The organism is Cupriavidus sp. DL-D2, from assembly GCF_039710735.1.
Lineage (GTDB): Bacteria > Pseudomonadota > Gammaproteobacteria > Burkholderiales > Burkholderiaceae > Cupriavidus.
In genome coordinates this window covers 1-227,183 of record NZ_JBDKXK010000004.1, presented here as the reverse complement: position 1 = coordinate 227,183, position 227,183 = coordinate 1, and the positions used below count along the sequence as shown (strand labels likewise).

General features: G+C 64.2%; 209 protein-coding genes, 2 tRNA genes and 1 riboswitch (1 of these 212 running past the window's edge). Of the genes, 84 read left to right on the top strand and 127 right to left on the bottom strand.

Features of this window, described 5'->3' with window-relative positions; genetic code table 11:
- From aspS to ABDB81_RS03880, 13 genes are all read right to left on the bottom strand, one after another.
- Positions 1-1,672, bottom strand: the 5' portion of a protein-coding gene (gene aspS, locus ABDB81_RS03940) for an aspartate--tRNA ligase (RefSeq protein WP_160471423.1). Its footprint begins 137 nt before the window's first position; only the first 1,672 of its 1,809 coding nucleotides appear in the window; its start codon is at positions 1,670-1,672; the stop codon falls past the left edge of the window.
- Between the two features lie 49 nt (positions 1,673-1,721).
- Positions 1,722-2,417 (bottom strand): DUF502 domain-containing protein, encoded by a 696-nt coding sequence (locus ABDB81_RS03935; RefSeq protein WP_137924106.1) that lies wholly within the window; start codon positions 2,415-2,417, stop codon positions 1,722-1,724.
- Between the two features lie 13 nt (positions 2,418-2,430).
- On the bottom strand, positions 2,431-2,751 hold the full coding sequence (locus tag ABDB81_RS03930; RefSeq protein WP_346809859.1) for an FmdB family zinc ribbon protein: 321 nt from the start codon (positions 2,749-2,751) through the stop codon (positions 2,431-2,433).
- Between the two features lie 211 nt (positions 2,752-2,962).
- Positions 2,963-4,399, bottom strand: coding sequence for a sodium:solute symporter family protein (locus ABDB81_RS03925; RefSeq protein ID WP_137924104.1), 1,437 nt, complete (start codon positions 4,397-4,399; stop codon positions 2,963-2,965).
- A gap of 284 nt (positions 4,400-4,683) precedes the next feature.
- On the bottom strand, positions 4,684-6,261 hold the full coding sequence (ubiB, locus tag ABDB81_RS03920) for a ubiquinone biosynthesis regulatory protein kinase UbiB (RefSeq protein WP_137924103.1): 1,578 nt from the start codon (positions 6,259-6,261) through the stop codon (positions 4,684-4,686).
- Between the two features lie 71 nt (positions 6,262-6,332).
- Positions 6,333-7,004 (bottom strand): SCP2 sterol-binding domain-containing protein, encoded by a 672-nt coding sequence (locus ABDB81_RS03915; protein WP_137924102.1) that lies wholly within the window; start codon positions 7,002-7,004, stop codon positions 6,333-6,335.
- Positions 7,005-7,121: 117 nt separating this feature from the next.
- Complete coding sequence (locus ABDB81_RS03910; protein WP_160471422.1) at positions 7,122-8,126, bottom strand: Tim44-like domain-containing protein; 1,005 nt, start codon at positions 8,124-8,126, stop codon at positions 7,122-7,124.
- Between the two features lie 50 nt (positions 8,127-8,176).
- Positions 8,177-8,908: a bifunctional demethylmenaquinone methyltransferase/2-methoxy-6-polyprenyl-1,4-benzoquinol methylase UbiE gene (gene ubiE, locus ABDB81_RS03905; protein WP_137924100.1), complete on the bottom strand. Its 732-nt coding sequence runs from the start codon at positions 8,906-8,908 to the stop codon at positions 8,177-8,179.
- A 22-nt stretch (positions 8,909-8,930) separates the two neighbouring features.
- Positions 8,931-9,347 (bottom strand): DUF971 domain-containing protein, encoded by a 417-nt coding sequence (locus ABDB81_RS03900; protein WP_137924099.1) that lies wholly within the window; start codon positions 9,345-9,347, stop codon positions 8,931-8,933.
- A 21-nt stretch (positions 9,348-9,368) separates the two neighbouring features.
- Positions 9,369-11,258 carry an ABC transporter ATP-binding protein/permease gene (locus ABDB81_RS03895; protein ID WP_346809855.1) on the bottom strand — a complete coding sequence of 630 codons (1,890 nt, stop codon included), beginning with the start codon at positions 11,256-11,258 and terminating at the stop codon, positions 9,369-9,371.
- Between the two features lie 160 nt (positions 11,259-11,418).
- Positions 11,419-11,853 carry an HIT family protein gene (locus ABDB81_RS03890; RefSeq protein ID WP_346809854.1) on the bottom strand — a complete coding sequence of 145 codons (435 nt, stop codon included), beginning with the start codon at positions 11,851-11,853 and terminating at the stop codon, positions 11,419-11,421.
- A gap of 179 nt (positions 11,854-12,032) precedes the next feature.
- Entirely contained in the window at positions 12,033-16,007 is a 3,975-nt protein-coding gene (locus tag ABDB81_RS03885) for an FAD/FMN-binding oxidoreductase (protein WP_346809852.1), read from the bottom strand.
- A 176-nt stretch (positions 16,008-16,183) separates the two neighbouring features.
- Positions 16,184-16,762, bottom strand: a complete 579-nt coding sequence (locus tag ABDB81_RS03880; protein ID WP_346809850.1) for a YqaA family protein — start codon at positions 16,760-16,762, stop codon at positions 16,184-16,186.
- Between the two features lie 255 nt (positions 16,763-17,017).
- Here ABDB81_RS03880 and ABDB81_RS03875 point away from each other — a divergent pair, with 255 nt between their 5' ends.
- The 8 genes from ABDB81_RS03875 (at position 17,018) to ABDB81_RS03840 (ending at position 25,193) form a co-directional block, all read left to right on the top strand.
- Positions 17,018-17,512 carry a (2Fe-2S)-binding protein gene (locus ABDB81_RS03875; RefSeq protein WP_346809848.1) on the top strand — a complete coding sequence of 165 codons (495 nt, stop codon included), beginning with the start codon at positions 17,018-17,020 and terminating at the stop codon, positions 17,510-17,512.
- A 10-nt stretch (positions 17,513-17,522) separates the two neighbouring features.
- Positions 17,523-19,907, top strand: a complete 2,385-nt coding sequence (locus ABDB81_RS03870) for a xanthine dehydrogenase family protein molybdopterin-binding subunit (protein ID WP_346809846.1) — start codon at positions 17,523-17,525, stop codon at positions 19,905-19,907.
- Between the two features lie 11 nt (positions 19,908-19,918).
- Positions 19,919-20,719: a xanthine dehydrogenase family protein subunit M gene (locus ABDB81_RS03865; protein WP_346809844.1), complete on the top strand. Its 801-nt coding sequence runs from the start codon at positions 19,919-19,921 to the stop codon at positions 20,717-20,719.
- Positions 20,720-20,909: 190 nt separating this feature from the next.
- Positions 20,910-21,803, top strand: a complete 894-nt coding sequence (locus ABDB81_RS03860; RefSeq protein ID WP_160471409.1) for a MoxR family ATPase — start codon at positions 20,910-20,912, stop codon at positions 21,801-21,803.
- Position 21,804: 1 nt separating this feature from the next.
- Positions 21,805-23,082, top strand: a complete 1,278-nt coding sequence (locus tag ABDB81_RS03855) for a VWA domain-containing protein (RefSeq protein WP_346809842.1) — start codon at positions 21,805-21,807, stop codon at positions 23,080-23,082.
- Complete coding sequence (locus ABDB81_RS03850; protein WP_160471406.1) at positions 23,012-23,563, top strand: carbon monoxide dehydrogenase subunit G; 552 nt, start codon at positions 23,012-23,014, stop codon at positions 23,561-23,563. Before ABDB81_RS03855 ends, ABDB81_RS03850 begins: the two co-directional genes overlap by 71 nt.
- Positions 23,536-24,591 carry an XdhC family protein gene (locus ABDB81_RS03845; RefSeq protein ID WP_160471404.1) on the top strand — a complete coding sequence of 352 codons (1,056 nt, stop codon included), beginning with the start codon at positions 23,536-23,538 and terminating at the stop codon, positions 24,589-24,591. The genes ABDB81_RS03850 and ABDB81_RS03845 overlap by 28 nt, the downstream gene beginning before the upstream one ends.
- Positions 24,588-25,193, top strand: a complete 606-nt coding sequence (locus ABDB81_RS03840; protein WP_160471402.1) for a nucleotidyltransferase family protein — start codon at positions 24,588-24,590, stop codon at positions 25,191-25,193. The genes ABDB81_RS03845 and ABDB81_RS03840 overlap by 4 nt, the downstream gene beginning before the upstream one ends.
- 170 nt (positions 25,194-25,363) lie before the next feature.
- Here ABDB81_RS03840 and otsA read toward each other — a convergent pair whose 3' ends face one another.
- The 3 genes from otsA to otsB are packed head-to-tail and all read right to left on the bottom strand — an operon-like array spanning position 25,364 to position 29,452.
- Positions 25,364-26,758, bottom strand: coding sequence for an alpha,alpha-trehalose-phosphate synthase (UDP-forming) (gene otsA / locus ABDB81_RS03835; RefSeq protein WP_137924086.1), 1,395 nt, complete (start codon positions 26,756-26,758; stop codon positions 25,364-25,366).
- 31 nt (positions 26,759-26,789) lie between these two features.
- Positions 26,790-28,625 (bottom strand): glycoside hydrolase family 15 protein, encoded by a 1,836-nt coding sequence (locus ABDB81_RS03830; protein ID WP_346810021.1) that lies wholly within the window; start codon positions 28,623-28,625, stop codon positions 26,790-26,792.
- A gap of 35 nt (positions 28,626-28,660) precedes the next feature.
- Entirely contained in the window at positions 28,661-29,452 is a 792-nt protein-coding gene (gene otsB / locus ABDB81_RS03825) for a trehalose-phosphatase (protein ID WP_137924085.1), read from the bottom strand.
- 187 nt (positions 29,453-29,639) lie between these two features.
- Here otsB and ilvA point away from each other — a divergent pair, with 187 nt between their 5' ends.
- A complete protein-coding gene (gene ilvA, locus ABDB81_RS03820; protein WP_137924084.1) occupies positions 29,640-31,175 on the top strand; it encodes a threonine ammonia-lyase, biosynthetic in 1,536 nt (511 codons plus the stop codon).
- An 8-nt stretch (positions 31,176-31,183) separates the two neighbouring features.
- On the top strand, positions 31,184-32,017 hold the full coding sequence (gene queF / locus ABDB81_RS03815; RefSeq protein WP_137924083.1) for an NADPH-dependent 7-cyano-7-deazaguanine reductase QueF: 834 nt from the start codon (positions 31,184-31,186) through the stop codon (positions 32,015-32,017).
- A gap of 154 nt (positions 32,018-32,171) precedes the next feature.
- Here the strand turns inward: queF and ABDB81_RS03810 are convergent, their stop codons facing one another.
- On the bottom strand, positions 32,172-33,452 hold the full coding sequence (locus ABDB81_RS03810; RefSeq protein ID WP_346810019.1) for a carbohydrate porin: 1,281 nt from the start codon (positions 33,450-33,452) through the stop codon (positions 32,172-32,174).
- Between the two features lie 330 nt (positions 33,453-33,782).
- Between ABDB81_RS03810 and ABDB81_RS03805 the strand changes: the two genes are divergently transcribed.
- The 6 genes from ABDB81_RS03805 to ABDB81_RS03780 all read left to right on the top strand — a co-directional run bounded on the left by ABDB81_RS03805 (position 33,783) and on the right by ABDB81_RS03780 (position 39,937).
- Positions 33,783-34,466 (top strand): TetR/AcrR family transcriptional regulator, encoded by a 684-nt coding sequence (locus ABDB81_RS03805; protein WP_346809840.1) that lies wholly within the window; start codon positions 33,783-33,785, stop codon positions 34,464-34,466.
- 14 nt (positions 34,467-34,480) lie between these two features.
- On the top strand, positions 34,481-35,443 hold the full coding sequence (locus ABDB81_RS03800; RefSeq protein WP_346809838.1) for an HlyD family efflux transporter periplasmic adaptor subunit: 963 nt from the start codon (positions 34,481-34,483) through the stop codon (positions 35,441-35,443).
- Entirely contained in the window at positions 35,440-36,423 is a 984-nt protein-coding gene (locus ABDB81_RS03795; protein ID WP_137924079.1) for an ABC transporter ATP-binding protein, read from the top strand. The genes ABDB81_RS03800 and ABDB81_RS03795 overlap by 4 nt, the downstream gene beginning before the upstream one ends.
- Positions 36,420-37,583 carry an ABC transporter permease gene (locus ABDB81_RS03790; RefSeq protein WP_202126646.1) on the top strand — a complete coding sequence of 388 codons (1,164 nt, stop codon included), beginning with the start codon at positions 36,420-36,422 and terminating at the stop codon, positions 37,581-37,583. Before ABDB81_RS03795 ends, ABDB81_RS03790 begins: the two co-directional genes overlap by 4 nt.
- Before the next feature lie 13 nt (positions 37,584-37,596).
- On the top strand, positions 37,597-39,054 hold the full coding sequence (locus ABDB81_RS03785; RefSeq protein WP_346809836.1) for an efflux transporter outer membrane subunit: 1,458 nt from the start codon (positions 37,597-37,599) through the stop codon (positions 39,052-39,054).
- A gap of 211 nt (positions 39,055-39,265) precedes the next feature.
- Positions 39,266-39,937, top strand: coding sequence for a DUF3800 domain-containing protein (locus ABDB81_RS03780; protein ID WP_137924077.1), 672 nt, complete (start codon positions 39,266-39,268; stop codon positions 39,935-39,937).
- 11 nt (positions 39,938-39,948) lie between these two features.
- Here the strand turns inward: ABDB81_RS03780 and ABDB81_RS03775 are convergent, their stop codons facing one another.
- Both ABDB81_RS03775 and ABDB81_RS03770 read right to left on the bottom strand, forming a co-directional pair.
- The gene (locus tag ABDB81_RS03775; protein WP_346810017.1) at positions 39,949-40,779 is read right to left on the bottom strand and encodes a 3-keto-5-aminohexanoate cleavage protein; all 831 of its coding nucleotides are present in this window, start codon (positions 40,777-40,779) and stop codon (positions 39,949-39,951) included.
- Positions 40,780-40,805: 26 nt separating this feature from the next.
- Positions 40,806-42,131: an aspartate aminotransferase family protein gene (locus tag ABDB81_RS03770; RefSeq protein ID WP_346809834.1), complete on the bottom strand. Its 1,326-nt coding sequence runs from the start codon at positions 42,129-42,131 to the stop codon at positions 40,806-40,808.
- Positions 42,132-42,329: 198 nt separating this feature from the next.
- Between ABDB81_RS03770 and ABDB81_RS03765 the strand changes: the two genes are divergently transcribed.
- Complete coding sequence (locus tag ABDB81_RS03765) at positions 42,330-43,235, top strand: MurR/RpiR family transcriptional regulator (protein ID WP_137924075.1); 906 nt, start codon at positions 42,330-42,332, stop codon at positions 43,233-43,235.
- A gap of 15 nt (positions 43,236-43,250) precedes the next feature.
- Here the strand turns inward: ABDB81_RS03765 and ABDB81_RS03760 are convergent, their stop codons facing one another.
- From ABDB81_RS03760 to ABDB81_RS03745, 4 genes are all read right to left on the bottom strand, one after another.
- A complete protein-coding gene (locus ABDB81_RS03760) occupies positions 43,251-44,123 on the bottom strand; it encodes a glutamate/aspartate ABC transporter substrate-binding protein (protein ID WP_346810015.1) in 873 nt (290 codons plus the stop codon).
- A 210-nt stretch (positions 44,124-44,333) separates the two neighbouring features.
- Positions 44,334-44,579: a DUF2783 domain-containing protein gene (locus ABDB81_RS03755; RefSeq protein WP_137924073.1), complete on the bottom strand. Its 246-nt coding sequence runs from the start codon at positions 44,577-44,579 to the stop codon at positions 44,334-44,336.
- A gap of 22 nt (positions 44,580-44,601) precedes the next feature.
- Complete coding sequence (locus ABDB81_RS03750; protein ID WP_346809832.1) at positions 44,602-46,338, bottom strand: FAD-dependent oxidoreductase; 1,737 nt, start codon at positions 46,336-46,338, stop codon at positions 44,602-44,604.
- Positions 46,339-46,528: 190 nt separating this feature from the next.
- Positions 46,529-47,488 (bottom strand): MBL fold metallo-hydrolase, encoded by a 960-nt coding sequence (locus ABDB81_RS03745; RefSeq protein WP_346809830.1) that lies wholly within the window; start codon positions 47,486-47,488, stop codon positions 46,529-46,531.
- A gap of 208 nt (positions 47,489-47,696) precedes the next feature.
- Here ABDB81_RS03745 and ABDB81_RS03740 point away from each other — a divergent pair, with 208 nt between their 5' ends.
- Together ABDB81_RS03740 and ABDB81_RS03735 are read left to right on the top strand one after the other, a co-directional pair.
- Positions 47,697-48,476, top strand: a complete 780-nt coding sequence (locus ABDB81_RS03740) for a helix-turn-helix domain-containing protein (protein WP_160471381.1) — start codon at positions 47,697-47,699, stop codon at positions 48,474-48,476.
- On the top strand, positions 48,473-49,279 hold the full coding sequence (locus ABDB81_RS03735) for an IclR family transcriptional regulator (protein WP_346809828.1): 807 nt from the start codon (positions 48,473-48,475) through the stop codon (positions 49,277-49,279). Before ABDB81_RS03740 ends, ABDB81_RS03735 begins: the two co-directional genes overlap by 4 nt.
- On the opposite strand, the gene sulP is transcribed toward ABDB81_RS03735, so the two are convergent.
- Positions 49,243-50,976, bottom strand: coding sequence for a sulfate permease (gene sulP / locus ABDB81_RS03730; RefSeq protein WP_137924068.1), 1,734 nt, complete (start codon positions 50,974-50,976; stop codon positions 49,243-49,245). The two genes, ABDB81_RS03735 and sulP, sit on opposite strands and share 37 nt — an antisense overlap.
- A 195-nt stretch (positions 50,977-51,171) precedes the next feature.
- Here sulP and fliD (ABDB81_RS03725) point away from each other — a divergent pair, with 195 nt between their 5' ends.
- The 3 genes from fliD (ABDB81_RS03725) (at position 51,172) to ABDB81_RS03715 (ending at position 54,564) form a co-directional block, all read left to right on the top strand.
- Positions 51,172-51,957, top strand: coding sequence for a flagellar filament capping protein FliD (gene fliD, locus ABDB81_RS03725; RefSeq protein ID WP_346809826.1), 786 nt, complete (start codon positions 51,172-51,174; stop codon positions 51,955-51,957).
- A 33-nt stretch (positions 51,958-51,990) separates the two neighbouring features.
- A complete protein-coding gene (gene fliD, locus ABDB81_RS03720) occupies positions 51,991-53,406 on the top strand; it encodes a flagellar filament capping protein FliD (RefSeq protein ID WP_160471376.1) in 1,416 nt (471 codons plus the stop codon).
- A gap of 162 nt (positions 53,407-53,568) precedes the next feature.
- Positions 53,569-54,564: a LysR family transcriptional regulator gene (locus ABDB81_RS03715; RefSeq protein WP_346809824.1), complete on the top strand. Its 996-nt coding sequence runs from the start codon at positions 53,569-53,571 to the stop codon at positions 54,562-54,564.
- A gap of 73 nt (positions 54,565-54,637) precedes the next feature.
- Here the strand turns inward: ABDB81_RS03715 and ABDB81_RS03710 are convergent, their stop codons facing one another.
- Both ABDB81_RS03710 and ABDB81_RS03705 read right to left on the bottom strand, forming a co-directional pair.
- A complete protein-coding gene (locus ABDB81_RS03710; protein WP_137924064.1) occupies positions 54,638-55,204 on the bottom strand; it encodes a single-stranded DNA-binding protein in 567 nt (188 codons plus the stop codon).
- 219 nt (positions 55,205-55,423) lie between these two features.
- Positions 55,424-56,701, bottom strand: a complete 1,278-nt coding sequence (locus tag ABDB81_RS03705; protein WP_160471372.1) for an MFS transporter — start codon at positions 56,699-56,701, stop codon at positions 55,424-55,426.
- 313 nt (positions 56,702-57,014) lie between these two features.
- Between ABDB81_RS03705 and uvrA the strand changes: the two genes are divergently transcribed.
- The gene (gene uvrA / locus ABDB81_RS03700; protein WP_137924062.1) at positions 57,015-59,879 is read left to right on the top strand and encodes an excinuclease ABC subunit UvrA; all 2,865 of its coding nucleotides are present in this window, start codon (positions 57,015-57,017) and stop codon (positions 59,877-59,879) included.
- A 94-nt stretch (positions 59,880-59,973) separates the two neighbouring features.
- Here uvrA and ABDB81_RS03695 read toward each other — a convergent pair whose 3' ends face one another.
- From ABDB81_RS03695 to ABDB81_RS03685, 3 genes are all read right to left on the bottom strand, one after another.
- Positions 59,974-61,650 (bottom strand): Na/Pi cotransporter family protein, encoded by a 1,677-nt coding sequence (locus tag ABDB81_RS03695; protein WP_346809821.1) that lies wholly within the window; start codon positions 61,648-61,650, stop codon positions 59,974-59,976.
- A 163-nt stretch (positions 61,651-61,813) separates the two neighbouring features.
- A complete protein-coding gene (locus ABDB81_RS03690) occupies positions 61,814-62,386 on the bottom strand; it encodes an adenine phosphoribosyltransferase (protein ID WP_137924060.1) in 573 nt (190 codons plus the stop codon).
- Positions 62,387-62,535: 149 nt separating this feature from the next.
- Positions 62,536-64,515, bottom strand: a complete 1,980-nt coding sequence (locus tag ABDB81_RS03685) for a monovalent cation:proton antiporter family protein (RefSeq protein ID WP_137924059.1) — start codon at positions 64,513-64,515, stop codon at positions 62,536-62,538.
- A gap of 167 nt (positions 64,516-64,682) precedes the next feature.
- On the opposite strand from ABDB81_RS03685, the gene ABDB81_RS03680 reads away from it, so the two are divergent.
- From ABDB81_RS03680 to ABDB81_RS03630, 11 genes are all read left to right on the top strand, one after another.
- Positions 64,683-65,666, top strand: a complete 984-nt coding sequence (locus ABDB81_RS03680; protein WP_137924058.1) for a KpsF/GutQ family sugar-phosphate isomerase — start codon at positions 64,683-64,685, stop codon at positions 65,664-65,666.
- Positions 65,667-65,668: 2 nt separating this feature from the next.
- Positions 65,669-66,298 carry an LPS export ABC transporter periplasmic protein LptC gene (gene lptC / locus ABDB81_RS03675; protein WP_346809818.1) on the top strand — a complete coding sequence of 210 codons (630 nt, stop codon included), beginning with the start codon at positions 65,669-65,671 and terminating at the stop codon, positions 66,296-66,298.
- A gap of 67 nt (positions 66,299-66,365) precedes the next feature.
- The gene (lptA, locus tag ABDB81_RS03670; protein ID WP_137924056.1) at positions 66,366-67,025 is read left to right on the top strand and encodes a lipopolysaccharide transport periplasmic protein LptA; all 660 of its coding nucleotides are present in this window, start codon (positions 66,366-66,368) and stop codon (positions 67,023-67,025) included.
- 31 nt (positions 67,026-67,056) lie between these two features.
- Positions 67,057-67,857: an LPS export ABC transporter ATP-binding protein gene (gene lptB / locus ABDB81_RS03665; RefSeq protein ID WP_137924055.1), complete on the top strand. Its 801-nt coding sequence runs from the start codon at positions 67,057-67,059 to the stop codon at positions 67,855-67,857.
- A 133-nt stretch (positions 67,858-67,990) separates the two neighbouring features.
- On the top strand, positions 67,991-69,472 hold the full coding sequence (locus ABDB81_RS03660; RefSeq protein WP_137924054.1) for an RNA polymerase factor sigma-54: 1,482 nt from the start codon (positions 67,991-67,993) through the stop codon (positions 69,470-69,472).
- A 50-nt stretch (positions 69,473-69,522) separates the two neighbouring features.
- Complete coding sequence (raiA, locus tag ABDB81_RS03655) at positions 69,523-69,876, top strand: ribosome-associated translation inhibitor RaiA (protein ID WP_066739680.1); 354 nt, start codon at positions 69,523-69,525, stop codon at positions 69,874-69,876.
- Positions 69,877-70,356: 480 nt separating this feature from the next.
- Entirely contained in the window at positions 70,357-70,812 is a 456-nt protein-coding gene (gene ptsN / locus ABDB81_RS03650) for a PTS IIA-like nitrogen regulatory protein PtsN (RefSeq protein WP_130392199.1), read from the top strand.
- Positions 70,813-70,870: 58 nt separating this feature from the next.
- A complete protein-coding gene (gene hprK / locus ABDB81_RS03645; RefSeq protein WP_130392198.1) occupies positions 70,871-71,842 on the top strand; it encodes an HPr(Ser) kinase/phosphatase in 972 nt (323 codons plus the stop codon).
- Between the two features lie 181 nt (positions 71,843-72,023).
- Positions 72,024-72,359: a PsiF family protein gene (locus ABDB81_RS03640; RefSeq protein ID WP_137924052.1), complete on the top strand. Its 336-nt coding sequence runs from the start codon at positions 72,024-72,026 to the stop codon at positions 72,357-72,359.
- A gap of 165 nt (positions 72,360-72,524) precedes the next feature.
- Positions 72,525-73,445 (top strand): RNase adapter RapZ, encoded by a 921-nt coding sequence (gene rapZ, locus ABDB81_RS03635; protein ID WP_137924051.1) that lies wholly within the window; start codon positions 72,525-72,527, stop codon positions 73,443-73,445.
- Between the two features lie 82 nt (positions 73,446-73,527).
- Positions 73,528-74,181: an LON peptidase substrate-binding domain-containing protein gene (locus tag ABDB81_RS03630; RefSeq protein ID WP_137924050.1), complete on the top strand. Its 654-nt coding sequence runs from the start codon at positions 73,528-73,530 to the stop codon at positions 74,179-74,181.
- A gap of 15 nt (positions 74,182-74,196) precedes the next feature.
- Here ABDB81_RS03630 and mutY read toward each other — a convergent pair whose 3' ends face one another.
- Together mutY and ABDB81_RS03620 are read right to left on the bottom strand one after the other, a co-directional pair.
- A complete protein-coding gene (mutY, locus tag ABDB81_RS03625) occupies positions 74,197-75,369 on the bottom strand; it encodes an A/G-specific adenine glycosylase (protein ID WP_346809814.1) in 1,173 nt (390 codons plus the stop codon).
- Positions 75,370-75,464: 95 nt separating this feature from the next.
- Complete coding sequence (locus ABDB81_RS03620; RefSeq protein WP_137924048.1) at positions 75,465-77,408, bottom strand: dynamin family protein; 1,944 nt, start codon at positions 77,406-77,408, stop codon at positions 75,465-75,467.
- Here ABDB81_RS03620 and ABDB81_RS03615 point away from each other — a divergent pair.
- On the top strand, positions 77,379-77,714 hold the full coding sequence (locus tag ABDB81_RS03615) for a hypothetical protein (protein ID WP_171020335.1): 336 nt from the start codon (positions 77,379-77,381) through the stop codon (positions 77,712-77,714). The genes ABDB81_RS03620 and ABDB81_RS03615 overlap by 30 nt on opposite strands.
- On the opposite strand, the gene mutM is transcribed toward ABDB81_RS03615, so the two are convergent.
- Positions 77,690-78,595 (bottom strand): bifunctional DNA-formamidopyrimidine glycosylase/DNA-(apurinic or apyrimidinic site) lyase, encoded by a 906-nt coding sequence (gene mutM, locus ABDB81_RS03610; RefSeq protein WP_346809812.1) that lies wholly within the window; start codon positions 78,593-78,595, stop codon positions 77,690-77,692. The two genes, ABDB81_RS03615 and mutM, sit on opposite strands and share 25 nt — an antisense overlap.
- A gap of 244 nt (positions 78,596-78,839) precedes the next feature.
- Here mutM and ABDB81_RS03605 point away from each other — a divergent pair, with 244 nt between their 5' ends.
- The 7 genes from ABDB81_RS03605 to pth all read left to right on the top strand — a co-directional run bounded on the left by ABDB81_RS03605 (position 78,840) and on the right by pth (position 84,998).
- Complete coding sequence (locus ABDB81_RS03605) at positions 78,840-80,741, top strand: tetratricopeptide repeat protein (protein WP_346809810.1); 1,902 nt, start codon at positions 78,840-78,842, stop codon at positions 80,739-80,741.
- A gap of 104 nt (positions 80,742-80,845) precedes the next feature.
- Positions 80,846-81,442 carry a lipoprotein insertase outer membrane protein LolB gene (gene lolB, locus ABDB81_RS03600; RefSeq protein WP_137924143.1) on the top strand — a complete coding sequence of 199 codons (597 nt, stop codon included), beginning with the start codon at positions 80,846-80,848 and terminating at the stop codon, positions 81,440-81,442.
- The gene (gene ispE / locus ABDB81_RS03595) at positions 81,439-82,320 is read left to right on the top strand and encodes a 4-(cytidine 5'-diphospho)-2-C-methyl-D-erythritol kinase (protein WP_346809809.1); all 882 of its coding nucleotides are present in this window, start codon (positions 81,439-81,441) and stop codon (positions 82,318-82,320) included. The genes lolB and ispE overlap by 4 nt, the downstream gene beginning before the upstream one ends.
- Positions 82,321-82,384: 64 nt before the next feature.
- Positions 82,385-82,461, top strand: a tRNA-Gln gene (locus tag ABDB81_RS03590).
- A 92-nt stretch (positions 82,462-82,553) separates the two neighbouring features.
- Positions 82,554-83,507, top strand: a complete 954-nt coding sequence (locus tag ABDB81_RS03585; RefSeq protein WP_137924044.1) for a ribose-phosphate pyrophosphokinase — start codon at positions 82,554-82,556, stop codon at positions 83,505-83,507.
- Between the two features lie 177 nt (positions 83,508-83,684).
- Entirely contained in the window at positions 83,685-84,299 is a 615-nt protein-coding gene (locus ABDB81_RS03580) for a 50S ribosomal protein L25/general stress protein Ctc (protein WP_137924043.1), read from the top strand.
- Between the two features lie 102 nt (positions 84,300-84,401).
- On the top strand, positions 84,402-84,998 hold the full coding sequence (gene pth / locus ABDB81_RS03575; protein ID WP_137924042.1) for an aminoacyl-tRNA hydrolase: 597 nt from the start codon (positions 84,402-84,404) through the stop codon (positions 84,996-84,998).
- 120 nt (positions 84,999-85,118) lie between these two features.
- Here the strand turns inward: pth and ABDB81_RS03570 are convergent, their stop codons facing one another.
- The 5 genes from ABDB81_RS03570 to ABDB81_RS03550 form a co-directional block, all read right to left on the bottom strand.
- Positions 85,119-85,379, bottom strand: a complete 261-nt coding sequence (locus tag ABDB81_RS03570) for a YfhL family 4Fe-4S dicluster ferredoxin (RefSeq protein WP_137924041.1) — start codon at positions 85,377-85,379, stop codon at positions 85,119-85,121.
- Between the two features lie 66 nt (positions 85,380-85,445).
- Entirely contained in the window at positions 85,446-85,931 is a 486-nt protein-coding gene (coaD, locus tag ABDB81_RS03565; protein ID WP_130392185.1) for a pantetheine-phosphate adenylyltransferase, read from the bottom strand.
- 219 nt (positions 85,932-86,150) lie between these two features.
- Positions 86,151-86,792, bottom strand: coding sequence for a 16S rRNA (guanine(966)-N(2))-methyltransferase RsmD (gene rsmD / locus ABDB81_RS03560; protein WP_171020336.1), 642 nt, complete (start codon positions 86,790-86,792; stop codon positions 86,151-86,153).
- A gap of 62 nt (positions 86,793-86,854) precedes the next feature.
- Positions 86,855-88,219, bottom strand: coding sequence for a pitrilysin family protein (locus ABDB81_RS03555; protein ID WP_137924142.1), 1,365 nt, complete (start codon positions 88,217-88,219; stop codon positions 86,855-86,857).
- A 15-nt stretch (positions 88,220-88,234) separates the two neighbouring features.
- A complete protein-coding gene (locus ABDB81_RS03550) occupies positions 88,235-89,785 on the bottom strand; it encodes a pitrilysin family protein (protein ID WP_346809806.1) in 1,551 nt (516 codons plus the stop codon).
- 60 nt (positions 89,786-89,845) lie between these two features.
- On the opposite strand from ABDB81_RS03550, the gene ftsY reads away from it, so the two are divergent.
- Positions 89,846-91,126: a signal recognition particle-docking protein FtsY gene (gene ftsY, locus ABDB81_RS03545; RefSeq protein WP_346809804.1), complete on the top strand. Its 1,281-nt coding sequence runs from the start codon at positions 89,846-89,848 to the stop codon at positions 91,124-91,126.
- A 246-nt stretch (positions 91,127-91,372) separates the two neighbouring features.
- Here ftsY and ABDB81_RS03540 read toward each other — a convergent pair whose 3' ends face one another.
- From ABDB81_RS03540 to ABDB81_RS03525, 4 genes are all read right to left on the bottom strand, one after another.
- A complete protein-coding gene (locus ABDB81_RS03540; protein WP_346809802.1) occupies positions 91,373-91,657 on the bottom strand; it encodes a hypothetical protein in 285 nt (94 codons plus the stop codon).
- Between the two features lie 22 nt (positions 91,658-91,679).
- Positions 91,680-92,588 carry a PAAR domain-containing protein gene (locus ABDB81_RS03535; protein WP_346809800.1) on the bottom strand — a complete coding sequence of 303 codons (909 nt, stop codon included), beginning with the start codon at positions 92,586-92,588 and terminating at the stop codon, positions 91,680-91,682.
- A 158-nt stretch (positions 92,589-92,746) separates the two neighbouring features.
- Positions 92,747-93,394, bottom strand: a complete 648-nt coding sequence (maiA, locus tag ABDB81_RS03530; RefSeq protein ID WP_346809798.1) for a maleylacetoacetate isomerase — start codon at positions 93,392-93,394, stop codon at positions 92,747-92,749.
- Positions 93,395-93,398: 4 nt separating this feature from the next.
- Complete coding sequence (locus ABDB81_RS03525) at positions 93,399-94,100, bottom strand: fumarylacetoacetate hydrolase family protein (RefSeq protein WP_137925983.1); 702 nt, start codon at positions 94,098-94,100, stop codon at positions 93,399-93,401.
- 496 nt (positions 94,101-94,596) lie between these two features.
- On the opposite strand from ABDB81_RS03525, the gene ABDB81_RS03520 reads away from it, so the two are divergent.
- The 4 genes from ABDB81_RS03520 to ybiB all read left to right on the top strand — a co-directional run bounded on the left by ABDB81_RS03520 (position 94,597) and on the right by ybiB (position 98,678).
- Positions 94,597-95,889 carry a CmpA/NrtA family ABC transporter substrate-binding protein gene (locus ABDB81_RS03520; protein WP_346809796.1) on the top strand — a complete coding sequence of 431 codons (1,293 nt, stop codon included), beginning with the start codon at positions 94,597-94,599 and terminating at the stop codon, positions 95,887-95,889.
- A 67-nt stretch (positions 95,890-95,956) separates the two neighbouring features.
- Positions 95,957-96,799: a nitrate ABC transporter permease gene (ntrB, locus tag ABDB81_RS03515; protein WP_202126724.1), complete on the top strand. Its 843-nt coding sequence runs from the start codon at positions 95,957-95,959 to the stop codon at positions 96,797-96,799.
- 11 nt (positions 96,800-96,810) lie between these two features.
- On the top strand, positions 96,811-97,614 hold the full coding sequence (locus tag ABDB81_RS03510) for an ABC transporter ATP-binding protein (RefSeq protein ID WP_137925981.1): 804 nt from the start codon (positions 96,811-96,813) through the stop codon (positions 97,612-97,614).
- Between the two features lie 80 nt (positions 97,615-97,694).
- Positions 97,695-98,678, top strand: coding sequence for a DNA-binding protein YbiB (gene ybiB / locus ABDB81_RS03505; RefSeq protein WP_137925980.1), 984 nt, complete (start codon positions 97,695-97,697; stop codon positions 98,676-98,678).
- An 18-nt stretch (positions 98,679-98,696) separates the two neighbouring features.
- Here the strand turns inward: ybiB and ABDB81_RS03500 are convergent, their stop codons facing one another.
- Positions 98,697-99,569, bottom strand: a complete 873-nt coding sequence (locus tag ABDB81_RS03500) for a pirin family protein (protein WP_137925979.1) — start codon at positions 99,567-99,569, stop codon at positions 98,697-98,699.
- Between the two features lie 341 nt (positions 99,570-99,910).
- Here ABDB81_RS03500 and rpoH point away from each other — a divergent pair, with 341 nt between their 5' ends.
- Positions 99,911-100,846 (top strand): RNA polymerase sigma factor RpoH, encoded by a 936-nt coding sequence (gene rpoH / locus ABDB81_RS03495; RefSeq protein ID WP_137925978.1) that lies wholly within the window; start codon positions 99,911-99,913, stop codon positions 100,844-100,846.
- A 71-nt stretch (positions 100,847-100,917) separates the two neighbouring features.
- Here the strand turns inward: rpoH and ABDB81_RS03490 are convergent, their stop codons facing one another.
- The 5 genes from ABDB81_RS03490 to ABDB81_RS03470 form a co-directional block, all read right to left on the bottom strand.
- Positions 100,918-101,532 carry an SCO family protein gene (locus ABDB81_RS03490; RefSeq protein ID WP_137925977.1) on the bottom strand — a complete coding sequence of 205 codons (615 nt, stop codon included), beginning with the start codon at positions 101,530-101,532 and terminating at the stop codon, positions 100,918-100,920.
- A gap of 95 nt (positions 101,533-101,627) precedes the next feature.
- Positions 101,628-102,572 carry a heme o synthase gene (cyoE, locus tag ABDB81_RS03485; protein ID WP_171020434.1) on the bottom strand — a complete coding sequence of 315 codons (945 nt, stop codon included), beginning with the start codon at positions 102,570-102,572 and terminating at the stop codon, positions 101,628-101,630.
- A complete protein-coding gene (locus tag ABDB81_RS03480; RefSeq protein ID WP_137925976.1) occupies positions 102,569-103,672 on the bottom strand; it encodes a COX15/CtaA family protein in 1,104 nt (367 codons plus the stop codon). The genes cyoE and ABDB81_RS03480 overlap by 4 nt, the downstream gene beginning before the upstream one ends.
- Before the next feature lie 44 nt (positions 103,673-103,716).
- Positions 103,717-104,364: a cytochrome C oxidase subunit I gene (locus ABDB81_RS03475; protein WP_237380020.1), complete on the bottom strand. Its 648-nt coding sequence runs from the start codon at positions 104,362-104,364 to the stop codon at positions 103,717-103,719.
- A gap of 17 nt (positions 104,365-104,381) precedes the next feature.
- Positions 104,382-105,170 carry an SURF1 family protein gene (locus ABDB81_RS03470; protein WP_137925974.1) on the bottom strand — a complete coding sequence of 263 codons (789 nt, stop codon included), beginning with the start codon at positions 105,168-105,170 and terminating at the stop codon, positions 104,382-104,384.
- Between the two features lie 57 nt (positions 105,171-105,227).
- Here ABDB81_RS03470 and ABDB81_RS03465 point away from each other — a divergent pair, with 57 nt between their 5' ends.
- A complete protein-coding gene (locus ABDB81_RS03465) occupies positions 105,228-105,437 on the top strand; it encodes a twin transmembrane helix small protein (RefSeq protein WP_130392173.1) in 210 nt (69 codons plus the stop codon).
- A 105-nt stretch (positions 105,438-105,542) separates the two neighbouring features.
- On the opposite strand, the gene ABDB81_RS03460 is transcribed toward ABDB81_RS03465, so the two are convergent.
- The 8 genes from ABDB81_RS03460 to ABDB81_RS03425 all read right to left on the bottom strand — a co-directional run bounded on the left by ABDB81_RS03460 (position 105,543) and on the right by ABDB81_RS03425 (position 112,286).
- Complete coding sequence (locus tag ABDB81_RS03460; RefSeq protein ID WP_137925973.1) at positions 105,543-106,403, bottom strand: cytochrome c oxidase subunit 3; 861 nt, start codon at positions 106,401-106,403, stop codon at positions 105,543-105,545.
- Between the two features lie 97 nt (positions 106,404-106,500).
- Entirely contained in the window at positions 106,501-106,716 is a 216-nt protein-coding gene (locus ABDB81_RS03455) for a DUF2970 domain-containing protein (RefSeq protein WP_137925972.1), read from the bottom strand.
- Position 106,717: 1 nt separating this feature from the next.
- A complete protein-coding gene (locus ABDB81_RS03450; protein ID WP_137925971.1) occupies positions 106,718-107,311 on the bottom strand; it encodes a cytochrome c oxidase assembly protein in 594 nt (197 codons plus the stop codon).
- Positions 107,312-107,347: 36 nt separating this feature from the next.
- Positions 107,348-107,494, bottom strand: coding sequence for a cytochrome oxidase small assembly protein (locus tag ABDB81_RS03445; protein WP_171020433.1), 147 nt, complete (start codon positions 107,492-107,494; stop codon positions 107,348-107,350).
- A gap of 64 nt (positions 107,495-107,558) precedes the next feature.
- Entirely contained in the window at positions 107,559-109,199 is a 1,641-nt protein-coding gene (gene ctaD, locus ABDB81_RS03440) for a cytochrome c oxidase subunit I (protein ID WP_137925970.1), read from the bottom strand.
- Between the two features lie 39 nt (positions 109,200-109,238).
- The gene (gene coxB, locus ABDB81_RS03435) at positions 109,239-110,507 is read right to left on the bottom strand and encodes a cytochrome c oxidase subunit II (RefSeq protein ID WP_346809792.1); all 1,269 of its coding nucleotides are present in this window, start codon (positions 110,505-110,507) and stop codon (positions 109,239-109,241) included.
- 11 nt (positions 110,508-110,518) lie between these two features.
- A complete protein-coding gene (locus ABDB81_RS03430) occupies positions 110,519-111,082 on the bottom strand; it encodes a DUF2244 domain-containing protein (protein ID WP_160471338.1) in 564 nt (187 codons plus the stop codon).
- Positions 111,083-111,347: 265 nt separating this feature from the next.
- Positions 111,348-112,286, bottom strand: coding sequence for a methyltransferase domain-containing protein (locus ABDB81_RS03425; protein WP_160471335.1), 939 nt, complete (start codon positions 112,284-112,286; stop codon positions 111,348-111,350).
- A 42-nt stretch (positions 112,287-112,328) separates the two neighbouring features.
- Between ABDB81_RS03425 and ABDB81_RS03420 the strand changes: the two genes are divergently transcribed.
- The gene (locus tag ABDB81_RS03420; protein WP_237380016.1) at positions 112,329-113,108 is read left to right on the top strand and encodes a ComF family protein; all 780 of its coding nucleotides are present in this window, start codon (positions 112,329-112,331) and stop codon (positions 113,106-113,108) included.
- A gap of 50 nt (positions 113,109-113,158) precedes the next feature.
- Positions 113,159-113,629 (top strand): tRNA (uridine(34)/cytosine(34)/5-carboxymethylaminomethyluridine(34)-2'-O)-methyltransferase TrmL, encoded by a 471-nt coding sequence (trmL, locus tag ABDB81_RS03415; RefSeq protein ID WP_137925965.1) that lies wholly within the window; start codon positions 113,159-113,161, stop codon positions 113,627-113,629.
- On the opposite strand, the gene ABDB81_RS03410 is transcribed toward trmL, so the two are convergent.
- The 5 genes from ABDB81_RS03410 to ABDB81_RS03390 form a co-directional block, all read right to left on the bottom strand.
- Positions 113,630-114,610, bottom strand: a complete 981-nt coding sequence (locus ABDB81_RS03410; protein WP_346809789.1) for a tripartite tricarboxylate transporter substrate binding protein — start codon at positions 114,608-114,610, stop codon at positions 113,630-113,632. It abuts the gene before it with no gap.
- Positions 114,611-114,776: 166 nt separating this feature from the next.
- On the bottom strand, positions 114,777-115,802 hold the full coding sequence (locus tag ABDB81_RS03405) for an NAD(P)H-dependent glycerol-3-phosphate dehydrogenase (RefSeq protein ID WP_160471328.1): 1,026 nt from the start codon (positions 115,800-115,802) through the stop codon (positions 114,777-114,779).
- 151 nt (positions 115,803-115,953) lie between these two features.
- On the bottom strand, positions 115,954-116,472 hold the full coding sequence (gene secB, locus ABDB81_RS03400) for a protein-export chaperone SecB (protein ID WP_137925962.1): 519 nt from the start codon (positions 116,470-116,472) through the stop codon (positions 115,954-115,956).
- A gap of 188 nt (positions 116,473-116,660) precedes the next feature.
- On the bottom strand, positions 116,661-116,918 hold the full coding sequence (gene grxC / locus ABDB81_RS03395; protein ID WP_137925960.1) for a glutaredoxin 3: 258 nt from the start codon (positions 116,916-116,918) through the stop codon (positions 116,661-116,663).
- Between the two features lie 104 nt (positions 116,919-117,022).
- Entirely contained in the window at positions 117,023-117,436 is a 414-nt protein-coding gene (locus ABDB81_RS03390) for a rhodanese-like domain-containing protein (protein ID WP_137925959.1), read from the bottom strand.
- A 163-nt stretch (positions 117,437-117,599) separates the two neighbouring features.
- On the opposite strand from ABDB81_RS03390, the gene gpmA reads away from it, so the two are divergent.
- From gpmA to moeB, 3 genes are all read left to right on the top strand, one after another.
- The gene (gene gpmA, locus ABDB81_RS03385; RefSeq protein ID WP_137925958.1) at positions 117,600-118,346 is read left to right on the top strand and encodes a 2,3-diphosphoglycerate-dependent phosphoglycerate mutase; all 747 of its coding nucleotides are present in this window, start codon (positions 117,600-117,602) and stop codon (positions 118,344-118,346) included.
- A 202-nt stretch (positions 118,347-118,548) separates the two neighbouring features.
- Complete coding sequence (locus ABDB81_RS03380; protein WP_137925957.1) at positions 118,549-120,156, top strand: S41 family peptidase; 1,608 nt, start codon at positions 118,549-118,551, stop codon at positions 120,154-120,156.
- Positions 120,157-120,247: 91 nt separating this feature from the next.
- Positions 120,248-121,009 carry a molybdopterin-synthase adenylyltransferase MoeB gene (moeB, locus tag ABDB81_RS03375; RefSeq protein ID WP_160471324.1) on the top strand — a complete coding sequence of 254 codons (762 nt, stop codon included), beginning with the start codon at positions 120,248-120,250 and terminating at the stop codon, positions 121,007-121,009.
- Positions 121,010-121,234: 225 nt separating this feature from the next.
- Here moeB and bfr (ABDB81_RS03370) read toward each other — a convergent pair whose 3' ends face one another.
- From bfr (ABDB81_RS03370) to ABDB81_RS03300, 15 genes are all read right to left on the bottom strand, one after another.
- Entirely contained in the window at positions 121,235-121,714 is a 480-nt protein-coding gene (gene bfr / locus ABDB81_RS03370) for a bacterioferritin (protein ID WP_137925955.1), read from the bottom strand.
- Positions 121,715-121,892: 178 nt separating this feature from the next.
- Complete coding sequence (locus tag ABDB81_RS03365; RefSeq protein WP_137925990.1) at positions 121,893-122,198, bottom strand: bacterioferritin-associated ferredoxin; 306 nt, start codon at positions 122,196-122,198, stop codon at positions 121,893-121,895.
- Between the two features lie 242 nt (positions 122,199-122,440).
- On the bottom strand, positions 122,441-124,198 hold the full coding sequence (ptsP, locus tag ABDB81_RS03360; RefSeq protein ID WP_137925954.1) for a phosphoenolpyruvate--protein phosphotransferase: 1,758 nt from the start codon (positions 124,196-124,198) through the stop codon (positions 122,441-122,443).
- 47 nt (positions 124,199-124,245) lie between these two features.
- The gene (locus ABDB81_RS03355; RefSeq protein ID WP_137925953.1) at positions 124,246-124,515 is read right to left on the bottom strand and encodes an HPr family phosphocarrier protein; all 270 of its coding nucleotides are present in this window, start codon (positions 124,513-124,515) and stop codon (positions 124,246-124,248) included.
- Positions 124,484-124,939 carry a PTS fructose transporter subunit IIA gene (locus ABDB81_RS03350; RefSeq protein ID WP_137925952.1) on the bottom strand — a complete coding sequence of 152 codons (456 nt, stop codon included), beginning with the start codon at positions 124,937-124,939 and terminating at the stop codon, positions 124,484-124,486. Before ABDB81_RS03350 ends, ABDB81_RS03355 begins: the two co-directional genes overlap by 32 nt.
- A gap of 121 nt (positions 124,940-125,060) precedes the next feature.
- The gene (gene gshB / locus ABDB81_RS03345) at positions 125,061-126,014 is read right to left on the bottom strand and encodes a glutathione synthase (protein ID WP_137925951.1); all 954 of its coding nucleotides are present in this window, start codon (positions 126,012-126,014) and stop codon (positions 125,061-125,063) included.
- 102 nt (positions 126,015-126,116) lie between these two features.
- Positions 126,117-127,412: a glutamate--cysteine ligase gene (gshA, locus tag ABDB81_RS03340; protein WP_137925989.1), complete on the bottom strand. Its 1,296-nt coding sequence runs from the start codon at positions 127,410-127,412 to the stop codon at positions 126,117-126,119.
- Between the two features lie 379 nt (positions 127,413-127,791).
- Complete coding sequence (gene arcC, locus ABDB81_RS03335; RefSeq protein ID WP_160471322.1) at positions 127,792-128,757, bottom strand: carbamate kinase; 966 nt, start codon at positions 128,755-128,757, stop codon at positions 127,792-127,794.
- A 10-nt stretch (positions 128,758-128,767) separates the two neighbouring features.
- Entirely contained in the window at positions 128,768-130,180 is a 1,413-nt protein-coding gene (locus tag ABDB81_RS03330) for a DUF1116 domain-containing protein (protein ID WP_137925949.1), read from the bottom strand.
- On the bottom strand, positions 130,177-131,766 hold the full coding sequence (gene fdrA, locus ABDB81_RS03325; protein WP_346809784.1) for an acyl-CoA synthetase FdrA: 1,590 nt from the start codon (positions 131,764-131,766) through the stop codon (positions 130,177-130,179). The genes ABDB81_RS03330 and fdrA overlap by 4 nt, the downstream gene beginning before the upstream one ends.
- Positions 131,763-132,809 carry an isochorismatase family cysteine hydrolase gene (locus ABDB81_RS03320; protein WP_160471319.1) on the bottom strand — a complete coding sequence of 349 codons (1,047 nt, stop codon included), beginning with the start codon at positions 132,807-132,809 and terminating at the stop codon, positions 131,763-131,765. Before ABDB81_RS03320 ends, fdrA begins: the two co-directional genes overlap by 4 nt.
- A 17-nt stretch (positions 132,810-132,826) precedes the next feature.
- Entirely contained in the window at positions 132,827-134,455 is a 1,629-nt protein-coding gene (locus ABDB81_RS03315; RefSeq protein WP_212745248.1) for a hypothetical protein, read from the bottom strand.
- Between the two features lie 449 nt (positions 134,456-134,904).
- Complete coding sequence (amt, locus tag ABDB81_RS03310; protein ID WP_160471315.1) at positions 134,905-136,440, bottom strand: ammonium transporter; 1,536 nt, start codon at positions 136,438-136,440, stop codon at positions 134,905-134,907.
- Between the two features lie 32 nt (positions 136,441-136,472).
- The gene (locus tag ABDB81_RS03305) at positions 136,473-136,811 is read right to left on the bottom strand and encodes a P-II family nitrogen regulator (protein WP_137925945.1); all 339 of its coding nucleotides are present in this window, start codon (positions 136,809-136,811) and stop codon (positions 136,473-136,475) included.
- 57 nt (positions 136,812-136,868) lie between these two features.
- Positions 136,869-137,669, bottom strand: coding sequence for a TorF family putative porin (locus ABDB81_RS03300; RefSeq protein ID WP_137925944.1), 801 nt, complete (start codon positions 137,667-137,669; stop codon positions 136,869-136,871).
- A 521-nt stretch (positions 137,670-138,190) separates the two neighbouring features.
- On the opposite strand from ABDB81_RS03300, the gene ABDB81_RS03295 reads away from it, so the two are divergent.
- Together ABDB81_RS03295 and ABDB81_RS03290 are read left to right on the top strand one after the other, a co-directional pair.
- A complete protein-coding gene (locus tag ABDB81_RS03295; protein WP_137925943.1) occupies positions 138,191-138,454 on the top strand; it encodes an accessory factor UbiK family protein in 264 nt (87 codons plus the stop codon).
- Positions 138,455-138,548: 94 nt separating this feature from the next.
- The gene (locus tag ABDB81_RS03290; RefSeq protein WP_346809781.1) at positions 138,549-140,087 is read left to right on the top strand and encodes a YifB family Mg chelatase-like AAA ATPase; all 1,539 of its coding nucleotides are present in this window, start codon (positions 138,549-138,551) and stop codon (positions 140,085-140,087) included.
- Positions 140,088-140,130: 43 nt separating this feature from the next.
- Here the strand turns inward: ABDB81_RS03290 and ABDB81_RS03285 are convergent, their stop codons facing one another.
- From ABDB81_RS03285 to ABDB81_RS03275, 3 genes are all read right to left on the bottom strand, one after another.
- Positions 140,131-140,280: a hypothetical protein gene (locus ABDB81_RS03285; RefSeq protein ID WP_160471311.1), complete on the bottom strand. Its 150-nt coding sequence runs from the start codon at positions 140,278-140,280 to the stop codon at positions 140,131-140,133.
- 79 nt (positions 140,281-140,359) lie between these two features.
- Positions 140,360-141,001 (bottom strand): LysE family transporter, encoded by a 642-nt coding sequence (locus ABDB81_RS03280; protein WP_137925941.1) that lies wholly within the window; start codon positions 140,999-141,001, stop codon positions 140,360-140,362.
- A 36-nt stretch (positions 141,002-141,037) separates the two neighbouring features.
- Positions 141,038-141,628, bottom strand: a complete 591-nt coding sequence (locus ABDB81_RS03275) for a hypothetical protein (RefSeq protein ID WP_249359453.1) — start codon at positions 141,626-141,628, stop codon at positions 141,038-141,040.
- 136 nt (positions 141,629-141,764) lie between these two features.
- Here ABDB81_RS03275 and ABDB81_RS03270 point away from each other — a divergent pair, with 136 nt between their 5' ends.
- The 3 genes from ABDB81_RS03270 (at position 141,765) to ABDB81_RS03260 (ending at position 145,402) form a co-directional block, all read left to right on the top strand.
- Complete coding sequence (locus ABDB81_RS03270; protein WP_171020432.1) at positions 141,765-142,220, top strand: thioredoxin fold domain-containing protein; 456 nt, start codon at positions 141,765-141,767, stop codon at positions 142,218-142,220.
- Between the two features lie 110 nt (positions 142,221-142,330).
- Positions 142,331-142,858, top strand: a complete 528-nt coding sequence (locus tag ABDB81_RS03265) for a TlpA disulfide reductase family protein (protein WP_346809779.1) — start codon at positions 142,331-142,333, stop codon at positions 142,856-142,858.
- Positions 142,859-143,305: 447 nt separating this feature from the next.
- Positions 143,306-145,402 carry an ATP-dependent helicase gene (locus ABDB81_RS03260; protein WP_346809777.1) on the top strand — a complete coding sequence of 699 codons (2,097 nt, stop codon included), beginning with the start codon at positions 143,306-143,308 and terminating at the stop codon, positions 145,400-145,402.
- Between the two features lie 62 nt (positions 145,403-145,464).
- On the opposite strand, the gene ABDB81_RS03255 is transcribed toward ABDB81_RS03260, so the two are convergent.
- The 3 genes from ABDB81_RS03255 to ABDB81_RS03245 all read right to left on the bottom strand — a co-directional run bounded on the left by ABDB81_RS03255 (position 145,465) and on the right by ABDB81_RS03245 (position 150,238).
- Entirely contained in the window at positions 145,465-146,787 is a 1,323-nt protein-coding gene (locus ABDB81_RS03255; protein ID WP_346810013.1) for a sigma-54 dependent transcriptional regulator, read from the bottom strand.
- A 39-nt stretch (positions 146,788-146,826) separates the two neighbouring features.
- Positions 146,827-148,830: a sensor histidine kinase gene (locus ABDB81_RS03250; protein WP_346809775.1), complete on the bottom strand. Its 2,004-nt coding sequence runs from the start codon at positions 148,828-148,830 to the stop codon at positions 146,827-146,829.
- Positions 148,831-148,951: 121 nt separating this feature from the next.
- The gene (locus ABDB81_RS03245) at positions 148,952-150,238 is read right to left on the bottom strand and encodes a dicarboxylate/amino acid:cation symporter (protein WP_160471304.1); all 1,287 of its coding nucleotides are present in this window, start codon (positions 150,236-150,238) and stop codon (positions 148,952-148,954) included.
- Positions 150,239-150,694: 456 nt separating this feature from the next.
- Between ABDB81_RS03245 and ABDB81_RS03240 the strand changes: the two genes are divergently transcribed.
- The 7 genes from ABDB81_RS03240 to ABDB81_RS03210 all read left to right on the top strand — a co-directional run bounded on the left by ABDB81_RS03240 (position 150,695) and on the right by ABDB81_RS03210 (position 156,321).
- Positions 150,695-151,015: an NAD(P)H-dependent oxidoreductase subunit E gene (locus ABDB81_RS03240; RefSeq protein WP_137925935.1), complete on the top strand. Its 321-nt coding sequence runs from the start codon at positions 150,695-150,697 to the stop codon at positions 151,013-151,015.
- A 103-nt stretch (positions 151,016-151,118) separates the two neighbouring features.
- Entirely contained in the window at positions 151,119-151,763 is a 645-nt protein-coding gene (locus tag ABDB81_RS03235; protein ID WP_160471303.1) for an alpha/beta hydrolase, read from the top strand.
- A gap of 46 nt (positions 151,764-151,809) precedes the next feature.
- The gene (locus ABDB81_RS03230) at positions 151,810-153,015 is read left to right on the top strand and encodes a D-alanyl-D-alanine carboxypeptidase family protein (RefSeq protein ID WP_346809772.1); all 1,206 of its coding nucleotides are present in this window, start codon (positions 151,810-151,812) and stop codon (positions 153,013-153,015) included.
- Between the two features lie 11 nt (positions 153,016-153,026).
- Positions 153,027-153,335 carry a YbeD family protein gene (locus tag ABDB81_RS03225; protein WP_137925932.1) on the top strand — a complete coding sequence of 103 codons (309 nt, stop codon included), beginning with the start codon at positions 153,027-153,029 and terminating at the stop codon, positions 153,333-153,335.
- A 4-nt stretch (positions 153,336-153,339) separates the two neighbouring features.
- Entirely contained in the window at positions 153,340-154,533 is a 1,194-nt protein-coding gene (locus ABDB81_RS03220; protein WP_137925931.1) for a class I SAM-dependent rRNA methyltransferase, read from the top strand.
- A 279-nt stretch (positions 154,534-154,812) separates the two neighbouring features.
- On the top strand, positions 154,813-155,790 hold the full coding sequence (locus tag ABDB81_RS03215; protein WP_137926954.1) for a nitronate monooxygenase family protein: 978 nt from the start codon (positions 154,813-154,815) through the stop codon (positions 155,788-155,790).
- Between the two features lie 36 nt (positions 155,791-155,826).
- Positions 155,827-156,321, top strand: a complete 495-nt coding sequence (locus ABDB81_RS03210; protein WP_237380011.1) for a YbaN family protein — start codon at positions 155,827-155,829, stop codon at positions 156,319-156,321.
- On the opposite strand, the gene ABDB81_RS03205 is transcribed toward ABDB81_RS03210, so the two are convergent.
- From ABDB81_RS03205 to ABDB81_RS03175, 7 genes are all read right to left on the bottom strand, one after another.
- A complete protein-coding gene (locus ABDB81_RS03205) occupies positions 156,312-157,562 on the bottom strand; it encodes an AMP-binding protein (protein WP_202126642.1) in 1,251 nt (416 codons plus the stop codon). The two genes, ABDB81_RS03210 and ABDB81_RS03205, sit on opposite strands and share 10 nt — an antisense overlap.
- Before the next feature lie 47 nt (positions 157,563-157,609).
- Positions 157,610-158,425 carry an ABC transporter ATP-binding protein gene (locus tag ABDB81_RS03200; protein ID WP_346809769.1) on the bottom strand — a complete coding sequence of 272 codons (816 nt, stop codon included), beginning with the start codon at positions 158,423-158,425 and terminating at the stop codon, positions 157,610-157,612.
- Positions 158,426-158,581: 156 nt separating this feature from the next.
- Complete coding sequence (locus ABDB81_RS03195) at positions 158,582-159,916, bottom strand: ABC transporter substrate-binding protein (RefSeq protein ID WP_346809767.1); 1,335 nt, start codon at positions 159,914-159,916, stop codon at positions 158,582-158,584.
- A gap of 52 nt (positions 159,917-159,968) precedes the next feature.
- Positions 159,969-161,045 carry a branched-chain amino acid ABC transporter permease gene (locus ABDB81_RS03190; protein ID WP_137926958.1) on the bottom strand — a complete coding sequence of 359 codons (1,077 nt, stop codon included), beginning with the start codon at positions 161,043-161,045 and terminating at the stop codon, positions 159,969-159,971.
- Between the two features lie 12 nt (positions 161,046-161,057).
- On the bottom strand, positions 161,058-161,972 hold the full coding sequence (locus ABDB81_RS03185) for a branched-chain amino acid ABC transporter permease (RefSeq protein WP_137926959.1): 915 nt from the start codon (positions 161,970-161,972) through the stop codon (positions 161,058-161,060).
- A gap of 28 nt (positions 161,973-162,000) precedes the next feature.
- The gene (locus tag ABDB81_RS03180) at positions 162,001-162,948 is read right to left on the bottom strand and encodes an ABC transporter ATP-binding protein (protein ID WP_346809764.1); all 948 of its coding nucleotides are present in this window, start codon (positions 162,946-162,948) and stop codon (positions 162,001-162,003) included.
- Between the two features lie 16 nt (positions 162,949-162,964).
- Complete coding sequence (locus ABDB81_RS03175; RefSeq protein WP_346809762.1) at positions 162,965-164,929, bottom strand: AMP-binding protein; 1,965 nt, start codon at positions 164,927-164,929, stop codon at positions 162,965-162,967.
- Between the two features lie 239 nt (positions 164,930-165,168).
- Here ABDB81_RS03175 and ABDB81_RS03170 point away from each other — a divergent pair, with 239 nt between their 5' ends.
- Positions 165,169-165,849: a Crp/Fnr family transcriptional regulator gene (locus tag ABDB81_RS03170; RefSeq protein ID WP_137926962.1), complete on the top strand. Its 681-nt coding sequence runs from the start codon at positions 165,169-165,171 to the stop codon at positions 165,847-165,849.
- 171 nt (positions 165,850-166,020) lie between these two features.
- Here ABDB81_RS03170 and ABDB81_RS03165 read toward each other — a convergent pair whose 3' ends face one another.
- From ABDB81_RS03165 to ABDB81_RS03150, 4 genes are all read right to left on the bottom strand, one after another.
- Entirely contained in the window at positions 166,021-166,875 is an 855-nt protein-coding gene (locus tag ABDB81_RS03165) for a 3-hydroxybutyryl-CoA dehydrogenase (protein WP_137926963.1), read from the bottom strand.
- Positions 166,876-166,926: 51 nt separating this feature from the next.
- Complete coding sequence (locus ABDB81_RS03160) at positions 166,927-167,364, bottom strand: HIT family protein (protein WP_137926964.1); 438 nt, start codon at positions 167,362-167,364, stop codon at positions 166,927-166,929.
- A 100-nt stretch (positions 167,365-167,464) separates the two neighbouring features.
- Positions 167,465-170,752: a fused isobutyryl-CoA mutase/GTPase IcmF gene (gene icmF, locus ABDB81_RS03155; RefSeq protein ID WP_346809759.1), complete on the bottom strand. Its 3,288-nt coding sequence runs from the start codon at positions 170,750-170,752 to the stop codon at positions 167,465-167,467.
- Between the two features lie 336 nt (positions 170,753-171,088).
- Entirely contained in the window at positions 171,089-171,427 is a 339-nt protein-coding gene (locus ABDB81_RS03150) for a DUF2917 domain-containing protein (RefSeq protein WP_346809757.1), read from the bottom strand.
- A gap of 184 nt (positions 171,428-171,611) precedes the next feature.
- Between ABDB81_RS03150 and ABDB81_RS03145 the strand changes: the two genes are divergently transcribed.
- Positions 171,612-173,012 (top strand): PLP-dependent aminotransferase family protein, encoded by a 1,401-nt coding sequence (locus ABDB81_RS03145; RefSeq protein WP_346809755.1) that lies wholly within the window; start codon positions 171,612-171,614, stop codon positions 173,010-173,012.
- 41 nt (positions 173,013-173,053) lie between these two features.
- On the opposite strand, the gene ABDB81_RS03140 is transcribed toward ABDB81_RS03145, so the two are convergent.
- The 3 genes from ABDB81_RS03140 to ABDB81_RS03130 form a co-directional block, all read right to left on the bottom strand.
- The gene (locus ABDB81_RS03140) at positions 173,054-173,896 is read right to left on the bottom strand and encodes a hypothetical protein (protein WP_346809753.1); all 843 of its coding nucleotides are present in this window, start codon (positions 173,894-173,896) and stop codon (positions 173,054-173,056) included.
- Positions 173,897-174,181: 285 nt separating this feature from the next.
- The gene (locus tag ABDB81_RS03135; RefSeq protein ID WP_346809751.1) at positions 174,182-175,699 is read right to left on the bottom strand and encodes a CoA-acylating methylmalonate-semialdehyde dehydrogenase; all 1,518 of its coding nucleotides are present in this window, start codon (positions 175,697-175,699) and stop codon (positions 174,182-174,184) included.
- A gap of 50 nt (positions 175,700-175,749) precedes the next feature.
- A complete protein-coding gene (locus tag ABDB81_RS03130; protein WP_160471280.1) occupies positions 175,750-177,081 on the bottom strand; it encodes an aspartate aminotransferase family protein in 1,332 nt (443 codons plus the stop codon).
- A gap of 298 nt (positions 177,082-177,379) precedes the next feature.
- On the opposite strand from ABDB81_RS03130, the gene ABDB81_RS03125 reads away from it, so the two are divergent.
- The gene (locus ABDB81_RS03125) at positions 177,380-178,828 is read left to right on the top strand and encodes a PLP-dependent aminotransferase family protein (protein WP_346809749.1); all 1,449 of its coding nucleotides are present in this window, start codon (positions 177,380-177,382) and stop codon (positions 178,826-178,828) included.
- A 24-nt stretch (positions 178,829-178,852) separates the two neighbouring features.
- Here ABDB81_RS03125 and ABDB81_RS03120 read toward each other — a convergent pair whose 3' ends face one another.
- Together ABDB81_RS03120 and ABDB81_RS03115 are read right to left on the bottom strand one after the other, a co-directional pair.
- The gene (locus ABDB81_RS03120; RefSeq protein ID WP_249359564.1) at positions 178,853-179,440 is read right to left on the bottom strand and encodes an acyloxyacyl hydrolase; all 588 of its coding nucleotides are present in this window, start codon (positions 179,438-179,440) and stop codon (positions 178,853-178,855) included.
- Between the two features lie 532 nt (positions 179,441-179,972).
- Positions 179,973-180,860, bottom strand: coding sequence for an alpha/beta hydrolase (locus tag ABDB81_RS03115; RefSeq protein WP_346809747.1), 888 nt, complete (start codon positions 180,858-180,860; stop codon positions 179,973-179,975).
- Between the two features lie 227 nt (positions 180,861-181,087).
- On the opposite strand from ABDB81_RS03115, the gene dmeF reads away from it, so the two are divergent.
- A complete protein-coding gene (gene dmeF, locus ABDB81_RS03110) occupies positions 181,088-182,056 on the top strand; it encodes a CDF family Co(II)/Ni(II) efflux transporter DmeF (RefSeq protein WP_160471275.1) in 969 nt (322 codons plus the stop codon).
- Between the two features lie 203 nt (positions 182,057-182,259).
- On the opposite strand, the gene ABDB81_RS03105 is transcribed toward dmeF, so the two are convergent.
- The 8 genes from ABDB81_RS03105 to glmU all read right to left on the bottom strand — a co-directional run bounded on the left by ABDB81_RS03105 (position 182,260) and on the right by glmU (position 189,686).
- Positions 182,260-183,243, bottom strand: coding sequence for a quinone oxidoreductase (locus ABDB81_RS03105; RefSeq protein ID WP_346809744.1), 984 nt, complete (start codon positions 183,241-183,243; stop codon positions 182,260-182,262).
- A gap of 74 nt (positions 183,244-183,317) precedes the next feature.
- The gene (locus tag ABDB81_RS03100; RefSeq protein WP_137926976.1) at positions 183,318-183,761 is read right to left on the bottom strand and encodes a GNAT family N-acetyltransferase; all 444 of its coding nucleotides are present in this window, start codon (positions 183,759-183,761) and stop codon (positions 183,318-183,320) included.
- Between the two features lie 295 nt (positions 183,762-184,056).
- A tRNA-Cys gene (locus tag ABDB81_RS03095) sits at positions 184,057-184,131 on the bottom strand.
- A 122-nt stretch (positions 184,132-184,253) separates the two neighbouring features.
- A complete protein-coding gene (bfr, locus tag ABDB81_RS03090) occupies positions 184,254-184,733 on the bottom strand; it encodes a bacterioferritin (protein ID WP_346809742.1) in 480 nt (159 codons plus the stop codon).
- 214 nt (positions 184,734-184,947) lie between these two features.
- A complete protein-coding gene (locus tag ABDB81_RS03085) occupies positions 184,948-185,403 on the bottom strand; it encodes a PA2169 family four-helix-bundle protein (protein WP_137926978.1) in 456 nt (151 codons plus the stop codon).
- 187 nt (positions 185,404-185,590) lie between these two features.
- Positions 185,591-186,187 carry a GTP cyclohydrolase II gene (gene ribA, locus ABDB81_RS03080; RefSeq protein ID WP_137926979.1) on the bottom strand — a complete coding sequence of 199 codons (597 nt, stop codon included), beginning with the start codon at positions 186,185-186,187 and terminating at the stop codon, positions 185,591-185,593.
- A gap of 284 nt (positions 186,188-186,471) precedes the next feature.
- Positions 186,472-188,310: a glutamine--fructose-6-phosphate transaminase (isomerizing) gene (glmS, locus tag ABDB81_RS03075; protein WP_160471270.1), complete on the bottom strand. Its 1,839-nt coding sequence runs from the start codon at positions 188,308-188,310 to the stop codon at positions 186,472-186,474.
- An 11-nt stretch (positions 188,311-188,321) separates the two neighbouring features.
- The gene (gene glmU / locus ABDB81_RS03070) at positions 188,322-189,686 is read right to left on the bottom strand and encodes a bifunctional UDP-N-acetylglucosamine diphosphorylase/glucosamine-1-phosphate N-acetyltransferase GlmU (protein ID WP_346809739.1); all 1,365 of its coding nucleotides are present in this window, start codon (positions 189,684-189,686) and stop codon (positions 188,322-188,324) included.
- A 266-nt stretch (positions 189,687-189,952) separates the two neighbouring features.
- Here glmU and ABDB81_RS03065 point away from each other — a divergent pair, with 266 nt between their 5' ends.
- The gene (locus tag ABDB81_RS03065; RefSeq protein ID WP_346809736.1) at positions 189,953-190,753 is read left to right on the top strand and encodes a DUF6279 family lipoprotein; all 801 of its coding nucleotides are present in this window, start codon (positions 189,953-189,955) and stop codon (positions 190,751-190,753) included.
- Positions 190,754-190,891: 138 nt separating this feature from the next.
- Here ABDB81_RS03065 and ttcA read toward each other — a convergent pair whose 3' ends face one another.
- The 3 genes from ttcA to ABDB81_RS03050 all read right to left on the bottom strand — a co-directional run bounded on the left by ttcA (position 190,892) and on the right by ABDB81_RS03050 (position 193,169).
- Positions 190,892-191,815: a tRNA 2-thiocytidine(32) synthetase TtcA gene (gene ttcA / locus ABDB81_RS03060; RefSeq protein WP_137926983.1), complete on the bottom strand. Its 924-nt coding sequence runs from the start codon at positions 191,813-191,815 to the stop codon at positions 190,892-190,894.
- A 115-nt stretch (positions 191,816-191,930) separates the two neighbouring features.
- Positions 191,931-192,329: a dihydroneopterin aldolase gene (locus ABDB81_RS03055; protein ID WP_346809734.1), complete on the bottom strand. Its 399-nt coding sequence runs from the start codon at positions 192,327-192,329 to the stop codon at positions 191,931-191,933.
- A gap of 21 nt (positions 192,330-192,350) precedes the next feature.
- Positions 192,351-193,169 (bottom strand): SDR family oxidoreductase, encoded by an 819-nt coding sequence (locus ABDB81_RS03050; protein ID WP_137926985.1) that lies wholly within the window; start codon positions 193,167-193,169, stop codon positions 192,351-192,353.
- A gap of 16 nt (positions 193,170-193,185) precedes the next feature.
- Between ABDB81_RS03050 and ABDB81_RS03045 the strand changes: the two genes are divergently transcribed.
- Positions 193,186-194,364: an SAM-dependent methyltransferase gene (locus tag ABDB81_RS03045; RefSeq protein ID WP_346809732.1), complete on the top strand. Its 1,179-nt coding sequence runs from the start codon at positions 193,186-193,188 to the stop codon at positions 194,362-194,364.
- 13 nt (positions 194,365-194,377) lie between these two features.
- Positions 194,378-194,572 (top strand): DUF2905 domain-containing protein, encoded by a 195-nt coding sequence (locus tag ABDB81_RS03040; protein WP_346809731.1) that lies wholly within the window; start codon positions 194,378-194,380, stop codon positions 194,570-194,572.
- Positions 194,573-194,854: 282 nt separating this feature from the next.
- Here ABDB81_RS03040 and ABDB81_RS03035 read toward each other — a convergent pair whose 3' ends face one another.
- From ABDB81_RS03035 to ABDB81_RS03020, 4 genes are all read right to left on the bottom strand, one after another.
- Positions 194,855-196,096 (bottom strand): multifunctional CCA addition/repair protein, encoded by a 1,242-nt coding sequence (locus ABDB81_RS03035; RefSeq protein ID WP_346809729.1) that lies wholly within the window; start codon positions 196,094-196,096, stop codon positions 194,855-194,857.
- A 3-nt stretch (positions 196,097-196,099) separates the two neighbouring features.
- Positions 196,100-196,789 carry a glutathione S-transferase family protein gene (locus ABDB81_RS03030; RefSeq protein ID WP_346809727.1) on the bottom strand — a complete coding sequence of 230 codons (690 nt, stop codon included), beginning with the start codon at positions 196,787-196,789 and terminating at the stop codon, positions 196,100-196,102.
- Positions 196,790-196,942: 153 nt separating this feature from the next.
- Positions 196,943-197,965: a complex I NDUFA9 subunit family protein gene (locus ABDB81_RS03025; RefSeq protein WP_346809725.1), complete on the bottom strand. Its 1,023-nt coding sequence runs from the start codon at positions 197,963-197,965 to the stop codon at positions 196,943-196,945.
- A 155-nt stretch (positions 197,966-198,120) separates the two neighbouring features.
- Complete coding sequence (locus tag ABDB81_RS03020; RefSeq protein ID WP_137926991.1) at positions 198,121-200,088, bottom strand: lytic transglycosylase domain-containing protein; 1,968 nt, start codon at positions 200,086-200,088, stop codon at positions 198,121-198,123.
- A 103-nt stretch (positions 200,089-200,191) separates the two neighbouring features.
- Here ABDB81_RS03020 and ABDB81_RS03015 point away from each other — a divergent pair, with 103 nt between their 5' ends.
- Complete coding sequence (locus ABDB81_RS03015) at positions 200,192-200,800, top strand: 5-formyltetrahydrofolate cyclo-ligase (protein WP_346809723.1); 609 nt, start codon at positions 200,192-200,194, stop codon at positions 200,798-200,800.
- Positions 200,801-200,960: 160 nt separating this feature from the next.
- Here ABDB81_RS03015 and metF read toward each other — a convergent pair whose 3' ends face one another.
- The 3 genes from metF to ahcY form a co-directional block, all read right to left on the bottom strand.
- Positions 200,961-201,791 (bottom strand): methylenetetrahydrofolate reductase [NAD(P)H], encoded by an 831-nt coding sequence (gene metF, locus ABDB81_RS03010; RefSeq protein ID WP_137928335.1) that lies wholly within the window; start codon positions 201,789-201,791, stop codon positions 200,961-200,963.
- 47 nt (positions 201,792-201,838) lie between these two features.
- Entirely contained in the window at positions 201,839-202,186 is a 348-nt protein-coding gene (locus ABDB81_RS03005; protein ID WP_137928334.1) for a phage holin family protein, read from the bottom strand.
- A 143-nt stretch (positions 202,187-202,329) separates the two neighbouring features.
- Complete coding sequence (gene ahcY, locus ABDB81_RS03000; protein WP_137928333.1) at positions 202,330-203,748, bottom strand: adenosylhomocysteinase; 1,419 nt, start codon at positions 203,746-203,748, stop codon at positions 202,330-202,332.
- Positions 203,749-203,878: 130 nt separating this feature from the next.
- Positions 203,879-203,952: riboswitch (S-adenosyl-L-homocysteine riboswitch) on the bottom strand.
- 89 nt (positions 203,953-204,041) lie between these two features.
- Between ahcY and thiD the strand changes: the two genes are divergently transcribed.
- Together thiD and ABDB81_RS02990 are read left to right on the top strand one after the other, a co-directional pair.
- Positions 204,042-204,872 (top strand): bifunctional hydroxymethylpyrimidine kinase/phosphomethylpyrimidine kinase, encoded by an 831-nt coding sequence (gene thiD / locus ABDB81_RS02995; RefSeq protein ID WP_346809720.1) that lies wholly within the window; start codon positions 204,042-204,044, stop codon positions 204,870-204,872.
- A 20-nt stretch (positions 204,873-204,892) separates the two neighbouring features.
- The gene (locus tag ABDB81_RS02990) at positions 204,893-205,321 is read left to right on the top strand and encodes a PGDYG domain-containing protein (RefSeq protein WP_346809718.1); all 429 of its coding nucleotides are present in this window, start codon (positions 204,893-204,895) and stop codon (positions 205,319-205,321) included.
- Positions 205,322-205,329: 8 nt separating this feature from the next.
- Here ABDB81_RS02990 and ABDB81_RS02985 read toward each other — a convergent pair whose 3' ends face one another.
- From ABDB81_RS02985 to ABDB81_RS02960, 6 genes are all read right to left on the bottom strand, one after another.
- Complete coding sequence (locus ABDB81_RS02985) at positions 205,330-205,806, bottom strand: PaaI family thioesterase (RefSeq protein ID WP_202126641.1); 477 nt, start codon at positions 205,804-205,806, stop codon at positions 205,330-205,332.
- 92 nt (positions 205,807-205,898) lie between these two features.
- Positions 205,899-208,271, bottom strand: a complete 2,373-nt coding sequence (locus ABDB81_RS02980; protein WP_346809716.1) for an FUSC family membrane protein — start codon at positions 208,269-208,271, stop codon at positions 205,899-205,901.
- Between the two features lie 60 nt (positions 208,272-208,331).
- The gene (locus ABDB81_RS02975; RefSeq protein WP_346810011.1) at positions 208,332-210,146 is read right to left on the bottom strand and encodes a M61 family metallopeptidase; all 1,815 of its coding nucleotides are present in this window, start codon (positions 210,144-210,146) and stop codon (positions 208,332-208,334) included.
- 99 nt (positions 210,147-210,245) lie between these two features.
- Positions 210,246-211,247, bottom strand: coding sequence for an MDR family oxidoreductase (locus tag ABDB81_RS02970; RefSeq protein ID WP_346809714.1), 1,002 nt, complete (start codon positions 211,245-211,247; stop codon positions 210,246-210,248).
- A 121-nt stretch (positions 211,248-211,368) separates the two neighbouring features.
- Positions 211,369-212,127, bottom strand: a complete 759-nt coding sequence (locus ABDB81_RS02965) for a DsbC family protein (RefSeq protein ID WP_137928327.1) — start codon at positions 212,125-212,127, stop codon at positions 211,369-211,371.
- 96 nt (positions 212,128-212,223) lie between these two features.
- Positions 212,224-213,486 carry a UbiH/UbiF family hydroxylase gene (locus tag ABDB81_RS02960; protein WP_346810010.1) on the bottom strand — a complete coding sequence of 421 codons (1,263 nt, stop codon included), beginning with the start codon at positions 213,484-213,486 and terminating at the stop codon, positions 212,224-212,226.
- A gap of 196 nt (positions 213,487-213,682) precedes the next feature.
- Between ABDB81_RS02960 and ychF the strand changes: the two genes are divergently transcribed.
- A complete protein-coding gene (ychF, locus tag ABDB81_RS02955; RefSeq protein ID WP_137928326.1) occupies positions 213,683-214,774 on the top strand; it encodes a redox-regulated ATPase YchF in 1,092 nt (363 codons plus the stop codon).
- A gap of 69 nt (positions 214,775-214,843) precedes the next feature.
- On the opposite strand, the gene ABDB81_RS02950 is transcribed toward ychF, so the two are convergent.
- The 5 genes from ABDB81_RS02950 to ABDB81_RS02930 all read right to left on the bottom strand — a co-directional run bounded on the left by ABDB81_RS02950 (position 214,844) and on the right by ABDB81_RS02930 (position 220,505).
- Positions 214,844-215,557 (bottom strand): hypothetical protein, encoded by a 714-nt coding sequence (locus ABDB81_RS02950; protein ID WP_137928325.1) that lies wholly within the window; start codon positions 215,555-215,557, stop codon positions 214,844-214,846.
- A gap of 121 nt (positions 215,558-215,678) precedes the next feature.
- Positions 215,679-216,182 carry a GDYXXLXY domain-containing protein gene (locus ABDB81_RS02945; protein WP_160471246.1) on the bottom strand — a complete coding sequence of 168 codons (504 nt, stop codon included), beginning with the start codon at positions 216,180-216,182 and terminating at the stop codon, positions 215,679-215,681.
- On the bottom strand, positions 216,179-217,303 hold the full coding sequence (locus tag ABDB81_RS02940; protein ID WP_346809711.1) for a DUF4401 domain-containing protein: 1,125 nt from the start codon (positions 217,301-217,303) through the stop codon (positions 216,179-216,181). Before ABDB81_RS02940 ends, ABDB81_RS02945 begins: the two co-directional genes overlap by 4 nt.
- Positions 217,300-218,340: a DUF2157 domain-containing protein gene (locus tag ABDB81_RS02935; protein WP_346809709.1), complete on the bottom strand. Its 1,041-nt coding sequence runs from the start codon at positions 218,338-218,340 to the stop codon at positions 217,300-217,302. The genes ABDB81_RS02940 and ABDB81_RS02935 overlap by 4 nt, the downstream gene beginning before the upstream one ends.
- An 89-nt stretch (positions 218,341-218,429) precedes the next feature.
- Positions 218,430-220,505: a TonB-dependent siderophore receptor gene (locus tag ABDB81_RS02930; protein ID WP_237380232.1), complete on the bottom strand. Its 2,076-nt coding sequence runs from the start codon at positions 220,503-220,505 to the stop codon at positions 218,430-218,432.
- A 301-nt stretch (positions 220,506-220,806) separates the two neighbouring features.
- On the opposite strand from ABDB81_RS02930, the gene ABDB81_RS02925 reads away from it, so the two are divergent.
- Positions 220,807-221,574, top strand: coding sequence for a 5'-methylthioadenosine/adenosylhomocysteine nucleosidase (locus ABDB81_RS02925; protein ID WP_346809707.1), 768 nt, complete (start codon positions 220,807-220,809; stop codon positions 221,572-221,574).
- A 28-nt stretch (positions 221,575-221,602) separates the two neighbouring features.
- Here the strand turns inward: ABDB81_RS02925 and ABDB81_RS02920 are convergent, their stop codons facing one another.
- Positions 221,603-221,845 carry a hypothetical protein gene (locus ABDB81_RS02920; protein ID WP_137928468.1) on the bottom strand — a complete coding sequence of 81 codons (243 nt, stop codon included), beginning with the start codon at positions 221,843-221,845 and terminating at the stop codon, positions 221,603-221,605.
- Between the two features lie 155 nt (positions 221,846-222,000).
- Here ABDB81_RS02920 and hemA point away from each other — a divergent pair, with 155 nt between their 5' ends.
- From hemA to ABDB81_RS02890, 6 genes are all read left to right on the top strand, one after another.
- A complete protein-coding gene (gene hemA / locus ABDB81_RS02915) occupies positions 222,001-223,305 on the top strand; it encodes a glutamyl-tRNA reductase (protein ID WP_137928473.1) in 1,305 nt (434 codons plus the stop codon).
- A 136-nt stretch (positions 223,306-223,441) separates the two neighbouring features.
- Entirely contained in the window at positions 223,442-224,524 is a 1,083-nt protein-coding gene (gene prfA, locus ABDB81_RS02910) for a peptide chain release factor 1 (RefSeq protein ID WP_137928467.1), read from the top strand.
- A gap of 171 nt (positions 224,525-224,695) precedes the next feature.
- The gene (locus tag ABDB81_RS02905; RefSeq protein WP_137928466.1) at positions 224,696-225,019 is read left to right on the top strand and encodes a hypothetical protein; all 324 of its coding nucleotides are present in this window, start codon (positions 224,696-224,698) and stop codon (positions 225,017-225,019) included.
- A 157-nt stretch (positions 225,020-225,176) separates the two neighbouring features.
- The gene (gene prmC, locus ABDB81_RS02900) at positions 225,177-226,043 is read left to right on the top strand and encodes a peptide chain release factor N(5)-glutamine methyltransferase (protein WP_160471241.1); all 867 of its coding nucleotides are present in this window, start codon (positions 225,177-225,179) and stop codon (positions 226,041-226,043) included.
- A gap of 149 nt (positions 226,044-226,192) precedes the next feature.
- A complete protein-coding gene (gene grxD, locus ABDB81_RS02895; RefSeq protein WP_137928464.1) occupies positions 226,193-226,504 on the top strand; it encodes a Grx4 family monothiol glutaredoxin in 312 nt (103 codons plus the stop codon).
- Positions 226,505-226,517: 13 nt separating this feature from the next.
- On the top strand, positions 226,518-227,135 hold the full coding sequence (locus tag ABDB81_RS02890; protein WP_346809704.1) for a UbiX family flavin prenyltransferase: 618 nt from the start codon (positions 226,518-226,520) through the stop codon (positions 227,133-227,135).
- Positions 227,136-227,183: the final 48 nt, after the last annotated feature.

Sequence of the window (227,183 nt, the reverse complement as noted above, 5' to 3'; positions counted from 1 at the left end):
TCGAATCGGCGCCAGCCATCATCGTCACGATACGGTCCAGGCCGAAGGCCAGGCCACCGTGCGGCGGCGCGCCATACTGCAGCGCGTCGAGCAGGTAGCCAAACTTGGCGCGGGCTTCCTCGGCACCGATCTTCAGTGCGCGGAACACCTTGCTCTGCACGTCTTCACGGTAGATACGGACCGAACCGCCGCCCATTTCCCATCCGTTCAGCACCATGTCGTAAGCCTTGGCGATGCACTTGCCCGGATCGGTTTCCAGGTATTGCATGTGCTCGTCCTTCGGGCTCGTGAACGGGTGGTGCATCGCCACCCAGCGTGCGTCTTCCTCGTCGTACTCGAACATCGGGAAATCGATCACCCACAGCGGCTTCCAGGTGTCCTCGAACAGGCCCGTGCTCTTGCCGAATTCCGAATGGCCGATCTTCAGGCGCAGCGCGCCGATGGCGTCGTTCACCACCTTGGCCTTGTCTGCGCCAAAGAAGATGATGTCGCCGTCCTGGGCGCCGGTGCGCTTCAGGATTTCGGCAATCGCCGCATCGTGCAGGTTCTTCACGATCGGCGATTGCAGGCCGTCGCGGCCCTTGGCCACTTCGTTCACCTTGATCCACGCCAGGCCCTTGGCGCCATAGATCGCCACGAACTGCGTGTAGGCATCGATTTCACCGCGCGAGATGGCGTGGCCACCCGGCACGCGCAGACCCACCACGCGACCGTTATCGCTGTTGGCCGGACCCGAGAACACCTTGAAGTCGACGTCCTTCATCACTTCGGTCAGCTCGGTGAATTCCAGCTTCACGCGCAGGTCCGGCTTGTCCGAACCGAAGCGGGCCATGGCTTCGCGGAACTCCATCACCGGGAACTTGGAAACCAGGTCCACGTCGATGGTGTTCTTGAACACCGTGCGCATCATGTCCTCGAACAGGTCGCGAATCTCCTGCTCGGTCAGGAACGACGTTTCGCAGTCGATCTGCGTGAATTCAGGCTGGCGGTCGGCGCGCAGGTCTTCGTCGCGGAAGCACTTGGTGATCTGGTAGTAGCGGTCGAAGCCCGAGACCATCAGCATCTGCTTGAAGATCTGCGGCGACTGCGGCAGCGCGAAGAAGTGGCCCGGGTTCACGCGCGACGGCACCAGGTAGTCGCGGGCGCCTTCCGGCGTGCTCTTGCCGAGCATCGGCGTTTCGATATCGATGAAGCCCTGGGCGTCCAGGTACTTGCGCACTTCCATCGCCACCTTGTAGCGCAGGCGCAGGTTGTATTGCATCTGCGGACGGCGCAGATCCAGCACGCGGTGCGTGAGGCGCGTCGTCTCCGACAGGTTGTCGTCGTCCAGCTGGAACGGCGGCGTGACCGACGGGTTCAGCACCGACAGCTCATGGCACAGCACTTCGATCTTGCCCGAGGTCAGGTTGCTGTTCTCGGTGCCGGCCGGACGCGGACGCACCTTGCCCACCACGCGGATGCAGAACTCGTTGCGGATCTCTTCGGCGGCCTTGAACATTTCCGGACGGTCCGGATCGCACACCACCTGCACCAGGCCCTCGCGATCGCGCAGGTCGACGAAGATCACGCCACCGTGATCGCGGCGGCGCTGCACCCAGCCGGTCAGGGCCACTTCCTGGCCGATCAGTTGTTCGGTCACCAGACCGCAGTAGTGAGTACGCATGGAGGACATAGGAGGAATTCCCTGTAAAGCGCGGCCGCAAGGCGCGGGCCGCGCGCAATCAATTGGTTTGCGTGTCGGCGACTTCGTCGCGGGCCAGTTCGGCGTGTCCCTCGCGGGTATCGTCGTTCGGCTTGCGGGGCAGGTCCGTCGGGGCCACCACGCCCATCGACACGATGTACTTTAGGGCCGCGTCGACAGTCATGTCGAGCTCGATCGTATCGGCCTTCGGCATCATCAGGAAGAAGCCCGAGGTCGGGTTCGGCGTCGTCGGGACATAGACGCTGACGTACTCGCCTTGGAGGTGATTCTGCACATCGCCGCCCGGCCGGCCCGTCAGGAACGCGATGGTCCACGACCCCTCGCGCGGATACTGCACCAGCAACGCCTTGCGGAATGCATTGCCCGACGAGGACAGCAGCGTGTCAGATACCTGCTTCACGCTGGTGTAGATCGGACCCACCACCGGGATATGGCCCAGCAGCGCTTCCCACCAGCGCACCAGCCGCTGGCCGATGAAGTTGTGGGTCAGCACCCCGACCAGCAGGATGAACAGCAGCGTGAGGATCGCGCCCAGACCGGGAATGCGGCGCCCGAACAGGTTCTCGGGCTGCCATGCCACGGGCAGCAGCGCCATGCTCTGGTCCATCGTGCCGATGATCAGGTTGAGCACCCACAGCGTGATGCCCAGCGGCACGAGAACGAGCAGGCCGGTCAGGAACCAGGTCTTGACGGCGGAAGTTTTCTTGGCGACCACGTCGTGCCCGCGCTTATTGGCTGGCCGACGAGCCAGCGGCGGGCGCAGCCGCTGCCGGGGTCGAAGCCGATGCGTCGGAAGTGGCCGCCGGCGCAGCCGCTGCGGCCGCGCTGTCGCCCGACTTGGCCGGTGCGCTGGTGCCGCCGTTGCCGCCGCGGAAGTCCGTGACGTACCAGCCCGAGCCCTTGAGCTGGAAGCCGGCTGCGGTCAGTTGCTTCTTGTAGGTGCCGGTGGCACCGCAGGATGGGCAGTCCGTGAGCGGGGCATCGCTCATTTTCTGCAGCACATCGCGCCCTTGGCCGCAGGCGTCGCAACGGTAGGCATAGATCGGCATGGTTATTTCGTGAAAATCGGAACGTAAAGCGGGTAGATGGCACCGTCGCCGGAAACCACAAGGGCGACCATCATGTCGACGGGCATACAGATGTGCCGGACGCGTGACGATGCAAAGCCTCGGATTATAAACCGTCGTCAACCCGTATACCGGCAGGAATTGCGGTCATTCGGAGCCCCATTCGTCACGAACGGGCCAATTTCTCCAAATGTTACGCGATATGCACTTCTTGCGTAGGAGGCCGGTCACTGATCAGTTGTGGCAGCAGCGATCCGAACACCATGCCGCCAATCGAGAACAGCAGCCCCACCATTTGCGGCGGCACTGCAGCATCGGCATAGCCCACCTCGCAGATCAGCCAGGAGGACAGGCCCAGGACGATGGCCAGCAATCCGCCCTGGCGTGTTGCCGGCTTCCAGAACAGGCCAAAGGCCAGCGGCACGAACGACGACACCAGCGTCACCTTGTAGGCGTTCTCGACCATATGGAAGATCGACAGGTGCGAATTCAGCGCGAACAGCGTGACCAGCACCGTGAAGACCAGCACCACTGCCTGCATCACGCGCAGGAACTGCTTGTCGGTCAGATGGCGAAAGTACGGGCGCAGGATGTTCTCGGCAAACGTCACCGACGGCGCCAGCAGCGTGGCCGACGCGCAGCTCTTGATGGCCGAAAGCAGTGCGCCGAAGAACATCACCTGCGCGAACATCGGCGCGTGCGTCAGGATCAGTTGCGGCAGGATCAGTTGCGAATCCGTGTCGATGTATTTCTGCACCATCTGCGGATCGATCATCGTGGCCGAGTACGCCAGGAACATCGGGATGAATGCGAAGAAGAAGTAGAGGACGCCGCCCAGCACCGAGGCGCGGCCCGCAATTTGTTCGGTCTTCGAAGATGTCACGCGCTGGAACACGTCCTGCTGCGGAATCGACCCGAGCATCATCGTGAACAGCGCCGCCGCGAACCCGATGATCTGCACCAGGTCCAGCGATGGCCAGAATTCAAACTTGCCCGCCGCCGCCGCATGCGAGACCACAGCCGAGACGCCACCCGCCTGTCCGCCCACCTCGTACCCGATATAGACCAGGCCGATCACGATGATGATCATCTGGATGAAGTCGGTAATCGCCACCGACCACATGCCGCCGAACAGCGTATAGACCAGCACGCTGGCCGCGCCGATCATCATGCCGGCGTCCTGTGACAGCGCACCATCGGACACGGTGTAGAACACCAGTCCCAGCGCCTTGATCTGCGCCGCCACCCAGCCCAGGTACGACACCACGATGCAAAGCGTGGTCAGCACCTCGGCCAGCCGGCCATAACGGTTGTGATAGTAGTCGCCGATGGTGAGCAGGTTCATCCGGTACAGCGGCCGGGCGAAGAACAAACCCACGAGGATCAGGCAGAGGGAGGAGCCGAAGGGGTCGGACACCACGCCCGACAGGCCCTCCTTGAGGAATACGGCCGGGATGCCGAGCACGGTTTCGGAGCCGAACCACGTGGCGAAGACCGTTGCGGTGACGATATGGAAGGGCAGGCTGCGGCCCGCCACGGCAAAGTCTGCGGTGCCCTTGACGCGCAGCGCCGCCCACAGGCCGATACCGACCGAAATGACCCAATAAGCGATGACGAACCAGATCAGCATGCCGCTGCCCTATCCCAAAATGCCAGAAATGCCCTGGTGGCGAGAAACCGAATGCCGGCGAGCGCTGCATCGTGGCAACACCCTGCCGGAGTCCAATTCATCGGTCGGGGCCGCGGGCGCCCGGCGGGGGGCATGAGCGGTCGTAGCCGAATCAAAACGCGGATTATAGCGATGGAGACTGGCGGGGTCGAAAAAAAATCCCGCCACCCGGAGAAATGCCCGTATTGGGGCACTTCGTGTTGTTTTGCTGACGTTGGCGGATAGTCCGCCGGACGCTGTGCCGCTTACCAGTACCCTGCCCAGGCCATCGCCTGGACGATCACGATGCCAGCAAGGAAGCCGCCCATCAGCATCAGCGCCGTAGACAGGCGCCGGTTGGTACGGCGCTGTTCGTGGACCAACTGCGCCAGCAGCCGCTCCTGATCGCCGTTGTGGACCATGGCACGGCGCTCCAGGAACTGGTGCGCCAGGCGCGGAAAGTCAGGCAGCATCTTGGCCCATTGCGGCGCCTCGACCTTGACGCGTTCCCAGGCGCCCTGCCAGCCAACCTGCTCGTACATCCACTTCTCCAGGAAAGGCTTGGCCGTCTTCCAGAGGTCGAGGTCCGGATCGAGCTGGCGCCCGAGCCCTTCAATATTGAGCAGCGTCTTCTGCAGCAGCACCAGTTGTGGCTGAATCTCCACATTGAAGCGTCGCGACGTCTGGAAGAGTCGCATCAGCACCATGCCCAGCGAAATCTCGCGGAGCGGCTTGTCGAAGTACGGCTCGCAGCAGGCTCGGACGGCGGACTCCAGTTCCTCGACACGCGTCGAGGCCGGCACCCAGCCCGACTCCACGTGCAATAGCGCCACGCGGTGGTAGTCCCGTCGGAAGAAGGCGATGAAGTTCTGCGCCAGATAGTTCTTGTCGAATTCAGACAGCGCCCCGACGATGCCGAAGTCCAGCGCGATATACCGCCCAAAGGTCTCCGGCTGGACCGACACCAGGATGTTGCCCGGGTGCATGTCCGCATGGAAGAACCCGTCGCGGAACACCTGCGTGAAGAAGATTTCCACGCCCTCCTCGGCCAGCTTGTGCATGTCAACGCCAGCCGCCTTGAGCGATTCGGTGCGCGAGATCGGGATGCCATGCATCCGCTCCATCGTGAACACCGAACTCGTACACCAGTCCCAGAACACCTCGGGCACGCACAGCAGTTCGCTGTCGGCAAAGTTGCGGCGCAACTGGCTGGCGTTGGCTGCCTCGATCATCAAGTCGAGTTCGTCATGCAGGTACTTGTCGAACTCGGCGACCACCTCGCGCGGCTTGAGGCGCCGGCCGTCCACCCAGACTCGCTCCAGCCACGTGGCCATGTCGGCCATCAGCGCCAGATCGCTGTCGATCACCGGCAGCATGCCGGGCCGCAGCACCTTCACCGCCACCTCGCGGCCATGGTTCGGGCCGCCGCGCAGCGTGGCGAAGTGCACCTGCGCAATCGACGCGCTGGCCACCGGCTGGTGCTCGAAGTTGTCGAACAGATCGTCCACCCGCCTGCCGAGCGATTTCTCGATGATGCGCACGGCCAGTGCCGAGTCGAACGGCGGCACCTGGTCCTGGAGCATGGCCAGTTCGTCGGCAATATCCGGCGGCATCAGGTCGCGCCGCGTGGACAGCACCTGTCCGAACTTGACGAAGATCGGGCCCAGGGTGGTCAGCGCCAGCCGCAGCCGGACACCGCGCGGCTGTTCGAGCTTGCGCCCAATGGTGATCACGCGCACCAGGAACTTGATCCGGCGGCTCTTGAAGCCCGACAGCACGAGTTCGTCGAGCCCGTAATACAGGATGACAAAAATAATCTTGCAGAGACGCAGCAGGCGGGTCATGCGAAATCTTCAGGGTGTGCGCCGCTCTGGGCGGCGACGGGAGGCAACATGGCGGAAAGCATCTGCCAGGATCAGCGGTGGGCCGAAGGCAGCGGGGCTGGGGCTCCTCCATCGGCCGACCGCTCGAGGCGGTCCAGCTTCTTTTCGAGGCGTGCCAGGTCGTCGCGCAGGCGCGCCACATCAGTACTGAAACCGTCGAGCGCGGCATGGCGGACCAGCGTTGGCTGCTCGTCGAGCAGGTATTCGGTCACGTTATCGAGCAGCGCCCGACCCACGCGCGTGGCCCCCTCATGCACTTGCCGCGCGCCATCGACCATGCGCTGCGCCACGCTGTCACTGACCGGGCCGCCCATCACGCCCCGCAATGCGCGCGACAGGTCTTCGGCCGCATCCCAACGGAGGTTACGCGCCAACGTGGACACGGCATTGGCAAACTCGGCGTCACCCTCGATCCGCACGTGGCGCATGGCAGCGGCTTGACCGCCCTCGGCCACATCGGCCACCACGAGCGGCCATTGCTGCAGCGGCACCAGCAGCGTTACCGCCGGCGTCTCCGTGGCAGGCGCCTGCTCGATGCAGCCCTGCCCCGTCACGCGCAGCGACAAGGCGAACGCCGCGGCGTCAAAGACGATCACGCGGCCAGCGAACGGCGCCAGCAGGCTGCATGCCCAGGGTTCCTGTTCGATCAGGTGATTCAACGCGGCGACGATCGGTGCAGCCAGCGGGGTCGGCAAAGCGTTCATGGCGTCCGGGAGTTCGGGCTTGGCCCAACAAAAAAGGCCCACGCGTACGTGGGCCTCCATTCTAAGCTACTCGCCCGCCGCTTCATGTCATCGTCGCGGCCAGGAGCGTGTCAGCGATCAGGACTCCTGCTGGATACCAGCCAGTTGCCAGCCGCCGGTGCCGGAAGTCGCCTTCGCCAGATTCCAGACCTCGCCAAACGGCTGGGCGGCCTCGTCGGCCTTCTCGCGGATCATGCCGGAGAAGCGCACGCTCGCGATGTACTGGGTGGCGGTGGTCTCGATACCCAGCAGTTGGGCGTCGAGCGTGACCACATCGGTCTTGTTGACTTCGCCGGCCGGACGTTCGGCCAGATCCATCTTTAGTTCGGCAAACATTTCCGGCGTCGAGAACTCGCGGATATCGTCGAGATTGCCCGCGTCCCAGGCAGCCTGCAGGCGCACATAGTGAACCTTGGCATTGCGCACGAAGGACTCGACATCGAAGTCCGCCGGCACGCCCCACGGTTGCTGCACTGCCGCAGCACCCGCGACACCCGCCGCTGCACCACCCATCACCGGATTGGCAGCCGCACCGCCGAAACTCGGCGAGGCATCCTGCTGACGCAGCGTCGGTTCTGCCTCACGGTTCATGCCGCCGAACGGGTTGTTGCTACCGTTGCTGGCGTTGCCCATGCCGGCGAAGGCCGGTTGCTGTCCCGAAGTCTTCGAGCCACGGAACTTGCGGAACAGCCAGACGGCGACCAGTGCGATCAGGCCGAACAGGATGATGTTGCTCAGGATGCTGGCCGCTGCGCCACCGAGACCGAAGTGCGACAGCAGGTAGCCGATACCCAGGCCCGCCGCGAGGCCGCCGAGCATGCCGCCCCAGTTACGCTTCGGTGCCGCAGCTGCTGCACCACCCGCCGCACCCGCTGCTGCCGGTGCCGCCGCGTTCTGGGCCGGCTGGCCCGGAGCGGTGTTCTGCTGCGGAGGCGTGGCCTGGCGCTGCTGCGTCACGTTCGACGATTGCTTGCCGACGCTGCGCGAACCGCCCATGCGCTTGGCTTCGGCATCCATTGCCGCCCCGAACGCCACCGTCGCAATCAGCGCGAGGGCGAGGAATTTTCCACGAAAAGAAGTCATATGCAGTGATCCCCTGTCATTTCCGGCCTTTTTTATCCGGATATGGCGAATTAGTACTTTCTACCAACGTGGAGCGCCACGACTCCGGCCGTCAGATTGAAGTATTCGACCTTCTCGAGGCCTACTTGTTCCATCAAGCGTACAAGTGAACCCTGGTCTGGATGCATTCTGATCGATTCCGCGAGATAGCGATAGCTAGGGGCATCCCCGGCCACGCGTTCGCCCAGCCATGGAAGCACCTTGAACGAGTAAACATCGTAGGCTTTTTCGAGCGGCTTCCAGACCTTGGAGAACTCCAGCACCATGACCTTGCCACCCGGCTTGGTCACCCGGCGCATCTCGGCCAGGGCTTTATCCTTGTGCGTCATGTTGCGCAGGCCGAACGCCACCGTCACCAGATCGAAGTAGTTGTCCGGGAACGGAATCTTCTCGGCATCGCACAGCGCCACCGGCGTGACCACTCCCTTGTCCAGCAGACGGTCGCGGCCTACGCGGAGCATCGACTCGTTGATGTCGGTCAGCCAGACTTCGCCGGTCGGGCCGGCGCGCTTGGCGAATGCCTTGGCCAGGTCGCCCGTGCCGCCGGCGATATCCAGCACCTTCTGGCCGGGCCGCACATTGGCCTGGGCGATGGTGAACACCTTCCAGAGCCGGTGCATGCCACCGGACATCAGGTCGTTCATCACGTCGTACTTGCTTGCCACCGAATGGAAAACGCCGGCTACCTTGCCGGCCTTTTCCCGTTCGTCGACTTTCTCGAACCCGAAGTGGGTTTCGCTCATTCTCTGACTCCAGGTACTGAATTCAATGATGGTGGCCGCAACCGTGACCACCCGGGGCGGCCATCGGCGTATCGCGATTGGCGCCGGCGGCTTCGAGCCGCTTCAGGTAGTCCGCCCAGAGTGCGTCCTGATCGTCGCCCAGCCGGTACAGCAGGTCCCACGTATAGATGCCGGTGTCGTGGCCGTCATCGAAACGGATCAGGATCGCGTAGTTGCCCACCGGCTCCACCGCCGCGATACCGACGCCGCGCTTGCCGGTCTGCAGCGTTTCCTGCCCGGGTCCGTGGCCCTTGACCTCGGCGGAAGGCGAATACACGCGCAGCAGCTCGAAAGGCAGCCGCCATGTGCGGCCATTGTCGAAACCGACTTCAAGCACGCGCGACTGCGTGTGAACGGTCAGCGCGGTGGGGTGCGGGGTGTCTTTGTCCAGGCCAGCCATGTTAGGGGCGCGACGTCGCCGTCACGCATCTTGTATGACCCGATAGCTTACTCCACCGCCCTCGCCTTGCCCATCCGCCCCCACCGGTACATATTTCAGGTGCCGGCCGTGGAACGCCGCCACGGTGCTGCGGTGGGCGATGCTGACGATGGTCGCGTCCGGGAGGGAATCGACCATCAACTGGTACATCGCCGCTTCGGTTTCCTCGTCGAGCGCGCTGGTGGCCTCGTCCAGGAACAGGAAATCGGGCTTCTGGAGCAATGCCCGCGCAAAGGCCAGCCGCTGTTGCTCGCCCGGCGACAGCCGCAGCGACCAGTTGGTAGACACATCCAGATGCGGAACCAGCATGCCGAGCCGTGCCTGCTGCAAGACTTCGACGAGCGCCTCGCGCGTATGCGCCGTGCCGACGTCGGGATACGACAGCGCGTCGGCCAGCGTGCCCATCGGCAGGTAGCTGCGCTGCGGCAGGAACAGCGACCGCGCGCGCGGCATGGCGATGCGCCCGCTGCCATACGGCCAGATTCCGGCCAGGGCGCGGAACAGCACGCTCTTGCCGCATCCCGACGGACCGTTCACTAGCCAGCGTTCGCCGGGGCCGATTGACAGCGAGAACGGCGCCACGAGGGGTCGCAGGCCGGGATGACCCAGCGGATCGATCCCCACGTCGTCGGCATCCAGGCCACTGCGCACCGGCAGGGCGAGAGCCAGGTCCGAGATCGCGATATGCCGATCCGTCGCGCTGGCCGACTCCACCACCTCGATGTCGCCGGGGCCCTCGTGGGTCAGGTCCTCGCGCTCGGCCAGGCGAATGGCTTCCTGAAAATCGATCAGACGGTTCGCGGCGGCTTTCCAGCCCACCAGCGTGGAGTAGCTGTCGACGAACCACGACAACGCGCCCTGCACCTGGCCGAACGCCGAGTTGATCTGCATGAGGCCGCCCAGCGTGAGCTTGCCCGAGAAGTAGCGCGGCGCGGCCACGAGGAACGGGAAGATGATCGCGAACTGGCCATAGCCCGAACTCACGAACGTGAGCCGCCGCGTGTAGCGCATCAGTTGGCTCCAGTTGGCGCGAATCCGTTCGAAGCGTCCGCGCAGCCCGGCCTGCTCGGTGGGTTCGCCCCGGTATAGCGCCACCGGCTCGCTGTTTTCGCGCAAGCGCACAAGCATGAAACGGAAATTTGCCTCGTACTGTTCCTGCTGGAACGACAGCCCGATCAGCGGCCGCCCGACGAAGTGAATGATGATGGAGCCGACGATCGCATAGCCAATGGCGAACCACACCATGTAGCCGGGAATCGTCACGTCTACGCCGCCCAGCACGAAACTGATCGGACCGGACACGACCCACAGGATGCCGATGAACGAGACCAGCGTGACCACCGAGTTCAGCAGCCCCATCGACAACGTCAGCGCACCGTCGGTGAACTGGCGGAGATCGTCGGCCAGCCGTTGGTCGGGGTTGTCGGTGGAGTGGGTCTGCTCGATGCGGTAGTACGCCTGATGCCCGAGCCAGCGCTGCATGAATTTTCCAGTCATCCACGTCCGCCAGCGCATCTGCAGCATCAACTGGTAATACTGCCGGAAGATCGCGAGGACGATGAAGGCCGCGGCGATCCACGAAAACCGCAGCAGCAGCGCCTTGAACGAGACGTAGTCGTGCTGCTCGATAGCGTTGTAGAACACGCGGTTCCACTCGTTGAGCAGCACGTTGATGTAGACGATGCCGAGGTTGAGCGCCACCACCAGCAGCAGGAGTCCGAGCCCGGCCTTGCGGTCCTCGGATTTCCAGTATGGCTTGATCAGTGCCCAGGTGGCCGCCAGCCGAAGCTGGCTTTGCGCCTTGAGTGCCTGGATCGGGACAGCCGGACCGGGCACGGTGACAGACGACGGGGTGGACGGGGTGGATGACATGGCGCCAGCGGGTTGGCCTGCCGGGGCCGCAGCCAGGCAGGCATGTTGTTGTTCGACCGGAGTCAGACGTCCCGCCGCGCGGGAGGGTTCCGTACCAGACGGTTACGGCACTTTACCAAGCCGTGGAAAACCGTGCGGCGACGAAATCCATCGACGCTTCTCAGTCCGCACGCTCCAGCGCCGACAGCGCGGCGCGCAGGGTCGGCAGCCGGCTGGCAAGCTCGGCGATCCGCGCCGGCTCGGCATTCCGCTGCGGGGCGGCCCAGATGGCCTCGGGGAAATGCGTGTCCCAGCGATAACGCGGGATGATGTGCCAGTGCAGGTGCGGCACCATGTTGCCAAACGCCGCCAAGTTGACCTTGTCTGGCGTCATCACTTCACGCACCACCCGCTCGATCCGCGCCACGAGCCGCATCAGCCAGGCCTGGTCGGCCTCGTCGAGATCGGTCAGTTCCGATGCATGCTCGTTCCAGACCACGCGGCAGAAACCGGGAAAGCGATCCTGCTCGACAAGGATCACGCGCGCGCGATCCCCCATCCAGACCAGTTCGCCGCCATCGGCTTCGCAAAGGGGGCAGTTGGGGTGTCGGTGCATGGTTGGCTTGAACAATTCCGAAGGTTTGCTCCCCTCTCCCGCGAAGTGGGAGAGGGGCGGGGGTGAGGGCGGGCAGTTCTGCTTGCCGACTAATCGCAGCTTGCACCGCTAACCCTCTCCCCCAACCCCTCTCCCACAAGCGGGAGAGGGGAGCGCATAACAGAGGGTATAGGTAGCTTTTAAACCAGCACCCGCTCGATCCCGCCCGAATTCGCCTTGGCCACGTACTCCGGCATCCAGTTTTCACCGAGCAGGTGCTTGGCCATTTCGACGACGATGTAATCGGCGGTGACCGTCGCATCTTCGTTGTAACGCGACAGCCCCTGCAGGCACGACGGGCAGCTCGTCAGAATCTTCACGTCGCCGTTGAATTCGTCGGTACGCAGCTTGTCGGCGCCGCGGCGCATTTCTTCTTCCTTGCGGAAGCGGATCTGCGTGGAGATATCCGGACGCGTCACGGCCAGCGTGCCCGATTCACCGCAGCAACGCTCGTTCTTCTCGATCTTGCCGCCGCCCTGGTTGCCGCCCATCAGGTCGTTCACCAGCTTGGTCGGGTCCATCGTCTTGATCGGCGTGTGGCAGGGGTCGTGGTACATGTAGCGCGTACCGGTCACGCCCTCAAGCTTGACGCCTTTCTCGAGCAGGTACTCGTGGATGTCGATGATGCGGCAGCCCGGGAAGATCTTGTCGAATTCGTATCCGGCCAACTGGTCGTAGCACGTACCGCAACTGACCACCACGGTCTTGATGTCGAGATAGTTCAGCGTATTGGCCACGCGGTGGAACAGCACCCGGTTGTCGCTGACCATCTTCTCGGCCTTGTCGTACTGGCCGGCGCCGCGTTGCGGATAACCGCAGCACAGGTAGCCCGGCGGCAGCACGGTCTGCACACCTACGTGCCAGAGCATCGCTTGCGTCGCCAGACCCACCTGCGAGAAGAGCCGCTCCGAGCCGCAGCCCGGAAAGTAGAACACGGCTTCGGTCTCGGCCGTCGTCGTCTTCGGATTGCGGATGATCGGCACGATCTCGTTGTCTTCGATATCGAGCAACGCGCGCGCCGTCTTCTTGGGCAGGTTGCCCGGCATCTTCTTGTTGATGAAGTGGATCACCTGCTCCTGCACCGGCGGCTTGCCAACCGTTGCAGGCGGATGCTGGGTCTGCTTCTTCGCGAACTTCTTGAGCACCTCGTTGCCGAGGCGCTGCGCCTTGTAGCCCACGCCCATCATCGCGGTACGCGCGAGGTTGATGGTCTGCGGATTGGTCGCGTTCAGGAAGAACATCGACGCGGCGGCGCCCGGGTTGAATTTCTTCTGACCCATCTTGCGCAGCAGGTTGCGCATGTTCATCGACACGTCGCCGAAGTCGATCTTGACCGGGCACGGCGTCACGCACTTGTGGCAGACCGTGCAGTGGTCGGCCACATCCGAGAACTCGTCCCAGTGCTTGATCGACACGCCACGGCGCGTCTGCTCTTCGTACAGGAACGCTTCCACCAGCAGCGACGTTGCCAGGATCTTGTTGCGCGGGCTGTACAGCAGGTTGGCGCGCGGCACATGCGTAGCGCATACCGGCTTGCACTTGCCGCAACGCAGGCAGTCCTTCACGCTGTCGGCAATCGCGCCGATATCGCTCTGCTGCATGATGATGGACTCGTGTCCCATCAGGCCGAACGACGGCGTGTACGCATTGCGCAGGTCCGCGCCCGGCAGCAGCTTGCCCTTGTTGAAGCGGCCCTGCGGGTCCACGCGCTGCTTGTACGCGCGGAACTCGCCGATCTCGTCTTCGGTCAGGAATTCCAGCTTGGTGATGCCGATGCCGTGCTCGCCCGAGATCACGCCGTCCAGCGAACGTGCGAGGTCCATGATGCGGGCCACCGCGACGTGGGCCTCCTTCATCATGTCGTAGTCGTCGGAGTTGACCGGCAGGTTCGTGTGGACGTTGCCGTCGCCGGCGTGCATGTGCAGCGCCACGAAGACGCGGCTGCGCAGTACCTGCTTGTGGATCTTCTGCGCCTCGTCAAGGATGGGCTTGAACTCGCCGCCGTTGAAGATCTTGCGCAGCTCGGCGCGCAGTTCCTGCTTCCAGCTCACGCGGATCGTGCGGTCCTGCAGCAGATGGAACACCGTGGCGTCCGGCTGCGCTTGCAGGCGCTGCTCGAATGCCGGACCCAGCAGGCCCAGGCCGTGACCGATCAGCGAATCCTTGGCCATCTGCAGCGGCGTATCGAGATGCCCCTGCAGGTAGAGCCAGCGCGAGCGCACTTCGCGCAGCAGCGTCAGCGCATGCTGCACGCGATCTTCGAGCAGTTCGGCGCTGGGAATCTCATTGGCATCGTCGCTGCGGCCCAGCGGCAGGTTGCCGCGTGCGAAGAACGCTTCGAGTTCGTCGGTCAGCTTGAGCTTGTTCTTGATCGACAGCTCGATGTTGATGCGCTCGATGCCGTCGGTGTACTCGCCCATGCGCGGCAGCGGAATCACCACGTCTTCGTTGATCTTGAAGGCGTTGGTGTGGCGCGCGATGGCGGCGGTACGCGAACGGTCGAGCCAGAACTTCTTGCGCGCTTCCGGGCTCACGGCGATGAAACCTTCGCCGCTCTTGCCGTTGGCCATGCGGATCACTTCCGAGGTGGCGCGTGCCACGGCGTCTTCATCGTCACCGACGATATCGCCGATCAGCACCATCTTCGGGAACGCGTTGCGCTTGCTCTTGGTGGCATAGCCCACCGCGCGCAGATAGCGTTCGTCGAGGTGTTCCAGGCCAGCGAGAATCGCACCGCCTTCGCGCTTCGACTCGCCGTCCAGGAAGTCCTTGATTTCGACGATGCTTGGAATCGCATCGCGCGGCTGGCCAAAGAACTCCAGGCAGACCGTGCGGATGTGCTTGGGCATGCGATGCAGAATCCAGCGTGCGCTTGTGATGATGCCGTCGCAACCTTCCTTCTGCACGCCGGGCAGACCGGCCAGGAACTTGTCGGTGACGTCCTTGCCGAGACCTTCCTTGCGGAACTTGCGGCCTTCGATGGCCAGCGTCTCGGTGCGCAGTACCTTTTCGCCCGGCCGGCGGTCGCCATCGGACCACTTCAGTTCGAACGTGGCCACCGGCACATCGTGAATCTTGCCGAGGTTGTGGTCCATGCGCGTGATCTCGAGCCAGTTGCCCTCGGGATCGACCATGCGCCACCACGCCAGGTTATCCAGCGCAGTGCCCCACAGCACGGCCTTCTTGCCGCCCGCGTTCATCGCCACGTTGCCGCCGATGCACGAGGCATCGATCGACGTCGGGTCCACTGCGAAGACCAGACCCGCCTTGTCGGCGGCATCGGCCACGCGGCGCGTGACCACGCCGGCGCCCGAGAAGATCGTCGCCACCTTGTGCGGCACGTTGGGCAGGTCGGTCATTTCGACCGCATCGAGCCGTTCGAGCTTTTCGGTATTGATGACGGCCGAGAATGGCGTCAACGGCACGGCGCCGCCGGTGTAGCCAGTGCCACCTCCGCGCGGGATGATCGTCAGGCCCAGTTCGAAGCAGCCCTTCACCATGCCGGCGATTTCTTCCTCGGTGTCGGGCGTCAGCACGACAAACGGGTATTCCACGCGCCAGTCGGTGGCGTCGGTTACGTGCGAGACGCGCGACAGGCCATCGAACTTGATGTTGTCCTTCTGCGTGATGCGGCCCAGCACGCGCTGGGTGCGCTTGCGCAGCGCATAGGCATCGGCAAATTCCTGCTTGAACGATTCGATCGCCTGCTTGGCGAAGACCACCAATTGCTCCACGCGATGCGAGCGATCCTCGGCGGCCGGTTCGGCATGCTCGGCGCGGTCGGCGGCGCGGCGCTTCTCGATTTCGGCAAGGCGGTGATGCAGCGCATCCACCAGCATCTGGCGGCGCTTGGGATTTTCGAGCAGGTCGTCCTGCAGGTAGGGATTGCGTCGGACCACCCAGATATCGCCGAGCACCTCGTAGAGCATGCGGGCGGAGCGGCCGGTGCGGCGTTCGCCGCGCAGTTCGTCCAGGATGCGCCAGGCTTCCTCGCCGAGCAGACGGATAACAATCTCGCGATCTGAAAACGACGTGTAGTTATAGGGGATCTCGCGCAGGCGCGGCGGGGCGTCCTGCGCTGTGAGTTTGGCGTCGAGCACGAGTGGGGCGTTCATGGGCGGGACCGCTTTGAAGCAGCGCACGGGGACGGTGCGCAATTTATCGTCAGTTAAGACGCGATTGTACTGCAACGCCCCGTTTTGCCGCGCCGCAACATAATCACTTGACGACAATAACCGCCAAAAACATCAGGAAATCCCCCGGGTTTCGGCATTTTCGTGCGGATTGAGAATCAGAACCACTGCCGGATAGCGTCACCCACGCCATGCCAGAACGAATCGGGAATCCATAGCAGGCTCGCCGTCATCACCAGATAGCGCAGGAACTTGCCGATCGCCATATAGAAGACGCTCTGCCAGAACGGCAGCCGCAGCCAACCGCCCAATGTGCACAGTGGATCACCGATAACCGGTAGCCACGACACCAGCATCGTGGGCGGGCCCCAGCGTTTCATCCACCGGAAATACTTGGCATCGAGCTTCGGCTTGTGCTGCTTGCGCGGGTGGGGCCGATGCTGGGCGTGCTCCACCTCATGCTCATGGTGCTGGCGGCGTTGGCGATAGCGCACCACGGCCAGCTTGGCCGCGTAGCCGAGCCACCAGTCGATGGCACCGCCCACGGTGTTGCCCGCCGTGGCCACGAGGATGGCCGGCCAGAACATCCCGGGATTGAGCTTGATGTAGCCGAATACGGCCGGCTCCGATCCCAGCGGCAGCAGCGTGGCACTGATCAGGCTGACCACGAAGATGGCGGGCAGCCCCACCTTGGGCAAGGCAACCGTATCGAATAGCCAGTCGGTAAAAGCTTCCATTGGGCAGGCAGGGGCGGGGTCGCACGCGGCAGGGGAAACCGCATGGCGAGTCCGGGGGATTTGTGATTAACTGTTAGAGCCTGTCGCGGCGATTCGTTCACTGCGCCGACATTACCGGCAAACCCGCAGCACCAATATCACGAAATAGCCGTCCCAACCAAGCGGCAGTACCGCGTCGTGGCCCGTCCCGCGCAGTGTCATTCGGGATTGTCGTCGGAGCCGGCCATGCGCGTTCCACCCACAATGGAGACAAGCATGGCGATTTCCCTCCGCCTGACGGTCAATGGCAAGCCCGTTGACGTCCAGGTCGAACCCCACACCCTTCTGGTCCAGCTTCTGCGCGAGCAGTTGCGACTCACCGGCACGCACGTGGGCTGCGATACCGCGCAGTGCGGCGCCTGCACCGTCCACATGGACGGCCGCGCCGTGAAGTCCTGCAACATGCTGGCCCTCCAGGCGGACGGCGCCAGCGTCACCACCATCGAAGGACTGGCGACCAACGGCGAGATGCATCCGATGCAGCAGGCGTTCCGTGAATGCCACGGCCTGCAATGCGGCTTCTGCACGCCCGGCATGGTGATGGCCGCCACGTCCCTGCTGGCCCAGCAGCCCAACGCCGATGCCCACACGATCCGCGAGCAGCTCGACGGCAACCTCTGCCGCTGCACGGGCTATCACAACATCGTGCGTGCAGTGCAGCAAGGGCAGGCCGCGATGCAGGGCAACGTGGCCACGGCCAGCGCCGAATAAGGAGGCCACCATGAACGCACCCGAGAAACACTCGCTGATTGGCGCGCCGGTCAAGCGCAAGGAAGACTATCGCTTTCTCACCGGCAACGGCCAGTACACCGACGACGTCACGCTGCCGCACCAGAGCTACGGCTACTTCGTGCGCTCGCCGCATGCGCATGCACGCATTCGCTCGATCGATACCGCGCAGGCACTGGCCGCGCCCGGCGTGATCGCCGTGCTGACCGGCGACGACATGGCCGGCGACAAGGTGGGCGGCCTGCCGTGCGGCTGGCTGATCCACAGCATCGACGGCTCGCCGATGAAGGAGCCGCCCCACCCTGCCCTGGCGCGCGGCAAGGCCCGGCACGTAGGCGATCAGGTGGCACTGGTCATCGCCGAATCGCTGCAGCAGGCGCGCGATGCTGCCGAACTGGTCGATGTCGACTACGAAGAGTTGCCCGCCGTGGTCAGCCCGGCCGATGCCGCTGCGGCCTCCACGCTGGTGCATGACGATGTGCCCGACAACACCTGCTACACCTGGGGCCACGGCGACAAGGCCGCCACCGATGCTGCGTTCGCCCGCGCCGCGCACGTGACCACGCTGGATATCGTCAACAACCGGCTGATCCCCAACGCGATCGAACCGCGCGCGGTCAACGCCAGCTATACGCGGCAGGACGATGGCTACACGGTCTACGTCTCGAACCAGAACCCGCACGTCGAACGGCTGCTGATGGGCGCCTTCGTGCTCGGACTGCCCGAATCGCGGCTGCGCATTATCGCGCCCGATGTCGGCGGCGGCTTCGGCTCGAAGATCTTCCTGTATCCCGAGGATGTGGCGCTGACCTGGGCATCGAAGAAGGTGGGCCGTCCGATCAAGTGGACGGCCGAGCGTTCCGAATCCTTCCTCACCGATGCGCATGGCCGCGACCACGTGACCCGCGCCGAACTGGCGATGGATGCCGATGGCAAGTTCCTCGCCATGCGCGTGCACACGGTGGCCAACATGGGCGCGTACCTGTCCACGTTCGCCAGCAGCGTGCCGACGATTCTCTACGCCACGCTGCTCGCCGGCCAGTACGCCACGCCTGCGATCTATGCCGAGGTGAAAGCCGTGTTCACGAATACGGCACCCGTCGATGCGTATCGCGGTGCGGGGCGTCCGGAAGCCACCTATGTCGTCGAGCGTCTGGTCGAAGCTGCCGCACGTGAACTGGGCACCGACCCCGCCGCGCTGCGACGCAAGAACTTCATCCGCAGCTTCCCGTATGCCACGCCTGTTGGCCTGACCTATGACACCGGCGACTACGAACCATGCCTCGCACGCGCGCAGGAACTGGCCGATGTAGCAGGCTTCCCCGCGCGTCGTGAAGCGGCGAAGCAGCAAGGCAAGCTGCGCGGACTCGGCTACTCCTGCTACATCGAAGCATGCGGGCTGGCGCCATCGAACATCGCGGGTGCGCTCGGTGCTCGGGCTGGACTGTTCGAAGTAGGCGAGGTGCGCGTGCATCCCACCGGCACCGTCACCGTGTTCACCGGATCGCACAGCCACGGGCAAGGCCACGAAACCACGTTCGCGCAGATCGTGGCGCAGCGGCTCGGCATTGCGCTGGACGCCGTGGAGATCGTGCACGGCGACACCGGACGCGTACCGTTCGGCATGGGCACCTATGGCTCGCGTTCGCTGGCGGTCGGTGGATCGGCCATCATGAAGGCGCTCGACAAGATCGAAACCAAGGCCAAGAAGATCGCCGCGCACTTGCTGGAAGCCTCGGACGCGGACATCGAGTTCAGCGACGGCGTGTTCCGCGTGGCCGGCACCGATCGCACGAAGACGTTCGGGGAGGTGGCGCTGACCGCCTACGTGCCGCACAACTATCCGCTCGACAAACTCGAACCGGGTCTCAACGAAAACGCGTTCTACGATCCCACGAACTTCACGTATCCATCCGGCGCCTATATCTGCGAGGTCGAGGTCGATCCCGACACCGGCGCGTCGCAGGTCGTCAAGTTCACGGCCGTGGACGATTTCGGCAACGTGATCAATCCGATGATCGTCGAAGGACAGGTGCATGGCGGTATCGGACAGGGCCTGGGTCAGGCCATGTTCGAACAGTGCATCTACGATCCCGACAGCGGCCAGTTGCTGACCGGCTCCTACATGGACTACGCGATGCCACGCGCGGGCGACTTGCCCGACTACACGGTGGAAACGTCATCAGGCACGCCATGCACGCACAATCCGCTCGGCGTGAAGGGTTGCGGCGAAGCGGGCGCCATTGGCTCGCCACCTGCGTTCATCAACGCACTGGTCGATGCGCTCGCACCACTCGGCGTGCGCGACATGCAGATGCCGGCCACGCCGCACCGCGTGTGGCAGGCGATTCAGGCCGCTCAAGCTACCAAGGCATAAGGGGACACGACATGTACGCATTCCAGTTCGAACGCGCCACCGATGCCAGGGCAGCCGTGGCGAAACTCAAGGCCGATGGCGACGCCAAGTTTCTAGCCGGCGGACAAAGCCTGCTTGCCGCGATGAAGCTGCGACTGGCTTCGCCATCGATGCTTGTCGATGTGGCGCGCATTCCCGGCATGGCTGATATCAAGGTGCAGGGCGATGCCGTGGTCATCGGTGCCGCAGCACGTCATGCCGATGTGGCGGCCAACGCGGAAGTCATGCGCCGCATTCCGGGGCTGGCGTCGCTGGCACTCGGCATCGGCGACCGTCAGGTGCGCGCGATGGGCACGCTCGGCGGCTCGCTCGCCAACGATGATCCTGCTGCGGACTATCCCGCTGCGGTGCTCGCGCTGAACGCTACCGTGGTGACGGATCGCCGCGAGATTCCTGCCGACAGCTTCTTCAAGGGCTTGTACGAAACCGCGCTCGCACCCGACGAGCTGATCACGGCCGTGCGCTTTCCCGTGCCCGATCAGTCCGGCTATGTGAAGTTCCGCAATCCAGCCTCGCGCTTCGCGCTGGTCGGCGTGATGGTGGCGCGCAGCGGCAAGACGGTGCGCGTGGCTGTGACTGGCGCGGCCGATAGCGTGTTTCGCGCACCGGCACTGGAACAGGCGTTGACGGCAAGCTTTACGCCGGCTGCGGCGAGAGCAGTGAAGGTGGATGCGTCGGGTCTCAATGCGGATCTGCATGCATCGCCGGAGTATCGGGCGCATCTGATTCCGGTGTTGGCAAGCCGTGCGGTGGAACAGGCGTTGAAAGGCTAGGTAGGTAATTTAACGCGCCGCCCTATGCTATGCGCTCCCCTCTCCCGCGTAAGTGGGAGAGGGGTGGGGGTGTGGGCATGAGGTGCAATCGCTGACTAGTCTCATTTGAACCGCCTGCCCTCACCCCCAGCCCCTCTCCCGCTCGCGGGAGAGGGGAGCAAAACAAACGGTGGGTTTCGCCGACATCCAAATGCTCCCAACCTCCATCGACACCACCCTCACCCAACTCGCCGCGCAGCAATACTTCGCCGATCGCGAGACCGCTACGGTGCTTTACCTTGCACTGCGCATGCAGCGGCCGTTGTTTCTCGAAGGGGAGCCCGGTGTCGGCAAGACCGCGCTTGCACATGCGATGGCCGCGATGCTCGGCACGCGCCTGTTGCGGCTGCAATGCTACGAAGGACTCGACGCAGCCAGTGCACTCTATGAGTGGGACTATCCGCGCCAGATCATGGCGTTGCGTCTGGCCGAAGCGCGTGGGGAACGTCCCGAGCAGCAGTCGCTCTATCGCGACGAATTCCTGCTCAAGCGGCCCTTGCTCGAATCTCTGCTGCCCGATCCCGCTGCACCGGGTGTGCCGCGTGTGCTGCTGATCGACGAGATCGACCGTGCCGACGAACCGTTCGAAGCGTTCCTGCTCGAAGTGCTTTCCGAATATCAGGTATCGATTCCCGAAATCGGCGTGCTGCGCGCGGAGACGCCGCCACTGATCATCATCACGTCGAACCGTACGCGCGAAGTGCATGACGCGCTCAAGCGTCGCTGTCTGTATCAATGGATGGGTTATCCATCGCGCGACCGCGAATTGCAGATCGTGGCTGCGCGCGCACCCGAAGCGGCCGAAGCATTGCAGCGGCAGGCCGTCGATTTCATCCATCGGCTGCGTGGCATCGACTTGTTCAAGGCGCCGGGCATTGCCGAAGCCATCGACTGGAGCCGCGCACTCGCGGCGCTCGGTGTGACAGAACTCGATCCGCAATCCGTGCGCGATACGTTGGGCGTGCTGCTCAAGTATCAGGACGATCTGGCCCGCGCCGATGGTCCGACCATCGCCGAGTTACTCGCCGGCACCACGCCCGCCTGATATGTCATCCCGTCCGCTGCCGATGCTGGCGCGCAACGTCACTCACTTCATGCGGCTGCTGCGCAATGCGGGCTTCGGCCTCTCGCCTGCGCATGCCGTGGATGCACTGACCGCGCTGCGCCATGTGAACATCGGTGCGCGCGATGAGGTGCGCGCCGCGCTGGCCGCACTGGTCCTCTCCGGTCCTGACCAGCGCCCACTGTTCGATGCGGCATTCGACCTGTTCTGGCGCGATCCCGATTGGGAAGGCAAATTGCGCGCGATGCTGTTGCCGCGCGTCGATGCCGGTGCGCCGCCACCGAAACGCAGCAACCGTCTGGCCGATGCGCTCGCCGCGCGCCAGCCTACGCCATCGACACCGAAAGGCCCGATGCGCGAGGAACGCTTCACCGCGCCGCTGACCTTCTCCGATCAGGAGCGCCTGGCCAGCCGCGACTTTGAAACACTCTCCGCCGAGGAGTGGCGCGCGCTCCAGCATCTGGTTCGCACGCGGCGCGCGCATCTTGCATTGCAGCGTACGCGCCGTCTGAAACCTGCGGCCACGGGCACGCATGCCGATATGCGCGCGAGTGCCCGGCTTGCGGTCCGCCAGCATGGCGAATGGATGCAATGGAAATACCGCCGCCATGCGCAGCGCAAGCCGCCCGTGGTGTTGCTGCTCGATATCTCCGGATCGATGAGCCAGTATTCGCGCGCGGTGCTCTACTTCTGCCACGCGCTGATGCAGGGCCGCGAGCGCATGCATGTGTTCCTGTTCGGCACGCGGCTCACCAACGTGACGCGCGCGCTGCGCGAACGCGATCCCGATGAGGCCGTGACGCTGATCACCGAACAGGTGCGCGACTGGGCAGGCGGCACGCGCATCGGCACGGCACTGGCCACGTTCAACCGCCAATGGGCGCGCCGCACGCTGTCGGGCCGCGCCACGGTGCTGTTCGTCAGTGACGGCATCGACCTCGAACAGATCGACCTGCTGGCCGACGAGATGGCGCGCCTGCGCCGCTTCGCGCATCGCATCGTCTGGCTGAACCCGCTGCTGCGCTATGCGGGTTTTTCACCGCAGGCGCGTGGCATGCAGGCCATCCTGCCGCATGTCGATGCCCTGCACCCTGCACATAACCTGGACAGCCTGTTCGCGCTCGAAGCGCTGCTGGCCGATACGCAAACCACCACGGTTTCACCTATAAAACAATTCGGAGGACGCCCCCATGGAAATGACCCAGACCCAGCGCCTGCCCGTGCCGCAGCAGGTAGCGTGGGACGCGCTGAACGACGTTGAGCTGCTCAAGCAATGTATTCCCGGATGTGAGAGCATCGAGCCCGATGGCGAAAACGCCTACCTGCTTGCACTGACTGCGGCGGTCGGCCCGGTCAAGGCGCGCTTCAAGGGCCGCATGGCCTTGCTCGATATCGCGGCACCCGACAGCTACACGATCCAGTTCGACGGACAAGGTGGCGCGGCGGGTTTCGGCAAGGGATCGGCAAAGGTCACGCTGGCAGCCGAGGGCGACGAAACACTGCTGACGTATGCGGTGCAGGCGCAGGTAGGCGGCAAGATCGCGCAGATCGGCTCGCGGCTGGTGGATGCCGCCGCGCGCAAGATGGCCGATGCGTTTTTCGCACGATTCACCGAGGCCGTGAGCGGCCCGGACGAGCAGGACAATAACGATACCCAGAGCGATGAGGCCGCCGGCGACACGGGCGGCGATGTAGACAAGAAGCGGAAACGATCATGGACAGCGTGGATCTCGAAGTCCTGAAGAGCAGCGTCAAGTGGCAGCAGGAAGGTCACGGCGTGTTGCTGGTGACGGTGGTACGGACGTGGGGCTCGTCGCCCCGTCCTGAAGGTGCGATGCTGGCGGTGCGCGACGACGGTCTCGTCGCCGGCTCCGTATCCGGCGGATGCATCGAGGACGACATCATTTATCGCGTGCATCGCGAAGGCATCAAGTCGAAGGTGCCCGAGGGCATGAAGTACGGCATCAGTGCCGAGGAAGCGCATCGCTTCGGGCTGCCCTGCGGCGGCACCATCGAACTGGTGGCGGAACCGCTGGCACCGCATAGCGGCATCGTCGAATTGCTGCAGGCCGTGGAGAACGGCAGACTGGTGACGCGCACACTCGACATGGCCACGGGCCGCGCATCGCTCGGCCATGCGGAGGCTGCCGATGGATTGTCGTTCGATGGCGCGACGCTGCGGACCATCCATGGTCCCCGCTATCGCATGCTCGTCATCGGCGCGGGGCAGTTGTCGAAATACCTGTGCCAGATTGCCGTGGGGCTGGGCTTCCAGGTCACGGTCTGCGATCCGCGTGAGGAATACACGGAGACGTGGGACATTCCCGGCGTGACGATGGTGCGCACGATGCCTGACGACACCGTGGAAGCCATGAAGCTCGACGAGCGCTGCGCCGTGATCGCGCTCACGCACGACCCCAAGCTCGACGATCTCGCATTGATGGAGGCGCTACGCACGCCCGCGTTCTATGTGGGCGCGCTCGGCTCGCGCCGCAACAACCAGGCGCGCCGCGAGCGGCTCAAGGAGTTCGATCTCACCGATCAACAACTGGCCCGCCTGCATGGTCCGGTAGGTATCTATATCGGCAGCCGCACGCCACCGGAGATTGCGATTTCGGTACTGGCCGAAGTGATCGCTGCGAAGAACCATGTCTCGCTGCCCGACATCCTCCAGGTGGAAGGCGCCAAGGCCGCGCGCGAAATCGCAGCCGGCGAGGCCGAGTGTCCGATTTTGCCTGCTGGTCAGGCTATCACCGCCGCACAGCCATGACGAAGCCCTCACGCGCCCCGCTTACGCAGACCGATCTGCCCACCGGCATCCTGCTGGCTGCCGGCTTCGGCCGCCGCTTCGATCCGGCCGGCCTGCGCAACAAGCTCATGGAGAAGATGGCCGATGGCCGCACTGTGGCGTGGCGCAGCGCGCGCACGCTGGCGGCGGGCCTGCCGCATTCGATTGCCGTGGTGCGTCCAGGGCATCCCGAACTCGCCGAGGAATTGCGGCGCGGTGGGTGCAAGGTGATCGAGTCCGTTGAAGCGGAAGCCGGAATGGGCGCGGCGTTGCGCGCGGGTGTGGCCGCGAGTCCCGATGCACGCGGCTGGGTGGTGGCGCTCGCGGACATGCCGTGGCTGTCAATGGAACTGGTACGCGCGGTCGCGCTGACGATCACGGCGCGCAACACGATTGCCGCCCCGTGGCGCGATGGCAAGCGTGGGCATCCTGTGGGATTTGGTGCGGCGTGGCGCGATGAATTGCTGAAGCTCGATGGCGATGAAGGCGCGCGCGAGTTGCTGAAGTCGCAGCCGGTGACGCGGATTCTGACCGAGGACGATGGACCGTTCAGGGATGTGGATTTGCCGGGGGATCTGGTTTGAGCGCGCTCGGGATTTGATGCGCCAGCCCTCTCCCCCGGCCCCTCTCCCGCTTTGCGGGAGAGGGGAGCAAACCAGCAGCGGTCGATATCCCGTCGGTGTTCTCCCCTCTCCCGCGAGCGGGAGAGGGGCGGGGGAGAGGGCCAGCCTCTCAGCATCGACCACGTTGGAAATTACCCCCCCTCCAACTCCATCAACGTCCGCAGATACTCGCTACTCCACCAATGCACATCCTGCTGGCGAATCCGCTCCAGCAGTTTCTGGTGCCGCGTGCGCCGTTCGGCCAGCGGCATGTGCAGCGCCTGTTGCACGGCCTGCGCCGTGGCGCGTGTGTCGTAGGGATTGACCAGCAGCGCCTCCTTCAACTGTTCCGCAGCGCCAGCAAAACGCGACAACACCAGCACGCCGGGATCGTCCGGATCTTGCGCGGCGATGTATTCCTTCGCAACAAGATTCATCCCGTCACGCAGCGGCGTCACCAGTGCCACACTGCTCGCTCGGCACAGGCCCGGCAGGCGCTTGCGTGACGTGGAGCGATGGATGTACCGCACGGGCATCCAGTCCAGTTCGCCGTACTCGCTGTTGATCGCACCCGTGATGCCCTCCATCTCGCGCCGCAGGTCTGCATAGGCATCCACCGATTCGCGGGATGGTGCGGCAATCTGGATCAACGTGGCGCTCGATCGATTTTCGGGATACTCGGCCAGCAGCGTCTGGAACGATTTGAGCCGCTGCGGCAGCCCCTTCGAATAGTCGAGCCGGTCGATGCCCAGCAGCAGCCGGCGCCGCGCGTACTGGTGACGCATCATCTCGTAGGTCTCGCGCGCCTCGTCCTGTTGGCCAAGGCCGATGAATTCATCGACATCGATGCCAATCGGAAACGCCTGCGCGCGCACGGTGCGATGGAACGCGCGGAAGCGGTACTCGCCCATCGGCTCTGCACCGGCTTCGCCCTGCACGTAGCGCGAGAAGTGGTCGAGATCGGCCTGACTCTGAAAGCCGATCAGGTCGTACGCGAACATCGCACGCATCAGCCATTCGTGCTGAGGAATGGCCGCGAGGATCAGCGGCGGCGGCAGCGGGATATGCAGGAAGAAACCGATCTTCTGTCCGCAGCCGATGGCGCGCAGTTCCGCCGCGAGCGGGATCAGGTGATAGTCGTGAATCCAGATCACGTCATCCGGCTTCAACAGCGGCGCCAGCTTGCGCGCGAACAGCTGGTTCACGCGCCGATAGGCATTGAGGTTGCCGCCTGCATCGAAATCCGCCAGGTCCACGCGGTAGTGGAACACGGGCCATAGCACGCCGTTGCTGTAGCCGAGGTAGTACGCGTCGTAGTCATCCTGGCTCAGATCCACTGTGGCCAGCGTGACGTTGCCGGCCTGGGTCTGGTGGAACTCGCCCTCGCCCGGCGTGCCGCCGTGGGCCGCGTCCACCACCTTGCCGCTCCAGCCGAACCACAGGCCGCCCGTCTTGTTCAGCGCTTCCGAAAGCGCCACGGCAAGGCCGCCCGCCGCGTGGTTGCGGGGGTCCGCAACCCGGTTCGATACCGCTACTAGTCTGCCCATATATCGCTTGTTGTTGTGGCCAATCCTTTCCTCAGATCACGGTGTCCCAGGGTGCCGACAAACGCATGGCACCGTTGATCAGGCCGACCATCGAATAGGTCTGCGGGAAATTGCCCCACATCTCTCCGGTGATCGGGTGGGTGTCTTCCGACAGCAGCCCCAGCGGGTTGCGCGCGGCAAGCATCGACTCGAAGATCTCGCGCGCTTCCTCGCGGCGGCCGATGCGCGCCAGCGCGTCGATGCGCCAGAACGTGCAGATGTTGAACGCAGTCTCGGGCTTGCCGAAATCGTCGGGCGCTTCGTAGCGCCGCATGTAGGGACCATCGCAGAGCGTCTCTTCCAGCGCCTTCACCGTGGACACGAAGCGCGGGTCCTTGGGATCGATGAAGTTGACCTCCGCCATCAGCAACACGCTGGCGTCGAGTTCCTTGCCGCCAAAGCTCTCGGCAAACGCCTGCCGCTGCTCGTTCCACGACTCGTCCAGAATGCGCTGCTTCATGCGATGCGCATGGTCGTGCCAGTACGCGGCCCGCGCGGGTTGTTCGAGTTTCTCGGCGATCTTGGCCAGACGGTCGCACGCCACCCAGCTCATCAGCGCCGATGACGTGTGGATGCGTGCACGCGTGCGCAACTCCCACATGCCCGCGTCGGGCGTACCGAATACGCGCACGGCCTGCTCGCCCACGTCTTCGAGCTTGGCAAATTCCGCCGGGCCACCGCGATGCAGCAGCCGGTGATCGTGGAATGCCTGCGCGGCGGCCAGCACCACGTTGCCGTACACATCGTGCTGGAAATGCTCCTGCGCCTGGTTGCCCACACGCACCGGACCCATGCCGCGATAGCCGCTCAGATGATCGAGCATGCTTTCCGGCAGCTCGCGCTCCAGCCCGATACCGTACAGCGGCTGGATGTGCCCGTCCTGCGATTGCATCACCACGTTCGACAGCCAGCGCAGATAGTCCTCCATCGTGCCAACTTCCGACAGGCTATTCAGTGCGCGCACCACGAAGAACGCGTCGCGCAGCCAGCAGTAGCGGTAGTCCCAGTTGCGCTGGCTGCCCGGCGCTTCAGGAATACTCGTGGTCATCGCCGCCACGATGGCGCCGGTTTCCTCGTACAGCGACAGCTTCAACGTAATGGCCGCGCGAATCACGGCGTCCTGCCACTCGCGCGGCACGGCCAGGCGGCGGCTCCAGAGTTTCCAGTACGCGGTGGTTTCCTGCTCGAAGTCGCGCGCGATATCTTCCACGCCGGCCGAGAGCGTTTCATCGGGACCGAGGATGAAGTTGTAGCCGCGCGTCACCAGGAACGGTGTGTGCGACAACACGTAGGCCAGCGGCGCATCGGTGGTCAGGCGCAGTGTTTGATCCTCGCCCACATAGCGCGCATGGCTGCTGCCGCGCGTGATTTTCGGCTCCGTGCGGCCCCAGTTGAAACGCGGCGCCAGCGTGACACGCACGCGCGGTGCGCCACTGACTGGCTTGATCCGTCGCACCAGTGTCAGTGGTCGGAAGTAACGACCCAGGCGGAAGAAGCGCGGGCAGAAATCGGTGATCTCCAGGATGCTGCCGTGCTTGTCGATCAGATGCGTGCGCAGGACGGCCGTGTTCGGCTCGTACCACTGCGTGGCTTCGTGAAAATCCTCGATCTCGATATTGAAATGGCCGGCGTTGTCGTTCGGCTCCAGCAATGCGTTGAAGACCGGATCGCCATCGAAGCGCGGCATGCAGCACCAGACGATGCGGCCGCGGCCATCCACCAGTGCAGAGAAGCTGCAATTGCCGATCATGCCGAGTGCCAGCGATGGGTTGGCGTGGCGGCTGGCAGCGTTCGAATCCGTATTGACGGCGGGCGCTTCGCGCGCGATTTCTGGCGACACCTGGGCAGAGGTGGCAGGTTCACTCACAGCGGGTCCTCCCTTTGTGGCGATGGATGTTGGGCAGCGGCATCGCGCTGCGCGATGAAATGGGTCAGCGCGCGCGCCGATTCGTGCAGCCAGTCGCGCAGCGCGGCGGGCGCAGGCACGCTGACGGTGGCCGCCGTGGCGCGATTGCCAACCAGCACGCCCACGCCGCCGAGTTCGCGCACCACCGAGAAGCCGGCTTCGTCGGTTACATCGTCACCGGCGAACAGCGGCAGGCGGCCCGCGAATGGCGACGAACGCATGAACGCGGCAATCGCATCGCCCTTGTCCACACCCGCAGGCTTGATCTCGACCACCATCTTGCCGGGCAACGCGTCGAGCCCCACGGCATCGCGCAACACATCTGCTACCGCAGCGCGCACCAGCGGCTCCAGCTCCGGTGCCTGCCGATAGTGGATGGCCACGGCCACCGACTTGCGTTCCAGCATCAGGCCCGGATGCCGCGCCACGAGCGCTTCCAGTTGCGGCAGCAAGGGACCGATACCCGGCGCGGGCGGCGTGACGATGCGCGCCGCACCATTGCGGAATTCGGCGCCATGCACGCCCGCGGAAGGCAGGCGCAACGGTTGCAGGAAATGATCGAGCTCGGCCACGGGCCGACCCGAGACAATGGCGAGCGCGCCGTCCAGACAGGTATGCAACGCACGCAGCGTGCCAACCAGTTCAGGCTCGACCTGCACCAGCTCGGGGCTCGGTGCCAGATCGGCCAGCGTGCCGTCGAAGTCCAGGAACAGCGCGGTGTGGGGTTCGATGAGAGGTAGGAGAGGCATCGCGTAAAACCGTAACACGTGGTTTTGACAGGCGTCCACCGGGCGCTGTCCTACAACAGTGGCTTTTCCTGCACCCAGACGCCGCGACGACCGTAGCAGGGTCCGTGTGGGCGCCATCCATTATCATTGGCGGTTTCCGCCGATTTTTCCGGCTTTTTTTGCCACGGCTGCGTGGCATCCGCAGACAATGACCCGCACCCCCGCCAAGCCCGACTACCTGAAGAAGATCCTGACCGCCAAGGTGTACGACGTGGCCCAGGAAACCGAGCTGACCTACGCCGCAGCGCTCTCGGCCCGCACGAACAATGCCGTGTGGTTCAAGCGCGAGGACACCCAGCCCGTGTTCTCGTTCAAGCTGCGCGGCGCCTACAACAAGATGGCGTCGCTCTCTCCGGAAGAACTCAAGCGCGGCGTGATCGCCGCATCGGCTGGCAACCACGCACAGGGCGTGGCCCTCTCCGCTGCACGGTTGCAGTGCAAGGCCATCATCTGCATGCCCACCACCACGCCGCAGGTGAAGATCGACGCCGTGCGCGAACGCGGTGGCGAGTGGGTCAAGATCGTGCTGCATGGTGATTCCTACAGCGATGCCTACGTGCATGCCGCCGAGCTGGAAGCCAAGCAGAAGCTGACGTTCATCCATCCGTTCGACGATCCCGAAGTCATCGCCGGGCAGGGCACCATCGCCATGGAAATCCTGCGCCAGCACCCCGGTCCGATCCACGCGATCTTCGTGGCCATCGGTGGTGGTGGCCTGATCTCGGGCATCGCGTCCTACGTCAAGGCCGTGCGCCCGGACATCAAGGTGATCGGCGTGCAGACGATGGATTCGGACGCCATGAAGCGTTCGGTGGATGCCGGCAAGCGCGTGGAACTCAAGGATGTGGGCCTGTTCTCGGACGGCACTGCGGTGAAACTCGTCGGCAAGGAGACGTTCCGCATCACGCGCGAACTCGTCGACGAAATCATCCTGGTCGATACGGATGCCATCTGTGCCGGCCTGAAGGATGTCTTCCAGGACACGCGCAGCATTCTCGAACCGGCGGGTGCACTGGCCGTGGCGGGTCTCAAGGCATATGCCGAGCGCGAGAAGCTCAAGGGCCAGCACCTCGTAGCGATTGCCTGCGGCGCGAACATGAATTTCGACCGCCTGCGCTTTGTGGCCGAGCGTGCCGAAGTGGGCGAGGCGCGCGAAGCCGTGTTCGCCGTGACCATCCCCGAGGAGCGCGGCAGCTTCAAGCGTTTCTGCGAACAGGTGGGCACACGCAGCGTGACGGAGTTCAACTACCGCATCGCCGACAAGGGCGTGGCGCATATCTTCGTGGGCCTACAGATTGCGTCGCGCAGCGAGAACGACAAGATCGCCGCGAACTTCCGCCGCCATGGGTTCGACACGCTGGACCTGTCCAACGACGAACTGGCCAAGCAGCATATCCGCTACATGGTGGGCGGCCATTCGCCGCTGGCGCACGACGAACTGCTGTATCGCTTCGAATTCCCGGAGCGTCCGGGCGCGCTGATGAAGTTCCTCTCCAGCATGAGCCCGAACTGGAATATCAGCCTGTTCCACTACCGGAACCAGGGCGCCGATACGTCGAACATCCTCGTGGGGATTCAGGTGCCGAAGAACGAGAAGCGCGATTTCCGCACCTTCCTTTCCACGCTCGGTTACGTACACTGGGATGAAACCGACAATCCCGTCTACAAGCTGTTCCTGGCCTGAATCTCACTATGACGCTTCCTGAGCACTCGCCGCTGGGCAAGCCCTCGGCCTACAAGACCGAGTACGACCCGTCGCTGCTGTTCCCCATTCCGCGCCAGCCCAAGCGCACCGAGATCGGACTCGCCGAAGGCAAGGCCCTGCCCTTCTTCGGCGTGGATATCTGGAATGCCTACGAACTTTCGTGGCTGAACCTCAAGGGCAAACCGCAGGTGGCGCTGGCCGCGTTCGTGATTCCCGCCGATACGCCGAACATCGTCGAATCGAAATCGTTCAAGCTGTACCTGAACTCGTTCAACCAGAGCCGCATCGCATCGCCCGAGGCTGTGCAGCAGTTGCTGCATCACGACCTGTCCGAAGCGACGGGCGGCACCGTGCAGGTACGTCTGGTGCCGGAAGCGGATCTCGGCACGCAGAAGATGGGCGAGCTGGATGGCATGCTGCTGGACCGGCTCGATATCGAAACCGATATCTACGAACCCGATCCGTCGCTGCTGAAGGCCGATCAGGATCAGTCACCGGTGGAGGAGTCGCTGGTGTCGCACCTGCTGAAGTCGAACTGCCTCGTCACCGGTCAGCCCGACTGGGGCAGCGTGCAGATCCGCTACGTCGGCGCGCCCATCGATCAGGAGGGGCTGCTCAAGTACCTGATCTCGTTCCGCAATCACAACGAGTTCCACGAGCAATGCGTGGAGCGGATCTTCACGGACGTGATGCGCATGTGCAAACCGGTGAAGCTGGCGGTGTACGCGCGATATACGCGGCGCGGCGGGCTGGATATCAATCCGTTCCGCACGAACTACAACACGCCGTGGCCGGATAATCGGAGGAATGCGCGGCAGTGATGAGTTTTCTCCCCTCTCCCTTTGGGAGAGGGGCGGGGGAGAGGGCAAGCCGTTCAAATTGCGGCACGGTCGGCAAGCAGAGCCTCCGGCCCTCTCCCCTAACCCCTCTCCCGCAAGGCGGGAGAGGGGAACAAACAAGCAGGAAGCGGAAGAATCAAAACTCCGCGTGCGCCCTCACCCCGATAAACTTCGCCGGACCTCGATCGCGGTTATACCCAGGGTTCCGGATGTACTGAAAATCCGGGCTCAGACTCAGCGTCTTCCACACCGCAAAGCTGTAATACACCTCGAACACCTGCTCCGGCCCATACCGTAGCGCGCCATCGCCAAGGAAGGCGCCGAGGCCGCCAGCGGCCAGATAGTTGCGATGCCCGGAGCCGAGCATGTTCACGGCCACGGCCATCCCGAGTTCATCGTTCGGACGTCCCCACGCGCGGCCCTTGATCGTGCCGCCACCTGCTACCTGCCTGCCGATTTCGGTGAACGCGTAGGTCTCGGTCTTGTCATCGGACCAGTTCGCGCGGAAGAACACGCCCGCGTCGTTCGTCACCTCCTGCATGAACGCGAGTCCCACGCCTACCTTGCTGTGCTCGCGCTGTACGTCGCCAACGCTCGGCGTCACGCCATTGGCCTGCCCGAATGCGATGGCGTCGTTGAACGCGCCCATCTTGGCCTTGTTGCGCCACAGCAGCAGCCGCGCCTGACCGGGACGTCCGCCAATCGCATAGCGCTTCTCAAGCTCCAGCATCTGCCCGTAGTGCTCGAACAATCGCGTATCGAGTTCGCGCCCATTCGATTGGATCGGCTGCAGGAAATGGCCGAAGCGTGCCGACCAACCCTCGCCGATGTATTCGAGCGCCGCGCCCCAGTTGTAGCCGCGCGAATCGGCCGGGTAATCCCATGAGCCATGCGTCAGGAACGACCAGTTCATGAACTGCGTGCGCGGATCGGAGCCGTAGGGGTTCTGGTCGAACACGTCCAGCACGCCGAAGTTGCCGGCCGTGAGCACCACGCGCTGCTTGTCTAGCGTGCGTGCGAACTGGTTGAAATCGGATTCGAGCGTTTCCTCGCCGCCGCCCAGCCCCCAGTACTGCCGAACAAATGCCCGCGCCCGATAGAACTTGGGAGTCGTGCTGGCCGTCTTCGCCAGTTCGCCATTCGACAAGCCACCCAGCCCGTGCAGGTCCGAGAACGGCACACCCTGCGCCACTTCCGGATTGAAGTGGAACTCCGCGCCGCGCCACAGGCGCAGGCCGAGGTCGAGCGTGCTGGTGAAGGAATAGCTCTTCGCGCGCTCCGGCGTGAGGCTGTTCTCGCCCGAATAGGCGGCGCCGAACGATGGCTTGCGTTGCCATACCCAGGTGGCCTGGCCGTGGACGGCGAACGGGCTTTCGGTGTCGGGTTCCTGCTGTGGCGTCTCGGAAGTCTGCGCCATCAAAGCAGCGGACAAACTCATGCTTCCCACACCTAGCAGCGTGGCAAGACGATGGGCCAAACGCGGGCGCAGCCGCTTCGGAGCAGCCGGAGAGCAGAAACGCAGCATAGGAAAAACCGGAGGGAACCGATGCGCAGGACGCGCACCTGTCATTTGTGCGCGAAGCATAGCCAAGCCCACATGACATGTCTACCGGGTCTTGTTGCGACGCACCAATTCCATTTGCCGCCCATGTGTCGCCCATGTGCCGGTAAGGCGACGTTGTAACACTCGTTGATTTAATTAATTCAAAAATTAATATAGCCATGGTGTCAACGAAGCGTTTTTCCCATGCCGACCCGATCGTCCGATGACCCGAAGCGCCGTCCCGGCCGCCCTGCCGCGCAGGCCGATGATGCGGGGCAGCGCGATCGCCTGATCGACGCCGCGGTCACATTGTTCGCCCAGCACGGCATCGCCGCCACCTCCACCAAGGCCATTGCCGCCGAGGCCGGTGTCACGCCCGCGCTGGTGCATTACTACTTCCGCGACCGCGAAGCGTTACTCGACGCCGTGTTCGACGAACGCCTGCAGCCGCTGATCGGCCACGTATTCGGCACGCTCCAGTCCGGCCCGTCCGATCCCGTGGCGCGCATCCAGTCTCTGGCCGAGCAACTGATTCGCACGGCTTCAGCCACGCCGTGGTTTCCGGGCTTGTGGATTCGCGAGATCGTCGGCACCGATGGCCAGTTGCGTGAGCGCCTGCTCCAGCGTGTGGCCGTGCAGCGCGCCGAACTGATCGCCGGCCCCATTGCCGCGGCGCATGCACGCGGGCTACTCAATCCCGGGCTGGAACCAGCGCTGATCCTTGTGTCACTGATCGGCCTGACGCTATTGCCGCTGGCCACCACACATATCTGGCGGCAACTGCCGGGCGCCGCCGACATCGACACGGACACGCTGGTGCGCCACGTCACCGCACTGCTTGGCCACGGCCTCTCCGGTCCTTCCTCCACCCCATCCACCCCATCGTGATGCACGGAGTCGTCATGACACTCTCCTCTTCCACCCAACTTCGTCTGGCACTCGTCGCAGCCCTCACGCTGGCTGGTTGCAGCAACGACCGCGCCACCTCATGGCAAGGCTATGTCGAAGGCGAATTCGTCGCCGTGGCGTCACCGTTTGCCGGACGTCTCGACAAGCTTTCCGTCGAGCGCGGCCAGCAGGTCGCCCCTGGCGCACCGCTGTTCGTGCTGGAATCCGACGATGAACGCGCCGCACGTCAGCAAGCCGCCGAGCAGGTGCGCGTGGCCGAGGCGCAGCTTGCCGATATCCAGACCGGCAAGCGTCCCGTGGAAGTGGCCGTGAATCAGGCGCAACTGGTGCAGGCGCAAGCGCAGGCCGTGCGCAGTGCGGCACAGCGCAAACGCGACGACGCGCAGTTCGAGATCGGCGGCATCTCGCGTGCGCAGCTCGACGAAAGCCGTGCCACTGCCGAGGCCGATGCGGCACGCGTGCGCGAGTTGCAGCGCGATATCGACGTGGCGCGACTGCCGGGTCGCAAGGACCAGCTTGCCGCGCAGACCGCGCAGATCGATGCCGCACGCGCGGCACTGGCGCAGGCCGAGTGGAAGCTCTCGCGCAAGGCCGTCAGCGCCACGGTGCCCGGTCTCGTCTACGACGTGCCGTTCCGTCCGGGCGAATGGGTGCCTGCTGGCAGCGCCGTGGTACGCATGCTGCCGCCGGGCAATGTGAAGGTGCGCTTCTACGTGCCCGAGGCCGTGGTCGGATCGCTGAAGAACGGCCAGGCCATCACCATCCGCTGCGATGGCTGCGCGGCGCCGGTATCGGCAAAGATCACGTATGTGTCGAACGAGGCCGAGTTCACGCCGCCCGTGATCTACAGCAACGAGACACGCAACAAGCTGGTGTTCCTGATCGAAGCACGCCCCAGCACCGACGATGCGTTGAAGCTGCGTCCCGGCCAGCCCGTGGAGGTGGTGCAATCATGAGTGGCACGGCAAACGGGAACGGCGAACTCGTCATCGACGTGCATGGCCTGAACAAACGCTTCGGCAACAAGCATGTGGTCAACGATCTGACCATGCAGGTAGCACGCGGCGAAATCTTCGGCTTCCTCGGCCCCAACGGCAGCGGCAAGACTACGTCGATCCGCATGATGTGCGGCCTGCTGACGCCCGACTCCGGCACGGGCACTTGCCTGGGCTACGACATCCTCACCGAGTCCGCCGAGATCAAGCGCAACGTCGGCTACATGACGCAGCGCTTCTCGTACTGGGAAGACCTGTCGATTCGCGAGAACCTCGACTTCGTCGCACGCGTCTACGACATGCCCAATCGTCGCGACGTGGTGGACCGCGCGCTCGAAGACCTCGGCCTGCAATCGCGTGCCGAGCAACTGGCGGGCTCGCTTTCCGGCGGATGGAAGCAGCGCCTCGCACTCGCTGCGTGTCTGCTGCATGAACCGCGTCTGCTGCTGCTCGATGAACCCACTGCAGGCGTCGATCCGAAGGCACGCCGCGATTTCTGGGAGCAGCTGCATCAACTCGCCGCGCGCGGCATCTCGGTACTCGTCAGCACGCACTACATGGACGAGGCCGAGCGTTGCCACAAGCTCGCGTATATCGCCTACGGCAAGCTGCTCGCACAAGGCACTGCCGATGAAGTGGTGGCGAGCCAGCATTTGAGTACGTGGAGCATCGAAGGTGGCAATCTTGCCGAACTGTCCGCACGATTGCAGGGCAAGCCCGGCGTCGATCAGACCGTGGCATTCGGCACCGCACTGCATGTGACCGGCCGCGATGCGCAGCAACTCGAACAGACGTTGAAGCAAGCCGCCACTGCCGATCAGCACGTCACCGAAACGCAGACCAGTCTGGAAGACGTGTTCATCCACATGATGGGCGGCGCGCAGGACAACATGGCCGCTGCGGCATCGGGCAAGACCGCGAAGCGCAAGGAGGGGACATGAGCACTGTACGCAAACTCAACGGTATGCGTCGCTCGTTCTCGGTGCAACGCTGGTGGAGCATCGTACTGAAGGAGTTCCTGCAGCTTCGGCGTGACCGCATCACGTTCGGCATGATCGTCGGCCTACCCATCGTGCAGTTGCTGCTGTTCGGCTTCGCCATCAACAGCGATCCGCGCCACATGCCCACTGCCGTGATCGTGGCCGAGCACAGCGATTTCTCTCGCACGTTCCTTTCCGCACTGGAAAACACCACGTACTTCAAGATCGTCCGCACATTGCCCGATGAAGCCGCAGGACGCGAAGCACTGCTGCGCGGCGATGTGCAGTTCGTGGTCAGCATCCCCGCTGATTTCTCGCGCAAGCTGCTGCATGGCGACCGGCCAGCGATTCTCGTCGAGGCGGACGCGACCGATCCCTCGGCGACGGGCCCCGCCATCGGTGCGCTGGCGCAACTGCCGGTGAGCGTGGCACGCATCGACCTCAAGGGCGCACTCGCGCCGCTGGCTGGTGGCAAGACCGCTTTCGACGTCAACGTGCAGCGCCTTTACAACCCGGAAGGCATCACGCAATACAACATCGTGCCGGGGCTGATGGGTGTGATCCTGACGATGACGATGGTGATGATGACGGGCCTCGCCATGACACGCGAACGCGAGCGCGGCACGATGGAGAATCTGCTGGCGACGCCGGTGCAGCCTATCGAGGTGATCTCCGGAAAGATCGTGCCGTATATCTTCATCGGTCTGATCCAGGCAACGATCATCGTGCTGGCCGCACACTTCGTGTTCGCCGTGCCGTTCCTCGGCTCCGTGGTGGCGGTGTACCTCGCGGCGCTGCTCTTCATCGCCGCCAACCTGACAGTGGGCATCACCCTGTCGTCACTGGCGAGCAATCAGTTGCAGGCGGTGCAACTCACATTCTTCTACTTCCTGCCCAACATCCTGCTGTCCGGCTTCATGTTCCCGTTCGCGGGCATGCCGACGTGGGCGCAGTGGATCGGCAACGTACTGCCGATGACGTACTTCAACCGCATGATCCGCAGCATCATGCTCAAGGGCAGCGGCTGGATCGAACTCTGGCCCAACGTCTGGCCGGTGCTGCTGTTCACGGTCATCGTGATGACTATCGCCGTGCGCTTCTACAAGCGCACGCTGGACTGAAGGAATCCACACCATGTCCAACGCTCACAAGCGGATTGTTGTCGTCGCCGCGCTGCTGGCTGCAGGCTGCACGGTCGGTCCCGATTTCCGCACGCCCGATGGTGTGCCCGATGCGCGCTACACGACAGGTCTGCAGCCCACGCAACTGGCTTCGACCGGCTATCCCACGCAGACACTTGCACCCGGCGATGTGCCGGCGCAATGGTGGACGCTGTTCCGCAATCCGCAACTCGACGAGACCATCCGCATCGCGCTTGCGAACAGCCCGACGCTGACGCAGGCCAGTGCACGATTGCGCGAGGCGCAGGAGAATCTCGCCTCGCGCACGGGCGCCACGCAATTTCCGCAGATCGATGCGAAGTTCGATGCCACCCGCCAGCAGGTGAACCTGCAATCGGTGGGGATCACGCAGTTGCCGAGTCCGGGGCCGTTCACGCTCTTCAACGCCAGCGTGCAGGTTTCGTACGCACTCGACCTGTTCGGTGGACAGCGCCGCGAACTGGAAGGACTGCAAGCCGCTGTGGACTATCAGCGCTACGAACTCGAAGCCGCGCGTCTCTCGCTGGCCGCGAACGTCGCGACGACTGCGATCCGCGAAGCCGGTCTGCGCGCGCAGTTGGGCGACACGGTTGCCATCGCCGATGCACAACGGCGCCAACTCGGCATCATGCAACAACGATTGAATCTGGGCGGCGTGGCGCGCGTGGATGTGCAGCGCCAGCAATCGGAACTTGCACAGACCGAGGCATTGATTCCGGGACTCTCGCAGCAGATCGACGCCACGCGCCATCAGCTTGCGGTCTACACGGGGCAGACACCGGCCAGCGCGCAGCTTCCCGAATTCAGGCTCGAAGACTTGCCGTTGCCCGAATCGCTGCCCGTCAGCCTGCCTTCGGAACTCGCGCGCCGGCGTCCGGACATTCGCGCGGCGGAAGCGCTGCTGCATCAGGCATCGGCCAACATCGGCGTGGCCACCGCAAACCTCTATCCGCAGATCACGCTGACCGCGAGCGGCGGCACGCAGGAGATGCGCATGCGCGACCTGTTCAGCAGTTTCAATATCTGGAGCCTCGCGGCGGGTGTAGTGCAACCGGTCTTCCACGGCGGAGAACTACGCGCACAGAAGCGCGCAAAGGAAGCGGCGTACGAACAATCGCTCGGCGCCTATCGGCAAGCCGTGCTGCAAGGACTGCAGAACGTAGCCGATGCACTACGCGCGCTCGACGCCGATGCCGGCACGCTACAGGCCCGCGCCGACAACGCGAAGCAAACCCGCGACACCCTCGCCATCGTCAACGAGCAATACCGCCTCGGCGGCGTCAGCCAGTTCACCGTGATCGACGCAGAACGCCAGGCAAGGCAGGCAACACTGGACCTGGCCCAGGCACGCGCGACGCGACTGGCAGATTCGGCGGCGTTGATGCAGGCGCTGGGGGGTGGATGGTGGACGGAGGAGGTGGCGGCTCGCTGATTTGAGACGAATCTGAAAGCGCTCTGCGCCTATTGACGGGGCGACCAGCATTCGCCAATATCGGTCCCTGTAGCGGCGCAGCGGTTTAAACTGCATTGACGGCCCAGGGCCCCTGCGACAAAACGCGTCGTAATCGTAAGCGTACTTTGAGTGCGTCAGACCTGGGTACCGCATCACTTCAATAGCCTCCCTTCGGGGAGGCTATTTCACTATGGCGATCACGATCTATCTCGACGAATGCGGATGCCTCGGATGGCAATTGGACAAGCCCTACCAAAAGGGCGGCTCCAGCCGCTACTTCACGTTAGCAGCTGTTGTCATTGCCGATGGCGATGAGGCGATTCTGGACCGACCCGTGCGCGGCCTCTACAAAAAACGGCGCCGCGCGTTGTCCAACGAACTCAAAGCCGTGCAAATGTCCGCGCCCGAGCGCCAGGTATTCGCGAAGGATATCGCGCGAATTGCGTCCGCAGGACAGAGCGTCCAAATCAGGAGTATCACGGTTCGCAAGGCCAACGTAAGTGAAGCCTTCCGGTCGCACCCCAATGGTCTCTATCACTACATGACACGGCTACTGCTGATCGACGTCATGGCGGACTATCGCTCGGTGTCTTTCATCCCCGATGCTCGCTCGACGAAGGATCAGTTGAAGTACTTCATGCACGACTACCTTCGTCTTGAACTGGCGATACGAGACGCGAGCACGTCGCTGCAGACAACGCCTTGGGAAAGCAAGGTCAGTCTGGCCCTGCAATTTACAGACATTGTCGCAAGCATTGTTTGGGCACATCACGAGTTCAGCAACAGCGCCCCGTTCAAATGTCTGGAGCCAGTCATTTCACAGCGAACCTTGTTCTTCCAGGGCAGAACGTCGCAGCGCTGACGCTGTTTCAACTACCCCACCAACGCCCGCAACCCATCCGCCGTCAGCGCCTGATACCCCAGCCCCACCAGCGGTGTACGCACTGCGTTGAGCAACGCTGCGTTGTCCGGAGCCGTCGCGCCATCGGGCAGCGTCATGTTGTTTTCGAATCCGATCCGTGCGTGGCCGCCGAGCATGACGGCGGCGGCGGCGCAGTCGGCTTCCTGCTTGCCGAAGGCGCACACGGCCCATTCGACGCCGGACTGGGCGAGGCCCATCTCTTCCCATGCGGCGAGGAATGGCAACAGATCGAGCGGGGACGATTTCTGGCCGGCGGAATAGCGGCCCAGCACGAACAGCACCCAGTGGCGACCTTCGGGAACCACGCCGCTGGCGCGCAGCGAGGCGTAGCGGCGTACGTCGGCGGCATCGTAGAGGATGTACTGGGCCACCACGTGCTCGCGGTGCATCCAGTGAAAAAATTCGTGTGCAGCGGGCAAGGCGTCTGCATCCGGCGCGAGTTCGCGCACAGCAATCGACGCCGCTTCGGGACGCAGCGCGCGCACGGTGGCGATCTGCTGCGCCGGCTGGTAGATGCCGACTGCCTCTGTGGTCAATTGCAGCACCAGCGCATTGCCTACGGCCTTGCGCACCGCGGCGATAGCGGGTTCGTAGTCGGCCACTTCAAGGCTGTGCGTGGCATCGGCACGTCGCACATGCAGATGGATCATCGCCGCGCCGGCATCCACGCACTCGCGTGCACATTGCGCCAGTTCATCGGGAGAGATTGGCAGGCGTGCGTGGTCGGTGTGGGTCTTGCGTGCACCGTTCGGTGCCACGGCCAGCGAGAAAGGTCGGCGCATCGTATCGTTTGTCATCTCTGTGCGTCTCAAACCGGCAGTACCGCGTGAACGGCCTGCGTGAATCGATCGACGATATTGTCGATGTCGGCTGCCGTGCAGATGAATGGCGGCGCGAATAGTACATGGTCGCCATGCGCGCCATCGACGGTGCCGCCCATCGGATAGACCAGCAACCCGTGTTCCATGCAGGTGCGTTTTAGCACAGCATGCGTCTTGCGCGCGGGATCGAGCGTGGCCTTCGTGTCGCGATCCGCAACGAACTCCACACCGACGAACAGGCCGCGTCCGCGCACATCGCCGAGATTCGGATGATTGCCAAGGGACTCCCGCAGCCGGCTGCGCAGTTGCTCGCCGCGTGCCAGTACGTTGTCCAGCAGCTTGTCTTCGACAATCGTCTGTTGCACAGCCAGTGCCGCCGCACATGCCGTAGCATGGCCGATGTAGGTGTGCCCGTGCTGGAAGAAGCCGCTTCCGGCGAGGATCGCGTCGTAGATGCGCGCCGTCGACAGCATCGCGCCGATCGGCTGGTAGCCCGCGCCGAGGCCCTTGGCAATCGTGACAATATCGGGCACCACGCCGTCTTCCTCGCACGCGAACAGGTAACCCGTGCGACCCATGCCGGACATCACTTCATCGAGAATCAGCAGCACGCCGTATTTGTCGCAGACCGCGCGGATGCGCTTGAGGTAGTCCGCGACCGGGGGCACTGCGCCGGCTGTGGCACCCACCACGGTTTCCGCCACGAAACCCGCCACCGACTCGGGTCCCAGTTCGAGGATCTTGGCTTCGAGTTCATCGGCCAGACGCTGCGCGTATTGCACATCGGTTTCGCCAGCCGCCTGATCGCGATAGGCATAGCAAGGGGCGACGTGATACGCCGGCACCAGCAACGGCAGGAACGGCTCGCGACGCCATGCGTTGCCGCCAATCGCCAGCGCACCCAGCGTGTTGCCGTGATAACTCTGGCGACGCGCGATGAAGTGGCGGCGCGCTGGCTGCCCCACCTCGACGAAATACTGGCGCGCGAGTTTCAGCGCAGCTTCCACGGCCTCCGACCCACCCGATACGAAGTAGACGTGGTTCAGGTCGCCGGGCGCGGCATCGGCCAATGTTTGCGCCAGGGTCTCGGACACTTCGGTCGTGAAGAACGACGTGTGCGCATAGGCCAGCGTATCCACCTGCGACTTGATCGCCTCGATCACGCGAGGATGGCCGTGTCCCAGGCACGAGACCGCTGCACCACCCGAGGCATCAAGGTAACGTCGGCCTTCGCTGTCGAACAACTCGATACCCCGGCCGCCGACGGCAACGGGCAGTTTGTGCTTGGGATGGCGATGGAATACGTGCGTCATGTCAGGGGCTTCGAGTGATGACTACAGGGGACTGCGCTTTTCAGGTGCCCAGTATAGGAACATCGGATGTTGTTTGCAACGTTTGTTTCATGCAACAACAAATGAGAAACATACAAATCCAAGGCATCCTCACGGCGTTCCAGTGACTTCGGCCCAACCTGTGCAACAATCGTTGCACTTCATTCCATTCCTGCGCCGATGTCCGTCATCCCCAATCCGCCGCAAACGCTCGATGCGCTGCTCACGCAATTGCGTGGCGAGTTCCCGAATCTCAGTGTGCAGTTCCAGGGCGGCGCCCGATATCTGCTCGACCATCCGCGCGACATCGCCATCCAGTCGATGCGAAAAGTGGCTGCCAATGCGGGCGTGCAACCGGCCACGCTGGTACGGCTGTCGCAATCGCTGGGATTCGAGGGATGGCAGGGGCTGCGCGAACTGTTTGTGGATGCGGTGCGCGAGGACGGCCGCCAGCCGTATGCGCGGCGCGCGCGCAAGGTGGTGCAGGCATCGGACAAGAGCAGCGGACCTGGCCGCAGGCTGGCGGAGATGGTGGAGGTACAGCATCACAACCTCGACGCGCTGCTCGCGAACAACACCGAGACGTTGCCACTCGCAGCGGATCTGCTGGCCGCAGCGCCCACCGTACACGTGGCGGGTTTTCGGTCGTGTTTTCCGATCGCCTTCACGTTCCACTACATCTATGGACTGTTCCGCAGTTCGGTGCGCCTGATTCGCGGCGATGCCGGCACGCTCGAAATGGAACTGCGTGCACTTGGCGCGAAGGACGCGGTGCTCGTGGCCGGGTTCGCGCCGTACTCGCAGGAAAGTCTGCGCGTGGCCACGGCCGCACGCGAGGCGGGCTGCAAGGTGATTGCGCTGACCGACAGCACCGTGGCGCCCATCGCGCTCGATGCAGACGTGACGCTGCTGTTTGCCGTCGACAGCCCGTCGTTCTTCCCGTCGATCACGTCAGGCGTGACGATGGTCGAAGCGCTCGTCGAGCAATTGCTCGCCCGCAAGGGCAAGGGCGCCATCCGCGCGCTGGAGCAGACCGAAGGCCAACTCCAGCGCACCGGCGCCTACCTGCCCGAACGTGGGCGCTGATCTGCGGCGTCAGGCTTACTCGAACGCCTCGTCGCTCGGGCTCGCGTAAGCCTTCTTGATCTGCTCGTTCTGCGGCAGGTCGAACGACAGGTTCTTCGGCGGCACCGGCTTCTGAAACCACTTCGTATAGAGCGTGTTGATCTCGCCGCTGCGCATCAGGCCGGTCATCGCGCCATCCACTACCTGCTTGAAGCCCGGATCGTCGCGGCGCATCATGAAGCCGTAAGCCTCGAACGATTGCGGCGCGCCGACCACGGCCCAGTCATCCGGCCGGGGCGACAACGTGCGCGCACCGGATAGCAGCACATCGTCCATCATGAACGCCGCGGCACGACCCGATTGCAGGATCAGGAACGATTCGCCGTAATCCTTGGCGCTCTGAATCGTCATGTTCGCGCCCTTCTCGTCGTTGAGTTTGCGCAGGATGCGTTCCGACGTGGTGCCGGCATTGGTCACCACGCTCTTGCCCGAGAGATCGGCGAAATCGCGCACCGGACTGCCCTTCTTCACCAGTAGCCGCGTGCCGGCCACGAAATACGTGGTCGAGAACGACACCTGCTGCTGACGTGCCTTCAGGTTGGTGGTCACGCCGCACTCGATGTCGACGGTGCCGTTCTGCACGAGCGACATCCGGTTCTGTGACGTCACCGGCACCATGCGTACCTGCAGGTTCGGCGTACCGGTTTCCTTCTTCACGGCTTCCACCACGCGGTCGCAGATGTCCTGCGCGAAGCCCACCACCTTCTGGTTGCTGTCGTAATAGGAAAACGGAATCGAGGAAGTGCGATGCCCGATCGATATTGCGCCGGCCTGCTTGATCTTGGAAAGCGTGGGGCTGGCGGCCACGGCAGCAGCATCGGCAGCCAGTGCCGGCGCGGCGACTGACATGGCACCCGAAGCTGCGGCCAGCACGACAGCGGCACGGATTGCGGATGGGGTCATGGAATCACTCCTCTCGATGGGATGCGTCAGGATGCGTCGACGAAGCATCAACTGTTGCAATGTTAGGCATTGAGCAACAAGTGTTCCATCATGGATTACCATGAAACAACCGTTCTCCGACTCCGGATGCACCGGAGCCGGGCGCCGGCTCTACCTTCACGCCCGATTTTGGGGATGGCTGCGCGATTCAGCGCTGGGTATGGCCTGTGGATCTGCGGCCTCGCGCGCCAGGTGCAGCGCATCGAGCAAGACGTCGTGATCGCCAATATGGTTGGCCAGCAGCAGGATCAGCCGTGCGTTGGCGGCCTGGCTTTGCGCGTCATCGAGATCGCGATGCATCTCGATCAGCGCCTCGTAGAAATCATCGGCGCGCGCGAGGTTGGGGGCAGTATTGAGCGGCATCGGCCTGTCTCCGGGATCGATATCAGGCCATGGCCGGCGTATTCACCGGCGCTGACTGCGAGGTCGTGATCGACGATGTAGCGGTGCATGTGGCGCGGGCCATGGCCTCGGCGATGCGCGTGGCATCCACCTGGCGCCAGCGCGCGCAGACGTGCTGGTCCGGTCGTACGAGGTAGCAGGTGCCCGCATTCGCATCGTAGCGACGCGCGGCCAACCCCTGCGCATCGCGCAGCACGGTGGCACCCGGCCACGCTTGCGCGGACATGCCCGCATCGGTGACGAACACCACACGAAGCGGAACCTCGCCATGCTGGAGTTGCCGCAACGCCCCGGCGTTCGCGGCATCGAGTCCGGCCGGTGCGCCGAAGATCAGCGCCACGAATGCATCGCCCAGATGCGGCAGCAACCACGACGTGCCTGCAGCTTCGGCCACGGGCGCATCGACGCACACCGCGCCGGGCATCAGACCACCAGTGAATTCATCGCCATCGGCTGTATTGAGCGACGATTCGCGCAACACGGCAGGCACCGACAGGCGCCCGCTGTTGACGAGTTGCCGCGCGAACGCGTGATCGCGCGCCAGCGTCAGCGCGGCATCGCGGAAGACGCGGCTCATCGCGCTCTTGGGCGTGATGAAATCCGTCGAACGTGTGGAGTGGCGGATGTTCTCGTCGGCAGCGTATTCGCGCTCGCTGGCGTAGGAGTCGAGCAGGCGGTCGGGCGCCTTGCCCTGCAGCACATACGCAAGCTTCCACGCAAGGTTCTCGGCATCCTGCACGCCGCTGTTCGCACCGCGCGCGCCGAATGGCGACACGCCGTGCGCAGCGTCGCCTGTGAACAGCACGCGACCATGCCGGAAGCTGTCCATGCGCACACACGAAAACGTGTAGACGCTGACCCATTCGATCTCGAATTTCGCATCGGCGCCGAGCAGCGCCTGCACGCGCGGGATCACCCGTTCGGGCGCCTTCTCGGCCACGGGGTCCGCATCCCAGCCCAGTTGGAAGTCGATGCGCCACACGTTGTCCGGCTGGCGATGCAGCAGCACCGACTGATTCGGATGAAACGGCGGATCAAACCAGAACCATCGTTCGGGCGGGAACGGCGCATCCATCTTCACATCGGCAATCAGGAAGCGATCCCGGAACGTATGGCCGTGGCTTTCCTGTCCGATCATCTTGCGCAGCGCGCTGCGAGAACCGTCGGCCGCCACCACGTAGCGCGCGCCGAGCGTGTAGCAGCCATCCGGTGTCTCGATGGTTAGCACCGCGTGGTCGTCGTGCTGCGCAATGCCCACGGCGCGGCTCTTCCAGCGGATGTCGATGTTCGGCATCGTCAGCGCGCGTTCGAGCAGATAGCCTTCCACGTAATACTGCTGCAGGTTGATGAACGCCGGACGCTGATGACCGGACTCGGGCAGCAGATCGAACTCGTACACCTTCTGGTCGCGCAGGAACACCTTGCCGACGTTCCAGCGCACACCCTTCTCCACCATGCGGTCGCCGCAGCCGAGCCGATCGAAAATCTCCAGCGTGCGCTTGGCAAAACAGATGGCACGCGAGCCCGTGGACAGTGAGCAGTCGTCGTCAATGAGCACGACCGGCACACCGTGACGCGCGAGGTCGATGGCAGTGGCAAGACCCACCGGCCCCGCACCCACGATCACCACGGGACGCGGCCCCTCGGCAACATGCCCCGCCTGCTGCTCATCGCATGGCGAATAGGCGTAGGTCTGCCGCTGGTAGTCGATGTCGGTCATGGTGTCTCCGTGCGAATTTCTTTTTTGTTTTCGTGTTTGCTCCCCTCTCCCATGCAATGGGAGAGGGGTTGGGGGAGAGGGCTGGAAGTTCTGCTTGCCGACTGATCGCAATTTGCACCGCTGGCCCTCTCCCCCAGCCCCTCTCCCGCAACGCGGGAGAGGGGAGAAAACCATCAGGCTTGCGTGCGCCTCACCCCTGCAGCGCCGCCCACATCTCCTGATCCCGCTGCGCCGTCCAGATGCGCGGATGCTTGATCCCTGCCGCTTCATCGAACGCGCGCGACACATCGAACGGCAGGCAGTGTTCGTAGATGAACACCTGGCCGAACTTCGGGTCCATCGATTTGCGCGTGTGTGCCATGGCGGCCTTGAGGTCCATCTGCCCGGCCACCGCTTCGCGACCCGCCTGCAGCAGCGTGGTGACGAAATCCTTCGTATAGCCCAGCCCCTTGGCCACTTCCTCGCGATTGGTCAGTGCGGGGCCGCGACCCGGCACGAGCTTCTCCGGTTGCAGCGCGGCCAGTGCATCGAGCGTGGCGGGCCATTGTTCGAGTTGCGCGTCGCCGCAATAGCAAGCTGCGTCGTACTCGACCAGATCTCCCGAGAACAGCACCTTCTGCTGCGGCAGCCACACCACCGTATCGCCCTTGGTATGACCCGCGCCCAGATGCGCGATGCGCACTTCGAGCTTGCCCATGTACAGCGTGATTTCCTTCTCGAACACGAGCGTGGGCCACGTCAGCCCCGGCACCGTTTCCACACCGGCGAACAGGCGCGGAAAGCGCTCGATCTCGGACTTCATGTCGGCCTCGCCACGCTCGACGATCATCTCGTACGTGCCACGGCTGGCGATGATCTGTTCCGCACCCTCGGCAAAATAGGCCGAGGCACCCAGCACGCGCACCGCGTGGTAGTGCGACAGCACTACGTACTTGATCGGCTTGTCAGTGACCGAGCGGATCTTCGCAATCAGGTCCTGCGCCATGGCCGGGGTGGCCGTGGTGTCGATGATCATCACGCCATCGTCGCCAATGATCACGCCCGAGTTCGGGTCGCCCTCGGCCGTGTAGGCATAGGCGTTGTCCGAGAGTTTCGTGAAAGTGATCTGCTTGGCTTCCAGGTCTGCCTGCGATGCAAATGCCTTTGCCATTGTCTGCCTCGTATTTTTTCGATGTGGGGGGAGCGGTATACGCCGCTGGTAGTCGAAGCTTAGGAAAACGACTATTCTTAGTCAATGACAAATACGATTGCTATTCACTAAGTAATGGCAAACCCCGACGTGGGCGGGGATGCCAATGCGCTTGCCGCGTCGCCTCGCGCTAACATGTGGACCTTTCGCTAATCCGCCTTCCGAACGTATGGCACGCTCCCCGGCCGAACCTGCTGGAAAGACTCAACGCGGCATCCAGAGCGTGGAAGTTGGCGGCCGCCTGCTGCAAGCGCTGGCCGATGCACGACGCCCCTTGTCGCTGGCCGAACTGGCTGCTGCCGCGCAAATGGCACCGGCGCAGGCGCATACCTACCTCGTCAGCCTGACTCGGCTCGGTCTGATCAAGCGCGATCATCTCGATGGCAGCTACGAGCCGGGCCCGTTGTCGCTGCGCCTCGGCATGCTTCATCTCGATCACGATCCCGCCTATCGCGCCGCCGTGCCGCGCGTTCAGACGCTGGCTGCAACCATCGGCTGCAACGTGGCAATCAGCCTGCCAACCGCGCAAGGGCCGACCATCGTCCATTACGCACCGGCCGGCATGTCATTGCACGTGAACCTTCATGTGGGAACAGTCATGGCACTGGCCGCCACGGCGACGGGCCGCGTCTACTGCGCGTTCCAACCGGCATCGCACTGGCAGCCGATCTGGCGCAGCCAGCAACCATCCGCATTGACGGATGCACTGCACGACTTCGCCGCGTCGCTCGACATCATCCGCGAGCGCGGGATGGAATACAGCATCGATGCGCCCAGCCCGGCTGTGAGCAGCCTGGCGATGCCGCTGATCGGCGCGGATGGCACATTGCGGCTGGTGCTGACCGCGATTGGCTCTACCGGCACCATCGATGTGGACGCGCAAGGTCCCGTGGCGCGCGCCATGCGTGCGGCGCGCGAAGAGATGATGCAAACGCTGGAGCCCGCATGAGCGATCACGCCGATCACAAACCGCAGCGCGGCATCCAGTCGCTCGACAACACCGGCCAGTTGCTCGATGCACTGGCAGACGCAGGCCGACCGCTCTCGCTGGGCGAACTCGCACGCGCCGCCGACATGGCACCAGCGAAGGCCTTCCCGCATCTGGTGAGCCTGCAGAAGATCGGCCTGCTCTGCCGCAATGCCGATGGCGATTTCGAGGCTGGCGTGCTCGCGCTCGAACTCGGACTGGTCGCGCTGCAGCGTCTCTCGCCAACACGCGAAGCCGAACCGGAAATCATCGCCCTTGCACAAGCCACCGGGCTATCTGTAGCCATGGCCGTCTTCGGCCCCCTCGGTCCCACCGTGATCCGCCTCGAGGAATCGTCACGTCCGCAGCACGTCAGCCTGCGCGTCGGCACGGTGCTGTCAATGGTTCACACCGCCATCGGCCGCACTTTCGCTGCACACCTTCCCGACGATGTCCGCGACGATGCGCTGAAGCTGGACGCGATCCGCATGGCCAGTGCTTCCGTACCGGCACGTGCCGATCTCGTTTCGCGCTGGCAAACCATCCGCAAGTCAGGCATCGACCACGCCATCAGCCGCCCCGTACCCGGCATCGACACCCTTGCCGCGCCGGTCTTCGATCACACCGGCGCGCTGGCACTCGTCATTGCAGTGATGGGCAGCAGCGGCAGCTTTGACAGCGCGCTGGACAGCGATGTGGCAGAGGTGGTGATGCAGGCGGCGGCAAGATTGTCGTGGCGGTTTGGGGCCTACTCCTCCAGCACCACCCCCAGACTCGTCAAGTAATCATCCACCGCACTGCCGATCGTTGGATGGAAGCGGTCGTTGCCGAAGATTTCAGTCAGTTCGAAGCGTCGCAGCTTGTCGCGCACGGGGTCTTTCATTTCGGCGAAGTGCAGTGCGATGCCTTGTGCCTGTAGCGCGTGGCTCAGTTCGCGCAGCATGTCCGCCGATGTGACATCGACGCTCGTGACCGGCTCCGCTGCCACCACCACGCGGCGCACCGGCGAAGGTGCTGCCTCCACCGCCTCGGTCAGCCGTTGCTGGAACAGTTCGGCATTGGCGAAGAACAGCGGCGCATCCCATCGAAACAGTACGAGTCCATCGATCAGCGCAGCTTGCGGATAGCGCTTCAAATCGTGATAGCCGCGCAGACCGGGGACGCGGCCCAGCACCGCGAAGTGCGGGCGCCAGCCGTCCCACAGGAATTCGATGATGGCGAGTACTACGGCGAGGCAGATGCCCGGAATCGCACCGAAGACCGCCACCGCCACGAAGCACAGCATCGACAGCCAGAACTCCCATTGCTGGATGCGATAGATGCGCTTGAGGTCCTTGAATTCGAACAGGCCCAGCGCGGCGGCGATCACCACGGCGGCCAGCGCGCTGTTGGGCAGGTTGCGCAACAGATTCGGCGCGAACAGCAGCAGTGCGGCCACGGCGATGGCACCCACCACCCCGGTCAATTGCGTACGCGCACCTGCGGCTTCGGCCACGGGCGTGCGCGATGCGCTGCTGCTGATCGGAAAGCCCTGAAAGAATCCCGCTGCAAGATTTGCCACGCCGAGTCCGACCATTTCCTGGTTCGGATCGACGCGCGTATGCGAGCGCGCCGCAAAGGTGCGCGACAGTACGCTGGTATCCGCAAAGGCAATCATCGCCACGGCGCAGCCGCCCAGCACGATGCGCACGTAATCCGCACTGCCCAGCCACGGAATCGCGAACCCCGGCAAACCCTGCGGAATCTCGCCCAGCACCTTCACACCCGCATCGTCGAGCCGCAAGACCGTCACCGCCACCGTGGCGACAATGACGGCGATCAGGATGCCCGGCACGCGCTCGTATCGCTTGAGCAACAGAATCAGCAGCAACGTGCCGAGACCGACCAGCAGGCTGTAGGCGTGCGTCTCGCCATCGGCAATCGCCTGCCCGAGTTGCCACAGTTCGCGCAATGGCCCCGCATCGTCAATCGAAATGGCGAACAGCTTGGGCAACTGGCTGACCAGCACGGTCAGCGCAATGCCGTTCATGTAGCCGTAGCGAATCGGCTTCGACAGCAGCTCGGTGATAAAGCCGAGCCGCAGCAGGCCAAGCACGACACAGAACAGCCCCGCCACAATCGCCATCAGGCTCGCCGTGGCCACGGCACGCGCCGGATCTCCTGCCGATGACGCGATGACCACCGCCAGGATTGGCGCCGCCAATGCGGAGTCGGGACCGAGCACCAGAATGCGGCTCGGACCGAACATCGCGTACGCCAGCAGCGGAATGATCGTGGCATAGAGCCCGTACACGCCGGGTACGCCCGATGCCTCGGCATAGGCAATGCCCACCGGCACCAGCATCGTGGTCAGCACGAGTCCGGCGGCGATGTCCCTGGGCAGCCAGCCCGGCTCGTATTGCCTGAGCGTGGCAAGGCCCGGAAGCCAGCGCAGCCATTGCGAAGCGGGCGCATCGCGAGTGGTGGAAGGGTTCGATGCCATAAATCGGTGGAAGCCGGAAGAAAGCGCTGATTACAGCATAGGACCCAAGGCGCGGGAATGGCATTGGCCTTACGGCCCAGTAGATTTCGCTTCCTGCTTTTTCGGATTTACGCAAAAGTCATTTTTCTCTTCTCGAATAATTAACCATCGCCCGCCAGTCGTTAGCCTCCGTATCTACTTCTCGGACTAACAGCGATGAGTTCTGTCACCACACTGGGTTACGCCGCCGGCATCGACCTGAATCAAGCTTTCGCGGCAAAGGGCAGAAGCGTTACGTCACGACTGAGCCTCTACGATCAGCAGGCGAACTCCTACAACAGCAAGCTGTCGGCCTACGCAAAGGTCCGAGGCCGCCTGGACGATCTGGCCGGTGCAGCCAATGCCATCGCAAAGCTCAGCGATATCAAGGCACCGGCGGACGGAGAAGATTCCTCCGCCCTGGCTGCGGTAAAGAAGCTCGTTGAAACCTTCAACGCCGTACGTAGCGAGATTGGCAACCAGACTGGCATCGGACCGGGCGCGACATCGGGCGCCCTCACGGGTGACGCCGCGCTCAGGGCGATCTCGACTTCGCTGCAGGGGGCGTTCCGCGATGTCGATGCCAGCAGCATCGGCCTGTCCTTCGACAGCAACGGCGACTTGAAGCTCGATAGCGCAAAGTTCGAGCAGGCGTTGAAGGATGATCCGAATGCCGTCAAAGACCTGCTGCAAGGCGATGGCAAGGACAACGAAGGCCTTGCCAAGGCGGTCTCCGATGCGGTGACTGCACTGACCAAGCCCGGTGGCGCCCTCAGCAAGGCAACTGGGCAGATCGGGGCCGATCTTCGAGACCTTGCAGGACGCCAGTCCGACGAGGTGACCAGGGCAGCCGCAGTGATGGAGACCTATCGCATTCAGTACACCCGGCTCGACATGCTGATCAACGGAAGCAACGCGGCGAACAGTTTCTTCTCCGATCAACTGGCATTGCTGGGCGGCTGATCGCCGATCGCAGTCTTAACAACACATAAGAACATGGCAATCTCCTCCATTGGCATCGGCTCCAATCTCCAGTTGGCAGACCTGCTCGACAAGATCGAGGCCAACGAAAAAATCCAGCTCACGGCGATCAACAACCAGGCCAAGAGTTTCCAGGCCAGGCTGTCCGGCTACGGCACGATCAAGAGCGTGCTCGACGCCTACTCAGCCGCCGCCAAGACGCTGGCCAGCGCCTCGACGTTTGCCGCCGTAAAGCCGTACGTGGCGAGCGAGAGCGTGCTGACCGCCGCCGCTAATTCCAGCGCCGTCGCTGGCAGCTACAACATCAACGTCACCTCCGTCGCTGCCGCCCAGACGCTGGTGACGAAGGCGGTCACCAGCCAGTCGAGCGCCATCGGCGGCGGCACCATCACCTTTGATTTCGGCGCGGATCTTGCCTCAGGCGGCACGCCGTCGTCCACCAAGACCGTGACGCTCGGCTCGGACACGTCCCTGCAAGGCATCCGCGACTCGATCAACAAGGCCGGCGTAGGCGTCACCGCGAGTATCGTCAACGACGGCAGCGGCACGCCATATCGACTGGTGCTGACGTCGGAGAAGACCGGCACGACATCGCAGATGAAGGTCAGCGCCAGCGATGCGGCGGTGGGCGACATCGTCAACTTCGACCCCACTCAGGCCACGCAGCCCAATGGCGTCAAGGAGACGGTCAAGGCTTCCGACGCCAGGATGACCATCAACGGCATCGAGGTCATCAGCCAGAGCAACACCGTGGAAGAAGCCGCGCAGGGCATCACGATGACGATCAAGTCAGTCGGCACCACGACAATGGCCGTGACCCGCGACGACAGCGCAATCACCGCCGCCGTGAAAGGCTTTGTCACCGCCTACAACAACGTGCTGTCCGCCGCCAAGACGCTGACTGCGTACGACACGGAGTCCGGCACCAAGGCCGCATTGAATGGCGACAACACGCTGCGCAACATCATGGCAAGCATGCGTTCGATGTTGAACACGGCCCTGCCCGATGGCGCCGGCGGCATGAACACGCTGTCGAAGTTCGGCATCGAGTTCAACGTCGGCACCGATAACGCTGGCAAGCTTGAAGTCAACGACGACAAGCTCAAGACGGCCCTGTCGACCAACTTCAAGGCCCTGACCTCGTTTTTTACGGGCGTGGACGGCACCAGCGGCATGGGCAAGACCATCACGGACTATGTGGATGGCCTGAACAACAAGGGCGGCGCACTCGATGCGGCCACCAGCGGCATCACCGACACGCTGAAGGGCCTGGAAGACAAGTACGCCGCCACTGCGGATCGCATCGACGTGGTGATGGATCGCTATCGCGCGCAGTTCACGCAACTGGACCTGCTGGTGTCGCGGCTGGACAAGACCAAGACCTACCTGACGGAACAGTTCGCAGCGCTGAACGGCAATCGCGGCAAGTAGCGCAAATGGCTCCACGCACCCGGGACGATGGAGTGCACGCACTGTTTCCTTTTGCGTGATGCACTGCGTCCCGGCTGCGGCTTGTGCACGGTGGCGCAAGAACGTAATTTCGCGGCTCATATCGCGACATCGCGCGCGCCGCCACGAGAGGAGTACTTCTGCATGGATCGACTCCGTGCCATGTCTGTCTTCACACGGATCGTGGACGCCGGCAGCTTCGGCCGAGCAGCCGATTCCCTGGGCCTGTCTCGTGGCGCCGTGACCCGCATCATGCAGGAGCTCGAAGCACATTTCGCCGTCCAGCTCATCCATCGCTCCACCCGAAGCCTCCGCCTGACGAGCATCGGTGCCACCTACTACGGCCACTGCACCAGCATTCTCGATGCTGTCGACACGGCCGAAGCGGGCTTCCGTCATCCGGCACGGGGACCACAAGGAAGGCTGCGGATCGTCATGCCGGACTCCGTCGGACGTTGCGTCATCCTTCCTGCACTGGATGGATTCCACGCGCAGCATCCCGACATCGAGCTCGTTGTGCGTTTCGACGAAGACCGCGTGGACATGGTGCAGGACGGTATCGACTGCGCATTTCGCATCGGCGAACTCGAAGACTCGTCCCTCATCGCACGTCGCCTGGGTGCTTACCCGTACATCACGGTGGCAAGCCCCGCATATCTCGCCCGCTACGGTCTGCCCAAGAATCCAGACAGCCTGCAAGAACACATTGCGGTGAACTGGGCGAACAGCGAATCGATGTCGCAGTTTGGGCTGACCTTCACCGTCGACGGCAGCCCCCGTTTGGTTCGCGTGCCATCCCGGCTGACCACCAACTTCAGCGATGCGCATCTGCACAGTGCACTGCTCGGCCTCGGCATTGTTCAAGTTCCATCCATCCTGGCCGCCCCTCATATCGAAAGCGGCGAACTGCGCGAAATCCTCCCCGATTTCCGTCCCCCGCCCCCCCTCCTGTCAGTGATCTTCTCGCGGCAGAAACTGACCCCGGCGTTGCGGGCTTTTGTGGATTGGGTGGGTACGGTGTGCCATCTGGATGGGCCGCTCGACAGCGTAAAGCCGTCGAGCCGCCATGCGCTTGCACTGGTCGCCCAATCAGAGCCGCAGCCGCTAGCAGTACAGCCGGCCAGGGACACCGCCAGCTAGCCAGAAAAACAAAAGGCCCTCCGTGAAGAGGGCCTTGGCATACGTTTACTCTCTACTGTCAGAGAGGTGCATCTCAGAACGGAATGTCGTCATCCATATCCTCGAAACCGTTCGAGGGTGCCTGCTGCTGGCGGCGCTGACCGCCCTGCTGGCCGCCTTGACCACCCTGGCCGCCGCCCTGGGCACGGCCACCGCCGTAGCCGCCACCGCCGCCTTGCGATTCGCGGCTGTAGCCACCGCCGCCACCGCCCGCGCCGGCACCACCACCGTAGCCGCCGCCACCTTCTTCACCGCCGCCACCCTGGCCGCGGCCACCCAGCATCTGCATCTGGTCGGCGACGATTTCGGTGCTGTATTTGTCCTGGCCCGACTGGTCCTGCCACTTGCGCGTGCGGATGCGGCCTTCGATATAGACCGACGAACCCTTGCGCAGGTACTGGCCCGCGATTTCGGCCAGCTTGCCGAAGAACGCGATGCGGTGCCACTCGGTGGCTTCCTTGAACTCGTTGCTCTGCTTGTCCTTGTAGCGATCGGTCGTCGCCAGCCGGATATTGGTCACGGCATCGCCGCTGGGCATGTAACGCGTTTCAGGGTCGGCACCGAGGTTGCCGACGAGGATCACTTTGTTGACCGATGCCATGTTGAATTTCTCCAGGGACCGCGCCCTTTCAGCGCGGCGTTAAACGTAAAGCGAAAGTGTGGTTCGCGAAAAACATCCGCCAGACCGTAAACGACATCACGCGCCGTTCGGAAGCTCCGTCGGGCGCGTGTCGAATGCTACAGCCGATACTACGGAAAAACGTGTCGGCGTGATGCGGAAACGTCAAATGTTGTGTCCGAGCCGCAACGCCAGGGGATTTCAGACCGTGGCGCTCGCGGCATCGCCGGCCTTGTCCGCGCCTGCGCGGGCGGGTGGCGCCTTCATGCTCCACGCGATTATAAGCCAGACCAAAAGTACCGCGGCGCAGCCGACGAACACCGCCGGACGGCCTTCGTGCTGGAGCAGCCAGCCACCGGCTACCCCGCCCAGGGCCAGGCCCAGCGCCTGCGTGGTGTTGTAGACGCCGAGCGCGGCGCCCCGGCTGGCGGCGGCATAGCGCGACACCAGCGAAGGCTGCATCGCCTCCAGTACGTTGAATGCGACAAAGAACAGCAGCAGCACACCACTGATCGCCCAGAGACCGTGTACCGTGGCGAACAGCAACTGCACGGCCGTCATCAGTGCGACGGATGCCAGCAGTACCGGCCGGATCTTGCCGTAGCGTTCGGCGGCCATCATCGGCCCGAGCATCAGCAGGAACGAAACCAGCACCACGGGCAGGTAGATCTTCCAGTGCTGGTCCAGCGGCATGCCTGCGTCGCTGAGCATGGCCGGCACCACCATGAACATCGCCACCTGGCTCGCATGCAGCGCCAGCACGCCAACATTCATGCGGATCAGGTCGGGATTGAGCAACACGGTGCGGAACGGCAGCCGCACCGGATGCGGCGCCGGAGGCGTCGGCACGATGAAGAGCGTGACCAGGATTGCCAGCACACCGAGCACGGCCATCAACCCGAAGATGCCCGACATCCCGATGCTGTGCAGCAGCGGCGACGCAATGACCAGCGACAGCGCAAAGGTCAGGCCGATGCTGCCGCCCACCATCGCCATGGCCTTGGTGCGATGCCTCTCGCGTGTGAGGTCGGCGATGCATGCGGTGATCGCCGCCGAGATGGCGCCCATGCCCTGCATGGCACGGCCAATGGTGATGCCGGTCAGCGTATCGGACATCGCAGCTACCACGGCGCCAGCCACGAACAGCAGCAGGCCCGCCACCATCACGGGCTTGCGGCCGATGCGGTCGGACAGCCAGCCCAGCGGGATATGCAGGAACGCCTGCATCAGCCCATAGATGCCCATGGCGATCCCCACGCGCTGGGCGTCATGGCCGTCCGGCAGCGTGCGTGCAAATTCGGCAAAGACAGGCAGGATCAGGAACAGGCCCAGCATGCGCAAGGCAAATATGCTGGCCAGCGAGAGACTGGCACGCAACTCGCTACGCGTCATGCGGTCGCGCACGGGCGCCACGGGTTCCGTATGGGCGGACGCGTCGGCGAGGGTTGCGGCTTGAGAGGAAGGCGGGATCGACGGCATTGCGGTCGTTTGTGGAATTCTGACTCGGTCGGTGGCGCCGCTTCGACAAGCGCCCGCGCAGGGAAGTTGCCTCGGCCGGACGTCTGGCGCCGGGCAACCCCGGAAACCGAAGTTCGGTATATTAGCAGGTTTGCTTCCCCGGGCTTTTCCGGTCACGTGCACTGACAGCATGGTCCGAACGGTCCCGAAGCGGCACACATCCCACGCGGTGGCTAGCGCGGGCGCCGGGTGTTGCGCAAGGCACTTTGATGTTTCCGTGAGACCGGGACCTGCATGCAGCAGGCTGCGGCCCCAGCGGGCGAACCAACGGTATATGGAAGAAATCAAGATCCGTGGGGCGCGTACCCACAACCTGAAGAACATCAACCTCGACCTTCCCCGCAACAAGCTCGTGGTGATCACGGGCCTGTCGGGCTCGGGCAAGTCGTCGCTGGCGTTCGACACGCTTTATGCCGAAGGTCAGCGCCGCTATGTGGAGTCGCTGTCTGCCTATGCGCGCCAGTTCCTGCAACTGATGGAAAAGCCCGACGTCGACCTGATCGAGGGCCTGTCCCCGGCCATCTCGATCGAGCAGAAGGCCACCAGCCACAATCCGCGCTCCACGGTGGGCACGGTCACCGAGATCCACGATTACCTGCGCCTGCTGTACGCCCGCGCCGGTACGCCCTACTGCCCGGACCACAATATCGCGCTGCAGGCCCAGAGCGTGTCGCAGATGGTGGACGCCGCCCTGGCGCTGCCCGAAGACACCCGGCTGATGATCCTGGCGCCGGTGGTGGCGGACCGCAAGGGCGAGCATTCCGACCTGTTCGACACGATGCAGGCGCAGGGTTTCGTGCGGTTCCGCATCCGTTCGGGCGGCGGCACCGCGCACGAGGCCGAGGCGAAGGTCTACGAGGTCGATGCGCTGCCCAAGCTCAAGAAGACCGAGAAGCACAGCATCGACGTGGTGGTGGATCGCGTCAAGGTGAAGGCCGACATCAAGCAACGCCTGGCCGAATCGTTCGAGACCGCGCTGCGCCTGGCCGATGGCCGCGCCCTCGCGCTGGAGATGGATACCGGGCGCGAGCACATGTTCAGTTCGCGCTTCGCCTGCCCCATCTGTTCGTACTCGTTGCAGGAGTTGGAACCGCGCCTGTTCTCGTTCAACAACCCGATGGGGGCGTGCCCAAGCTGCGATGGCCTGGGCCAGATCACGTTCTTCGATCCAAAGCGCGTGGTGGCATTCCCGAACCTGTCGCTGGCGTCTGGCGCCATCAAGGGCTGGGATCGCCGCAACCAGTTCTACTTCCAGATGCTGCAAAGCCTGGCGGCCTACTACGACTTCGATACGGAAACCGCCTTCGAGGACCTGCCGGCCGAGGTGCAGCAGGTGGTGCTGCAGGGATCGGGCGAGCAGGAAATCCCGTTCACGTATATTAACGAGCGTGGCCGCACCACGGTGCGCGAGCATGCGTTCGAAGGGATCATCCCGAATCTCGAACGCCGCTATCGCGAAACGGATTCGGTGGCCGTGCGCGAGGAACTGGCCAAGTACCAGAACAACCAGGCCTGCCCGGCCTGCCATGGCACGCGGCTGCGCACCGAGGCGCGGCACGTCAAGATTGGCGAGGACGAACAGGCACGCGCGATCTACGAGATCAACGGTCTGCCGCTGCGCGATGCGCTGACGTGGTTCCTGACGCTGAACCTGCATGGCGCCAAGCGCGAGATCGCCGACAAGATCGTCAAGGAGATCTCGGCACGGCTGAACTTCCTCAACAACGTTGGGCTCGATTACCTGTCGCTCGAACGTAGCGCCGACACGCTCTCCGGCGGCGAAGCGCAGCGCATTCGTCTGGCGTCGCAGATCGGCTCGGGGCTGACGGGTGTGATGTACGTGCTCGACGAGCCGTCGATCGGCCTGCACCAGCGCGACAACGATCGCCTGATCGGCACGCTCAAGCATCTGCGCGATATCGGCAACTCCGTGCTGGTGGTGGAGCACGATGAAGACATGATCCGCGCGTGTGACTACGTGGTGGATATCGGCCCCGGTGCCGGTGTGCACGGCGGGATGATCGTGGCCGAAGGAACGCCGCAGCAGATCGAGCAGTCTCCCGGCTCGCTGACGGGCCAGTACCTGTCCGGCCAGCGCAGTATCGAAGTGCCGAAGCAGCGCGCCGCACCCGACGAGGAACGCATGCTGCGCATCGTCGATGCCACGGGTAACAACCTGCGCAATGTCTCGGCGGAGATTCCCGTTGGCCTGCTGACCTGCATCACCGGTGTTTCGGGATCGGGCAAATCCACGCTGATCAACGACACCCTCTACAACGCGGTGGCGCGCCACCTGTATGGCAGCACGGCGGAACCGGCACCGCACGCGCAGATCGAGGGACTTGAACATTTCGACAAGGTCATCAACGTCGATCAGAGTCCCATCGGCCGCACGCCGCGCTCGAATCCCGCCACGTACACGGGCCTGTTCACGCCAATCCGCGAACTGTTTGCGGGCGTGCCGTCGGCCAAGGAACGTGGTTACGATCCGGGCCGGTTCTCGTTCAATGTGAAGGGCGGGCGCTGCGAATCGTGCCAGGGCGATGGCGTGATCAAGGTGGAGATGCACTTCCTGCCTGACGTCTACGTGCCGTGCGATGTCTGCCACGGCCAGCGCTACAACCGCGAGACGCTCGAGGTGCTGTACAAGGGCCGCAATATCTCCGAAGTGCTGGACCTGACAGTTGAGCAGGCGCACGAATTCTTCAGCGCCGTGCCCGTGGTGCGCCGCAAGCTGCAGACGCTGCTCGACGTGGGCCTCGGCTATATCCGCCTCGGCCAGTCGGCCACCACGCTATCGGGCGGCGAGGCGCAGCGCGTGAAACTTTCGCTGGAACTGTCGAAGCGCGACACGGGCCGCACGCTCTACATCCTGGACGAGCCGACCACCGGCCTGCACTTCCACGATATCGAACTGCTGCTCAAGGTCATCCAGAAACTGCGCGACCACGGCAACACCGTCGTGATCATCGAGCACAACCTCGACGTCATCAAGACCGCCGACTGGCTGATCGACATGGGCCCCGAAGGTGGCGCCGGCGGCGGACTGGTGATTGCGAAGGGCACGCCGGAAGCCGTGGCGGCCAGCAAGGCAAGTTTTACGGGGAAGTATTTGAAGCCGTTGTTGAAGCGGGCGTGATTGTTTCCTGCTGCTGAGTGTTTGCTCCCTTGCTGGTTTTCTCCCCTCTCCTACTTTGTGGGAGAGGGGAGCATAAAGCAGGGAAGTCAGCGCTCTACCGCGCCCCCACCACCTCCCCCACCTTCTCCGGCCCCTCGTCCTTCATCCGGCTCCGATTCATCAACCCGGCTTGTTCCAGCACCGGATACGCCGTCGCGCAGAACAGCGAGTTCAGACGCTTGAGTTCGCTGATGATGTCCAGATGCAGCGAACTGGTCTCGATGCTTTCGGCGGTCTGCACCGCCACGCGCTGCAGGTGCGAGCGTGCGTATTTGCGCTCCAGGTCGCGGAAGTTGGCCTTCTCGGCCATTAGTTGCTGGGCGCTGCGGATATCGCCGGTCAGGAACACTGACAGCCCAAGCCGCAGATTTGCCACCACGCGGCTGTGCATTTCCGAGATTTCCTGCATGCCTGCCTCGGAAAACTGCAAGTTGTGCGCGATCTTCTTTTCCTTGGCGTCAACGATCACCCGCTCGATCAGATCCCCCGCGTGCTCGAGATTGATGGTCAGCGAGATGATTTCGGTCCAGCGCTGGCCGTCGCGCTCGTCCAGCGCCTCGGTGCTGATCTGCGTGAGGTAAAGCTTGATGGCCGTGTAGAGATCGTCTACTTCATTGTCGATGCGGCAGGTGGCGTTGGCCAGCTTCACATCGTTGGTGCGCAGTACGCGCAGCATGTTGCCGAGCATCTGCTCGACGCGATCGCCGATGCGCAGCACTTCGCGGGCGGCGTTGGACAGCGCCAGCGTGGGCGTGGACAGCGCCGCGGCATCGAGGTGGCGCGGCGTCACCTGGCTGTCGCCGGTATTGCGGCCAGGCAGGATCGCTTCGCAAAGGCGTGCCAGCGGCGCCGTGGCGCCAATCAGCAACACGGCCAGCGCCACGTTGAACAACAGGTGGAAATTCACGACCAGTCGCTGCGGATCGGCATCGAGATGCGACAGGATGGTCTCGGCCTGCCCCAGCACTGGCAGCGCGATCACGCAGCCGAGCAGCCGCGACAGCAGGTTGCCGAGCGTCACGCGCTTGCCCGGCTGGTTGTTGCCCGAAGTGGTCAGCAGGGCCGACACACCCGAGCCCAGGTTAGCGCCAAGTACCAGCGCCAGCGCCACGTGGATCGACACCACGCCCGCAGAAGCCAGCGCGCCGCAGAACAGCACCACGGCCAGGCTGGAATAGCAGAGGATGGTCAGGAACGCGCCCACCAGCATGTCCAGCGCCGCGTCGCCGGTCAGCGAGCTGAACAGCACCTTCACACCGGCCGCCTGCACCACGGGGCGCGTAGCGATCGAAATCAGTTCCAGCGCCAGCGTGATCAGACCCAGCCCGATCAGCACGCGACCCACGTGGCCCGGCTTGTTGCCCTTCCACGTCAGGTGCAGGATGACGCCAACGAAGATCAGCAACGGCGACAACCAGGAAAGGTCGAGCGAGAAGACCTGCACCATCAGCGCCGTGCCCACGTTGGCGCCCAGCATGATGGCCAATGCTGGCGCCACGGCGATCAAACCCTGGCCCACGAAGGAACTGACGATGACGGCGGTGGCATTGCTGCTCTGCACGAGCCCGGTCACACCGAGACCGGCCAGGAATGCCTTGAAGCGGTTGGAGACGCTGACCGACAGCACGTGGCGCAGGTTGGCGCCGTACACGCGCAGGATGCCGACCTTGACGATGTTGGTACCCCAGACGAGCAACGCCACGCCGGAGAGAAGATGAAGCAAAACGCCCATGGTGCGTCCCTTTCGTGACCGGTGCCGGCTGGGCAGAAGCGAGGGCGCGCCGCCCGGTCATCGCCATTGTTATATCAATGGGGCATTATGCGCCCCGCATGGGCACGGGGCAAATGGACGACGGCAACCCTGCAACGGGCCGCAAGGGCCTGGAAACGCCGACTCAGTGACCGGAGAAATCGCACACCGTGAACAGCGGCAGGCCGCTGGCATGCAGTAGCTTCGAGCCGCCCAGTTCGGGCAGGTCGACAATGGCGGCACCCTCCACGACCGTGGCACCCAGGCGCTCCAGCAGCTTGCGGCCAGCCATCATCGTGCCGCCCGTGGCAATCAGGTCGTCCACCAGCAACACGCGGTCGCCGGACTTGCAGGCGTCGGCATGGATTTCCACGGTGGCGCTGCCATATTCGAGTTCGTACTCTTCGGCCACGGTCTGGAACGGCAGCTTGCCCTTCTTGCGGATCGGCACGAAACCGAGGTTCAGTTCGTACGCGATGATCGAGCCGAGAATGAAGCCGCGTGCGTCGATACCGGCCACGAGGTCCAACTGCTGGTCCATGTAGCGATGCACGAACACGTCGATCAGCACGCGCAACGTCTTGGGGTTCTGCAGCAGCGGCGTGATGTCGCGGAACATCACGCCTGGCTGGGGCCAGTCCGGCACGGTGCGGATGCGGTCACGGAGGTAGCCGGTGACATTGCCGAGGTCGGGGGACTGGATGAGGGAATCGGGCATGGGGAATCTGTCTGGGTTGGATCTGGTGCGGCCGGCCGCGTCGCTTTTGTCCGCCGCCTGTTTCGGCCAGCCGTAACCATACAGCAGTGCGATGCCACGCAGAAGCTTCCGCATGCAGCCGGCGGCACACGGCGCGGCGGCCCCGCCCGCTACTGGCGGGTCAGCCGGTCCTCGGCCGATTCCAGCGCTTCCGGTGTGCCGCGCAGCACGACGATATCGCCAGGCTCCAGCACCGTTTCAGGTTGCGGATCGAATGCGCGGATGCCACGTCGGCGCACCGCCGTCACCTCCACGCCAATCCGCTCCAGCCCCAGCGTGCCAAGCCGGCGGCCCACCGCGGTGTGCTCGGGGCCGAGCGAAACCGAGTGCAGCCGCACCGTATCGCGTTCGACCATGTCTTCTTCGTCGTCGCGCCCGTGGAAGTAGCCGCGCAGCAGGCTGTAGCGCGCGTCGCGCGCCTGCTGCACCCCACGCACCACGCGGCGCATCGGCACGCCCAGCAGCACCAGCGCATGCGAGGCCAGCATCAGGCTGCCCTCGATGATCTCCGGCACCACCTCGGTGGCACCGGCCTTCTGCAGCGTATCGAGTTCGGAATCGTCCACGGTCCGCACGATGACGGGCAAGGCCGGCTCCAGCTCCTGCACATGGTGCAGCACCTTCACCGCCGATTGCGTGTTGGCATAGGTGATCACCACCAGCGCCGCACGATGGATACCCGCCGCGATCAGCGATTCCCTGCGGCCCGCGTCGCCATAGACCACGGTGTCGCCCGCCGCCGCAGCCTCGCGCACGCGGTCGGGGTCGAGGTCCAGCGCCACATAGGTAATGCCTTCCCGCTCCAGCATATGCGCCAGGTTCTGCCCGCTGCGCCCGTAGCCGCAGATGATGGCGTGCTTCTCGGTCTGCAGGCTCTGCGCGGCGATGCGGGTCATGTTCAGCGACTGCATCAGCCATTCGTTGGCGGCAAAGCGCAGCACAATCTTGTCGCTGTACTGGATCAGGAACGGCGCGGCCAGCATCGACAGCAGCATCGAGGCCAGGATCACCTGGATCAGCACCGGGTCCACCAACCCCATGCCGTCGATCTGGTTCAGCAGCACGAATCCGAATTCACCGGCCTGTGCGAGACCCAGCCCGGTACGGATGGCCACACCGGGCCGCGAACCGAACAGCCGCGCCAGCCCGGTGATCAGCAGCAGCTTGAACAGGATCGGCACCACCAGCAGGGCCAGCACCAGCCAGATATGGTCGATCACCACCCGGATGTTCAGCAGCATGCCGATCGTGACGAAGAACAGCCCCAGCAGCACATCGCGGAAGGGCTTGATGTCTTCCTCCACCTGGTGGCGATACGGCGTCTCGGAAATCAGCATCCCCGCCATGAACGCGCCGAGCGCCATCGACAGGCCCAGCCGCTCGGTCAGCGCGGCCATGCCCAGCGTGACCAGCAGCAGGTTCAGCATGAACAGTTCCTGCGACCGGCGCGCCGCCACGATGTGGAACCAGCGGCTCATCAACCGCTGGCCCAGGAAAAAGATCACGCCCAGCGCCACGACGATCTTGACCGTGGCCAGCCCCAGCGCCCAGGCCAGGTCGCCGGGGTCCCGGGACAGCGCCGGGATGATGATCAGCAGCGGCACCACGGCCAGGTCCTGGAACAGCAGCACGCTGATGATGTTGCGGCCGTGCTCGCTCTCCAGCTCCATCCGCTCGGACATCATCTTCACGACAATGGCCGTCGAAGACATCGCCAGCGCGCCGCCCAGCGCCACCGATGCCTGCCAGGACAGCGGAAACAGCCAGTTGAACATCCAGCTGGCCGGAATCACCGCAAGCAATGAAAGCATCACTTGAGAGCCGCCCAACCCGAATACCAGCCGCTTCATCGCGTGAAGTTTGCTCAGGCTGAACTCCAGCCCAATCGAAAACATCAGGAAGACGACGCCAAATTCCGCCAGATATTTGGTCTGGGCGGTGTCGCTGGCCAGCCCTAGCGCATGGGGACCGATGAGGATGCCCACTGCCAGATAGCCCAGCATGGGCGGCAGTTGCAGCATGCGGAAGGCCACCACGCCGAGGACGGCGGCGGCCAGCAGCACGAGGGTCAGTTCCAGCGGAGAATGCATTCGGCGGGCTTGAAGGGCTTCAGCTATCCGGCCGGGCACGCGCCACGACCGGCTCTGCACCCCGCCGGCAAAAGACGGCAAACGACGGCAAGTGCGGCGGTCGTCTCAGCCAGAAGGCCGGAAAGCCGGGCCAGACGCCATCGCATTCGTTGGTATACTCCAGCGCCATGATAGCCAATTTCGATGCGAATCGAGCACTCGCGCTCGCTCGCCACACTCTCCAGATCGAGGCAGACGCCGTTTCGGCGCTGGCCGGACGCCTGACGCCCGCCTTCGCGAAGGCCGTCGAGATCATTCTCGGCTGCACGGGCCGCGTGGTCGTCTCCGGTATCGGCAAGTCCGGCCACATCGGCCGCAAGGTGGCGGCCACGCTGGCTTCCACCGGCACGCCCTCGTTCTTCGTGCACCCCGCTGAGGCCAGCCACGGCGACCTCGGCATGATCACGCGGGACGACGTCCTGATCGCATTCTCCAATTCCGGTGAGACCGCCGAACTACTGTCGATCATCCCGATCGTCAAGCGGATTGGCGCCAGCCTGATCTCTATTACCGGCAACCCGGAATCGAACCTGGCCAAGCTGTCCGACGCCCATCTCGATGGCGCCGTGGCACAGGAAGCCTGCCCGCTGAACCTGGCGCCGACGGCCAGCACCACCGCCGCACTGGCGCTGGGCGACGCGCTGGCCGTGGCCGTGCTCGACGCGCGCGGCTTCGGCGAGGAAGATTTTGCCCGCTCGCACCCGGGCGGCGCGCTCGGCCGCAAGCTGCTGACTCATGTGCGCGACGTCATGCGCTCGGGCAACGCCGTGCCGGAAGTCCGCGAGACCACGCCGCTGGCCCAGGCACTGATGGAAATCACGCGCAAGGGCATGGCCATGACGGCGGTCGTCGACCCGGAGGGCCGCGCCGTGGGCGTGTTCACCGACGGCGACCTGCGCCGCCTGCTGGAGACCTCTACCGACTGGAAGACCGTGCCCATCGGCGAGGTCATGCACCGCAACCCGCGCATGGTCAACCAGGACCAGCTCGCGGTGGAAGCGGTGCAGGTCATGGAAGCAAACCGCATCAACCAGTTGCTCGTCGTCGACAACGATGGCCGCCTGGTCGGTGCCTTGCACATCCATGACCTTACGCGTGCCAAGGTCATCTGAACATGCCGGACTTCCTGTCCAGACTCACGGGTGTGGTCATGCGGCTGTTGCCGCTGCTGCTGATGGCCATCGTCGCCGGCAGCACGTTCTGGCTCGTCCAACTGAACTCGCCGAGCACCGGCACAGACCAGTCACGCACCAAGCGCCACGAACCGGACTACTGGATGGAACGGTTCTCGGCCACGGAACTGGCTGCGGATGGCACGACCAAGATCCGCTTCACCGGAGTGAAGATGGTCCACTTCGAGGATGACCAGACCTACGACGTGACCAAGCCGGCCATGCGTGCCTTCCAGCCGGACCGCCCGCCCGTGACCGCCAACGCCAATCGCGGCGTCATGAACGCCGAGGGCACGATCATCGACCTTTACGGCAACGCCGTGATCGTGCGGCAGGCCGGCGTGGATCCGTCGAAGGATCCGCGCATGACCGCCACGTCGCAATACTTCCAGCTGCTCGTCAATGACGACATCGTCAAGACAGACAAGAACGTGGAGCTGACGCGCGGACCTTCGGTCATGACGGCCAACGGGCTGATCTTCAACAACGTCACCCGCGAAGTACAATTGCTGGGCAACGTACGCGGCACGATCGTCATGAACCCGCCGCAGGGGCAGGCCAGGACCCAGTGACACCCAGCTGGCAGGCTCGTCCTGCCGCATCGCCTGGCCGCCTTCCCTATCTCATCATTTGCCAAACATGACTGCATCCCTGTCGACATCGTCCTGTCGCCGCCCGGCGCCCGCCCGATTGACGGCCCTAGCCGCCCTCGGACTCGCGCTCGCCATGAGCATGGTCCAGCCCGCTTTTGCCGAGCGCGCGGACCAGGCCAAGCCCCTCGTGCTCGAAGCGGACAATGCCAGCTACGATGACGTCAAGCAGATCTACACCCTCACCGGCAACGTGGTGCTGACCAAGGGCACGATGGTGCTGAAATCCGACGCTGCCGAACTGCGCACGGACCCCGAGGGCTACCAGTACGCCATTGCCACGTCCAAGCCGGGCCGCCAGGCGTACATCCGCCAGAAGCGCGACGGCGTGGACGAATACATCGACGGCTGGGGCGACCGCATCGAATACGATGGCAAGACCGAGGTCAACAAGCTGATCGGCCACGCACGCGCTGCACGTGTCTCGGGCGTCGGCGCCAAGATCCTCGACGAAATCCGCGGCGCCGTGATCACCTATGACAGCCGCAACGAGTACTACACCGCCACCGGCGGCGACAACAACACCACCGCGGGCAACCCGTCGGGCCGCGTACGCGCCGTGCTGTCGCCGCGCGCCGATGCCAGCGCCCCCGCCGCGAGCGGCGCCCCGCTGGACCTGAAGCCGTCCACGGCCCCGGCCAAGCCCTGAAACACAGCCCCTTCTATCGCCTCCGTATCCGATGAACGACTCCGCCACCCTCGCCTCCCCTGCCGCCTCTTCCGCTGCGAGCGTCCGCACCGACAGCAGCACGCTGGTCGTCCGCCATCTGAAGAAGCGTTACGGTACGCGCACGGTGGTCAAGGATGTCTCGCTTGACGTGAAGAGCGGCGAAGTGGTGGGCCTGCTGGGTCCGAACGGCGCGGGCAAGACCACATCGTTCTACATGATCGTGGGGCTGGTGGCACTCGACGAAGGCGACATCGTGCTGGACGACAAGCACATCAGCGGCCTTGCGATCCACGAGCGCGCGCGCATGGGCCTGTCCTATCTGCCGCAGGAAGCGTCGGTCTTCCGCAAGCTCAACGTCGAGGAAAACATCCGCGCCGTGCTGGAGTTGCAGGTGGAAAACGGCAAGTCGCTGACCAAGGCCGAGATCGACCGCCGGCTCGACTCCCTGCTGGACGACCTGCAGATCGCGCACCTGCGCAACAACCCGGCACTGTCGTTGTCGGGCGGTGAGCGCCGCCGGGTGGAAATTGCCCGCGCGCTCGCGTCGTCGCCGCGTTTCATCCTGCTGGACGAACCGTTTGCCGGTGTGGACCCTATCGCCGTGGGCGAAATCCAGCGGATCGTGAGTTTCCTGAAGGCCCGCAACATTGGCGTGCTGATTACCGACCACAATGTTCGCGAGACGCTGGGCATCTGCGACCACGCGTACATCATCAGCGAAGGTACGGTGCTGGCATCCGGCCTGCCAGAGGAAATCATCGCCAACGAATCTGTGCGCCGCGTCTATCTGGGCGAGAATTTCCGCATGTGATGCGTGCGGTGCGGCAATTTCTGCCCACGCTGCACACCGTTTTTCCAAAGCCGTTTCCGATCACGCAAGGTTGGGCGATAGGTTCTAGCAAATTCCGTTCCAACAACGGAAAGATGCGCATAGAATAGGTCGCATGAAACCTTCGCTTCAGCTCCGCCTCTCCCAGCATCTGGCCCTGACCCCGCAGCTGCAACAGTCGATCCGGCTGTTGCAGCTTTCCACGCTGGAACTGCAGCAGGAAGTGGAGCAGGCGCTGACGGAAAATCCGTTGCTCGAGCGCGAGAACGACTGGCTGGATAGTCCGCTGCGCGTGGCCGCGGACGGCTCGGTCAACCTCCAGACCGCACCGGCACCCGCACCGGCCGAACCCCAGGCCAACGGCACCGAACGTGCCGATGGCGCGGCGGGTGGCGAAGAGGAAAACTACAACGATACCGGCAGCGAGGACTACGGCAACGACTGGAGCCTCGACGACTTCGCGCGACGCCCGCAAGGCGACGAAGACGAGAAGACGCCGATGCAACTGCGCGACGCCGATCCGACGCTGCGCGAGTTCCTCATGGAGCAGCTCACGCCACTCAAGATCTCGGTGCGCGACAAGGGCCTGGCCATTTTCCTGATCGAGTCGCTCGACGACGACGGTTACCTGAGCGCCTCGCTCGAGGAAATTTGTTCGGAACTCCCGGAAGAACTCGAGTTCGAAGTGGATGAGGTGCAGGCGATACTTACGCTGCTGCAGAGCTTCGATCCACCCGGTGTCGGGGCACGGAACGCTGCGGAGTGCCTGAGTTTGCAGTTGAAGCGGTTGAAGCACCCGCAGCGCGAACTGGCGCTGACTATCGTCAATCATCATCTGGAACTGCTGGCCGTACGGGATTACACCCGGCTCAAGAAAGCCCTGCAGGTGGACGAAATAGCATTGAAGGCTGCGCACGAATTGATCCGCTCCCTCGCACCGTATCCAGGACACGCGTACAGCCGTCCGGAAGCGGACTTCGTGGTGCCGGATGTGTTTGTACGCAAGAGCGGCAGCGGATGGATCGCGCAGCTCAATCCGGACGTGATGCCGCGCCTGCGCATCAACGATATGTACGCGCAGATTCTGCGCGGTGCGAAGGGCGAGGCAGGGGCTGCCGGACTGCAGCAAAAGCTGCAGGAAGCACGGTGGCTCATCAAGAACATCCAGCAACGATTCGATACGATCCTGCGGGTGTCGCAGGCGATTGTGGAGCGTCAAAAGAACTTTTTCTCGCACGGGGAAATCGCGATGCGCCCCTTGGTTTTGCGTGAAATTGCCGATACACTGGGTTTACACGAGTCGACCATTTCCCGGGTCACAACGAACAAGTACATGGCCACGCCGATGGGTACTTTCGAGTTGAAGTACTTCTTCGGAAGCCACGTCTCCACGGAGACGGGTGGCGCGGCCTCATCCACGGCTATACGCGCGCTGATCAAGCAACTGATAGGAGCCGAAGACCCCAGGAATCCTCTTTCCGACAGCCGCATCGCCGAACTGCTGGGCGAACAGGGCTTTGTGGTCGCACGCCGCACGGTGGCGAAATATCGCGAAGCATTGAAAATCCCCGCAGTGAATCTCCGCAAGTCTTTGTAGCCGAGCCGTAACCGCCTGCCTGGTGCGGCTCTTTCAGAAGGAGAAGCGCTATGAACTTCAAGATCAGTGGACACCACCTCGACATCACGCCCCCGCTGCGTGAGTATGTGGAAACGAAACTGGAGCGAATTGTCAGACATTTCGATCAGGTCATTGGCGTAAGCGTGCTGCTATCAGTCGACAATCACAAGGAAAAGGACAAGCGTCAGTACGCGGAAATCAATCTGCACCTCAAAGGCAAGGACATCTTCGTCGAAGCCCATCATGAAGACCTGTACGCGGCGATCGACTGTCTGGTCGACAAGCTCGACCGCCAGGTGATCCGCTACAAGGATCGCGTGCAAGGGCATGACCGCGAGGCGGTCAAGTACCAGATGGCCGAAGCGCAGCTACAGCAACAATAACCAGCGCAACGAAACGACAGTTTCAGTTGTCCTGAGAGGACTGACAGGAAGAGAGCAAAGCCGCGCATCTGCGCGGCTTTTTTGATGGGGCGTCCGGTTGCCGCACAACTTTCCATTCCTCACGCGTTACCTCGACACCACTAAGCGACGAATTGATACACCGAAGGTGTTCGCATCTCTCGCATGTCGGTGTATGCTGCACCACAAATCACAGGCAGAACGGTCCCGTCATGCGGAACCGGCGGTGCGCCCTGCAGGCGCACGGGTCGGGCAGCATTTCGGGTGGGCAAACCGGTCGACGACCTCGCGGCGGAAGTCCGCAGGCGCGACGCTGCAGCGCACAAGTGCGTGGCAGCCCTGCTCTATAATGGCCGGACGCTCCAATGCGGGCGACTGGCACCTCAATATCCTGATTGCCCCCAACTCGGCGGGCCGGTCCATGCGCGCCGGCTTGTCACTCGGACTTCTCGTGCATCGCCCATGAATCGTTTGGCCAAACTGCTGCCACCTGGCAACATCCATCTCGACGTCACCGTCACCAGCAAGAAGCGGGTCTTCGAGCAAGCCGGGCTCCTGTTCGAGAACAACCATGGCGTGGCGCGGGCCACTGTTACCGACAACCTCTTTGCGCGCGAGTCCCTGGGTTCCACCGGGCTTGGCGCTGGAGTTGCCATTCCGCACGGCCGCATCAAGGGCCTGAAGCAGCCGCTGGCGGGCTTCATGCGCCTGGCGGAACCCATCCCGTTCGAATCGCCCGATGGCAAGCCGGTCTCGCTGTTGATCTTCCTGCTGGTGCCCGAGCAGGCCACGCAGCAGCATCTGGAAATTCTTTCCGAAATTGCCCAGTTGCTGTCGGACCGCGAAATGCGCGAAGGGCTGGCGACGCTCCCCACGCCGGAAGCCGTCCACCAGTTGCTATCGGACTGGCATCCCTAACGCCGGAATCGCCCGCCGCAGCCCACTGTCCTACCGCCCCTCCTGAAAGTCATCCCGCATGGAACTCACCGGCGTCACCTCGCAGTCGATCTTCGACGACAACGCAGCAGACATCAAACTGTCGTGGGTCGCCGGCCTTGAAGGTGCGGACCGCGCCTTCGATGTCGAGTTCGCGCGTGAAGCCACCTCCGCGGCGGACCTCGTGGGCCACTTGAACCTGATCCACCCGAACCGGATCCAGGTGCTCGGCAAACCCGAAATCCTTTATTACCAGCGTCTCGACGACGAGCCGCGCAAGCGTCAGATGGGCGAGCTGATCCTGCTCGAGCCGCCCTTCCTGGTCATCGCCGACGGCATGGAGCCGCCGCCCGACCTCGAACTGCGCTGCACGCGTTCGTCCACGCCGCTGTTCACCACGCCGGTATCGTCGGCGGCCGTGATCGATCACCTGCGCCTGTACCTGTCGCGTATCTCGGCACCGCGCGTGACGATGCACGGCGTGTTCCTCGACATCCTCGGCATGGGCGTGCTGATCATGGGCGAATCGGGCCTGGGCAAGAGCGAACTGGGCCTCGAACTGATTTCGCGCGGCCATGGCCTCGTGGCCGACGATGCCGTGGATTTCGTGCGGCTGGGTCCAGACTTCATCGAGGGTCGCTGCCCGCCGCTGCTGCAGAACCTGCTCGAAGTGCGCGGCCTTGGCCTGCTCGATATCAAGACGATCTTCGGTGAAACGGCCGTACGCCGGAAAATGAAGATCAAGCTCGTGGTTCAACTCGTCCGCCGCAACGATGGCGAGTTCGAGCGCCTGCCGCTGGATTCGCAATACCTCGACGTGCTCGGCCTGCCCATCCACATGGTGAAGATCCAGGTGGCAGCCGGTCGAAATCTCGCCGTGCTGGTGGAAGCCGCCGTGCGCAACACGATACTGCGCCTGCGCGGCATCGACACGCTGCGCGACTTCATGGACCGGCAGCGCGCGGCCATGCAAGCCGATGTGGTGTCACGCGGACAGGGCCGGTTGCTCTAGGCATTTTCCGAACATCGCTTTCCCGCAAACGCCCGCTTCATTCAGCGGGCGTTTTCATTTCCTTACAAGCTGGCCTGCCGCTGCGTCAACGGCAGCCGCACACGCGCCGTTTTGTGCTGTAATGGCCGCCATCCCGTTCGGATTGCCCATGAAAGTGTTTTTCCACAGCCAGGAGAGAAGCATGAAGAAACTGATCGCGATGTGTGTGCTGGTGACCCCGCTGTTCGCCACGGCAGCGTTTGCCCAAGGCGCATCGGCTCCGGCTGCGGCCGAGAAATCGGGCAAGACGGCACAACAGGAAAAGATGGCAGCCTGCGCCAAGGCTAACAAGGGCAAGAAGGGCGACGAGTACAAGAAGGCCCAGAGCGAATGCCTGTCCGGCTCTGGCCCGGCCGCCGCAGCCGAGCCGAAAACCCAGCAGGAAAAAATGGCAGCGTGCGCCAAGGCCAACAAGGGCAAGAAGGGCGACGAATACAAGAAGGCGCAGAGCGAGTGCCTGTCGGCCAAACCGGCCTGATCCTGATCCGCCCTGTGGCGGTTCCAGGCGATAAATGGCGAATCGGATGCGGTTCGCCATTTTTCTTAGCATCTGTCGCGTTCTGTCGTTAAATGCCCGCCGCAACCTCCAATCGAGAAGCGCTGTCATGACGCGGCCATCATGCGGTGCTATCCTTGCGTCGCTATGCGGATCATTCTTATCACCGGGATCTCCGGCTCGGGTAAGTCGGTTGCCCTGAACGTTCTGGAAGACGCGGGCTACTACTGCGTCGACAACCTGCCAGCCCAGTTCATCCCCGAACTCGCCACCTATCTGGCCGACCAGGGCTACTCGCACCTGGGCGTGGCCACCGATATTCGCAGCCGCGAATCGCTGGCGCGCCTGCCCGATACCGTGCGCGAACTGTCGGCCCAGCATCAGGTGCAGGTGCTGTTCCTGACTGCCAACACCGATGCGCTGGTGCAGCGCTATTCCGAAACACGACGCCGCCATCCGCTCTCGACGCGTGTCGGCAGCGCAAATGGCGGAACAGGGCCGGACAAGGCCGAGGCGGAAGCAGAAGCTGCCGCCAGCGATACCTCGCTGATCGAAGCCATCGAGATGGAGCGGGAGCTGTTGAGCCCGCTATCCGAATCGGCCCATCGCATCGATACCAGCAACGTGCGAACCAATACGCTACGCAGCTGGATCAAGGAACTGATCAGCAGCAACGGCGGCACCGAGAGCGAACCGCTCACACTGCTGTTCGAATCGTTCGGATTCAAGCACGGGGTACCCAGCGATGCCGACATGGTGTTCGATGTCCGCTCGTTGCCCAATCCCTACTACGACCTGGCGCTGCGCCCGCTGACGGGCCGCGATGCACCGGTCGTGGATTTCCTGCAGAGCCAGCCGATGGTGCTGGCGATGGCCGAGGACATCCGCGCCTATGTGGAGAAGTGGCTACCGAGTTTCATTGCCGATAACCGTAGCTACCTGACCGTCGCCATCGGCTGTACGGGCGGGCAGCACCGCTCGGTGTTCATCGCGGAAAGACTCGCCAACTATTTCCGGGCGCATGGTAATGTGCTGGTCAGACACCGCGAAATGGCCTCTGGCGGCTGAGATGCGGTCTTGAGCGGACGGCGCGCCGGGCGTCGTCACGTCACCGTCGCGTTTCTGTCGCGTCATTGGAGCGGCCCTTCGCATGTCGACATCCTCTACCGACACCGCATCCCCACTTCCCATCCTGGATGCGTTGCCACTGTTTCCCCTCAACACGGTCCTGTTCCCCGATGGCCGCCTGCCGCTGCGCGTCTTCGAAAAGCGCTACGTGGACATGGTGCGCAACTGCATGCGGGACGGCACACCGTTCGGCGTCTGCCTGATTGCCAGCGGCGAAGAGGTTGCGCGTCCCGGCCACGCCACCACGCCCGAAGAGATCGGCTGCCTGGCCGAGATCGTCGACTGCAACGTGGAGCAACTTGGTGTGCTGCTCATCGAGACACGCGGGCGGCAACGCTTCCGTGTGCTGTCCCACACCACGCGTGACGACGGACTGGTAGTGGCCGAGGCCGAAGTGCTCCCCGCCGATGTCATCGACTGCAAGCTCGAACTGCTGGGCGAATGCCTGTCGGCACTACGCAGAATCGTGTCCTCGCTGCACACCGAGCAGCCCGATAAGTCGAAGCTGCCTTTCTCCGAACCGTATCTGTGGGATGACCCGAGCTGGGTCGCGAACCGTCTATGCGAACTGCTGCCGGTGCCCCTCAAGGCCAAGCAGATGCTGATGGCGCTGCCCGACGCGGGCATACGCATCGAGATCGTGCATCGCTATATGCGGCAGCATCACATCGTCTGACTTGAGGTCAGGTGCTCAGAACAGTCCGATACGCGCCTGATCGTCGAGCAGCTTTCGCACTGGCGCCGGCGTGCCCAGCGCGTCCAGATCGTCGAGCGACAGCCAGCGGCTACTGGCATCGCCCTTCCAGTCCGTTCCTTCCATATCGATGCGAATCGCGCGAATCAGCAATCGAAAGTGCGTGAAGACGTGCGTGAGCTCGCCTGCGAGCCAGGCACGCTCCGGTTTTCCATACTGGCGCGCCATGTCGAGTGCGGCGTCTTCGGCGGCTTCGGCATCGAAAGGCACGGACTCCACGGCCATCTCCGGCAGGCTCCACAGGCCGCCCCAGATGCCACTGTCGGGGCGCAGTGTCACCAGCACGTCGCGCCCATTTCGCACGATCAGCATGACAGTGCTGCGCTCTGGAATCGCCGCACGCGGTTTGGGCGTAGGCAGCACGGCCGTCAGGTTATCGCGGCGCGCCACGCAGTCCGCAGCCAACGGGCATGCCGAGGCATCGGTCACGCAGGCGGGCTTACCGCGCGAGCACAGTGTGGCACCGAGATCCATCACGCCTTGCGTGTAGGCCACCATGTCCTCGGCCTGCTGCGGACCAGCCGGCGGCAAGGCCTGTTCTGCCAGCGCCCACATGCGCGTCTCGATGGCGCGCTCGCCCGGATAGCCGTGGATACCGAACACGCGCGCAAAGACGCGCTTCACATTGCCGTCGAGAATCGGCGAACGAACACCCGCGCTGAACGCAGCAATTGCCGCCGCAGTGGAGCGTCCGATGCCCGGCAACGTGACGAGCACGGCCGGATCGGTCGGGAAGACACCACCATGCTCGTCGACCACAGCCTTCGCGCAACGATGCAGGTTGCGCGCGCGCGAGTAGTAGCCCAGGCCAGCCCATAACGCCATCACCTGATCCGCCGGTGCCGAAGCCAGATCGGCCACGGTAGGCAGTGCGGCGAGGAAGCGCTGGAAATACTCGATCACGGCCGCCACCTGCGTCTGCTGCAGCATGATCTCGGACAGCCAGATGCGATAGGGGTCGCGGGTGTTCTGCCACGGCAGGTCATGCCGGCCATGCTGGCGCTGCCAGTTCACCACACGCATACCGAAATCCGGCGGAACGGTGATGTCCCGGACAACGGCTTCAGGAGCGGGGACGGAGGCGCGAGCAGCGGCGGACTTGCGGGGCATTGCGGGGTATCTTGGAATGAAAAAAGCGCCGCTCCGAGGCGGCGCCACATGATACATCGGGGGCAGCGCGCCCCCTGTCGATTCGACTGCAAGCCCTACGCCGCTTTCACTTCTGCTTCAAGCTGCGGTGTGATCATCTTGCGCGCATACAATTCGATCTTCCCGCTGCGCTCGTCCAGGCCATTGAGCACTTCCTCGAGTTCCGCGATGCGGCTTTCGAGCGTGTCGGTGGCTTCGTGAATCCGTTCGATCGAATCCACGCGGCGGCGCAGTTGCTTCTGGTGCTCGCGCACCTGCGCTTCGAGCGGCGTCATTACGGACTTGAGCCAGATCTCGATATCGCGGTTCAGATCGCGGAAATTCTCCAGCACGCGGCTGGCCATCGTCGCGAACGCGTTCTGCACCAGTTGCGGCCGCGAACGCGTGAGCATGCTGACCGTGCCGAAGTGCGCATTGACCAGCGCCAGCGTTTCCTGCAGCTCGTTGGTGTAGCGCGAGGTCACGAATTGCATCGGCGAAGGCAGCGTGAAGCCATGCTCGGCGTTGAAGCGCCGGTACATGCTCTCCACGAGTTGATGCAGCCCCGCAATCTTCTGGTCGGCATCTTCGATCAGGCCGATCAACTGGCCGAACAGCCCTTCCATGTCTTCGCGCAGGCCGCGCGAGAAGAAGCGCTCCTTCATCTGTTCGCGCTTGTCGCGCATCGTGCGGCGCACGTCGCGCAGTTGCAGGCTCTTGATGATGTCCGCGCTATGGCGGCCGAACACCAGACGCAGCGCCTGGAACTTGGCGATGCTCTGCTCGAATTCTTCCTTCTCGCCCTGCACGCGCAGCAGCATGTGCTTGACCATCGCGTGGTTCTTGCCACGCAGCCCGCGCAGTTCGAACAACTGCTCGACGATATCGCGGCGGCGACTTTGCAGCAGTTGCTGCGCACCGCGCGACATATCCTGCACCAGCCGGTGCACCTGGTCCGAAACAATCTCCCGGCGTTGCGGAATGAGCTGGTCGCTCAGCACGCTTTCGAACTGCATCAGGTTGCTGCGTACGAGCATGGCCGGGTCGTTCGTGACCTTGGCCACCAGCCCCTTCTGGGCGGACACCGGATACACGCGGCGTTCCTCGATCCCCAGCGTCTGCGCCGTGGACCGAACCTGTCGCGCGATTTCGCCAGCGATTTCCGGCGACGACTTCAGCGGGTCCCACAGCCCGTCGATCTTGTTGAGCACGGCCAGGCAGCCGCGACGATGGCCAGCCCCCACATGCGAACGCCACAGGGCAAGGTCGCTCTTGGTCACGCCGGCATCGGCGGCCAGCACGAACACCACGACGTGGGCATCGGGAATCAGCCGCAGCGTCAGTTCCGGCTCGGTGCCGATCGCGTTCAGACCCGGTGTGTCGAGGATGACCAGACCCTGGCGCAGCAGCGGATGCGGAAAATTGATCACCGCGTGGCGCCAGCGCGAGACCTCGACCATGCCATCGGCATCCACCGCATACGCGGCGTCGGGATCGTTCTCGTTGTAAAGGCCCAGCGATTCCGCCATGGCCGGCGTCACGCGCGTGGTTTCCACCACGTGCTGGAACGCGGCGAGCATGCCTTCCGGCGACGACGGATCGAGCGGCACCGAGGTCCAGTGCGAATTCGCCGAGCCCGGCTCCATGAAGTCGGCCGTGGAAGCGTCCTGCAGGCGCGTCTCGATGGGCAGCAGGCGGATGCATGGCTGCTCGTTCTCGTCGTAGCGCAACTCGGTCGGGCACATCGTCGTGCGCCCGGCCGAAGACGGCAAGATGCGGCGGCCGTAGTCGGCAAAGAAGATCGCGTTGATCAGTTCGCTCTTGCCGCGCGAAAACTCGGCAATGAACGCGACCTTGAGCCGGTCGCTCTTGAGCACGCTCTGGATGCGCTGCGCACGGTCTTCCGTGGTGGCGTCGTGCAGATCGTATTGCTGCAACCAGGACTGGAATTCCGCGAGTGACTGAAGGACCCCGGTTCTCCAGGCGCCGTATTGTTCGAATTGATGGGCGAGGCTCGTCATGGAGTGATCGCTGTTCGGCTGGATTATGGTTTTGGGCGCTACCTGTTCACGCCTGGGACCGGGCTGCCCGCTGACCCTGCGGACCCGATGTCAGGCGCCGCGCCTATCCCCCACGAGGTGGGGATAACGGCGCTTTTTGTAACTTTTTATGTCTGCGCACACGATACAGGGTTCTTATCGAAATTTGTTGAATTCGAGTCTCTTCCAGCCTTCCTGTTACGCGAAGTGTTGCGCCGGCCCATCGGCACGCCGACGATGCCTTATCTGGCCTCAGACGCCACTCAACGCTGGCACGTCGGACAATAGAACGAGGACCGCTGTCCCTGCACGATCTGGCGGATCGGGGTGCCGCAAACTCGACATGGCTCCCCTGCCCTGTCGTAGACAAAACAATCGAGCTGGAAGTAGCCGGTGCTGCCGTCGCTATGCACGAAATCGCGCAGCGTACTGCCGCCGCGCGCGATGGCTTCCGTCAAGGTTTCGCGGACGGCCACGGCAAGCTTTTCGTAGCGCGCCAGACTGATCCGGCCGGCCGGCGTGGTGGGACGAATGCCCGCGCGGAACAGGCTCTCCGAGCAATAGATGTTGCCCACCCCAACCACGATCTCGCCGGCAAGCAGTGCCTGTTTGATCGCCACGCTACGGCCACGCGTGAGCCGGTACATCCAGGCGCCATCGAAACGCGGATCGAACGGTTCGATACCCAGCCGGCGCAGCAAGGGATGTTCGGAAAGGGCGGATTCGGCAAGCGGCGTCCAGATGATGGCGCCGAATCGTCGGGGATCTCGGAAACGAAGGACGACATCGGCCTCGGCACCAGGACTGGCACCGGGGTACGCGGACAGCACCAGATCGAGGTGGTCATGCGCACCGGCTGCCGGCGGATCGGTATAGACACGCAGCGTGCCGGTCATGCCCAGATGCACCAGCAGCCAACCCGCGACGTCCGTGTCGGGCGTGTCGGGCGTGTCGGGCGGTTCAGGCGTTTCGGGCACACACTCCAGCAGCAGGTATTTGCCCCGCCGTTCGATGCGGCGCACCACGCGTCCGGTCAGCCGGCTTTCGAGTTCGGGTTCCACCGGCCAGCGCAAGCCGCGATGGCGCACTGTTACCTCGGTGATGCGGCGGCCCACCACATGGGGCAGCAATCCCTGCCGCGTGACCTCGACTTCTGGCAATTCTGGCATCTCGCCCGTGTCTCCCAACCGGCATCCAAAACGGGCATCCCAACGGCTTTCGCGCGGACATCCGCACATCCGTCGAACCTCTGCCCCGGTTTCGCGCTCCAAGCACGCAGGGAGTTTCCTGCATGACTGCACGTTTGTGCGGGTTCCCATACGTAGCGACCATTGGCCGCCAGCAGCGCATTGTACCGGCAGGCTACAATGCCTCCATCCATCCCTACGCCCCCGTGCGCCGGAGCTTTGTTTCATGCCGGACCAAATCTTGTCCACTCAGGCCATGCGCCCGGAATCCTCGACGATGAACGCTTCTGCCGCCCTCGGTCCGACGGGTTCGCCCGCGGGCCGCTTCCGTCGCCATGCTCGCGCCCTGGGCGTAGCCGCGTGTCTGGCGTTCGCATCGCTTGCTCATGCCGCACCGGCCACGCTGGCCCAGAACGACGACGAGGCGATCGACATTCCCGCGCCCGCCGCGTCACGGTCGGCACGCACGCCGCTGCCCAATGTCCCGCTGACAGCCGACATTCTTTATCGTGTGCTGGCCGCCGAGATTTCGCTGCAGCGCGGGCTGGTAGGTCCGTCGTACCGCACGTACATGGATCTCGCACGCGAAACGCGCGATCCGCGCCTGGCGCAGCGCGCCACGGAAATTGCCTTTAATGCACGGGCTTCTCAACAGGCCCTTGACGCCGCGCGGCTCTGGACCGAACTCGCGCCGAAGTCACCTGCAGCGCGGCAGGTTCTGTCCACGCTGCTCGTGCTCAGTGCCCGTTGGGAAGAAGCCGAGCCGCTGCTGAGCCAGCAACTGGCACTCGCACCTGCCAACCATCGCGGCGAAGCCATCCTGCTGCTGCAGCAGCAGATGTCGCGCACGAGCGATCCCGCCGGCGCCGTGGGCGTGCTCCAGCGCATCACCGCCAGCGATACCAAGCTCGCCGAGACGCATCTGGCGTTGGCACGGGCGCGTGAAGCCGCGGGCGACAGCCCGGGCGCGCTGACCGAACTCGACCAGGCGCTGCGCATCAAGCCAGACCTCGAAGCCGCGGCACTGATGTCCGCAGAACTGCAGGCCGAGGCCGCGACCGACAAGTCCATCGAGGTGCTGAAGCGCTTCCTGGCCAAGTCTCCGTCGTCGGTCAACGGTCACATCACGCTGGCGCGCCTCTATCTGCAGAAGAACGACATGGAGGCCGCGCGCACCCAGTTCGAGGTCTTGCGCAAGGTAGCGCCGAACGATCCCCGCGTACCGCTGGCACTCGGCCTGACCAGCCTGCAGGCGCGCAGTTATGACGAAGCCGAGCGCTATCTGAAGGAGTACTTGCAGATGGCCGAGAAGTCGCCGGCGGCCAACCCGGACGTCGCGTACCAGTACCTGGCCCAGATCGCGGAGGAAAAGAAGGACTACGCCACCGCCATCACCTGGCTGGACCGCATCGACGACAGCCGCCTGGCCACGGCAGCGCAGGCCAAGCGCGGACAGTTGCTTTCGCGCATGGGACGGTTCGACGATTCCCAGGCCGTGTTCGGCGAACTGCTGGCCGATGCCGAGGACATCCCGGACCCGGCCCAGCGCGCCCAGCGCATTACGGCCATCCGCCAGGCGGAAGTGGCCGCCATGCTCGACGGCAAGGCATACGATCGCGCGCGCAAGGTGCTCGACGAACGCGTCAAGGCCGAGCCGGACAACGCCGACTGGATCTATGAACTGGCCATGCTCGACGAGCGCGAGAAACGCTACGACCACATGGAAACCCGCCTGCGCCGCGTGATCGCGCTGCAGCCGGAACAGAAGCAGGGCTACAACGCGCTGGGTTACTCGCTGGCCGATCGCAACGAGCGCCTGCCCGAGGCCCGCAAACTGCTGGAACGTGCTACCGAACTCGGCCCCGACGATCCCTACATCATGGACAGCCTCGGCTGGGTCAAGTACCGACAGGGCGAATTGCAACCCGCGGCCGATCTCCTGCGCACCGCGTATGCCAAGGCACCCGAGGCCGAGATCGGCGCGCATCTGGGCGAGGTGCTCTGGCACCTGGGCCAGCACGAAGAAGCGCGCAAGACCTGGAACGAGGCGGCCAAGGTGGAGCCTGACAACCAGACGCTGATCGAGACGCTGCGCCGGTACAACCAGAACATGCTGCTATCCCGTTGATCCGCATTGCGTATCATGCCAACGCCCGGGCCCCGCGCCCGGGCGCTGCATTCTGAAGCTGCCACGCGCTGCGCCTTTCATCGCCAACCGTTTCTTCCATGACGATCTTCCGATCCCGACGCCTGGCCCTGCTCGGCCTGGCTGCTCCGCTATTCCTGGCTGCATGCGCCAGCGTCACGCCTACGCGAGGCTTCGACACCGGCGAGACCGCCAGTGCCCAGCAGTACACGGGCCGATTTGCCGCCAACTACACGCGCTATGGCCGCGAAGAAGGCGTGCAGGGCAGCTTCCGCTGGGAAGAACAGGGGCGCAACGTGCGGCTCGACCTGATTTCGCCACTCGGCCAGACCCTGGCCGTGGTCACGAGCACGCCGTCCGGCGCCACGCTCGACCTGCCCAATGAAAAGCCGCGCAACGCCCCGGAAGTGGACACCCTGATGGAACAGGCACTGGGCTTCTCCTTGCCCGTGGCCGGCATGCGTGACTGGCTGCACGGCCGGCCCGCCCCGGGCTCGACATCGAACATCACGCGCGATGCCGGCGGCCGCCCTGACACCCTGAAGCAGAACGGCTGGACCGTGCGCTACCTGGCATGGCAGGAAGCCGCCGCCACGCAGCCGCGCCGTATCGACATGGCGCGCGACAGCAACGAATCGCCGCTGTCGGTGCGGCTCGTGATCGACCCGGAGGCAAAGCAATGAGCACCATCACCACTACCCTGCCCCCGGCAGACCTGCGCGACTGCCCTGCGCCCGCCAAGCTCAACCTGTTCCTGCATGTCACGGGACGCCGCCCAGACGGCTATCACACGCTGCAGACGGTGTTCCAGTTGATCGACTGGTCGGACACCCTGCATTTTCACCGCCGCGACGATGGCGCGATTGTTCGTACCACGGACATTCCCGGCGTGCCAGCCGACACTGACCTGGTGGTCCGTGCAGCCCGCGCACTCCAGCAGGCCACTGGCACGCAATTCGGTGCCGATATCGCCATCGACAAGATCCTGCCGATGGGCGGCGGCATTGGCGGCGGCTCGTCCGACGCGGCCACCACGCTGCTGGCGCTGGACCACCTCTGGGGCACGCGCGTACCGCGCGAGGAACTGATGCGCATTGGCCTGGGGCTGGGCGCGGACGTGCCCGTCTTCGTATTCGGTCAGAACGCCTTTGCCGAGGGCGTGGGCGAGGAACTGACTCCGGTCGACCTGCCCGAGAGTTGGTTCGTGGTCATCCATCCGCGCCAGCACGTACCCACTGCAGCAATATTTTCGGACGAACGCTTGACAAGGAATTCTCCGATCTCTATAGTTGCGGACTTCGCTGCTTGCACAAACAAATTCGCTTTCGGTCGCAACGACTTGCAAGCGATAGCAACAGCGAAGTTCGGCGAAGTTGCCCGAGCCCTTGAATGGCTGAGACACTACAGTCCGCATGCAAGGATGACCGGTTCCGGAGCCTGCGTATTTGCCCGTTTCGAAGACGAGCAAGCAGCGCAGAGAGTGATGGAAAGGTTGCCGTCCGAATGGGATGGCAGGGTTGTGAAAAGTTTGTCACAGCACCCGCTCGCAAGGTTCGTCTAGCGGTTTTTGCTTGGCGCAGTACGGAACTAAAGTTTTGTGCAGCGACAGGCGATAAAGGTTGTGTAGGGGAGTCGCCAAGTCGGTTAAGGCACCGGATTTTGATTCCGGCATACGAGGGTTCGAATCCTTCCTCCCCTGCCATTACTTCCTATAGTGTTTGCGACTAGCAAACATTCGCTATCGGAAATTTCTGATAGCGCAAAGCTCCCCCAGCAGCAAGACAGGTGCCCCGAATGAGCGTCGAAGGCTTGATGGTATTTACCGGCAACGCCAACCCCAAACTCGCGGAGGCTGTTGTACAGCACCTCGGCATTCCTCTGGGCAAGGCGCTGGTCGGCCGTTTCTCCGACGGTGAAGTCCAGTGCGAAATCCAGGAAAACGTTCGCGGCAAGCACGTCATCGTGCTGCAGTCCACCTGCGCGCCGACCAACGACAATCTCATGGAACTGATGGTGATGGTCGATGCGCTCAAGCGCGCGTCGGCGCGTAGCATCACTGCCGCCATGCCCTATTTCGGTTACGCACGCCAGGACCGCCGTCCGCGTTCGGCACGCGTCGCCATCTCGGCCAAGATCGTGGCCAACATGCTGGAAGTGGCGGGTGTGGAACGGGTCCTGACGATGGACCTGCACGCCGACCAGATCCAGGGCTTCTTCGATATCCCCGTCGACAACATCTACGCATCCCCGGTACTGCTGGGCGACCTGCGCGAGAAGAGCTACGGCGACCTGCTGGTCGTCTCGCCCGACGTCGGCGGTGTGGTGCGTGCGCGCGCGCTGGCAAAGCAGCTCGACTGCGACCTGGCGATCATCGACAAGCGCCGCCCCAAGGCCAACGTTTCCGAGGTGATGAACATCATCGGTGAAGTGGCTGGCCGCAACTGCGTGATCATGGACGACATGATCGATACCGGTGGCACGCTGTGCAAGGCCGCGCAGGTGCTCAAGGAACGTGGTGCACTGAAGGTTTTTGCGTATTGCACGCACCCGGTGCTGTCCGGCGGCGCTGCTGCCCGCATCGCCGCGTCGGAACTCGACGAAGTGGTGGTATGCGACACGATTCCGCTGTCCGACGAAGCCCGCCAGTCCGGCAAGATCCGCCAGGTATCGACCGCCCCGCTGCTGGCCGAGACCTTCACGCGTATCGTCAAGGGCGACTCGATCATGTCGCTGTTCGCGGATCACTGATCTGGCGAGCCAGCGTCGGTCCGGCGCGATGTCGCCGGATTCCTGCTAGAATTTTGGGCTTTACCGCATTGGCTGCCTTCGGGCGGCCAATGTGATTCAAACGGTACGGTATTTTCATCGTGCCGTCAGTCGAGGCTGTCTGGTCGCGGACAGCCTTCTTCACATCTGGAGTTGAACATGAAAGTAGTAGCTTTCGATCGTAGCGTACAGGGTACGGGTGCGAGCCGCCGCCTGCGCAATTCGGGCAAGACGCCCGGCATCATCTACGGCGGCGCCGCCGAACCGAAGATGATCGAACTGGACCACAACGCCCTGTGGCACGCCCTGAAGAAGGAAGCGTTCCACTCGTCGATCCTGGACCTGGAAGTGGCTGGCAAGACCGAAAAGGCCCTGCTGCGCGCATTCCAGATGCACCCGTTCAAGCCGATGGTCCTGCACGTTGACTTCCAGCGCGTGTCGGCTTCGGAAAAGATCCACGTCAAGGTGCCCCTGCACTTCATGAACCAGGAAACCGCTCCTGGCGTGAAGCTGGGCCACGGCATCGTGAACCACATCATCAATGACCTGGAAGTGTCGTGCCTGCCGGCCGACCTGCCCGAGTTCATCGAAGTGGACCTGGCCGCAGTGGAACTGAACCAGACGCTGCACCTGTCGGACCTGAAGCTGCCGAAGGGCGTGACCGCCATCACCCACGGTGATGACAACCCGGCCGTGGCAAGCATCTCGCTGCCGGCTGGTGCACAGTCCGCCGAAGCTGGCGACGCTGCCGCAGGCGACACCCCGGCTGCCTAAGCTGCCTGTGTTTCCGAAGGAAACCGCCGGTTCGCCGGCGGTTTTTTTTCGTGCGCAGTTTTCGCGTATCCTTTCACGCCTGCTTTCCGCTTTCTTGCACGCATGATCAAGCTCATCGTCGGCCTCGGTAATCCCGGGGCGGAATACGAAGCCACCCGCCACAACGCGGGCTTCTGGTTCGTGGACCAGCTCGCCCGCATGGGCAGCACCACCCTGCGCGTGGAAGGCCGTTTCCACGGCCTGGCGGGCCGCGCCCGGCTCTGGGACCAGGACGTCTGGCTGCTCAAGCCATCCACGTTCATGAACCGCTCCGGCCAGTCCGTGGTGGCACTCGCTCGCTTCTACAAGATCCTGCCCGACGAGATCCTGGTCGCCCATGACGAGATGGACCTGCCAGCCGGCTCGGTCAAGCTCAAGAAGGGTGGTGGATCCGGCGGCCATAACGGGCTGAAGGACATTTCGGCCCATCTGACCACGCAGGACTACTGGCGTCTGCGCATCGGCGTGGGACACCCGCGCAATGCGCCGGGTGGCAACGCTGGCGGTCGCGAGGATGTGGTCAACTTTGTGCTCAAGCCGCCGCGCAAGGAAGAGCAGCAAGATATCGACGAAGCGATCGACCGCTGCATTGGACCTATCGGCATTCTCGCGAAGGGCGAGCCAGAAAAGGCGATGATGGAACTGCATACCGGCCGATAGCACCTCGCTCCCGAGATCCGGACGTAAAAAACCCCGCCAGCCTTGCGGCTGTGCGGGGTTTTTCATTTTCTGCTTTGTGGGGTGGGGGCCGGAACGAAGTGGCCGGATGTGTCTCCGGCTTCAGGTGACGTGCTTGGCGGCGGTCAGCAGCCGGTAGCGTTGCATCAGCACCTCTTGTGACTCGATGCGGTTCGGGTCCTTCGGAATGCAAGCCACAGGGCAGACCTGCTGGCACTGCGGTTCATCGAAATGGCCGACGCACTCGGTACACTTGTTGGGGTCGATCTCATAGATTTCGGGCCCCATCGAGATGGCTTCGTTCGGGCACTCCGGTTCACAAACGTCGCAATTGATGCAGTCGTCGGTGATCAGTAGCGCCATGATGATTCCTTCCAGCGACCCCGCCCATGCCCGACTGGCCACGTCGGCGGGACCGAAGGCGGTATTTTATTCCTCTTTGCCGATTTTCTCGTTAAGCCACCGCTCGACGGAGGGGAAGACGAATTTGCTGACGTCGCCACCGAGCACGGCAATCTCTCGCACGAAGGTGCCGGAGATGAACTGGTACTGGTCCGAAGGCGTCAGGAACATGGTCTCGACGTCCGGCAACAGATAGCGGTTCATGCCGGCCATCTGGAATTCGTACTCGAAGTCCGAGACGGCGCGCAAGCCGCGCACGATCACGCGCGCGTTGTTCTTGCGCACGAAATCCTTGAGCAGGCCCGAGAAGCCCTCGACCCTGACGTTCGGATAATGGCCCAGCACTTCGCGTGCAATGCCGATGCGCTCTTCGAGCGAAAAGAACGGGCGCTTGTTGGGGCTGTGCGCCACGCCGACCACGAGTTCGTCGAAGATATTCGACGCACGACGGACGAGATCCTCGTGTCCCCGGGTCATGGGATCAAAAGTACCGGGATAGACGGCGACGACCATGTTTCCTCCTTGGGGGGTGCCCGTTGGCGGCCTGCCATTGGCGATGGGCCGCTTCTAATACTGTCTAGGCGACGAGCGTTGGACAATCAACAGCGGCGTAGTGTAACCCCAAAATCCAGCAATGGAAGTCCGCCCGACGCGATTTTGCGGCATCGCAGCACACCCGCAAACGCTTGCCCGGCGCGGGAAACCGCCAGGCAGTCATCATACGTCCCGGACTTAGCCAGCGCCGTTGGCGGTGCGATGCTGAAGAAGGTGGAAATGCACGGCGCCCGCCCTGGCATGGCGCACGATCTCCAGCGACGCCGGGATCGGTGCGTCGGCACCAACCAGCGCCTGGTCCGACTCCACATAGACCACTCCACCGGGACGCGTCAGCCGCGCCGCATGTTCCAGCGCAGGGCCGATCCAGTCTTCTGCGAAAGGCGGGTCCAGGAACACCACGTCGAAGCTGGCGGCGGGCATCTGTGCCGCGGCGGTGAACGCATCGCTCTGCACGATCCTGACCTGCGAAGCATCGAGCTTGTACTGGTTGTCACGCAGTTGCTTTGCCACGCGCGGGTTGGATTCGACCAGCGTCACGGCGGCGGCGCCGCGCGATGCCGCCTCGAAACCCAGCGCGCCAGATCCCGCGAACAGATCGAGGCAGGTCACACCGGAGAGATCCTGGCCAAGCCAGTTGAAGAGCGTCTCGCGCACGCGATCAGGCGTCGGGCGCAGTCCTTCGGCTTCGAGTACCGGCAGCAGGGAGCGTTTCCAGCGACCACCGATGATGCGCACCTGGGCAGGTGCCTGGCGGGGAGGCCGGGGGGCAGAAGTTCGCCCGCGCGGTGCGGGCGAAGGTCGGGATGGCGAATTCATGCCGTGATTGTAGAGCCTGCCCGCGCCGAACACCGTGGATCCGCGCTGAGCAGGCGCCTACATCACTTTTCCGGGCCGCCGACGATCACCGTGGCCATTGCGTCCGGATGCACATGGCGCTGGAACGCCGCACGCACCTGTTCGCGCGTGACCTTGTTGATCTGCGCCGTCCACGTATCGAGATAGTCGAGCGGCAACCCATACCAGCCGATATTCGCCACGTTCGTCAGCAGCTTGCGGTTGCTGTCGATGCGCAGGGGGAAGCCATTGACGAGGTTGTCCTTGGCCGCCTTCAACTCGGCATCGGTCGGTCCCTCTGCCACGTACTTCGCCACGATCTGACGCACCAGCGCCAGTGCCTCGTTCGTGTTTTCCTTCTTGGTCTGCAGCGAGATGCCGAACGGGCCCGGCTGGCGCGACGGCGCGAAATAGCTGTCCACGCCGTAGGTGAGTCCGCGCTTCTCGCGCACCTGGTCAGTCAGGCGCGAACTGAAACCGCCGCCGCCGAGCACATAGTTACCGACCAGCAGCGCGAAGTAGTCAGGGTCGCCACGCGCGATGGACGGCTGGCCGAGCACCACGCTGGCTTGCTGGGCCGGGTGCGGAATCCGCTTCTCGCTGGCCGGGATCGTCATCTGCACGTCCGGCATCTTCGGCGGCGTGGCGCCTTCCGGCAGGCCACGCGTCAGGGCCTCGGCAATCTGCTCGGCCTGCTTGCGGTCGATGGCGCCGATCAGCGTCACGACGGCCCGCTTGGCCGTGTAATTGTCGCGCCAGAACTTCAGCAGATCCTCGCGCGTGATCGAGCCGACCGACTCCACCGTCGCCGACACCCCATACGGATGCGCAGGATAGATGGCCTTCGACAGCGTCTTGTCGGCAATCACGCCCGGCCGGCTATCGCCTTCGCGGATCGCCGTGATCAGCCGCTGCTTCTCGCGTGCCACCACGGCATCGGGATAGGTCGGCGCCTTGATCAACTGCCCTGCCAGCCGAAGTGACTGCTCGCGTTCCTGCGTCGCAGTCAGCGTGCGCAGGCCGATGCCGCCACGGTCGCTGCCGGCCGCACCACCAAAATCGGCGCCGGTATCGGCAAAGGCGTCGGCGATCTGCGCCTCGTTCCGGGCGGGCTGGCCGTCCTGGGCATTGCTGCCCTTGTCGAGCAGCGCGGCAGCCAGCGTGGCCACCCCGGACTTGCCGGGCGGGTCATAGCGGCTGCCCGCATCGAAATCGATATTGACGTCGAGCATCGGGATCGACGGACTCGGCACGAAGAACACCTTCGCGCCCGTGGAGGCTGTCCAGTTCTCGATGGGAATGGCCGCCTGGGCAGCCGTGCCGGCCAGCAGCGCGGCCGTGCCGCAGACTGCCGCGGCCAGCCGGCGCACCAGGCGCGGGGACGCCAGGGTCATGACGGAGAGAGACATCGTCATCGCAATTCCTCAGTGACGCAGGCCCTCGGGGGCAGCGGTCTTGGGCTTGTTGGGATCGATTGGCTGGGGCAGCAGCGTGGCTACCGTCAGGTTGTCGTCATTGAAGTATTTCGCGGCAACGGCCTGCACCTGGGCCGGCGTGACTTCCTTGATCTTGTCGAGCATGCGGTCGATCTGGCGCCAGGAAATGCCGGCGATCTCGGACACGCCGATTTCCATGCCCTGCCCGAACACGGAGTCGCGCTTGTAGATCTGGCCGGCCACCACCTGCGTCTTGACGCGCTTGAGTTCTTCCTCGGACACGCCATTCTTCGCGATCCGCTCGATTTCCTCGCGCAGCGCCTTTTCGATTTCGTCGGTGGTATGGCCGCTGGCCGGTGTGCCGTCCAGGACGAACAGCGACTCGCCCCGGTTGATGCTGTCGTAGCCGACGTTCACGTCATCGGCCAGACGCTTCTCGCGCACCAGTTCGCGCGTCAGCCGCGCGTTGTCGTAGCCGTTCAGTACGGCCGACAGGACTTCCAGCGCGTACGGATCGACATCCTTTTCGACGTCATGCAGGCGCGGCACCTTGTAGGCCATGACCATGTACGGGTTCTCGGCTGGCGCCTTGACCCAGATCCGCTTGATGCCCTTCTGCGGCGCCTCGAGCTGCGTCTTGCGCAGGGGTAGCTCGCGCGGCCTGAGCTTGCCGTAGTAGCGTTCGGCCATCGCCCGCACCTCGGCGGGCTTCACGTCGCCCGTGACCACCAGCAGCGCGTTGTTCGGCACGTACCAGGTCTTGTACCAGTCCTTCACGTCCTCGACGCGCATGTTGACCAGGTCGTCCATCCAGCCGATCACCGGATGCCGGTATGGCATCGACGTATAGACCGTAGCCAGCAGTTGCTCGTACACAGTGCCACGCGGGGAGTCGTCAGTACGCAGCCGGCGCTCCTCCATCACCACCTTCATCTCGCGCTCGAACTCGCTCTTGCTGAAGATGACGTTGGCCATGCGGTCGGCCTCCAGCTCCATCATCTTCGGCAGGTACTGCTTGGCGATCTGCTGGTAATAGAGCGTGAAATCGCGGTTGGTCAGCGCGTTCTCGCGGCCCCCCAGCAGCGCGATCTGCCGCGAGAATTCGCCGATCGGCACCTTGGGCGTGCCCTTGAACATCATGTGTTCGAGCATGTGGGCCACGCCCGTGGTGCCGCTGACCTCGTCGTAGCCGCCCGTGCGGTAGTAGATCTGATGGGCAACCGTCGGCGCGCGATGGTCTTCCTTGACGATGACCCGCATGCCGTTAGACAGCCGGAACTCGGTCGTGCCCGCCTCCGACTGACCGACCTGCCCGGCCGTGGCCATGCCCGATGGCGGCCCCTGCGGCGTGGTGGCCCGGGCGGTTTCCCCCTTGGCTTGTGCCCATGCGCCGCCAGCCAGCGGTCCGGCAAGGGCGAAAGCGATCAGCGTGGATAGGATGGGCCGCGAAAACCTGGGCCGGGAAGGCCGGGCGGCGTGGGAAGGCAGCGACTGGATTCGGGCGGCGCCCGGTCCGGACAAGTCAGCGCAATGGTTCATGCGACCCCGTCTGCTAGAATTTTGGCGATTGATTCTACCGGGGTATTGACCCCTTTCCCAATGTTTAGTTTCTGGAAAAAGCGCAAGGCCGAGCCGGCTCCCACGCCTGCCGAGCCGCCGGTGGCGGCGCCTGTCGCCCCTGCGCCTGTCCCCGCCCCCACGCCGGTCCCCGCGCCCGCCCCAATTCCTGCACCGGCCCCCGTGCCGGCGCCAGTGCCCATCCCCGTTCCCGTACCGGTTCCAGTTCCGGTTCCCGCACCTGTACCGTCACCCGTCCCGGCTCCGGCTCCGGCTCCGGCTCCGGCTCCGGCTCCGGTTCCCGTACCCGTTCCGGTCCCGGTGCCTGCGCAGGTGCCGCCGCCCCCGCCTGCCCCGGTCGCCTACGAGCCCCCTGTGGTCGAGGAACTGGAACTGGTGCCGCCACCAGCGCCCACGGCCGAGGCCAAGCGCGGCTGGATGACGCGCCTGAAGGCCGGACTGTCGAAGACGAGCCGCAACATCGGCGTGCTGTTCGTCGGCGTGAAGGTCGACGAGGCGCTGTTCGAGGAACTGGAAACCGCGCTGCTGATGTCCGATGCCGGCGTGGAAGCCACCGAGTACCTGCTCGACCAACTGCGCCGCCGCATCAAGAATGGCCGCATCGAGACCGCCGAGGGCGTCAAGGCGGCGCTCAAGGACCTGCTCGTCCAGGTGCTCAAGCCGCTCGAGAAGACCATGGAGCTGGGCCGCGAGCAGCCGCTGGTGATGATGATTGCCGGCGTCAACGGCGCGGGCAAGACCACCAGCATCGGCAAGCTCTGCAAGCACTTCCAGTCGTACCACCAGTCCGTGCTGCTGGCCGCCGGCGACACGTTCCGCGCCGCTGCGCGCGAGCAACTGACGATCTGGGGCGAGCGCAACAACGTCACCGTGGTGGCGCAGGAAAGCGGCGACCCCGCCGCCGTGATCTTCGACGCCGTGAACGCCGCCCGCGCCCGCAAGATCGACATCGTGATGGCCGACACCGCCGGCCGCCTGCCCACGCAGCTCCACCTGATGGAAGAACTCAAGAAGGTCAAGCGCGTGGTCGGCAAGGCAATGCCCACGGCCCCGCACGAATGCCTGCTCGTGATCGATGCCAACACCGGGCAGAACGCCCTCGCCCAGACCCGCGCCTTCGACGACGCCCTGGGCCTGACCGGCCTGATCGTCACCAAGCTCGACGGCACCGCCAAGGGCGGCATCCTGGTAGCCATCGCCCGCCAGCGCCCCGTGCCGGTGTACTTCATCGGCGTGGGTGAAAAGGTCGAGGATCTGCAGCCGTTCCGGGCGGAGGAATTTGCGGAGGCGTTGCTGGGGTAAGCCAGTTGTATCTTCGCTCCCGCTTCAGACGAGACAAAGCCCCGCGATTGCGGGGCTTTGTCGTTTGCGGTGCTGGTTCCCCTCTTCCATGTAGTGGGAGAGGGGTTGGGGGAGAGGGCAGGAGGCTCCGCTTGCCAACCACATCGCAATTTGAACCGCTTGCCCTCACCCCCGCCCCTCTCCCGCCCGCGGGAGAGGGGAGAAAACCGGGAGTTTTCGATTTAGCGCCAACAATCGCCGCTTCTGCTACTGCACTATCGAATTCATATCCACCGGCGGATCGAACGCCGCCGTGTCGTCCGTCCATCCGACCACGCTTCCGCCGCACCAGATGCGGAAATTGATCAAAATTTTCATACCAATCTGGAAAGCGCGGCATCTGGTGTTTTCGGCAACCACGTGCAATGGCTGGTCATCAGCCAGCATGCCTTCGAACCGCTCATAGAGAAGCACCGGCTTTGTCGTGACGCGGCCACCAATGTCGATAACAAATCCGCCGACATAGATACAGATTCCGGCAATGGCGATCACGCCGACGCCCCATTTCGCAAACCTACCAATTACCGGACGCGCCACCTTGATATCCCTTTGGATAAAACCTGCGTTCGATCAGTCGATCCGATTTTTCCAGCACGCCAAGCAACTCGGCTGGCGACACGGGCGTCGCGAGATACCGGGGATCGTGCGCAAGAATACCAACCATTTCGAGCACATCAGCCACATTGGAACTACATGAGTTCCGTGTGAGGCTGTAGGGTGCACTTTCTCGAACACGTCGCTCCAATTCATCCTGAATTGCCCCCTTTTCTTCCGAAGACAAACGCATGACGAGGCCGACAACATCCCGGTTCATGCCACGCCATCGCGCGCGAAGCTCGTCCCACCAGCGCTCCCGAGTGTTTGACCGAAGATAGTCCGTCAAGGACCCTTTGTAATACACGCTATGCGCACGGCTGTAGATGACATCATCGATGCCAATGGCAGCGTGCCCAAAAGAGGAGTCAGGTGGCCAGTAGCGACTGTCGAAGACAAATACCTCGATAGTGTCGAGCGTTGGGTTCGCAGTTTTCCCTGAACCATACCCAGACTGCGCCACGCTTGTCGTCCAAAATCCGCCATCGCTTGGCGCAGGAGTCGCTTCGACTGCCGCAATTCCGTAGCGCGCCCTCCAGTTAACTTCGACCGTAAAGTCATTCTGGGATTGAATCACCAAGGGCAACGTCGCGCAGCCACAATGAACCCGGGCACCGCTCACCAGAATCTGCGTCCCATCGATGCTGTAGTCGGGAAAGCAATCGTTGAAAACAGGGCCTGAGGATTTGCAGGCAGGGCAAGTGGCAATATTTCCTTCCACCGCGACCTGCTTGCCATGGTGCAAGTCCGGCAGCTCACAAACGGCAATCAGAATGCCGCCTGTGGAGGTCATATCACCATCAAGGAGCGGATATCGGATGTCGCGCACATGTCCTCCTGAGAAACATCGATCGCCCGCAGCATATCGGTGAGCCGAGATAGTGGATTTGTCTTCCCGCAAGACCGAACGCATGCAACAGAACCAATAAAAAAGGCCCGACATTGCGTCAGGCCTTGGAGGATCGGAAGAATCCTAAATCAGCGTCCCTACTCACTATCCGGCTGCACTCCCGGTGCCGCCTTCTGAAACGCATCGAGCGCCATGCACGCGGCATGGATCTTTGCGATCGTCGGGAACGGGGTCAGGCCTACGTTGAACCGTTGCGCGTTGAATACCTGGGGCACCAGACAGAGGTCGACCAGCGTCGGAGAATCGCCAAACGCGTAGCGGCCGACGTGGCCGAGTTGCGAGAGGTTGATTTCCAGCGAAGCAAAGCCCTGTTCGATCCAGTGGCGATACCAGGCGTCCTTGGCTTCCTCTGTCACCTTCAGTTCGTGCTTGAGATACTTCAGCACGCGCAGGTTGTTGAGCGGATGGATTTCGCAGGCGATCTCCTGCGCCAGGCCGCGTACGACCGCGCGGTCGTACGGGTCCTTCGGCAGCAGGGCCGGTTCCGGATGGATCTCGTCGAGGTACTCGATGATCGCCATCGACTGGATCAGCGGGCGGCCGTCTGCCACGAGTGTCGGCACCACGCCATCGGCGTTGAGCGCGCGATACTCGGGCTTCAGTTGCATGCCGCCTTCCTTGAGCAGATGCACGCCCTTGTAGTCGTAGGGAAGCCCTTTCAGGTTCAGGGCGATGCGCACGCGGAACGAAGCCGAGCTACGGAAGTAGCTGTATAGCTCGAGCATGGCGTCAGACGACCTTGACGGTCATGTCGCCCACGCCTGCGATGTGGCACTGCATGACGTCGCCCTTGACCACGGGACCCACGCCTTCGGGCGTGCCGCTGTAGATCAGGTCGCCGGGCTGCAGTTCGAACAGCTTCGACAGGTACGACACCATTTCAGGCACCGACCAGATCAGGTCCGACAAGTCGCCGCGCTGCTTCTCCACACCGTTCACGGACAGCGTGACTTCACCCTTCTCCGGGTGGCCGATGGCCGAAACCGGCACGATCGGGCCGATGGGCGCCGACTTGTCGAACGCCTTGCCCGTTTCCCAGGGGCGGCCGGTCTTCTTCGATTCGTTCTGCAGGTCGCGGCGCGTCATGTCCAGACCCAGCGCGTAGCCATACACATGGCTGGCGGCCTGTTCGACGGAGATGTCGCGGCCACCCTTGCCGATTGCCACAACCAGTTCCACTTCGTAGTGGCAGTTGCCGGTGCCCGGCGGATACGGGAACGTACCCTCGGTGCCGTCGGCTACATAGCTGACGGCATCGGACGGCTTGCAGAAGAAGAACGGCGGTTCGCGATCGGGGTCCGAGCCCATCTCGCGGGCGTGCGCGGCGTAGTTGCGGCCCACGCAATAGACACGGCGCACGGGAAAGCTTGCGTTGCTGCCGCGCACGGGCACACCGACGGGGGCTTGCGGGGCAAATACGAACTCGGTCATCCAGATCTCCAGCTTGTTTCTCTTTTGATGGAACGCCGCGCCGGCGTTTTCGGTGGACACGGCCAGTGTGGCCTCGGCGCGGCAGGGGGAAAGCATACACCCAAGGTGGGACCGCACGCTGCCGGTGCGTTGCACGATTCTGGCGCGGCCATGGCGTGCAGCCACGCGCCGGCGTCGCGCATGGCGATGCACGATTTTTTCCCATTCGCACGATTCGATGGCGACGCACCGCACCGGCCCGGCGCGCCGCGCCTCCGCTCGGTGAAAAGCGCGCGAGGCGCTACCCGTTTGTGCACCGCAACGAGCATGGCACACCGCTTGCGTAGTGCCATGCAACGGCCAACGACGGCCGGGCAGCAAACAGAACATCCACAACTTGCGTGTGTGCGCCTTTCAGATTTCAGCGCGCCACCGGACAACGGCGTCCTGCATTGCAATCCGTTTTTTGCGAGACGGCTGCAGTGGGGACGCTTTTTTTTCTTTCGGAGCCATCGCGATGCCACCCCGCCCTGAAGCTGCCGCACCTGTCTTGCTCGATCCCCCTTCCAGCCCCACGCGCCGTCGCGTACTGGCTGGCATCGCCGGCGCCAGCGTGATGACGCTGGTAGACCCGCTGGTGCGCAGCGGCGCATGGGCCGCCGGCTCCGATGCCCCGGAGAAGGCCGAGGTGAAAATCGGCTTCATTCCGCTGACGGATTGCGCGTCGGTAGTCATGGCCTCGACGCTGGGCCTCGACAAGAAATACGGCATCAAGATCACGCCGAGCAAGGAAGCCAACTGGGCCAGCGTGCGCGACAAGCTCGTCAACGGCGAGCTCGATGCCGCGCACGTGCTGTACGGACTCATCTACGGCGTGCAACTCGGCATCGGCGGGCCGAAGAAAGACATGGCGGTGCTGATGAACCTGAACCACAACGGCCAGGCCATCACGCTCTCGCAAAAGCTGGCCGAGAAGGGCGTGAAGGATGGCGCGAGCCTGAAGGCATTGATGATGAAGGAGAAGCGCGAGTATGTGTTCGCGCAGACCTTCCCCACCGGCACGCACGCGATGTGGCTCTACTACTGGCTGGCCGCCAACGGCATCCATCCGATGCAGGATGCCAAGGCCATCACCGTGCCGCCGCCGCAGATGGTGGCCAACATGCGCGTGGGGAACATGGATGGATACTGCGTGGGCGAGCCATGGGGTGCGCGCGCCATCGCCGACAAGATCGGCTTCACGGCCGAGACCACGCAGGCCATCTGGAAGGATCATCCCGAGAAGGTGCTCGGCACCACCTCGGATTTCGTGCAGAAGAATCCGAATACGGCACGCGCGATGGTGGCGGCGATTCTCGAAGCGTCGAAGTACATCGACGCCTCCACGTCGAACCGCCGCAAGACCGCCGAGACCATCGCCGCGAAGTCCTACGTCAACACCGACATGGACATCATCCTGGACCGCATGCTGGGCCGGTACAGCAACGGGCTGGGCAAGACGTGGGATGACCCGGATTCGATGAAGTTCTACTCGGATGGCGCCGCGAATTATCCGTTCCTGTCCGATGGCATGTGGTTCCTGACGCAGCACAAGCGCTGGGGCCTGCTCAAGGACCATCCGGACTACCTGGCCGTGGCGAAGAAGGTGAACCGCATCGACATCTACAAGCAAGGCGCAGCCGCCGCGCAGGTGCCGCTGCCGAAGAGCGATTTCCGTACCGCCAAGCTGATCGATGGCGTGACGTGGGACGCCACCAAGGACCCGAAGGCGTATGCCGACGGCTTCAAGATCAAGGCGTCGGCGCTCTGACCGCTCTGACGCCTCTGCCCGGGAGATTGCCGTGAATACCATCGTTCAGACCGCTGCGGAATCCGACATGAAAGAGCACACGCGCCGCCGTGCGCTGGAGATCGCCGCGCAGGAGAAGGAGGCCGCGCGGCGCGAGGCGATCTCCGCATTGACGCTCAAGTGTGTGCCGCCGCTGGTGGGCTTCGTGCTGTTCGTGCTCGTCTGGCACGGCATCGCCACGATGATTCCGTCGCTGCCCACGCCGGGTGCCACATGGAATGCAGCCGTGCCGCTGTTCTCCGATCCGTTCTACCGCAACGGCCCGAACGACCAGGGCATCGGCTGGAACATCCTGGCGTCGCTGGCACGCGTGGCAACCGGCTTTGGGCTGGCAGCGGTCATCGGCATTCCGGCTGGCTTCCTGCTCGGACGATTCGCGTTTCTGAACGCGATGGCCGCGCCCGTGATCAGCCTGCTGCGGCCGGTGTCGCCGCTGGCGTGGCTGCCCATCGGACTGCTGCTGTTCAAGGCAGCCAACCCCGCAGCCATCTGGGCGATCTTCATCTGCTCGATCTGGCCGATGATCATCAACACGGCAGTGGGCGTGACGCGCGTGCCGCAGGATTACCTGAATGTGGCGCGCGTGCTCGATCTTTCCGAATGGACGATCTTCCGCCGCGTACTGTTTCCGGCCGTGCTGCCTTACATGCTCACGGGCGTGCGGCTTTCCATCGGCACCGCGTGGCTCGTGATCGTGGCCGCTGAGATGCTGACGGGCGGCACCGGCATCGGTTTCTGGTTGTGGGACGAGTGGAACAACCTCAAGGTCGAACACATCGTCATCGCCATCTTCATCATCGGCGTGGTGGGCCTGGTGCTGGAGCACCTGCTGCTGGCCCTGGCGCGCCGCTTCAGCTACGGCAATACCTAAGGAGCGACGTCATGGAAAAATTCGTCAGCATCGAAGGCGTGGGACAGACCTTCAAGACGCGCAAGGGACCTTTCGTGGCGCTGCGCGATATCGACCTGTCGATTGCCGAAGGCGAGTTCATCACGCTGATCGGCCACTCGGGTTGCGGCAAGTCCACGCTACTGAACCTGATTGCCGGCCTGACCACGCCCACGACCGGCGCACTGATCTGCGCGGGGCGCGAGATCGCGGGGCCCGGCCCGGAGCGCGGCGTGGTATTTCAGAACCACTCGCTGCTGCCCTGGCTGACGTGCTTCGAGAATGTGCTGCTCGGCGTGGACCGCGTGTTCGGTGCCACGGAGAACGCCGCACAACGCAAGGCGCGCACGCACGAGACGCTGGCGCTTGTGGGACTCACTCACGCCGAGGCAAAGTATCCGCATGAAATTTCGGGCGGCATGAAGCAGCGCGTAGGCATTGCCCGCGCGCTCGCCATCCAGCCCAAGGTGTTGCTGATGGACGAGCCGTTCGGTGCGCTCGATGCGCTGACGCGTGCCCATCTGCAGGACGAGTTGATCAAGATCGTCGAACGGACGAAGAGCACTGTGGTCATGGTCACGCACGACGTGGACGAAGCCGTGCTGCTGGCCGACCGCATCGTCATGATGACCAACGGCCCGGCAGCGACGATTGGCGAAATCCTGCATGTCGATATCCCGCGCCCGCGCGATCGCGTGGCGCTGGCTGACGACCGCACCTATCACGCCTGCCGTACCGCCGTGCTCGACTTCCTGTACCGCAAGCAGCGCAATCCGGCGCTGCAACAGGCTGCCTGAGCAAACCGTGGCGTCATGGTGCAGATCGAGCAGGAATCGTGGGCTATCATGAACGCCACCCCCACGATTCCGCAGTCATCATGACTTCTGCATCTCCGTTTTCTGCCGCCCGCTACATCAAGGAGATCGGCCGAGGCGTCAATGGCGCCCGTGCCCTGCCGCGCGAAGACGCGCAGGCACTCTTCGATGCCATGCTGGCCGGCCGTGTTTCCGATATCGAGCTGGGCGCGGTGCTCATGGCCTACCGCATCAAGGGCGAGGCCCCGCACGAACTGGCCGGCATGCTCGAAGCCGCGCACGCGCACTGCCAGCCGCTGGCAGCGCCCGCCGACAAACCCGTCGTGGTCATCCCCAGTTACAACGGCGCGCGCAAGCAACCGAACCTGGTGCCGCTGCTGGCCCTTCTGCTGGCGCGCGATGGCGTGCCGACGCTGGTGCATGGCGTGCGCGCATTTGCAGGCCGGGTGACCAGCCTCGAACTGTTCGAAGCACTGGGCGTGCCGCTGGCTTCCAGCACGCAGGCCGCACAGGATCAGTTGGCCGCATCATCGCATCCGCTGGCGGTGTTGCCCATCGACGTGCTGTCGCCCGCAATCTCGGCGCTGCTCGACAAGCGTTCGATCATCGGCCTGCGCAATTCGTCGCACACCATCGTCAAGATGCTGCAGCCGGTGGGCCAGCACACACCGGGCGAGGCGCTGCGACTCTACAGCTACACCCACCCCGAGTACCGCGAGACGCTGACCGACTACTTCTCGCACGAACCGGCCAATGTATTGCTGGGACGCGGGACGGAAGGCGAGGTGGTGGCCGACGCGCGGCGCAGTACGCGCATCGACTGGATGCACGACGGCCATCAGCAGACGATGATCGATCCGGTTACAGGCTCGATTGGCGACGTACCCGAACTGCCACCGGGCACCGATGTGGCGGCCACCGCTGCGTGGATCCGGCAGGTGCTCGACGGTGCGGCACCCGTGCCGGCCCCGATCGCCACCCAGGTCGAGACGATCAAGGAATGCCTGAAGCAGGCCACCCGGGTGGCCTGGGCCAGCCCGGTCTGACGAACAGGTAAAGGGCGCCTAGCGCCGTGTCGGCAGCGGGATGCGTTCGGTCTCGCCGGGTACGTGCGGGAACTGGTCGTCCTGCCAGCGCTGGCTGGCTTCCTCGATGGCGTCCTTGCTGCTGGCCACGAAGTTCCAGAAGATGAAGCGCCGGCCGTCAGTGGGATCGCCGCCCAGCAGCATCAGGCGCGACGGGATTGTGGCGGTCACCGTGACAGGCTCGCCCGGCGTCAGCGTCACCAGGTGCTCGGCCGGCAGCGTCTCGCCATCCAGTTCCACATTGCCGTCCACCGGATAGATCCCGCGCTGTACGTGCTCCGCCGGAATCACAAGACTGGCGCCCGCTTCCATTTCGATTGCCACGTACAAGGTGCGGCTATAGACACGCACGGGCGACTCGGCGCCGAACGCATCGCCAGCGATCACGGTCATGCGCACGCCAGGCAGTTCCAGCTTGGGCAGCGTGGCGCCGGGGTGATGGTGGAACGAGGGCGGATCGTTCTCGTGCGCCTTCGGCAGCGCCACCCAGGTCTGGATGCCATGCAGGCGCGGCCCGGCCTCGCGCGCGGCGTCCGGCGACCGTTCTGAGTGTGCGATCCCGCGTCCGGCCGTCATCCAGTTCACGTCGCCAGGGCGGATGACCTGTTCACTGCCCAGGCTATCGCGATGCATGATCTCGCCCTCGAACAAGTAAGTCACGGTGGCGAGCCCGATATGCGGATGCGGACGCACATCCATGCCCTGGCCGGGCGCCATCTCCACAGGCCCCATGTGATCGAAGAAGATGAAAGGTCCGACGGTCTGGGTGGTAGCGGCCGGCAGCAGGCGGCGCACTGTGAACTCGCCGATGTCCCGGACGTGGGGTTTCAGCAAGTGTTCGATAGCAGACATGGATGGCTCCGGAAAGGGGCTGAAAAACAACTTCCAGTGTAGCGAATCCAGCAATAGACCATCCCAGAATTCCTCAGAATTCGTAGGAAACCGATGGACAAGAACGCCCTCTAACATTCCTGTTGAGGAAGCGCGGCCGTCAAACCCTTGCCAGTCGCGGATCCGGGGCACCGGAGCAAAGTTTTGTGCCTATTTGAAAATAGCTTCTGATCGTCTGGAACTATCATTTCCATAAGACCTCAAACTTAGCACTCGTCCGGTTCGAGTGCTAATATGCGTTGCAATGCGGTGTCCCACCGGGACACACCGGCAACTGCCAGCCGGATGCGAAAGGAGTCAAAGTGAACGCAGTCCTGTCTGCCGATCAAAACCAAGTTTCCCGCCGTCTGCCGACGGCGCCCCAGAACGCTGCTGCGAACGCTTTCGCGCTGACGTTCCCGGGCACGCTGGGCAATCTGGAAAGCTATATCCAGGCCGTCCACCGTATTCCGATGCTCACCCCCGAGGAAGAGCTTCGGCTGGCGCGCGACCTGCGCGACAACGAATCTGTCGACGCCGCGCGTCGCATGGTCATGTCGCACCTGCGCCTGGTGGTGTCCATTGCCCGCCAGTACCTGGGCTATGGCCTGCCCCACGCCGACCTGATCCAGGAAGGCAACATCGGCCTGATGAAGGCCGTGAAGCGCTACGACCCCGAGCAGGGTGTGCGGCTGGTGTCGTATGCGATGCACTGGATCAAGGCCGAGATCCACGAATACGTGCTGAAGAACTGGCGCATGGTCAAGGTGGCGACCACCAAGGCCCAGCGCAAGCTGTTCTTCAACCTGCGCAGCCACAAGACCGGCCTGCACACCTTCACGCCCGAACAGGTGGAAGCCGTTGCGCGCGAGCTCAACGTGAAGCCCGAGGAAGTGATGGAGATGGAAACCCGCATGGCAGGCGGTGATCTGGCGCTGGAAGGCCAGGTCGACGATGGCGAAGAAGACTTCGCGCCCATCGCCTACCTCGCGGACAACCACAACGAGCCGACCAAGGTGCTGGAAGCCAAGCGTCAGGACCGCCTGCAGGTCGAGGGTCTGGAAGAAGCCCTGACCAAGCTCGATCCGCGCAGCCGCCGCATCATCGAGGCGCGCTGGCTCGACGTGAACGATGACGGCTCGGGTGGCTCCACGCTGCACGAACTGGCTGACGAGTTTGGTGTATCGGCCGAGCGTATCCGCCAGATCGAATCGGCGGCGATGAAGAAGATGAAGGGTGCGCTGGCGGCTTTCGCCTGACTCTCGCTCCCCGAAAGTACGAAAGGCCGGTCAACTGACCGGCCTTTTTGTTTTCATGCCCCGTGGAACGCTCAGGAGGCCATCAGCGCCTTCAAATCATGCGCGATGGGTTCCGGGCCCTGTCCATGCCGGATGAACAGGCGCAGCTGGCCGTTCTGGTCGAACACGTAGCTGCCGGCCGAGTGGTCCATCGTGTAGTTCAGGGGTGACGTCCCCGGCACCTTGGCGTAATAGACCTTGAAGTCCTTCGCCACCTTCTTCAGCGCGACTTCGTCAGCGGGACGCAGGCCGATGAACCGCGAGTCGAAGGCCGGCACGTACTGCCCCATCAACTGCGCCGTGTCGCGCTCCGGGTCCACGGTGATGAACAGCACCTGCACCTTGTCGGCATCGGCGCCCATCTGTTCCATGACCTGCTTGAGTTCGACCATGGTGGTCGGGCACACGTCGGGGCAGTGGGTGTAGCCGAAGAACATCAGCACGACCTTGCCCTTGAAGTCCGCCATCGTGCGCGTCTTGCCCGTGGGGTCCTGGAGCGCGAAGTCCTTGCCGAAATCGGACGCGCCCGAGATATCGACATTCTTGAACGAAGGCTTCGGCTGGCCGCACGCGGCGAGGAACAGCGTGCAGAGCGCGAGCAGGCAGAGGCGGCGCAACAGGGAGAAACTCGTGGAGAAATTCGGCATGCGGCAGTGGGAGGAAGGGGGAGAGACGCCCGAAAGTATCGCCGATCACATCGGCGCTGGCTCCCGGGCGCGTCAAGATGCCGCAGGCAGGTGCGTCAGATCTGCGGCACGAACTTGAAGTAGTGATCCACCAGCAGCGCCGCGAACAGCAGCGAGAGGTACAGGATCGAGTAGCGGAAGGTCTTCTGCGCCAGCTGGTCCGAATAGTTGCGGAACAGCGCCCAGGCGTAGCCCAGGAAAACCAGCCCCAACCCCAGCGCGGCGGCCAGATAGATGTAGCCGCTCATGCCGTAGACGAACGGCAGCAGCGTGGCGGCGATCATCACCAGCGTATAGAGCAGGATGTGGAGCAGCGTGTAGCGCTCGCCATGGGTGATTGGCAGCATCGGCAGGCCGGACTTCTCGTAGTCGGCCCGGCGATAGAGCGCCAGCGCCCAGAAGTGCGGCGGCGTCCACGTAAAGATGATCAGCACCAGGAACCAGCCCTCGGCTGGCACGGTGCCTGCCACGGCGGCCCAGCCCAGCGCAGGCGGCATGGCGCCCGACAGCCCGCCGATGACGATGTTCTGCGGCGTGGCCGGCTTCAGCAGGATCGTGTAGATGACCGCGTAACCGAGGAATGTGGCGAAGGTCAGCCACATCGTCAGGTCATTGGCGTACGCGTGCAGCAACCACATGCCCGCGCCGCCCAGCACGGCCGAGAAGATCAGCGTCTGGACGGTGGTGATCTCGCCGGTGGCCGAGGGGCGCCACGCCGTACGGCGCATCCGCGCGTCGATCTTCTGTTCCACCAGGCAGTTGATGGCGAATGCCGCGCCGGCCAGCAGCCAGATACCCGCTGCGCCGCCGATCAGCACCGGCCACGGCACCATGCCCGGCGTGGCCAGGAACATGCCGATGACGGCGCAGAACACGGCCAGCTGCGTCACGCGCGGCTTGGTCAGCGCGGCGTACTGGCGGGCCAGGTGGACGAATCGGCCCACCGGGGAACGGGGATGGGCAGCGGTGGCGGAAACGGCGGGGGGCATCTTGTCCTTCATGTGACGCGCGCGGCTATCCGGGTAGGAGCGGCGGCGCCTGCGGAGCGGGTCGCGAGGCCGATATTGTAGTTGAGACGGAGTAACAGTATCAAAAGCAGGGCTGCTCCACCATTGTGTAACACCGCCGCGCCGAGCGGCCAGTCGAACACGATGTTCGACAAACCCGTCGCCAATTGCAGCGCCAGCACCGCCAGCAACCATTTGCCGTGGCGCGCCAGACCCTCCAGCCGCATCGTCCGCAGGCCGAACCAGAGCAGGTAGCCGAGCACCACGAATGCGAAGCCGCGATGCACCCAGTGTATGGCCACCAGCGCCGCGTGCGGGATGTAGTCGCCATCCGCCGTCATCCCGAGTTGTCGCCACAGCGTGAAGCCGTGCCGGAAGTCCATCTCGGGCACCAACTGGCCGTTGCAGAGCGGGAAATCGGTACAGGCCAGCACCGCGTAGTTGGTGCTCACCCATCCGCCCAGGAAGATCTGGATGACGAGCAGCACCACGGCCAGCACGCCGGCCCGGCGCAGCGACGCCGCCTGCGGCGCCACCGGATGCGGCGGATCGTTGCGCGAACCGAGCCAGATCAGCGACGCGAGCAGCAGCATCGCCAGCATCAGGTGCGTGACCACGATGATCGGCTGCAGCTTCATCGTCACGGTCAGCGCGCCGAACAGCCCCTGCACGCAGACCAGCACGAATACGCCCGTGGAGAACCACGGCGATTGCCGCAGTTCGCGCCGCTTGACCCAGGCCAGCACCATCAGCGAGATGATCAGCACGCCCACCGCCATGGCGAAGTAGCGATGGATCATTTCGATCCACGCCTTCATGAGCGTGACCGGGCCGCTGGGCAGCGCGGTCTCGGCAGCGCGGATCGGCTCCATTGCCGAATGGGGATTGGAGTGGCCGTAGCAGCCGGGCCAGTCCGGGCAACCCAGCCCGGAATCGGTCAGCCGCGTGAAACTGCCGAACATGATCAGGTCCAGCGTCAGGAACGCCGTGATCCACACGAGCTTGCGGTATTTGTCACGGCTGCCGCGCACCATCACATAGGACAGTGGCAGCAGGGCGATCAGGATGCCAATGATGGCGAGCTGGAGCAGCATTGCGATACAACCGGTGAAATCGTAAAAACCTTAGAAGCCGACCATTATCCGATACGCGAGTACTTGAGCAGCTTCTTGAGGTCGCTGCTGACCTTGGCCGGATCGGGATCGGCGGGCCAGCGCATCATCAGGTTGCCGAGCGGGTCCACCAGGAAGATCGTGTCCTCGACGCGGCCACCCTCGCGGGCCGGCAGCCATTTTGCGATGGCCCCGGCGTCCATGCGCAGGAATCGCACCCCGGCATAGGGTTCGTTGTAGGCGGCGGCGAGCCGTCCGTCCACCTCGCCCGCATCCTGGATCAGCCAGACCGGCACGATCCGCTCGCGGTTCTCGCCTTGCCCCGCCCGGATCTGACGCATCGTGAACAGCTTGCGCGCGCAGGCCTCGCCGCAGGCCGACGGATCGGTCATCAGCATCACCCACTTGCCGCGCAGTTGCGCCAGCGGCATTGGCTGGCCGCGCTCGTCGGTCAGCGTGACGGCCGGCATGGGACGTTGCGGATCGATCAGGGCGCCGTAGTTGGTGCTGCCGCCCTCGGGCTTGATCACGTAGTACGTGAAGTACGAGAACAGCACCGGCGAGGCGCAGACCAGCAGCAGCATGAGCATCTGCAGGCGGCCACGGCGTGTGCGCGCATCGATGCGGGCGTCGGCAGGTGGCTGGGGCGTGGCCGAAGGATCTTGCTGCGACATGGGTTCGGTCTGTACGTTCATCGTTCGGTTAGGTTCTGTGCCGATGCGGCCTGCGGCCCCTCCCGGCGTTCGAGTCGGGCGCGGCGCCAGCCCAGCACGGCCAGCAGCACCAGCGTCAGGGCAGCCAGCCCGAACCACTGCGCGGCGTAGCCATAGTGACGATCGGCGCCGAGGTCGGCCGGCGCCCAGTCGCGCGCCAGGCCGTCGGCGTTATCGCTGGATTGCTCCAGTACCAAAGGCAGCAGTGGTGCGCCGATCTCGCGCGACAACGCGGCGAGGTCCACATTCTGGCGGATCTTCTGCCCGGCTTCTGCCGCCGGGTCACGGCCCATGCTGTAGACACGCGGCACACCGGCAAGTGCCGTGCCGTCGATCTGCACCTCATCGGATGGCGTCGAAAAAGGCGCGATCCGCGTTCGGTCCTGTACATTGCGCGGCAGCCAGCCCCGCAGCACCAGCACCGCGGCACCATCGGCCAGACGCAACGGCGTCAGAACCAGAAATCCCGCGCGCGTGTCCGTGCCGTTGCCATGCGGACGGTTGTCGAGCAGCACGGTATGCGCCGCGTCGAACGTGCCCCATGCGCGGACCTTGCGATCGACGAGTTGCGCGTCGCTGCCTGCAGCAAGTTCCACCGGCGGCTGTGCCGCCAGCGATGTCAGCCGCTCCGCGCGATCGATCTTCTCGTGCGCGCGACGCAGTTGCCAGTTGCCGAGCGCACAGGTCACGGCAATCACCACCAGCGCCGCGATGATCGGCACCGCACCGGGTGAGCGCCACAACACGCGCTTCGTACGGGTCGTCACGGGTTTTCCCGCTGCGATGCGATGCCATAATGGGCGCTTCCCAGAACAGGCCCCGCCATGCGCTTTGTCATCATTGTTGCCTTCATCCTGATCATCGGCAGCCTGGCCTCCGCGCTGTTCTTCATGATGCGCGACCGGGGCCGCACGCCCAACATGATGCGCTCGCTGATGCTGCGCGTGGGCTTCTCGGTGGCGCTGTTCCTGTTTATCCTGTTTGCCAACTGGATGGGCTGGATTCACAGCACCGGCATCCAGATGTCGCCCTGAGCGAGCAACCTTCCCCGACAAAAACAGAAGCGCCGCCGGACCCCTGGCCCTCGCGGCGCTTCGACTCTGCATCGGTACGGCAAGCCGCCACGCGGGCGGCCGCGCTTACAGCCAGTACACCACCACGTAGAGACCCAGCCACACCACGTCCACGAAGTGCCAGTACCAGGCGGCGCCTTCGAACGCGAAGTGGTGATCCGGCGTGAAGTGGCCCTTGAGCACGCGGCCCAGCACCACCGCCAGCATGATCGCGCCCATCGTCACGTGGAAGCCGTGGAAGCCGGTCAGCAGGAAGAACGTCGAACCATAGACACCCGAGGTCAGCTTCAGGTTCAGGTCGCGGTAAGCGTGGATGTACTCGTACGCCTGCAGCCCCATGAAGATCGCACCCAGCAGCACCGTCAGCGCCAGGCCCTGGATCACCTGGCTACGCTTGCCGGCCAGCAGTGCGTGGTGCGCCCAGGTCAGCGTCACGCCCGATGTCAGCAGCAGTGCCGTGTTGATCGTGGGGATCGGCCACGGACCCATCGTGCGGAAGTCTTCCACCACGCCCGCCGGGCCGGTGTTGGGCCACACGGCGGCAAAGTCCGGCCAGATGATCTTGTTGTTCAGGTCACCGAGCCACGGCATGGCGATGGTCCGCGCGTAGAACAGTGCGCCGAAGAACGCCGCGAAAAACATCACCTCGGAGAAGATGAACCAGCCCATCGACCAGCGGAACGACACGTCGATGTTCTTGCCGTACAGCCCGCCTTCGGATTCGCCGATGGCGTCGCCGAACCAGCTCTTGAGCACGAACAGGAACCAGATCAGCCCGAAGCCGCAAACATAGGGCGCCCAGGGCTGCCCGTTGACCCAGCCGGCCGCGCCGGCACCGGTCAGCAGCAGGCCGAAAGCCGCCGTGATCGGATGGCGCGACGGGCCCGGCACGAAGTAGTACGGGGCGTTTGCGCGATTCGCACTCATTCTTCTATCTCCAGCTCAAAGTCTCGATTTCATGGTTTTCCGCCCATCCGGCCCAGACGTCTGCCGGGGGCGTGCTCGCTTTGTATCTGCTGCCCTGCTATGCCTGGCTGACTACGATCTTCACGATGACGATCAGGATCGCCACGAATGCCGCCGCCGCAATCAGCCCTGCGATGATCACGTGAATCGGATTGAGCCGCGCCATATCAGACTCGTGCTCCGATCCCTTGCGCAACCCGATGAACGACCACAGCACCGCGCGTATCGTCTGCCCGAAAGACAGCTTGCGATTGACGGGATCGTTCGTCGGCATCTCAACTCCCCTTCTGCTCGGTGGCCGGTTCCGCCGGGGCCTGTGCCACCGGGGTGCCAACCTCGAAGAACGTGTACGACAGCGTGATGTTCTTCACATCCTTCGGCAGCTTCGGATCGATCACGAACACCACCGGCATCTCGCGCGCCTCGTTCGCCTTCAGCGTCTGCTGCTTGAAGCAGAAACACTCCACCTTCCTGAAATACTCGGTCGCCTGCTTCGGCGCGTAGCTCGGAATGGCCTGCGCCGAGATATCGCGCGTCTGGCCGTTCGCCACTTCGTACACGATCGTCGTCAGCTCGCCCGGATGCACTTCCATCGAGTGCTTCACCGGCCGGAACGCAAACGGTCCACGCGCGTTGGAATCGAACTCCACGGTAATCGTGCGGCTCTTGTCCACCTGCGTATTCTTCAGCGATCCAGCGCCGTGCAGGTCGCGCGTGGTGACCACGTTCAACCCGGTGATATCGCAGATCGCCTTGTACAGCGGCACAAGCGCGTAGCCAAAGCCGAACATGAGCGTCACCAGCACCAGCAGCCGCATCAGCATGCCGCGGTTGAAACGCTTTTCTAGGGCTTTGTCCTGCGCATCCACGCCTGTCTCCTGCTATGTCATTTTTCTTTTCTGGGTTCAGCCGCCAAGGAAAACCATCTTGGCGAAGAACCCCAGGAAGAAGACCGCCACGATCGACAGCAGGATCAGGCCCAGGCGCCGGTTGGCGGCTTTCTGGCTGGCTTGTCTTTCGGTGTGCGACGGGCTTTTTGCTGGGGTCTGCATGATTCTCGTGTTTTCAACTGAGTGGCCGGATGCGCGAGGCATCCGGCCCTGCTGCAAATACCTGTTACCGAACGTGCGGCGGTTCTTCGAAGGTGTGGAACGGTGCCGGCGACGGCACGGTCCACTCCAGACCTTCGGCGCCATCCCACGGCTTGTCACCAGCGGGTTCGCCGCCACGGTACGACGGCAGCACCACGGCGAAGAAGAAGTACACCTGCATCAGACCGAAGCCCAGCGCACCCAGCGAGGCCACGGCGTTGAAGTCCGTGAACTGCGTCGGGTAGTCCGCGTAGCGGCGCGGCATGCCGGCCAGGCCCAGGAAGTGCATCGGGAAGAAGGTCACGTTGAAGAAGATCAGCGAGCCCCAGAAATGGATCTTGCCGCGCATCTCGTCGTACATGAACCCGCTCCACTTCGGCCCCCAGTAGTAGAAGCCGGCGAACAGCGCGAACAGCGAGCCCGCCACCAGCACATAGTGGAAGTGGGCCACGATGAAGTATGTGTCCTGCAACTGGATGTCGATCGGTGCCACGGCGGGCATCAGGCCCGTGAAGCCACCAATCGTGAACACGAAGATGAAGCCGATGGCGAACAGCATCGGCGTCTCGAACGTCATCGAGCCGCGCCACATCGTGGCAATCCAGTTGAAGATCTTCACGGCCGTAGGCACCGCGATCAGCATCGTCGCGTACATGAAGAACAGCTGGCCCGTCACCGGCATGCCCGTGGTGAACATGTGGTGCGCCCAGACGATGAACGACAGGATCGCGATCGACGCCGTGGCGTACACCATCGAGCTATAGCCGAACAGACGCTTGCGCGCGAAGGCCGGCACCACGTGCGACACGATGCCGAACGCGGGCAAGATCATGATGTAGACCTCGGGGTGCCCGAAGAACCAGAAGATGTGCTGGTACATCACGGGGTCACCACCACCGGCTGCCGAGAAGAAGCTCGTGCCGAAGTGGCGATCGGTCAGCACCATCGTGATGGCGCCAGCCAGCACCGGCATCACGGCGATCAGCAGGTAGGCGGTGATCAGCCACGTCCAGCAGAACATCGGCATCTTCATCAGCGTCATGCCGGGGGCGCGCATGTTGAGGATGGTGACGATGATGTTGATCGAGCCCATGATCGACGACGCGCCCATGATGTGCATGGCGAAGATCGCCATGTCCATGCCGGGGCCCATCTGCACCGACAGCGGCGCGTAGAGCGTCCAGCCCGCGGCGGTGGCGCCGCCCGGCACGAAGAACGAACCCACCAGCAGCAGCGCGGCCGGCGGCATCAGCCAGAAGCTGAAGTTGTTCATGCGCGCGAACGCCATGTCCGATGCGCCGATCTGCAGCGGGATCATCCAGTTCGCGAAGCCCACGAACGCAGGCATGATCGCGCCGAACACCATGATCAGGCCGTGCATCGTGGTGAACTGGTTGAACAGTTCGGGGCGGAAGAACTGCAGGCCCGGCTCGAACAGCTCCAGGCGGATCAGCAGTGCCAGCGCGCCGCCTGACAGCAGCATCGTGAACGAGAACAGCAGGTACAGCGTGCCGATGTCCTTGTGGTTGGTGGCAAACAGCCACCGGCGCCAGCCATGCGGATGATCGTGCGCGTGGTCGTGATCGTGGTCATGGCCGTGGCCATGCCCTTGATCGTGCGCGTGGTCGTGCGGATGGCCCAGTGTCTCCGGGGTAACGGTACTCATCGCAATGACTCCAATTGCTGAATGCGGGGCAGCCGCGGGTCAGCCTGCGACGCGGTTGCCCGCGAGGCTGGCCTGCTTGTCTTTGGACTCGGTCGGCGTTACGGCCTTGGGGGCTGCATCGCCAGCGCCGGCTTGTGCGCCGCCGCCTTCCGGGAACTTGCCCGCACGGGCGTTCACGAAGTCCGCCGGCTGAATCACTTCGCCGGTCTTGTTGCTCCAGCTGTTGCGCGTGTACGTCATCACGGCAGCCAGCTCGGTATCGGACAGTTGCTTCCACGACGGCATGCCCGCCTTGCCTTCCAGCAGGATGTGCATCTGGCCGGCCTTCGGGCCGGTGACCACCTTCGAGCCGTCCAGCGCCGGGAATGCGCCGGCGCCCTTGCCGTTGGGCTGGTGGCAGACCGCGCAGTTGGCGGCGTAGACCTTCTCGCCGCGCACCTTGATCTCGTCCATCGTCCACGTCTTGTTGGGATCGTCGGCGGCAGCGGCCATGGCTTTCTTGCGATCGTCGACCCACTTCGTGTACTCGGCGTCGGACACCACGCGCACCACGATGGGCATGAACGCGTGTTCCTTGCCGCACAGCTCGGCGCACTGGCCACGGTACACGCCGGTCTTCTCGGCGCGGAACCACGTGTCGCGCACGAAGCCGGGGATCGCGTCCTGCTTGACGCCGAAGGCCGGCACCATCCAGGCGTGGATCACGTCATTGGCCGTCGTGACGATACGGACCTTCTTGTTGACCGGGACCACCAGCTCGTTGTCCACCTCCATCAGGTAGGTGTTCGATTTTTCCTGCTGGTTGTTGATCTGCTCGCGCGGCGTGGTCAGCGTGGACACGAACGAGATGCCCTCGCCCGGCCCCTTGAGGTAGTCGTACCCCCACTTCCACTGGTAGCCGGTGGCTTTGATCGTGATGTCCGAGTTGGTGGTGTCCTTCATGGCCACCACGGTCTTGGTGGCAGGCAGCGCCATTGCGATCACGATCAGGAACGGGATGACGGTCCAGACCACTTCCACGGTGATGCTTTCGTGGAACGAGGCTGACTTGGCGCCCTTGCTCTTCCGGTGCTTGAAGATGGAATAGAACATCACGCCGAACACGGCGATGAAGATCACCGTGCACATGATGAGCATCATCCAGTTCAGCCAGTGAATCTGTTCGGCGATTTTTGTAACGGGTTCGGTCAGGTTCAGCTGCCGTACGGCGGGACCGCCTGGCATGTCGCTGACAGCAGAGGCCGCCTGGCTGACGAGCAGGGATGCCCCCGCCAGACATGCTGCGGATGCCTTCTTCCACATTTTCATTGTTTATCTACCTAATCTGCAGATTCAAATCTGTCCCCGCCCTGCCCTGCGTCGCATCCGGTCCGGATGCCATGCAGGGCCGCCACGAGTTCCTGCGCGAACTTGCGCCGCCGATACGGGTCCAGATACGACCCCACCCGTACCGTGCGCTTGTCCGACCGCAAGACCACCAGCGCCCGGAACGATTCACCCAGTTCAACCCGCACCCAGTGCGGATTGAAGACTTCCCGCGTGATCCGGCTGGCGCTGGCTGTCTCCACGACCAGCATGCCGTCGGTTACACACACGCGTTCATAATCCGTCGCATGGCGCGCATACGCCAGCAGGGCAATCCCCAGCCCCGCGAGTTCCAGGCCCGCAAACGGCAACACGAGCCAGGCCCCATGCCACACGGTGACAAACGCCGCGACGGCAATCGAGAAACATGCGATGGAGAAGTAGAACCAGGCAACCTGGCGGGGAGAGAGCGAGCAATTCCGCTTCATCAGCCAGTTGCTCGGCAAGGGGGTGCGTCCGTCGAGATTTCCGCCGGAGTCACCTACTGCCGTCTGGAATGCGATACCCAAGTCTTGCATCGCCAACCACTCTGCATCGGATGCACACCCGGGACGAAAGGCGCCACAAGGAGAGCACGTGCGAAGTGCATTCCAGAAGCGTTCTTGTGCCAGGGGACCACTGCGACAAACCGGGCCATTATATGACCCTTCGCATACTCGAACAACTTAGGATTTGACCGAAGTGCTTGCCTCGTGCGCATTTTTGTGCATGACACCACAGGGCCCGATAGGCAACACAAACGATGCGGTCCGATTGTCGGGCAACCGTGGTGCCCCCCGCGCGTCAGCGGGGGCGAGGTGCGCGGCCGATCTTGTCGACCGGGATGATGGCACGCCCCTGATCGTCAGTCGCCTGTTTGCCACGCGGGGGAATTTTCCATGCGTGGCCGTAGACAATCTCGAATGTCAGCGGGATCACGCCATCCGCGTTACGTTGCCGATCGAGCGCGGCCAGCACGGCGCGATGCCAGCGGCGGCCCCGTAGCCCGGGGTTGCCCGGACGACGGAGGCCACCGAACGCCTGCACTTCCTGCAACAGCTTCTCCGGGGATTCGTAGGTGACGGTCAGCGTCTCCATGTCCATCACGGGTGTGGACCAGCCGCTGTGCACGAGCATGTCGCCGATATCGTGCATATCGACGAAACGCAGCGTGTGCGCGTCCAGATCGACATCGGCAAACGCGTTGCGCAGTTCTTTCAGCGTATCGGGCCCGAACAGCGAAAACATGACAAGGCCTTCATCGGCCGTCACGCGGTGCCACTCGGGCATGACGCGATGCGGCTCCGGGTGCCAGTGCAGCGCGAGGTTCGACCACAGCAGGTCGAAGCTGGCGGCGCCGAAGGGCAATGTGGCAAGATCGCCCTGCACCAGATCGAACATCGGCCGCTTGCCCAGCATGCGGCCGATCCAGCCGGGCCGGCGCTGCGGATCGCGCTGCCCGGCCTGTTGCAACATCGCGCCGGAGATATCGAGCCCGGCAATCTGCGCGTCGGGAAAGCGTGCACGCAAACCCGCCAGACCCTGCCCGTGGCCGCAGCCGATATCGAGCGCGCGGCGCGGTTGCAGCTTGACCACCTCCATCCGCTCCTGCATGCGCTGGCCAATCTCGCCAAGCAGGAAATCGAGTTGGCCGAAGCGCGGGCTGCGGCGGTCGAAGGCAAGCCGGGTCAGCCGCGCGGGCGGCAACCAGGCATCGGGGGATTCGGAAGCATGCAGGGACACGGACGGACAGGGCAGCAAGAAACGGATGGGGATCGGCGGGCGATGCGACAAACTGTCGCACCTTCCATGGACGAGGCCGCGCGAGGCGGCCGGGCAGGCCCCGAAGTATACGCGCGCGGATGGAAGGCTGCCGGAGCGGCCCTCGTCGATCACGTGACAAGCCTGTGGCCAGATCTGCTGCCGTCGGCGTGCCTGATCTGCGAGCAGGTCCAGCGTGAAGTGGTCTGCACCGCTTGCGCGGACGCGCTGCTGCGGCCCGTGCCACGCTGCCCCCGATGCGCCATGCCCGATAGTGTGGGCCTGTGTGGCACTTGTGCCGACGACGATCCGATCGACGCCACGCTGACGCTTGGCGACTACGCCGCTCCATTCGACCGATTGATCCTGCGGCTCAAGTTCGGCGCCCGGCTGCCCGCCGCCGGGTGGATCGCTGTGCAACTGGCCAGCCAGCTTCGCGCGACGCCCCTCCCCGACCTGCTGCTGCCCATCCCGCTTTCATCGCACCGCCTGGCAGAACGCGGATTCAATCAGGCATGGGAGATCACCCGGCCGCTGGCCCGGCAGCTCGGCATCGCCAGTTCTGCAACCCAGCTGGTCCGCGACCGCGACACGCCAAGCCAGCGTGCACTCGATCTCGCGTCCCGGCATGCCAACCTGCGCGATGCGTTTGGGCTGAGCGATGCCGGGGCCGTATCTGGCACCCATGTCGGCCTGATTGACGATGTGATGACAACCGGCGCCACGCTGCGCGAAGCCGCCAGAGTGCTGAAAGCGCACGGCGCGGCGCGCGTCACGGCCATCGCGGCACTGCGCACGCCGTGACACCCGCGCCGGTAAGCGGTAAGCTGCGCCCCGTTTCCCGAGTCCATCCCATGTTCAACGTCGTCCTGGTCGAACCCGAAATCCCGCCGAACACCGGCAATGTGATCCGCCTGTGCGCCAATACCGGCGCGCAGCTGCATCTGGTCAAGCCATTGGGATTCCCGCTGGAAGATGCGCGCATGCGCCGCGCCGGACTCGACTATCACGAGTTCGCGCCGATGCGCGTGCATGAGAACTGGGAGGCGCTGATGGCTACCGAGCAACCCGACCCGTCGCGCATGTTCGCGCTGACCACGCATGGCTCCACGCCCTTCGCGCAGATGAGCTTCCAGCCGGGCGACTGGTTCGTGTTCGGTTCGGAAACACGCGGCCTGGCGCCGGAACGCCGCGAGTGGTTTCCTGCTGCGCAGCGCATCCGCCTGCCGATGCGCCCTGACAACCGCAGCCTGAACCTGTCGAACACGGTGGCCGTGGTGGTCTTCGAAGCCTGGCGCCAGAACGGCTACGCAGGCGGCGCCTGATCAGTTCTCGGGCGTGACGCCCGCCGCGCGGATCACGCGCTCCCAGCGCGCTTTCTCCAGCGCCATCATCTGTCGCAATGACGCAGGCGCCGTGCCGGCTGGCGAGAAGTACTGCGCCCGCATCCGCTCGCGCACGTCCTCGCTGCCGATGATCTTCACCAGTTCCCGATAGAGCCGATCCACGATCGATACCGGCGTACCCGCTGGCGCAAGAATGGCCTGCCACGAGATCGCTTCGAATCCCGGATAGCCCGATTCCGCAACCGTGGGCACCGAGGGCAGCAGCGCTGTGCGCCCAGTCGTCGTCACGGCCAGCAGCCGCAACTTTCCGGCGTTGACCATCGGCATCGCAATCGCCGGCACCATGAAACCCGCCTGCACCTGCCCGCCCACGATGGCCGTGGTGATCTGCGGAAAGCCGGGATACGGTACATGCGCCAGATCGATCCCGGCCATGGCCTTCAACTGCTCCATCGCCAGATGCGCGGCGCTGCCATTGCCGACCGAGCCGTAGTTGAGCGCGCCCGGCTTCGACTTCGCCAGTGCCACGAAATCGCGCAGGCTATGCACCGGCAGCTTCGCATCCACTACCAGCACATTGGGCGACGTGGCCACCAGCGTGATCGGCGCCAGTTGCTTCATCGGGTCGTAGCTGAGGTTCCGGTACAGCGACGGCGCGGTGACCAACGGCCCATTGATCGTGAACAGTAGCGTGTAGCCATCGGGGGCTGCCTTGGCAACGAGTCCCGTGCCGATGTTGCCGCCCGCCCCCGGCCGGTTCTCGACCACGACCGGCTGGCCCAGCACATGCGCCAGTTTCTCCGTGACGATGCGTGCAATCAGGTCGGGGGAAGACCCGGCAGGAAACGGCACGATCATGCGGATCGGGCGGGTGGGCCAGGTGTCGTTGGCGAAGGCGGGGAAAGCTGTCGCAGTGGTGACGGCGAGCAGGGCTTTAAGGGATTGGCGGCGGGTTGGCATGTTTTCGAAAGAGATGCGCCTGCCCTCTCCCCAGCCCCTCTCCCGCGTCGCGGGAGAGGGGAGAAACCACGGGCATATCGGACCCAATCGGTTTGCTCCCCTCTCCCGCCTGCGGGAGAGGGGCGGGGGAGAGGGCTAGCAGTTCAACAGAGACAGCGCAGGGATTTCACTCATCCCGCGCATCCCGCTGCAACAACCTCGCCACGGCATCCGCCACAGGCAATCCCTCAAACAGCACCGCACACACAGCCCGCGTGATCGGCATCTCCACACCCAATCGTCCCGCCAGCGCCGCCACGGCCTGCGCACAGCGTACGCCCTCGGCAACGTGGCCAAGATCCGCCAGAATCTGCTCAAGCGTCTTGCCGCCCGCCAGTTGCTGGCCGACCTTGCGATTGCGCGAGAGGTCGCCCGTGGCGGTCAGGATCAGGTCGCCCATGCCAGCCAGGCCCATGAAGGTTTCCGTGCGTCCACCGAGCGCCAGCCCTAGCCGCGTCATCTCGGCAAGTCCACGCGTCACCAGCGCCGCGCGTGCGTTGAGCCCAAGACCCAGGCCATCGCTCGCGCCCGTGGCGATCGCCAGCACGTTCTTGACCGCGCCGCCGACCTCGACGCCCGTCAGGTCATCGCTGCCATAGATCCGCATCGCGTGATGGTGGAAGGCCGCCTGCGCGCGATCGGTCAGCGCGTGCGTCGTGCCTGCCACGGTCAGCGCGCACGGCAGGCCCTGTGCCACTTCGCGGGCAAAGCTCGGACCGGTCAGCACGCCGTACTCGATCTCGCCGGGTGCCACGCCAAGCGCGTCCAGTTCCTCGCGGACCATCTGGTGCGGCAACGCGTGTGTCTCCGCTTCAAACCCCTTGCAGAGCCAGAGCATGGCCAACGGCCCCTTGCGACGCGCAGCCAGTCGCCGCGTCATCTCGCGCAGGCCCGACACGGGCGTGGCGACGATCAACAGGCCATTGGCATCCGACACCGCATGGTCTACGGCGCGGTCGAAATCGGGATCGTAAGCAAGACGTCCGGACAGTGGTACGCCTGGCAGGTAGGCCGCGTTGATGCCGGTGGCGAAGATGGCGGCCAACTGGTCCGCGTCGCGGCCCCAGAGCACCACATCGTGGCGGGTATCGGCAGCGGCGTGGCTGGCCAGCGCGGTGCCCCAGGCGCCTGCACCGAGTATCGTGATTTTCATGGCTGTTCCGCGAGATTGGCGGTGAGCAGTGTCATGGCGACAGTATGGACGCCAACGGATCGATCAGCGCCCGACAAAGCAAAACGGGGCCGAAGCCCCGTTTGCCGAAATCCGAATGCGATTCGGATCACGCGCCTGATCAGTGACGCAATCAGTGGCGAGCCTGGCTGCCGTCCGGCAGCACGATGCCCGACTCTGCGCCCTGGCCTTGTGCTTCTTCCATCGCGGCTTGCAGGCGTTGCTCGTACAGCGCCTGGAAGTTGATTTCCGACAGGTGGATGGCCTGGAAGCCGGCACGCGTGATCACGTCGGCGATGTTGCCGCGCAGGTACGGGTACAGGATGGTCGGGCAGGCGATGCCCAGCAGCGGGTCGAGCTGCTCGGCGGGCACGTTGCGGATATCGAAGATACCGGCCTGGTGTGCTTCCACGAGGAACGCAACCTTGTCCTGCACCTTGGTCGTCACGGTGCCGGTCACCACGACTTCGAAAATGCCTTCCTGCAGCTGGGCGGCACCCACATTGACCTGCACCTCGACGGACGGCGCTTCCGATTCGAGGAAGATGCCCGGCGAGTTCGGCTGCTCGAGCGACATGTCCTTCAGGTACACGCGCTGGATGTTGAAGAAGGGCTGGTCGTCCTGCTGGGTAGCTTGTTGCTGGTCGCTCATGAAAGGCTTCCGGATGGATCGGTTTGGGCGCGCTGCGCCATGCGCTGCCGGCGGTCTAGATCCGCCGGCCGGCGGTTGGAAAGCGCATATGGTACATGACGCCGATGTCGAATTCACCGTACGGCGGCAGAATCAGAATCGTCTATTGATTTGCCGCCGCACGGCATGCCGCATGGGTCGGAGCAACCTCAGGCCGCGAGCAGGGGCACGAGTCCGCCCTGGCGGTCGAGCGCCGACAGGTCGTCGAAGCCGCCCACATGGGTATCGTCGATGTAGATCTGCGGTACGGTGCGCCGGCCGGTGCGGGTCATCATTTCCTCGCGGCGGCCGGGTTCACGGTCGATCAGCACTTTCTCGATCTCTTGCACGCCACGCTGCTTGAGCAGGCGCTCGGCCATCTGGCAATACGGGCACACAACCGTGCTGTACATGACGACGCGGGCCATGCGGGTTCTCCTTTGACTAAAAAAACAACGGCGCGGACCACCCAGGGCACCCCGGGCAATACCGCGCCGCGACTGCGTTCGAAAATGGGGCTTTGCTTTCGTGCTTACTTGACGACCGGCAGGCCGGCCTGCTGCCAGGCAGCCAGGCCGCCCTCCAGCGCGTAGACCTCACTGTAACCGGCTTCCTTCAACGCTGCTTGGGCCTTGCTCGAGCGCTGGCCCGTCTGGCACACCACGATGATGGGGACCGCCTTGTCCTTTGCAAGGCCGGCAGCGCGGCCAGGCAGGTCGGCAAGTGGCGCGCTCTTGGCCTGGGGCAGGTGACCCTTGGCAAAATCGGCGGCGTCGCGGATATCCACGACCACCGCATTGCGACGGTTGATCAGCTGCGTCGCGGCAGCCGTATTCAGACGCTTGCCGCCCGTACCGGCCTTGATTTGCGGCCAGGCCAGCAGGCCGCCCGAGACCACGGCGATCGCGATCAGGGCCAGGTTGTTGTAATCGGCGAAGAAATTCACGTTGGCATTCCGTTGGGTTGGGTCGGCGGCATTATAAAATACGCGGTTTCGCGCCAGCGCCGATATTTGCAGGTCGTGTTTCGCGCACCCGCGCCGACCCGCCGGCCCAGAGCCTCGATAGCCTCGATGGCGCCACAGGTTACCTACTACCCTGGAAGCTGCAATGTACAAGCTCGTCCTCATCCGCCACGGCGAATCCACGTGGAACCTCGAAAACCGCTTTACCGGCTGGGTCGACGTCGACCTGACCGATACCGGCGTGGCCCAGGCCAAGCAGGGCGGCCAACTCCTCAAGGAAGCCGGTTTCGGCTTCGATGTGGCCTATACGTCGGTGCTCAAGCGCGCCATCCGCACGCTGTGGCACGTCCAGGACGAAATGGACCAGATGTGGATTCCGGTGCGCAATGAATGGCGCCTGAACGAGCGCCACTACGGCGCCCTGTCCGGACTCAACAAGGCGGAAACCGCCAAGCAATACGGCGACGACCAGGTGCTGGTGTGGCGCCGCAGCTACGACACCCCGCCGCCTGCGCTGGAGCCGACCGACGAGCGCGCCTCGTTCGACGATCCCCGCTATGCCAATGTGCCGCGCGAGCAGATCCCGCTGACGGAATGCCTGAAGGACACCGTGGCCCGCGTGATGCCGTTGTGGAACGAATCCATCGCTCCGGACATCAAAGCGGGCAAGCGCGTGGTGATTGCCGCCCATGGCAACAGCATCCGCGCGCTGGTGAAATACCTCGATCAGATTTCGGATGACGACATCGTCGGCCTCAATATTCCCAACGGTACCCCGCTCGTGTACGAGCTGGACGCCGACCTGCGCCCCCTGCGCCATTACTACCTGGGTGACCAGGCGGCCATCGCCGCGTCGCTGGCCGCCGTGGCCAACCAGGGCAAGGCCCGCTGACAACCGGTGCGCCGCAGCGCCGGCCCGGACTGCGTCCGGGTAGGCGCTGCACCCGTTGTGTGGCCACCCCCACCGTGGTCTGGTGGCCCGCAGGCCTTTTTCTGCGCACGCTCTTATACTGTCGGTCAAATCCGCGCCGGTCGCCCTCCGCCTTCGGCTGGATTTCACCTTGCAAAAATCCTCACACGTTCAGGCTGCCCTCATGCGTAAGACGCTCAAGAACATTAGCCTCGTCTCGGTCGGCGTCGTTGCCGGCGTGCTGGCCACGCTGCAAATCTCGGCCACGGCCCAGAATTCCTCCGGGCCACTGCCACTCGACCAGTTGCGGCTGATGTCCGACATCTTCGGGCAAATCAAACGCGAATATGTGGAGCCCGTGGACGACAAGAAGCTGCTGACCGAAGCCATCAAGGGCATGGTCGCCAGCCTCGATCCGCATTCGGCCTATCTCGACGAGAAGGATTTCAAGGAACTGCAGGAAGGCACGCGCGGCCGCTTTGCTGGCCTCGGTATCGAGATTTCGCAGGAAGAGGGCCTGGTCAAGGTCATCAACCCGATCGAGGACACGCCGGCCTTCCGCGCTGGCATCCAGCCGGGCGACCTGATTACCCGTATCGACGACAAGCCGGTGCGCGGCCTGCCGCTGGAGCAAGCGGTCAAGCGCATGCGGGGCGAGCCGGGCACCAAGGTTACGCTGACCATCTATCGCAAGAGCGAGGAACGCACGTTCCCGGTCTCGATCACGCGCGCCGAGATCCGCGTGCAGTCGGTCAAGACCAAGATGCTCGACAACAACACCATCGGCTGGGTACGCCTGACGAGCTTCCAGGAGCGCACCGTGGCCGACCTGGGCCGCCGCCTCAAGGAAATGGCGGAGAAGAACCCGAACCTGAAGGGCATCATCCTGGACCTGCGCAATAACGGTGGCGGCGTGCTGCAGGGCGCGGTCGGCGTGGCCGCGGCGTTCCTGCCCGACGATTCCACGGTGGTGTCCACCAACGGCCAGGTGCCCGACGCCAAGCGCGTCTACAAGGCAACGTTCAACAACTATCGCCTCTCGTCGCTCGAGGATGATCCGCTCAAGGATCTGCCGCCGCAGTTCAAGAAGCTGCCGATGGTGGTGCTGACCAACGCCTACTCGGCATCGGCTTCGGAAATCGTGGCCGGCGCGCTGCAGGATCACAAGCGCGCGCTGATCATGGGCAAGACCACGTTCGGCAAGGGCTCGGTCCAGACCGTGCGTCCGCTGACCAACGACACCGGCATCAAGCTGACGATCGCGTACTACTACACGCCGTCGGGCAAGTCGATCCAGGCCAAGGGCATCCGTCCTGACATCCCGGTCGACCAGAATCCCGAAGGCGATCCGGATGACGCACTGATCACGCGCGAGATCGACACCGAGCGCCACCTGCACAACAAGCAGGAATCGGAAGAGCCGGAAATGAACGAACGCGAGCGTCGCCGCGTGGACGAACTGCGTCGCCTGGAAGAAGAAAACTCGAAGAAGACGGCTGAAGAGCGCGAAAAGGAACGCAAGAAGAAGCCGGTGGAGTTCGGCTCGCCGGAGGACTTCATGTTGCAGCAGGCCATCGCGCAGCTCGACGGCAAGCCCGTGCAACGCTCGAAGTCACGCCTGGAAGCCACTGGCACCGCCGGCAAGCCGGACACCAAGGAAGAAAAGCAGGACGGCAAGGCCGCGAAGCCCGCTGCCAAGCCGGCGCCCGCCAAGCCTGCGGCACCGGCCAGCCAGCCGCCTGCCAGCGCGCCGATCGGCCAGCCGCTGGGCACGCCTACCGGCAAGAAGTAAGCAGAAGGCGCGCGGCTGCGGCGGCGCGTTTTCGCCCATATTCACGGCCCACGGTATCGCACCGTCGGGCCGTTTTCATTGGTATCGAGCCATGAATGACGATCAGTTGCTGCGCTACTCGCGCCACATCCTGCTGGACGAACTGGGCATCGAAGGCCAGCAACGGCTGCTGGCCGGCCACGCGCTGGTCATCGGCGCGGGAGGCCTGGGCGCTGCGGCACTACCCTTCCTGGCCTCGGCTGGCGTGGGACGGATCACCATCGTCGATGATGACGAGGTGGACCTGACCAACCTCCAGCGCCAGATCCTGCACACCACGGCCAACGTCGGCCGCCCCAAGGTAGAGTCAGCGCGTGAGGGCCTGCTGCGGATCAATCCCGATATCGACATCCGCCTGGTGCCGCAACGCGTGGGCGATGCCGAACTGGACGCCCTTGTGGCGCAGGCCGATGTCGTGCTGGACTGCTGTGACAATTTTGCAACGCGACAGGCTGTGAACCGCGCCTGCCTGACACATCGAAAACCGCTGGTGTCCGGCGCCGCGTTGCGGTTCGATGGCCAGGTCAGTGTGTACGACCTGCGCCAGCCCGACGCGCCCTGCTACGCCTGCCTGTTCCCGCCATCGGAACCCGCTCCCGAAGCCGCGTGCGCCACGATGGGCGTCTTCGCGCCGCTGGTCGGCATGGTCGGTACGGTCCAGGCCGCCGAGGCTTTGAAGCTGCTGACCGGCGTCGGTCAGACCCTCTCGGGCCGGCTGCTGATGGTCAATGCACTGTCGATGGAATGGACCACGATGCGGCTCGCACGCACCCCCGGCTGCGAAGTCTGTGGCGGAAAAACCGAGGGGAACTGAGAGGGTCGGCGCCGGTGCTGCCGGCGACCCGTCGGTGGAGCCCCCTCCCCGTTGGGTCGCCGTGACTGGCGCGATGCGTCGCAAAAGACGAACGACTGGATGAAGACAAGAATCCGAATGAGAAAGGTTATTGCAACGCTTCACACTCGGGCGCGGCGCCATCCTGCGCCACGCGCCTGACCCGCCACCCCGTTTCCGGAGGCGGCCGGCCGTGGACCGGCGCGCTTATTGCGCGCCCGGCTCCATCTGGGACTGCAGGTAGTTCTGCAGTCCAACTTTGTCGATCAGGTCCAGTTGCGTTTCCAGGTATTCGATATGTTCCTCGGTGTCCGTGAGGATATCGACCAGGAGTTCGCGGCTGACGTAGTCACCGACCGACTCGCAATACGCAATACCTTCCTTGACCGTGCCGTGCGCAGTCTGCTCGAGCTTCAGATCGCACTTGAGGATCTCGGGCGTGTCTTCGCCGATCATCACCTTGTGCAGGTCCTGCAGGTTCGGCAGGCCGTCGAGCATCAGGATGCGGTCGATCAGGCGGTCGGCGTGCTTCATTTCGCCGATCGATTCCTTGTACTCGACATCACCGAGCTTCTTCAGGCCCCAGTGGCGATAGATACGTGCGTGGAGGAAATACTGGTTGATCGCGGTCAGCTCGTTCTTGAGCTGGGCGTTCAGATGCTGGATGACCTTCTTGTCACCTTTCATGGGGGCTCCTGTTGGATTGCAAACAACAATGAACCCGGCTTCCACGAAGGCCAGCACGACAAAACACGCAAGCAACAAAGCGCGCCGCGGATATCCTCCGTGGGCGCGCTTCTCAATTCACGCTTTGTTCTGTGAACAGTCTCGCTGTGCTAAGTGAGCTAACTCAGCCAAAAAGGCTTCAGGCAACCAGCGCCGTGCGCTGATCGTTCGCAACTGCCGGGTCACGAGCCTCGATTATGGCATGTGACGAAGCAGTCGAACAAACGGAAATTTCCACGACCTTGATGGCCGAGAGGCTGGAGACCTTCATATCCTGTACGGCGGCCACGCCTTCGCACAGCACTTGCTTCGCGCAATCGCGGCAACGGCCACAGCAGGTTCCTACGCCAAGCGTTTCGGCAAGCTCGTCCATCGTGGTCACGCCAAGATGTACAGCGCCGTGAATCTCACGGTCGGTAACCTGGTTGCAAATGCAAACGTACACAAAAGCCTCCTGCGGAGCAGCGTCGGCACCGGCATGCCGAACGCGATGAGAGGCAGAATAACAGAGAACCAAAATGATAACAATTCCCATTAAACGAATGAGAACTGCCGTGCACGCGACGCATTGTCTGGACAATTTCAAGGAGCGATTGCCGCACTTTCACTGATGAAAAGTGGCGCAATCGGTAAAACGCCAACGTAAAAAAACCCTTCACAAGGAAGGGTTGGTTGGCTCGGCCGCCTTCACGCTGCCAGCTGCTTCAGGGCGCTGGCCAGTTCGTCGGGTTCGTAGCAGTTCAGGATCTGATCCACGACCTTGCACAGGCGCTCGCAGTCGGCGTGGATGATCTCTTGCTTCACGCGGAGCAATTGCGCCGGGTGCATCGAGAACTCGCGCAGACCCATGCCCAGCAGCAGTCGCGTCATGACAGGGTCTCCTGCCATTTCGCCGCAGACCGCCACAGGCACGCCGGCGTGGTTGGCTTCGCGGATGGTGCGGGCGATCAGTTGCAGCACGGCCGGATGCAGCGGGTCATAGAGATGCGCCACGGCGTTGTCGGCGCGATCAATGGCCAGCGTGTACTGGATCAGGTCGTTTGTGCCGATCGACAGGAAATCCATGCGCTTGAGGAACAGCGGCAGCATCAGCACGGCGGCCGGAATCTCGATCATGGCGCCGATCTTGATGCCAGGGTCGTACGGCAGGCCGCGCTGGTCCAACTGGCGCTTGGCCTGCGCAATCAGGTCCAGGGTCTGATCGATCTCACTGGCATGGGCCAGCATCGGAATCAGCAGGCGAACCGGTCCGAAGGCCGACGCCCGCAGCAGCGCGCGCAACTGCGTCAGGAACATCCCGGGCTCCGACAGCGACCAGCGGATGGCGCGCAGTCCCAGAGCCGGGTTCAGTGCCGTCTCGAAATCATCGCTCAGTCCGTCCAGCGGCTTGTCGGCGCCCACGTCGATGGTGCGGATCGTCACCGGCAAGCCGTGCATCGCCTCCACGGCGTTGCGATAGGCCAGGAACTGCTCTTCCTCGTCCGGCATCTCGCTGCGCCGGTTCATGAACAGGAATTCGGAACGGAACAGACCCACGCCCACGGCACCGGCGGACAGCGCTGCGCCGGCGTCCTCCGCCAGTTCGATATTGGCCAGCAGTTCGATTTCCAGTCCGTCCAGCGTCACCGCCGGCATATGGCGCAGGCGCTGCAGCCGCTTCTTCTCCAGCGCGCGTTCGCTCTGGCGGTGGCGGTATTCCTCGAGGATGATGGCCGACGGATCCACGATCACCAGGCCGGCATCGCCGTCGATGATCACCCAGTCGTCCTGCCGGATCAGCTCGCTGGCGCTCTTGACGCCGACAGCGGCCGGGATATCCAGGCTCCGCGCGACGATGGCCGTGTGCGAGGTGCGCCCGCCCAGGTCGGTCACGAAGCCGTGGAACATCGTGTGCTTGAACTGGAGCATGTCGGCGGGGCCGATATCGTGGGCCACGACGATCACGCCCGGTGCCGCCTCGCCATCGGGCGCCAGCGCCGGCACAGGCGCCGGGGCCAGCACAGGCGCGCCGGCCAGCACCTTCAGGATCCGCTCCACCACCTGCTGGATGTCGGCCTTGCGCTCGCGCAGGTATTCGTCCTCGATTTCGTCGAACTGGCGCATCAGCTCTTCGAGCCGCGTGGTCAGCGCCCACTCCGCGTTGTAGCGGCGAGTCAGGATCAACTGTTCGGGTTCGCGCGACAGGGCTTCGTCGTCGAGGATCATCGCGTGGACATCCAGGAACGCGCCCATCTCCTCGGGCGCATCGCGCGGCAGGTCGCGCTTCAACGTGACAAGCTCGGCGCGCACGGCGGCACGCGCCGCGCGCAATCGCTCTACTTCCGCATCGAGCCGATCCTCATCGACCAGGTAATGCGAAACATCGAGCGCCGCGGGCGCCAGGATGTGGGCGCGCCCGATGGCGACCCCACGCGAAACCGGAATGCCGTGCAAGGCAAAGGGCATGACCCGCTCCGTCAGGAACGTTTAAGAAATTTTTATTGTGGCGACACTCACTCGCCCTCGCCGAACCGGTTGGCGATCAGCGCCAGCAGCGCATCCATCGCTTCCTGCTCGTCGGGGCCATCGGTCTCGATAGAAACCGTCGAGCCGATGCCGGCGGCCAGCATCATGACGCCCATGATGCTCTTGGCGTCAACCTGGCGACCGTTTCGCGACATTTTGACCTGGCTTGTAAACTTTCCGGCGAGCTGTGTCAGCTTGGCGGACGCACGGGCATGCAGCCCGAGCTTATTGATGATGGTTGTGTCCCTCTGCAGCATATTTGTCGGGATGATTTGCGGTTTGGTTCTGGACTGAGGTGGTACCCACCTGCAGCACCCCCTGGGCGCCACCGGCGAGGGCCTTGGTGGCCAGCTGGTCGAGTTTTTCGGTGCGATAGCAGATCGCGCGCACGAGCATCGGCAGATTCACGCCTGCCAATACCTTGACCCGGCCTGACTCGGCCAGCTTGGCGGCGATGTTGGCGGGCGTGGCACCGAAGATGTCGGTCAACACCAGCGCGCCGTTTTCTTCGCAGACGGCTTCCAGGCCGCGGCGCGCCTCGGCCAGCACGGCTGCCGGGTCGGCGTCGGCGGCCACGTCGATGGCTGCGAGCCGGGGTGGCTGGCCGCAGTACACGTGGGCAGCACAATCGCGCAGCGCCGAGGCTAGCGGCGCATGCGCGATGATCAGAATTCCGGCCATGATGTGAATCCGTTGGACTGCTGCGAATTGTAGCAGGCAGCCTTACGGCCCCTTCCCGTCTTTATGGCTGAGATCCCCACTGTGGCACTTCCGCATCGGATTGCCAAATTTCGTGGATAACTCAGCGCCGCTCGGCTGCCACCGCGGCTTCCAGCGCATCCACGAACATCCCCGCCACATTGAAACCGGTCTGCTGCGCGATTTCCTGGAAACACGTTGGACTCGTCACATTGACTTCGGTGAGGTAGTCGCCGATCACATCCAGTCCCACCAGCAGCAAGCCCTGCTTCCACAGGCCCGGCGCCAGGGTTTCGGCAATCTCCAGGTCACGCGCGCTCAGTTCCTGCGCACGGCCCAGGCCGCCTGCGGCCAGGTTGCCCCGGATCTCGCTGCCCTGCGGAATACGAGCCAGCGAATACGGCACTGGCTTGCCGCCGATCAGCAGGATGCGCTTGTCGCCCGCCTTGATCTCGGGGATGTAGCGCTGGATCATCAGCGTCCGCGCCCCGTTGTCGCCCAGCGTCTCGACGATGGCACCCAGGTTCAGCGCGTCCGGGCCCACCCGGAAGATGCCCATGCCGCCCATCCCATCGAGCGGTTTGACGATGATGTCCTGATGCTCGGCGTGGAAGGCGCGAATCCGGTCGGCATCGCGCGTGACCAGCGTCGGCGTGATGAACTGCGGAAACTGGCCGATCGCCAGCTTCTCGGAATGGTCGCGGATCGCCTGCGGCTTGTTGAACACGCGCGCGCCCTGCTTCTCGGCCAGTTCCAGCAGCCAGGTGCTGGTCACGTATTCCATGTCGAACGGCGGGTCCTTGCGCATCAGCACCGCGTCGAACGTGGCCAGGGGCGTCAGGGCGGCATCGCCCAGGCGGAACCAGTCGTGCGCGTCGTCGGTCAGGTCCAGCGGACGCGTCACGGCCTCGACTACGCCTGCCGACAGCGAGAGTTGCGACTGCAGGCAGAACGCCAGTTCGTGGCCGCGCGCCGCGGCCTCCTTCATCATGGCGTAGGTGGAATCCTTGTAAGTCTTGAAGGATTCCAGCGGATCGGTAATGAAGAGGATGCGCATGATGGGGTGTCGCGTTCGCGTCAGGAAATGAACATCCGGCTCAGCCGAGCCGGACCGGGGGCGGACAGGGAGGCGGGCGGCCCGTGGAGACCGCGCCTCGCATCAAAGGATCGGATTCGGGTCGGTCTTCTCGAGTTCCACCGAAGCGGCCAGCAATGCCAGCCGCGCCACCACGCCGTACATATAGAAACGGTTCGGCACGGCCGCGCCCGGCTTGGCGTGGCTGTCCGGAATGCCGTTCGGCGCAAACGCCAGCGGCACGAAATGCATGCCCGGCGCATTCAGGTTCTCGTCGTTGCCCCGGCCCGTGTGCACGCGATAGAAGCCACCCACCACGTAACGGTCGATCATGTAGACCACGGGTTCCGCCACGGCCTCGTTGACCTTCTCGAACGTGTGAACGCCTTCCTGGATGATGACGTCGGAGACTTCCAGCCCCTCCTTCACCACGCTCATCTTGTTGCGTTCCTTGCGGTTCAGGCCCTTGATCTCGGACGGATCGCGCACGGTCATGATGCCCATGCCGTAGGTGCCCGCATCGGCCTTGACCACCACGTAGGGGGTCTCCTTGATGCCGTATTCGCGGTACTTCTTGGCAATCTTCTTGAGCACGCCTTCCACGGAATCGGCCAGTTCTTCCTCGCCGATGCGCTCATGGAAGTTCACGCCAGTGGCGCGGGCAAAGTAAGGGTTCACCATCCACGGATCGACGTCGATCAGCTTGGCGAACTTCTTGGCCACCTCGTCATAGGCTGCGAAGTGGCTGCTCTTGCGGCGCGTGGACCAGCCCGCATGCAGCGGCGGCAGCAGGTATTGCTCGTTGATATTCTCCAGGATCGGCGGGATGCCGGCCGAGAGGTCGTTATTCAGCAGGATCGAGCAGGGATCGAAGTCCTTGAGCCCCAGACGGCGGCCCTTCGAACCCAGGCGCGCCAACGGCTCCACGACCAGTGTCTGGCCGTCGGGCAGTTCGATCGGGGTGGGCTCGGTGATTTCCTCGGACAGCGAACCCAGGCGCACGTTGAGGCCGGCCTGGCGCATGATCAGCGACAGTCGCGCCACGTTCTGCAGGTAGAACATGTTGCGAGTGTGGCGTTCGGGGATCAGCAGCAGGTTCTTGGCATCCGGGCAGATCTTCTCGATCGCGGCCATGGCGGCCTGCACGGCCAGCGGCAGCATTTCGGGCGCCAGGTTGTTGAAACCGCCCGGGAACAGGTTCGTGTCCACCGGGGCCAGCTTGAAGCCGGCATTGCGCAGATCGACGGAACAATAGAACGGCGGGGTATGTTCCTGCCATTCCAGCCTGAACCAGCGCTCGATGGACGGTGTGGCGTCCAGGATCTTCTTTTCCAGCTCGAGCAGTGGACCGTTCAGCGCGGTGATGAGGTGCGGGACCATATCCATCCTAAATTTTCAGCTTTATTGTCCGCCCCGATTGTAAGGGAACGGCCAAGGGGCTGCTGGCCCACAACAAATAACCTTATGCGGAGCCAGCTTGAGGGAGGAAGATATTGGGCCGATCCGCCTATTTCAAACCCCGCGGCGGCGGGCGAGCCGCCTGCTGCAGGCGACTCGCCCGCCAGGGGCAGGGGAAAAAGCGGACAAAAAAAAAAGCGCGGCTGGCGCCGCGCTTTCAAATGGCCTGACAGATACGGGGAGCGTTCTGCAGGTGGAGGAAACTGCCTCACTGGCACTCTATGCCCGCGCTCACCTAAAGACAATTGAGACTTTTTAAGATCCGATTTAAGCACTCTGCGAATACTGCATCCACGCCCATTCAGCCGCTGATTCGCGTGCCGCCAGCGCCAGCCAGTGCGGCGCCCATGTTGGAAATGTCGGTCACGATCCCCTCCCCCTGCGGGTTGGCGCGCACATAGTCGAGCACTGCCTCGATCTTCGGCCCCATCGATCCCTTGCCGAAATGCCCCTCCTGCATGTACCGCTCGGCCTCCGCCACAGTCAGGTGATCCAGCCAGCGCTGTTCGGGCTTGCCGAAATTGATCGCCACCTTGGGCACCGCCGTGACGATCAGCAGGCGCTGCGCCCCCAATTGGCGTGCCAGCAGCGCGGACGCGAGGTCCTTGTCGATCACCGCCTCGCGATTGCATAGCGTGCCGTCCTCGGCCATCGTGACCGGAATCCCGCCGCCGCCGCAGGCGATGACGATGTGGTTCTGCGCCAGCAACGTCTGGATCGTGTCCGTTTCCACCACGGTTTTGGGCTGTGGCGACGCCACGCACCGGCGCCAGCCGCGACCGGCTTCCTCCATGATGCTCCAGCCATTGGCCTGTGCCCGCTGGCGCGCCGTGGCCTCGTCCATGACCGATCCGATTGGCTTGGTCGGGTTCAGGAAGGCCGGGTCATGTTCATCGACCACCACCTGGGTCACCACCGTCACCACGCGCGTGGAAACCCCCCGGCGGTGCAAGGTGTTGTAGAGGCTGCGCTGGAACATGTCGCCGATCGCGCCCTGCGTATCGGCGGTGGCATAGTCCATGGGCACCGGGGGCACCTCCCCCATCGCCAGTTCCGACCGGCGCAGGATGTAGCCCACCTGCGGCCCGTTGCCATGCGTCAGCACGATGCGCCAGCCCTGCTCCGCCACATCGACGATATGGCTGGCCGCGTCGGCCGCCGCGCGCGCCTGGTCGTGCAGGCTCGTGCCGCCGCCCTCGGGGGCCAGTGCATTGCCGCCGACCGCAATCACCGCGATGGGCGCGTCCTTGTCCGCAACGTTATGCATGCTCGACTCCTTACTGGGGGGCCGGCAGCGTGGCTGCCAGAGCCTCGATTGCCTGGCTGAAGCACGCCAGTGGCGCATGCGTGATCCCCGCGCCGATCTGGCCGACCCCTGCATCCTTGTGTGCGATACCGGTATTGATGACGGGCTGGATTCCGGTATCGAGCACGCGCCGGGCATCGATACCCGCCGGCGTGCCGGTGAAATCAAGCGCCGGCAGCGTGAACGCGCCGTTCTGTCCCAGCGTGATATGGAGCATGCGGCGCGTGTTGGCCACCGCATCGCGCGGCGTGCCGCCAATGAACTGCACGATGGCCGGGGACGCCGCCATGGCGAAGCCGCCTACCCCAGCCGTCTCCGTGATGGCACTGTCGCCCAGATCCCGTGCGGCATCTTCCGTGCCGAAGCCGGGAAAGAACAACCCGTCAATGATCGCGGCAGGTGCCACGAACCATTGATCAAGTCCGGACAGCCGGATACCGAAGTCGACGCCATTGCGCGCCATGACGGTCACCATCGACGCATGCGGTACGCCGTGCGCGGCGTCGAGCATGACCTTGCAGGCTGCCATCGACAGGTTCAGGAAGAAATGGTCGTTGCTGGCGATGAACGCCAGTGACTCGGACACCGCCCGCGCATCGAGCCGGGTGGATGCGAGCGCCGCCACGGTCAGCTTGCGGAACAGCAGCGCGCTGGCCGCCGCATTGCGGTTGTGGACTTCATCGCCCATATGCAGCGCCTGCGCCATCAACGGCTTCAGTTCGATGCCGCCAATCTCCTCGACCAGCGTGGCGAGTGTCGGCCCCAGCGTCTGCGCCATCCAGCGCAGCCGCTGGACCACTTCCTCGCTGTTGGCGCCGAATCGCAGCACCTTGCCCAGGCCCTCGTTCAGGTTGCAGTAGGCCACGTTCTCCCCGGCCGCATTCCGCACGATCCAGACCGGCATCGACGGGCTGATGATGCCGGCCATCGGCCCGACCGCACCATGGTGATGGCACGGCGACAACTCGACCGCGCCCGCTTCCACCAGCTTGCGCGCATCCTCCAGCGACGGCGCCCAACCTTCGAACAGGATCGCGCCTAGCACCGCGCCCTGCTGCGGTCCGCACATGCGCGCCCATTCGATCGGCGGGCCGGAATGCAGGATGCGCTTTTCCGTCATGCCGGGGAGCACCTGCGCGGCAGTCGACACGCCGCTCAGCACAGGCTGCGCGGCAAGGTAGCGGGAATAGGCGATCCGGTTGGCTTCCTCGACGCGGGGATGGGCCAGCAGTTGCGCCAGGGCCCAGCCAGCGGTCACATCGCCTTCGGCAGGCGGCTGCCATTGCAGTGTCTGTACTTCGCCGCCGCATTGGCGCAGGTTGTCGGCAAAGGCTGCCAGGCCGACGTTGATGACCACGGGTTTCTGCTTGATCAACGGTGTCATGCCTGGGCTCCCTTGTCCGTTGCCTTGGAAGCCTTGCCAGCCTCCAGTACTGCGCGGCACAGCCGGATCGCCTGCGCATTGCTCTCTGCCAATTCCACACCGGCGCCCACCAGCGTGGCGCGCTGTGCGTCCAGTTGTTGCGGATCGTTGCGCGTGCCACAGACGTGGCCGATGAAGAGCACTTCATGACCCGCGGCGGCGGCTGCTTCGCGCGCCGCCTGGATCGACGGCACGATGTCTCCCGCCGGGTCTTCATGCGCGCCATAACCCAGCACGAAATCGAGCAGGATGATGCCAACGCCGGGGACCGCCGCCTCGGTCACGATCCGTTCGTTGCGCAATCCGGGATCGATCATCGGGTGTGGCCGACCGCGCGTGAAATCGTCGTCACCAAGATCGAGAATCGTGTTGCCGACGCTGTTCCACAGGTCTTCGACGCGCGCGACCTTGCCGGTAGGCGTGTTCGATCGAAGGTCTGGCAGAACGTCCTGCAGCATCAGCAACGCTTCATAGCAGAACGTACCGCCGCAGTAGAGGCCACGCAGCATCGTCTGCTCCGGCTTCAACCGCGCGGCCAGTGCGGCAGCGCGTTCCTGCAATGCTTCGGCGCCATCATCCTGCCGCGATGGCTTCCCGGTAGATAGCTCGGTGGCTCGTTGCGCGGCTTCCTCCAGCGTGCTGGCCGGCACCACGCCGGCCGCGCGCAGCGTATCCGGATTGGCACCGAGGAAGCACACCACCACCGGCTTGCCAGTCTCGCGCGCGGCGGCCAGCACCTTGTCGGCCACCGTTGCGGCTGGCGGTTTGGAAATCAGCACGATGACGCGTGTCGCAGGGTCTTCCGCGAGTTGCTGCAACGCAGTCAGCATGGTGATGCCGCCCACTGCTTCGGACAGGTCATGTCCGCCCGTGCCGATGGCATGCGTGATACCGCAACCGTACTGATCGATCAGGCAGGTCACCTGTTGCAGTCCCGTGCCCGATGCGGCAATGACGCCGATATCGCCCCGCGCCACCACGTTGGCAAAGGCCAGCGGCAGGCCGTCGATGATGGCGGTACCACAGTCAGGTCCCATGACGAGCAGGTTGCGGGACTGTGCGTAGCGCTTCAGCGCGATCTCGGACGCCACGCTGACGTTGTCCGAAAACAGCATGACATTCATGCCGAGTCGCAGCGCCTTCATGGCTTCCGCAGCGGCGTAGTCGCCCGGCGTAGAGATCAGCACGAGATTCGCGTGTCCGTCGCTGGCGTCGTGCGCCATCTGCACGCTGCGCAGCGGCTCGCGTTGCGTGTCCTCGGACGAACCGGATGCGGCTTTCTCGTCGAGCAGTGCGGCGGCCTGTTCCAACGCGCCTTCCAATGCAGCGGCATCGCCGCGCAGCACGAGCAGGATGTCGTTCGGGCGTGGCTCGGGCACCGCATCGAGCAAGCCCGCGCCGGTCATCTGTTCGAGATTGGCGCGAGTCGCCATTTGCGCCGATGCCGTCGCCACGCCCGGCAACTTGCCGAGCCGCGCGGACAACTGCATCAACGCCACGGAATCGCGATACAGATTCGGGAAATACTGGCAGGTCGTGGTGCTCATGCCGGCCTCCCCTCCAGCGCGGCCACGACGGCGGCGGATGACGCTACCCAGCCAAAGATGCCTCCTTGTGCCTTGATCATCTCAAGGCCCATGCGTTGGAACTCCGGAAAATACGATCCGGTGGCATCGGACACTACAAGGCATTCGAAGCCCCGGTCATTGGCTTCGCGCACCGTCGTATTGACGCACACCTCGGTGGTCACGCCGCACACGATCAGCGTCTTGATGCCGCGATTGCGCAGCCGGGCTTCGAAATCGGTCGCGTAGAAGGCGCCCTTGCCCGGCTTGTCGATCACCGGCTCGCCCGCGATGGGATACAGCTCGGGAATGATGTCGTGTCCAGCCTGCCCGCGGACCAGGATACGGCCCATCGGGCCGACATCGCCGATGCCTGTCTGCAATTGTCCGCGCGCCAGCTTGGTCGGCGGACAGTCGCCCAGGTCAGGGCTGTGGCCTTCCCGCGTGTGCACCACCAGCATTCCCCGCGCGCGGGCAGCTTCCAGCAACGCCTTGCACGGGGCAATCGCGCCACGCAGCAGCGACACGTCGTTGCCAAGCATCTCACCGAATCCGCCGGGTTCCAGGAAATCCCGCTGCATGTCGATGATGACCAGCGCGGTCGTCGCCGGCGTGAAGGACAACGCGTACGGCTCCGCTTCGATCGTCTTCGTCCGCGATGCCATGTAGGCGCGCCAGTCGCCGAAGCCCGAGATATCGGTGTGCGCCGCCGTGATTTCCTTCTGCGGATAGAGGATGCCGTCCACCACGCGGCCATCCTCAAGCTCCACCGGGCCGCAATACAAGTGCGGCGGCTCGCCCGCCTCCACACGCGCCCAGGTTTCATCGCTCATGCAATACATCTCGCCGGCCACCGCCACGCCGCCTTGCTCCACCCGGTACATGCCAGGATGAATGTCGTGGATCGAGTGAATGCGGTACACCGGCTTGGTGCGGAACTCACCCAGGAATTCGGCACCGGCAAGGTTGCCGTGCAGCGCCAGGCCGCGCATGAGAGTACCGTTCACGAATAGCGTTTTCGCCATGATGGATCTGCTCCTGTTCAAACGTGTGAGGGTTCTTCCTCGTCATCATTGGATGGTGCCCAGCTGATGCGCTCGCCGTTTCGCTGCTGCTGCCAGGCCAGCCCCACGAAGATCAGCGTTGCCACGCCGTAACCGAACGACACACTGGGCGATGCGTTGATCGCCAGTTGCGAACCGTGGATGAAGCCGAAGAATGAGAGAACGGTGGCGGCGCTGGCATAGACGGCCGCCCAGTTGAAGCGCTTGTCGATCACGAACACCGCGATGGCGCCGATCATCAGCCCGGCCAGCACGGCGCCGCCGCCGGTCAGTTCCATGCCGTGGTAGAGCACGCCGGCATTCGCCATGTTGTTGTGGATGGCTTCGGGAATGGCCGCGATGTTGACGCCGTTCGCTCCGAGCGCACCATCGACCTGCGTCTTCGCCCATTCGGCAATGTTCGGCACGAGCGCCAGCACGATGGCCGGGGCATGGCGCTTGGGCGATGCCTGGAATGCCTGCGCGCCGATCACGAGTCCGATGAACAGCAGGATGGGCACGATCGACACCAGCGGAATCACAGACAGCAGCAATGCGGTCAACCCGAGGAAACAGAGCAGCCCGACACCGATGCCGGTGGCCAACGAGTAGCCGATGCGGCCGCCCATCGCTTTCCAGCCCGGATGCCCGATATAGACCGCTGGAGGGAAGGGGGAGCCGAGGAAGGCGCCCACGATGGCGCCCAGGCCATCGGCCGTCAGGATGGCGCGCAGGTTGTAGTTGTCACCACCGACGCTGGCCGATTCGACGTTGTTGATGCCTTCTGTGAAGTTGTAGATGCCGAGCGGAATCGCCGTGACCAGCAACGGCCAAATCTGCTTGAGCGGTATCGACAGGACATCGCCGCTGACCACCGGCAGATACAGAGAGAAGTGCTGCATGGCCTCGCCGACGGCTGTGGGCTGCATCATGTCGCTCCAGCCCAGTGCCGTGGCAATCCACGCCATCGCCGAGCCCACCACCACGACAGCCAGCCCACCCGGTATGTTGAATGGCAGCCGGACGTTGCCGATCCATGCGAGCAGGATGATCATGAAGCAGACCAGCCCGATCCACGCACCGTCGAACATCTGGTACGCCGGGCGCATCGAGATGAACGCGATCGAGATACCGGCCAGTGTGCCGAGCATGGCGGCGCGCGGCGTGTACTTGCGGATGGTGGGGCCCACGAAGGCGCCGAGCAGCACGATGATGCCGACGATCAGTGCCCACACGAGGCCGAGCTTCCAGGCCAGGATCGGATCCTTCGTTGCGAGATACGTCGGGAGCATGACCACGAACACCACGATGAACATGTGCGGCACGCTGGGCCCATAAGGCATGGCGGTGACGTTGTTGCGCCCTTCCTTCTTTGCGAGTTGCCACGCCAGGTAGGCATAGAACAGGTTGCCGAGCGGCAACGCGATGCCGAGCGCCGGAAGGATGCGTCCATAGACCGTATCGTTCGGCATCTGCACCACGTACAACGCGAGGCTCGACAACACCAGCACGTTCAGCAGCACGTTTGTGAACAGGCCGAAAAAGGCGTTGAGGTCCCCTGCCACCCACAATCGCGGATGCATCTCGGTAGACGGCGACGACTGCGCTTCCGAAGAAGTCTGGCTCACGATAGCACTCCTTTCACATCAGAATTTGTCGATCCGGAAAAGACGTTGTTATCGCGCCGGATACTGGGCGGGACGGCCTGGTGTCCCGATTGGGACGCCTTAGGAAATCTAGTTCAGAAATGGCGAAACGGTGGCGCGCATCGCGTTTGCAAATTCTGAGTCCGCCAGGCATCAAACCCCTCTCTGCCCCGACGCATCCGTGGCTGCGTCAGCGTCAAAACCAATCCGGCGATAGTAAAGACCGGCAACTGCCATCGCGCTGCCCGAAATCAAAGGCGGGAACGACTCCCATGCCAACGACAGGGGATCGTTCCAGTAACGTGGCAATGCACTCGGCCTCGTGACGCTTCGGGAAAAATGGGCATAAAAAAACCCCGGCGCAAGGCCGGGGTCAAACTCCTGAGAGAAGATTCCCAATCAGCTCTCCAGCACAACTCTGTTGTCGGGCATCAGCCTTCGTAGGCGGTCTCGCCGTGCGAGGTGATGTCCAGGCCTTCGCGCTCTTCCTCTTCCGGCACGCGCAGGCCAATCAGCATGTCCACCAGCTTGAAGGCCACCAGGGCCACCACGCCGGACCACACGATCGTGGTCAGTACGCCTTCGAACTGGATCCACAGTTGACCGGCGATCGAGTAGTCGTCGGCAACCTTGTTCGCCACATAGTCGTAGATGCCCACGCCGCCCAGGCTCGGGGCTGCGAACACGCCGGTCAGCAACGCGCCGACGATACCGCCCACGCCGTGCACGCCGAACACGTCCAGCGAATCGTCCACACCCAGCATGCGCTTCAGGCCACTCACGCCCCACAGGCACACCAGGCCGGCCACCAGGCCCATCACGATCGAACCCATCGGACCGACGAAACCGGCTGCCGGGGTGATGGCCACCAGGCCAGCCACCGCACCCGAGGCACCGCCCAGCATCGACGGCTTGCCCTTGCCGATCCACTCACCGAACGTCCACGACAGCACTGCTGCGCAAGTTGCCAGCAGCGTGTTGACGAAGGCCAGTGCAGCGCCGCCGTTGGCTTCCAGGCCCGAACCGGCGTTAAAGCCGAACCAGCCGAACCACAGCAGCGACGCACCCACCATCGTGAAGGTCAGGCTGTGCGGACGGATCGCTTCGCGGCCGAAGCCGATACGCTTGCCCATCATGAACGCACCGACCAGACCCGCCACAGCGGCGTTGATGTGCACCACGGTGCCGCCTGCGTAGTCGAGCGCGCCCTTCTGGAACAGCCAGCCGGACTTGGCCGTGGCAGCCGTAGCGGCAGCGGCGTCGGTGTACGCATCCGGACCCGGCCAGAACCAGACCATGTGGGCCATGGGGATGTAGGCGAACGTGAACCACAGCACCACGAAGACCAGCACGGCCGAGAACTTGGCGCGCTCGGCGAAGGCGCCGATGATCAGGCCGCAGGTGATGCAGGCAAAGGCGCACTGGAAGGCGAAGAAGCCCAGTTCCGGAATCACCACGCCCTTGCTGAACGTGGCCGTCACCGCATCGGGCGTCAGGCCCTTCATGAACAGCCGATCCACGCCGCCGAAGAATGCGTTGCCCTCGGTGAACGCGAAGCTGTAGCCGTAGATGGCCCACAGCAGCGCCACGACCGAGAAGATCACCAGGCACTGCATCAGCACCGACAGCATGTTCTTCGAGCGGACCAGGCCGCCGTAGAACAGCGCCAGGCCCGGCAGCGTCATCAGGATCACGAAGGCCGTGGCCACCAGCAGCCAGGCGGTGTCACCCTTGTTGGGAACCGGTGCGGGGGCAGCGGCCGGTGCGGCTTCGGCTGCCGGCGCTGCGGCGGGCGCGGCAGGGGCTGCTGCGGCAGCGGCCGGAGCGGCGGCTGCCGCAGCAGGTGCCGAGGCTTCGGCGGCGGGCTTGTCCTGTGCCACCGCGTGGGTGGACAGGCCAAGGCCGGCTGTGCCGAGTGCCAGCGTCACCGCGCCGGCCGTCAGGAATCGCTTGATCCAGGTTTTCATTTCCGTTGCCTCTGTCTCTTGTCTCTCTGGTGTCACAGCGCGTCGCCGCCGGTCTCGCCGGTACGAATGCGGATGACCTGTTCGATCGGCGCGATGAAGATCTTGCCGTCGCCGATCTTGCCGGTGCGGGCGGCTTTCTCCACGGCTTCGATGGCACGCTCCACCACCTCGTCGGGCACTGCCACCTCGATCTTCACCTTGGGCAGGAAGTCGACGATGTATTCCGCGCCGCGATACAGCTCGGTGTGGCCTTTCTGCCGGCCAAAGCCCTTGACCTCGGTCACGGTGATGCCGGACACGCCTACGTCCGAGAGCGCTTCGCGCACCTCGTCGAGCTTGAACGGCTTGATGACTGCAATGATGAGTTTCATCGGGTTTCTCCTCGGGGCGGCCCGGTCAGGCGGGCCGCCATGCCTCAGGGGTGTGGTTTAGAAAGTCTTGGTGATCGATGCCCAGGCGGCGGCCTTGCCGAGATAGCGGCCACGGTTGGCGCTCGTGTAGAACGACTCGCGGGCGTTGGTATCCACATAGGCCACGGCCAGCGAGAAGCCCTTGCCCAGATCCTTGGTCAGGCCCACCTTCCAGTCCGTGTACGAGGCATCGCTGTTGCCGTCCACACGCTGGTAGCCCACGTGGGCATTGAAGGTCAGGTCCCAGAAGTTCAGCGGCACGTTGGCGGTCAGGTCCACGTAGTAGCTGTTCTTGCTGTCCGGAATGCCGAAGAGGTTCGTGACCGAGTGCGAGTACTTCAGGAACACGGGGCCATAGCCAATGCCGGCGTAGAGTTCGGTCGTGTACGGACGGGTGGTCGTGTAGCCGCCCGGGTAGAAGTACTGGAGCACGCCCAGGTCGTAGTTGAACTCAAGTTCGGAGACCTTGAACGTGTTCTTGAAACCGCCGTAGAAGTCCATCTCGACCGGTGCGGACACCGAACCGTCCGAATCCTCGAGCCAGCTGATGCTCGAGTTCCAGTTGCCGAGGTAGAAGCCACTTTCGTGCGCGTAGTCGAACCCGCCCTGGATGGCCGGACGCAGGTTGGTCTGGCTGATACCGCGATAGCGGTAGTCGGACACCAGCGACACGTTGGCCGTGAACGTGTGGGGCGATGCCGGCTCGGCGGCGGGTGCGGCGGGCGTAGCGGCGTCCGGGGCGGTCTGCGCGAACGCGACCGGAGCGGCCAGGCTGAACAGTACCGCAGCGGCGCTGGCTGCAAGGCTCGACGTCTTCATCGGGTTTCCTCCATTTCCTAAAGTCTTAGCGGGCTCGTTTTGAGGGATCTGCTGCTTTATTGCTTTTAGGGTGACGCTCCTGGCCACCATTACTGCAACTGCCATGCCAGCCATGCCGGGCGGGGTCGCCCTGCTTAAGAAACGTCCGAAACAATGTGTCGAAGATATGCAAGAGGCACATATGACGCGCCAGCAACGGGCTACGAAATGTCCTGGATCTGGCAAAAAATCGGGGGCAAGCCTTGCTGGAGCTTTCATGGCGGGCGCTGAAGCGCCATAATCCGCGTCATGAAGGGTCAAGTGCTGCGCGCTTGGCGTCCGGACGTGGAGAACGCATGCCCGGGATCGCCCAAGCAAGCGCGCGCCCCAAGGCGGTGCATCGGAAGGCGAAAAGCGAGGGCGTGATGCCCGGGTTGGCTTCCCCATTTCGGTGCGAACGTGGCCGATGCGCCATGGCATGCACGCCTCGGGGCCACGCGGCACGGGCCTTATCCGAATCGGGTCACCTAAGGAGCGTTACCATGAAACCGACCGATCTGTTCAACGACCTGCAGAGCAAGGTCAGCGAAGCGCTGCGCAACTCGCCGGCCAAGGACATCGAGAAAAATGTCCGCAGCATGATGACCCAGGGCTTTGCGCGGCTGGACCTCGTCACGCGCGAGGAATTCGACGTCCAGTCGCAGGTGCTGGCCCGTACGCGCGCGCGACTGGAAGAACTGGAGGCACGGGTCGCGGCGCTGGAGGCCCGCGCTGGCGCCGGCACGCCGCCGACACCGGGGGTATGAGCCCGAGCGCTCTCCTCTCCCTGCTTCGCCAGAAAGGCCACCGGATTCCGGTGGCCTTTTTCTTTAACACTTCCGAAAAGGTATTCGCCACGGTATGAGTCTCGCCGTCCTCCGCAGCCGCGCGCTGACCGGCATCGAAGCGCCACCGGTATCCGTCGAAATCCACCTCGCCAACGGGTTGCCCGCGTTCAACATCGTCGGGCTGGCCGACACCGAGGTACGCGAAAGCCGGGAGCGTGTACGCGCGGCCCTGCTCAACAGCGATTTCGAGTTTCCCAATCGTCGCATCACGGTCAATCTGGCGCCCGCCGATCTGCCCAAGGAATCGGGCCGGTTCGATCTCGCCATCGCCATGGGCATCCTGGCCGCCAGCGGCCAATTGCCGGTGGAAGCCCTCGACCGCTTTGAATTCGCGGGCGAGTTGTCACTGGCCGGCGACCTGCGCCCGGTGCGTGGCGCGCTGGCCATGGCGATGGGACTGGCGCGCGACAACCAGGCGCGCGCGGCCAACGACCTGCCGCCGCGCGATTTCCTCGTGGCCGCCGAGAATGGCGCGGAGGCAGCGCTGGTAGAGGGCCTGGCGGTGTACGCGGGCAAGACGCTGCGCGCGGTGTGCCATCACGCCGGGCTGCTGCCGGAATGCCGGCTGCCCCGCGCGCGGCCCCCCTTGCGCAGCGAGGTACCGGCCGATGTCCCCGACCTGCGCGACGTGCGCGGACAGATACAGGCCCGGCGGGCCATGGAGGTTGCGGCGGCGGGTCAGCATTCGGTGCTGCTGGTCGGCCCGCCGGGCACGGGCAAGTCGATGCTGGCGCAGCGCTTTCCCGGGCTGCTACCGCCGATGACCGAGGCCGAAGCGCTCGAAGCCGCCGCCGTGCTGAGTCTGACCCCGGGCGGCTTTCATCCTGCGCGATGGGGCCAGCGGCCGTTTCGCAGCCCGCACCACACCGCCAGCGGACCGGCGATGGTCGGCGGCGGCGGCAATCCTCGTCCCGGCGAAATCTCGCTGGCACATCTCGGCGTGCTATTCCTCGACGAGCTTCCTGAATTCGAGCGCCGCGTGCTGGAGGTCCTGCGCGAACCGCTGGAGACCGGCCACATCACGATCTCGCGCGCCGCCGCGCAGACGGACTTCCCCGCCCGGTTCCAGTTCGTGGCCGCGATGAACCCGTGCCCGTGCGGCTACCTTGGTCATCCCACCCGAATGTGTCGCTGCACGCCAGATCAGATCCAGCGCTACCAGTCGCGCATCTCGGGCCCGCTGCTCGACCGCGTGGACCTGCAGATAGAAGTCCCCGCGCAAAACCAGCGCGACATGCTCGACGGCCCACCCGGCGAACCGAGCGAAACGGTGCGTGCCCGCGCCGTCATCGCACGCGACCGCCAACTGGCCCGCCAGGGCATGCCGAACAGCGACCTGTCGGGCCGTGCCATCGACACGCACTGTCCGCTGAACACCGAAGCGCAATCGCTGCTGCGCGGCGCGATGGAAAAACTGGGCTGGTCTGCCCGCGCGTACTTCCGCGTCCTGAAAGTAGCCCGCACGATCGCGGACCTGGACGGCGCGGAAGTTCTCAATGCGAAGCATGTGGCCGAGGCGATCCAGTATCGAAGGGTGTTGCGAACGGGTTAGCGCCAACGAAAAAGCCCGCCAACATTCGGCGGGCCTTCTCGCTTCAGACCGGCGGCTCCAGCGGAGGCGGCGGCGGTTCCTCGATCGGATCCTGGTCGGGTGGGAAGCCGGGTGGCGGCGGATCGCCGGGGCCGGGTTCGCGGTGCGCATGGTAGCGGCCCATCGGAATGGTCTGGGCGCGGGCGATGAGCATCGGGGTCTCCATGGTGAACGGGGTCACTCCCATTGAAGCAAACCCGGACGCGATGTGCCACCCCGGGCTAGGTGGCCGCTCAGGCGTGATGGCGCCGGACGAAGAACAGCGCGGCGCCCACGGCCATCAGCACGCTGCCGAAGAAGCGGTTCTGCCAGCGCACGGCGCGCGCGTTGCGGAACAGGCCCTGCATCCGCGACGCCAGCAGCGCGTAGCCATGCATCACGATCAGATCGACAAAGCACATCGTGGCGGCCAGGATCGCGAGTTGCGGCCCCAGCGCGTGGGCCGGGTCGATGAACTGCGGCAGCACTGCCACCATGAAGATGATGCCCTTGGGGTTGGTCACGTTCGTCAGCAGGCCCGTGGCAAAGCGGCGACGACGGCTCATCACGGCCACGCGCACCGCGCCCGGCGCTGCCTCGGCATCGGTCTCCACCTTCGAGCGCCACTGCTGCACGCCCAGATAGATCAAGTACATCGCGCCAATCGTCTTCACGACGAGGAATGCATCTTCCGATGCCAGCAGCAGCGCGCCGAGTCCGCCCCCGGCAATCAGCAGGATGATGACCAGCCCGGTCTGCAGACCGAGGATCGTGGTCGACGTCTTGCGCAGTCCGTAGGACAGGCCGTGGCTCATCGACAGTACGGCACCGGAACCCGGCGACACAGCGATCACCCAGCACGCCGCAAAATAGGCCAACCAAACTTCCCAACGCATACTGCACTCCCTGATGGATACGACGACGAAACGAATCTAGAACGGATGAAAGCCCGTGAGGAACTGTTCGACCTGCTCGGCCTGGCGCGTATCTCTCGCGGCATCGCCGGCTTCGAGCACCACGGCCTGATAAGCGTGTATTCCGGTTGCCACGAGCCGCGCGGTCAGCCGGCGCGGCGACTGGTCCTGCGGCGAGACGCCAGCCACTGAAACCTCGATGCCCTCCAGCGGCACTGGCGGTTGCGTAGCCGACATGACGGTCACCTGCCTCGCGCGCGCTGGCGTATCGGGATGCGCGCCGAGGTTGGCTACCAGTCCCGCCTGCATGGCATCGATGGCCTCGCGCCGCAATGCCGGATCGTCAACCGGAAGCGTCACCACGCCAACGGCAAACAGTGTGCCGCCGATATTCGCGGCTTCCATCGTCATGGGCAGCTTGCGCCCCGCGATGGAGACATCACGTGCGGCGTTGGTCGGCTTGGCGGGATACATCGCGGCGTACTTGCCATCGTTGGACACAATCGTGCGCCAGTCGTAACGCGGCGAGCAGCCCGCCAGCACAAGCCAGAGCAGGGTGAACAACAGCAGGAAGGACTTCCGGGGGCGGATGTGTGCGGGTGCGGGCATTGGGGGGCGGCGCATTCTGGCGCAAGCCGCTATTATCCGGGAAGCCGCGCGGCCACGCATCCCCTGCCTGTCGCCGGCGTCGCATTTTGTGAGGCCCCCTATGCCAGTTCGCCCCCTGCTCCCCGCCGTCCGGTCCATGCTTGGCACTATGCTGCTGGCTGGTGGTATCGGCGTGGCTAGCGCTGCGGCCCATCTGCCGCCCGTCACCGATATCGCGGCCCAATCGGCCGCCGCAGCCAGGGACGGAGAACCTCTCGTCGTGCTGGTCACGCTGCCGGGCTGCTCCTATTGCGAGACTGTGCGCCGCAACTACCTCGGCCCCCAGCTTGCCGCCGGGGAAATCGCCGCGCGGGAAATCGACATGACAGCCGATACGCCGATTCGCGATGTCGACGGCACGATGACCACGGCCAAGCGTTGGGCGCAGGCCCGCAATATTTCGATGGCCCCGACTGTACTGTTCCTCGACCGCCAGGGCCGCAATCTGGCCAATCCGCTGCGCGGCATGCAGGCCGATTTCTACGGCGCATACCTGGAGCAAGCGCTCGACGAGGCACGCGCGCGCGTATCGGCGCGGTCCGCAGCGCGATGAGGTCACCTGATGCCGATTCAGGCCGGTTGAGGCGCCGCAGCCCCCACATCCGCGCGCGGCAGTAGAATAGCCGCAGTCCGCCGCGTGCTGATTTCCAAAAGGCTGTATCCATGTCCGCCACTACACCCGCAACTTCCCGCAAGCGCTGGCCCATCGCCGCCGCCGTCATCGTCATCGCACTGCTCGGCTTCTTCGGCTATCGCGCCATGACGCCCGCCAGCAGCGTGCCCGACGCCACGTTCACGCTGCTGTCCGGTCAGAAGGTCAGCACCGGAGACCTCAAGGGCAAGGTGTACCTGGTCAATTTCTGGGCCACGAGCTGCGTCACCTGCGTCAAGGAAATGCCGCAGATGATCGATACCTACAAGCAGTTCAAGGACAAGGGACTCGACTTCGTGGCCGTCGCCATGAACTATGACCCACCCATGTACGTAGCGAACTACGCCAAGACGCGGGAGCTGCCGTTCAAGGTGGCAATGGATTCCGATGGCACCAACGCCAAGGCATTCGGCGACGTGCAACTGACACCTACCACCTTTGTCGTGGACAAGAACGGCAAGATCCTCAAGCGCTATGTCGGCGAGCCGGAGTGGGATGCGCTGCACAAGCTGCTGGAAGGGGCGCTGGGGGCGGCGTAGTTCTTCAGATGTTCAATATTCTGGACAGAATCGCTTGTTTTGCATGGAATACTGGACGGCCTCACCAAGTTAAAGGTGCCCATGTGGCACCTTTTTTGTTCTGTGCTTCGACCGCATTTGGTACAACTTGTCTGAATTTGTACCGCTGGCCCTCTCCCCCGGCCCCTCTCCCGCAAGCGGGAGAGGGGAGCAAACCGGCGTGTGAGACAGGACTAACGCCACTAGCTATGCGCTCCCCTCGCCCACTTTTGTGGGAGAGGGGTGGGGGTGAGGGCATGGCGTCCAAATTGCGACGTGTGGTGATTGCACCGCTTACCCTCTCCCCGGCCCCTCTCCCGCAGGCGGGAGAGGGGAGCAGACTGCCGTTTGCGATCACGAGCCTTGCCATCCCAAGCTGTATGGATATACAGTGGGCGCCAGATTTTTTTATTCCTGCCCTCATCCCCCGTGCTGCCGGATCTTGCCCCCGACGCCGATGTTGCCGATCCGGCATCTGACGCCCCCGCCTATCTCGCCCGATTGAATCCGGAGCAGCGTGCTGCCGTGGAGTACGACGGTGATGCGCCGTTGCTGATCATTGCTGGCGCAGGGTCGGGCAAGACCAATACGCTGGCGCATCGCGTGGCGCATCTGGTGGTGGGCGGTGCCGATCCGCGTCGCATCCTGCTGCTCACGTTCTCGCGGCGGGCCGCCGCCGAGATGGGGCGAAGGGTCGAGCGGATCGTCGATCAGGCGCTGGGCACACAGACGGGGGCGGGACGCGCCGCGTTGCAGTGGTCGGGCACGTTCCACGCCATCGGCGCACGGCTGTTGCGCGAATATGCCGAGACACTCGGGCTGGCCCCAACGTTCACGATCAGCGACCGCGGCGATGCGGCCGATCTGATGCATGTGGTGCGGCACGATCTCGGCATGTCCGAGCAGACGTCGCGCTTTCCGCGCAAGGAAACTTGCCTGGCGATCTACTCGCGCGTGGTCAACACGCAGTTGCCGCTCGAAGTGGTGCTGAAAACGCAGTTTCCGCGCTATGCAATGTGGGCCGATGCGCTGAAGACGCTCTTCGCCGGCTACGTGGAGGCCAAGCAGAAGCAGCAGGTGCTCGACTACGACGATCTGCTGCTCTATTGGGCGCAGGCTTTGACTGAGCCCAGCATCGCGCAAGACATGGGCGCGCGTTTCGATCACGTGCTCGTCGACGAGTACCAGGACACCAACGCGCTGCAGGCGTCGATCCTGCTGGCACTCAAGCCGCAGGGCCGTGGTCTGACCGTCGTCGGCGACGACGCGCAATCGATCTACGCATTCCGTGGCGCCACCGTGCGGAACATCCTCGACTTCCCCGCGCAGTTCACGCCCGCCGCGCAGCAGGTCACGCTGTCGCAAAACTATCGATCCACGCAGCCGATCCTGCACGCCGCCAATGCCGTGATCGGTCTCGCTGCCGAGCGTTTCACCAAGGACCTCTGGTCGCTGCGCGAATCGGCGGAGAAGCCCGGCGTGGTGGTGGTCAACGACGAGGCCGATCAGGCGCGTTTCGTCGTGGAACAGGTGCTGGCACGGCGCGAATCGGGGCTCGCGCTGATGCAGCAGGCCGTGCTGTTCCGCGCGGCCGATCACAGTGCGCAAGTGGAGATCGAACTCGCACGCCGCAACATCCCGTTCGTGAAATTCGGCGGCCTGAAGTTTCTGGAATCGACCCACGTCAAGGATGTGATGGCCGTGGTGCGCTGGCTCGAAAATCCGCGCGATCGCATGGCCGGCTTCCGCACGCTGCAGTTACTGCCCGGCGTCGGGCCGAAGACCGCTGCGCGCGTGCTCGAAGGACTGGAGGCCGCCACCGAGCCGCTGCTCGCACTCGAAGCGTTCGAAGCACCGCCCGCCGCCGCGCCTGCATGGGATGACCTGCTCTCGCTGGCGCGCACGTTGATGGCGCCCACCTCGCCGTGGCCTTCGGAATTCGAGCAGGTGGTGGCGTGGTATCTGCCGCATCTGGAACGCATGCATGACGATGCGCCCGCGCGGCAGGCCGACCTGCAGCAGATCGAGCGCATCGCAGCCACGTATGGCTCGCGCGAACGTTTTCTGACTGAATTGACGCTCGATCCCCCGAGCGCATCGAGCGACGAATCCGGCGTGCCGTCACGCGACGAAGACTATCTGATTCTCTCTACAATCCACTCGGCCAAGGGTCAGGAGTGGAAAGCAGTCTACGTGCTCAATGCGGTGGATGGCTGCATGCCATCGGACCTCGCCACGGGCACCACCGAGGAAATCGAGGAAGAACGCCGCCTGCTTTACGTAGCGATGACCCGCGCACGCGATCACCTCGACGTCATCGTGCCACAGCGCTTCTACGTGCATAACCAGGTAGGCTTCGGTGACCGCCACGTCTATGCATCGCGCACGCGCTTCCTGCCAAACCGCGTAATGCCGAATTTCTACAGCCGCTCGTGGCCGCCCCCACCGATGCCCGGCGACGCACCGGCCAAGCCCGCACTGCCGCAGGTGGATCTGGCGGGACGGATGCGGAATATGTGGAAGTAGGGAGGGGCTTTCCTCCCCTCTTCCGCTTCACGGGCGGGGGGGGGGAAGAAAGCGTAGTCGAGCTATAGTCCGTAGCGCTTGATCTTGTCGTACAGCGTGGCCTTGCCCACCTGCAGCAGGTCGGCCGCCTGGCTCACGGCCCCACCGGTGTGCGCGAGCGTGTCCGCGATCACGGCGCGTTCGTAGCGTTCCATACGCTCGCGCAGCGGTGTGGTGTCATCGACGGATTCCGCCTTTGCAGCGGAGCCGCCCTCGGGCACACCCAGCACGAAGCGATCGGCGGCATTGCGCAGCTCGCGCACATTGCCCGGCCAGGGTCGCTGCATCAGTTGCTGGCGTTGCGACTCCGAGAGGATCGGCGCGGGGCGCTGGTAGCGCACGGCCGCCACCAGCGTGAAATGCTCGAACAGCGGCACGATGTCTTCGCGGCGATCGCGCAGCGGCGGTAGCGGAATCGTCACCACGTTGAGCCGGTACAGCAGATCCTGCCGGAAGGCGCCTTGCGCCACCAGCGCTTCCATGTCGCCCTTGGCGGCGGCCACGATGCGCACGTCGATCGGCACCGATGCATTCGATCCCAGCCGCTCCAGCGTGCCCTCCTGCAACACGCGCAACAGCTTGACCTGCAATGCCAGCGGCATGCTCTCGATCTCGTCGAGGAACAGCGTACCGCCCGATGCATGTTCGAGCTTGCCGATGCGGCGCTTGCCCGCGCCCGTGAAGGCGCCCGGCTCGTGGCCGAACATCTCGGACTCGAAAATCGCTTCGGGCACCGCGCCGCAATTCAGCGCGATGAACGGTGCATCGCGGCGCGTTGACAACGCGTGCAGGCTGCGTGCCACCAGTTCCTTGCCCGTACCAGTCTCGCCGTTGATCATCACCGGCACATCGGTCGCTGCCACGTTGGCAATCAGGTCACGCACCTGCCCCATGGCGGGGGAGCGGCCGATGATGCGCGTGCCGGCGGCCTGGCCTGCCAGTTCGCGGCGCAGGGCGAGGTTTTCGAGTTCCAGCGCGCGGCGCTCCAGTGCGCGGCGTACCGTCTCGGTCAACCGGTCGGCGCCGAATGGCTTCTCGATGAAGTCGTACGCCCCTTCGCGCATGGCCTGCACGGCCATCGTGATATCGCCATGGCCGGTGACGAGGATCACGGGCACACCGGGCGCCACGTTGCGGCTGTGCTGGAGCAAGTCGAGTCCCGATGTGCCACCGAGCCGCACATCGGTCACCAGGACGCCGGGGAAATCCGCACTCAGATGCGGCATGGCCGCTTCCGCCGATGGCAGCGCCAATACCGCAAACCCGGCCAGTTCCAGGCTCTGCGCCGTGGCCTGGCGCACCAGGGGTTCGTCTTCCACGAACAGCACGCGCAGTCCGTCTTGCATCGCCATCATGTCCCTGTCCTCGTCATGCGCATGTCGATCTCATGCGGCCACCGGCTGCCGCGCCCGCCGCAGCGTCACTACGAACTCCGCCCCGCCCTCTGCCAGGTTGCCGGCCGTCAATTGACCGCTGAACTCCCGCACGATCGACGACGAGATGGCGAGTCCAAGACCCAGCCCCTGGCCGATCTCCTTGGTCGTGAAAAACGGTTCGAACAGGCGCGGCAAGGCTTCCGGTGCGATGCCCGGGCCGTTGTCGCGCACGGCAATGCGCACGCGCTCTTCCGCCGCTTCCACGGTCACGTCGATGTGACCATCGGGCCGGCCTTCGCCAGCAATGGCGTCGAGCGCGTTGCCAACGAGGTTGAGTAGTACTTGTTCGAGCTTCAATTCATCGGCCCAGACGCCGAGGTCCGGGCAGTCTTCCAGACCATGCACGGCCAGCGTGGTGGTGCCGAGCCGGGGCGCAATCAGTTGCAGCACATGATCGATGGCCGCGCGGACCTGCACCGCATTGCGCCGCTGCCGTGCCTTGCCTGCGAACAGCTTGAGCTGGCTGGTGATCTTGCCCATGCGCTCGGTGAGTCCGGCGATGGCCGTGAGATTGCCTGTGGCCGCGTCGAGCTGCCCGCGCTCCAGCAGCACGCGCGTGTTATCCGAGAACGTGCGCAGCGCCGCCAGCGGCTGGTTCAGTTCATGCGTGATGCCGGCCGCCATCTGTCCCAGTGCCGCGAGCTTGCTGGCCTGTACGAGTTCGTCCTGCGTGGCGCGCAGTTCGCTCTCGGCGCGCGTGCGTTCGGCCACTTCGCCTTCGAGTTGTTCGTTGATGGCCATGAGGTCGGCGGTACGCGCCTCCACGCGACGCTCCAGTTCGTCATAGGCCGCTTCGAGCAGGCGTCGGCTGTACTGCATGTCCCGCGCGCGCTGGCGGCGCTGGCGCAGGTTCACCAGCAGCAGGCACACGCACGCATAGGCGAGCGCCGCGCCGATGGTGGCGCCACGCGCACTGGCCAGCACCGGGTCGAGCGGCGCCATGACCTGCATGTTCCAGCCTGCCGGCCCCACCGAGCGGTTGATTTCGAGATAGCGGTCCGCGCCGTCCGCAGAGAGTCCGAAGCGCATGCCGGCCCCGTCCATGCCATCGGGCACGTCGGGCGCGCCGCGCTCGGCATTGCCCACGCGCACCAGGCGCTCGCCGTCACTCAGCGTGGCATTGGCCAGCCAGCGCGTGACCGGCGAATCGAGCGGCTGCAGCGGCAACGGGCGCACATCCACATCGTGATACTGGCGGCTGTTGACGATTTCCGCCTGCAGGTCGCGTGGCAGCGGACGCAGCGTGCGGTACTGCCATCCGGGCACCGATGAGAGGAAGATCACGCCATGATCGTCGGAAACCAGCAGCGGCTCGCCACGTCCCGATCCGGCGCGCTGGAACCACTCCAGGTTCAGCTTCACGACCGTAACGCCGATGAACTTGCCACCTGCCTCGATCGGCTGGGCGATGTAGTAGCCCGGTTCGTCGCTGGTGATGCCGATGGCGTAGAAACGCCCGATCTCGCCACGCGCGGCGCGTTGGAAGTACGGACGGAAGCGGTAGTCGGTGCCCACGAAGCTGCCGGGCTCGCCGTGGTTGCTGGCCGCCAGTGCAATGCCATTGGCGGCGATCACATAGGTGGCCGAGGCGCGTGCGCGCCGATTGACATCGACAAGGTAGTCGTTGACCGCGGCAATGCGCGCGGGGTCCTGCGGCGAGGCCAGCAATGCGCGCACCGAGGGGTGCAGCGACACCAGCGCTGGCAGGAATTCGTAGCGGTCGAGCGTGGATTCGAGCGTGGCGGCGTAGCGATCCGCGCGCATGGCGGTGGACTGTTGCAGCGCCGCAATGCCACGCTGCACCGACAGCAGCCACGTCAGCGAGCAGAGGATCAGCAGCCCCGCCAGCAGCGCGACGGCGAATCCCCACCAGCGCGAGCCGTTCTCCGGCGCGTGCAGTGCGTCGGGGGCGGTGGGGTCGTGCACGGCGAGGAAGTCGTCGGAATGGGGCATCGATGGGCGCGGAAGCTCTCGCGCCGATGATACCCGCTGGCCGGACTGACCGCCGCCCGGCCCGGCTTCCCCGCTGCCCGCGGGAGAGGCCGCCTCCCCGGGGGGCGCGGCCAGCGTCACGTCAGCGGGCGTCGGCGAGCGCGACGCTGTCATCGTCGCCACCCTGCAGCACGCGGTTCAGGCGCGCACGGTCGAGTTCGCGTTCCCAGGCAGACACCACCACGGTGGCCACGCCGTTGCCGACGATGTTGGTCAGCGCGCGGCACTCGCTCATGAAGCGGTCGATACCAAGGATCAGCACCATGCCCGCCACCGGAATCGTCGGCACCACGGCCAGCGTGGCCGCCAGCGTGATGAAGCCCGAGCCGGTCACGCCGCTGGCGCCCTTGGACGTGATCATGGCCACACCGAGGATCGTCAGTTGCTGCAGCAGCGTCAGCTCGATATTGGTGGCCTGCGCGATGAAGATCACCGCCATCGTCATGTAGATGTTGGTGCCGTCGAGATTGAACGAGTAACCGGTCGGCACAACCAGGCCCACCACGGACTTCGAGCAGCCCAGCTTCTCCATCTTCTCCATCAGGTGCGGCAGCGCGGCTTCAGACGAGCTCGTGCCCAGCACGATCAGCAGCTCTTCCTTGATGTACGCGATGAAGCGGATGATCGAGAAGCCCGTCAGGCGCGCCACGGTGCCCAGCACCACCAGCACGAACACGATGGCCGTGAAGTAGAACGTGCCGATCAGCTTCAGCAGCGGCACCAGCGAGCCCAGGCCGTACTTGCCGATGGTGAATGCCATGGCACCGAAAGCACCGATCGGTGCCACCTTGGTGATCACATGGACGATGTGGAAGAACACCTTCGACACCTGATCCACCATCTCGTGGATCACGCGCGCGCGGTCACCCACGATGGCCAGCGCCGAACCGAAGAACAGCGAGACCAGCAGGATCTGCAGGATGTCGCCGTTGGCGAACGCGCTGAAGATCGTGTCCGGGATGATGTGCATGAAGAACTCGACCGTGCTCTGGCCGTGCGCCTTCGAGACGTACTGCGAGATCGACTTGGTGTCCAGCGTGGCCGGATCGATGTTGAAGCCGACGCCGGGCTTCAACACATGCGATGCGATCAGACCGATCAGCAGCGCGAACGTGGAGACGATTTCGAAGTAGAGCAGCGCCTTGCCGCCTACGCGTCCCACCTTCTTCATGTCGCGCATGCCGGCAATGCCGGACACCACGGTACAGAAAATGATCGGGCCGATGATCATCTTGATCAGCTTGATGAAGGCATCGCCGAGCGGCTTCATTTCCACGCCGGTCTGCGGCGCGAAATGGCCGAGCATGATGCCCACGGCAATCGCGAACAGAACCTGGACGTACAGGATCTTGTAGAAGGGTTTCCTCATGGTGTCTTCCTCGGTGTGTTTGACCGGTGCCGGGCGCTCGGAAGGCGCCCACGTCGCGCGCCTCGGGCGCGTCTGCTGTAACTAATTGCAACGGCCATGCCAACGCCCGGCGAATCCACAAGCCCTTGATTTCAAAGGAAAACCCTTTTCAACGCCCGCGCAGCCTTTCCGGCGTTCCGGAATTCCGGAATCGGGGCTTCCGGAGATTCGGACAGTGACAATGCTGTCGATGCCCCCAAAAGTGGCGCATCGGGCATCAAATCTCCATGAAAGCCAGGTTTCCACGCGCAGATGCCGGTCCCGGGTGCCATGCGCACATCGTCGATTCCGGAATTCCGGTCGCCGTCCGCATGCGGATGCGCCGGCACGAACACGTATAATTCCGACCTTTCCCGATTCCGCCGCGCGCGGCTGCCAGCCTCATGCCGCTGGTGCCTCGATTGCCGGCTCGCCGTCATGAGCAGCTACTACAAACACCACGTCTTCTTCTGCCTGAACGAGCGCGACGACGGCAAGGCCTGCTGTGCCGACCACAATGCCAAGGCCATGCAGGAGTACGCCAAGAAGCGCTGCAAGCAACTGGGCATTGCCGGGGCCGAAGGCCGCGTGCGCATCAACAAGGCGGGTTGCCTGAACCGTTGTGAACTCGGCCCGGTGCTGGTGGTCTACCCCGAGGCCGTCTGGTACACGTTCGTCGACGAGCAGGACATCGACGAGATCATCGACAGCCATCTGGTCAACGGCGTCCCCGTCGAACGACTGATGGTGGATCACTGATCCGCACCACGCGCCCGCGCCGGGTCCAAAGCCCGGTTTTTTGTTGTGCCGCTGCCTGTCGTCCAGTCGTTCCGTAGATCCGTAGCCCCCTGCCCCTGCCACCATGAACGCGCATACCCAGGTCACCACCATCGCCGGCCCCGTCGGCGCCATCGATATCTCGATCGATCTGCCGCAGAACGAACCCGTGCGCGGGCTGGCGCTCGTGGCGCATCCGCATCCGCTGTTTGCCGGCACCAAGGACAACAAGGTGGCGCAGACGCTGGCGCGCACCTTCGTCGCGCTCGGCTATGCCACGGTGCGTCCGAACTTCCGTGGCGTGGGCAATACCGAGGGCGAGCATGACAAGGGCATCGGCGAGCAGGACGACCTGTTGGCCGTGATCGACTGGATGCGCACGCAGACCGCGTGGTCCGCAGACGCAGCTTCGCTGCCGTTGGCGCTGGGCGGTTTCTCCTTCGGCAGCTTCGTGCAGACGCACGTGGGGCGCCGCCTGGCCGAGGCGGGTACGCCCGCGCAGCGGCTGGTGCTGGTGGGCACGGCCACGAGCCGCTGGGAGGTGGCTACCGTGCCGGCCGACACCATCGTGATCCATGGCGAGCAGGACGAGACCGTGGCACTGGCCAGCGTGCTGGACTGGGCGCGGCCACAGGAACTGCCGGTCATCGTCATTCCCGGCGCCGACCATTTCTTTCATCGCAAGCTGCACCTGATCAAGCAGCTCGTTGTCAACGCGTGGGTACGGTGATTCGTCCCGTCCGCGCAGCAACCTTTTTTTCGTTGGATATCCGCACATGCTGAACAGAGCCACGCCGCACTTTGCATCCGCCTTTGCCCCGGTCGCCATTGCCGCGACGATCGCCACCGCGCTTGCCGCCGCCCCCGCCGCCGTAATGGCGCAAGGCGTGCCGATGCCGCAGGTTGCCGCCAAGTCCTGGATGCTGTTCGACGTGACCAGTGGCCAGGCCCTGGCGTCGCAAAACGCCGATCTGCGCATCGAGCCCGCATCGCTGACCAAGATCATGACCGCCTACCTGGCGTTCGAGGCGCTCAAGGAAAAGCGCCTGACGCTGGACCAGATCGTCACCCCCACGGACATCGTGCGGAAGGTGAAAAGCGATGAGTCGCGCATGTTCATCGAGGCTGGCAAGCCGGTGAAGGTGCAGGACCTGCTGATGGGCCTGATCGTCCAGTCGGGCAACGACGCCGCGCTGGCGCTGGCCGAAGCCGTGGGCGGCTCCGAGGAAGGCTTCGTGGCGATGATGAATCGCGAAGCGCAGCGCATGGGCATGAAGAACACGCACTTCACGAACACCGATGGCGTGCCCGACCCGGAGCACTACACCACGGCCGTGGACCTGGCCACGCTGACCACGCGCCTGATCAAGGACTTCCCCGAGTACTACGCGATGTACTCGCAGAAGGAGTTCACCTATAACAAGATCAAGCAGCCCAACCGCAACCGCCTGCTGTACATCGACCCGACCGTCGATGGCGTGAAAACCGGCCACACCAAGTCTGCCGGCTACTGCCTGATCTCGTCGGCCCAGCGTCCGCTGGCCAATGTGCCGAATGGCCAGCGCCGCCTGATCTCGATCATGATCGGCACGGCGTCCGACCAGGTGCGTACGCAGGAAAGCCTGAAGGTGCTGAACTACGGCTTCCAGTTCTTCGACACGCTGCGCCTGTACGACAAGGGCCAGGTCCTGGCCACGCCCGAGATCTACAAGGGCAAGTCCGGCACGGTCAAGATCGGCGTGGCCAACGAGACGTTCGTCACGGTGCCCAAGGGCACGGGCGGCCGCCTGAAGCCGGTGCTGGAGCGCCAGGAACTGCTGCTCGCGCCGATCTCGGCCGGCCAGCAGGTAGGCACGGTCAAGCTGATGGACGGCAACAACAAGGTGGGCGAGTTCCCGGTAGTGGCGCTGGAAGAAGTGCCGGAAGCCGGCTTCTTCGGCCGCCTGTGGGATACGATCCGCCTCTGGTTCAAGCGCAAGTAAGAAGGCTCTCAATGACGACAGATCCGAAAGACGGTCCGCTGATCCCGGGCGATATCCCGCCCGAGCAGTCGCTGATCGAATACCCGAGCGATTTCCCGATCAAGGTGATGGGCGCGATGCAGGACGGCTTTGCCGAAGCCATCGTGACGCTGATCCAGGAATTCGACCCGAACTTCCACGCCGGCAAGATGGAGATGCGTCCGTCGCGCAACGGCAACTACCTGGGCCTGACCGTGACCGTGTGGGTCACCAGCCGCGAGCAGCTCGACGAGCTGTATCGCACGCTGACGTCGCACCCGATGGTCAAGGTGGTGCTGTAACCGCATGAACGTCATTACCCTCAAGCCGGGCAAGGAAAAATCCCTGCTGCGCCGCCATCCGTGGATCTACGCCACGGGTATCGCCTCGACCGAAGGCCGCTGCGAGTCCGGTTCGACCGTGGTCGTCCGGGCCGCCGATGGCCGCTTCCTGGCGCGCGGCGCCTACAGTCCCGAATCGCAGATCCGCGTGCGCGTGTGGACGTTCGACGAGAACGAGCCCGTGGACCACGCGCTCTTCAAGCGCCGCGTGGCCGCTGCCGTGGCCCATCGCAAGCAGTGGGTGCGCGACACCAGTGCCGTGCGCCTGATCTTTGGCGAAGCCGACCGCATTCCCGGACTCGTTGTGGACTACTACGGCGAAGGCGAGCGCGGCCAACTGGTCTGCCAGTTCAACTCGGCGGGTGTGGAGCAGTGGAAGGACGCGCTCGTGCAGGCGCTGATCCGCGAAACCGGCTGCCCGAACGTCTACGAACGATCGGACGCAGCAGTGCGCCAGCGCGAGGGCCTGGAACTCGTGACCGGCGTGCTGGCCGGTGCCGAGCCCGATCCGGAACTGTCGGTGACCGAGCACGGCGTGAAGTACTACGTGGACGTGCGCAACGGCCACAAGACCGGCTTCTACGTGGACCAGCGCGACAACCGCAAGCTCGTGGGCGACCTGGCCGAAGGCCGCGAGGTGCTGAACTGCTTCTGCTACACGGGCGGCTTCTCGCTGGCCGCGCTGCGCGGCGGTGCCACATCGGTGACGTCGATCGATTCGTCGGGCGAAGCCCTCAAGACCGCCGCGAACAACGTAACGCTGAACGGCTTCGATGCCGACCGCGCTACGTGGCTCGACGCCGACGTGTTCAAGATGCTGCGCGAGTTCCGCGCCGAAGGCCGCCAGTTCGACCTGATCGTGCTGGACCCGCCCAAGTTCGCACCCTCCGCTGCGCATATCGACCGCGCCGCGCGTGCCTACAAGGAAATCAACCTGGTCGGCATGCAACTGCTGCGCCCGGGCGGCCTGCTGTTCACGTACTCGTGCTCCGGCGCCATCGGCATGGAGCTGTTCCACAAGATCGTGGCCGGCGCCGTCACCGATGCCCGCGCCGACGCCCGCATCCTGCGTCGTCTCTCGGCCGGCACCGACCATCCGATGTCGGCAGCATTCCCCGAAGGCGAATACCTCAAGGGCCTGCTGCTCGAAAAAGTCTGAGTCCGAAACTGCCTCGGAACTGACTTCTGGAGGTCATATTGACCACCTAAGATTCATCTCACGGTTGGGCATTGGCAGGTGTCTGACCGTCTCTTCTTATCAGTCTTCGTGGTAATGGCCCCGTCTCTCACGAGCGGGGCGTTTTTTTTGGGCGCTCGATGCCCTCGGACACGTAGACCCCACCCTCTACCCGCCCCCGCCGCCACGCCATCCGAAACTCCCTATAATCGAACGATCGTTCAGTTCACCGACAACGTACCCATCATTCGAGGAGACTTCATGCCCGGCGCCAAACATATTCCAGCCGCATTGCAGAACCTGGCTCTGCCTGTCATCGCATCGCCGATGTTCATCGTCAGTTACCCGGAGCTGGTGCTGGCACAGTGCAAGGCCGGTATCGTCGGTTCGTTTCCGGCGCTCAATGCGCGGCCGGCCGAGTTGCTGGGCGAGTGGCTGACGCAGATCGAGGAAGAACTGGACGCATTCAAGGCGGCCAATCCTGGCAAGCCGGTGGGGCCGGTGGCGGTGAACCAGATCGTGCATGCATCGAACGCGCGGCTGGAGCAGGATGTGCGGCTGTGCGTGGAGCACAAGGTGCCGGTTTTCATCACGTCGCTGCGTGCGCCGGTAAAGGAAATGATCGACGCGGTACACAGCTATGGCGGCATCGTGCTGCATGACGTGATCAGCATCCGCCATGCCGAGAAGGCCATCGAAGCTGGCGTGGATGGGCTGATCCTGGTGGCAGCGGGTGCCGGGGGTCACGCGGGTACGCTGTCGCCGTTTGCGCTGGTGGGCGAAGTGCGCAAGATCTTCGACGGCCCCATCGCGCTGTCGGGTTCCATCGCTACCGGTGACGCCGTGCTGGCCGCGCAGGCCATGGGCGCCGATTTCGCCTACGTGGGCACGCGTTTCATCGCCTCGCAGGAAGGCCATGCGAGTGCCGAGTACAAGCAGTCGATCATCGGCTCCGCCGCCTCGGACATCGTCTACACGAACCTGTTCACGGGCGTGCATGGCAACTACATCCGCGAGAGCATCCTGAATTCCGGCCTCGATCCAGAAAACCTGCCCGTCGCCGACAAGACCAAGATGGATTTTTCGAGCGGTGCGTCGAAGGCCAAGGCTTGGAAAGACATCTGGGGCGCCGGCCAGGGCGTGGGCCAGATCAGCGATATCCCCACCGCTGGCGAGATCGTGGCGCGCATGAAGGCCGAGTACGATGCGGCACGTGCCCGGCTGGGGCTGGTAGCATAAGGGCGTTTCGCGCCCTGCGCCCCTCGCCATCCAACGTTGCCTTCCACCGACCCAGACCAACCGATCGGCCCCGCCGACCTGCCCGGTACGCTTTCGCACCGGGAGCGCGTGATTCGCGCGTTCTGGGTCACGCTCGGTGTCATCAGCCTTGTGCTCGGCTTCATCGGCATCTTCCTGCCCTTGCTGCCGACCACGCCTTTCGTGCTGCTGGCCGCCGCGTGCTTTGCGCGCGGTTCCGAGAAATTCCACAACTGGCTGATCACGCACGAACGGTTCGGGCCGCTCGTGCGCGACTGGCAGGCCCATCGCAGCATTCCGCTGCGCGCCAAGTGCCTGGCACTCTCGATGATGTGGCTGTCGATGGGCACCACGGCGTATCTGCTGCGCGCACGGCCCGTGTCATCGCTCACGCTGCTGGCGATCGGCGCTGCGGTCTCGATCTGGATGATCCGCCTGCCCACACGGCCACGCGGCGGGTATCCGCAACCGGATGTCCCCGCCAGCGTTGGCGATCAGTCCTCTCAGTCGTAACGACGCGCATCCTCGATCGTCTTGCCGTCCTGCGGCAGCGATCCCTCCGCAACAAAATTCACCTCGCCGCGTAGCCGCAAGACGTCGCGCATCGATTCCGCCACGGCCCGTGCGAGGGCTTCGTCGTGACGCGTGGCATCGCAATGCAGTGTCATCGTGTCCGCGCCGACCGTCCCCGTGACGACGAGTCGTGCAGCGCGAATCTCGGGATGCCGCCGCACCACATCGGCCACCTGACCCGGATGCACGAACATGCCCTTGACCTTGGTGGTCTGGTCGGCGCGGCCCAGCCATCCCTTGAGGCGGATATTGGTGCGGCCGCACGGACTCGCTTGCGCCCACGAATCGGCGACGATGGCGGAGAGATCGCCCGTGCCGAAGCGGATCAGCGGATAGTCGCCGTTGCCGAGCACCGTCACCACCACCTCGCCCACCTCGCCCTCCGGCATCGGCTGCGTGCCGCCCGGCTCGACGATTTCCACGAGCACGCCTTCATCGACTACCCAGCCATCGCCGCCTTCGGTTTCGTACGCGATCAGCCCCACGTCCGCCGTGCCGTACATCTGCCGCGCCGTGACGCCGTGATCGCGCAACCACGCGCGCAGCGTCGGCGGGCAGGCTTCGCCCGATACCAGCGCCTTGGAAAGGCTCGCACACGGTTGCCCCATCTCCTCGCCGCGTTCGATCAGCAGTTTCAGGAACGATGGCGTCCCCGCATAGGCCGAGGGCTGCAGACTGGCCAGCGCCTGGACCTGCGATTCGGTCTGGCCGACGCCTGCCGGGAACACACAGCAACCGAGCCGATGCGCACCCGATTCCATCATCATGCCGGCGGGCGTGAAGTGATACGAGAACGTGTTGTAGACGAGTTCGCCCGCGCGGAATCCCGCTGCGAACATCGCGCGCGCGGTGCGCCACCAGTCCGCGGAGAAACCATCGGGTTCGTGGATCGGACCCGGCGACTGGAACACATGCTTCAACGCGCCAATCGGCGTGGCATTGAGTCCGCCCAGCGGCGGCGCACCACGCTGTCGCGCAGTGAGTTCGGATTTGCGCGTGACCGGCAGGCCAGCCAATGCACTGCGCGAGCTGATCTCGCGCGCATCGATATCGCAGAGGATCTCGGCAAAGTACGGCGCGTGCGATTGCGCATGCGCCACCTGTCGCGAGACCGCTGCGAGCAGCGATGCCTCGCGCTCCGCAGGCGCACGCGTTTCCAGCGAATCGAAATAGTCACCCATGATGGCAGCCATCCCTGGCGAAATTGGATGTGGAGCGGTAAGCGGTATCAGGCCAGCCAGCGCTTGCGCCGGCGGTAGCTCTTGACGTCGCGGAACGATTTGCGCACGCTGCCTTCGGCATCGTTGGCAGCCACGCCGAGGTAGAACTCCTTGACGTCCTCGTTGGTGCGCAGCGATTCCGCGTCGCCATCCATCACCACGCGGCCGTTCTCAAGGATGTAGCCATAGTCCGCATGGCGCAGCGCCACCATCGTGTTCTGTTCGGCCAGCAGGAAGCTGACGCCCTCACGCGTGTTCAGGTCGCGCACGATCTCGAAGATCTCCTCGACGATCTGCGGCGCCAGGCCCATCGACGGCTCATCGAGCAGGATCATCGACGGCTTGGCCATCATCGCGCGGCCAATCGCACACATCTGCTGTTCGCCACCCGAGGTGTAGCCCGCCTGCGATTTACGCCGGGTCTTCAGGCGCGGAAAGTAGCCATAGATCTTCTCCAGCTCGTCACGCGTCTCGCCGCGCGAGAGACCACGCGTGTAGGCACCCGTCAGCAGGTTTTCCTCGATGCTGAGGTGCGCGAAGCAGTGGCGCCCCTCCATCACCTGGATCACGCCACGCTTGACGAGGTCATTCGGCGTGAGCTGGTCCACGCGCTGACCCTTGTACTCGATCGATCCCTTGGTGACATCGCCGCGCTCGGCATGCAGCAGGTTCGAGATCGCCTTGAGCGTCGTGGTCTTGCCCGCGCCGTTGGCCCCGAGCAGCGCGACGATGCGTCCCTCAGGCACATCGAGCGACACACCCTTGAGCACCAGGATCACGTGATCGTAGATGACTTCGATGTTGTTGACGGAGAGGAGGGTCATTTTCCTTTGTCCCGATGCGTGTGTTTGCTCCCCTCTCCCGCAAGGCGGGAGAGGGGCGGGGGAGAGGGCGGGCGGTGCGTTCACAGACAGTTCGCAATTTGGACTGCTGGCCCTCTCCCCTAACCCCTCTCCCGCGTGCGGGAGAGGGGAACTGACTTACGACTTCACACAAGCCGGCGTGATCCCCTTCTCCTTCGCGTACTGCGCGGCGTTGGCCTTGAACAGCGGGTGGATCAGGCTCTTGTTGCCTTCGATCCAGTCGGAGACCACCACCCACTTCGCGCCGTCCCACTGCTGGATCTTCACCTTGCCCGATCCCTCGTGGTTGTCGCAACTCGTCTTGATCTCGGGCAGCAGGCCCGTGGCGCCGAGCTGTTGCAGACGTGCATTCGTGACGTTCAGGTTCTCGAACGCCCAGCGCATCTGGTCGCCAGTCATCACCTTGCCCTTGCCAAATTTCTCCTGCGCCACGCGTACGGCTTCCACGGTGACCACGGCAGCAGACACGCCACGGTTGTAGAGGATCGAGCCCACCTTGTTCTTGTCCTGCATGTTGCCCTTGCCGGCGCCATACACGACCTTCTCGATATCGCCGATCAGCGGCACGTTCTTGCCTGCCACGTTCCAGGTCGCGCTCATATAGCCCTTGGCGGCATCACCCGCCGGCACGGTGTCTTCCTCCGAGCCCGCCCACCACGAGCCAATCATCTTGTCGCGCGGATAACCCACCTTCTGCGCGGCCTTCAGCGCGGTCTGGTTCATCACCCCCCAGCCCCAGAACACCACGTAGTCCGGATTCTCCTGACGGATCTTCAACCACTGCGCGCCCTGCTCGTTGCCGGGGTGGGCCACCGGAATCTCGACGAGGTTGAACTTGTTCAGGCGCGCCTCGGCCTGCATTGCGACGATCGGCTCCTTGCCATATGCCGAGTCGTGATACAGGTAGACGATCTTCTTGCCGGCCAGCGACCCGCCGCTCTTCGACGCCAGGAACTTGACGATGGCCGATGCCTGCATCTGGTACGTGGTGACGAGCGGGAATGCATACGGGAAGACCGAGCCATCCACGGCGTCGGTGCGGCCGTAGCCCATCATCACCAGCGGCACCTTGTCTGCAGCAGTCTTGTCGACCAGTGCGTACGAGATGCCCGTGGACATCGTGTGATACGCCGTGCCCTTGCTCGTGGCGTTCTTGGCCTTGAGCCGCTCGTAGCACTCCACTCCCTTGGCGTTGTTGTACTCGGTCTCGCACTCTTCCCAAGACAGCTTCACGCCATTCACCCCGTTGTCCTTGAGGTTGACGTAGTTCAGGTAGTCCACAAAGCCGCCGTAGAACGATTGCCCGTTGGCACCATACGGCCCGACGCGATAGCTAGGCAGCGCCACGAACTGATCGTTGGCCTGCGCAAGTGCCGGCAGCGAAGGCGCCAGCAGGGCAGCCGCGACGCTGACCACCAGGGCGGCGCGCTGCACGTTTTGAAATACGGTCATGACAGTCTCCTTCACCTCGGTCGGGTGTAGTTATCGGTACGACGGTTATGGGCTAGTGCGGGAACGGCCAGAGTCTGAGTTTCTCCTTCGCGATCTGCCACAAACGTGCCAGTCCGTGCGGCTCCACGATCAGGAAGAAGATGATCAGCCCGCCGAACACCATCAACTGGATATGCGACACCGTGGCGTTCGTGAACGGCAGATGCAGCAGCGCCGCCAGACCGGGGAGCGTGTTGTCGAGGAAGATCGGCAGCAGCAGGATGAACGCGGCTCCGAGGAACGAGCCAAGAATGCTGCCCACGCCGCCGATGATGATCATGAACAGGATGCGGAACGACAGGTCCAGCGAGAAGCCATCCGGCTCCACCGATCCGAGATAGCAGAACGCATAGAGCGCACCGGCCACGCCGCAATAGAACGAGCTGACCGCGAACGCCAGCAGCTTGGTGCGCATCAGCGGAATGCCAATGACTTCCGCCGCCACGTCCATATCGCGCACGGCCATCCATGCACGGCCCGTTGCCGAGCGCACGAGGTTCTTCGCCAGCAGCGCGAGCACCGTCACCAGCGCGAGCACGAACAGGTACTTCTTCACCGGCGTATCGATCTGCATGCCGAACAGGTCAAGCCGCTGCGCCGTGATCACGCCCGACGAACTGTTGTTCGAGAACCAGGGAAACTTGGTCAGCGCCCACACCACGAAGAACTGTGCGGCCAGCGTGGCCACGGCGAGATAGAAACCTTTGATCCGCAGCGACGGTAGCCCGAAGGCCACACCCACCAAAGCTGCAGAGAGTCCTGCGAGGATGAACGTCAGCAGCACCGGAATGCCTTCGATGCGTAGCTGAAAGTTATAGGCCGCGTACGCACCCACAGCCATGAACGCCGCAGTGCCGAGCGAGAGTTGCCCGGCGTAGCCGGTCAGGATGTTGAGTCCCAGCGCTGCCAGCGAAAAGATCAGGAATGGAATCAGGATGGCACTGAGCCAGTATTCGGTGCCGACGAACGGGATGACGACAAACGCCACCACCATCAGCAATCCGAAGATGATGCGATCCTGCCGGATCGGGAAGATCTGGCTATCGGCAACGTAGCTCGTCTTGAACTGGCCGGACTCGCGATAGAGCATGATGGGCCTCCGTCAGACGCGATCGATATGCTTCTCCCCGAAAAGCCCCTCGGGCCTGACGAGCAGAAACAGCAACGCAAACACATAAGGGAACCATCCCTCGATCCCACCGAAGTTCCCGCCGAACATCGACTGGAACACGGGCGGAATGTAGATCTCGGCCAGCTTCTCCGACGCGCCGATGATCAGGCCGCCCACGATGGCGCCGGGCACCGACGTGAAGCCACCGAGGATCAGCACCGGCAACGCCTTCAACGCGGTCAGCGTCAGCGCAAACTGCACGCCGTTGCGCGAGCCCCAGAGCATGCCCGCCACCAGTGCAACAAAGCCGGCCACGCCCCAGACAATCGCCCAGATGTTCTGCAGCGGAATGCCCAGCGACAGCGCGGCCTGGTGATCGTCGGCCACGGCGCGCAGCGCGCGGCCCACTTTCGTGTACTGGAAGAACAGCGCGAGTCCGGCCACCAGTACGGCGGCGATCCCTGCGGCGGCGAGGTCGAACTTCGACAGCACGATGTTGAAGTTCGTCAGGATCGATTCGATCGGTTCATCGACGATACCCAACTGGATCGGGCGGACTTCATTGCCGAACAGCAGTGGTCCCAATCCTTCGAGAAAGAACGACAGGCCGATGGTCGCCATGAACAACGTAATGGGCGGTTGATTGACCAGCTTGCGCAGCACGAAGCGTTCGGTGGTCATGCCCACGATGATCATGACCACGAACGCGCCAATCACCGCCGCCCACATCGGCATGCCCTTGTCCATGAGGCCCACCACGGCCAGTGCGGCGAAGTACACCATCGCGCCCTGCGCGAAGTTGAACACGCCGGACGCCTTGTAGATCAGCACGAAGCCCAGCGCCACGAGCGAGTACATCAGCCCGGAGAGCAGCCCGCCAATCAGGATTTCGAAGAAGAACGTCATCGTCAGTTCCTGCGTGTTAGCGTCGCGCTCAGTGCGACGTGCCGAGGTAGGCGCGGATCACGTCGGGATTCGACTTGACCTCTTCCGGCGTGCCATCGCCGATCTTCTTGCCGTAGTCGAGCACGACCACGCGATCGGAGATATCCATGACCACGCCCATGTCGTGTTCGATCAGCACGATGGTGGTGCCGAACTGCTGGTTCACGTCGAGGATGAAGCGGCACATGTCCTGCTTCTCTTCCACGTTCATGCCGGCCATCGGCTCGTCCAGGAGCAGCATCGACGGCTCCGCCGCCAGCGCACGCGCCAGCTCCACGCGCTTCTGCAAGCCGTAAGGCAACCGTCCCACCGGCGTCTTGCGGATGGCCTGGATTTCAAGGAAGTCGATTACCTCTTCAACCTTGCGGCGATGCTGCATTTCCTCTGCGCGCGCCGGTCCCCACCACAGCGCATGCGCGAACACGCCCGTGCGGAACTGCGTGTTGCGGCCCGTCATGATGTTGTCGAGCACGGTCATGCCCTTGAACAGCGCGATGTTCTGGAACGTGCGCGCAATGCCTTGCCGCGCCGCCGCCGTGGGATGCATCTGCCGCCGCTCCTGTCCGCGAAACACGATGCGGCCCTGTTGCGGGTGATACACGCCGTTGATCACGTTCAGCATCGAACTCTTGCCCGCACCGTTCGGCCCGATGATGGCGCGGATCTCGTGCTCGCAGACATCGAACGAGATATCGGTCAGCGCCTTCACGCCGCCGAACGACAGCGAGATGTTCTGCAGATCCAGGATCACGTCGCCACGCGTATGCGTATGCGCGGTGCCATCGGGGCCATGCGAATCCCCGGTGCGCGGCGCGTCGTGCGCAGCGGTGCCAGTCTCGGGATGTGCGGGATGGGCCAGCCCGCCGGGCGCCACCATCGTGCCCGTGGCATCCACGCGCGCCATGCCACCCTGCCACGCTGTAGGGGTTGCGGTCATGCTTTGCCTCCGTCCATCACGCCGCGCGCGCGCCGCCGGCTGGCGGGAAACGCTTGGCATCCATCAGCTTCAGCGTGGCCGACACACTGCCCTCGCGGCCATCCTCGAACTTCACGCGCGTATCGATGAACTGCTCGGCGCGTCCGGCAAAGAGCGCATCCACCAGCACGCCGTACTTCTCGGCAATAAAGCCGCGCCGTACTTTTCGCGTCCGCGTCAGTTCGTCGTCATCGGGGTCCAGTTCCTTGTGCAGGATCAGGAAGCGCGCCACCTGCGAACCCGCCAGCATCGCATCGTTCGCCAGGTCGGCATTCACCTGCTCCACGCACTCGGCGATCATCGCAATCACGTCGGGCTGACTGGCCAGATCGACATAGCCAGCATAGGCCAGGTGTCGACGCTCGGCCCAGTTGCCTACCGCATCGAAATCGATATTGATGAACGCGCACACACGGTCGCGATCCGTACCGAAGGCCACGGCCTCCTTGACGTACGGAAAGAACTTGAGCTTGTTCTCGATGTACTTGGGCGCGAACATCGAGCCGTCGGCCAGCTTGCCCACATCCTTGGCGCGATCGATGATTTTCAGATGCCCATCGGCATCGATCACACCCGCGTCGCCGGTCATGAAATAGCCGTCGTCGTTGATGGCCTCGCGCGTGGCGTCGTCGCGCTTGTAGTAGGACTTGAGCAACCCCACGCCGCGCACCAGCACCTCGCCGTTGTCGGCAATGCGGATCTCCATGCCCGGCGCGGCCGGACCTACGGAATCGAACTTCACATTGCCATCGGGCTGCAGGCACACATACGCGCAGGTCTCGGTCTGGCCGTAGAACTGCTTCAGGTTGATGCCGATGGAGCGATAGAAGCGGAACAGGTCGGGGCCAATCGCCTCGCCTGCCGTGTAGCCCACGCGGATGCGGCTCATGCCGAGCACGTTGCGCAGCGGGCCATAGACAAGCACTTCGCCCATCGCATAACGCAACCGATCCATCATCGGCACGGGGCGTTTGTCGAGGATGTCCGCACCGCAGCGACGCGCCACGTTCATCGCCCAGCCGAACAGGCGGCGCTTGATCCAGCCCGCGTCTTCCATGCGGATCATCACTTGCGTGAGCAACCCTTCATAGATGCGCGGCGGGGCGAAGTAATAGGTCGGGCCGATCTCGCGCAGATCGGTCATCACGGTCTCGCGCGATTCAGGACAGTTGACCGTGAAACCGGCCACCATCGCCTGCGCATACGAGAACAGGTTGTCGCCCACCCACGCCATCGGCAGATAGGACAGCACATCGTCATTCGGACCGAGTCCATCGAACTGGCAGCCGTTGCGCGCCGCGCCGATCAGGCCCGCATGCGAGTGGCACACGCCCTTGGGCTTGCCCGTGGTGCCTGATGTATAGAGGATGATCGCGGTGTCATCGGGCGCGCCCTGCGCAATCGCTGCATCGTAGAAGCCGGGGTTCGCCTGATCGTACTCGCGGCCAATTTCCTGCACGCGTTCGTACGAAAGCAGCGACGGATGATCGTAGTCGCGCAGCCCGCGCGGATCTTCGTAGATCACGTAGCGCACCGCGCGGCCGTGCTGCGCCAGTTGCGGTTCCACTTCGAGCAGCTTGTCCACCTGCTCCTGATCTTCGACGATGGCGAATTCGATCTCCGCGTCTTCGAGCACGTACACCATCTCGTTGGCGATGGCGTCCTGGTAGAGCGGCACGGGCACGCCGCCCAGCGCCTGCGCGGCAGTCATCGACCAATACAGGCGCGGACGGTTGTCACCCACCACGGCCAGGTTCATGCCACGCCGAAAGCCGAGCGCGGCCAGCCCGCACGCCAGCGCACGCACTTCACGCGCAGCCTGCGACCAGCTGTATGTCTGCCAGATGCCGAGATCCTTCTCACGATGGGCCGGATGGTCGGGCCGCTGCGAGGCATGCGCCTGCAGCCATCGCGGGAAGGTCGTTGCCGACGATTCCTGCATCGCTGTCTCCTCTCCCCTGCGGATGGCGTAGGTGCCATGCCGGGTATCAAGCCGCCTGACCGGTCGCTATACTGGGCGTTTCGCGTCGTTGCCGCACCGCGTCACGCCAGTCTTGCCTTGCCCTTGTTTGGTGAGGATCTGCTGGCAGGGCCGGTTCCGTGTGATCGTAAGATAGCCGATGCCATCTGACCGGGTTGTCGCGCCGGCGACAATTCCGGGTTAATCCCTACGGGAGCCCGATGCCTGCCGCTTCAAGCCACGACTTCATCGACCGCTGCGCCTGGGCGGTCGACCTCAGCCCCGAGCAACGCGAGCGTGTCAAACGCGTGACTACGGTGCGCGAGTACGCACAAGGCGACTACGTCTGTCACAAGGGTGAAATGGCCGAGCACTGGCTCGGCGTGGTCGAAGGCATCGTGAAGATCACCACGGTGTCGCCTTCGGGCAAGTCGGTCACCTTCACGGGCGTCCCCACCGGCGGCTGGTTCGGCGAAGGCGCCGTCCTCAAATCGGAAATCCGCAAATACGACGTGATGGCCTTGCGCCGCTCACGCATCGCCTTTGTCCCGCGCGACACTTTTCAGTGGTTGCTGGATACCAGCCTGCCCTTCACGCGCTTCCTGCTGATGCAGTTCAACGAACGGCTCGGACAATTCATCGCGGCCGTGGAATACGAACGCCTGCTTGATATCGATTCGCGCGTGGCACGCGCGGTGTCATCGCTGTTCAACGAACACCTGTATCCGAGCCTGGGCAATACGATCGAGATTTCGCAGGAAGAGATTGGACTGCTCGCGGGGATTTCGCGGCAACGCGCGAATCAGGCACTGAAGGTGCTGGAGCAGCAGGGGCTGGTGCGGGTGGACTACGGGGTGATCGTGGTGCTGGATCTGGAGGGGTTAAGGCAGTATGGGGAGTGATTATTTTCCCCTGCTGGTTTAGCTCCCCTCTCCCGCCTTGCGGGAGAGGGGTTGGGGGAGAGGGCTAGAGGCTCTGCTTGCCGACTTGTCGCAATTTGAACTGCTGGCCCTCTCCCCCGCCCCTCTCCCGCTCGCGGGAGAGGGGAGAAAACCGAGTGGGATAGTCAGGTCTTACTTGCTATAAACATAAACCCCCCGTCCCGTCTTCCGCCCCAAATACCCCGCAGCCACCATCTCGCGCATCAGCATCGCGGGCCGATACTTCGGATCAGCAAACTCGGTGTACAGCACCTCCATCACCGCGAGCATCGTATCCAGACCAATCATGTCGGCCAGCGCCAGCGGGCCGATCGGATGGTTGCAGCCGAGCTTCATGCCTTCGTCGATTTCCTCGGGCGATGCCAGGCCTTCGCCCAGCACGCAGAACGCCTCGTTGATCATCGGGCAGAGGATGCGGTTGACCACGAAGCCCGGGCTGTTCTTCACCGTGATCGGGTACTTGCCGAGCTGCTTCGACAAGGCTTCCACGTCGGCGTGCGCGGCGTCGCTGGTTTGCAGGCCGCGGATCAGTTCGACCAGCGCCATCATCGGCACCGGATTGAAGAAGTGCATACCGATGAAGCGGTCGGCGCGTTGCGTCACGGCAGCCAGCTTCGTGATCGAGATCGACGAGGTGTTCGACGCGATGATCACGTCCGGGCCCACGATGCTGTCGATCTGCTTGAGGATCTTGACCTTGAGATCATAGTTCTCGGTAGCGGCCTCGATCACGATATCGGCGCGCTTCAGATCTTCATACGCCGTGCTGCCCTGGATGCGCGACAGCGCCGCAGCCTTGTCGGCCTCGGTGGCCTTTTCCTTCTTGATCAGCCGATCCAGGCTGCCCGCCACGGTCGCGATGCCCTTCTGCACCGCTGCGTCGCTGATATCCACCATCACCACGTCGAGGCCGGACACCGCGCATGCCTGCGCAATACCGTTGCCCATCGTGCCCGCCCCTACGATACCCACTGTCCTGATTGCCATGTCTCGCTTCCTTTGTTTGTCAGATATCAATCGATTCCATTCGATGCCGATTCAGGCGCCCTGCTTCGCCAGCGTGGCCGCCACGCGTTCGGCATGCGCCTTGAGCACTTCCATCTTCTGCTGGTCGCGCGCGTGACCGCGCAGCGACTGGTCCGCGTAGCGCGGCACGATGTGGAAATGCACATGCGGCACGGTCTGCCCTGCAGCCGCGCCGTTGAACTGGCTGATCACCACGCCATCGGGCGCAAACGTTTCGCGCACCGCGCGGGCCACGATCTGCGTGGCGCGGATGGCGGCCGCTGCACCGGCTTCGGACAAACCGAAGATGTCCACCGCCGGCTCCTTCGGCACCACCAGCGTGTGGCCGTCGGATTGCGGCATGATGTCCATGAACGCGATGGTGTCCGCGTCCTCGTAGACCTTGAAGCAGGGAAGTTCGCCGCGCAGAATGCGGGCAAAGATGTTGTTGCTGTCGTACTCGGCTTGCATGGTGATTGTCTAATGGATGCACGCTTGCGGAAACGCTGAGTGTATCCCCAGCGCCCCGCCGCGTGAACCACCTGCACAGCCTTCCGATGCTCTGGCAAGCCTACATATTGCGTCGATACTGACCGCCAACCTCGAACAGCGCATGCGTGATCTGCCCCAGCGAGCACACGCGCACAGCGTCCATCAGCACGGCGAATACATTGCCGTTGTCGATCACCGTCTGGCGCAGGCGGTCGAGCATCGCCGATGCATCTGCCGAATGGCCGCCCTGAAATTCCGCCAGGCGGGTCAACTGACTCTGTTTCTCTTCATCGCTTGATCGCGCAAGCTCCAGCGTCTGCGGCGTGGGATCTCCATTCGGATTGCGGAACGTGTTCACGCCGATGATCGGCAGCGTACCGTCGTGCTTGAGTTGCTCGTAATACAGCGACTCCTCCTGGATCTTGCCGCGCTGGTAGCCCGTCTCCATCGCCCCGAGCACGCCGCCGCGCTCGGCAATGCGCTCGAACTCCTGCAGCACGGCTTCTTCCACCAAGTCCGTCAATTCCTCGATCAGGAAGCTGCCCTGGTTCGGGTTCTCGCACTTGGCTACGCCCCACTCGCGATTGATGATCAACTGGATGGCCAGCGCGCGGCGCACGGACTCCGCCGTTGGCGTGGTGATGGCCTCGTCATACGCATTCGTGTGCAGCGAATTGCAGTTGTCGTAGATCGCGATCAGCGCCTGCAGCGTGGTGCGGATATCGTTGAAGTCGATCTCCTGCGCGTGCAGCGAACGGCCCGATGTCTGGATGTGGTACTTGAGCTTCTGGCTACGCTCGTTGGCACCGTACTTGTCGCGCATCGTCACGGCCCAGATGCGGCGTGCCACGCGGCCCAGCACGCTGTACTCGGGGTCCATGCCGTTCGAGAAGAAGAACGACAGGTTCGGCGCGAAGTCATCGATATGCATGCCGCGCGCGAGGTAGGCCTCCACATACGTGAAGCCATTCGCCAGCGTGAAGGCGAGTTGCGATACCGGGTTCGCACCGGCCTCGGCGATGTGATATCCCGAGATCGACACCGAGTAGAAATTGCGCACCTGATGGTGGACAAAGTACTCCTGGATATCGCCCATCACCTTCAGCGAAAACTCCGTCGAGAAGATGCAAGTGTTCTGGCCCTGATCTTCCTTGAGGATGTCCGCCTGCACCGTGCCGCGCACGTTTTGCAGCACCCACGCGCGAATCTTCGCTTCCTCGTCGGCAGTGGGCTCGCGACGGTTGTCGGCGCGGAACTTGTCGAGTTGCTGATCGATGGCGGTGTTCATGAACATCGCGAGGATCGTCGGCGCAGGGCCGTTGATCGTCATCGATACCGAGGTGCTGGGGCTGGTCAGGTCGAAGCCGTCGTAGAGCACCTTCATGTCGTCGAGCGTGGCAATCGACACGCCCGAGTTGCCGACCTTGCCGTAGATGTCGGGCCGCTCGTGCGGGTCTTCGCCGTAGAGCGTGACCGAATCGAATGCGGTGGAGAGCCGCTTGGCGTCCATGCCTTCCGATACGAGCTTGAAGCGGCGATTGGTGCGGAACGCATCGCCCTCGCCCGCGAACATGCGCGTAGGGTCTTCGCCCTCGCGCTTGAATGCGAACACGCCAGCGGTGTACGGGAAACTGCCGGGCACGTTCTCGCGCATCAGCCACTTCAGCACTTCACCATCGTCCTCGAAGCGCGGCAGCACCACCTTGCGGATCTTCGTTCCAGAGAGCGTCGTGGTGATCAAACCCGTGCGGATTTCCTTGTCGCGGATTTTGACCACGTATTCGTCGCCGCTGTACGCATCCTGCATCTGCGGCCACATCGCCAGCAGCTTGCGCTCCACGGCGCCGAGCGAGGCATCGCGCTCCGTGGCGAGCGATTCAAGTGCCTGACCATCGGCATCATGGTTCGACGCCTTGAGCATGCTGTGCGCCGCACGCAGTTGCTGACGTTCGCGCGCCGTGCGGCTCTGGGCCGCCACGCGACGATGATAGCCGCGCACGGTATCGGCCAGCTCGGCCAGATAGCGGCCACGCGCGGGCGGCACGATCACGTTCTGGCCGGTGGAGATGCGGCCCGGCAACTTCGGCAACATACCCGCCTTGAATACGAGACCGCGCGTGCCCAGTGCCTCGGCCAATCCCTGATACAGCATGGTCACGCCATCATCGTTGAAGCGCGATGCCTGCGTACCATACACCGGCATGTCCTCGGCCTTGCTGTGCCATTGCTCGCGATTGCGCAGCACCTGCTTGGCCACGTCGCGCCACGCATCCTGCGCGCCCTTGCGGTCGAACTTGTTGATGGCGACGAAATCGGCGAAGTCGAGCATGTCGATCTTCTCCAACTGGCTTGCCGCGCCAAACTCGGGCGTCATCACGTACAGCGACAGTTCCACGTGCGGCACGATGGCGGCATCGCCCTGCCCGATGCCGGACGTCTCCACGATCACCAGATCGAACGATGCGGCCTTGCATGCGGCGATCACATCGGGCAATGCCTGCGAGATTTCAGAACCCGCCTCGCGCGTGGCGAGCGAGCGCATGAAGATCTGCGGATGGTTGATCGCGTTCATGCGGATGCGGTCGCCGAGCAGCGCGCCGCCCGACTTGCGGCGCGACGGATCGATCGAGATCACCGCAATCGACAACGCATCCTGCTGATCGAGCCGGAAGCGGCGAATCAGTTCATCGGTCAGCGACGACTTACCGGCACCACCCGTGCCTGTGATACCGAGCACCGGCGTGGTGGCGGTCTTGGCGCGGTCGTGCAGTGCACTTACCAGCGCCGGCGCAGCCTTTCCGTTCTCCAGCGCGGTAATCAGTTGTGCGAGTGCGCGACGATCACCTGCGGCCACGGCATCGAGCGTGGACGGCGCGTAACGCGTGAGATCGATATCGCAGCGCTGCACCATATCGGCAATCATGCCCATCAGGCCCAGCCGCTGGCCGTCCTCGGGGCTGTAGATGCGCGCCACGCCGTACGCCTGCAATTCGCGGATCTCTTCGGGCACGATCACGCCGCCGCCGCCACCGAACACCTGGATGTGTTCGCCGCCGTGCTCGCGCAGCAGATCGATCATGTACTTGAAGTATTCGACGTGGCCACCCTGGTAGCTGGAGATGGCAATCCCCTGCACGTCTTCCTGCAGCGCTGCGGTCACCACCTCATGCACAGACCGGTTGTGGCCCAGGTGAATCACCTCGCAGCCATGGGACTGGAGGATGCGCCGCATGATGTTGATCGACGCATCGTGGCCGTCGAACAGCGACGCGGCGGTGACAAAACGCACCTTGTTGGCCGGGCCGCTGCCTGCGGTCGCCTTGGAATGGGCGGCCGCTGTCCTGCTCACATCGGAAAGATCAGTCATTGTCTCCACCGCTCGTTATGTGGCTGGCTGCCCGCTTGCGGCTGACGTGTGCGTAGCACGACACGTCTGCGGTTCTGACGACCGCACTCACAGGGGCCGGACGATTATATGACGTTTACGTTAACGTAAGTCGAGGGGCGCGGGTAAGCACCGATCGATGCTACGGATGACGTCAAACGCTTCCACATCATCGTGGCACGGCGACGGGATTCAGGAAAGACCGACGAGAAACGAGGAGGAAAGGAGAAGGGCCCGGAGACCGCGCCCGCGCCGCGGGAGGTCGGCGAAGGTGATGCATGCGGCTCCGGATCCCAGGAGAACGGTAGGAGAAGGGTTTCAGGCGCTGGCTTGCGGGCAATCGCCAAACGCGTCGGTCTTGCGCGCATTCCAGCGACGCGCGAGTTGGCGGGCGATGAACACCGCGCGACGCATCGACCACGGCGCCGGGACTTCAGTCAGCAGGAATCGCGCGATGTCCGTTTCCGCGGACAACCACACGCGGTCACCTTCGGTCAGCGCGCGGGTATCGCCCGGCTTCAGCCAGATATCGGCCAGTTGACCTTCCACGGTCAGCCAGAGGCGACCTTCGAGCGCAGTCACGCTCTGGCCGTGGCGGGCGCGCCAGCTCACGGGCTGGCCGGGATCGTCGAGTTCGAATGTCCTGAGTTCACGCATGGGCGTCTCCTTAAGGTGCCCGGCGCTGCGTGGCCTGTCATGGAAAGCCGAGGGGGCGCTGCGCCATGGCTGTATTTATCCACGGCGCGCACTACAATCCCATGCACAGTTCCGAACAGTTTTCGAAGTACTGTTCAGTAGTTTTTACTGACAGTTGCTCGCCAGTGCCCCCGCCCCCGCTCCTATGAAGCTCATTCTCGACCCCTCCACCGGCGTGCCGCTCACCGAGCAGATCGTGCTCGGCGTGAAGTCGTGGATCTCGTCCCGCGAAGCCACGCCGGGCGCGCGCCTGCCTTCGATTCGCGCACTGGCTGCCGAACACGGCATCAGCCGCTTTCCCGTGATCGAAGCCTATGACCGTCTGGTCTCGCAAGGCTTGGTCGATTCGCGCCAGGGGTCGGGCTTCTATGTGGCCGAGAGCGCGCTGGCCGGTCGCAGCGGACGCGGCTGGTCGGACCCCAGCCTCGCCGAAGATCTGTCGCTGCACATCATCGACCAGTTCCACCATCCCAGCGGCACGCTGAAACTCGCGGGCGGCTTCGTGCCCGAGGAATGGCGCGATGTGGAAGGACTGACGCAGGCCATCCGCCACATCACGCGTCACGACATCGACAGCGTGATCCACTACGCCACACCGCTCGGCCATCCGGAACTGCGCAAGCATGTGCTGACGCGCGTGCGTCAGGTGGGCGTGCAGGCCGATCTGTCCCAGGTGCTGATCACCTCGGGCGCGAGCCAGGCACTCGACCTGATCGTGCGCCATCTGCTGAAGCCGGGCGATACGGTCTTTGTGGAAGACCCCGGTTACTACAACCTCTTCGGCCTGCTGCGCATGCATGGCGTGCAACTCGTTGGCGTGCCGCACACGCCAAACGGTCCCGACCCGGAAGCGTGCGAGCGCCTGCTGCGCGAGCACAAGCCCAAGCTGTTCTTCACCAACAGCATCCTGCAGAATCCCACCGGCTCCACGCTCGCGCCGCCCGTGGCATTCCGTCTGCTCGAACTCGCGCGCAAGCACAACTTCCGATTCGTGGAAGACGATATCTTCTCGGACTTCCAGCTCAACTTCACCGATCGACTCGCCACGCTCGACCAGCTTGAACACGTCATCTACATCGGCGGATTTTCGAAGACGGTGTCTGCCGCGCTGCGCGTGGGTTATGTCGTGGCCGACAAGACGCTGATCAAGGACCTGATCGATGTGAAGGTGCTGACGAGCGTTGCGGGATCGCACTTCGCGGAGGCCGTGACCGCGACGATGCTGGAGCGCGGCGCCTATCGCAAATATGTGGAACGGTTGCGCGTACGCACGCGCGAGGTGACGGCCGATGCGGTGAAGATTCTCGACCAGTACAACTGGGAAGTGTTCTGCGAGCCGGCCGGTGGCAACTTCCTGTGGGCACGGCCACGCGGCATCGAGGACTCGCGCGAGATCGTGACGATGGCCGAACGCTATGGCATCTCGCTGGCGCCGGGACATTTCTTCCGCCCCGGTGGCGAGACCTCGGCCTGGGTGCGCATCAACTCCGCCTATGCCGGCGATGCCCGCTCGCGTGCGTTCTTCGACGAAGCGGGCAGCCGGTAACCTGACGTCCCTCCCTCTTCATGGAAGGAGGGACTGTGCCCTTATGTCGGACGCTTGCACTCCAGGACCGTCATGCCGTGCTGCACGCCAGCCGCTGCGTTCAGGCGCCATGGCATCACGACGATATGGCCATCGCCCACACCGTCGCCGATGCTCAAGGTGTATTCGATCGGCCTGGTGGGCGTGCTGGTCATCATGCCCACGAAGGTTGTGCCCCCGATCATCGTGAATGTGTGGTTGAACGTGACCGGCGTCGCATTGCCGTCTACCTGCGTCAGGACCAGGTTGGCGCTCACGGAAATCACGCCATCGGCGATGGTCATCGTCGACGTGCCTGCCATCGTCTCGCCCTTGCCCCTTGCAGTTCGCGGCGAGGTGATGTGCGGCGTGCACGTCAGCGTGCCATCGGCCTTGGCCTGCGCCGGGCGGTTGAACACGGCGTAGGACACGCCATTCGGCGTCGAGACTTCCCTGTTCCCATCGCTATCCTGGACCTTGCCGACCCAGTTGCCCATCGCAAAGGACGCGTTGCCCGCAATGCCACCGACGCCACCGCTGCTCGTGCTGTACGTGCTCAGCGCGGGGAATGTGCCATTCGCGGCCTGCTTCGCGCCACCCAGCGCGCCAACCCGCGTATCGAGTCCGACCGCCGCGAAGCGGGCATCGCTGCCTTCCACGAACGATGCTTCCACCGCGCCCACCACCACGCTCGACGCTGGCTGCGTACCGCTCGATGTACCACCCGATGTACCGCTCGATGTACCACCCGACGGGCCACTGGTAATCGTCGTTCCCGGACCGTCGTCGCCACCACCGCAAGCCACCAGCGCCATTGCGCACAGCGCCACCGCGCCCAGGCGCATTACCTTTGCTTCAAGCTTCACGTTGCATTCCCAATAATTTCCCTCGCACGCAGGGCGCGGAACATCGTGGCCGGGGGAGTTACGGCAGATCCGGCGCCGTACGATGGGAAAGGATTCCCCTTGCCGCCAGGGTCGATCAGTGATCGCCATGGACGGGCCGCGCAAGCGTAGCGATGGAGCAACGGCAGGAGCTTGAGGCGCGTCAAACGCAACGTTGGGGATTGCAATCTGAGGTAATTGGCAACGACGGCAACAAAAAAAAGCGCTCCATCAAGGAGCGCCTTTCCACTTGAAGTGGGAGGATGGCTACTTCGCCACCGGCATCGTAAATTCCGCACCCTTCGCGATGCTGTCCGGCCAGCGCTGCATCACGCTCTTGTAGCGCGTGTAGAAGCGCACGCCTTCTTCGCCGTACGCGTGATGATCGCCGAACAGCGAGCGCTTCCAGCCGCCGAACGAGTGCCACGCCATCGGCACCGGAATCGGTACGTTGATGCCGACCATGCCGACCTGGATCTGGCGCGCGAAGGCACGGGCGATACCGCCGTCGCTGGTGTAGCACGACACGCCGTTGCCGAACTCGTGCGCGTTGATCAGCGATACGGCTTCGGCAAAATCATGCACGCGCACTACCGACAGCACCGGACCGAAGATCTCTTCCTTGTAGATCGTCATGTCCGGCTTCACGTTGTCGAACAGCGTGCCGCCGACAAAGAAGCCATTGTCGTGGCCGTCCACCTTGTGGCCGCGTCCATCGATCACCAGCTTGGCACCCTCTGCCACGCCCTTGGCAATGTAGCCCTCGACCTTGGCCTTGTGCGCGGCCGTGACCAGCGGGCCCATCTCGGCATCGTCTTCCATGCCGTTGCGGATCTTCAGCGCGGCAGCACGCTCTGCCAGACGCGGCACGAGCTTGTCGGCCACGTCGCCCACGGCCACCGCCACCGAGATCGCCATGCAACGCTCACCTGCGGAGCCGTACGCGGCACCGATCAGTGCATCCACCGCCTGATCGAGATCCGCATCGGGCATCACGACGAGGTGATTCTTTGCGCCGCCCAGTGCCTGCACGCGCTTGCCGTGCTTCGTGCCTTCCGTGTAGATGTACTCGGCAATCGGCGTGGAGCCGACGAACGACAGCGCCTGCACGTCGGGATGCGCCAGCAGCGCATCGACAGCGGTCTTGTCGCCCTGCACCACGTTAAACACGCCATCGGGCAGACCGGCCTGCTTGAGCAGATCGGCGATCAGCAGGCTTGGCGACGGGTCACGCTCAGACGGCTTCAGCACGAACGTGTTGCCGCAGGCCAGCGCCACCGGGAACATCCACATCGGCACCATCACCGGGAAGTTGAACGGCGTGATGCCGGCCACCACGCCCAGCGGCTGGCGCAGATTCCAGTTGTCGATGCCACCGCCAATGTTGTCGGTGAAGTCGGTCTTGAGCAGGTTGGGAATGCCGCAGGCAAACTCCACCACTTCGATGCCGCGCGTGACTTCGCCCTTGGCATCCGAGAACACCTTGCCGTGCTCGCGCGTGATCAGCGCGGCCAGATCGTCGTGATGGCGGTCCAGCAGCTCCTTGAACTTGAAGAGGATGCGCGCGCGGCGCAGCGGCGGCATTTCTGCCCAGGCAGGCCAGGCGGCCTTGGCTGCGGCCACGGCTGCCGCCACATCGTCGGCGGTGCCCATGGCCACGCGTGCGGCCACGTCGCCGGTGGCCGGGTTGAACACATCGGCAAAGCGATCGGTGGCGGCGCGCTGCACGGTGCCGCCGATGTAGTGGTGGATTTCGGCGATCTGCCGGTTTTCTGCGATGTTCACTGCGGTCTTCCTCTCGGTGTCTCGGGGTGTGCCGTTCTTGCGGGCAGGTCTTACTGGATGCTCTGCAGCGCCTGCTTCACGGTGTCGAACAACTTGTCGATCTCGGACTCGGAAATGATCAGCGGCGGCGAGAACGCCAGGATGTCGCCGGTGTAGCGTACCAGCACGCCCAGTTCGAAGCACTTCAGGAACGCCTCGTAGGCGCGCGCACCCGGTGCGCCGGGACGCGATTCCAGTTCCACGCCCGCCACCATGCCGAGGTTGCGAATGTCCTTCACGTGCGGCGCATCGCGCAGGCCATGCACGGCAGCCTCGAACTTCGGTGCCATCTCCGCAGCGCGTTCGAACAGCTTGTCGCGCTTGTAGAGGTCGAGCGTGGCGATACACGCGGCCATGGCCAGCGGATGGCCCGAGTACGTGTAGCCGTGCGGCAGTTCGATGCCACCCTGCGGCGCGGCATTGACCACGGCGTCGTGCACCTCGCGGCGCACGGCCACGGCACCCATCGGCACGGCGGCATTGTTGATGGCCTTGGCCATCGTGATCAGGTCCGGCGTGACCTTCAGGCGCTCGGCAGCGGTGGCCGCGCCAAGACGGCCGAATGCCGTGATGACCTCGTCGAAGATCAGCAGGATGCCGTGCTTGCTCGTGATCTCGCGCAGCTTTTCCAGATAGCCCACGGGCGGGATCAGCACGCCAGCGGAACCTGCCATCGGTTCGACGATCACGGCGGCAATGTTCGATGCATCGTGCAGCGCCACCAGACGCTCCAGTTCATCGGCGAGATGCGCGCCCCATTGCGGCTGGCCCTTCGAGAACGCCGCCTCGGCGATGTTCAGCGTGGCCGGCAGGTGATCGGTGCCGGGCATCACGTTGGCCGACCACATCTTGCGGTTCGGGCCGATGCCGCCCACGCCCAGGCCGCCAAAGCCCACGCCGTGATAGCCGCGCTCGCGACCGATGATGCGCGTGCGCGTGCCTTCGCCGCGAGCGCGGTGATAGGCCAGCGCGATCTTCAGCGCCGTATCGACCGATTCCGAACCCGAGTTCGTGAAGAAGATGCGATCCAGCCCCTTCGGCATCAGCGCCGCCACCTTGGTCGCTGCTTCGAATTCAAGCGGATGCCCCATCTGGAACGGCGGCGCGTAGTCCAGCGTGGCCGCCTGCTGCGCGATGGCTTCCACGATCTCCTTGCGTGCATGACCAGCCGCCACGCACCACAGACCGGCGCAGCCATCGAGGATCTCGCGGCCATCGTGCGTCGTGTAGTACATGCCGTTGGCCGACGCCAGCAGGCGCGGCGCGCTCTTGTACTGGCGATTGGCCGTAAAGGGCATCCACAAGGCTTCGAGATCGGGAATCACGGTCTTGGCGGCGTCCATACTTTCTCCTGTTCGCAATGCGCGGGGCGTGGCGGCATGCCACGGATTGGGCAACTCTACCGGCGGGGTCCGAACTCAAGAATATACGGTCTCCACGGCTCCGCCTGACCGTACAGGTCAAGATGCCCAGACCGTACAGATGCAACGCATGGCGAATCCGGCTCCGCAGTTGCACGACACCCGCTGTTACATCGATGAAACAGCCGATTCACGCTGCGGCGCGTCAAATTTCCCCCATCGCCACCCGGCCTGCCACAAGCCATTACACTGTACAGGTTTCGATTTTCCCGAGCGCCGCATGCTCAACCTGAATCTTGTCCGCAGCCGCCGTGGCGGTGAAACCCTGACCGAGCAGATCGTGGCAGCCATCGCCGCCATGGTCGATCAGCGCGCGCTGCGTGCTGGCACCGCGCTGCCTTCGGTGCGGCGTCTGGCGCAGCAGCACAACGTCAGCACCTTCACGGTGGCCGAAGCCTATGGCCGGCTGACGGCATTGGGCTATCTGGCGGCGCGCCCCGGCTCGGGCTACACGGTGGCCCATCGCCACACGCCTTCGGGTCATGCACGCGCGCCGCACTGGGAGGTGCCCGGACTTAACGCAGCGTGGCTGCTCTCCGATGTATTCGCCGATCACTCCGTGCCGATCAAGGCGGGCGCGGGCTGGCTGCCGGGGGACTGGCTCAACGAGGAAGGTTTGCATCAGGCCATGCGCAGTGCATCGCGCGTGCCGGCCGCGCAGGTGTCCGGCTATGGCCACCCCTACGGATTCGGCGCGCTGCGCGAGCACATCGCCACGCATCTGAGCCAGTACGGCATGCCCGTGCAGTCGCAGCAGGTGGTGCTGACGCAGGGCGCCACGCAGGCACTGGACCTCGTGGTCCGCACATTATTGCGACCGGGCGATACCGTGCTCGTGGAAGCCCCTTGCTACTGCAACCTGCTACAGATCCTGCGGCTGGCCGGGCTGCGTGCCATCGGCGTGCCACGCACCGCAGCGGGCCTCGACACCGATGCGCTCGAAGATGCCATCCGCCAGCACAGCCCGCGCGCGCTGTTCGTCAACACGGTGCTGCAGAATCCCACCGGCGCCAGCCTGACCAGCATGAACGCGTTCCGCGTGCTGCAACTGGCCGAGCAGCATCGGCTGCTTGTGGTCGAAGACGATATCTATCGCGAACTCGCCCCCGCCGGCTCACCGATGCTGGCGGCCATGGATGGCTTGTCGCAAGTGGTCTACGTGAACGGATTTTCGAAGACGATCGCGCCGTCGCTGCGCGTGGGCTATCTGGCGGCCAGCCCTGACCTTGCCAAGGCATTCGCGCGCACCAAGATGGCGGTCGGACTGACCTCGTCGGAAGTCACCGAGCGGCTCGTGTATTCGGTACTGACCAGCGGTCACTATGGGCGGCATGTGGCGGCGCTGGCCGAACGGCTACGCGCGCAACAGGATCACGTGTCGGAAAAGATGGAAGCGCATGGGCTGGAAATCATGCTTCGGCCCGAAGGCGGCATGTTCACATGGGCGCGACTGGCGCCGGGGCACGATGGCGTCGCCGTGAGCGGCAATCACCTGGCCACGCTGGCGCTGGAGCACGGTATCTGGCTGGCGCCGGGCGCGTATTTCGATCCCGCGGAAGCAGACTCGCCGTGGATCCGGTTCAACGTGGCCACCAGCGACGCCCCCGAGTTGTGGGCGTTCTTCGATGCCGTCCGCAGCGGCGGGACCGCGATGGTCCGCGCCGCCTGACGGCTGGCAGTTCTGCGCAGGCGCTCAGAAGCGGTAGCGCACGTAACCCGTATAGAAGTTGCTGCCCGGGTTGGGTTCCTTGATCCCGGCATTGGAGATGTGCTGGAAGCGGAAGCCCACTTCGGTGGCGGCGTTCTTGCCGAAGCCCACACCTACGCCGAGCATGTCCGAGAACTGGAACGCACTGCCCATCCGATGTTCATCGGACGTGCCCGCGTGGCTCAGCACGCGCAGGCCTACCGATCCCTCGACGAACGGCACGAAGTAGCCGCCGCGCTTTTCCACGCGCAGGATTGGCGAAATACCGAATTCGACCAGATTCTGCTGGTTGGTGCCGCCACGCGTATCCCAGCCAGCCAGGTTCACTTCGGCCTGCAGGCGGAACAGCCAGCCCTGCGGATTGCCATACTGGATCGGCGTGTTGAAGTTGATGCCGACTTCGTACTTGTTGACGTCATGGCTCGTGTCACGGCCATAGGCCACATGTACGGCGGGGTGTTTCCAGCCCACCAGCTCCTCGGCGCTGGCCGCCGAACTGGCACCCGCCACCAATGCGGCAGCGGCCACGGTTCGGCCCAGGAGCTTCATGCGGGAACGTGGGGCAGTAGACATGTTTCGTTCTTGTTGTGCTTTCTTCATGTTGAAAGGCATCGAAGAGAGAGGGCTCGGAAAAACAACGCACTCGACACGCCCTCGCCCGTCCCTTCCATTCGGCAGCGGGGAACGCGGGTCAGGCCCAGAGCCGCTCCACCAGCCAGCCTGCGGCAACACAAAGGCCGAGCCAGACAGCGAGGCAGCTTGCAATAAATCGGTACGTCATTGTTTGTATGAACAGCAGGTGGGGATTTTTTGAACGAATTTTCGCCGCGCATTATACATGCATCCATGAATGTATGTAACGATCGCGGCACGTTTCACCGCGGCGCATTGCACATGCATCTGATTCGTCAGAAAACTCCCGCCAGCCATAATGCCAGCCCGCGCGGAATGCTGCAGACGGAAGAAACGCCTGCGTCTCTCGTGATTTCGGCGAATGGACAAAATGTGAAAAGGCCAGCGCCTGGCGCGCTTTGGCCCGGAGCGGTGCTCCAGAGGCGAGCCGGTCCCATGCGGGACCCGCCGAAATGACTTTGGTATCAGATATTTACGATGCCGTGCCGCGCAGGAAGGGCAGCACTTCGGCAAGCAACTGCTCGGGGATTTCCTCGGCGATGTAGTGCCCGCAGGGCAGTGCATGGCCAGTCACCAGCCGCGCCACCTTGCGCCACTCTTCGAGCGGCTGGAAACACTTTCCGACCGCACCGTCGCGTCCCCACAACGCCAGCATCTCGCATTCGACACCACGGCCCGCCTCGATATCGGCGCGGTCGTGCTCCAGATCGATGCCGGCGCTGGCGCGGTAGTCTTCACAAAGCCCATGCGCCGCGCCCGGCAGACGCAGGCAACGCTCGTACTCGGCCAGCGCCTCTGCGGTGAACGGCGCCAGGCCCGCGCTGCGGCTGCCCATGGTCTGCTGCAGGTACTGGGCCGGGTCGGCCTCGATCAGCGTCTCCGGGAACGGCGCGGGACGGATCAGGAAGAACCAGTGATAGTAGGCACGCGCAAAGGCCTCGTTGGTCTGCGCATACATCGCCAGCGTGGGCGCGATATCGAGCGTGACCAACTTCTCGACGGCCTGCGGATGATCCACGGCCAGCCGATGCGCCACGCGCGCGCCGCGATCGTGCGCGAGCACGCGGAATCGCTCGAAGCCAAGCTGGCGCATCACGGCCAACTGGTCGGCCGCCATGACGCGCTTGCTGTAGTTGCTGTGGTCGGCCACGCCGGCGGGCTTGCCGCTGTCCCCGTAGCCGCGCAGGTCGGTGGCCACCACGGTGAAATGCCGCGCCAGTTCGCCCACTACCTTGTGCCAGATGACGTGAGTCTGCGGATGACCGTGCAGCAACAGCAGCGGCGGCCCTTCTCCGCCCACCACGGCGTGGATCGGCACACCGTCATGATCGATACGATGCGTGGCAAATCCTTCAAACATCGGCGTCTCCTGGAATTGTGGGGATGGCCTGTGGCCTGGGCAGCAGTCTATCCGCGAATTCCACCGCTATTGATTCGTGCGACGCAAGTCATTCGAGCCTGCGATTCATGAAAATGCCGGCGCGGGCGGCGACGGGAACGCCCTCTTACCCGCAGGGTCGTCAAGAAGCAAACTTCACGGGGCTGATACGCTCCGGACTGACACCCCCGATTCTCAAGAGATTCCTCATGCACTCGCACAACCTGTCCGCGTGGACCCACTCTCACGTCTTCGACACCGGCAACCAGGCTGCCGAACGCGGCACGCGCCTGGTGATGTGGATCACGCTGGCGATGATGGCGATCGAGATCGCCGCCGGGCTCGGCTTCAACTCGATGGCGCTGCTGGCCGACGGCTGGCACATGAGTTCGCACGCCGTGGCCATTGGGCTATCAGCCTTCGCCTATGCGGCCGCACGCAAGCTCGCGCACGATGCACGGTTCACGTTCGGCACGTGGAAGATCGAAGTGCTCGCCGCGTTTGCCAGCGCGGTGTTCCTGCTGGGCGTGGCGGGTCTGATGATCTTCGGATCGGTGGAGCGGCTGCTGAGTCCCGAACCGATTCACTACCGCGAGGCGATGGTCGTCACGGCCATTGGCCTGCTGGTGAACCTGGGCTGCGCGATGATCCTTGGCGGGGCTCATCATCATGGACACGATCACGGGCACGACCATCACGGCCACGCGCATGACCACGGCCATCACCATCATCACGACATCAACCTGCGCGCCGCCTACCTGCACGTGGTAGCAGACGCCGCCACTTCGCTGCTCGCCATCGTGGCACTGGCCGGCGGCTGGTGGCTCGGCTGGAGCTGGCTCGATCCGGTGATGGGCCTTGTGGGTGCGGTGCTGGTGGGACGCTGGGCCATCGGCCTGCTGCGCCAGAGCGGCACTGTGTTGCTCGACCGCGAAATGGACCATCCCGTGGTGGAAGAAGTCCGCGAGGTGCTGGCGGAGTTTGCCGAAGGCGAGGAAGGCACGCGCATCGCAGACCTGCACGTCTGGCGCGTAGGCCGCGAACAGTTCGCCTGCATCGCCAGCCTGGTCACGCATGACACCACGCTGACGCCGCAGCGCGTGCGGCAGGCGCTATCGGTGCATGAGGAACTGGTGCACGTGAGTGTGGAGATTAATTTTTGCGCCACAGTGCACTAGCGGCTTTCTCCCCTTTCCCGCACCATTCTTTCTCCCCTCTCCCGCGCGCGGGAGAGGGGTTGGGGGAGAGGGCGAGCGCTCGCGAACCGAGATGCTTGTTCGTAGCTTGAAACGCTTACCCTCTCCCCCGCCCCTCTCCCGCAAGCGGGAGACGGGAGAAAGACAGAGGCGGGAGAGGGGTACGAACTGACACACGCAGCCGCTCAAGGCATCAACAAAATCGCCCCCGTCGTCTCCCTGCGCTCCGCGGCCTCATGCGCACGCGCCACATCGGCCAGCGGAAAGCGCGCACCGATATCCACCTTCACATGACCTGCCGCGATGGCATCGAACAGATCCTTCGCGTTGGCGCGGAACCGCGCGGCATCCGCGTTGTGCGGAAATACCGATGGCCGCGTCAGGAACAGGCAGCCTTTCTTGTTCAATAGTTCAGGCTCGATGGCCGGTGCCGGTCCCGATGCCGCGCCGTACAGCACCACCATCCCGAACGTCTGCGCGCAATCCAGCGAGCCGAGGAACGTGTCCTTGCCCACCGCGTCGTAGACCACGGTCACGCCGCGCCCATCCGTGGCATCGCGCACCTGCTTGACCCAGTCGCCATGGCTGTAGTCGATGGCGATATCGCACCCGGCCGCCCGCGCACGCTCGCACTTGGCCGGCGAGCCGGCGGTGCCAATCACGCGCGCGCCCAGCGCCTTCGCCCATCCGCTCAGGATCTGGCCCACGCCACCCGCCGCCGCATGCACCAGCACGGTATCGCCCGGCTTCACGGCGTGGGTATGGCGCACCAGATACTGCGCCGTCATACCCTTGAAGATCGTCGCGGCGGCCTGTTCGTCGGTGACGGTGTCGGGCAGCTTCACGAGCTTGTCCACCGGCACGTTGCGTCCTTCGGAATACGCACCCAGGCCCGCGTTCATGTAGGCCACGCGATCTCCCACGGCGACATCGGCCACGCCCTCACCCACCGCCTCCACCACGCCAGCCGCCTCGAAGCCCAGCCCGGTGCCAGCCGGCAACGGATAGGTGCCGCGACGCTGATAGATATCGATGAAGTTGAAACCGATCGCCGTATGCCGTACGCGTGCCTCGCCTGGGGCGGGGGCCGGCAACTCTACCGATTCGAGCCGCATGACCTGCGGCTGGCCGAATTCGTGAAGGCGGATGGCGCGGACAGCAGTCGGCATGGGGTCTCCTCGATGCGCGTTGGCAGAATTTGTGAGCCCCGATTATTGATGCAATTCCGATTTTCTGCCGAAGCTCAACCCAGTTCGGCAGACATGCAGAGCGCGCTGGTATTGCGCAGCCGCTGGAATTCTTCGCTCTCCAGCACTTCGGCAGGCAGCTTGGAGGCGTGGATCAGCGAGAAGCCGTAGCGGGAGAAATAGCTGGGGCACGTGGAGGTCAGAAGCACGGCGCGCCGACTGCCGTTGGCGCGCGCCCGCATCATCACGGCGCTCACGAGATGGCTCGCAATGCCCTGGTCACGCCACTCCCTCAGCACGGCAACCGAGCGGATGATCGCCGTCTCCCCGAAAAGCTGGGCACAGGCGCAACCGACAAGTTGGGATTCGAGCACGGCAACATGAAACTCGCCGGCAAGGCGCGGTAACTCGTCCACTGGCAAATTGCACCGCTCGAGCACGGCGCCAATGGCAGACACATCCGCGGGCTGCGCAAGCCGGATTCGCAGATCTTTAATCATCTTGAGCCTCTGTATCTCTCATCACATCGGGACGGATATGCCATGGAAGCCCTGCATGGTGAATCTTGGTGCGCCAAGGGGAGCGATGCAATGCCGCGATTGGTGCACGCGCCCCACACTATCGCAATCGGCCTCCGGATTCCAGAAGGGAAACCACCGAAAGCGACGGGTGCCACGCATCAGCCTGTCCGCTCCATCGATGAGCACGAAACAGGCCACACACGGCGGCAGCAGTATCTGCATGTCGTGTGACAGTGTCGAGTAGATGGGGATGAAGCGGACTACGGAAAAACGATGGAGGCGGGGATACGGAATCGAACCGTCGTAAACGGCTTTGCAGGCCGTCGCATAACCACTCTGCCACCCCGCCACGGGGATAGACGATCCGGAACCGGTCGTCGGTGTCTGTGGTGCGGGGCGCAGTGTAGCCGAAGTCGAAAAAACGTGCAGGGCGTGCCGTTATTACCCGAAGGCGGGTGCTGTCTGTCGCTGCTACGCGCCGATCTCGCCCATCGCACTCTGCTGGTAGTTCTGCAGGCCGACGCGGTTCACCAGATCCAGTTGCGTCTGCAGCCACTCGATATGGTCCTCGGTGTCGTCGAGGATGGGCGAAAGGACGTCGCGGGAGACGTAGTCGCTCACGGACTCGCAGTACTTGATGGCTTCCTTGAGGCTGGTCTGCGAGACCAGCTCAAGCTTCAGATCGCAGCCGAGCATCTCCTCGGTGGTCTCGCCGATCATGAGCTTGTCGAGGTCCTGCAGGTTGGGCAGCCCATCGAGCATCAGGATGCGATCGATGATCTTGTCCGCGTGCTTCATCTCCTCGATCGATTCCTCGTACTCGTGCTTGCCCAGCGCCTTGAGCCCCCAATGTCCATACATGCGGGCGTGTAAAAAATGCTGGTTGATCGCCGTCAGCTCATGCCGGAGTTGGACATTCAGCAGCTGTATTACCTTCTTGTCCGATTTCATGGCGTCGATCCCCGAATATGGCATGCGGTGATTTTCATGTTAATCCGCCAGCCCGGAAGGTCAAGCCCCATGCGGCTTTGCGGACGACACGCATCCTCATCTACGGCTCGTCATTGAATCTGAGACTGATATTGATTCCGATTTATGGCAATAAAAAAGCGCCTCGAAACGAGGCGCCTTATTTGCGGGGCATGCGGTTATATCGCCCGTGCCCTTATTCCCCACTGGCGCGATAGCGATTACGCAGATCGCGAATCAGGTCGTGATTGCGCAGCACACCCTGGTACTGGCGCTCGATCAGCGCGCGGATGTCGAAGCTCAGGTCGGTCTCCTGCAGCGCATCGGCGTACTTCTTCTTTGCCACGTCCTCGCCCTTCTCGGTCTCCTCCAGGATGGCGAGATCCGAACGATCCGACACCGCGGTACGCAGGCTCACCCAGCCGCGATGGAGCGCGCCGGCCACGCTGCCGTGGTCCTCGGGCTTGGCGCCGAGCGCCGTGACCTGACTCTGCAATTCGCGCACTGCGGCGCCTATCTCTGTTGCGCGGCTCGAGAACAGCGTCTTCAACTCGGGATTCTTCGCATCCTCGGCGGCCTTGCGGAAGCCTTCCTCGCCATCGCGCGAGACTTCGATCAGGTCGTTCAGTACAGACACATTGTTGTCAGCCATAGCAAACTCCTCGTTATCTCTCGGACACGCCGCACGCCTGCGCGCAACGCGTCATGGAACATTCCGCGCACACCATCCAGGGTGCGCGGCCCTTGGTTCCAAGATAGAGGAGCCGCCTGCGGGGGACTGTCGGGGCGCCTCGCAACCGGCTGTCGGTCTGCGCCTACATCTGCGTCGCCCCCGCCAGTCAGTCGAACAGGTGACCCATGCGCGACCGCTTGGTCGCCAGATACTTTTCGTTTTCGGAGTTGGACGGCACGATGTGACGCATCTGTTCGGTCACCTTGATGCCCGCATCCTCGAGCGCCCGAATCTTGATCGGATTGTTGCTCATCAGCCGCACCGAGGTGACACCCCACTGCCGCAGGAAATCTGCCGCGAAGGCATAGGTCCGGGAATCGATAGCTTGACCCAGTGCCAGATTGGCATCCACGGTGTCGAGTCCGCCATCCTGCAGCGCGTACGCACGAATCTTGTTCGACAGCCCGATGCCACGGCCTTCATGGCCACGCAGATACAGCAGGATGCCACGCCCTTCCTCGGCAATCTTGCGCATGGCGAGATCGAGCTGCTCGCCGCAATCGCAGCGGCACGAGCCAAACACATCGCCGGTCAGGCATTCCGAATGCAAACGAACGAGCACGTTCTCGCCCGAAATATCGCCCATCGACAGGGCCAGGTGCTCGGTTCCCGTATCCATGCCCTGGAAGGCATGAGCGGTGAATTCTCCGTAACTGGTCGGCAGGCGGGCAGAGCCGATCAGCTCACTTTCTAGGTCTTTCATATTGATGTGCAAGGGCTGGAGGCGCCATGGTGCCCGCACGGCATGATGCAGGGGCGGGGCAGGCGCACCGCGCCGCGCCGATTGGGAGAGGCGCAGACGCAGCATGCCGGCAAGGATACCCCGAAATGCATTCCGTTATCGGATGTGGGGTTACCGGGCGGTAGGCACATGCCTGGTTGTAGACGTTTCCCCCGCGCAGAAAGCAAGAAGGGCCACCCGGATGAGCGGCCCTTCTCGCTGAGACAACGTCACCTTGCGAACCAGTTGCCCGGTCCGCAACAGCCTTACTCCACCGTCACCGACTTCGCCAGATTGCGTGGCTTGTCCACGTCGGTGCCGCGTGCGCAGGCGGTGTGATACGCCAGCAGTTGCAGCGGTACGACGTGCAGGATCGGCGAGAGCGCGCCGTAGTGCTCGGGCATGCGGATCACCTGGATGCCGTCCGACGACTGGATGTGCGTGTCGGCATCGGCGAACACGTAGAGACGGCCGCCGCGTGCGCGCACTTCCTGGATGTTGGACTTCAGCTTTTCCAGCAGCGCGTCGTTCGGTGCCACGGTCACCACCGGCATGGCTTCCGTCACCAGTGCCAGCGGGCCGTGCTTCAGCTCGCCGGCCGGGTAGGCTTCCGCATGGATGTACGAGATTTCCTTGAGCTTGAGCGCGCCTTCCAGAGCGATCGGATAGTGCAGGCCACGACCCAGGAACAACGCGTTCTCGCGGCGGGCGAAGTCTTCCGACCAGGCGATGATCTGCGGCTCCAGCGCCAGCACGCCATGCAGCGCGGCGGGCAGGTGGCGCAGGTTCGTCAGCGCCTCGGCTTCCTGTTCGTCGTTCAGGTAGCCGCGCACCTTGCCCAGCGCCAGCGTCAGCATGTACAGCGCGGCCAGTTGCGTGGTGAACGCCTTGGTCGATGCCACGCCGATCTCGGTGCCTGCGCGGGTCAGGAAGCGCAGTTCGGTCTCGCGCACCATCGCGCTCGTGGCAACGTTGCAGATGGCGAGCGTGTGCGTGTGGCCCAGCGAGCGGGCGTGGCGCAGTGCAGCCATCGTGTCGGCCGTTTCGCCGGATTGCGAAATCACCACCACCAGTGCGCGCGGATTCGGCACGGTGTCGCGGTAGCGGTATTCGCTGGCGACCTCGACCTGCGTCGGGATCTTGGCGATCGATTCCAGCCAGTACTTGGCCGTGCAGCCCGAGTAGTAGCTCGTGCCGCAAGCCAGGATCAGGATGCTGTCGATGTTGGCAAACACCTGCTCGGCGTTATCGCCGAACAGGTCGGGCGTGATGGCGGCGATGCCTTCGAGCGTATCGCCCAGGGCGCGCGGCTGCTCGAAGATTTCCTTCTGCATGAAATGGCGGAACGGACCCAGTTCCACGGCGGCGGCATGTGCCTCCACCACGCGATCCTCGCGCACTACCTCGATATCGTTGACATCGCGGATCGTGACGCCAGCGCGCGTCAGTTCCACCACATCGCCTTCTTCCAGATAGATGATGCGATTGGCAGTGCCGGCCACGGCCAGCGCGTCCGATGCCAGGAACGTTTCGTCGTTGCCGAGGGCCACGACCAGCGGCGAACCGGCGCGCGCGCCGACCACCACGTCAGGATTGTCACGCGCCACCACGGCAATGGCGTAGGCGCCGTGCAGGCGCTTGGTCACCACGCGCACCGACGCAAACAGGTCGCCACGCGTGGCGCTGCTCGGATACGTGTAGGCCTGATGGATCAGGTGGGCCACCACTTCGGTATCGGTCTGCGACTCGAAACCGTAGCCCACGGCGCGCAGTTCTTCGCGCAGCGGCTCGTAGTTCTCGATGATGCCGTTGTGGACGAGTGCGATGGTCTCGTCCGAGAAGTGCGGGTGCGCGTTGACCGTGTCGGGCTTGCCGTGCGTGGCCCAGCGCGTATGGGCGATGCCCAGGTTGCCGCCGAGACCCGACGATTGCGTCTGCGCGTCCAGTTCGGCCACGCGCGACACCGTGCGCGCGCGTTCGAGAATGGCGTCGCGCACCACGGCGACGCCGCACGAGTCATAGCCGCGATATTCCAGGCGACGCAGACCTTCGACCAGGACCGGAACGATATTGCGGTGCGAAACCGCGCCAACGATGCCACACATGCTCTAACCCCTTATTTTTTCGGTTGCTTGACCGGACGCTGCCATGCGTCGATCGTCATCTGCTTGGAACGCGACAGCGTGAGCTTGTCGGCCGGTGCTTCCTTGGTCAGCGTCGTGCCAGCGCCAATCGTCGCGCCACGGCGCACCGTTACCGGCGCCACCAGTTGCGTATCGGAGCCGATGAACACATCGTCCTCGATGATGGTGCGATGCTTGTTCACGCCATCGTAATTGCACGTGATGGTGCCTGCGCCGATGTTCACGCGCTGGCCCACGGTGGTGTCGCCGACGTAGGCCAGATGGTTGGCCTTGCTGTGGTCGGCAATCTGACTGTTCTTGACTTCGACGAAATTGCCGATGTGCACATCCTTGCCCAGTTCCGCACCCGGCCGCAAACGCGCGTACGGACCGATGCGCCCGTCCGGCCCGATCTTTGCTTCCTCAAAGTGGCAGAACGGTTGCACGCGTGCGCCAGCCCCTACGGAGGTGTTGCGGATCACGCAGTGCGCACCGATGTGCACGCCATCCTCCAGATGCACGCGGCCTTCGAACACGCAGCCTACGTCGATGGTCACGTCGCGTCCGCAGGTCAGTTCGCCGCGCACGTCGATACGCGCCGGGTCCAGCAACGTGACGCCCGCTTCAAGCAGACGTTGGGCAATGTTGCGCTGATGGATGCGCTCGATCTCGGCCAGTTGTACCTTGCTGTTGACGCCGAGCGTCTCCCACAGTGCAGCCGGCTGGGACGACACGATCTCCACGCCGTCAGTGGCGGCGCGTTCGATGGTGTCGGTAAGGTAGTACTCACCTTGCGCGTTGTCGTTGCGCAGCGTGGAGAGCCAGCGGCGGAGGTGACCCGTCGGGCAGACGATGATGCCGGTATTGATCTCGCGGATCGCGCGGATTTCCTCGCTGGCATCCTTCTGCTCGACGATGCGGACGATATTGCCGGCAGCGTCGCGTACGATGCGGCCATAGCCGGTGGGATCGGGCATTTCAACGGTCAGCACGCCCAGGCGCTCGGCGCCAGCGGCCTGCACGAGGTGCTGAAGCGTGGACGCCGACGTCAGCGGTACGTCGCCATACAGGACCAGCGTGGGCTGGCCGTCGTCGAGCAACGGCAGTGCCTGCATGACGGCGTGGCCAGTACCCAGTTGCTGGGCCTGCTCGGCGAAAGAGACATCATCGGCAGCAACCGCCGCACGCACGTGCTCGGCGCCATGGCCCACCACGACGACGAGCCGCGACGGCGAGAGCGTGCGGGCGGTATCGAGTACGTGGGCGAGCATGGGGCGGCCGGCAACCGGGTGCAGCACCTTGGGCAACGCGGAATTCATGCGCTTGCCCATGCCGGCGGCAAGAATGACGATATTCACAAGGAGGGTCCTAAGTGAGTGTGTCTGAGAATATTCTGAAGAATCCGTGCCGTGGAGCACTGCAGTCAGTAGGGCAAAACCGTTGCCACGACTGGGCTGGCGGGCGATCAACCGCCCCTGGAAACATGCGCGCCGATTCTAGCATGCACCCCCGGACCACATCGGGCCGATCACTTCACGTTACGGTTGTTCACATTTGGACACGACGCGTTTTTGCATGGTTTGCAGCATTTACCGTCCTGGCGGCGTTGGGTGGATGCAACGCCATGAAGCTCGGCTACCAGCAGGGTGACCGTCTGGCCTACTGGTGGGTGGATCGGTATGTGGACGTTTCTGACCTGCAGGAGCCGCCCACCAAGGACGCCATCGCCCGGTTCTTCTCCTGGCACCGGCAGGCGCAGCTTCCCGAAATCGCCACGGTCCTGACCCGGGTGAAGGGTGAAGTCGCCGGCCCCATCGACGCCTCGATGGTCCGGCAGGTGCAGCAGGACACGAACCGCCTGGGCCGCCGCGCCTTCGAGAACGCCGTCCCCGACGTGGCCGACCTGATGCTGACGCTGACGCCCGAACAGATCAAGCGTATGGAAGGCAAGTTCGCGGAAAGCAACGCCAAGTACCGGAAGGAGTTTCTCAAATCCGACCCCAAGGCGCGCACCGACGCCCGCTTCGACAAGATCATGGACTATGCGAAGCTGATCTACGGCAATTTCTCGGGCGAACAGGAACGCACCATTCGTGACGCGATGGGCCCATATATGGAAGGTGCCGAGGCGCGCTACGCGGAGCGGGTCAAGCGGCAGCAGGAATGGCTGACGTTGGCGCGCGAGGTATCGACCTCACATCCGCCGAAGGCGCAGGTCGAGGATATGCTGCGCAAATATGCCGATCACTGGCAGCGCCCGGCCAGCGGCCAGCAGCGCAGCAACGAGGCAGGGGTGGATCTGTCTGTGAAGATTGCCAATCTGACCACGCCCGAGCAGAAGGCTCATGCCGTGGATCGATTCCAGAAGTGGATCGACGATACGAGGTCGCTGACGCGGGAGGGGGCTTCGCAGGCAGCGAAGTAATGAAACTCCCCTCTCCCGCGCAGTGGGAGAGGGGTTGGGGGAGAGGGCTGGAAGTTCTGCTTGCCGACATGTGGCAATTTGAACCGCTGGCCCTCACCCCCGCCCCTCTCCCGCAAGCAGGAGAGGGGAGCAAACCCATCAGGCCGCAGGCTCTTCCGCCTTCTCGATCTTGTCGAACCGCACAAACTCCATCCGGTTCGCTCCCACGTTGCCCGTGAACGTCAGCGCCTGCTGCGTGAACGTGGTTTCCCCGAACAGCGATGCCTCGTCGACCTTCGCCAGTCCAGTCGCCAGCCCGTTGAACGGGAACAGCTCGGTATCCGCCAGGTGGGACGGCACCACATTACGCAGTGCCGCGAAGATGTTGTCGATGCGGCCCGGGAATTCGCGCTCCCATGCCTGCACCATCTCGCTCACCTTCTTGCGTTGCAGGTTTTCCTGCGAGCCACAGAGATTGCAAGGAATAATCGGGAATTGCATGGCGCGCGCGTAGGACGCGATGTCCTTCTCCGCGCAGTACGCCAGCGGACGAATGACAATGTGCTGGCCGTCATCGGTGGCCAGCTTCGGCGGCATGGCTTTCATCTTGCCGCCGAAGAACATGTTCAGGAAGAACGTGTTGACGATGTCGTCGCGGTGATGGCCCAGCGCAATCTTGTTGGCGCCCAGCTCCTTGGCCGTGCGATAGATCACGCCGCGGCGCAAACGCGAGCACAGCGAGCACGTGGTCTTGCCCTCGGGCACCTTCTCCTTGACGATCGAATACGTGTCCGCTTCGACGATCAGGTATTCCACGCCAACCGATTTCAGGTAGGCCGGCAGGATTTCCTCGGGAAAGCCGGGCTGCTTCTGGTCCAGGTTCATCGCGATGAGCTTGAACTTGATGGGCGCGCGCTTCTGCAGCGCCATCAGCACCGACAGCATCGTGTACGAGTCCTTGCCGCCACTCATGCAGACCAGCACGGTGTCGCCGTCCTCGATCATGCCGAAGTCGCCGATGGCCTTCCCGGTCTGCGACTGCAGACGGGTTTCCAGGCGGTAGAAATTAGCGGAGTGACTCATAAGACGTACCTGAAGCGGGGGCGGGCGCTGAACAATGGCCGGACACCCCCGAAGAACATGCCGGATTGACGGGGCGATATTCTACTGGACCCGCCGCCCCACCGCTCTGCGTGGCTCAGGCCGGCTTGATGTGGAAAACTTCGACGCCTACCGATTCGCAATCCGGATACACATCGGGCTTCTCGGTGGAGACACGCACGGCACGCACCTTGGGATGCTTCAGCATGGCGCGCGCCACATCGTCACACAGCGTTTCCTGCAGGTGGATATGGCCTTGCGCCATACGCTCGGCCACGGTGTTGCGCATGAAGTCGTAATCCACCACTTCTTCCAGCTTGTCGGCCTGCGGCGTGGTTTCGGACAGCGAGACGAACAGGTCGATGTTGACCAGCACGCGCTGCTCGCCCTTCTTCTCGAATTCATGCACGCCGATGTTGATCTGCACTTCGTAATTGCGCAGGAACATGCGGCGGCAGTCTTGCAGGCTGGGATGGGACAGGGCGGCAAAGGTCATGGCGGGAACTATCGTTAAAACTTACTCAGTCAGGAACATCACGTCGCGGGCCAGCGGCATCAGGTGCTGGCCACCATCGACGTAGAGCGTGGAACCGGTCACGGCGCGGGCGATGGCGAGGTAGGCCACGGCCTGCGCAATATCGTCCGGCGTGCTCGACTTGCCAAGCGGCGTCATGCCATGGGCGCGCACGAAGCCCGGATCGGACTGGTCTCCGGACACCAGCGTGATACCCGGCGCCACGCCCACCACGCGCAGGCGCGGGGCCAGTGCCTGGGCCAGTTGCACCGTGGCGGTCTGCAGCGCGGACTTCGACAGCGTGTACGACAAAAAGTCCGGATTCAGGTTGTTCAGCTTCTGGTCGAGCAGGTTGATCACCACGCCACGCTGCTCGGTCTCGTTGCCGTCGGCACCCAGCGCCTTGTGCATCTCGCGCGCCAGCAGCAGCGGTGCGGCCACGTTCGTGCGCATATGCGTATCGAGCGAAGCGTACGAGAAGCTCGTGGCCACGTCGTACTGGAATAGCGAGGCATTGTTGACCAGGCACGACGGCACGCCGAGCGCATCCTTGCAGGCGGCGATCAGCTTGCTCGTGGCACTTTCGTCGGACAGGTCGGCCTGCAGCACGGCAGCGCGGCGACCGAGACTGCGGATCTGCGTGGCAAGCGCTTCGGCCTCGTCGCGCGAGCGGTTGCAGTGGACGGCTACGTCCCAACCCTGCGCGGCAAGCTCGAGCCCGATGGCGCGGCCCAGGCGGCGTGCGCCGCCGGTCACCAGCGCCACCCCACGCGAGGGTGTGGTTCGGGCGGCGGCAGCGCCCTCAGTATTGAAATCTGGCATTGCTACAATTCGCGGTATGCAGAAAGTCGCTAGTCTACCCCTTCCCTCCGCCGACGCGCTCGGCGCCTCCACGGCTCTTTCCACCGTCATCGCCGATGCCATCAAGGCTGCGGGCGGCTGGATCGGCTTCGACCGCTTCATGTCGCTGGCGCTCTATGCGCCGCGCCTGGGTTACTACAGCGGGGGCGCCGCCAAGTTCGGCCGCGACGCCGGCGACGGCAGCGACTTCATCACCGCTCCAGAACTGAGTCCCTTCTTCGCGCGCACACTGGCTCGCCAGTTCGCACCGCTGATCGGCATGAACCTGCCGCAAGTGATGGAATTCGGCGCCGGTACGGGCCGGCTGGCAGCGGATCTGCTGCTCGCGCTCGAAACCGAAGGCGCGTTGCCCGATACGTACCGGATCGTCGAGCTTTCCGGCGAACTGCGTGCGCGCCAGCAACAGACGCTTGCCGAGCGTGCGCCCCATCTGGCGTCGCGTGTGACGTGGCTCGATACCCTGCCCGACCGCTTCGAAGGCGTGATCGTCGGCAATGAAGTGCTCGATGCGATGCCTGTGAGCCTGTTCGCCCGAATCGGCGGCAAGTGGCACGAACGTGGCGTGACACACGATGGGAATGGTTTCGCCTATCAGGATCGCGTGATGGAATCCTCCGCCGTGCCCGCAGTGCTGAAGGATTTTCCGGGCGATCACGACGTGGTCACCGAAACCCACGCCGAAGCCGAAGGCTTCACGCGTGCCGTCGCGGCGATGCTCTCGCGTGGCGCGGCGTTTTTCATCGACTATGGTTTTCCGGCGGCCGAGTACTACCACCCGCAGCGCGTGGGCGGCACGCTGATGTGCCACTACCGCCATCACGCCCACCCCGATCCTTTCCTGTATCCGGGCCTGCAGGACATCACCGCACACGTGAATTTCACCGGCATTGCCGAAGTCGCCGTGGATGCGGGCCTGACCGTGGCGGGTTTCGCCTCGCAGGCACGCTTCCTGATGAATGCCGGCATTACCGAACTGATGATGTCGCTCGATCCATCGGATGCCCGCGCCTTCCTGCCGCAGGCCAACGCCGTGCAGAAGCTGCTGTCTGAAGCGGAGATGGGCGAGCTGTTCAAGGTCATCGCCCTGACCCGCGATCTCGACGATGCGCTGCCGCTGGCCGGCTTCGCACGCGGCGACCGTACCTTCGCTCTCTGACCCGGATCACGCCATGTTGCGTTGGACTTTCACCATCTTCCTCTGCGTGATCGTGCTGTCGACCTCGCTGCCGTGGCTGCAGAAGATCGGCCTCGGACGCTTGCCCGGCGATCTGCGGTTTCGGCTTTTCGGGAAGGAGTATGTGCTGCCGTTTGCATCGACGATATTGCTGTCGCTGGTGGCACTGGTGATTGGGAGGTTGTTGTAGGGGGGGTATGCCATCCCACCAGGTTTTGCTCCCCTCTCCCGCGCGCGGGAGAGGGGTTGGGGGTGAGGGCAAGCCGTCGCTATGCGATGTCGTGGTTAGAGCTTGAACCGCGGGGCCCCACCCCCCCCCCCCCCCCGCGGGGGGGGGGGGGGGGTGGGGGTGGGGCCCCCCCGCCGTCGCTATGCGTTGTCGTGGTTAGAGCTTGAACCGCGGGCCCTCACCCCCGCCCCTCTCCCGCAAGCGGGAGAGGGGAGAAAACCAAGCGGAAAAGGAAACTCAACGCTATTCCTTAATACCCAACCGCTCCGCCACCGCCCTCACCCTGGCCTTGTGCACCCGATCCTTGATCTGGTCCACGCGATCCTCGCAAGCCTTGGCAATCGCGCCCGCATCCACCGACGCCGCTGCATCGCGCACCGCCATCAGTCGCGCCGTCTGCGGATATTCCCGATCTTCAAAACCGAGCCGGCCGCGTGCATCGGCTTCGCACGCCTGCAGTGCTTCGGCGAAGCGATCCGGTTTGCGCAACGCATCGCAACGCTCCACGAGTCGCGTCAGGGCCGCGGCGCCGAACTCCATCGAGCGATGGATGTTGCCGTGTTCGCGCGCCACGAGCACCGCCAGTTCGCGGCAATCGTTGGGCACGCGCAGCCGCTTGCAAACCGCTTCGAGCAATCCCACACTGCGCTGCTCGTGGCCGATATGGCGCGGCAGTACGTCCTCGGGCGTGGTGCCCTTGCCAAGATCGTGCGTCAACGCGGCGAAGCGCACTGGCAACGACGCGCCGACGCTGGCCGCGTAATCCACCACCATCATCACGTGGATGCCGGTATCGACTTCCGGATGGTAATCGGCACGTTGCGGCACACCCCACAGCCGGTCGAGTTCCGGCATCAACCGCGCCAACGCACCGCATTCACGCAGCACGTCGAACATGCGCGACGGACGCGCTTCCATCAGTCCGCGTGCGAGTTCCTGCCACACGCGTTCCGGCACCAGCGCATCGACCTCGCCCATCTCCACCATGCGGCGCATCAGCGCGACGGTCTCGGGTGCCACCGAGAAATCGTGGAAGCGCGCGGCAAAGCGCGCCGCGCGCAGGATGCGCACCGGGTCTTCCGCAAACGCATCGGACACATGGCGGAACTGTCGCGCGGCGAGATCCCGCTGGCCGCCGTACGGATCGATGATCGGGCCGACGAGGTTATCGTCCGCGTCCACGGCCTGCGCCATGGCGTTGACAGTCAGGTCCCGACGCACGAGATCTTCCTTGAGCGTGACTTCCGGTCCGGTGTAGAACGCAAACCCCTTGTAGCCCACCGCTGTCTTGCGCTCCGTGCGAGCCAGCGCGTATTCCGCCTTGGTCACCGGATGCAGGAAGACCGGAAAATCCTTGCCCACCGGCTTGTAGCCGGCGGCTTCCATTTCCTCCGGCGTGGCGCCCACCACCACGTAGTCGCGGTCCTGGCTCGGCTTGCCGAGCAGTTGGTCGCGGATCGCCCCGCCGACGGCATAGACCTGCATGAATCAGCCCGTGACGATGATCGCGTCGGGGCGATCGGGTTGCAAACGGTACGGCTCGTCGGCCACGACGAAATCGCGCTCCTCGCGCGCCGCGGCCACCCACTCCTGCATGGCCGGCACCGTCAGGATGAAATCGGCATAAGCCTTGGCGGCCTCCGGCAGATGCACGCCGTACGTGGCAAAGCGGCTCACCACGGGCGCGTAGAACGCATCGGCAACGGTGAAGGTGCCGAACAGGAACGGGCCCTTGTCGCCATGCTGCGCGCGCAGGCCGGTCCAGATGGCTGCGATGCGGTCGATGTCGCGTTGCACGGCCACGCTCCATCCGATGCCGGGCAGCACGGCCGTGATGTTCATCGGCATCTGGCTACGCACGTTGCCGAAGCCCGAATGCATTTCCGCGCAGATCGAACGCGCCACCGCGCGCGCAGCGGGATCGGCTGGCCAGAGTTGCTTCTCGGGGAATTTCTCGGCCACGTACTCGGAGATCGACAATGAATCCCAGACGGTCACGTCGCCATCGATCAGCGCCGGCACCTTGCCGGCCGGCGAGTACTGCGCGATCTCTTCATCGAATGCCTTCGTGAACAGGCGCAGCGGGATTTCCTCGAAGGCAATGCCGGCGTGGCGCAACAGCAGCCAGGGACGCAGCGACCAGGAGGAGTAGTTCTTGTTGCCGATGACGAGCTTCATCGCAAATTCCTTGGGGGGGCGAAGATCGGGAAGACGTAGGCGCGCGGCGTATTTCGCCGGGCACCGTGGACCGGACATTCTATCGACCCGGACGCGGCAGCTCCAAACGAAATACGCTCGCAAGCCTGTGAGCGCCAGTCACAACGGACGGGCTCAGCGATGCACGCTGCCGCGCAGCCCCTGCATCACGGAATCGCGGCCACGACCGGCCAGCACATCCGTCATCACGGCTTCAAGGCTGACCGGATGCACGCCGAGTTCTGCGGCCATCGGTTGCGCCAGCACATTGTCGAGCCGCATCGAATCGAGATTGTCGCGCGACAACACCGTACCGCCGGGCATGTGTTCGAGCACCGCCGCCTGCATGCGCGCCAGTGCATCGGGCAATGCGATCACCGGGCGCGGATGCCCCGACGCGCGGCCCGCGAACTTGACCAGTTCCTCCAGCGTATAGACCTGCGGACCGCCCAGTTCATACACCTGGCCGATGGTCGAGGGATTCGCCATCGCGTTGACGAACGCCTGCACCACATCCATCACGAACACCGGCTGGAAGCGCGCATGCGCACAGGCCAGCGGCACCACGGGCGCCATCTGCTGCAACTGGGCGAACAGGTTCAGGAAATGATCGTCGGGGCCGAATACCACCGAGGGCCGCAGCACCGTCCACGCAAGGCCGCTCTCGCGCACGATGCGCTCGCCTTCGCCTTTGCTGCGCAGATACATCGACGGCCCCTGCGCGTCGGCGCCGAGCGCACTCATGTGGATCAGGCGGCGAACGCCGGTGCGCTGGCACGCATCGACCAACTGGCGCGGCAGGTCTACGTGCGCCGAGGCGAACTGCGGACCATACGGATCGGCCCGGTCGCCGTGCAGCACACCAACGAGGTTGACGACGATGCCATCCACGCCGAGCGATCCGATGGCATCGTCGAGCACTGCCGTATCGGCCAGCCCAAGCTCCACCGTTTCCACGCGCGGCAGGAGTAGCAGGTGCTGCGCATGCTCGACATGGCGCGTACCGACCACAATGCGGTCAGGGGCGATGGGACTATCGGGATTGGCGGCCGGATCGAGCGGCGCGCCGGACGCGGATGCCGCGCCGGCAAGGCGGGAGACGAGGTGGCTGCCGATGAAGCCGGCACCCCCGATGACAAGAACATTGCTGGTCTGCATGGTGGGCTCCGTGACGGCCGCGCCGCGCACTACCCGGCGAGGGTAGCCGCAGCACGGTCTTCGCATTGCGATTCGCGCATTGCGATTCCATTACACACGCATCGATGCGTGCGCCGGCATCACGAAGACCCTGCCCCGCTTTGGGGCAGCCAGGCTTAGGGCAAGCTGGTCGTCGTGACGCTGGACGGCGCGACCACACCCAGCCGGTCCTTCAGCGACTGGGGGCGGCCACTCATCAATGCAGAATAGTACGTGGCGTTGGAAAGCACATTCTTGACGTAGACGCGCGTTTCCGTGAACGGGATGGTCTCTGCAAAGATCGCGCCTTCCACCGGCCGCGACAGGCTCGAACGCCAGTTCTTGGGGCGTCCCGGGCCTGCGTTATAGCCAGCGGAAGCCAGCGTCCATGAACTGTCGAGGTCGGTCAGCACCATGCTCATGTAATTTGTACCGAGCATGATGTTGATGTTCGGATCGCTCATCATCGACGGCGAGAAGTCGGTCATGCCGATCTTCTTGGCCACGAAACGCGCGGTGGCTGGCATGACCTGCATGAGGCCGTGCGCGCCCGCCGACGAGCGTGCGTCCATGATGAAACGCGATTCCTGTCGGATCAGCCCATACGCCCAGGCCATGTCCAGGCCCACGGCTTCGGTGTTCCGCTGCATGATGTCCTGGTAGGGCATCGGGAAGCGCTGTGCGAAATCGTGTTCGGTCTTCGTACGATCCGACGTATTGACCGTGCGATCCAGCAGCGAGATCTTGCGCGCATACTCGGCGGCAGCCAGCAGTTCGCGATCGTTCATGCCGCGCAGTTCCCAGTTCCACTCGCGGTTACCTTCGAAACGCAGGTTCAGGCTGTAGAACTTCTGCGCGCGGACGAAGCCCGGACGCGAACGCATCGCCATGGCCTCGCCATCGGTCACCGCCGTGCGCTGCGGCACCGTGATGCGGCGCCCCAGTTCCTCGCTGGCCAGTTGGCCATAGAAGTTGAACTGGCTGGCAATCGACTGGAACTGCTGCTCGGCATCGCTGGTGCGGCCATCGGCCTTCAGCGCGCGGCCATACCAATACGTCCATGCCGGGTCCTTGCCGCGCAGTTCCGGACGCATCAGTTCGATGGACTGCCGCACCTGCTTCCAGTCGCCCTGGCGCAGCGCGGCGCGTACACGCCACTCCTGCGTTTCATCGGACAGCCACTGGTTGCCGCCCATGTCGAGCTGGCGGCGATAGTAACCGGCGGCCTCGGGCATCAGTTTCTTGGCGGCGTACTGACCGATCACGCCCCACGCCGCACCTTGTTCATCGCGCGACAGGTTGCCAACGATGGTGCTCAGGTACGCTGCGGCCTGCGCGGGATCGCTACGTGCCATCTTGACCACGGTGGCCAGCGCATCGCTGTCCACGCGCACATCGGGCAGCGTGCCGGCGATCTTCGCGGCCAGCGTCGTATAGTTCTGTTCCAGCGCCTGACGCGCATAGAACGCCACATCGCTGCGCTGGATCTGCTGCGCCTGCGCCATGTAGCCGATCAGGTCCACGCACGCTTCGCCAAAGTAACGCGGGTCCACGAGCAGCGCACGCGAATCGGCCGACACGTTCTGGCCCTTGAGCGCCTTCGACAGCAGCGCGTAGCACTCCACCTGCGTGTCGTCCTTCAGCACGAACTGCGGATACTGGATATCGAAATTGGCCCAGTCGCGCTTCTTGCCCAGCACCAGCAGCCAGTCATTGCGCATGCGGTCGGCAATGGCTTCGCCCTGATAACGCTGCAGGAAGGCGGCAATTTCGGCGTCCGGCGTGTCGATGCGCGCCTGGCCGCCGCTGTCGAACATCTGCGGCTTGATGCGGAAATACTCGACGTACGAGGGAATCGGATAATCGACCAGCGTGGCCGAGATGGCCGCGGCGCGATCCACGTCGTTCTTGCGTGCGGCTTCGCGCAGGGCAACGAACGCATCGTCCGGATTGGACGGGATGGTTTGCGCGGCGGGTTGCTGAGGTGCGGGTCGCGCTTGCGGCGCGGGTTTCTTCTGGGCAAAGGCCGGCGTGGCCAGCAGTGCGCCCGCGAAGGCCAGCCATGCGATGCGGCCTGCGCGGCGCAGATATACTCCCTTCGGCATTCTTTGCTATCCCTTATGTGGTCGTGCATGCCCTTTTTCGACGGCACGCACGCAAATGTTCGTTTGACGGAATCGGTCTGATTGCCGGCCATTATTGCACGCCATGTCACCCACCCAAGTACCGGACAGAGGCCCGGACGACCGCCAATTCAACGCCGCGGAAGACCGGCGCACCATGCGCCGCCGGCTGCTCGAATTGCGCGCCAACCTGCCTGGCCGCACCGAGGCCGATGCCCGCATCGAAGCGGCGCTCGGCACGTTGCTGGAACGGCTTGGCGTACGAAAGGTCGGCTTCTACTGGCCGATCCAGCAGGAATTCGACGCACGCGGCGCTATCGCGCACTGGCTGGCCGCCATGCCGGGCCGCACCGCCGCCCTGCCCGTGGTCAGCCGCCCCGGTGCGCCGCTCGACTTCCATCTCTGGACGCCAGACACGACAATGCGCGCCGGCCACTACGGCATACCCGTGCCCGATGGCACCGAGGCCGTGACGCCCGACGCGCTGCTCATACCCTGTGTCGGTTTCAGCGCCGATAAGTTCCGGCTAGGTTACGGCGGTGGGTTCTACGATCGCACGCTGGCGGCAATGGCCGGTGCTGGCGCCACACCGGTGGCGATTGGGATTGGCTATGAAGCGTGCAGGGTCGCGCTGGCTGCGGAACCGCACGATTTGCCGATGGAGTGGATGGTGACGGAGGTGGGGGGGTTTTGAAGTTGGTTTTCTCCCCTCTCCCGCACGGCGGGAGAGGGGCGAGGGAGAGGGTAAGCCTCACAAGATGCGATGGCCGCAGGTTGAACCGCTAAGCCCTCTCCCCCAACCCCTCTCCCGCGAAGCGGGAGAGGGGAGAAAACATACAGCGTGAGACAAGCCTTTACAGCTTCAACCGCTGCCAGATCGCCTTCGTCGCTGCCGCCGTATTCAGCGTGTAGAAGTGCAGCCCCGGCACGCCTGCCGCGAGCAACCGTTCGCACAGCGCGGTCACCACGTCCAGGCCGAAGGCGCGGATGGCTTCCTTATCGTCGCCGAAGGATTCCAGCTTCTTTGCCACCCAGCGCGGCACTTCGGCGCCGCACATTTCCGAGAAGCGCATCAGTTGCGAGTAGTTCGTGATCGGCATGATGCCGGGCACGATGGGCACGTCCACGCCGTTGGCGCGGGCTTCGTCGACGAAGCGGAAGTACGCGTCGGCGTTGAAGAAATACTGGGTGATGGCCGAGTCGGCGCCGGCCTTCACCTTGCGCACGAAGTTATCGAGATCGTGACGCGGCGAACGGGCCTGCGGATGGTATTCGGGATAAGCCGCAACTTCGATATGGAACCAGTCGCCGGTCTCCGCGCGGATGAACTCCACCAACTCGTTGGCGTAGCGGAACTCGCCGATCTCGCCCATGCCCGACGGCATGTCGCCGCGCAGGGCCACGATGTGGCGGATGCCGCCATCGCGATAGGCTTGCAGGATGGCGCGGATGTTCTCTCGCGTGGAGCCCACGCACGACAGGTGTGGCGCGGCCTCGATGCCTTCGCGCTGGATCTCCAGCACGGCGTCCAGCGTGCCCTGTTGCGTGGTGCCGCCGGCGCCGAACGTCACGGAGATGTATTTGGGCTGCAGCGGTGCCAGTTGCGCGCGCGTGTTGCGGAGCTTTTCCGCGCCCTCCGCCGTCTTGGGCGGGAAGAATTCGAAGCTGAAGTAGCGGTCGGTCATGGTAGGCACGCCGCGGGGGCGCGGCGCCCGTAGGAAATCGCTCGCGTTCAATCGCGCTCGCCGAGCAGCACGCTCGCGAGGATCGTCGAAATCACGCTATAGAGAATGGAGCCGAGCAGCGCCGAGCCAAAGCCGTTGACGACAAACCCCTGCAACAGGTTGCCGACAAACAGGAATAGCAGCGCGTTGATGACGAAGATGAAGAGTCCCAGCGTCAGCAGCGTGACCGGAAGTGTCAGGATGACCAGGATCGGACGGATCAGCGTATTGACCAGACCCAGCACCAGCGCGGCAACCATCGCGGAGCCGAAGCCCCCGAGCTCGATGCCGCTGAGCAGATAGCTCACCAGAAACAGCGAAGCGGCGTTGATGATCCAGACAGCCAACAGTCTCATTGCGACTCCTTCTTTTTCTTGGTTGGGGTATTTGTGCGGGACCGATTCGAAGCGGTATCGCGCACTGGGCGCTGGCCCTCTCCCCCGGCCCCTCTCCCGCGTGGCGGGAGAGGGGAGCAAACCCCGGGGAAGTCAGACGTCGATCAATAACGGTAGTGATCGGCCTTGTACGGACCCTGCTTCGACACGCCGATGTAGGCGGCCTGCTGCTCGGTCAGTTCGGACAGTTGCGCGTTCAGCTTCTTCAACTGCAGGCGTGCCACCTTCTCGTCCAGGTGCTTCGGCAGCACGTACACGCCAACCGGGTACTTGCCGCTGTCGCGCTCGGCCCACAGTTCGATCTGGGCGATCGTCTGGTTGGCGAACGAGCTGCTCATCACGTACGACGGGTGGCCCGTGCCGCAGCCCAGGTTCACCAGACGGCCCTTGGCCAGGATGATCAGCTTCTTGCCGTCCGGGAAGATCACGTGGTCAACCTGCGGCTTGATCTCGTCCCATTCGTACTTCTCGATCGAGGCGATGTCGATCTCGTTGTCGAAGTGGCCGATGTTGCAGACGATGGCCTGGTCCTTCATCTTGGCCATGTGCTCGTGCGTGATCACGTGGTAGTTGCCCGTGCAGGTCACGAAGATGTCGCCGTGTTCGGCGGCGTAGTCCATCGTCACCACGCGGTAGCCTTCCATGGCAGCCTGCAGTGCGCAGATCGGGTCGATTTCCGTGACCCAGACCTGTGCCGACAGTGCGCGCAGTGCCTGGGCGCTGCCCTTGCCCACGTCACCGTAGCCGGCCACGACGGCGACCTTGCCTGCGATCATCACGTCGGTGGCGCGCTTGATGCCGTCCACCAGCGATTCGCGGCAGCCATACAGGTTGTCGAACTTGCTCTTGGTCACCGAGTCGTTCACGTTGATGGCCGGGAAGCGCAGTTCGCCGCGCTGTGCCATCTGGTACAGGCGGTGCACGCCCGTGGTGGTTTCTTCGGTCACGCCACGGATGGCGTCCAGGTTGCGGCTGTACCAGGTGGAATCCTTGGCCAGCTTTTCCTTGATCGCGGCAAACAGGAAGGTTTCTTCTTCGCTGGTCGGGTTGCCGATGACCGATGCATCCTTCTCGGCGCGGGCGCCCAGGTGCAGCAGCAGCGTGGCATCGCCGCCATCGTCCAGGATCATGTTCGGCGTGCCGCCATCGGCCCAGTCGAAGATGCGGTGCGTGAAGTCCCAGTATTCTTTCAGCGTTTCACCCTTGAACGCGAACACCGGCGTGCCCGATTCGGCGATGGCCGCGGCAGCGTGGTCCTGCGTCGAGTAGATGTTGCACGATGCCCAGCGCACGTCGGCGCCCAGTGCCTTCAGCGTCTCGATCAGCACGGCGGTCTGGATCGTCATGTGCAGCGAACCGGCAACGCGGGCGCCCTTGAGCGGCTGCGCGGCGGCGAATTCGTCACGAATGGCCATCAGACCCGGCATTTCGGTTTCGGCAATGGCGATTTCCTTGCGGCCCCAGCCGGCCAGGCCGATGTCGGCCACGAGGTAGTCTTGCTTGAGTTCGGTTACAGCGTTCATGAATCACTCCGGTCGTTGTGGTGGTGAGGCGGGGGACGGGAGTAGTAATGGCCGCGCCGCGCACGAAGGCACGTGGTAGATCACGTGCGTGGCGGGCAGGCAGGTCGACTCGCGCCCCGTGCAGACCACGGGACAGCGAGCGCCGTTGAGACATTCCGAGCCTGGCGGATGGCGAGGCCATCCGTTGCAACGCTCCTCGGAGTGGCGGTATTGTAGCGTGCCTGTCCGCGCCCTGCGGCGCGAATTGCCACAATTTTTCCTGCCAATTCCATCCGACCGACCCTGCCTCGCACATGCATTCCACGCCACCCCGCACCCTGACCATTGCCGGTTCCGACTCCGGCGGCGGCGCCGGCATCCAGGCTGACCTCAAGACTTTTGCCGCGTTTGGCTGCTTCGGCATGAGCGCGATCACGGCCATCACGGCGCAGAACACGCTCGGCGTCACCGGGGTCCACGCGATTCCCGCCGACATGGTCGGCGCGCAGATCGATGCCGTGGCCAGCGATATCGGCGTGGACGCCGCCAAGACCGGCATGCTCGGCACCGCCGCCATCGTCGAGGCCGTGGCCGCCGCCGTGGATCGCCACGGCATTCGCCGCCTGGTGGTCGATCCGGTCATGATCTCGACGTCGGGCGCAACGCTGTCCGATGTCGCCACGAGCCAGGCCATGGTGAAGCTGCTGTTTCCGCGCGCGATCCTGGTCACGCCGAACCTGCCCGAAGCATCCTACCTGCTGGGCCGGCGCATCGCGCGACGCGCCGAGATGGAAACCGCTGCCGCCGATCTGCTGGCAATGGGTTGTCAGGCGGTGCTGCTCAAGGGTGGCCACCTGGAAGACGACGGCCCCAACGCCGCCGGCCTCGACGACCTGTTGATGCTGGCCGATGGCACGGTGCGCGTGTACACGCATCCGCGCATCGATACCCCGAACCTGCACGGCACCGGTTGCACGTTGGCCGCGGCCATCGCCGCGCAACTGGCGCGCGACGAGGCACTGCCCGATGCGGTGAGCACGGCGCTCGACTTCGTTGCGCAAGCCATCGCGGCCGGCTCACGCCTGCGCCTGGGTAGCGGCAACGGGCCGCTCAATCACGGCTTCGCGCCGCGCGTACTGGGTTGATGGGGTTGATGGCGATGGCAATGGAAACGCTGAAAGACATCGATCTGCGCAACGACCCCGCCGCGCGCTGGTTCGTGAAAGATGAAACGGTGCAGGTGATTTTTGCGGAGGTACCCGGCGAACTGGTCAGCCGCGAAGGGCCGAACCGCTACCAGGCCGGCGATGCCATCGTGACCGGCGCCACGGGCGACCGCTGGGTGGTGTCGCGCGAGCGCTTCGATGCGCGCTATGTCCCGGAGGGTTCAACGGGCGCCTACCGCAACCGGCCTGTGCCGGTGCTGGTGAAGGAGATGCTGCAGGCGTTCGCGATCGAACGATCGGCGGGTGGCGACGTGCTGACCGGCAAGCCGGGCGACTGGCTGATGCAGTACGCGCCCGGCGATTACGGCATCACCGAGCGCGCCAGATTCCTGGCCGTGTATCGACCAACTGAAGCGCCCTCGGCTTAGTTTGCGACTTAGTTACCGCCAGCCAACTGCACCAGCTTGAACGACGCGCGGGCCACGCAGCATACGGTGCCCGATGCGTCGCGAGCTTCGCCTTCGCAGAAAGCGATCTTGTTGCCCCGGCGGATGCAGCGCGACTCGAACGTCAGTTCACCGCGTGCGGCGGCCAGGAAGTGCGTCGACATATCGATGGTGATCACGCCCACGTCGAGCGGCGCGTGCGAGCGGGCCGCCCCACTCAGGGTGAAGTCCAGCACCGCCATCAGCGTGCCGCCATGCACATCGCCCCGGCTGTTCACCACATTGCCGTTGGCCGGCAGCCGCGTGCGGCACAACCCCTCTTCCATGTATTCCGGCTGCAGCCCAAGCAGGCGCATCAGCGGGATATCGATACCGAAATAGGGCTTTTCCGGCGTGCCGGGCGCGGCGGGCTTGATCTCGTTCACTGCTGTTTCCTCTCTGCTGGGTTCCGTATGGCGGAACCTCATTCCTATGGTGACTGGGGGAAGAGGATATGCGGATTTGGCGGGAGCCGGAAGGCACCGTGGCCGGTTAGCGCACCAGACCTGCCGGACCTTCCTTATTTCCTGAGCGGCGTGCGGATCGCATGGCCAATGGCCCCGGTACGCAGCGCGATCTTTGCCGTGTCCTCGCGCAGCGCGCGCAGGCGGCGCTCCAGCAGCGCATTGGCCGTGCGACCGGAGGAACTGGCCGTCGATGCCTCGCCTTGGTCGTGCGATTTCTGCAGCGGCTCATCGGCGCCGATCTCGCCCGACGCCACGGCCTGCGCCAGCACTTCGGCACGCCGGCGGTCTGCCGAGTCCGCGATGCGCGCACGTCGCTCGCTGGCATCGTCGTCAGCGGCATCGCTGGCCGTCGACGGCGCCGGCTCATGCACCAGTTCCACGCCCGCCACCGCGGCTTCCGCCGGACTGCGGACAAAACCAACGCCCTGCGTGTCGTGCCGCACCTCGCCCGCCAGCCGCTCGCTCGCCAGCGTCAGCGAGCGCAGCGCGGCATCGGTGGCCTGCACGATGGCCGTTTCGGCGGCTGGTATGTCGAGCTCGCCGTAGTACTGCCGCACCTGGATACGCGCGGCGGCCACGTGCGCGGCCACCAGGTAGTTCTGCACGATGAAGCGGCTCAGGTTGTCCACGGCCCGCTGCCGGGTGCGCGGTTCGTCCAGCATGCGTTGCAGCGAGCCGATCAGCGCCGACAGGTTGTCCATGAACTGCTTGCGCTGCACGCGGTACGCAAAATCGTCCGAGACCTTGCGGGTCAGCAGGTCGCGCGTGGCGGCAATGTAGCGGCGGTTGGCCTGCAGCACGTTCTCCACCAGCTTGGGAATCGCCCGATACTCCCAGCTCGGCAGCACGAAGCTGAAGAGCGAGGCAATCACGCCGCCAATGACCGTATCCACCAGCCGCTCGCCCACCACCGTCTGGCTGCCCGGCAGCAGCAGGTTTATCTGGATCAGCACCTGCACGCACGCGGCAATGGCGGTGTACCGGTACTTGATCGTCACGAACGTGGCGCTGGCCACCAGCGCCAGATACAGGATGGCGAGCAGCACCAGCGGTTCGTGAATCCAGCGCAGGATGCCCACGCTGATGATGCAGCCGATCAGCGTGCCGATCAGGCGGTCGTTGTACCGCTGCTTCGTCATGCTGAAGTTCGGCTTCAGGATCACGACGATCGTCAGCAGGATCCAGTAGCTGTGCGAGGCATAGGGCAGTTGGTCGCCAATCCAGAGCCCCACCGCCACCGCCATGGTGATGCGCAGCGCGAACCGGAACGCCGGAGCGCGCCAGTGCAGGCTGTCGCGCAGGGCGCCGAACTCGTATTTCTGACGCGTCAGGAAGGGCGTCATGTCCGAGCCGGGCAGCACCTTCAGCGGCTCCACGGGCGTACGCGACGCCTCATGCAGCTGGCCTACCAGCGCGATGGCGCCACGCATCATCTCCAGCGTGTCGCGCAGCGCGCCCATCGCCACCGGCGACACGTGGTGATGCCGCAGTTGCTCGATCTCGGACTCCACCGCCCGCAGGTCGGGGGCGTAGTCATAGGCGCTGTACGAAGGCCGCCCGCGCGTCACGTCGTAGGCAATTTCCTCAAGGTCCTTGCAGAGTCCCAGCACCAGCCGGCGCAACCCGTCCAGCACGGGCGTGCCGCCGAACGTCTGACGCAGCAGCGCATAGTCGGTATTGGTCGACAGCAGGTACTCATAGACGTCGAGCATCCGCATATGCACCTGCACCAGCAGGCCGTCATGCTGCGTCCGGTTGCCACGCAGCACCATGTCCCGCGCCGCCTGCTGCCGCTCCGCCACCACGATCTGCTGCCGCACCAGCCGGTTGAACTGCTCCTCGTAATCCGTACCGGCGTCGTAGAACGCCGCCTTGATTTCGAGATAGGCCGCCATCTCGTAGAGCGATTCGGCCAGGATCTGCTGGCGCGTGCGGCGCTCGGTGACCCAACTGACCACCATCGCGTAGAGCAGGTATCCAAAGGCGCCCGCGCCGAATTGCAGCGAGTGGGTCAGGGCCTTCTCCACCACGAAATCCTCGTTGATCGTCAGTGTCATGACGAACAGCATCGAGAACTGCAGCGGCATGGTCTTGTTGCCATAAACCGTCATCATGCCGGCCAGGAACGTGACCAGCACAAGCACGAACGGCAGCACGCGCGGAAACGGCGAGACCAGCGCCACCAGCGCGGTCACCGCCGTGCATAGCAGCACGCTCGCCAGCATCTCGTTGAACTTGTGGTTCAGCGGGCTCGGCAGGTCCATCAGGCTTGTGCATAGCGCGCCGATCGACACCACCATGGCGCTGGGCAGGTCCATGAACTGCATGGCGATCAGCGTCGTGCCGATCACGCCCGTGGCCGAGCGCAGGCCACGATAGATATAGTGCGAGTAGAGGAACGTGCGGGGATCGTGCGCGTATTCCATGGGACCGTATTGTGAAACGGGCGCCGTCACCGCGCGGGCAACGGCGCCTCGGCTGGCAGGTTACTGGCCGAGCCAGCGTGCGCGTCCGGCATGCTTGTCCGCCTCGACGGACACCTTGTACTGCGTGGCCGGCTCACGCGCCAGCGTCACGGGCAGCACGTGCAGTTCGTCGCGCCGGAACACGTGCAGCGCCACCTCGTCCCCCGGTCGATAACGCGCCAACATCTTGTCGAGTTGCCCCGGTGCCACGCGCAGGCCATCCACAGCGGCAAGCAGGTCGCCCGCCGAGAGTCCGCCCTGCTGCCCTGCCCCACCGTCGAGCACCTGGGTCACGCGCACCCAGCCCTCGTCGGTACGGCTCTTGATACCGAGCGCCGCCGAGGCCGAAGGCTTCTGCGTCTCCGCCCGGATGCCGAACGCACGGAACAGCGGCACCAGCCCGATCTCGCCCGTGCCCTCGGTCAGCGCACGCAGCAGGTTGCCGAGTTTCAGGCCCGAGATCTCGTCGAACAGCGCATACACTTCCGCCTCGGTCACGCCACGCTGGCGGGCACCCGGCGCATAGAAGTCGCGGCCGTAGCGTTGCCAGAGCGCGCGCATGACATCGTCGAGTGATTTCCTGCCCTTGGTCTTCTCGCGGATCGTCAGGTCCAGCGCCAGGGCTACCAGCGAACCCTTGGTGTAGTAGCTGACGATGGCGTTCGGCGCGTTCTCGTCCTGGCGATAGTATTTGGTCCACGCATCGAACGCGCTCTCGGCCACGCTCTGCTTGGTGCGGCCACTACCACGCAGCACGCCGTTCCAGGTCTTGGCCAGGATGTCCACATACTGCTTCTCGGTAACCAGTCCCGTGCGCGCCAGGATCAGGTCATCGTAATAACTCGTGAAACCTTCGAACAGCCACAGCAGCGGCGAATACGTTTCCTGCGCAAGCTGGTATGGCACGTAGGCGGCCGGCTTGATCCGCTTGACGTTCCACGTATGGAAATACTCGTGGCTGCAGAGACCCAGGAACGTGCGATAGCCTTCGCTCTGTTCGCTGTTGCCGCGCACCGGCAGATCGTTGCGCGCGCACATCAGCGCCGTGCTGGCGCGATGTTCCAGGCCGCCGTAGCCATCGGTCGTGACCATCGTCATGAACACGTAGCGGCGATTGCTGTCGAGCATGGGCGCGCGGGCGGTGCGTGGCTCGAACAGCTTGATCTGCGCCTCGCAGATCTGCTTCAGGTCGCGGCAGACGCGCTGGATGTCGAGCTGCGGCACGCGGCCCGTGAACACCACGTCATGCTGCACGCCGCAGGCGCGGAAGCTGGCCAGCGCGAACGTGCCCATCTCCACGGGATGGTCGATCAGTTCGTCGTAGTCCGCGGCCAGGTAACGGCCAAAGCCGTAGCGGCGCGCGCCGCCCGCACCCTTTGCCTCGGGCAGCGACGTGGCCACGCGCCAGTCCGCATAGGCTTCACCCGCCGGGGCATGGATATCCACCGTGCATGGCTGCTCGTCCTGGCCCACCACGCGCAGAAACACGGAACTGCCGTTGAAGAAGCCGTGGGTGGTGTCCAGGTGCGCGGCACGCACGGACAGATCCCACGCATAGACTTCGTAGCTCAGCGTCAGCGGACCGGCGTTGGCAGCCAGTGGTTCGGCCTGCCACGTCTGCTTGTCGAGCTTGGTCAGCGATACGGGCTCGCCGCCTGCATCGGCGCGGATGCGGACGATGTTGCGGGCGAAGTCGCGGATCATGTAGCTGCCCGGAATCCACGCGGGTAGCGTGAAGACCTGGCCAGCGGAGTCGGGGGCATCCACCGTCACGGTGACGGCAAACATGTGGGCTTCAGGTTGAAGCGGGGCGATGGCGTAGCGGATCGGCGTCATGGTCACGAATTGTAGCGTCACGTTCCGATGGGCGGCGAGAACGCCGATCCACGCAGGTACTGTCCCGGTCAGCATCGCCGGGACATCGGGGCAACTTCCTTACGCGTTGACGTCGACCACCACGCGTCCGCGCATGCCGCCTTCCACGATCTTGCGCCCGGCGTCGATGGCCTCGGCCAGCTTGATCTCGCGCGTGATGGCCTGCAGTCGGTCGGGCGCCAGATCCTGCGCCAGCCGCTTCCATGCCGTCTCGCGCAGTGGCATCGCCGCCATCACGCTGTCGATCCCCGCCAGCGTCACGCCGCGCAGGATGAACGGGGCCACCGATGCCGGGAAATCCATGCCCTGCGCCAGCCCGCAAGCGGTGACCACGCCGCCGTAGCGGACCTGCGCGCAGGCGTTGACCAATGTGTGCGAACCCACCGAATCCACCACGGCCGCCCAGCGCTCCTTCTGCAACGGCTTGTTCGGTACGCCCAGTTCGGCGCGGTCGATCACGTCGGCAGCGCCCAGTGCACGCAGGAAGTCTGCTTCCTTGGTTTTGCCCGTGGAGGCAATCACGCGATAGCCAAGCTTCGACAAGATGGAGATGGCCACAGAACCGACACCACCCGAAGCGCCCGTCACCAGCACCTCGCCATCGCCCGGACGCACCGGCCCGTTCACCCCGCCGCGCTCCAGCGCCAGCACAGACAGCATCGCCGTGTAGCCCGCCGTGCCAATCGCCATTGCCTGCTTCGTGGTGAATGCATCGGGCAGCTTCACCAGCCAGTCGCCCTTGAGCTTCGCGCGCTGCGCCAGGCAACCCCAGTGCGTCTCGCCCACGCCGTAGCCGTTGAGCACCACGCGGTCGCCGGTCTTCCAGCGCGGATCTTCCGACGCCAGCACGGTGCCCGCGCCGTCGATGCCCGCCACCATCGGCCACTTGCGCACCACCGGCGAGCGGCCAGTGATCGCCAGCCCGTCCTTGAAGTTGATCGTCGAGTAGACGACGGCCACCAGCACATTGCCATCCTCGGGCAACCGGGCCTCGTCGATCTGTGCCACTTCCGCCTGCGTCTTGCCATCGGCCTGGGTCAGCAGCAAAGCCTGGAACGTCATGGTGATGTCTCCCGTCTGGATGTTGTGTGGGTGTGAGGGTTCGTGATGGATGGGGGCCGGAAATGCAAAGCGGCCGGACTAGGCCGGCCGCTCCTGACAGCCGGGGGTGCATCCGGCGTCGTTATTTTTTCAGGCTTGCGAGCTTGCGTTCGAGCGTGGCCGCATCGGCCGCCCCCGGAATGCGCGTACCGTCCGTGAAGAACACGGCCGGCGTGCCATTGATGTTCAGACTCTGACCAAGCGCCAGATTCTGATCCACCGGCGTATTGCAGCTACCGTTTCCGGTCAGCGCCGTGTGGTTCAGCATCCAGTCGCGCCATGCCTTGGTGCGGTCCGTCGAGCACCAGACCTGCTTGGCCTTGACCGTCGAGTCTGGCGACAGCACCGGATAGAGGAAGGTGTAGATCGTGACATTGTCCATTTGCTGGAAGGTCTGCTCGATCTTCTTGCAATAGCCACAGTTGGGGTCCGAGAACACCGCCATGGTACGGCTGCCATCGCCCTTGGTCCATTTGATGGCGCGCGACAAGGGCAGGTCCGCCCACTTGATCTTGTTGATCTCGGCCAGGCGCTCTTCGGTCAGGTTCGTATTGGTCTTGGTATCGATCAGTTCGCCGTTGAGGATGTAGCGGCCGGTGGCATCGGCATAGACGATCTGGCCGCCGACATTGACTTCGTACAGGCCCGGCATCGGCGCCTTGGTCACGCTCTTGACCTCGGCGCGGCCGCCCAGCATCTTCTGGATCGACGCCTTGATCTTGTCCGTACCCGGCTCATCCGCGGCCAGCGCGTGCAGTGCGTAACCGGCCACGGCCACGCCGCCTGCAAGGGCGGTGAAGGTGGCAACGCGGGCGGAACGGCGGCGGAACATTTGCAACATATTGACTCCAGGTTCGGAAGGCCGGTCAGTGCGCCGGCTTGGATCTTGAATGTGTTCGGTGAATCGTCGGTGCGGCGGCAGGTACGGATTGTCCGCCTAGCCCAGTGCCCGGCCAATCAGAAAACGCTTGAGCAGTCCCTGACCGCCGACGGCGCGCATCCCCAGGTTGCGAACCACGCGGGCCGGTGTGCCGGGCAGCGAGAACAGGCGATGCAGGCCGTCCGTGGCGGCGGTCAGCGAGAGCAGGTCCGTGGCGCGGGCCCGTTCGTAGCGGCGCAGCAGGCGCAGGTCACCCTCGGGACGGAACGATTCTTTGTCGGCCATCACGCGGCCAAGTTCCACAACATCGCGCAGACCGAGGTTCATGCCCTGCCCGGCCAGCGGATGCACCACATGTGCCGCATCGCCCACCAGCGCCACATGCGGCATCACGAACTGCTCGGCGCGTTGCAACACCAGCGGGAAACCCTGCGCCGGCGTGATGCAACGCAAGGCACCGAAGCGGGCGCCAACGGCGCCACTGGCCACCTGCATCACCGTGGCGGCCAGCGCCTCCGGCGACAGCGCCAGCAGATCGCGGGCATGCGCCTCGTCGGCGGACCAGACCATCGACACCCGGTTGCCCGGCAGCGGCAGGATGGCGAGGATCTCGCCATTGGCGGGCTCCTCGTCGGCAATCAGTTTTTCCGGTGCGCCGAGAAACCACTGCCATGCGGTTTCCTGATGCGGCAGTTCGCAAGTGAAGTTGGCGACCACGCCAAGTTGGCGATACCGGCGCTGGGTGGTGCCGATGTGGCACTGCTGCCGCACCCAGGACCGTGCGCCATCGGCACCGACCACGCAGTTGGCCCGCACGCGCGCGCCGCTGGTCAGCGTCAGCGTGACGCCGTCGATATCGCGGGCCAGCTCTTCGGCCGTCTCATCGAACCATGTCACCTGATGCTGGAAGCGCAGCGCGGTATCGAGCAGACGCTCGACGTGGCTGGACTCGATGATCCACGCCAGTTGTGGCACCGCCGCCGCGTAGGCCGAGAAATGGAGATCGCCGTGCGGCGATGGGCCGGACTCCCCGGCGCTTTCATCGCCAAAGATGCGCATGTCGCGCACGGGCTGCACCCGGGCGGGGTCCAGCGCCTCCCAGACCCGCAGCCGCTCCAGCAGCGCCTGGGAGCTGGCCGAGAACGCATAAATGCGGCTATCCCAGTCGTCCTCGCCGGTAAGCGCCGTGCTGGCGACGGGCCGGGGCGCCACCAGCGCCACCTGCATGCCCTGCTGCGCCAGCAGCAACGCGCAAGCCTTGCCGACAATGCCACCGCCGACGACGGCAATCTGGAAGCGGGAGGAAGAATTCGACGACATATAGATAGCGGCGGCGCCAGGCGCCGGCGCTGGAGGTCCGGACATGGCTGGATTATAGCGACGTGATGAAGGCGCCATTACGGCGTGGCGTCAACGGATCACCGCGCCGCCAGCCCGGGCGGCCGTGCCAGAATCCCCCTCGGCCATGGACGCCCATCCGCTAGAATACGGGATTCGCCATTTTCCGCCTGACACCATGAGCCTCAAATGCGGCATCGTCGGCCTGCCCAACGTCGGCAAGTCCACGCTGTTTAATGCCCTGACGAAAGCCGGCATCGCCGCCGAAAACTATCCGTTCTGCACGATCGAGCCCAATGTGGGTGTGGTCGAAGTGCCGGATGCGCGGCTTGCCAAGCTGGCCGAGATCGTCAAACCCGAGCGCATCCTGCCGGCGACGGTCGAGTTCGTGGATATCGCGGGCCTGGTGGCCGGCGCCTCGAAGGGCGAAGGGCTGGGCAACCAGTTCCTGGCCAATATCCGTGAAACGGACGCCATCACGCACGTGGTGCGCTGCTTCGAAGACGAAAACGTGATCCACGTAGCGGGCAAGGTCGATCCGCTGTCCGATATCGAGGTCATCAACACTGAACTGGCACTGGCCGACCTGGCCACCGTCGAGAAGGCACACGCCCGCTACATCAAGCCGGCCCGCGCCGGTGACAAGGAAGCGTTGCGCCTGGTAGCGGTGCTGGAGAAGGCCCAGGCCGTGCTGGATCAGGCCAAGGCCGTGCGCACGCTGGACCTGGCGCCCGAAGAGTGGGAAGCCATCCGCCCGTTCTGCCTGATCACCGCCAAGCCGACGATGTATGTGGCCAACGTGCGTGAAGACGGCTTCGAGAACAATCCGCACCTCGACGCCGTGCGCGAGTACGCCAAGCAGACCGGCTCGCCGGTGGTGGCCGTCTGTGCCGCCATCGAAGCCGAAATCGCCGACCTGGAAGACGCTGACAAGGCCGAGTTCCTGGCCGACCTCGGCATGGAAGAGCCGGGCCTGGACCGCGTGATCCGCGCCGGCTTCAAGCTGTTGGGCCTGCAGACCTACTTCACGGCTGGCGTGAAGGAAGTGCGCGCCTGGACGATCCACATCGGCGACACCGCGCCGAAGGCAGCCGGCGTGATCCACACCGACTTCGAACGCGGCTTTATCCGCGCGCAGACCATCGCCTACGACGATTACATCCAGTACAAGGGCGAATCGGGCGCCAAGGAAGCCGGCAAGATGCGCGCCGAAGGCAAGGAATACGTGGTGCACGACGGCGACGTGATGAACTTCCTGTTCAACGTCTGAGTCGATACCCAGCACGTATCATCGAGAAGCCCGGATTTTTCCGGGCTTTTCTTTTTGGAGGACGGGCAATCAGAACGGACGGATGGGAATGTAGGCGCAGCGGAACAGTCGCGCCTGCAAGCGAGGATATCGATTTTTCCTCGCACCCCGCGCAGCTTTTGCGCAGAGCCGCCGGTTACAGAACGGCGGCTTGAAGTCATCGGGGATCGCGGTGACGCCATCGAACAGCGACGGCTGCCATTCGATCACCTGTGCGGCAAGCCGCAGCCTCCGGCGCAATGTGCTGGCCCCGACCGCGAGATGATGCGCAATGGCCCTGCGGTCGTTGCCCATATTGGCGAAAACACGAAAATAGGCAACGGCTTCCGCGAATCGTCCGATAAGCTGCAGTTCCTTCGCGGACCTTTCCTCTCGTGCCGAGAGGCCAACCGAGGGATCATATTCGTCGGGTGCGCTCAGTGAAGCCGCGATGGCGTTGTCTCTCGTCCCGCCGTCGTCATCCTCATGTCGCACGTCCAGACGCACGGCGAAACGCAGGCGTTGGTCCGCAAACTTTACGAACCGGTTGTAGAGACGCCCAAGGATCAACTGATGAATTGCGCTGTCCGCCATGTCGGGCGGCGGGACCCGGCCGCGACTCAACGCCTCGGCAACCAGCCACGCCTCCGCCTGAAGGTCTTCGATAGTCGTCTCGCCACATGAACGTGCCGCGATGCGACGAAGGTCCGAATGAATGGCGGGAAGCAGCTTGGCGAAGAAGGCGCCAGTGTCACGCAGGGGCATGAAGGGGAACGGGTGGCAGAAGGAGCGGGCACTGTATGTCAGGTTTGGTAAAGCGTGCTTTACTGCACACGATGACATTGCTCTGCATCAAACCTTCCGAATTACTGCGGGAAGTTCCCCCTCACATCCCCTCCAACCCCTCTCCTCGCATCCCCACCAGCAGCGCCTGGCCGCTCGCGTCCACGCGGAACTCGCCGAAGCGGGCCCTGGCGTAGCGGTCGGCCTGACCCTCCTGGAAGAACCACGCGTCCGTGGAGACTTGCGTGCCTGTGCCGCCCCAGCGCGGGGATGGCACGTTCTGCACGCGTAGCAGGAGTTCGCCATCGGCCAGCGGTTCGCCCTTGTGGAGGCGGACGAAATGGCCTTCCCGGCTGGCGTCGCGGCGGATCACGATGACTTCTTCGCGCGAGGCAGGCGTCTGCTCCGTGCCGTGGGCCACGCGCACATCGTTGGCAATCGAGAAGTTCAGCGCCATGTAGTCGCCCTGCACCAGCGAGCGGGGATCGACCGGGGCCAGGCGCAGGTAGACCACCTCGCCATTGGCGATCAGTCGTTCTTTGCCAACGATGCCGGCCAGCGCTACGCCGAGGGCGAGCAGCCATGCGATCAGGATCCATCGTTTCATTGGACGGCCTCCGCGCGCGGCATACGAGCAACGACGATGCGAACGGCAAGCAGCAATACGCCAGCGCCGGCCAGCGTCGCGGATTTGGCCAGCAGCGTCCATTGCAGCGTGCTGTAGTACCAGACGAAGCCGATCAGTACGCTGGTGATGGCGAGACCCATCCAGGTCAGCGAGCCGCGTCGCATGGCCAGGGCCAATGCCAGCACGCCTGCCGTCACGGCTGGGGCGAAGACCATCAACGCGCTGAATGCGGCGGCGGTGACCAGCATCACCGCAGCGGTGCGAGCATCGGCGCCAAGGCGCTTGCATTCAAGCCAGGCGAACACGACGAGTACGGCTCCGGTCAACACGCCGCCCAGCCACGCGCCCGGCGCGTACCAGGTCCGACCGGTGCCGAAGATAAGTGCGGCCGGATGCATCATCCCGGTCACGACCAGCGCGCCACCCAGCGCAAACACCAACGTGGCATCGGCGGCGGGTTCCCACACGGCATGGCGGCCCGATGCCGCCAGACTTGCCTCACGCATTGCAAACACGACCACGCCGGCCAGCGCCAGCGCGGCGAGCAATCCGATCATCGGCGGAATGGCGGTCCAGCGCGGCGCCACCATATCCCCCAACGCGATGCAGGCACCGATTGCCACGGCCGACCACGTAGCCAGTGCCGCCAGGAATCGATGCAAGCGATCCGGGACCACCACGAAGAGCAGCGCCTCGAGCACAGCCACAGCCAGCCAGAACGATGCCGACTCGATCGAGCGAAATCCGAATTCCTCTCCGACACCGGCAATCGCCATGCCCTGACCGCCCAGGCTCAGGGCCAGCGCGAACTGTCCCATCGCAATGCGGCCACTCTCACCAGCCCGCACGCGATACAACGCGATGGCCGCACCGATCATGATCGCGCCCGTGATCGCCATGGCCGGTCCGTTGCCGCGCGTCGCGGCGAACACCGTGCCAATCAGGAACATCTGGAAGAACAGCGCGCCCAACCAACCCGCGCCGCCCATCAGCAATCGGATAGGCCACGGCGTACGCAGCGTGACAGGACAATCCCCCTGCACCGCACCGCGCGCCGCCAGCCGCTGCCAGAGCGCTTTCTCGAAGGTTGCGTCGCTCATGCCTCGCCTCCCGACTCTGCACCAGACTCGGCCCGCCACGCGCGCAGCAGCCACGTGGCCGCTGCCACGGCCAGGCCGATGGTCAGCAGCGCCAGCAGCAGGAAGGCGCCGAAATCACCGTCGATGCTCACCAGTCCGCGCCCGGCCGCCATCACCACGATGCCGATGCCAGTCAGGCAGACCAGGCTGAGCACCACGATGTCGAAGGCCCGCCATCGGACCCACGCCCCGAGCGCTGCCAGCGCCGCTGCGCTGACCAGAAACGTGAGCGCGGCAAAATGGTCCAGCACCACGCTGGCCGTCGCCACCCACCCCGCGTAGCCACAAATCAGTACGCCGATCAGCCGCGGCCCTGTCATGCCCCGGAAGCCGAAGGCTGGCGCACGCGCTGCCAGCCCATGCCAGACCGCCAGTTGCACCACGGCAAGGCCGAGCAGGAACAGCATCGTCTCGCGCGCCCATCGCGCCGAGAAAAGCAGTTCGAACATGCCACCGATGCCCAGGTTCACGCTGCAATACCGTAGCAGCGCCACGTTGCCGAGCACCAGCACGATCCACCAGTGCGGCGCAGCACGCGCGGCCAGTGCCCACGGCGTGGCCAGCAATGCCCAGAGCGCAAACAACTGCCACGCATCGGCACCGGTCTGGTAGGTCTGTCCGATCACCGCCAGCAGCACACCCGACACGATTTGCGCGCCGGCCAGCGCGGCGCGCCCGGCTAGATCGCCCGATGGCCGCCACGCCGCGAAACCGGCGAGCAGCGTCAGCACCGCAGCCAGCAGGCCGAATTTGGAAAACTTGTGGAGATCCGCCCAGTTGAAGGCGAAGAAGACAATGACACCGGCGCAGAGCAGCGCCGTGCCCAGAGAGAGCAGCACGCGGTCAAGCCAGTGCTGCCAGTCCGCAGTGGCAGGCAGCGTCGGCTGCCATGCCGTGCGCAGATCATCGGCGTTTAACCGGCCCTGCGCGCGCCAGTCGGCCAGCGCCTGCTGGCTGATTCTGCGCTGCGTGAATCGTTGATGCGAGAAGCTGTCCAAAGCGGCAATCCCCCGGGATTCGGCATGGTCTGCAATGTAGCAGGCGACCGCGCCGAAGTCTCCCGGGAGACGCCGCCATGTGTGGCAGATCAGAAACGATAAGTCACGTTGCCGATGATCGAGCGCTGCGTGCCGAAGAAGCAGTCGCCGCGTGCGATACAGCTGTATACGTACTGCTTGCCCGTGAGGTTGTTGATGTTCAGCGAGACGCGCACCGGCCCCCGGTCGTAGGCCACCACGGCGTCGAATACCGTGAAACCGCCCACGCGGTTGTTGCCCGTGCCGTCGGTACTCGGGCCGTTGTAGCGCACACCGGCACCGGCGATGAAGCCCGGAATGTCGAACAGCGCGAAGCGGTAGTTGGCCCACAGCGACGCCGTGTTCGTCGGGATGCTTGCCAGACGCTGCCCTTGCTCGGCTGCCGAGCCCTCGATCACCTTCGCGTTCAGGAAGGTATAGGCGGCGATCAGGTCGAGGCGACCCAGCGACACCAGCGCTTCCAGTTCCGCGCCGCGCGTGCGGGCCTCGCCCACCTGCACCGTGCCCGGCACGCCATTGACCACGCCAGCCACCTTGCGGTTTTCTTCGCGCATGTCGAACAGCGCGGCCGTCAGCGTCATGTTCTTGCCGAGCGGCTGGTACTTGACGCCCACTTCCCACTGCTTGCCGCGCAGCGGCTTGAACGCCGCGCCGTCCACGTTGAAGCCCGCCTGGCCCTGGAACGACTCGGCATAGCTCACGTACGGGTTCAGGCCGAAGTCCGTGCGGTACATCAGGCCGAAACGCTTGGTCAGTTCGTTGTCGTCACGCGAGGCCGAGGGCGTGTTGTCCTGCGAGGCGCGCGACCAGTCGTAGCGCAAGCCCAGCATCAGCAGCCACTTGTTCCATTCGAGCTGATCCTGCAGGTAGACACCGGTCTGGATCTGCTTGGCCGGCTGCAACGTGTTGAACACCGTCGGCGCGGTGTAGTTGCCGTAGACCGGGTTGAACACATTGATCGGTGCAGCCGTGCCGTTGGCGTTGCTGCGGCCCGTGGCATCGCTGTGCTGGTAGTCGATGCCGGTCAGCAGCGTGTGCTTGACGGCGCCGGTATTGAATTTCGACTGGCCCTGCGTATCCACGGCGAACTGGTTCAGCGTGGGCTGGTTCATGTAGACCACGCGGCGCAGCATCGTGTTACTGCCCGGCACCCAGCCGTGCGTGGCGCCGGTGAAGCCGGTGGTGTAGATGCTGCGGTAGTCCACGGTGCTGTGCGAGTAACGCAGGTTCTGGCGCACTTCGAACGTGTCGTTGAAACGGTGCGAGAACTGGTAGCCGATGGCGTGCTGCTGCGCGCGATAGCGGTCGAAATCCGGTTCGCTGACGAAGAAGCTCTGCGGAATCGCACCTGCCGGATTCTCGATCAGCGTGCCGCGCCACGGGAAGAAGCCGATCATCGATCCGCTATCGTCGCGCTGGAAGTTCGCCAGGATCGTGAACGAGGTATCGGCGTTCGGCCGGTACGTCAGCGACGGGGCGATGAAGTAGCGGTTGTCCTTGACGTAGTCCACCGACGCATCGCTGTCGCGCGCCATCGCCACAAAGCGATACAGCCACTTGCCGTCCGCGTCGATCGGACCAGTCAGGTCGGCCTGGATCTGCTTGCGGTTGTAGTTGCCGAAGCTCACGCCGATCTCGCGGTACGCCTCGGCCTGCGGACGCTTCGATACCAGGTTCACCACGCCGCCCACCGCACCTTGCCCGTATAGCATGCCCGACGGTCCCTTCAGTACCTCGATGCGCTCCAGCGCGTACGGGTCGGGCCGCGTGTTGTTGTAGAAGCCCACGGCGTTGAGCAGGCCGTCGAGATACTGGGTGGAATCGGTGCCACGGATCTTGATCGAATCCGTGCGGTTGTCGTTCGCAAACCCGGCCGTGGTCACGCCCGCCGTGTAGCCGACGGCTTGCGCCACCGTCTGCGCGCCGGTGAGTTCGATCCGGTCACGGGTGATGACCGTGATCGACTGTGGCGTCTCGACGATCGGCGTGTCGGTCTTGGTGGCGGTCAGCGCGCGCTTGGCAACGAAGCCTGTGACCGGCCCGGTCGGCGTTTCATTGCTGCCCTTGACGGTCACCGCCGGCAGTTCGTGGTGGGCGGTAGCGGCGGGCGCCTGTTCCTGCGCCATCGCCACGGTGGCGGCTTGCATGCTCAGGGCGAAGGTGGTCAGGCGGAGGGCGTGCGAACCGCTCAGGCGGCGCCGGGCGCGTACAGACATGGATTGATCTCGGGTAGGCTGTCAGGAATGGGAATAGGAATGACTCGTATTACGATGCGCATTGTAACGATTTGTCATACCCCGGATACATTCGGACGAACTTGAAATGCTCGGCGTCGCGTACACGCCACAGTGGCGCACCGCTTCCGCGCCGGTCGCGAGGTCGGTATGCTGGGCGCCGCTTTCCATCCCGCCGTTGCGCTCCCACACCATGACTCTTGGCATCCTTGCCGCCCTCCACGACGAAGTCGACGGACTGATTGCCGCGATGCGCCACGAAGACGCCCGCGCCACGACGCAGACGATTGGCATGCGCGATTACCACTGCGGCACCCTGCACGGGCAGCCTGTGGTGCTGGTTCTGGCACGGGTGGGAAAGGTGGCGGCAGCGGCCACCACGGTGACGCTGATTCGCGAATTCGGTGTGGAAGGCATTGTGTTCACCGGACTCGCCGGTGGGGTCGCAACGGAGGTCGGGGTCGGCGATATCGTCGTGGCCGATGCCACGATCCAGCATGACCTGGACGCCCGCCCGCTATTCCCGCGCCACGAGGTGCCCCTGCTGGGGCAGTCGGTATTTCCCGCCGATCCCGCGCTGACCGCTGCGTTGCGCCAGGCGGTGGAAGGCTTCCTGCGCGACGACCTGACCAGCGAGGTGCCTGACGGCGTGCTGGCCCGCTTTGGCATCCACGCGCCGAAGCTTCACGTGGGAATGATCGGCAGCGGCGACCAGTTCATCAATTCCGCCATGGCCGTCGCCGGCCTGCGCCGCGACCTGCCCTTGCTGCAGGCCGTAGAGATGGAAGGTGCGGCACTGGCCCAGATCTGCCACGAGTACGGCGTGCCCTATGCGTTGATGCGCACGGTGTCGGATCGCGCCGATGACGCCGCGCACGTGGACTTTCCGGCCTTCCTGCGCGACGTGGCGAGCCACTACTCCAGCGCGGTGCTACGACGATTCCTCGACGCGCGCGGCTGAATTCCCGACGCCACAGTTATTTCTCTTCTTACCGACGCGGCCGCGCAACACCCCAGACCGCCACCAGCAGGGCCGCGCCGAAGATTGCCGCGCCCCATCCCCAAAGCTGGCCGTCCGTAAAAAGATGGGCGGCCCGCCCGCCATAGAAAGCAGAGAGCGCGCCCGCCATTCCCAGCAGCAGCGCCACCGGCACCCGCACGACGCGTCCGGCGGGATGCAGCAACGCCCCGGCCAGTCCCACCACTGCACCCACCACCAACAGACCAAACATTCGCCTCTCCAGTGCCTCTAAAGTCATATATTCTGGCAATGTTCCAACAATAGCGCTGTTGGAACAAACCGCCCCAGTCGCCTGCAAGGATGTTTACGAGCGGTATAATGACCCCCGCTTCCGGCATCGATCCGGATGGCATTCCAACCCCACAAATGCAACTGCTCGCGATCGGCATCAATCACACAACGGCACCCGTCTCGCTCCGCGAACGTGTGGCGTTTCCGCTTGAGCAGATCAAACCCGCACTGGGCGCCCTGCGCACCCACCTGGCGGGCCGCAGTGGCACCGAAGCCGCGATTCTCTCCACCTGCAACCGTACCGAAATCTACTGCGCCACCGATGTGCTGCAGCCCGGGCAGGATGGATTCGAGCACACGTTGCACTGGCTTGCCCAGCATCACAATGTGCCGGCCGGTGAATTGGCGCCGCATTTGTACGCCCTGCCCCAGTCAGAAGCCGTGCGTCACGCATTCCGCGTGGCCAGCGGGCTCGACTCCATGGTGCTGGGCGAGACCCAGATTCTCGGACAACTGAAGGATGCTGTGCGCACCGCTGGCGAAGCCGGCGCGCTGGGCACGTACCTGAACCAGTTGTTCCAGCGCACGTTCGCGGTGGCCAAGGAAGTCCGTGGCCAGACCGAGATCGGCGCGCATTCCGTGTCGATGGCCGCCGCTGCGGTGCGCCTTGCGCAACGAATCTTCGAAAGCGTTTCCACGCAGCGCGTGCTGTTCATCGGCGCCGGCGAGATGATCGAGCTGTGCGCCACGCACTTCGCGGCACAGCAGCCGCGCCAGATCGTGGTGGCCAACCGCACCATCGAACGCGGCGAGAAGCTGGCCGAGCAACTGGCCGAACAGGGCCTGACCACGCAGGCCATCCGTCTGCAGGACCTGGGCGAACGGCTGCACGAATTCGACATCGTCGTCTCCTGCACCGCCAGTTCGCTGCCGATCATCGGCCTGGGTGCCGTCGAACGCGCGGTCAAGCGCCGCAAGCATCGCCCGATCATGATGGTCGACCTGGCCGTGCCGCGTGACGTGGAGCCGGAAGTCGCGCGCCTGAACGATGTGTTCCTCTACACCGTCGACGATCTCGGCGCCGTGGTGCGCGAAGGCAATGCCCTGCGGCAGGCCGCCGTGGCACAGGCCGAGGCCATCATCGAATCGCGCGTGCTGAACTTCATGCACTGGCTGGAAACGCGCAGCGTGGTGCCTGTGATCCGCGACCTGCAGACCGCCGGCGAATCCATCCGCCAGGCCGAGCTGGACCGCGCGCGCCGGATGCTGGCACGCGGCGACGATCCGGAAGCCGTGCTCGAAGCCCTGTCGGGCGCGCTGACGCGCAAGTTCCTGCACGGCCCCACGCACGCGCTGAACCACACGCAGGGCGAAGACCGCGAGGCACTGCTGCGTCTGGTGCCGGGTCTGTTCCGCCACAGCAGCCATTCCGAGCGCTAGCCGCGCTCACCCTCCCTGCCGGCACCCGCCGGCATCCGGCATCGACCCAGGCCATGGCACATGGCACGATGGGTCACCGCTCTCCTCCGCAATGCACGCTGCATTGCTCCGTGACACCAGCCGAATCCCGTATCCGATGAAAGCCAGCATGCTCCAAAAGCTCGACCAGTTGGCCGAGCGACTCGACGAAGTCAATGCCCTGCTCGCGCACGAGAACGCCACAGCCGACATCAACCAGTACCGCAAGCTGTCGCGCGAGCATGCCGAGTTGTCGCCCGTGGCCGAGCAATACGGCCAGTACCGCCAGGCGCAGGAAGACCTGGCCACGGCCGAGGCGCTGCTCGACGACCCCGAGATGAAGGACTTCGCCGCCGATGAAATTGGCGCTGCGCGAGACCGGCTGACATCGCTTGCATCGAGCCTGCAAACGCTGCTGCTGCCAAAGGACCCCAACGACGATCGCAACCTGCTGCTGGAAATCCGCGCCGGTGCCGGTGGCGAGGAAAGCGCGCTGTTCGCCGCCAACCTGCTGCGCATGTACACGCGATATGCGGAACGGCAGCGGTGGCAGGTGGAGATCATGAGCGAGTCCGAGTCCGACCTCGGCGGCTACAAGGAAGTCATCGTGCGCATTGCCGGCGATGCGGCGTTTTCCAAACTGAAGTTTGAATCGGGCGGCCATCGCGTGCAGCGCGTGCCGGCCACCGAGGCGCAAGGACGCATCCACACCTCGGCCTGTACCGTGGCCGTGATGCCCGAGGCCGACGAAGTGGCCGAGGTGCAGATCAACCCTTCAGATTTGCGCGTGGATACCTTCCGCGCCTCAGGTGCCGGTGGCCAGCACGTCAACAAGACCGATTCGGCCGTGCGGCTGACTCACCTGCCCACCGGCATCGTGGTCGAGTGCCAGGACGACCGCAGCCAGCATCGAAACAAAGAAAAGGCGATGAAGGTGCTGGCCGCGCGCATCATGGACGCGCAGTTGCGCGCCGCGCAGGCCAAGGAAGCCAGCACCCGCCGCAACCTGATCGGCACGGGCGACCGCAGCGACCGCATTCGCACCTACAACTTTCCGCAGGGCCGCGTGACCGATCACCGCATCAACCTGACGCTCTACAAGATCGACATGATCATGGACGGCGATCTGGACGAACTGGTATCGGCACTTTCCGCCGAGCACCAGGCCGATCAGCTGGCCGCACTAGGCGACGAAAATTGACATTTGTAACCAAGGTAAATGCGTGAAACAGCACTGGCGTGAAAAAGCGCGCTGTCTATAATCGATTTCGACCAGACCACCCCAATACATCACTTTCTGACAGGTAAGAGATCGGGGGACGAAGTCTGGATGTGGAAGTCCACTCCTCAACAGACACACAAGGATGAAATCATGAAGAAACTGCTCGTCATGCTGATGCTCGCCGCCGCCGTTACCGCCTGCAGCAAGAAGGAAGAAGCACCGGCCGCCAACGCCGACACCGCGATGCAGAACGCTGCCGAATCGGCCAAGGCCGCTGCCAGCGACGCTGCTGCCGCCGCCGCCAACGCCGCGGACGCCGCCAAGGCCGCTGCAAGTGGTGCTGCCGCCGATGTGTCCGCCGCCGCCGAAAAGGCCAAGGTCGATGCCGGCAATGCCATGGCCCAGGCCAAGGAAGCCGCGCGCGACGCCGTGAACACCGGCGCCGACAAGGCCAAGGACGCCGTCAACAAGTAATACCCCTACGCATTCGAGGCGTCGCCCGCAGGCCGGAATCGGCTTACACTGGACGCCTCACTCGACGTCGCGAAAAGAACCCCGTCAGGCCGATGCCCGACGGGGTTTTTTGCAGCAGGCGCCAGTTCTTTTCCCCAAGACGTACCGGCCGTAGAACATGTCGTCCTCCACCCTAGCGGGCACGTTGCCGCCCGATCCCACGCTGCGCGAAGCGCTGACCCTTGCCGCCATGGCCGGCCTGCCTTCGCTCGAAGCCCGCATGCTGCTCTCGCACGTCACCGGCTTCACGCGCACGCAACTGATCACCCGCGACAACGATCACCTCAATGCAGCACAGCATGATGCATTTTCCACGTTGCTGGCACGGCGGCTGGCGGGTGAGCCAATGGCGTATCTGCTCGGCGAGCGCGAGTTCTTCGGCCGCTCGTTCCGCGTCACGCCCGATGTGCTGATCCCGCGTCCGGACACCGAGGTAGCCGCCGAGGCTGCGCTGGCGCGGCTGGCCGATATCCACACACCGCGCGTGCTCGACATGGGCACCGGCTCCGGCATCCTGGCCGTGACGCTGGCCCGCGAACGCGCCGATGCCGAAGTCTGGGCCACCGATATCTCGCCGGGTGCGCTGATGGTGGCACAGGACAATGCCCGCGCGCTGCAGGCCGACAATATCCGGTTCCTGGTCTCGGACTGGTACGGCGCATTGCCCGATTCCCTGCGATTTCACTTGATCGTGAGCAATCCGCCTTACATTGCCGAGGGCGATCCGCACCTGAGCGAAGGCGACCTCCGTTTCGAGCCCATCGACGCGCTGACCGACCACAAGGACGGCCTGTCGGACCTGGGCGCCATCGTGGCCGGCGCGCCAGACCGGCTGCTGCCGGGCGGCTGGCTGCTGATGGAGCACGGCTACGACCAGGGGTATGCCACGCGCCACCTGCTGACCAGTGCCGGCTTTGCGGAGGTGTTCACGGCACGCGACCTCGGCGGCAACGAACGCTGCAGCGGCGGCCGGCTGCCCGGTTGAGATCCGGCGCCGGGGCCCCATCTGCACGGCATCGGGGGCGCATCCGAGCGGCTCCTGAACGCCAGGCGCGATTCCGGTAAAATCCGGAGCCATTCCCCAATTCATTCGCGGTGCCACCTGGCATCGCGCGCAACCGGAACGTATCCATCATGAGTGACGTACAACAGAAGATCGACCAGATCGTGAAGGGCAGCCCCGTGGTTCTGTTCATGAAGGGCACCGCCCAGTTCCCGATGTGCGGCTTCTCGGGCCGTGCCATCCAGATCCTGAAGGCTTGCGGCGTGGACGCCCCGACCACGGTCAACGTGCTGGAAGACGACGGCATCCGCCAGGGCATCAAGGAATACGCCAGCTGGCCGACCATTCCCCAGCTCTACGTGAACGGCGAGTTCGTCGGCGGTTCGGACATCATGATGGAGATGTACCAGAACGGCGAACTGCAGACCCTGCTGAAAGCCTGAGCCTGAGTCCGTCATGCCTGTGGAACAAGGCGGCGCGCCGCAACGGCTGATCGTCGCCATCACGGGCGCCACCGGCGCCATCTACGGTGTCCGGCTGCTTGAGGTGCTGCGCGATGTGAGCGGTGTGGAAACCCACCTGCTGATCTCGCCGGCCGGCATCATGAACCTCCAGCACGAACTCGACATCGGCCGTGCCGAGGTCGAGGCACTCGCCGATGTCGTGCATAACGTGCGCGACGTTGGCGCGACCATCGCCAGCGGATCGTTCCGCGCGCACGCGATGATCGTCGCACCCTGCTCGATGCGCACGCTGGCTGCCATCGCACACGGCCTCTCCGACAACCTGATTACACGCGCTGCCGATGTCACGCTCAAGGAGCGTCGCAAGCTCGTGCTGATGGTGCGCGAAACCCCGCTGAACCTGGCCCACCTGCGCAACATGACCGCCGTGACCGAAATGGGCGGCATCGTGTTCCCGCCCGTACCGGGGTTCTACCAGAAGCCGCAGACCATTGCGGAACTGGTCGACCACACGGTGGGACGCGTGCTGGATCTGGTGGATTTAAGGGATGTGGGGGAGAAGCTGGCGCCGGGGTGGATGGGGTTGGGGAATAGCGCCGATCCTGCTTAGTAAGCTCCCCTCTCCCATGCAATGGGAGAGCAACCGTGTCAAGCAGGT

Bases quoted from the DNA above. Each gene is read 5' to 3' on its own strand.
- ABDB81_RS03930 (WP_346809859.1), bottom strand. From the start codon at position 2,751: ATGCCGATCTATGCCTACCGTTGCGACGCCTGCGGCCAAGGGCGCGAT.
- ABDB81_RS03925 (WP_137924104.1), bottom strand. From the start codon at position 4,399: ATGCTGATCTGGTTCGTCATCGCTTATTGGGTCATTTCGGTCGGTATC.
- ubiB (WP_137924103.1), bottom strand. From the start codon at position 6,261: ATGACCCGCCTGCTGCGTCTCTGCAAGATTATTTTTGTCATCCTGTAT.
- ABDB81_RS03915 (WP_137924102.1), bottom strand. From the start codon at position 7,004: ATGAACGCTTTGCCGACCCCGCTGGCTGCACCGATCGTCGCCGCGTTG.
- ABDB81_RS03910 (WP_160471422.1), bottom strand. From the start codon at position 8,126: ATGACTTCTTTTCGTGGAAAATTCCTCGCCCTCGCGCTGATTGCGACG.
- ubiE (WP_137924100.1), bottom strand. From the start codon at position 8,908: ATGAGCGAAACCCACTTCGGGTTCGAGAAAGTCGACGAACGGGAAAAG.
- ABDB81_RS03900 (WP_137924099.1), bottom strand. From the start codon at position 9,347: ATGGCTGGCCTGGACAAAGACACCCCGCACCCCACCGCGCTGACCGTT.
- ABDB81_RS03895 (WP_346809855.1), bottom strand. From the start codon at position 11,258: ATGTCATCCACCCCGTCCACCCCGTCGTCTGTCACCGTGCCCGGTCCG.
- ABDB81_RS03890 (WP_346809854.1), bottom strand. From the start codon at position 11,853: ATGCACCGACACCCCAACTGCCCCCTTTGCGAAGCCGATGGCGGCGAA.
- ABDB81_RS03885 (WP_346809852.1), bottom strand. From the start codon at position 16,007: ATGAACGCCCCACTCGTGCTCGACGCCAAACTCACAGCGCAGGACGCC.
- ABDB81_RS03880 (WP_346809850.1), bottom strand. From the start codon at position 16,762: ATGGAAGCTTTTACCGACTGGCTATTCGATACGGTTGCCTTGCCCAAG.
- ABDB81_RS03875 (WP_346809848.1), top strand. From the start codon at position 17,018: ATGGCGATTTCCCTCCGCCTGACGGTCAATGGCAAGCCCGTTGACGTC.
- ABDB81_RS03870 (WP_346809846.1), top strand. From the start codon at position 17,523: ATGAACGCACCCGAGAAACACTCGCTGATTGGCGCGCCGGTCAAGCGC.
- ABDB81_RS03865 (WP_346809844.1), top strand. From the start codon at position 19,919: ATGTACGCATTCCAGTTCGAACGCGCCACCGATGCCAGGGCAGCCGTG.
- ABDB81_RS03860 (WP_160471409.1), top strand. From the start codon at position 20,910: ATGCTCCCAACCTCCATCGACACCACCCTCACCCAACTCGCCGCGCAG.
- ABDB81_RS03855 (WP_346809842.1), top strand. From the start codon at position 21,805: ATGTCATCCCGTCCGCTGCCGATGCTGGCGCGCAACGTCACTCACTTC.
- ABDB81_RS03850 (WP_160471406.1), top strand. From the start codon at position 23,012: ATGGAAATGACCCAGACCCAGCGCCTGCCCGTGCCGCAGCAGGTAGCG.
- ABDB81_RS03845 (WP_160471404.1), top strand. From the start codon at position 23,536: ATGGACAGCGTGGATCTCGAAGTCCTGAAGAGCAGCGTCAAGTGGCAG.
- ABDB81_RS03840 (WP_160471402.1), top strand. From the start codon at position 24,588: ATGACGAAGCCCTCACGCGCCCCGCTTACGCAGACCGATCTGCCCACC.
- otsA (WP_137924086.1), bottom strand. From the start codon at position 26,758: ATGGGCAGACTAGTAGCGGTATCGAACCGGGTTGCGGACCCCCGCAAC.
- otsB (WP_137924085.1), bottom strand. From the start codon at position 29,452: ATGCCTCTCCTACCTCTCATCGAACCCCACACCGCGCTGTTCCTGGAC.
- ilvA (WP_137924084.1), top strand. From the start codon at position 29,640: ATGACCCGCACCCCCGCCAAGCCCGACTACCTGAAGAAGATCCTGACC.
- queF (WP_137924083.1), top strand. From the start codon at position 31,184: ATGACGCTTCCTGAGCACTCGCCGCTGGGCAAGCCCTCGGCCTACAAG.
- ABDB81_RS03810 (WP_346810019.1), bottom strand. From the start codon at position 33,452: ATGGCGCAGACTTCCGAGACGCCACAGCAGGAACCCGACACCGAAAGC.
- ABDB81_RS03805 (WP_346809840.1), top strand. From the start codon at position 33,783: ATGCCGACCCGATCGTCCGATGACCCGAAGCGCCGTCCCGGCCGCCCT.
- ABDB81_RS03800 (WP_346809838.1), top strand. From the start codon at position 34,481: ATGACACTCTCCTCTTCCACCCAACTTCGTCTGGCACTCGTCGCAGCC.
- ABDB81_RS03795 (WP_137924079.1), top strand. From the start codon at position 35,440: ATGAGTGGCACGGCAAACGGGAACGGCGAACTCGTCATCGACGTGCAT.
- ABDB81_RS03790 (WP_202126646.1), top strand. From the start codon at position 36,420: ATGAGCACTGTACGCAAACTCAACGGTATGCGTCGCTCGTTCTCGGTG.
- ABDB81_RS03785 (WP_346809836.1), top strand. From the start codon at position 37,597: ATGTCCAACGCTCACAAGCGGATTGTTGTCGTCGCCGCGCTGCTGGCT.
- ABDB81_RS03780 (WP_137924077.1), top strand. From the start codon at position 39,266: ATGGCGATCACGATCTATCTCGACGAATGCGGATGCCTCGGATGGCAA.
- ABDB81_RS03775 (WP_346810017.1), bottom strand. From the start codon at position 40,779: ATGCGCCGACCTTTCTCGCTGGCCGTGGCACCGAACGGTGCACGCAAG.
- ABDB81_RS03770 (WP_346809834.1), bottom strand. From the start codon at position 42,131: ATGACGCACGTATTCCATCGCCATCCCAAGCACAAACTGCCCGTTGCC.
- ABDB81_RS03765 (WP_137924075.1), top strand. From the start codon at position 42,330: ATGTCCGTCATCCCCAATCCGCCGCAAACGCTCGATGCGCTGCTCACG.
- ABDB81_RS03760 (WP_346810015.1), bottom strand. From the start codon at position 44,123: ATGTCAGTCGCCGCGCCGGCACTGGCTGCCGATGCTGCTGCCGTGGCC.
- ABDB81_RS03755 (WP_137924073.1), bottom strand. From the start codon at position 44,579: ATGCCGCTCAATACTGCCCCCAACCTCGCGCGCGCCGATGATTTCTAC.
- ABDB81_RS03750 (WP_346809832.1), bottom strand. From the start codon at position 46,338: ATGACCGACATCGACTACCAGCGGCAGACCTACGCCTATTCGCCATGC.
- ABDB81_RS03745 (WP_346809830.1), bottom strand. From the start codon at position 47,488: ATGGCAAAGGCATTTGCATCGCAGGCAGACCTGGAAGCCAAGCAGATC.
- ABDB81_RS03740 (WP_160471381.1), top strand. From the start codon at position 47,697: ATGGCACGCTCCCCGGCCGAACCTGCTGGAAAGACTCAACGCGGCATC.
- ABDB81_RS03735 (WP_346809828.1), top strand. From the start codon at position 48,473: ATGAGCGATCACGCCGATCACAAACCGCAGCGCGGCATCCAGTCGCTC.
- sulP (WP_137924068.1), bottom strand. From the start codon at position 50,976: ATGGCATCGAACCCTTCCACCACTCGCGATGCGCCCGCTTCGCAATGG.
- fliD (WP_346809826.1), top strand. From the start codon at position 51,172: ATGAGTTCTGTCACCACACTGGGTTACGCCGCCGGCATCGACCTGAAT.
- fliD (WP_160471376.1), top strand. From the start codon at position 51,991: ATGGCAATCTCCTCCATTGGCATCGGCTCCAATCTCCAGTTGGCAGAC.
- ABDB81_RS03715 (WP_346809824.1), top strand. From the start codon at position 53,569: ATGGATCGACTCCGTGCCATGTCTGTCTTCACACGGATCGTGGACGCC.
- ABDB81_RS03710 (WP_137924064.1), bottom strand. From the start codon at position 55,204: ATGGCATCGGTCAACAAAGTGATCCTCGTCGGCAACCTCGGTGCCGAC.
- ABDB81_RS03705 (WP_160471372.1), bottom strand. From the start codon at position 56,701: ATGCCGTCGATCCCGCCTTCCTCTCAAGCCGCAACCCTCGCCGACGCG.
- uvrA (WP_137924062.1), top strand. From the start codon at position 57,015: ATGGAAGAAATCAAGATCCGTGGGGCGCGTACCCACAACCTGAAGAAC.
- ABDB81_RS03695 (WP_346809821.1), bottom strand. From the start codon at position 61,650: ATGGGCGTTTTGCTTCATCTTCTCTCCGGCGTGGCGTTGCTCGTCTGG.
- ABDB81_RS03690 (WP_137924060.1), bottom strand. From the start codon at position 62,386: ATGCCCGATTCCCTCATCCAGTCCCCCGACCTCGGCAATGTCACCGGC.
- ABDB81_RS03685 (WP_137924059.1), bottom strand. From the start codon at position 64,515: ATGCATTCTCCGCTGGAACTGACCCTCGTGCTGCTGGCCGCCGCCGTC.
- ABDB81_RS03680 (WP_137924058.1), top strand. From the start codon at position 64,683: ATGATAGCCAATTTCGATGCGAATCGAGCACTCGCGCTCGCTCGCCAC.
- lptC (WP_346809818.1), top strand. From the start codon at position 65,669: ATGCCGGACTTCCTGTCCAGACTCACGGGTGTGGTCATGCGGCTGTTG.
- lptA (WP_137924056.1), top strand. From the start codon at position 66,366: ATGACTGCATCCCTGTCGACATCGTCCTGTCGCCGCCCGGCGCCCGCC.
- lptB (WP_137924055.1), top strand. From the start codon at position 67,057: ATGAACGACTCCGCCACCCTCGCCTCCCCTGCCGCCTCTTCCGCTGCG.
- ABDB81_RS03660 (WP_137924054.1), top strand. From the start codon at position 67,991: ATGAAACCTTCGCTTCAGCTCCGCCTCTCCCAGCATCTGGCCCTGACC.
- raiA (WP_066739680.1), top strand. From the start codon at position 69,523: ATGAACTTCAAGATCAGTGGACACCACCTCGACATCACGCCCCCGCTG.
- ptsN (WP_130392199.1), top strand. From the start codon at position 70,357: ATGAATCGTTTGGCCAAACTGCTGCCACCTGGCAACATCCATCTCGAC.
- hprK (WP_130392198.1), top strand. From the start codon at position 70,871: ATGGAACTCACCGGCGTCACCTCGCAGTCGATCTTCGACGACAACGCA.
- ABDB81_RS03640 (WP_137924052.1), top strand. From the start codon at position 72,024: ATGAAGAAACTGATCGCGATGTGTGTGCTGGTGACCCCGCTGTTCGCC.
- rapZ (WP_137924051.1), top strand. From the start codon at position 72,525: ATGCGGATCATTCTTATCACCGGGATCTCCGGCTCGGGTAAGTCGGTT.
- ABDB81_RS03630 (WP_137924050.1), top strand. From the start codon at position 73,528: ATGTCGACATCCTCTACCGACACCGCATCCCCACTTCCCATCCTGGAT.
- mutY (WP_346809814.1), bottom strand. From the start codon at position 75,369: ATGCCCCGCAAGTCCGCCGCTGCTCGCGCCTCCGTCCCCGCTCCTGAA.
- ABDB81_RS03620 (WP_137924048.1), bottom strand. From the start codon at position 77,408: ATGACGAGCCTCGCCCATCAATTCGAACAATACGGCGCCTGGAGAACC.
- mutM (WP_346809812.1), bottom strand. From the start codon at position 78,595: ATGCCAGAATTGCCAGAAGTCGAGGTCACGCGGCAGGGATTGCTGCCC.
- ABDB81_RS03605 (WP_346809810.1), top strand. From the start codon at position 78,840: ATGCCGGACCAAATCTTGTCCACTCAGGCCATGCGCCCGGAATCCTCG.
- ispE (WP_346809809.1), top strand. From the start codon at position 81,439: ATGAGCACCATCACCACTACCCTGCCCCCGGCAGACCTGCGCGACTGC.
- ABDB81_RS03585 (WP_137924044.1), top strand. From the start codon at position 82,554: ATGAGCGTCGAAGGCTTGATGGTATTTACCGGCAACGCCAACCCCAAA.
- ABDB81_RS03580 (WP_137924043.1), top strand. From the start codon at position 83,685: ATGAAAGTAGTAGCTTTCGATCGTAGCGTACAGGGTACGGGTGCGAGC.
- pth (WP_137924042.1), top strand. From the start codon at position 84,402: ATGATCAAGCTCATCGTCGGCCTCGGTAATCCCGGGGCGGAATACGAA.
- ABDB81_RS03570 (WP_137924041.1), bottom strand. From the start codon at position 85,379: ATGGCGCTACTGATCACCGACGACTGCATCAATTGCGACGTTTGTGAA.
- coaD (WP_130392185.1), bottom strand. From the start codon at position 85,931: ATGGTCGTCGCCGTCTATCCCGGTACTTTTGATCCCATGACCCGGGGA.
- rsmD (WP_171020336.1), bottom strand. From the start codon at position 86,792: ATGAATTCGCCATCCCGACCTTCGCCCGCACCGCGCGGGCGAACTTCT.
- ABDB81_RS03555 (WP_137924142.1), bottom strand. From the start codon at position 88,219: ATGTCTCTCTCCGTCATGACCCTGGCGTCCCCGCGCCTGGTGCGCCGG.
- ABDB81_RS03550 (WP_346809806.1), bottom strand. From the start codon at position 89,785: ATGAACCATTGCGCTGACTTGTCCGGACCGGGCGCCGCCCGAATCCAG.
- ftsY (WP_346809804.1), top strand. From the start codon at position 89,846: ATGTTTAGTTTCTGGAAAAAGCGCAAGGCCGAGCCGGCTCCCACGCCT.
- maiA (WP_346809798.1), bottom strand. From the start codon at position 93,394: ATGCTCGAGCTATACAGCTACTTCCGTAGCTCGGCTTCGTTCCGCGTG.
- ABDB81_RS03525 (WP_137925983.1), bottom strand. From the start codon at position 94,100: ATGACCGAGTTCGTATTTGCCCCGCAAGCCCCCGTCGGTGTGCCCGTG.
- ABDB81_RS03520 (WP_346809796.1), top strand. From the start codon at position 94,597: ATGCCACCCCGCCCTGAAGCTGCCGCACCTGTCTTGCTCGATCCCCCT.
- ntrB (WP_202126724.1), top strand. From the start codon at position 95,957: ATGAAAGAGCACACGCGCCGCCGTGCGCTGGAGATCGCCGCGCAGGAG.
- ABDB81_RS03510 (WP_137925981.1), top strand. From the start codon at position 96,811: ATGGAAAAATTCGTCAGCATCGAAGGCGTGGGACAGACCTTCAAGACG.
- ybiB (WP_137925980.1), top strand. From the start codon at position 97,695: ATGACTTCTGCATCTCCGTTTTCTGCCGCCCGCTACATCAAGGAGATC.
- ABDB81_RS03500 (WP_137925979.1), bottom strand. From the start codon at position 99,569: ATGTCTGCTATCGAACACTTGCTGAAACCCCACGTCCGGGACATCGGC.
- ABDB81_RS03490 (WP_137925977.1), bottom strand. From the start codon at position 101,532: ATGCCGAATTTCTCCACGAGTTTCTCCCTGTTGCGCCGCCTCTGCCTG.
- cyoE (WP_171020434.1), bottom strand. From the start codon at position 102,572: ATGAAGGACAAGATGCCCCCCGCCGTTTCCGCCACCGCTGCCCATCCC.
- ABDB81_RS03480 (WP_137925976.1), bottom strand. From the start codon at position 103,672: ATGCTGCTCCAGCTCGCCATCATTGGCATCCTGATCGCCCTGCTGCCA.
- ABDB81_RS03475 (WP_237380020.1), bottom strand. From the start codon at position 104,364: ATGTCGCAGCAAGATCCTTCGGCCACGCCCCAGCCACCTGCCGACGCC.
- ABDB81_RS03465 (WP_130392173.1), top strand. From the start codon at position 105,228: ATGCGCTTTGTCATCATTGTTGCCTTCATCCTGATCATCGGCAGCCTG.
- ABDB81_RS03460 (WP_137925973.1), bottom strand. From the start codon at position 106,403: ATGAGTGCGAATCGCGCAAACGCCCCGTACTACTTCGTGCCGGGCCCG.
- ABDB81_RS03455 (WP_137925972.1), bottom strand. From the start codon at position 106,716: ATGCCGACGAACGATCCCGTCAATCGCAAGCTGTCTTTCGGGCAGACG.
- ABDB81_RS03445 (WP_171020433.1), bottom strand. From the start codon at position 107,494: ATGCAGACCCCAGCAAAAAGCCCGTCGCACACCGAAAGACAAGCCAGC.
- ctaD (WP_137925970.1), bottom strand. From the start codon at position 109,199: ATGAGTACCGTTACCCCGGAGACACTGGGCCATCCGCACGACCACGCG.
- coxB (WP_346809792.1), bottom strand. From the start codon at position 110,507: ATGAAAATGTGGAAGAAGGCATCCGCAGCATGTCTGGCGGGGGCATCC.
- ABDB81_RS03430 (WP_160471338.1), bottom strand. From the start codon at position 111,082: ATGCAAGACTTGGGTATCGCATTCCAGACGGCAGTAGGTGACTCCGGC.
- ABDB81_RS03420 (WP_237380016.1), top strand. From the start codon at position 112,329: ATGCGACAAACTGTCGCACCTTCCATGGACGAGGCCGCGCGAGGCGGC.
- trmL (WP_137925965.1), top strand. From the start codon at position 113,159: ATGTTCAACGTCGTCCTGGTCGAACCCGAAATCCCGCCGAACACCGGC.
- ABDB81_RS03410 (WP_346809789.1), bottom strand. From the start codon at position 114,610: ATGCCAACCCGCCGCCAATCCCTTAAAGCCCTGCTCGCCGTCACCACT.
- ABDB81_RS03405 (WP_160471328.1), bottom strand. From the start codon at position 115,802: ATGAAAATCACGATACTCGGTGCAGGCGCCTGGGGCACCGCGCTGGCC.
- secB (WP_137925962.1), bottom strand. From the start codon at position 116,472: ATGAGCGACCAGCAACAAGCTACCCAGCAGGACGACCAGCCCTTCTTC.
- grxC (WP_137925960.1), bottom strand. From the start codon at position 116,918: ATGGCCCGCGTCGTCATGTACAGCACGGTTGTGTGCCCGTATTGCCAG.
- gpmA (WP_137925958.1), top strand. From the start codon at position 117,600: ATGTACAAGCTCGTCCTCATCCGCCACGGCGAATCCACGTGGAACCTC.
- ABDB81_RS03380 (WP_137925957.1), top strand. From the start codon at position 118,549: ATGCGTAAGACGCTCAAGAACATTAGCCTCGTCTCGGTCGGCGTCGTT.
- moeB (WP_160471324.1), top strand. From the start codon at position 120,248: ATGAATGACGATCAGTTGCTGCGCTACTCGCGCCACATCCTGCTGGAC.
- bfr (WP_137925955.1), bottom strand. From the start codon at position 121,714: ATGAAAGGTGACAAGAAGGTCATCCAGCATCTGAACGCCCAGCTCAAG.
- ptsP (WP_137925954.1), bottom strand. From the start codon at position 124,198: ATGCCCTTTGCCTTGCACGGCATTCCGGTTTCGCGTGGGGTCGCCATC.
- ABDB81_RS03355 (WP_137925953.1), bottom strand. From the start codon at position 124,515: ATGCTGCAGAGGGACACAACCATCATCAATAAGCTCGGGCTGCATGCC.
- ABDB81_RS03350 (WP_137925952.1), bottom strand. From the start codon at position 124,939: ATGGCCGGAATTCTGATCATCGCGCATGCGCCGCTAGCCTCGGCGCTG.
- gshB (WP_137925951.1), bottom strand. From the start codon at position 126,014: ATGCGCATCCTCTTCATTACCGATCCGCTGGAATCCTTCAAGACTTAC.
- gshA (WP_137925989.1), bottom strand. From the start codon at position 127,412: ATGGTCCCGCACCTCATCACCGCGCTGAACGGTCCACTGCTCGAGCTG.
- arcC (WP_160471322.1), bottom strand. From the start codon at position 128,757: ATGCATAACGTTGCGGACAAGGACGCGCCCATCGCGGTGATTGCGGTC.
- ABDB81_RS03330 (WP_137925949.1), bottom strand. From the start codon at position 130,180: ATGACACCGTTGATCAAGCAGAAACCCGTGGTCATCAACGTCGGCCTG.
- fdrA (WP_346809784.1), bottom strand. From the start codon at position 131,766: ATGAGCACCACGACCTGCCAGTATTTCCCGAATCTGTATCGCGATTCC.
- ABDB81_RS03320 (WP_160471319.1), bottom strand. From the start codon at position 132,809: ATGGCGAAAACGCTATTCGTGAACGGTACTCTCATGCGCGGCCTGGCG.
- amt (WP_160471315.1), bottom strand. From the start codon at position 136,440: ATGAAAACCTGGATCAAGCGATTCCTGACGGCCGGCGCGGTGACGCTG.
- ABDB81_RS03305 (WP_137925945.1), bottom strand. From the start codon at position 136,811: ATGAAACTCATCATTGCAGTCATCAAGCCGTTCAAGCTCGACGAGGTG.
- ABDB81_RS03300 (WP_137925944.1), bottom strand. From the start codon at position 137,669: ATGAAGACGTCGAGCCTTGCAGCCAGCGCCGCTGCGGTACTGTTCAGC.
- ABDB81_RS03295 (WP_137925943.1), top strand. From the start codon at position 138,191: ATGAAACCGACCGATCTGTTCAACGACCTGCAGAGCAAGGTCAGCGAA.
- ABDB81_RS03290 (WP_346809781.1), top strand. From the start codon at position 138,549: ATGAGTCTCGCCGTCCTCCGCAGCCGCGCGCTGACCGGCATCGAAGCG.
- ABDB81_RS03285 (WP_160471311.1), bottom strand. From the start codon at position 140,280: ATGCTCATCGCCCGCGCCCAGACCATTCCGATGGGCCGCTACCATGCG.
- ABDB81_RS03280 (WP_137925941.1), bottom strand. From the start codon at position 141,001: ATGCGTTGGGAAGTTTGGTTGGCCTATTTTGCGGCGTGCTGGGTGATC.
- ABDB81_RS03275 (WP_249359453.1), bottom strand. From the start codon at position 141,628: ATGCCCGCACCCGCACACATCCGCCCCCGGAAGTCCTTCCTGCTGTTG.
- ABDB81_RS03270 (WP_171020432.1), top strand. From the start codon at position 141,765: ATGCTTGGCACTATGCTGCTGGCTGGTGGTATCGGCGTGGCTAGCGCT.
- ABDB81_RS03265 (WP_346809779.1), top strand. From the start codon at position 142,331: ATGTCCGCCACTACACCCGCAACTTCCCGCAAGCGCTGGCCCATCGCC.
- ABDB81_RS03255 (WP_346810013.1), bottom strand. From the start codon at position 146,787: ATGCAAGACGGACTGCGCGTGCTGTTCGTGGAAGACGAACCCCTGGTG.
- ABDB81_RS03250 (WP_346809775.1), bottom strand. From the start codon at position 148,830: ATGCCCCATTCCGACGACTTCCTCGCCGTGCACGACCCCACCGCCCCC.
- ABDB81_RS03245 (WP_160471304.1), bottom strand. From the start codon at position 150,238: ATGAGGAAACCCTTCTACAAGATCCTGTACGTCCAGGTTCTGTTCGCG.
- ABDB81_RS03240 (WP_137925935.1), top strand. From the start codon at position 150,695: ATGAGCAGCTACTACAAACACCACGTCTTCTTCTGCCTGAACGAGCGC.
- ABDB81_RS03235 (WP_160471303.1), top strand. From the start codon at position 151,119: ATGAACGCGCATACCCAGGTCACCACCATCGCCGGCCCCGTCGGCGCC.
- ABDB81_RS03230 (WP_346809772.1), top strand. From the start codon at position 151,810: ATGCTGAACAGAGCCACGCCGCACTTTGCATCCGCCTTTGCCCCGGTC.
- ABDB81_RS03225 (WP_137925932.1), top strand. From the start codon at position 153,027: ATGACGACAGATCCGAAAGACGGTCCGCTGATCCCGGGCGATATCCCG.
- ABDB81_RS03220 (WP_137925931.1), top strand. From the start codon at position 153,340: ATGAACGTCATTACCCTCAAGCCGGGCAAGGAAAAATCCCTGCTGCGC.
- ABDB81_RS03215 (WP_137926954.1), top strand. From the start codon at position 154,813: ATGCCCGGCGCCAAACATATTCCAGCCGCATTGCAGAACCTGGCTCTG.
- ABDB81_RS03205 (WP_202126642.1), bottom strand. From the start codon at position 157,562: ATGGGTGACTATTTCGATTCGCTGGAAACGCGTGCGCCTGCGGAGCGC.
- ABDB81_RS03200 (WP_346809769.1), bottom strand. From the start codon at position 158,425: ATGACCCTCCTCTCCGTCAACAACATCGAAGTCATCTACGATCACGTG.
- ABDB81_RS03195 (WP_346809767.1), bottom strand. From the start codon at position 159,916: ATGACCGTATTTCAAAACGTGCAGCGCGCCGCCCTGGTGGTCAGCGTC.
- ABDB81_RS03190 (WP_137926958.1), bottom strand. From the start codon at position 161,045: ATGCTCTATCGCGAGTCCGGCCAGTTCAAGACGAGCTACGTTGCCGAT.
- ABDB81_RS03185 (WP_137926959.1), bottom strand. From the start codon at position 161,972: ATGACGTTCTTCTTCGAAATCCTGATTGGCGGGCTGCTCTCCGGGCTG.
- ABDB81_RS03180 (WP_346809764.1), bottom strand. From the start codon at position 162,948: ATGACCGCAACCCCTACAGCGTGGCAGGGTGGCATGGCGCGCGTGGAT.
- ABDB81_RS03175 (WP_346809762.1), bottom strand. From the start codon at position 164,929: ATGCAGGAATCGTCGGCAACGACCTTCCCGCGATGGCTGCAGGCGCAT.
- ABDB81_RS03170 (WP_137926962.1), top strand. From the start codon at position 165,169: ATGCCTGCCGCTTCAAGCCACGACTTCATCGACCGCTGCGCCTGGGCG.
- ABDB81_RS03165 (WP_137926963.1), bottom strand. From the start codon at position 166,875: ATGGCAATCAGGACAGTGGGTATCGTAGGGGCGGGCACGATGGGCAAC.
- ABDB81_RS03160 (WP_137926964.1), bottom strand. From the start codon at position 167,364: ATGCAAGCCGAGTACGACAGCAACAACATCTTTGCCCGCATTCTGCGC.
- icmF (WP_346809759.1), bottom strand. From the start codon at position 170,752: ATGACTGATCTTTCCGATGTGAGCAGGACAGCGGCCGCCCATTCCAAG.
- ABDB81_RS03150 (WP_346809757.1), bottom strand. From the start codon at position 171,427: ATGCGTGAACTCAGGACATTCGAACTCGACGATCCCGGCCAGCCCGTG.
- ABDB81_RS03145 (WP_346809755.1), top strand. From the start codon at position 171,612: ATGAAGCTCATTCTCGACCCCTCCACCGGCGTGCCGCTCACCGAGCAG.
- ABDB81_RS03130 (WP_160471280.1), bottom strand. From the start codon at position 177,081: ATGGACGCCGCCAAGACCGTGATTCCCGATCTCGAAGCCTTGTGGATG.
- ABDB81_RS03125 (WP_346809749.1), top strand. From the start codon at position 177,380: ATGCTCAACCTGAATCTTGTCCGCAGCCGCCGTGGCGGTGAAACCCTG.
- ABDB81_RS03120 (WP_249359564.1), bottom strand. From the start codon at position 179,440: ATGTCTACTGCCCCACGTTCCCGCATGAAGCTCCTGGGCCGAACCGTG.
- ABDB81_RS03115 (WP_346809747.1), bottom strand. From the start codon at position 180,860: ATGTTTGAAGGATTTGCCACGCATCGTATCGATCATGACGGTGTGCCG.
- dmeF (WP_160471275.1), top strand. From the start codon at position 181,088: ATGCACTCGCACAACCTGTCCGCGTGGACCCACTCTCACGTCTTCGAC.
- ABDB81_RS03105 (WP_346809744.1), bottom strand. From the start codon at position 183,243: ATGCCGACTGCTGTCCGCGCCATCCGCCTTCACGAATTCGGCCAGCCG.
- ABDB81_RS03100 (WP_137926976.1), bottom strand. From the start codon at position 183,761: ATGATTAAAGATCTGCGAATCCGGCTTGCGCAGCCCGCGGATGTGTCT.
- bfr (WP_346809742.1), bottom strand. From the start codon at position 184,733: ATGAAATCGGACAAGAAGGTAATACAGCTGCTGAATGTCCAACTCCGG.
- ABDB81_RS03085 (WP_137926978.1), bottom strand. From the start codon at position 185,403: ATGGCTGACAACAATGTGTCTGTACTGAACGACCTGATCGAAGTCTCG.
- ribA (WP_137926979.1), bottom strand. From the start codon at position 186,187: ATGAAAGACCTAGAAAGTGAGCTGATCGGCTCTGCCCGCCTGCCGACC.
- glmS (WP_160471270.1), bottom strand. From the start codon at position 188,310: ATGTGTGGCATCGTTGGCGCGGTTTCGCACCGCAATATCGTTCCGGTC.
- ABDB81_RS03065 (WP_346809736.1), top strand. From the start codon at position 189,953: ATGAAGCTCGGCTACCAGCAGGGTGACCGTCTGGCCTACTGGTGGGTG.
- ttcA (WP_137926983.1), bottom strand. From the start codon at position 191,815: ATGAGTCACTCCGCTAATTTCTACCGCCTGGAAACCCGTCTGCAGTCG.
- ABDB81_RS03055 (WP_346809734.1), bottom strand. From the start codon at position 192,329: ATGACCTTTGCCGCCCTGTCCCATCCCAGCCTGCAAGACTGCCGCCGC.
- ABDB81_RS03050 (WP_137926985.1), bottom strand. From the start codon at position 193,169: ATGCCAGATTTCAATACTGAGGGCGCTGCCGCCGCCCGAACCACACCC.
- ABDB81_RS03045 (WP_346809732.1), top strand. From the start codon at position 193,186: ATGCAGAAAGTCGCTAGTCTACCCCTTCCCTCCGCCGACGCGCTCGGC.
- ABDB81_RS03040 (WP_346809731.1), top strand. From the start codon at position 194,378: ATGTTGCGTTGGACTTTCACCATCTTCCTCTGCGTGATCGTGCTGTCG.
- ABDB81_RS03035 (WP_346809729.1), bottom strand. From the start codon at position 196,096: ATGCAGGTCTATGCCGTCGGCGGGGCGATCCGCGACCAACTGCTCGGC.
- ABDB81_RS03030 (WP_346809727.1), bottom strand. From the start codon at position 196,789: ATGAAGCTCGTCATCGGCAACAAGAACTACTCCTCCTGGTCGCTGCGT.
- ABDB81_RS03025 (WP_346809725.1), bottom strand. From the start codon at position 197,965: ATGCAGACCAGCAATGTTCTTGTCATCGGGGGTGCCGGCTTCATCGGC.
- ABDB81_RS03020 (WP_137926991.1), bottom strand. From the start codon at position 200,088: ATGCCGAAGGGAGTATATCTGCGCCGCGCAGGCCGCATCGCATGGCTG.
- ABDB81_RS03015 (WP_346809723.1), top strand. From the start codon at position 200,192: ATGTCACCCACCCAAGTACCGGACAGAGGCCCGGACGACCGCCAATTC.
- metF (WP_137928335.1), bottom strand. From the start codon at position 201,791: ATGACCGACCGCTACTTCAGCTTCGAATTCTTCCCGCCCAAGACGGCG.
- ABDB81_RS03005 (WP_137928334.1), bottom strand. From the start codon at position 202,186: ATGAGACTGTTGGCTGTCTGGATCATCAACGCCGCTTCGCTGTTTCTG.
- ahcY (WP_137928333.1), bottom strand. From the start codon at position 203,748: ATGAACGCTGTAACCGAACTCAAGCAAGACTACCTCGTGGCCGACATC.
- thiD (WP_346809720.1), top strand. From the start codon at position 204,042: ATGCATTCCACGCCACCCCGCACCCTGACCATTGCCGGTTCCGACTCC.
- ABDB81_RS02990 (WP_346809718.1), top strand. From the start codon at position 204,893: ATGGAAACGCTGAAAGACATCGATCTGCGCAACGACCCCGCCGCGCGC.
- ABDB81_RS02985 (WP_202126641.1), bottom strand. From the start codon at position 205,806: ATGAGGTTCCGCCATACGGAACCCAGCAGAGAGGAAACAGCAGTGAAC.
- ABDB81_RS02980 (WP_346809716.1), bottom strand. From the start codon at position 208,271: ATGGAATACGCGCACGATCCCCGCACGTTCCTCTACTCGCACTATATC.
- ABDB81_RS02975 (WP_346810011.1), bottom strand. From the start codon at position 210,146: ATGACGCCGATCCGCTACGCCATCGCCCCGCTTCAACCTGAAGCCCAC.
- ABDB81_RS02970 (WP_346809714.1), bottom strand. From the start codon at position 211,247: ATGACGTTCCAGGCTTTGCTGCTGACCCAGGCCGATGGCAAGACGCAG.
- ABDB81_RS02965 (WP_137928327.1), bottom strand. From the start codon at position 212,127: ATGTTGCAAATGTTCCGCCGCCGTTCCGCCCGCGTTGCCACCTTCACC.
- ABDB81_RS02960 (WP_346810010.1), bottom strand. From the start codon at position 213,486: ATGTCGTCGAATTCTTCCTCCCGCTTCCAGATTGCCGTCGTCGGCGGT.
- ychF (WP_137928326.1), top strand. From the start codon at position 213,683: ATGAGCCTCAAATGCGGCATCGTCGGCCTGCCCAACGTCGGCAAGTCC.
- ABDB81_RS02950 (WP_137928325.1), bottom strand. From the start codon at position 215,557: ATGCCCCTGCGTGACACTGGCGCCTTCTTCGCCAAGCTGCTTCCCGCC.
- ABDB81_RS02945 (WP_160471246.1), bottom strand. From the start codon at position 216,182: ATGAAACGATGGATCCTGATCGCATGGCTGCTCGCCCTCGGCGTAGCG.
- ABDB81_RS02940 (WP_346809711.1), bottom strand. From the start codon at position 217,303: ATGAGCGACGCAACCTTCGAGAAAGCGCTCTGGCAGCGGCTGGCGGCG.
- ABDB81_RS02930 (WP_237380232.1), bottom strand. From the start codon at position 220,505: ATGGCGCAGGAACAGGCGCCCGCCGCTACCGCCCACCACGAACTGCCG.
- ABDB81_RS02925 (WP_346809707.1), top strand. From the start codon at position 220,807: ATGACTCTTGGCATCCTTGCCGCCCTCCACGACGAAGTCGACGGACTG.
- ABDB81_RS02920 (WP_137928468.1), bottom strand. From the start codon at position 221,845: ATGTTTGGTCTGTTGGTGGTGGGTGCAGTGGTGGGACTGGCCGGGGCG.
- hemA (WP_137928473.1), top strand. From the start codon at position 222,001: ATGCAACTGCTCGCGATCGGCATCAATCACACAACGGCACCCGTCTCG.
- prfA (WP_137928467.1), top strand. From the start codon at position 223,442: ATGAAAGCCAGCATGCTCCAAAAGCTCGACCAGTTGGCCGAGCGACTC.
- ABDB81_RS02905 (WP_137928466.1), top strand. From the start codon at position 224,696: ATGAAGAAACTGCTCGTCATGCTGATGCTCGCCGCCGCCGTTACCGCC.
- prmC (WP_160471241.1), top strand. From the start codon at position 225,177: ATGTCGTCCTCCACCCTAGCGGGCACGTTGCCGCCCGATCCCACGCTG.
- grxD (WP_137928464.1), top strand. From the start codon at position 226,193: ATGAGTGACGTACAACAGAAGATCGACCAGATCGTGAAGGGCAGCCCC.
- ABDB81_RS02890 (WP_346809704.1), top strand. From the start codon at position 226,518: ATGCCTGTGGAACAAGGCGGCGCGCCGCAACGGCTGATCGTCGCCATC.